At 44.2% G+C, this 230686-nt stretch carries 187 protein-coding genes, 9 tRNA genes, 3 rRNA genes and 1 pseudogene (2 of these 200 only partly in view); 74 read left to right on the plus strand and 126 right to left on the minus strand.

All coding sequences use genetic code 11. The features are described from left to right. The 3 genes from BMW45_RS06030 to BMW45_RS06040 all read left to right on the plus strand — a co-directional run. Positions 1-239: the 3' portion of a Crp/Fnr family transcriptional regulator gene (locus BMW45_RS06030; RefSeq protein WP_092241363.1), read on the plus strand. 451 nt of this gene lie to the left of the window's left edge; 239 of the gene's 690 nt are visible here — the last part of the coding sequence; its start codon lies off the left edge, out of view; the stop codon is at positions 237-239. Between the two features lie 125 nt (positions 240-364). Further along, a complete protein-coding gene (locus BMW45_RS06035; protein ID WP_092241365.1) occupies positions 365-1063 on the plus strand; it encodes a DUF542 domain-containing protein in 699 nt (232 codons plus the stop codon). A 2-nt stretch (positions 1064-1065) separates the two neighbouring features. After that, positions 1066-2253, plus strand: coding sequence for an oxygen-binding di-iron domain-containing protein (locus tag BMW45_RS06040; protein WP_092241367.1), 1188 nt, complete (start codon positions 1066-1068; stop codon positions 2251-2253). A gap of 54 nt (positions 2254-2307) precedes the next feature. On the opposite strand, the gene BMW45_RS06045 is transcribed toward BMW45_RS06040, so the two are convergent. The 6 genes from BMW45_RS06045 to BMW45_RS06070 all read right to left on the minus strand — a co-directional run bounded on the left by BMW45_RS06045 (position 2308) and on the right by BMW45_RS06070 (position 9767). Beyond that, complete coding sequence (locus BMW45_RS06045; protein WP_025230745.1) at positions 2308-3252, minus strand: ROK family glucokinase; 945 nt, start codon at positions 3250-3252, stop codon at positions 2308-2310. A 49-nt stretch (positions 3253-3301) separates the two neighbouring features. Continuing rightward, positions 3302-5281 carry a transketolase gene (gene tkt / locus BMW45_RS06050; RefSeq protein ID WP_092241369.1) on the minus strand — a complete coding sequence of 660 codons (1980 nt, stop codon included), beginning with the start codon at positions 5279-5281 and terminating at the stop codon, positions 3302-3304. Further along, a complete protein-coding gene (locus tag BMW45_RS06055; RefSeq protein ID WP_092241371.1) occupies positions 5278-6552 on the minus strand; it encodes a DUF5711 family protein in 1275 nt (424 codons plus the stop codon). The genes tkt and BMW45_RS06055 overlap by 4 nt, the downstream gene beginning before the upstream one ends. 73 nt (positions 6553-6625) lie before the next feature. Next, entirely contained in the window at positions 6626-7840 is a 1215-nt protein-coding gene (locus BMW45_RS06060) for a LysM peptidoglycan-binding domain-containing protein (RefSeq protein ID WP_092241373.1), read from the minus strand. Between the two features lie 62 nt (positions 7841-7902). Next, on the minus strand, positions 7903-8502 hold the full coding sequence (gene yyaC / locus BMW45_RS06065; RefSeq protein ID WP_092246226.1) for a spore protease YyaC: 600 nt from the start codon (positions 8500-8502) through the stop codon (positions 7903-7905). Positions 8503-8675: 173 nt separating this feature from the next. Then, positions 8676-9767: a hypothetical protein gene (locus tag BMW45_RS06070; protein ID WP_092241375.1), complete on the minus strand. Its 1092-nt coding sequence runs from the start codon at positions 9765-9767 to the stop codon at positions 8676-8678. 169 nt (positions 9768-9936) lie between these two features. Here BMW45_RS06070 and BMW45_RS06075 point away from each other — a divergent pair, with 169 nt between their 5' ends. Then, positions 9937-10203: a hypothetical protein gene (locus BMW45_RS06075; protein WP_025230739.1), complete on the plus strand. Its 267-nt coding sequence runs from the start codon at positions 9937-9939 to the stop codon at positions 10201-10203. 109 nt (positions 10204-10312) lie between these two features. Here BMW45_RS06075 and BMW45_RS06080 read toward each other — a convergent pair whose 3' ends face one another. The 15 genes from BMW45_RS06080 to BMW45_RS06150 all read right to left on the minus strand — a co-directional run bounded on the left by BMW45_RS06080 (position 10313) and on the right by BMW45_RS06150 (position 28566). After that, positions 10313-11134 carry a glycosyltransferase family 8 protein gene (locus BMW45_RS06080; RefSeq protein WP_025230738.1) on the minus strand — a complete coding sequence of 274 codons (822 nt, stop codon included), beginning with the start codon at positions 11132-11134 and terminating at the stop codon, positions 10313-10315. Positions 11135-11153: 19 nt separating this feature from the next. Further along, positions 11154-11714 carry a CDP-alcohol phosphatidyltransferase family protein gene (locus BMW45_RS06085; protein ID WP_092241377.1) on the minus strand — a complete coding sequence of 187 codons (561 nt, stop codon included), beginning with the start codon at positions 11712-11714 and terminating at the stop codon, positions 11154-11156. 24 nt (positions 11715-11738) lie between these two features. Continuing rightward, positions 11739-12182 carry a MarR family winged helix-turn-helix transcriptional regulator gene (locus BMW45_RS06090; protein ID WP_025230736.1) on the minus strand — a complete coding sequence of 148 codons (444 nt, stop codon included), beginning with the start codon at positions 12180-12182 and terminating at the stop codon, positions 11739-11741. A 161-nt stretch (positions 12183-12343) separates the two neighbouring features. After that, positions 12344-13339 carry a LacI family DNA-binding transcriptional regulator gene (locus tag BMW45_RS06095; RefSeq protein WP_025230735.1) on the minus strand — a complete coding sequence of 332 codons (996 nt, stop codon included), beginning with the start codon at positions 13337-13339 and terminating at the stop codon, positions 12344-12346. A gap of 120 nt (positions 13340-13459) precedes the next feature. Beyond that, entirely contained in the window at positions 13460-14101 is a 642-nt protein-coding gene (pgmB, locus tag BMW45_RS06100) for a beta-phosphoglucomutase (RefSeq protein WP_092241379.1), read from the minus strand. A gap of 12 nt (positions 14102-14113) precedes the next feature. After that, positions 14114-14974: a DMT family transporter gene (locus tag BMW45_RS06105; protein ID WP_092241381.1), complete on the minus strand. Its 861-nt coding sequence runs from the start codon at positions 14972-14974 to the stop codon at positions 14114-14116. A gap of 13 nt (positions 14975-14987) precedes the next feature. Then, positions 14988-17309: a glycoside hydrolase family 65 protein gene (locus BMW45_RS06110; protein ID WP_092241383.1), complete on the minus strand. Its 2322-nt coding sequence runs from the start codon at positions 17307-17309 to the stop codon at positions 14988-14990. Positions 17310-17334: 25 nt separating this feature from the next. Further along, positions 17335-20325 carry a glycoside hydrolase family 2 TIM barrel-domain containing protein gene (locus BMW45_RS06115; RefSeq protein WP_092241385.1) on the minus strand — a complete coding sequence of 997 codons (2991 nt, stop codon included), beginning with the start codon at positions 20323-20325 and terminating at the stop codon, positions 17335-17337. 96 nt (positions 20326-20421) lie between these two features. Further along, positions 20422-21243 (minus strand): carbohydrate ABC transporter permease, encoded by an 822-nt coding sequence (locus tag BMW45_RS06120; RefSeq protein WP_092241387.1) that lies wholly within the window; start codon positions 21241-21243, stop codon positions 20422-20424. Beyond that, complete coding sequence (locus BMW45_RS06125; RefSeq protein ID WP_092241389.1) at positions 21243-22163, minus strand: carbohydrate ABC transporter permease; 921 nt, start codon at positions 22161-22163, stop codon at positions 21243-21245. The genes BMW45_RS06120 and BMW45_RS06125 overlap by 1 nt, the downstream gene beginning before the upstream one ends. Before the next feature lie 103 nt (positions 22164-22266). Next, positions 22267-23505 carry an ABC transporter substrate-binding protein gene (locus tag BMW45_RS06130; RefSeq protein WP_092241391.1) on the minus strand — a complete coding sequence of 413 codons (1239 nt, stop codon included), beginning with the start codon at positions 23503-23505 and terminating at the stop codon, positions 22267-22269. A 780-nt stretch (positions 23506-24285) separates the two neighbouring features. Next, positions 24286-25056, minus strand: a complete 771-nt coding sequence (locus BMW45_RS06135; RefSeq protein ID WP_092241392.1) for a DUF6612 family protein — start codon at positions 25054-25056, stop codon at positions 24286-24288. A 190-nt stretch (positions 25057-25246) separates the two neighbouring features. After that, a complete protein-coding gene (locus BMW45_RS06140) occupies positions 25247-26593 on the minus strand; it encodes a glucose-6-phosphate isomerase (protein ID WP_025230726.1) in 1347 nt (448 codons plus the stop codon). Between the two features lie 205 nt (positions 26594-26798). Next, positions 26799-27740: a hypothetical protein gene (locus BMW45_RS06145; RefSeq protein WP_092241393.1), complete on the minus strand. Its 942-nt coding sequence runs from the start codon at positions 27738-27740 to the stop codon at positions 26799-26801. Between the two features lie 127 nt (positions 27741-27867). Further along, positions 27868-28566 (minus strand): 5'-methylthioadenosine/adenosylhomocysteine nucleosidase, encoded by a 699-nt coding sequence (locus BMW45_RS06150; RefSeq protein WP_092241394.1) that lies wholly within the window; start codon positions 28564-28566, stop codon positions 27868-27870. Between the two features lie 381 nt (positions 28567-28947). Here BMW45_RS06150 and BMW45_RS06155 point away from each other — a divergent pair, with 381 nt between their 5' ends. Continuing rightward, positions 28948-29199, plus strand: coding sequence for a TIGR03905 family TSCPD domain-containing protein (locus tag BMW45_RS06155; protein ID WP_025230723.1), 252 nt, complete (start codon positions 28948-28950; stop codon positions 29197-29199). A gap of 384 nt (positions 29200-29583) precedes the next feature. Here the strand turns inward: BMW45_RS06155 and BMW45_RS28365 are convergent, their stop codons facing one another. The 6 genes from BMW45_RS28365 to BMW45_RS06190 form a co-directional block, all read right to left on the minus strand. Further along, complete coding sequence (locus BMW45_RS28365; protein ID WP_242882927.1) at positions 29584-30120, minus strand: hypothetical protein; 537 nt, start codon at positions 30118-30120, stop codon at positions 29584-29586. Between the two features lie 106 nt (positions 30121-30226). Continuing rightward, positions 30227-31285 (minus strand): ABC transporter ATP-binding protein, encoded by a 1059-nt coding sequence (locus tag BMW45_RS06165; RefSeq protein WP_092241395.1) that lies wholly within the window; start codon positions 31283-31285, stop codon positions 30227-30229. A 5-nt stretch (positions 31286-31290) separates the two neighbouring features. Beyond that, positions 31291-32100 carry a sulfate ABC transporter permease subunit CysW gene (cysW, locus tag BMW45_RS06170; protein WP_092241396.1) on the minus strand — a complete coding sequence of 270 codons (810 nt, stop codon included), beginning with the start codon at positions 32098-32100 and terminating at the stop codon, positions 31291-31293. A gap of 6 nt (positions 32101-32106) precedes the next feature. Next, entirely contained in the window at positions 32107-32955 is an 849-nt protein-coding gene (gene cysT / locus BMW45_RS06175; protein WP_092241398.1) for a sulfate ABC transporter permease subunit CysT, read from the minus strand. Between the two features lie 32 nt (positions 32956-32987). Beyond that, entirely contained in the window at positions 32988-34034 is a 1047-nt protein-coding gene (locus BMW45_RS06180; protein WP_092241399.1) for a sulfate ABC transporter substrate-binding protein, read from the minus strand. A 389-nt stretch (positions 34035-34423) separates the two neighbouring features. Further along, on the minus strand, positions 34424-35461 hold the full coding sequence (locus tag BMW45_RS06190) for a LacI family DNA-binding transcriptional regulator (protein WP_092241401.1): 1038 nt from the start codon (positions 35459-35461) through the stop codon (positions 34424-34426). Positions 35462-35694: 233 nt separating this feature from the next. Between BMW45_RS06190 and BMW45_RS06195 the strand changes: the two genes are divergently transcribed. From BMW45_RS06195 to BMW45_RS06245, 12 genes and pseudogenes are all read left to right on the plus strand, one after another. Beyond that, on the plus strand, positions 35695-37383 hold the full coding sequence (locus BMW45_RS06195; protein ID WP_092241403.1) for an adenylyl-sulfate reductase subunit alpha: 1689 nt from the start codon (positions 35695-35697) through the stop codon (positions 37381-37383). Next, a complete protein-coding gene (locus tag BMW45_RS06200; RefSeq protein ID WP_092241405.1) occupies positions 37373-37684 on the plus strand; it encodes an indolepyruvate ferredoxin oxidoreductase subunit alpha in 312 nt (103 codons plus the stop codon). Before BMW45_RS06195 ends, BMW45_RS06200 begins: the two co-directional genes overlap by 11 nt. A gap of 84 nt (positions 37685-37768) precedes the next feature. Further along, complete coding sequence (gene cysD, locus BMW45_RS06205) at positions 37769-38665, plus strand: sulfate adenylyltransferase subunit CysD (RefSeq protein ID WP_092241407.1); 897 nt, start codon at positions 37769-37771, stop codon at positions 38663-38665. Further along, positions 38665-40278, plus strand: a complete 1614-nt coding sequence (locus BMW45_RS06210; protein ID WP_092241409.1) for a sulfate adenylyltransferase subunit 1 — start codon at positions 38665-38667, stop codon at positions 40276-40278. The genes cysD and BMW45_RS06210 overlap by 1 nt, the downstream gene beginning before the upstream one ends. Then, positions 40268-40432: a PLP-dependent transferase gene (locus BMW45_RS27730; protein ID WP_166433248.1), complete on the plus strand. Its 165-nt coding sequence runs from the start codon at positions 40268-40270 to the stop codon at positions 40430-40432. The genes BMW45_RS06210 and BMW45_RS27730 overlap by 11 nt, the downstream gene beginning before the upstream one ends. Continuing rightward, positions 40422-41282 (plus strand): 4Fe-4S binding protein, encoded by an 861-nt coding sequence (locus BMW45_RS06215; protein WP_092241413.1) that lies wholly within the window; start codon positions 40422-40424, stop codon positions 41280-41282. The genes BMW45_RS27730 and BMW45_RS06215 overlap by 11 nt, the downstream gene beginning before the upstream one ends. Further along, a complete protein-coding gene (locus tag BMW45_RS06220; protein WP_092241415.1) occupies positions 41275-41520 on the plus strand; it encodes a sulfurtransferase TusA family protein in 246 nt (81 codons plus the stop codon). The genes BMW45_RS06215 and BMW45_RS06220 overlap by 8 nt, the downstream gene beginning before the upstream one ends. Positions 41521-41551: 31 nt before the next feature. Continuing rightward, positions 41552-41887: pseudogene (locus tag BMW45_RS29075) on the plus strand (M67 family metallopeptidase); the annotation flags it as partial. Between the two features lie 56 nt (positions 41888-41943). Further along, positions 41944-42738, plus strand: a complete 795-nt coding sequence (locus tag BMW45_RS06230) for a GntR family transcriptional regulator (protein ID WP_092241419.1) — start codon at positions 41944-41946, stop codon at positions 42736-42738. Between the two features lie 221 nt (positions 42739-42959). Next, positions 42960-43235 carry a metal-sensing transcriptional repressor gene (locus BMW45_RS06235; RefSeq protein WP_025230706.1) on the plus strand — a complete coding sequence of 92 codons (276 nt, stop codon included), beginning with the start codon at positions 42960-42962 and terminating at the stop codon, positions 43233-43235. Between the two features lie 126 nt (positions 43236-43361). After that, a complete protein-coding gene (locus BMW45_RS06240) occupies positions 43362-45218 on the plus strand; it encodes a heavy metal translocating P-type ATPase (protein WP_092241421.1) in 1857 nt (618 codons plus the stop codon). Then, positions 45218-45397 carry a hypothetical protein gene (locus BMW45_RS06245; protein WP_092241424.1) on the plus strand — a complete coding sequence of 60 codons (180 nt, stop codon included), beginning with the start codon at positions 45218-45220 and terminating at the stop codon, positions 45395-45397. Before BMW45_RS06240 ends, BMW45_RS06245 begins: the two co-directional genes overlap by 1 nt. A 170-nt stretch (positions 45398-45567) precedes the next feature. Here the strand turns inward: BMW45_RS06245 and BMW45_RS27735 are convergent, their stop codons facing one another. From BMW45_RS27735 to BMW45_RS06295, 11 genes are all read right to left on the minus strand, one after another. Beyond that, on the minus strand, positions 45568-45732 hold the full coding sequence (locus tag BMW45_RS27735; RefSeq protein ID WP_166433288.1) for a hypothetical protein: 165 nt from the start codon (positions 45730-45732) through the stop codon (positions 45568-45570). A gap of 14 nt (positions 45733-45746) precedes the next feature. Beyond that, positions 45747-47039 carry a cytosine permease gene (locus BMW45_RS06250; RefSeq protein WP_092241425.1) on the minus strand — a complete coding sequence of 431 codons (1293 nt, stop codon included), beginning with the start codon at positions 47037-47039 and terminating at the stop codon, positions 45747-45749. A 35-nt stretch (positions 47040-47074) separates the two neighbouring features. After that, the gene (locus BMW45_RS06255; RefSeq protein ID WP_092241426.1) at positions 47075-47560 is read right to left on the minus strand and encodes a nucleoside deaminase; all 486 of its coding nucleotides are present in this window, start codon (positions 47558-47560) and stop codon (positions 47075-47077) included. A 217-nt stretch (positions 47561-47777) separates the two neighbouring features. Continuing rightward, complete coding sequence (gene fsa, locus BMW45_RS06260) at positions 47778-48434, minus strand: fructose-6-phosphate aldolase (protein WP_092241428.1); 657 nt, start codon at positions 48432-48434, stop codon at positions 47778-47780. A 21-nt stretch (positions 48435-48455) separates the two neighbouring features. Next, positions 48456-48851 (minus strand): cupin domain-containing protein, encoded by a 396-nt coding sequence (locus tag BMW45_RS06265; protein ID WP_092241430.1) that lies wholly within the window; start codon positions 48849-48851, stop codon positions 48456-48458. A 15-nt stretch (positions 48852-48866) separates the two neighbouring features. Next, positions 48867-49793: a transketolase family protein gene (locus tag BMW45_RS06270; protein ID WP_092241431.1), complete on the minus strand. Its 927-nt coding sequence runs from the start codon at positions 49791-49793 to the stop codon at positions 48867-48869. Beyond that, positions 49793-50611, minus strand: a complete 819-nt coding sequence (locus BMW45_RS06275; RefSeq protein ID WP_278320794.1) for a transketolase — start codon at positions 50609-50611, stop codon at positions 49793-49795. Before BMW45_RS06275 ends, BMW45_RS06270 begins: the two co-directional genes overlap by 1 nt. A 6-nt stretch (positions 50612-50617) precedes the next feature. Further along, positions 50618-51454, minus strand: coding sequence for a carbohydrate ABC transporter permease (locus BMW45_RS06280; protein WP_092241433.1), 837 nt, complete (start codon positions 51452-51454; stop codon positions 50618-50620). A gap of 3 nt (positions 51455-51457) precedes the next feature. Further along, entirely contained in the window at positions 51458-52330 is an 873-nt protein-coding gene (locus tag BMW45_RS06285; RefSeq protein ID WP_092241436.1) for a carbohydrate ABC transporter permease, read from the minus strand. Positions 52331-52394: 64 nt separating this feature from the next. Then, positions 52395-53738 (minus strand): ABC transporter substrate-binding protein, encoded by a 1344-nt coding sequence (locus tag BMW45_RS06290; RefSeq protein WP_092241438.1) that lies wholly within the window; start codon positions 53736-53738, stop codon positions 52395-52397. After that, entirely contained in the window at positions 53735-54442 is a 708-nt protein-coding gene (locus BMW45_RS06295) for a FadR/GntR family transcriptional regulator (RefSeq protein WP_025230694.1), read from the minus strand. Before BMW45_RS06295 ends, BMW45_RS06290 begins: the two co-directional genes overlap by 4 nt. A 357-nt stretch (positions 54443-54799) precedes the next feature. On the opposite strand from BMW45_RS06295, the gene BMW45_RS27420 reads away from it, so the two are divergent. After that, positions 54800-54955, plus strand: a complete 156-nt coding sequence (locus tag BMW45_RS27420) for a hypothetical protein (RefSeq protein WP_207649055.1) — start codon at positions 54800-54802, stop codon at positions 54953-54955. Between the two features lie 96 nt (positions 54956-55051). On the opposite strand, the gene BMW45_RS06300 is transcribed toward BMW45_RS27420, so the two are convergent. From BMW45_RS06300 to holB, 17 genes are all read right to left on the minus strand, one after another. After that, positions 55052-55678 (minus strand): nucleoside recognition domain-containing protein, encoded by a 627-nt coding sequence (locus BMW45_RS06300; RefSeq protein WP_092241440.1) that lies wholly within the window; start codon positions 55676-55678, stop codon positions 55052-55054. 254 nt (positions 55679-55932) lie between these two features. After that, positions 55933-57195 carry a uracil permease gene (uraA, locus tag BMW45_RS06305; protein WP_092246232.1) on the minus strand — a complete coding sequence of 421 codons (1263 nt, stop codon included), beginning with the start codon at positions 57193-57195 and terminating at the stop codon, positions 55933-55935. Positions 57196-57471: 276 nt separating this feature from the next. Next, positions 57472-58593 carry an NAD(P)H-dependent flavin oxidoreductase gene (locus tag BMW45_RS06310; RefSeq protein WP_092241442.1) on the minus strand — a complete coding sequence of 374 codons (1122 nt, stop codon included), beginning with the start codon at positions 58591-58593 and terminating at the stop codon, positions 57472-57474. After that, positions 58593-60317: an acetyl-CoA carboxylase carboxyltransferase subunit alpha gene (locus tag BMW45_RS06315; protein ID WP_092241444.1), complete on the minus strand. Its 1725-nt coding sequence runs from the start codon at positions 60315-60317 to the stop codon at positions 58593-58595. The genes BMW45_RS06310 and BMW45_RS06315 overlap by 1 nt, the downstream gene beginning before the upstream one ends. Positions 60318-60337: 20 nt before the next feature. Next, positions 60338-61690 (minus strand): acetyl-CoA carboxylase biotin carboxylase subunit, encoded by a 1353-nt coding sequence (locus tag BMW45_RS06320; protein ID WP_092241446.1) that lies wholly within the window; start codon positions 61688-61690, stop codon positions 60338-60340. Between the two features lie 9 nt (positions 61691-61699). Continuing rightward, a complete protein-coding gene (gene fabZ, locus BMW45_RS06325; RefSeq protein WP_207649056.1) occupies positions 61700-62125 on the minus strand; it encodes a 3-hydroxyacyl-ACP dehydratase FabZ in 426 nt (141 codons plus the stop codon). A 62-nt stretch (positions 62126-62187) separates the two neighbouring features. After that, complete coding sequence (gene accB, locus BMW45_RS06330; RefSeq protein WP_092241450.1) at positions 62188-62667, minus strand: acetyl-CoA carboxylase biotin carboxyl carrier protein; 480 nt, start codon at positions 62665-62667, stop codon at positions 62188-62190. A 10-nt stretch (positions 62668-62677) separates the two neighbouring features. Beyond that, positions 62678-63916, minus strand: coding sequence for a beta-ketoacyl-ACP synthase II (fabF, locus tag BMW45_RS06335; RefSeq protein ID WP_092241452.1), 1239 nt, complete (start codon positions 63914-63916; stop codon positions 62678-62680). 15 nt (positions 63917-63931) lie between these two features. Beyond that, positions 63932-64672: a 3-oxoacyl-[acyl-carrier-protein] reductase gene (gene fabG, locus BMW45_RS06340; protein WP_092241454.1), complete on the minus strand. Its 741-nt coding sequence runs from the start codon at positions 64670-64672 to the stop codon at positions 63932-63934. Positions 64673-64715: 43 nt separating this feature from the next. Beyond that, a complete protein-coding gene (gene fabD, locus BMW45_RS06345) occupies positions 64716-65636 on the minus strand; it encodes an ACP S-malonyltransferase (RefSeq protein ID WP_092241456.1) in 921 nt (306 codons plus the stop codon). Between the two features lie 16 nt (positions 65637-65652). Beyond that, entirely contained in the window at positions 65653-66576 is a 924-nt protein-coding gene (fabK, locus tag BMW45_RS06350; protein ID WP_092241458.1) for an enoyl-[acyl-carrier-protein] reductase FabK, read from the minus strand. Continuing rightward, entirely contained in the window at positions 66576-66809 is a 234-nt protein-coding gene (gene acpP, locus BMW45_RS06355) for an acyl carrier protein (protein WP_092241460.1), read from the minus strand. Before acpP ends, fabK begins: the two co-directional genes overlap by 1 nt. Before the next feature lie 78 nt (positions 66810-66887). After that, the gene (locus BMW45_RS06360) at positions 66888-67853 is read right to left on the minus strand and encodes a beta-ketoacyl-ACP synthase III (protein WP_025230681.1); all 966 of its coding nucleotides are present in this window, start codon (positions 67851-67853) and stop codon (positions 66888-66890) included. Positions 67854-68064: 211 nt separating this feature from the next. Then, positions 68065-68958 (minus strand): 16S rRNA (cytidine(1402)-2'-O)-methyltransferase, encoded by an 894-nt coding sequence (gene rsmI / locus BMW45_RS06365; protein ID WP_051515223.1) that lies wholly within the window; start codon positions 68956-68958, stop codon positions 68065-68067. Beyond that, positions 68958-69695, minus strand: a complete 738-nt coding sequence (locus BMW45_RS06370) for a tRNA1(Val) (adenine(37)-N6)-methyltransferase (RefSeq protein WP_092241462.1) — start codon at positions 69693-69695, stop codon at positions 68958-68960. The genes rsmI and BMW45_RS06370 overlap by 1 nt, the downstream gene beginning before the upstream one ends. Next, positions 69685-70593 carry a PSP1 domain-containing protein gene (locus tag BMW45_RS06375; RefSeq protein WP_092241463.1) on the minus strand — a complete coding sequence of 303 codons (909 nt, stop codon included), beginning with the start codon at positions 70591-70593 and terminating at the stop codon, positions 69685-69687. Before BMW45_RS06375 ends, BMW45_RS06370 begins: the two co-directional genes overlap by 11 nt. 3 nt (positions 70594-70596) lie before the next feature. Beyond that, positions 70597-71586, minus strand: coding sequence for a DNA polymerase III subunit delta' (gene holB / locus BMW45_RS06380; protein ID WP_092241465.1), 990 nt, complete (start codon positions 71584-71586; stop codon positions 70597-70599). Between the two features lie 256 nt (positions 71587-71842). Between holB and BMW45_RS06385 the strand changes: the two genes are divergently transcribed. The 6 genes from BMW45_RS06385 to BMW45_RS06410 all read left to right on the plus strand — a co-directional run bounded on the left by BMW45_RS06385 (position 71843) and on the right by BMW45_RS06410 (position 79689). Next, the gene (locus tag BMW45_RS06385; protein ID WP_092241467.1) at positions 71843-73471 is read left to right on the plus strand and encodes a response regulator transcription factor; all 1629 of its coding nucleotides are present in this window, start codon (positions 71843-71845) and stop codon (positions 73469-73471) included. 17 nt (positions 73472-73488) lie between these two features. Then, complete coding sequence (locus BMW45_RS06390; RefSeq protein ID WP_092241469.1) at positions 73489-74523, plus strand: sensor histidine kinase; 1035 nt, start codon at positions 73489-73491, stop codon at positions 74521-74523. Then, positions 74520-75950, plus strand: coding sequence for a sugar ABC transporter ATP-binding protein (locus BMW45_RS06395; protein WP_092241471.1), 1431 nt, complete (start codon positions 74520-74522; stop codon positions 75948-75950). Before BMW45_RS06390 ends, BMW45_RS06395 begins: the two co-directional genes overlap by 4 nt. A 224-nt stretch (positions 75951-76174) precedes the next feature. Then, positions 76175-77149 (plus strand): sugar ABC transporter substrate-binding protein, encoded by a 975-nt coding sequence (locus tag BMW45_RS06400; RefSeq protein WP_025230673.1) that lies wholly within the window; start codon positions 76175-76177, stop codon positions 77147-77149. A gap of 36 nt (positions 77150-77185) precedes the next feature. Beyond that, positions 77186-78691 (plus strand): sugar ABC transporter ATP-binding protein, encoded by a 1506-nt coding sequence (locus tag BMW45_RS06405; RefSeq protein WP_092241473.1) that lies wholly within the window; start codon positions 77186-77188, stop codon positions 78689-78691. After that, entirely contained in the window at positions 78688-79689 is a 1002-nt protein-coding gene (locus tag BMW45_RS06410) for an ABC transporter permease (protein WP_092241475.1), read from the plus strand. Before BMW45_RS06405 ends, BMW45_RS06410 begins: the two co-directional genes overlap by 4 nt. Before the next feature lie 108 nt (positions 79690-79797). Here BMW45_RS06410 and BMW45_RS06415 read toward each other — a convergent pair whose 3' ends face one another. Then, complete coding sequence (locus BMW45_RS06415; RefSeq protein ID WP_092241477.1) at positions 79798-80388, minus strand: guanylate kinase; 591 nt, start codon at positions 80386-80388, stop codon at positions 79798-79800. Positions 80389-80513: 125 nt separating this feature from the next. Continuing rightward, positions 80514-81989, minus strand: a complete 1476-nt coding sequence (locus tag BMW45_RS06420) for an aminotransferase class I/II-fold pyridoxal phosphate-dependent enzyme (RefSeq protein WP_092241479.1) — start codon at positions 81987-81989, stop codon at positions 80514-80516. A gap of 169 nt (positions 81990-82158) precedes the next feature. Here BMW45_RS06420 and BMW45_RS06425 point away from each other — a divergent pair, with 169 nt between their 5' ends. Then, positions 82159-82389 carry a hypothetical protein gene (locus BMW45_RS06425; protein ID WP_025230668.1) on the plus strand — a complete coding sequence of 77 codons (231 nt, stop codon included), beginning with the start codon at positions 82159-82161 and terminating at the stop codon, positions 82387-82389. A gap of 48 nt (positions 82390-82437) precedes the next feature. Here the strand turns inward: BMW45_RS06425 and BMW45_RS06430 are convergent. The 20 genes from BMW45_RS06430 to BMW45_RS06525 form a co-directional block, all read right to left on the minus strand. After that, positions 82438-82510, minus strand: a tRNA-Lys gene (locus BMW45_RS06430). Between the two features lie 3 nt (positions 82511-82513). Next, a tRNA-Phe gene (locus BMW45_RS06435) sits at positions 82514-82586 on the minus strand. 48 nt (positions 82587-82634) lie between these two features. Beyond that, a tRNA-Met gene (locus BMW45_RS06440) sits at positions 82635-82708 on the minus strand. A gap of 46 nt (positions 82709-82754) precedes the next feature. Beyond that, positions 82755-82836, minus strand: a tRNA-Tyr gene (locus tag BMW45_RS06445). Positions 82837-82857: 21 nt separating this feature from the next. After that, a tRNA-Thr gene (locus BMW45_RS06450) sits at positions 82858-82930 on the minus strand. 36 nt (positions 82931-82966) lie between these two features. After that, positions 82967-83039: transfer RNA gene (locus BMW45_RS06455), tRNA-Val, on the minus strand. A gap of 23 nt (positions 83040-83062) precedes the next feature. Next, a tRNA-Asp gene (locus BMW45_RS06460) sits at positions 83063-83136 on the minus strand. A 90-nt stretch (positions 83137-83226) separates the two neighbouring features. Continuing rightward, a 23S ribosomal RNA gene (locus BMW45_RS06465) occupies positions 83227-86119 on the minus strand. Positions 86120-86585: 466 nt separating this feature from the next. Then, a 5S ribosomal RNA gene (gene rrf, locus BMW45_RS06470) occupies positions 86586-86703 on the minus strand. A gap of 96 nt (positions 86704-86799) precedes the next feature. Beyond that, a 16S ribosomal RNA gene (locus BMW45_RS06475) occupies positions 86800-88331 on the minus strand. Together the 16S, 23S and 5S rRNA genes with 8 tRNA genes alongside form the textbook arrangement of a ribosomal RNA operon. 375 nt (positions 88332-88706) lie before the next feature. Next, positions 88707-88794, minus strand: a tRNA-Ser gene (locus BMW45_RS06480). Between the two features lie 86 nt (positions 88795-88880). Then, entirely contained in the window at positions 88881-89594 is a 714-nt protein-coding gene (locus BMW45_RS06485) for a lysophospholipid acyltransferase family protein (RefSeq protein WP_092241481.1), read from the minus strand. A 4-nt stretch (positions 89595-89598) separates the two neighbouring features. Next, the gene (locus BMW45_RS06490; protein ID WP_092246235.1) at positions 89599-90150 is read right to left on the minus strand and encodes a Fe-S-containing hydro-lyase; all 552 of its coding nucleotides are present in this window, start codon (positions 90148-90150) and stop codon (positions 89599-89601) included. Positions 90151-90177: 27 nt separating this feature from the next. Next, a complete protein-coding gene (locus BMW45_RS06495; protein WP_092241483.1) occupies positions 90178-91020 on the minus strand; it encodes a fumarate hydratase in 843 nt (280 codons plus the stop codon). Between the two features lie 182 nt (positions 91021-91202). Then, the gene (locus BMW45_RS06500) at positions 91203-91634 is read right to left on the minus strand and encodes an RrF2 family transcriptional regulator (protein ID WP_025230664.1); all 432 of its coding nucleotides are present in this window, start codon (positions 91632-91634) and stop codon (positions 91203-91205) included. 193 nt (positions 91635-91827) lie between these two features. Continuing rightward, the gene (locus tag BMW45_RS06505) at positions 91828-92100 is read right to left on the minus strand and encodes an HPr family phosphocarrier protein (RefSeq protein WP_092241485.1); all 273 of its coding nucleotides are present in this window, start codon (positions 92098-92100) and stop codon (positions 91828-91830) included. A 13-nt stretch (positions 92101-92113) separates the two neighbouring features. Beyond that, entirely contained in the window at positions 92114-93550 is a 1437-nt protein-coding gene (locus BMW45_RS06510) for a glycoside hydrolase family 1 protein (protein WP_092241487.1), read from the minus strand. A 32-nt stretch (positions 93551-93582) separates the two neighbouring features. After that, positions 93583-93924: a PTS lactose/cellobiose transporter subunit IIA gene (locus BMW45_RS06515; RefSeq protein ID WP_092241489.1), complete on the minus strand. Its 342-nt coding sequence runs from the start codon at positions 93922-93924 to the stop codon at positions 93583-93585. 22 nt (positions 93925-93946) lie between these two features. Then, complete coding sequence (locus BMW45_RS06520) at positions 93947-95206, minus strand: PTS sugar transporter subunit IIC (protein ID WP_092241491.1); 1260 nt, start codon at positions 95204-95206, stop codon at positions 93947-93949. Positions 95207-95228: 22 nt separating this feature from the next. Further along, positions 95229-95534: a PTS sugar transporter subunit IIB gene (locus BMW45_RS06525; protein ID WP_025230660.1), complete on the minus strand. Its 306-nt coding sequence runs from the start codon at positions 95532-95534 to the stop codon at positions 95229-95231. A gap of 199 nt (positions 95535-95733) precedes the next feature. On the opposite strand from BMW45_RS06525, the gene BMW45_RS06530 reads away from it, so the two are divergent. Next, positions 95734-97653: a BglG family transcription antiterminator gene (locus BMW45_RS06530; protein WP_092241495.1), complete on the plus strand. Its 1920-nt coding sequence runs from the start codon at positions 95734-95736 to the stop codon at positions 97651-97653. 79 nt (positions 97654-97732) lie between these two features. Here the strand turns inward: BMW45_RS06530 and BMW45_RS06535 are convergent, their stop codons facing one another. The 7 genes from BMW45_RS06535 to dnaA all read right to left on the minus strand — a co-directional run bounded on the left by BMW45_RS06535 (position 97733) and on the right by dnaA (position 108035). Beyond that, on the minus strand, positions 97733-99049 hold the full coding sequence (locus BMW45_RS06535) for a hemolysin family protein (protein ID WP_092241497.1): 1317 nt from the start codon (positions 99047-99049) through the stop codon (positions 97733-97735). 190 nt (positions 99050-99239) lie between these two features. After that, the gene (gene gyrA, locus BMW45_RS06540; protein WP_092241500.1) at positions 99240-101801 is read right to left on the minus strand and encodes a DNA gyrase subunit A; all 2562 of its coding nucleotides are present in this window, start codon (positions 101799-101801) and stop codon (positions 99240-99242) included. Positions 101802-101815: 14 nt separating this feature from the next. After that, a complete protein-coding gene (gyrB, locus tag BMW45_RS06545; RefSeq protein ID WP_092241501.1) occupies positions 101816-103729 on the minus strand; it encodes a DNA topoisomerase (ATP-hydrolyzing) subunit B in 1914 nt (637 codons plus the stop codon). A gap of 21 nt (positions 103730-103750) precedes the next feature. Then, complete coding sequence (recF, locus tag BMW45_RS06550) at positions 103751-104836, minus strand: DNA replication/repair protein RecF (protein WP_092241503.1); 1086 nt, start codon at positions 104834-104836, stop codon at positions 103751-103753. Between the two features lie 8 nt (positions 104837-104844). Then, positions 104845-105054 carry an RNA-binding S4 domain-containing protein gene (locus tag BMW45_RS06555; protein ID WP_054791221.1) on the minus strand — a complete coding sequence of 70 codons (210 nt, stop codon included), beginning with the start codon at positions 105052-105054 and terminating at the stop codon, positions 104845-104847. Between the two features lie 227 nt (positions 105055-105281). Next, positions 105282-106403, minus strand: coding sequence for a DNA polymerase III subunit beta (dnaN, locus tag BMW45_RS06565; RefSeq protein WP_054791215.1), 1122 nt, complete (start codon positions 106401-106403; stop codon positions 105282-105284). A 258-nt stretch (positions 106404-106661) separates the two neighbouring features. Further along, a complete protein-coding gene (dnaA, locus tag BMW45_RS06570; protein ID WP_092241507.1) occupies positions 106662-108035 on the minus strand; it encodes a chromosomal replication initiator protein DnaA in 1374 nt (457 codons plus the stop codon). 464 nt (positions 108036-108499) lie between these two features. On the opposite strand from dnaA, the gene BMW45_RS06575 reads away from it, so the two are divergent. Then, on the plus strand, positions 108500-109129 hold the full coding sequence (locus BMW45_RS06575) for an ECF transporter S component (RefSeq protein ID WP_092241509.1): 630 nt from the start codon (positions 108500-108502) through the stop codon (positions 109127-109129). 69 nt (positions 109130-109198) lie between these two features. Here BMW45_RS06575 and BMW45_RS06580 read toward each other — a convergent pair whose 3' ends face one another. The 6 genes from BMW45_RS06580 to BMW45_RS06605 all read right to left on the minus strand — a co-directional run bounded on the left by BMW45_RS06580 (position 109199) and on the right by BMW45_RS06605 (position 114174). Continuing rightward, positions 109199-109873 carry an MGH1-like glycoside hydrolase domain-containing protein gene (locus tag BMW45_RS06580; RefSeq protein WP_092241511.1) on the minus strand — a complete coding sequence of 225 codons (675 nt, stop codon included), beginning with the start codon at positions 109871-109873 and terminating at the stop codon, positions 109199-109201. Then, the gene (locus BMW45_RS06585) at positions 109854-110348 is read right to left on the minus strand and encodes an extracellular solute-binding protein (protein ID WP_092241512.1); all 495 of its coding nucleotides are present in this window, start codon (positions 110346-110348) and stop codon (positions 109854-109856) included. Before BMW45_RS06585 ends, BMW45_RS06580 begins: the two co-directional genes overlap by 20 nt. Positions 110349-110386: 38 nt before the next feature. Continuing rightward, the gene (locus BMW45_RS06590; RefSeq protein ID WP_092241514.1) at positions 110387-111232 is read right to left on the minus strand and encodes a carbohydrate ABC transporter permease; all 846 of its coding nucleotides are present in this window, start codon (positions 111230-111232) and stop codon (positions 110387-110389) included. 2 nt (positions 111233-111234) lie between these two features. Continuing rightward, positions 111235-112185, minus strand: coding sequence for a carbohydrate ABC transporter permease (locus tag BMW45_RS06595; RefSeq protein WP_242883097.1), 951 nt, complete (start codon positions 112183-112185; stop codon positions 111235-111237). 180 nt (positions 112186-112365) lie between these two features. Next, positions 112366-113220 (minus strand): helix-turn-helix domain-containing protein, encoded by an 855-nt coding sequence (locus BMW45_RS06600; RefSeq protein WP_092241516.1) that lies wholly within the window; start codon positions 113218-113220, stop codon positions 112366-112368. Between the two features lie 75 nt (positions 113221-113295). Next, complete coding sequence (locus BMW45_RS06605) at positions 113296-114174, minus strand: glycoside hydrolase family 43 protein (protein WP_092241518.1); 879 nt, start codon at positions 114172-114174, stop codon at positions 113296-113298. A 357-nt stretch (positions 114175-114531) separates the two neighbouring features. Here BMW45_RS06605 and rpmH point away from each other — a divergent pair, with 357 nt between their 5' ends. The 8 genes from rpmH to rsmG all read left to right on the plus strand — a co-directional run bounded on the left by rpmH (position 114532) and on the right by rsmG (position 121536). Continuing rightward, complete coding sequence (rpmH, locus tag BMW45_RS06610) at positions 114532-114666, plus strand: 50S ribosomal protein L34 (protein ID WP_013274848.1); 135 nt, start codon at positions 114532-114534, stop codon at positions 114664-114666. A 120-nt stretch (positions 114667-114786) separates the two neighbouring features. Then, positions 114787-115134, plus strand: a complete 348-nt coding sequence (rnpA, locus tag BMW45_RS06615) for a ribonuclease P protein component (RefSeq protein WP_025230645.1) — start codon at positions 114787-114789, stop codon at positions 115132-115134. Between the two features lie 4 nt (positions 115135-115138). Then, positions 115139-115354, plus strand: a complete 216-nt coding sequence (gene yidD, locus BMW45_RS06620) for a membrane protein insertion efficiency factor YidD (protein WP_092241520.1) — start codon at positions 115139-115141, stop codon at positions 115352-115354. Between the two features lie 19 nt (positions 115355-115373). After that, the gene (locus BMW45_RS06625) at positions 115374-116654 is read left to right on the plus strand and encodes a YidC/Oxa1 family membrane protein insertase (protein ID WP_025230644.1); all 1281 of its coding nucleotides are present in this window, start codon (positions 115374-115376) and stop codon (positions 116652-116654) included. Between the two features lie 11 nt (positions 116655-116665). After that, on the plus strand, positions 116666-117331 hold the full coding sequence (gene jag, locus BMW45_RS06630) for an RNA-binding cell elongation regulator Jag/EloR (protein WP_025230643.1): 666 nt from the start codon (positions 116666-116668) through the stop codon (positions 117329-117331). An 82-nt stretch (positions 117332-117413) separates the two neighbouring features. Then, a complete protein-coding gene (gene mnmE, locus BMW45_RS06635) occupies positions 117414-118793 on the plus strand; it encodes a tRNA uridine-5-carboxymethylaminomethyl(34) synthesis GTPase MnmE (protein ID WP_092241522.1) in 1380 nt (459 codons plus the stop codon). A gap of 99 nt (positions 118794-118892) precedes the next feature. Next, the gene (gene mnmG / locus BMW45_RS06640) at positions 118893-120794 is read left to right on the plus strand and encodes a tRNA uridine-5-carboxymethylaminomethyl(34) synthesis enzyme MnmG (protein ID WP_092241524.1); all 1902 of its coding nucleotides are present in this window, start codon (positions 118893-118895) and stop codon (positions 120792-120794) included. A 10-nt stretch (positions 120795-120804) separates the two neighbouring features. Next, on the plus strand, positions 120805-121536 hold the full coding sequence (rsmG, locus tag BMW45_RS06645; protein ID WP_092241526.1) for a 16S rRNA (guanine(527)-N(7))-methyltransferase RsmG: 732 nt from the start codon (positions 120805-120807) through the stop codon (positions 121534-121536). A gap of 90 nt (positions 121537-121626) precedes the next feature. On the opposite strand, the gene BMW45_RS06650 is transcribed toward rsmG, so the two are convergent. Beyond that, positions 121627-122574: an alpha/beta fold hydrolase gene (locus BMW45_RS06650; protein ID WP_092241528.1), complete on the minus strand. Its 948-nt coding sequence runs from the start codon at positions 122572-122574 to the stop codon at positions 121627-121629. A gap of 392 nt (positions 122575-122966) precedes the next feature. Between BMW45_RS06650 and BMW45_RS06655 the strand changes: the two genes are divergently transcribed. From BMW45_RS06655 to BMW45_RS06665, 3 genes are read left to right on the plus strand one after another with little or no spacing between them, the layout of a single operon-like run. Further along, positions 122967-123737: a ParA family protein gene (locus BMW45_RS06655; protein WP_025230638.1), complete on the plus strand. Its 771-nt coding sequence runs from the start codon at positions 122967-122969 to the stop codon at positions 123735-123737. Positions 123738-123739: 2 nt separating this feature from the next. Further along, positions 123740-124684, plus strand: a complete 945-nt coding sequence (locus BMW45_RS06660) for a ParB/RepB/Spo0J family partition protein (protein ID WP_092241530.1) — start codon at positions 123740-123742, stop codon at positions 124682-124684. A gap of 24 nt (positions 124685-124708) precedes the next feature. After that, entirely contained in the window at positions 124709-125215 is a 507-nt protein-coding gene (locus BMW45_RS06665) for a DUF4446 family protein (protein WP_025230636.1), read from the plus strand. A 66-nt stretch (positions 125216-125281) separates the two neighbouring features. Here the strand turns inward: BMW45_RS06665 and coaW are convergent, their stop codons facing one another. Continuing rightward, positions 125282-126148, minus strand: a complete 867-nt coding sequence (gene coaW / locus BMW45_RS06670; protein ID WP_092241532.1) for a type II pantothenate kinase — start codon at positions 126146-126148, stop codon at positions 125282-125284. Positions 126149-126779: 631 nt separating this feature from the next. On the opposite strand from coaW, the gene adhE reads away from it, so the two are divergent. Next, positions 126780-129395, plus strand: a complete 2616-nt coding sequence (adhE, locus tag BMW45_RS06675) for a bifunctional acetaldehyde-CoA/alcohol dehydrogenase (protein ID WP_092246241.1) — start codon at positions 126780-126782, stop codon at positions 129393-129395. Positions 129396-129456: 61 nt separating this feature from the next. Here the strand turns inward: adhE and nudC are convergent, their stop codons facing one another. Both nudC and BMW45_RS06685 read right to left on the minus strand, forming a co-directional pair. Continuing rightward, positions 129457-130299 (minus strand): NAD(+) diphosphatase, encoded by an 843-nt coding sequence (gene nudC, locus BMW45_RS06680; protein ID WP_092241534.1) that lies wholly within the window; start codon positions 130297-130299, stop codon positions 129457-129459. 173 nt (positions 130300-130472) lie between these two features. Then, positions 130473-131054: a biotin transporter BioY gene (locus tag BMW45_RS06685; protein WP_092241536.1), complete on the minus strand. Its 582-nt coding sequence runs from the start codon at positions 131052-131054 to the stop codon at positions 130473-130475. Positions 131055-131298: 244 nt separating this feature from the next. On the opposite strand from BMW45_RS06685, the gene BMW45_RS06690 reads away from it, so the two are divergent. The 10 genes from BMW45_RS06690 to xdhA all read left to right on the plus strand — a co-directional run bounded on the left by BMW45_RS06690 (position 131299) and on the right by xdhA (position 166533). Further along, positions 131299-146616 (plus strand): doubled motif LPXTG anchor domain-containing protein, encoded by a 15318-nt coding sequence (locus BMW45_RS06690; RefSeq protein WP_092241538.1) that lies wholly within the window; start codon positions 131299-131301, stop codon positions 146614-146616. Positions 146617-146791: 175 nt separating this feature from the next. Beyond that, the gene (gene gdhA, locus BMW45_RS06695) at positions 146792-148126 is read left to right on the plus strand and encodes an NADP-specific glutamate dehydrogenase (protein WP_092241540.1); all 1335 of its coding nucleotides are present in this window, start codon (positions 146792-146794) and stop codon (positions 148124-148126) included. Between the two features lie 256 nt (positions 148127-148382). Continuing rightward, on the plus strand, positions 148383-149270 hold the full coding sequence (locus tag BMW45_RS06700) for a DUF3881 family protein (RefSeq protein ID WP_092241542.1): 888 nt from the start codon (positions 148383-148385) through the stop codon (positions 149268-149270). A 139-nt stretch (positions 149271-149409) separates the two neighbouring features. Next, a tRNA-Arg gene (locus BMW45_RS06705) sits at positions 149410-149486 on the plus strand. A gap of 483 nt (positions 149487-149969) precedes the next feature. Continuing rightward, a complete protein-coding gene (locus BMW45_RS06710; protein WP_092241544.1) occupies positions 149970-159758 on the plus strand; it encodes a doubled motif LPXTG anchor domain-containing protein in 9789 nt (3262 codons plus the stop codon). A gap of 499 nt (positions 159759-160257) precedes the next feature. Further along, entirely contained in the window at positions 160258-161190 is a 933-nt protein-coding gene (gene xdhB / locus BMW45_RS06715) for a xanthine dehydrogenase subunit XdhB (RefSeq protein WP_092241546.1), read from the plus strand. Continuing rightward, the gene (gene xdhC, locus BMW45_RS06720) at positions 161183-161647 is read left to right on the plus strand and encodes a xanthine dehydrogenase subunit XdhC (protein WP_092241548.1); all 465 of its coding nucleotides are present in this window, start codon (positions 161183-161185) and stop codon (positions 161645-161647) included. Before xdhB ends, xdhC begins: the two co-directional genes overlap by 8 nt. A 242-nt stretch (positions 161648-161889) precedes the next feature. Next, complete coding sequence (locus tag BMW45_RS06725) at positions 161890-162618, plus strand: GntR family transcriptional regulator (RefSeq protein WP_092241550.1); 729 nt, start codon at positions 161890-161892, stop codon at positions 162616-162618. Positions 162619-162773: 155 nt separating this feature from the next. Then, the gene (locus tag BMW45_RS06730) at positions 162774-164162 is read left to right on the plus strand and encodes an NCS2 family permease (protein ID WP_092241552.1); all 1389 of its coding nucleotides are present in this window, start codon (positions 162774-162776) and stop codon (positions 164160-164162) included. A gap of 22 nt (positions 164163-164184) precedes the next feature. Beyond that, on the plus strand, positions 164185-166533 hold the full coding sequence (xdhA, locus tag BMW45_RS06735) for a xanthine dehydrogenase subunit XdhA (protein ID WP_092241554.1): 2349 nt from the start codon (positions 164185-164187) through the stop codon (positions 166531-166533). A gap of 147 nt (positions 166534-166680) precedes the next feature. On the opposite strand, the gene BMW45_RS06740 is transcribed toward xdhA, so the two are convergent. After that, on the minus strand, positions 166681-167649 hold the full coding sequence (locus BMW45_RS06740; RefSeq protein WP_092241556.1) for a helix-turn-helix transcriptional regulator: 969 nt from the start codon (positions 167647-167649) through the stop codon (positions 166681-166683). Positions 167650-167976: 327 nt separating this feature from the next. On the opposite strand from BMW45_RS06740, the gene BMW45_RS06745 reads away from it, so the two are divergent. From BMW45_RS06745 to BMW45_RS06770, 6 genes are read left to right on the plus strand one after another with little or no spacing between them, the layout of a single operon-like run. Next, a complete protein-coding gene (locus tag BMW45_RS06745; RefSeq protein ID WP_092241558.1) occupies positions 167977-168909 on the plus strand; it encodes an ABC transporter substrate-binding protein in 933 nt (310 codons plus the stop codon). A gap of 25 nt (positions 168910-168934) precedes the next feature. Then, positions 168935-169837, plus strand: a complete 903-nt coding sequence (locus BMW45_RS06750; RefSeq protein WP_092241560.1) for an ABC transporter substrate-binding protein — start codon at positions 168935-168937, stop codon at positions 169835-169837. 33 nt (positions 169838-169870) lie between these two features. Then, entirely contained in the window at positions 169871-170899 is a 1029-nt protein-coding gene (locus BMW45_RS06755; protein WP_092241562.1) for a FecCD family ABC transporter permease, read from the plus strand. Next, positions 170896-171885: a FecCD family ABC transporter permease gene (locus BMW45_RS06760; RefSeq protein ID WP_025230623.1), complete on the plus strand. Its 990-nt coding sequence runs from the start codon at positions 170896-170898 to the stop codon at positions 171883-171885. Before BMW45_RS06755 ends, BMW45_RS06760 begins: the two co-directional genes overlap by 4 nt. A 10-nt stretch (positions 171886-171895) precedes the next feature. Beyond that, positions 171896-172717 carry an ABC transporter ATP-binding protein gene (locus tag BMW45_RS06765; RefSeq protein WP_092241564.1) on the plus strand — a complete coding sequence of 274 codons (822 nt, stop codon included), beginning with the start codon at positions 171896-171898 and terminating at the stop codon, positions 172715-172717. After that, a complete protein-coding gene (locus BMW45_RS06770) occupies positions 172714-174438 on the plus strand; it encodes an ABC transporter ATP-binding protein (protein ID WP_092241566.1) in 1725 nt (574 codons plus the stop codon). Before BMW45_RS06765 ends, BMW45_RS06770 begins: the two co-directional genes overlap by 4 nt. 82 nt (positions 174439-174520) lie before the next feature. On the opposite strand, the gene BMW45_RS06775 is transcribed toward BMW45_RS06770, so the two are convergent. From BMW45_RS06775 to BMW45_RS06795, 5 genes are all read right to left on the minus strand, one after another. After that, positions 174521-175312, minus strand: a complete 792-nt coding sequence (locus tag BMW45_RS06775) for a response regulator transcription factor (protein WP_025230620.1) — start codon at positions 175310-175312, stop codon at positions 174521-174523. Then, on the minus strand, positions 175305-177029 hold the full coding sequence (locus BMW45_RS06780) for a sensor histidine kinase (protein ID WP_092241568.1): 1725 nt from the start codon (positions 177027-177029) through the stop codon (positions 175305-175307). Before BMW45_RS06780 ends, BMW45_RS06775 begins: the two co-directional genes overlap by 8 nt. Before the next feature lie 219 nt (positions 177030-177248). Next, on the minus strand, positions 177249-178913 hold the full coding sequence (locus BMW45_RS06785; protein WP_025230618.1) for an ABC transporter permease: 1665 nt from the start codon (positions 178911-178913) through the stop codon (positions 177249-177251). After that, positions 178910-180010: an ABC transporter ATP-binding protein gene (locus BMW45_RS06790; protein WP_092241570.1), complete on the minus strand. Its 1101-nt coding sequence runs from the start codon at positions 180008-180010 to the stop codon at positions 178910-178912. Before BMW45_RS06790 ends, BMW45_RS06785 begins: the two co-directional genes overlap by 4 nt. Before the next feature lie 96 nt (positions 180011-180106). Next, the gene (locus BMW45_RS06795) at positions 180107-181195 is read right to left on the minus strand and encodes an extracellular solute-binding protein (RefSeq protein ID WP_092241572.1); all 1089 of its coding nucleotides are present in this window, start codon (positions 181193-181195) and stop codon (positions 180107-180109) included. A gap of 300 nt (positions 181196-181495) precedes the next feature. Between BMW45_RS06795 and BMW45_RS06800 the strand changes: the two genes are divergently transcribed. The 3 genes from BMW45_RS06800 (at position 181496) to BMW45_RS06810 (ending at position 184602) form a co-directional block, all read left to right on the plus strand. After that, positions 181496-183061, plus strand: a complete 1566-nt coding sequence (locus BMW45_RS06800; protein ID WP_092241574.1) for a methyl-accepting chemotaxis protein — start codon at positions 181496-181498, stop codon at positions 183059-183061. 132 nt (positions 183062-183193) lie between these two features. Continuing rightward, entirely contained in the window at positions 183194-184009 is an 816-nt protein-coding gene (locus BMW45_RS06805) for a MerR family transcriptional regulator (RefSeq protein ID WP_092241576.1), read from the plus strand. A 116-nt stretch (positions 184010-184125) separates the two neighbouring features. Next, positions 184126-184602 carry an SAM-dependent methyltransferase gene (locus BMW45_RS06810; RefSeq protein ID WP_092241578.1) on the plus strand — a complete coding sequence of 159 codons (477 nt, stop codon included), beginning with the start codon at positions 184126-184128 and terminating at the stop codon, positions 184600-184602. A gap of 193 nt (positions 184603-184795) precedes the next feature. Here BMW45_RS06810 and BMW45_RS06815 read toward each other — a convergent pair whose 3' ends face one another. Genes BMW45_RS06815 through BMW45_RS06860 form a run of 10 tightly spaced genes read right to left on the minus strand, consistent with a single transcriptional unit; the run spans position 184796 to position 195721 of the window. Then, a complete protein-coding gene (locus tag BMW45_RS06815; protein WP_092241580.1) occupies positions 184796-185533 on the minus strand; it encodes an ABC transporter permease in 738 nt (245 codons plus the stop codon). Further along, entirely contained in the window at positions 185530-186267 is a 738-nt protein-coding gene (locus BMW45_RS06820; RefSeq protein WP_092241582.1) for an ATP-binding cassette domain-containing protein, read from the minus strand. The genes BMW45_RS06815 and BMW45_RS06820 overlap by 4 nt, the downstream gene beginning before the upstream one ends. A 27-nt stretch (positions 186268-186294) precedes the next feature. After that, positions 186295-187269, minus strand: coding sequence for an ABC transporter substrate-binding protein (locus tag BMW45_RS06825; RefSeq protein ID WP_092241584.1), 975 nt, complete (start codon positions 187267-187269; stop codon positions 186295-186297). Between the two features lie 35 nt (positions 187270-187304). Beyond that, complete coding sequence (locus BMW45_RS06830) at positions 187305-187889, minus strand: UbiX family flavin prenyltransferase (RefSeq protein ID WP_092241586.1); 585 nt, start codon at positions 187887-187889, stop codon at positions 187305-187307. Positions 187890-187916: 27 nt separating this feature from the next. Next, positions 187917-188795, minus strand: a complete 879-nt coding sequence (locus tag BMW45_RS06835) for a UbiA-like polyprenyltransferase (protein ID WP_092241588.1) — start codon at positions 188793-188795, stop codon at positions 187917-187919. Then, positions 188764-190494, minus strand: a complete 1731-nt coding sequence (locus BMW45_RS06840; RefSeq protein WP_092241590.1) for a menaquinone biosynthesis decarboxylase — start codon at positions 190492-190494, stop codon at positions 188764-188766. Before BMW45_RS06840 ends, BMW45_RS06835 begins: the two co-directional genes overlap by 32 nt. Before the next feature lie 8 nt (positions 190495-190502). Then, positions 190503-191576 carry an FAD:protein FMN transferase gene (locus BMW45_RS06845; RefSeq protein WP_092241592.1) on the minus strand — a complete coding sequence of 358 codons (1074 nt, stop codon included), beginning with the start codon at positions 191574-191576 and terminating at the stop codon, positions 190503-190505. Next, a complete protein-coding gene (locus BMW45_RS06850) occupies positions 191566-192681 on the minus strand; it encodes a hypothetical protein (protein WP_092241594.1) in 1116 nt (371 codons plus the stop codon). The genes BMW45_RS06845 and BMW45_RS06850 overlap by 11 nt, the downstream gene beginning before the upstream one ends. A 33-nt stretch (positions 192682-192714) precedes the next feature. Next, positions 192715-193701 carry a polyprenyl synthetase family protein gene (locus BMW45_RS06855; RefSeq protein ID WP_092241596.1) on the minus strand — a complete coding sequence of 329 codons (987 nt, stop codon included), beginning with the start codon at positions 193699-193701 and terminating at the stop codon, positions 192715-192717. Beyond that, entirely contained in the window at positions 193694-195721 is a 2028-nt protein-coding gene (locus BMW45_RS06860) for an NAD(P)/FAD-dependent oxidoreductase (RefSeq protein WP_092241598.1), read from the minus strand. The genes BMW45_RS06855 and BMW45_RS06860 overlap by 8 nt, the downstream gene beginning before the upstream one ends. A gap of 305 nt (positions 195722-196026) precedes the next feature. On the opposite strand from BMW45_RS06860, the gene BMW45_RS06865 reads away from it, so the two are divergent. The 4 genes from BMW45_RS06865 (at position 196027) to BMW45_RS06880 (ending at position 199529) form a co-directional block, all read left to right on the plus strand. Beyond that, positions 196027-196392, plus strand: a complete 366-nt coding sequence (locus tag BMW45_RS06865) for a NusG domain II-containing protein (RefSeq protein WP_025230603.1) — start codon at positions 196027-196029, stop codon at positions 196390-196392. Positions 196393-196520: 128 nt separating this feature from the next. Then, positions 196521-197930, plus strand: a complete 1410-nt coding sequence (locus tag BMW45_RS06870; protein WP_166433290.1) for an AAA family ATPase — start codon at positions 196521-196523, stop codon at positions 197928-197930. Further along, complete coding sequence (locus tag BMW45_RS06875; protein WP_092241602.1) at positions 197914-198603, plus strand: hypothetical protein; 690 nt, start codon at positions 197914-197916, stop codon at positions 198601-198603. Before BMW45_RS06870 ends, BMW45_RS06875 begins: the two co-directional genes overlap by 17 nt. A 107-nt stretch (positions 198604-198710) precedes the next feature. Next, positions 198711-199529 carry an alpha/beta fold hydrolase gene (locus tag BMW45_RS06880; protein WP_092246244.1) on the plus strand — a complete coding sequence of 273 codons (819 nt, stop codon included), beginning with the start codon at positions 198711-198713 and terminating at the stop codon, positions 199527-199529. A 99-nt stretch (positions 199530-199628) separates the two neighbouring features. On the opposite strand, the gene BMW45_RS06885 is transcribed toward BMW45_RS06880, so the two are convergent. The 4 genes from BMW45_RS06885 to BMW45_RS06900 form a co-directional block, all read right to left on the minus strand. Further along, the gene (locus BMW45_RS06885; RefSeq protein ID WP_092246247.1) at positions 199629-201443 is read right to left on the minus strand and encodes a methyl-accepting chemotaxis protein; all 1815 of its coding nucleotides are present in this window, start codon (positions 201441-201443) and stop codon (positions 199629-199631) included. A gap of 223 nt (positions 201444-201666) precedes the next feature. Next, positions 201667-203070, minus strand: a complete 1404-nt coding sequence (locus BMW45_RS06890) for an ABC transporter substrate-binding protein (protein ID WP_092241604.1) — start codon at positions 203068-203070, stop codon at positions 201667-201669. A 66-nt stretch (positions 203071-203136) separates the two neighbouring features. Continuing rightward, complete coding sequence (locus BMW45_RS06895) at positions 203137-203952, minus strand: carbohydrate ABC transporter permease (RefSeq protein ID WP_092241606.1); 816 nt, start codon at positions 203950-203952, stop codon at positions 203137-203139. Next, complete coding sequence (locus tag BMW45_RS06900) at positions 203952-204815, minus strand: carbohydrate ABC transporter permease (RefSeq protein WP_025230596.1); 864 nt, start codon at positions 204813-204815, stop codon at positions 203952-203954. The genes BMW45_RS06895 and BMW45_RS06900 overlap by 1 nt, the downstream gene beginning before the upstream one ends. 474 nt (positions 204816-205289) lie before the next feature. On the opposite strand from BMW45_RS06900, the gene BMW45_RS06905 reads away from it, so the two are divergent. The 4 genes from BMW45_RS06905 to BMW45_RS06920 all read left to right on the plus strand — a co-directional run bounded on the left by BMW45_RS06905 (position 205290) and on the right by BMW45_RS06920 (position 208715). After that, positions 205290-206243 carry a cell wall-binding protein gene (locus BMW45_RS06905; protein ID WP_092241608.1) on the plus strand — a complete coding sequence of 318 codons (954 nt, stop codon included), beginning with the start codon at positions 205290-205292 and terminating at the stop codon, positions 206241-206243. Positions 206244-206368: 125 nt separating this feature from the next. Continuing rightward, entirely contained in the window at positions 206369-207460 is a 1092-nt protein-coding gene (locus tag BMW45_RS06910; RefSeq protein WP_092241610.1) for a ComEC/Rec2 family competence protein, read from the plus strand. A gap of 29 nt (positions 207461-207489) precedes the next feature. Continuing rightward, the gene (locus tag BMW45_RS06915) at positions 207490-207702 is read left to right on the plus strand and encodes a DUF3006 domain-containing protein (protein ID WP_092241612.1); all 213 of its coding nucleotides are present in this window, start codon (positions 207490-207492) and stop codon (positions 207700-207702) included. Between the two features lie 20 nt (positions 207703-207722). After that, the gene (locus BMW45_RS06920; RefSeq protein ID WP_092241614.1) at positions 207723-208715 is read left to right on the plus strand and encodes a 3'-5' exonuclease; all 993 of its coding nucleotides are present in this window, start codon (positions 207723-207725) and stop codon (positions 208713-208715) included. Here BMW45_RS06920 and BMW45_RS06925 read toward each other — a convergent pair. The 5 genes from BMW45_RS06925 to BMW45_RS06945 all read right to left on the minus strand — a co-directional run bounded on the left by BMW45_RS06925 (position 208712) and on the right by BMW45_RS06945 (position 213617). Then, positions 208712-209422, minus strand: coding sequence for a response regulator (locus BMW45_RS06925; protein WP_092241616.1), 711 nt, complete (start codon positions 209420-209422; stop codon positions 208712-208714). The genes BMW45_RS06920 and BMW45_RS06925 overlap by 4 nt on opposite strands. Further along, positions 209415-210506, minus strand: coding sequence for a sensor histidine kinase (locus BMW45_RS06930; RefSeq protein ID WP_025230590.1), 1092 nt, complete (start codon positions 210504-210506; stop codon positions 209415-209417). The genes BMW45_RS06925 and BMW45_RS06930 overlap by 8 nt, the downstream gene beginning before the upstream one ends. Before the next feature lie 23 nt (positions 210507-210529). Further along, complete coding sequence (locus BMW45_RS06935; protein WP_092241618.1) at positions 210530-212083, minus strand: D-alanyl-D-alanine carboxypeptidase family protein; 1554 nt, start codon at positions 212081-212083, stop codon at positions 210530-210532. 161 nt (positions 212084-212244) lie between these two features. Next, complete coding sequence (locus BMW45_RS06940; protein WP_092241619.1) at positions 212245-212946, minus strand: TIGR01906 family membrane protein; 702 nt, start codon at positions 212944-212946, stop codon at positions 212245-212247. A gap of 20 nt (positions 212947-212966) precedes the next feature. Then, positions 212967-213617: a trimeric intracellular cation channel family protein gene (locus BMW45_RS06945; protein ID WP_092241621.1), complete on the minus strand. Its 651-nt coding sequence runs from the start codon at positions 213615-213617 to the stop codon at positions 212967-212969. A 275-nt stretch (positions 213618-213892) separates the two neighbouring features. On the opposite strand from BMW45_RS06945, the gene BMW45_RS06955 reads away from it, so the two are divergent. The 8 genes from BMW45_RS06955 (at position 213893) to BMW45_RS06990 (ending at position 224378) form a co-directional block, all read left to right on the plus strand. Next, on the plus strand, positions 213893-215251 hold the full coding sequence (locus BMW45_RS06955; RefSeq protein ID WP_092246249.1) for a citrate/2-methylcitrate synthase: 1359 nt from the start codon (positions 213893-213895) through the stop codon (positions 215249-215251). 223 nt (positions 215252-215474) lie between these two features. Further along, positions 215475-216470, plus strand: coding sequence for a helix-turn-helix domain-containing protein (locus BMW45_RS06960; RefSeq protein ID WP_092241625.1), 996 nt, complete (start codon positions 215475-215477; stop codon positions 216468-216470). Between the two features lie 495 nt (positions 216471-216965). Further along, positions 216966-217577 (plus strand): MptD family putative ECF transporter S component, encoded by a 612-nt coding sequence (locus tag BMW45_RS06965; protein WP_092241627.1) that lies wholly within the window; start codon positions 216966-216968, stop codon positions 217575-217577. Then, a complete protein-coding gene (locus BMW45_RS06970) occupies positions 217574-218257 on the plus strand; it encodes an energy-coupling factor transporter transmembrane component T (RefSeq protein ID WP_242882930.1) in 684 nt (227 codons plus the stop codon). The genes BMW45_RS06965 and BMW45_RS06970 overlap by 4 nt, the downstream gene beginning before the upstream one ends. Continuing rightward, on the plus strand, positions 218254-219717 hold the full coding sequence (locus BMW45_RS06975) for an ABC transporter ATP-binding protein (protein ID WP_092241629.1): 1464 nt from the start codon (positions 218254-218256) through the stop codon (positions 219715-219717). Before BMW45_RS06970 ends, BMW45_RS06975 begins: the two co-directional genes overlap by 4 nt. A gap of 76 nt (positions 219718-219793) precedes the next feature. Beyond that, positions 219794-221524, plus strand: coding sequence for an ABC transporter ATP-binding protein (locus BMW45_RS06980; protein ID WP_242882932.1), 1731 nt, complete (start codon positions 219794-219796; stop codon positions 221522-221524). Positions 221525-221529: 5 nt separating this feature from the next. Continuing rightward, positions 221530-223287, plus strand: coding sequence for an ABC transporter ATP-binding protein (locus tag BMW45_RS06985; protein ID WP_092241631.1), 1758 nt, complete (start codon positions 221530-221532; stop codon positions 223285-223287). Between the two features lie 452 nt (positions 223288-223739). Next, positions 223740-224378, plus strand: coding sequence for a lactate utilization protein (locus BMW45_RS06990; protein WP_092241633.1), 639 nt, complete (start codon positions 223740-223742; stop codon positions 224376-224378). A 35-nt stretch (positions 224379-224413) separates the two neighbouring features. On the opposite strand, the gene BMW45_RS06995 is transcribed toward BMW45_RS06990, so the two are convergent. The 7 genes from BMW45_RS06995 to BMW45_RS07025 form a co-directional block, all read right to left on the minus strand. After that, positions 224414-224986 carry an ABC transporter permease subunit gene (locus tag BMW45_RS06995; protein ID WP_092241635.1) on the minus strand — a complete coding sequence of 191 codons (573 nt, stop codon included), beginning with the start codon at positions 224984-224986 and terminating at the stop codon, positions 224414-224416. Continuing rightward, on the minus strand, positions 224874-225203 hold the full coding sequence (locus BMW45_RS07000) for a hypothetical protein (RefSeq protein ID WP_092241637.1): 330 nt from the start codon (positions 225201-225203) through the stop codon (positions 224874-224876). The genes BMW45_RS06995 and BMW45_RS07000 overlap by 113 nt, the downstream gene beginning before the upstream one ends. 1 nt (position 225204) lies before the next feature. Then, positions 225205-225630, minus strand: coding sequence for a photosystem I psaA/psaB family protein (locus BMW45_RS07005; RefSeq protein ID WP_242882934.1), 426 nt, complete (start codon positions 225628-225630; stop codon positions 225205-225207). Between the two features lie 113 nt (positions 225631-225743). After that, entirely contained in the window at positions 225744-228221 is a 2478-nt protein-coding gene (locus BMW45_RS07010) for a phosphoenolpyruvate synthase (protein WP_092241641.1), read from the minus strand. After that, a complete protein-coding gene (locus BMW45_RS07015) occupies positions 228221-228832 on the minus strand; it encodes a TetR/AcrR family transcriptional regulator (protein WP_166433291.1) in 612 nt (203 codons plus the stop codon). Before BMW45_RS07015 ends, BMW45_RS07010 begins: the two co-directional genes overlap by 1 nt. Positions 228833-228987: 155 nt before the next feature. Beyond that, positions 228988-230412, minus strand: coding sequence for a response regulator transcription factor (locus BMW45_RS07020; RefSeq protein WP_092241645.1), 1425 nt, complete (start codon positions 230410-230412; stop codon positions 228988-228990). Continuing rightward, positions 230409-230686, minus strand: the end of a protein-coding gene (locus BMW45_RS07025) for a cache domain-containing sensor histidine kinase (protein WP_092241647.1). It continues 1483 nt past the right edge of the window; only the last 278 of its 1761 coding nucleotides appear in the window; its start codon lies beyond the right edge, outside the window; its stop codon occupies positions 230409-230411. The genes BMW45_RS07020 and BMW45_RS07025 overlap by 4 nt, the downstream gene beginning before the upstream one ends.

Raw genomic sequence — 230686 nt, forward strand, 5'->3', positions numbered from 1 at the left:
TCAACGATGCCAAGGCCCGCGTCGCTGGCTTTCTTTTATTCAGAAGCAGCCGGATTAAGGAAGAAACAATTGAATTGACCAGAGACGATATATCCGCTTATATTAATGTCAGAAGAGAAACCATAAGCAGAAAGCTTGGAGAACTTCGCAAAGAAGGCGCTATTGAGTTAGAAGGGAATCGTAAGATCCACGTCAGAAATAAAGATATTTTAAGAGATATTTTTGATAATGAAACTTAAAAAATAAATAGTTTTAAAATAATGATTTAAATCACATTTTTTATTCTCTTTTCCAGATATACTGGCCTTACAAACAAAAACAAACGTTTCTGAATAACATAGAATTCAGAAAAGAGGAGGAGAATATGATTACAGGTAAAATGAAAGTGGCCGATGTTGTTAAGGCCTATCCGGAAGCAGTTGAGATCTTTAATGACTTTCATATTGATTATTGCTGCGGCGGAAAGGAAGACTTGGAAGAGGCCATACAGAAGCTGGGAATCGAATCAAAGAGCTTTATCGAACTGCTGAATAAAAAAATTGTGAATCAACCTAAACGATCAAACAAAGGACAAGTGCTGGCCGTGGAACGGCTGATGGAAATGGAAGTTCCAGACCTGATTGATTATATTATTAACACTCATCATTCGAAAGAAAGAATCCTGCTGGCAGATATTGATGAGCTGATCAATAAGGTCTTGCTGGCTCATTACGAACACCATCAAGCACAGCTTGTTCCCTTACACGGGCTTTTTTCAGACTTGAGAAAGGAACTCCAGGAGCATTTCGCAAAGGAAGAAAAGCTTATTTTCCCTTATATGAAAAAAAGCTTTGCAGGTGACATGCGCTCCGGATATGTGAAGGATTTAGAGGCTGAACATGAAGCAGCCGGAAACCTGATAAAAGAAATCACAGCCTGCACCAATGATTTTACTGCGCCGGAAGATGGTTGTGCCTCTTACCGCATGGCATTTCAAAAGCTGCAGGAACTGATTAATGATGTGTATATTCATATATTTACTGAAAACTCACTGCTGTTTCCAAAGTATGAAGGAGGAAATTGATCATGAAAAAACTTGTGAAAAATAATGTTTATTGGGTAGGAATCATGGATTGGGAGCTGGAATCCTTTCACGGAGCGGATTATTCCATTAATCATGGCTCAAGCCAGAACGCCTATTTAATCAGGGAAGAAAAGACAGTACTCATCGACACGGTATGGAAGCCGCATTCCACGGAATTTATAGATAATCTGGAAAAAGAGATTGCTTTAAAGGAAATTGATTTTATTGTTGCCAACCACGGGGAAGTGGATCACAGCGGTTCCCTTCCTGCATTGATGGAGAAAATACCGGGCACACCTATTTATTGTACAGCAAACGGGGTGAAATCTCTTACCGGCCAGTATCACCATCCGGAATGGAATTATCAGGTGGTGAAGACAGGGGATTCCATTGATATCGGAAATGGGAAGAAGCTGGTCTTTGTGGAAATGAAAATGCTCCACTGGCCTGACAGCATGGCTACTTACCTGACAGGGGATAATATCCTCTTTTCCAATGACGCTTTTGGACAGCATTTTGCTGTGGAGGAATTATTTAATGATAAGGCTGACCAGTGCAGGCTTTGGGAGGAGGCTATCAAATATTATGCCAATATTTTAACTCCGTTTTCTCCTCTTGTGAAAAAGAAAATTGAGGAAATTCAGGGGCTTAACCTTCCCATCGATATGATTGCCACCAGCCACGGTTCCATCTGGAGGGAGAATCCTTTGCAGATCGTGGAAAAATATTATGAATGGTCACAGAATTATCAGGAGGATCAAATCACCATTGTTTACGATACGATGTGGGATGGAACAAAACAGCTGGCCCACAAGATCAGTGCCGAAATTGCACGGATTTCGCCGGATACCAGGGTGAAGATTTATAATATTTCCAAGGTAAATAAAAATGATATTATGACAGAGGTATTTAAATCAAAAGCAATTGCCCTTGGTTCCCCAACCGTAGGAGGCAGCATTCTTTCTTCTGTGGGAGGATGGCTTGATTTCCTGAAGGAACTGAAGTATAAGGGCAAAAAGGCGGCGGTGTTCGGTTGCTATGGCTGGAGCGGAGAGGGAACAAAGGTCCTTCGGGAACGGCTGACTGATGCCGGCTTCTCGGTGGTGGAAACGGAAGCCAAGTGCCTTTGGAATCCGGAAGAAGAGGATTTTAATAAGGCGGCGGAGGTTGCTAAGGCGCTTTGCCAGTAATTTTGTATTAGTATATAAAAAAGGGCGGATTCTTTCGAATCCGCCTTTTCACTCTTAATCAAGGATCAGCCTTGCTGCTCCATATATTCCTGCATCATTTCCCAGCTTCGCCAGGACGATTCCGCTCTTATTTTTGGAAATAGGTGAGTACTTGTCAAAATGTTTATATAGGATATCAATTAAGAAGGATCCGGCTTTTGAAACGCCGCCCCCAATAACAAAGACCTCTGGGTCTGTTACCATGGAAATCTGGGCCAGGGCAAGGCCAAGGTAATGGCCTACTACTTCCATGACCTCACAGGCCAGTGCGTCCCCTTCCTTGGCAGCATCCAGCACATCCTTTGCCGTTACGTTGTCTCCATATGTCCTGAGAACGGATGGGGTATCTTTTGCGGCCATTTTTCTTCTGGCTTCTCTTGCTATGCCTGTTGCGCTGGCTATCTGCTCCACACAGCCTACGCCTCCGCAATTACAGCTTTCTGTTTCATCGTCACGGATATGGACATGTCCGATCTCTCCGGCCAGACCATGCTTTCCGGCAACAATCTTCTGGTCAATGATTACGCCGCCGCCTACTCCGGTGCCCAGGGTGACCATAACGATATCATCATAGCCTTTTCCGCCTCCCTGCCACATCTCTCCAAGTGCTGCAACATTGGCATCATTGCCGCTTTTTACTGGGATGCCGTGAAGCATCTCACTTAATTCTTTTTCTGGATACATGTCACGCCAGCCCAGGTTTACACAGACTTCTACATACCCGCTGGGCATGACTGGGCCTGGGACTCCCATACCTGCTCCTTTTACTTCTTCTAGGGGAACATTCAGCTCTTTAAGGGTTTTCAGTATGGAAGCGGCGGTGTCGCTAAGGATATGTTTTCCGCCTTCTTCTTGTCTGGTGGGGACTTCCCACTTATGGATGAGCTCTCCTGTTATTTCAAATATTCCGATTTTTACAGATGTACCGCCTACATCTACACCGACACATTTCATTCCCATTTTATTTACACTCCTTTTTTGCCTTTTGTACCGTAAGTCCGCAGTGGAGCTAGATGGACCTTGCAGCCTCTGCCACGTTTTCTGCTGTAAATCCGAAATGTTCAAATAAAAGATTTGCGGGGCCGCTGGCGCCGAAGCCTTTCATGGTCACATACGTTCCGTCAAGGCCTACATATTTGCCCCAGCCGAAATCACTTAATGCTTCTACTGCCACGCGCTTGCGGACTGCCTTTGGAAGGACAGACTCCTTATACTCCTCAGTCTGTTCCTCATACAGATCCATACAAGGCATGGAAACTACACGTACCTTTTTGTCGGTAAGAAGCTTCTTCGCATTGACTGCCAGCTCCACCTCAGAACCGCTTGCAATCAGAATGATCTCAGGTGTACCTTCACAGTCATCGATCACATAGCCTCCTTTTAAGGCTTCCTTGCTGCTTCCAGGCATAGGTGTTAAGTTCTGCCTTGTAAGAACAAGGGCAGTAGGGGTTTTTTTAGAGGTCAGTGCAGAATACCAGGCTGCTGCTGTCTCTGTCTCATCACAGGGACGGAACACATGGAAATTAGGCATTGCCCTTAACATGGCAAGCTGTTCAATCGGCTCATGGGTTGGTCCATCCTCTCCAACGCCGATGCTGTCATGGGTAAATATAAAGGTCAGCGGAACGCCCATTAACGAGGATAAACGTGCCATTGGCTTTGTATAATCGCTGAACACGAAAAAGGTTGCTATATAGGTGCGAAGACCTCCGTGAAGCATCATTCCATTTCCGATGGCTGTCATACCAAGCTCTCTTACGCCAAAATGCAGGTTGCGGCCTCCGCCGTTATCCTTTGAAAAATCACCCATATCGGACATGTTGGTTTTATTGGAAGGAGCCAGATCCGCAGAACCGCCGATTAAGTTTGGCATATAGGTCTTTAAACGGTTTAAAACCTGTCCGGATAAATTCCTGGTTGCATCTGCCTTTTCAGACCGTTTCCAGAAGTCTTCGCATTTTTCAATGGCTTTTTCTCCTGCATCCGGGTCATGGTATGCATTCCAAAGTTCTTCCATATCAGGATACTCCTGGCAATATGCAGCAAACATTACATTCCATGCCGCTTCTGTTTCTGCCTTATCCTCTGCGATCTTCTGATAATGGCTGTACACTTCTTCAGGAACATAGAATGGATCCATGGAAGGCCAGCCTAAGTTTTCCTTCAGGGCTGTCACATTGTCTGCTCCCAGAGGCTCTCCGTGAGCACTGGCTTTCCCCTGTTTCGCAGGACAGCCATAGCCGATCTGGGTTTTAATCGTAATAAAGGAGGGGTGTTCGGTATCTTCTTTCGCATCTTCAATGGCTCGTCCAATGGCTTCCAAATCGTTACCATCCTCAACGGTAATGGTCTGGAAATGGAAGGCTTCCATGCGCTTTTTCACATCCTCAGTGAAAGCGATGTCAGTGCTTCCTTCAATGGAGATCTGGTTGGAGTCATAAAGAACGATTAATTTTCCAAGGCCAAGGGTACCAGCCAGAGAAAATACCTCAGAGGAAATACCTTCCATCATGCATCCATCTCCGCCCAGTACATAGGTATAATGGTCAACAACCGGATAATTCTCTTTGTTGAATACGGATGACAGATGTTTCTCGGCAATGGCCATACCAACTGCCATACCCATACCTGCACCCAAAGGACCTGTGGTAGCCTCCACGCCTACGGTATGACCATACTCCGGATGTCCTGGAGTCTTGGAGCCATGCTGGCGGAAATTCATCACATCCTCTTTTGATAAATTCCCATAGCCAAATAAATGGAGCAGGGAATACAAAAGCATGGAACCATGGCCTCCGGATAAGATAAAGCGGTCTCTGTTGGCCCAGTCTGGATCTGCTGGATTGTGGTTCATATGGTTTGCCCATAATTCGTACGCTGCTGATGCGCAGCCTAAGGGAAGTCCCGGATGTCCGGAATTGGCTTTTTGGATGGCATCCGCTGATAGGACACGGATTGCATTGACTGACATGGTATCGATGTTGCTCATTGGTATTGTCCTCCTATTTGTAATCTTATTTCTTTCATGTTTTGGGTGCCGGTTACGATCAGAGTATTGGGGAACCTGCCGTTTCTAATCTTAGATATCGGAAAATCAAATGTCCCGGCAAACTTAAGCCTTCCGGACATGTTATAGACTCTGCAAGAATCTTCATTATACAAAATTACATGGTCCCCGTCAATATCCGCATGGGTGTACTGATATTGGAAACCTTTGGAAAATACAAGATTCCCATTGGGCTTGTACACATCCAGCCGGTAGGGATTTTCTCCTTCCGGGTTGTTTACAATAAGCCCAACATATTTTTCCGAATAAAACACGCTCCTTATCTCCTCTTCCACGGCTACCTGCCGGATCAGTTCCGGAGAAAGCTCATTCTTAGTGGAGTAAAAAGATACGCTGTTGTCAGCAAAGGCACAGGAGTATGTATCGTCAAGGAACTGGACCTGGGCAACAAGGGAAGAATCATAAGGCTCATCAAAACCGCCCACCAGTCTGTCAGGTACGCTTTTGCCGATTTCCGCAAAATTGTGAAAAGCAACCCTGCCGTTTAACGTTCCGTTTTTCAAATATGCATATGCACCGATCAACTGGGTGCCGTCAGGGGACAAGCTGATATCCACTGGATAACCGGAATCCCCTCCTAAAAGTGCCTTGATCTTTACATCAAGGGCGCTTCCATCCCGCTTAAAGAAATAAATATAATTTGATGTGGAGTCCTCCAGGATCGCGGCCACCACTCCGTAAGAGGACACCGTTGCCTTCACGACAGGAAGCACCGTAGTCGCTATACCAGTATTACCTGATTTATCAAAGATATAAATGGAATTTCCCTGCTGGTCCGCAATAGCCGCATAATTCCCGTTTACGCATGCCATGGGAGATTTCATTTCATAGCTTTGTATCCAGACTTCTTTCCCCTGGGAATCCAGATAGGAGGCTCCATCCTTGCTGTATTTTAATACATTGGAACCAAAGCTAAGATATCCCACATAGCTTCCCTCATTCATATCTTTACTCCAGGCTACGCCATACTGTGTGTACTGATAATGGGTAAAATACCCATAAACGCCTATGGCTCCTGCTATAAACACCAAAAACAGCACCAGAGCGATTCTGATCCTTCTCTTTTTCACCCTGGTGAGGGCTTTTTTTATGATCTCCTGGCTGTCTGTGCTCTCCTGAGGAGAAGATGAAACAATCTGCCGCCGAAGCTGGTTTTTTTTAATCTCTCTATTCATAGAGTTCCTGTCAATCATGCTCTTTTCTCCCAAAAATGCCCATATATACTGGTAGTATACATCATTTCAGAAAGAAACGCATTATATTTTTCTATGGAAGAAGTAATTTCTGGCCGGCTACAATCTTATTTTCATCATCCAGACCGTTAAGCTCACAGATTTCTTTTAATTTATTTACCGTATGGTATTCGGCTATACAGATACCGTAAAGAGTTTCTCCCTCCTGTACCACATGAACCCTCGGAGTGGCCTCTGCAGCCGCCTCTGTTTCCTGGACAGCTGGCTGAGTCGCTGCCTGAGTTGGCGCCTGTGTCGCCGCCGGAGTCTCCTGGGGCATCGTTTCTGCTGCTTTGCTCTCCGCCATGGTCTCCGCCTGGGATTGTTCCGGCATAGTTTCAGACATGGTCTCCTTACTTACTGCAGTGGTAGGATAAACGCCTCCTTCTGCCTCTTCCACAATTACCTTGGATTCGCCGTTACCTCCTTTTTCCGTGCCCTTTTTCCCAATCAAAATCTGTTCCGCCTTGGCCGGAATGGCCGATGCGATCACACTTTCCATACTCCGCATCCGTTCATAGTTGTTAAACATAACAATTCCGCCAGCTAATATGACGATTGACATGGCCATACACATGCCCCGGAGAAGCCCTACCGTCTGATGCCGGTCCGTAACTTCCACCTTATGCTCGTCCATCCGCTTGCGGAATTCTTCGATTACCTTATCATTTGTATCGGTTTCGATACGTTTTACATCCTTTCGCAGTACCATATAGTCCTGCATCATCTGATTTCGCTCATAATAAATGCTGTATCCTTTAAGCTTGTAAAATCCATCCTCTGAAGTTATGTAAACTGTTTCGTCTCCATCAGCTCCATTGCTTAAATACATCAGCCTGTTGGGTCCCCCAAAATACTGAATATGCTGTTTCCAATAATTGATGGGACTTAAATCATCTCCCGGCCTGCCGCACAAAAACCAGCCTTGGATGGACCGCTTTGGAAAAAGCTGCTCCATATTCCGATAGGCCCTTTTCCAGGACAGCTCCGAAAACACCACCCGGCCTCCGGCCTCCGTCACATCCTCCATTTCCAAAGCTCCGTCAATGAAGATATATGGCGTTCCGTCATTGAATTCCATGCCGCCTAACAGAAGACCAACCCGGAGTTCTTGTCCACCCGCAGGATACAGACGTTTCAAATACGTATTTACATAATCTTCCATATACAATTTTACAATCTGATCCCTTTCCCCGATCTGCCTTATATTCTTCGGCAGCTTCGGGAACGGATTATATAATTCACCCATTGGCTCACCTCGCTATTCTTTTTAATCCAATGAATCATAGCATGAAACGGGTGAAAATCGTGTCAAAGCAGGGCAGTGTTTTCCCATAACTTTTCGACAAGATAAATACTATAGCTGATGCAGTCAGCCATGCGCATAACAACGGAAAGCCGGATGCTCTGCAGCATCAGAGGGTCATAATTACCGCAGCTCCCTACGATCCCGGTAATAAAAATATCTCCTACGGCCCGAAGCTCCTTACTGACACCAAGGCCTGGCTTTAACGCTCCTTTTCCCAGTGTTACATAGCCGATATGCTCCATACTTCCGACAGAAGCATCCACTGCCACCACCACGTGATTCGGATAGCGAAGCTTTAAAATGGTCTGGTAAGTCTCCAGATTCATGGCATGGACCGGACGTTCCAGTGTCCCCAGAATTTCTAAATATTCCAGCTCTTTTTCTTTCATCTTGTAGCCGATGAGCGGTCCAAGACTGTCTCCCGTAGAGCGGTCGGTTCCAATGCACAAAAACAGCACTCCCGCCACCTTTCCGTTTTCCTGCTCCATACGTATCATGTCGTAAAGCCTGGAAGCAAACTCCTCTGCCTGGAATACCTGCTTTGTATCATAATAAAAAACGTCCCGGTTTCCGCGGATCGCAATTCTTTCCCATAATTTCATAATATCCTGCCTTGCTGTCCATATTTTCTCTGTTCTATTATAAGCCGCCATTTATGGAATTATTCATTTAAAGGGACAGGAAATATCATTGGGAAATTGCCTTCATGAAGGTAATTATATTAAAAAAGGTGCAGGAAAAAGGCAAACAAACCCTTTCTTCCTGCACCTTGATTTTATTCTTTAAGACTCTTATAAAGAGTTTTTGCTTCACTGATGGAGGAAGCCCTGCCCATCCGGATCATATCTGCCAGTTCGTCAAGCCTTTCCGGAACCATAAATTCTTTTCCAATATAGGACGCATAGTTATCATTGATAAACAGGGTCTGCTCTTTTACCCTGATTTCCGCCTCATTGGCATTCGCTGCTGCCGCTTCATATTCTTCCTCAAGCTTTGCAATCTTATCCCTGCTGTTGCCGGAGATCTCATCGGACAGGATGGTCTTTGTCACCTTATCGAAGGTATTTAAGGCTTCCCGCTTCTTATCGGCAATATTGGATAAGTCCTGATCGATCCGGGTGATCTCGTCATCGTATTTCTCCAGATTGTATACAGCTTCATCACGGTCTCTTTTTATAGAATGGACGATAACCTTGATCTTTCGTTTGTTGGACTTAATAAGGTCTCTGATGGACCTTCCTTTTCTTAATGCACTCTGATGCCTCACCTTGGTAAGATTATTGATGAGGATGTAAAGGCCCCCAAAAAACAAGATGGCCGCAAAGTAAATCCCCATGAGATAAAAAGGAGATTTCTCCGGAAGCAACAGATAGATCCCGCAGGGGATTGCAAGAAAAAACAAGAAAATATTAAAAAGTAGCACAAGGAACTCAGTAAATCCCCTGGGAAGATACAGAGCATAATACCAGCCGCTTTTACAAAGGCCAGGAACCCGGTCCTGCTGGAAAACTGACTTCATCTGCAGCATTAACTCCCGGTTGTTTGCCTTAAGCTCTGCCGTCTCCTCTTCGATCCGTTCCCTGACTCCCTGGGTTTTTGCCTTCTCCCGCTTCCCCCTCACCCGTTTTAAGCGGTCCTGTTCCCTTGCTATTTCCTCGTCATAGGTGTCGTTTATTTCCTCGATCCGTTTCTTCACCGTAAGGCTGATGGCATCTGTCACAGCCTTCCTTTCTGCATCCAGTTCCTTCTCGAGACGTTTCTCCTCCAGCCGGAACTCTTCCAATAAACTCCTGCTTGCAGATAGCTCCTGAATGGCCCTGCAGGCCTCTCCAAGAAAACCAACCTGATCTGTTATGGGTTGCGCCATCTTAAGTCTTCCTCCTTCGGTTTTTCCTACAAAGATTCTATCATATTTTTCATTGTTTTACAATGTCCGCCATTTTCCTTCTTGCCTTTTTCTGTGCAATAATGCTATAATCGTTGCATTATAAAAGCAACTGATGGCATCCCCTCATTTTAGAAAGGAAAATTCGTTTATGTTTCGCATGTGGGCAAAATTAATGAAAGACACCAGGATCATGAAAGACACCGTCATCTGCATCTCCGACTACAGCCTTTCCAGAACTACTATGGTCTTTCAGGCGCTTGACGATATCTGCCTCCAGTTCGATCTTGGAAAACCTATGTGGCTTGATGCTACCGTCCATGAATTTCAAAGACATTCCAAGGCCCGGTTTACCCAGGATAATTTTATAGAGCACATTGATTTTGATTTTCTGGAAATTCAGGTCATAGAAGAATAAGCGAAAGAAGTGTTCGTACATCATACGGCATAGTCAGTTTTGACTATGCCGTTTTGCTGTTGTATTCGCTGGTATTATGCCGCACAATCACACCTGCTGTTTCTAACTGCTATCTGGCGGCAGCCTGCATATAATGCTTATACAGAGCCCCAAAACGATGGGAATAGGATGCTGCCCAGGGTTTTCTCTTTCCGCAGAAATGAAGAACCGCCGTCTTCTGCATTACCCATTCCAGATTAATAATGCCACCGCTTCTTATGAGGTAATTAGAGTAATACCTGGCATCATAGTTCCATATGGCATCGTCCACCTGCATGGTCTGCTGTCCATAAAGGAAATTAAAAACATCCTGATCCGGGAGCAGAAGATCCGATTCGTGTTCGCTGACACACTTAAAAATAGCATCTGTCTTGACAAGCTCCCTGGCCTTTTCTAAATCCATCAACACAACACCGGTATTGTAATAGTCATGCTCGGTACCCAGCCTTACACGATTGATATCATTCATTATCTCCGTAATTCCGGTATGGGACGCGGCTGCAAAGGCACACCCTTTAAGTTCCACATCCCACAATGGGCGAAGGGGATTAATCACAAGGATATCCGGATCAAGATAAAGAACCTTTTCCAAGGACTCAGGAAGAAGATGGGGAGCCAGCAAGCGGTAATACATCTCCTGGGGGTACCTTTTTGAAATGGGGGCATTCTGAAAGATTGCACGGTCTACCTGCAGTGGAGTTAATGGTACACAGCGCAGGCTGCAGTACTCTTCCAGAGCTTGAAGCTCCTCCTGGGGGATCGCGCTATGCAGCAGCCATACATGTACGGTTTCCCGAGGATTATTAGTAAGCAGAGACATTAACATGGTTTGAAACGGTTTTATATAGTTTTTATCAAAGGTCACAAGCAGATTGATTCTGTCATTATGCATGATTCTTCTCCTTTCTTTGCTAAGTTTTGTTTGTATTCTTCAATGCCACTATATTGCGGATTCCGTAAAGAACAAGAGAAACAAACATCATAAGGATGCAAATTGCAATAAGCATATCCGATAATATCCTGGGAATGTCATTCCATATCACATGAAGAATCATCATGGCATAAAGCAGAATCGTTGCTGCTTTTCCATGCCAATTTGCCCCAAAAACCTGCCCCGTGTTCCGTATCACCAAAAAGCCTGTGATTCCTGCAAATATCTCTTTCAGAATCAGAAGAACAAGCGGTGCCATCATAAAGGGGAAGCGGGTGACAAGGCAAAAGAGCATCGCCCCCTGGGTCAGCTTATCAGCAATCGGGTCCAATACCTTACCCAAATTGCTGATCATTTGAAAACGTCTTGCAATAAAACCATCCACAACATCTGTCAGGCCAGACAGGATCAAAAGGCCTCCTGTCCTTAAATAATCCTGTTTTACGTAGTATAGCCAGACAAGAAGCGGTATCATGCATATGCGTAAAGCGGAAAGCATATTGGGGATTGTCAGGATCCTCTTTTGGGGTTCTCGATTCATAATTCTCCTTTCTGCTTGGTTTCATTACTCTTTATTTATTTCTTCACGCAAAAGGGTAATATACTTCCCCATCAATGCGATGAATGTCTTAAGCTCCTGCTCCGGCATCTTTCCGATGGCTCTCGTTTCTGCTTCATATATATGCAGTACCCTGTTTTCACCAAACGCTTTTCCTGCTTCGGTAAGACGGATGATTTTCCGGTTGCGTGTTCCAGGAACTGTCTCCAGAAATACATAGCCTTTTTTTGTTAAATTTGTGATTACGGAGTTAACAGTCTGTTTCGGCAAAGACCATATATCACAGATGTCTTGCTGGGAATACTCACCTCCCCAAACAAGAAGGGCATACCATACCCAAAGTTCACTGTCAGAAATTCCGTATTTTATAGCAGCACTGTGATAGATGGCTGTAAGTTCCTTTTCCTGTTGGTTTAAAATTCCTTGTTGCTTTTTGATCTGTTCATTCATTCCAGAATCTCCTCTATCATAATGTATCCGATATCGGACACTTAAAGGTTAATTTAAAATCAGATACTTGTCAAGCAGATTTATAAAATCCAAAAAAATGCTGTTCCTCTCGCACAAACGCGAAGAAACAGCATCTTTAAAAGAGCAGGCAGCCCTTAATTCTAACCTTTCCATTTACTGACACTTCCCCGAACCATCAATTTTGTAGGTAAGGAAATATGCATACTGATCTCACGTCCGGAATATATCCGTTCCGCCAGTATACTTACTGCCTGAGAGCCCATAAAATCCATATAAATATGAACGGTCGTAAGAGGAGGAATCAAATATTTAGCAATGGAGATATCATTAAATCCAATCACGCTGATATCCTCCGGAATACAAAGCCCTGCCTCCTGTATGGCTTTATAACAACCAACGGCTAAAGAATCGTTTGCTGTAAAGATAGCGCTTGGCCTTTCTTCCATAGCCAAAAGCTCCTTTCCGAGCCTATATCCATGCTTGGGCGTATAGCCGCCTATCTTAATATATTCCTCATTTAAAATCCCTCTCTCTTCCATGAAAGAACGATAAATAGGAACCCTTAAATCCACCACTTCTTTCCCATCCACATCCACATCACGGCCTCCAATAAATGCGATCTTTTTGTGGCCTTCCTGTAAAAAATAACTGAGCACCTTCTTTACAGAGTGTCTTAAATCTGTTACCACGGAATCAAACAAATCCAAATCACCCAATGCATCCACAAAAACAGCCGGCTTATGAAAGGATTTCACCTTGTTTACCATGGATTCACTAAAGGTCCCAAGGCAGATCAACCCGTCCAGATTCGATGTGCTTTCCACAGAATCTCCTAAATTGACCGGAAACTTTTTAAACCCTTCCTCTTCTAATTTCCTCTCTATTGCAATGCGTACAGATAGATAAAAGGTATCTTCTAATTCCTCTTCCAGGGAATAGGATGATATCATGCCAAGCTTTAATTTCTTTTTATACTTCTTCTTGTCCCGCATCTGATATTCTAATCGTTCTGCGGCCTCAAACACCCTTTGTTTCGTCTCGTCCTGTACATTTAACGTGTCATCAAAATTAAGGACACGAGATACGGTCGCAGCAGAAACACCTGCCATTTCAGCTATTTCTTTAATTGTTGCCACTATTTTTTCCTTCCTCGCTTCTTATATTGTCCTCATTTTATCATATCTGATTTTGTGCCGCAACTATCATCATATGTCTGTCACAATACCAAATTTGTTACGGCCCGGCCTTGTGATCCATCAAGGTTCTACGATTTTTAGCAGATCGGAGAATGTGTTTAATTGATAGGTTGCAATATTGCATGATATCCCATCTCCAATTGCCCCACAGTCCATATTCCCAGCTTTGGCAGCCTCTAATCCGGCTTTGGCATCTTCTACCACAAGGCAGCCTTTCGGGTCCTCCGAAAGGAACCTGGCTGCTTTTAGAAACACTTCTGGGTCAGGTTTGGAATTAGTAATATTATTTCCGTCAGAAATAGCATCAAAATACCCAAAAAGGCCAAGACGCTCTAAGATGAATCCTGCATTCTTACTGGAAGAGCCAATGCCAAGCTTCAGCCCTTTTAAGCGGAGGGCATCCAGTGTTGTCTTTACTTCCCCGGAAAGATCCTTCGGGCTCATATGCTTCAATAATTCCTTATAGATTTCATTTTTCTTTTCTGCCAGAAACGTCTTTTCTTCCTGGTTTAAGTTCCCGTGATAATTCTCCAAAATGATCTCAAGACTTTCCATGCGGCTTATTCCCCGCAACCGGTTATTGATTACTTCATCAAAATAAACGCCAAGTTCATCTGCGACCTGCTTCCATGCCTGATAATGGTATCTGTCCGTATGACAGATCACCCCATCCAAATCAAAAATAACTGCCTTATATTTCATAAGGAATTCCTCCTATTCTACCTGCCCGGCTTCTGAAAGGTTTGATATTACAACTGCTCCTAAGATGATCAAGCTGCCCGCCAACATGCGGGGGGTGACAATTTCCCCAAGAATCAGAATAGAAAACAGTGTTCCAAATACGGATTCCAGGGACAGAATAATAGCCGCTTTTGTTTCATCTACATATTTCTGGCTTGCTGTCTGAAGCAGGTAGCATACCGTTGTGCTGATCACTCCTAAATAAAGAACACTTAATATTCCTTTCCCAGTCACGTGAAACTGTGTCTCTCCAAAAGCCATTAAGCAGATGAAAGATAAAAAGAATGCAGTTATCATCTGAATAAAGTTCAATACAGTCGCACGGTATTTCTTTACAAATTCACTTGTAAGAAATATTTGAAATGCAAACCCAACAGCGCAAATAAGAGTCAGCCCATCCCCAAGGCCTAAGGAAAAATTTCGGTCTAATGACAGAAGGGCCACACCTGCTATGGACATCAGTGCCCCGGCTATCCCTCTTGCTCCTATCTTCTTTCTTAAGATCAGAAATGAAATAAACGGAACAATCACCACATTTAAAGCTGTTAAAAAAGCATTTTTAGAGGGTGTGGTGTATTGAAGCCCCACAATCTGAAATGCAAATCCGGCAAAGAGGGCGAGACCCATGAGCCCCCCTGCCTTTACTTCTGATTTTGTGATTCCTTTTAAGGAACGTATGCTGATCAGCCCCATTAAAATAGTGCCTAATAGAAAACGGACCGCCATAATCTGAAATGGTCTCATACTCTCCAGAGCCATGTCGCTGGCAACAAAGCCGCCGCCCCATATGATGGTTACTAAGATAAGCCCCCCGATTGCAAGCCTTTTTTTCATGTACATGTCCTCTCTATTCCCTGGATGCCTTTATGATCTGCCCATTCACCTTTACATTAAGGGCTTCCCCGTCCAGTACCTTCACTAAGACGCTGTTATCCCTGCTGATGGTGATCTTTAACCAGGAATTCAGATAGTGGAGGCTAAAGTCCAGCCCCTCCCATTCCTTTGGCATGTGAGGACAAACAGTCAGCATACCGTCTTCCCCAATGGAAACCCCGGCAAATCCAAATACTACGGTCTGCCATACGCCTCCGGTATTGGCAGCGTGAATCCCTTCCCTCGTGTTTTTCTGTAAGTTCAGCAAATCTAGGAAAGCGGCTCTTTTTAAATACCGGTACGCCTTGGAATCGTCTCCTACCTTTAATCCCATAACAGAGTAAATGCTTGGGCTTAAAGAAGATCCGTGAAGGGTACGTTTTTCATAATACTCGTAATTTTGACCTATCTCATCTTCCGAAAATTCTTCTCCCAATAAGTGAAGAAGCATGACCACATCCGCCTGCTTAATAATCTGTGTCTGTCTTACCTTCTTGGTCTTTAAGGCTTCCGGACGAATCGGCCAGTCATTTTCGTCGTATTTTTCAATTACCACATCATCCAGCTTAAAGTAACCTTCAAACTGCTCTAAAAGGCTCGTGCCTTCTTTTCTCGGAAGGTACATCTTTTCCTGGACGATCTCCCAATTTTTGATTTCTCCGTCCGTTAACCCTGTTTTCCGGATTATCGTATCATATTCTTTGGCATGCTCTTTCTTAAGGGTATCAATTAAGGCAATCACATAGCGTAGATTCCATTTCGCCAGATAATTGGTATAGAGATTGTTATTTACCGGTTCATGCCATTCATCAGGGCCGGTTACCTGGTTAATCTCATAGCGGTCCTTTTCTGCGACATATTCACACCGGCTGGCCCAAAACCTTGCTGTTTCTGTTAAAATCTCCACTCCCTGGTTCAGTAAAAAATCTATGTCTCTGGTTATTTTCACATAATTATAAATGCCATAAGCAACTGCCGCCGTCACGTGATGCTCATAAACGGCTACATAACAGCGGTAACAGGAACCATCCGGCTCAATGGTCCAGTCAGGGCACTGCTCTGTGCCGTCATCCGCAGATTCCCATGGATATTGTGCTCCTTTATAGCCGTTTTTCCTGGCATTTTCCCTTGCTGCATCCAGCAGATGATACCGGTAAGATTCCAGATTTCTTGCCGTTTTAGGGAAAACGTATGCAAAAAAGGGAAGCATGAAAATTTCCGTATCCCAAAAGGCATGGCCGCCATATTCTTCGCCGGAAAGGAGCTTCGCGCCCACATTGACTCTGGCATCTCTCTCATTGCCCGTGCTCATTAAATGAAAAATATTGAAACGGACTGCCCGATCCAGCTCAAAGTCACCTGCAATACGGATATCCGCAGCTTTCCACATCTCCTCATAAACCGCCCTATGGGCTGCCAGCTCTTCTTCAAAACCTGTTTCCAAAAATCCATCTATTTCATCTTTTACCGACCCATGAAGTGCATATCTGGCTGCATCACGTTCTGTATACATGGATACATATTTTATGATTTCTACTGTTTCCCCTTCCATGGCATCAAAATCACCAAACTCCACCCCTTGTTCCCCAAAGGCGTGAAACATCCGGTTTTTCAGAATTCCCTTGCCATTTTTATAGGCTTCGATCCGGCATCCGGATCCTACATGAAGGTGATTATCCCTGGTCGCCACTTCCATATAAATACCGTCTTTATCCAGCGCCTCATTTGCTGTCATATATGTATGTTTTACTTTAAAGCGGGGGGCATCATGGAAGTTAATAATCGTACCGTCAATGATATTTTCCACTTCTATGATACCGCTGTAATTTAACGGTGTGACATACAATTTGATTCCCATGCGATGTACATTGGCACGGCTCACAAACCGGATTCCTTCCACCAGGGTTTCTCTTCCCTTTTTATCCCTCAATATATAACTTTTTGCAAGAAGGGCCTGTTTCATATCAAGGGCTCTGGAAAACTTAAGAATCTGGCAGTTTTCTATTCCAACCAGCTCTTTTTCAATATAAAGCTTTATTCCAAGCCAATTGGGAAGTGCAGCAAGCTCCCTCATAAAGGTTTCTGATTTATCAAATACACCATTCATATATAAATAGGGGAGGGTAATTTTTCCGCCTTCTTCATAACTTCCCCTGATTCCCAGATACCCATTAGATAAACTGAATAAACTTTCAAATTTCAAATTTTCTTCCGGTTCATATTCCTGCTGCAGAATTATCCAGTCATCGGAGCTTAGCAACTCTTTTAATTTCCCTGAAAATCTCTCTTTTATCATTCTTAGACTGCTCCTTTACGTCTTCCTAGTCCAAATAACGCTTCTTTGCTTCCTTCTTTATTTCCCCGTCATCAACCACCTGCAGCACAAATGCCATAGAAAAGTCTTGAAGCTTAACTTTAAATTCTTCCATCTGTTCCTCTCCGCAGCTATTGCTTCCAAGGCCGGACTGTAAATAATCCAAATGGATTTCAACATGGTCTGCCCGTTGTATCTGGAATGGGTGCTTTGCCTCTTCCAGGCTTTCATCTGTATAATTTGCCAGATTCAGTCCCAAAGGCGCTTCCATTTTACATAACAGGCTCTTATTCCCATCTCCTATTCCAAACCACTTTACCTCTTCCCTATGACCATTTTCCTGGGGGAATACATAGTTGGTTCCCATTTCATTCACAGAGCTGGAATAAATCCTCATCGTGCTGGCAGCTCTGCTGTCTGAATAGCTTTCACCGGGTCCAAGGCCATACCATACGGCCTTTTGCAGGGACCGATTCCCCTTCATGACCACACCAATTCTGGGCAGGAAAGAAGGTTCCAGTTTTCCTCTCTGGATGGCCTTGCCCTGTAAATTCACCTTAACCTGGCCGCAGGAATAGATGGTATATTCATAGTCACATTCAAAGCCCCAGGACTGATTTACGCATCCAAAATATTTTCCAATCGAAACAACCACTTTATCCGCCCCTGTTTCATAGGTAAAATATTCTGTCTGCTCACTGGATTTCTGAATAAAGTATTTATTCAGCCAATCCTCTTTTTTATACATGTCATTATCGATGGTGGCACGGTATACGCTCACCGCCGGACCTTCGCTTAAATATTCCTGGTCTTCTGCCGCAACAGACAACAGTTTCCCAAATATTTTATGGAACGTTACTGTAACTGCCCCATTCCCAACCTTGAGGATATCCGCTGTTTCAGATACTTTCAATGGTTCTCCTTTGGAACGTTCCTCCAATACATCACAACTTATATCCAGCGGAAACTGTACTTTTGAAATTTCATGGCCGGCTTTTGCAACGTTCGTATCCTCTTTCTGGCAGACCGTAATGTTCAGATAGTAATCGGTATTTGCTTCTGGCGTGAATGGAAGAAAAGGTATGGTTACTTTCTCAGTTTCATGAGGAAGGGCCGTCATATGGGAAATGCATCCTTCCTGAATGATATGTTCTTCTGTTTGGATCTCCCACCGTAAAGAAACATGGCCTAAGGTCAGGAAGTCATAATAGTTTCTTACAAGAATCTCCCGTCCAGCACCTATTCTTGTCACTTCCACCGGAGCAATGACCTGTTTATATTCCAGCATGGCAGGGGATGGGGTTCTATCCGGCATTAGCAGCCCATCGATGCAGAAATTCCCGTTGGTAGGAAAATCCCCGTAATTCCCCCCATAGCGGTAGTAAGTCTCATTTTCTTCTTCTGTAAGTATTCCATGGTCATACCATTCCCACAAAAAACCGCCCTGAAGCCGTTTATATTTGCGGTACATCTCCTGATATGCCTTTAATCCGCCCGGTCCATTTCCCATTGCGTGACCATATTCACACATCACGTGAGGTTTATTCCCTTTAAAATCTGATTCTCCGATCTCTTTCAGCCTTTTCAGCCTTGTGTACATGGTAGAATACACGTCGGTCACTTCTGCTTCATAATCTCCCTCATAGTGGAGCAGCCTGGAAGCATCCAGTTCTTTTACTGCCTTGGCAGCACTTCTGAAATTACAGCCGAAGCTGGATTCATTTCCCATGGACCACATGATAATGCAAGGATGATTCCTGTTCCGTTTTACCATGCGCACGCTTCTGTCCACATAGGCTTCCTCCCAGGATGGGTCATTTGTAATCCAGTCATACCGCTCTACCCATTCAAATCCATGGCATTCTAAATCTGCTTCATCAATCACATAGAGCCCATATTCATCGCACAAATCATACAGATATCCATTGGCAGGATAGTGGGAACAGCGCAGAGCATTGATATTATGCTGTTTCATAAGCAGGATATCAGCTTTCATCTGTTCCTGTGTGACACAGCGCCCTTCTTTGGGATGGAAGTCATGATGATTCACACCATTTAACAGAATCACCTGATTATTTACCGTAAAGTTATTATCTTTTATTTCAATCTTTCGAAATCCAACACGTACCACAACTTCATGCTTACCTGCAGATACTTTCAGTTCATATAAATTAGGGGTTTCTGCCGTCCAAAGGTCAGCACCGGGAATGATCTCCTTTACGTGTGCTTTGCCCTCTTTTGTCTGAAAGATTCCGCTGGTAACTGCCTTTCCATCCCTTTCCAATTTCCATGTACCATCGCAAATTTCCTGCTTTGTGGTAATATCTGCTCTTAAGATCCCGTTAATATAAGAGCTGTCCAAATCTCCATCCACGGTACAATCCAAAATACCGTCTTTCGGTTCATTGATTAATTCAACATCACGATAAATCCCGGAAAGCCACCACATATCCTGGTCTTCCAAATACGTTCCATCCGACCATTTATAGACCCGTACTGTAATATCATTTTCCCCTTCCTGGATATAGGCTGTAATATCGAATTCACTTGGAAGGCGGCTGACCTTACTGTATCCTGCATGTGTTCCATTGATCCATACATCAAATGCACTGTCCACACCGTGGAATTTTAATATAGTATCATTCCAAATCCACTCCCTGTTGATGTGGACTGTTTTTTTATAAATTCCTGTGGGATTTTCTGAGGGTACAAATGGCGGATTAATCGGAAACAAATATAACACATCCGTATAGTGCATCCGGTCATATCCTCTTAACTGCCACACAGAAGGCACATCAATCATATCCCAGTCTGTTTCTGTTCCTTTGTTCATAAATCCTTCCGGGGACAGTTCCGGCGCTTCCAAATAGAGGAATTTCCACTCTCCGTTTAAATTAATTCTGGAAGCAGAATCTTTATAAAATTCTGTACGGGCTTCCCTTCTTCCAATATGTCCCAGCGCCTGGTCTTCCCATCTCTTTTTTGTTCGCCTTATCATCTTTGTTTCTCCTCTATGTGTTTGTGTCAAAAAATATATAGCCGGGAAGAAAACAGTGCATCGATGCACATGAAATACTTAACCCGGCTGCTCTTTCTATTTAATAGAACCACTTGTCCCTTCTACAATATACTTTTGCGCAATAATGAATATAATAATTGGCGGGATAATCATAATGATTGTAATACAAAGCATAGGGATAATCCGTGTGCTGTGAACTCCCTTAAAGGTTGCAAGACCTAAAGCAAGTGTATATTTGCTTCTGTCATGAAGGAAAATCAATGGTCCAAGATAATCATTCCACACCGTAATCATATTTAATACGCCTACCAGAATGAGGGAAGGCTTTAAGATCGGCATGTAAATCTTCCAATAAATCTGAAATGCATTGGCACCGTCAATTCGCGCCGCCTCTTCAAAGTCCCCCGGAACCCCCATTAAGAACTGCCTCATTAAGAAAATATAGTAGGCCGAGCCAAACCATGCTGGCACAACCAGCGGTTTTAATGTATTAATCCAGCCAAATAAATTAAATTCCATATATTGAGGAATCATGGTAACATCCCATGGAATCATCATAGTAGAAAGCAAAATCATAAATAACAGGTTTTTTCCTTTAAATTCAAACCTAGCAAAACCATATGCCACCAAGGAACAGGAAAGGATCTGCCCTGCAGTCGTCAAAACCGTTATGATAATTGAATTTTTTAAGTATGTACCAAAGGGCTGTGATTCCCATGCGTTTTTAAAATTTTCAAACAGCCATTTTGAAGGGAATAGCCTGGGCGGATAGGCAATGGCTTCTGCTTCCGTCTTAAAGGCAGTAAAAAACATATAAACAAAAGGTGCAAGAAAGTAAACTGCAACAGCAGTCAGAAGGGTATAGATAATCACTTTTGACTTCTTGGACATTTTCATTATTTTTTACCTCCCCTTTTTTTCTTTCCATTCTTTGCTTCCGTTTCATAGAAAACCCATGTAGAAGAAGACTTAAAGATCAGTGCCGTCAGAATTAAGATAATAATAAACATCACCCATGCATTGGCGCTTGCATAGCCCAGCTTATGGTGCTTAAACGCATTGTTATAGGTATACAGCCCATAGAAATAGGTGGATTTTAACGGTCCGCCTCCAGTCAGCAGCATTACCAGCGTCACCTGCTGGAAAGAGCTGATAACAGAAGTGATTAAATTAAACAAAATGGTAGGTGTAATAATCGGCAGCGTAATACTGAAAAACTGTCTTGCCGGACTGGCTCCGTCTAAAGATGATGCTTCATATAAATCAATTGATATATTCTTAATATCCGTGTAGAAAATAAGCATCATCGTTCCTACACCAAAAGCACTGGCCAAAACAACTGCAAACAGCGCCCAGGCAGGGTCTACCAGCCATCTGGGGCCTGTAATCCCCAGTAAGGATAATAAATAATTCAATACGCCATAGTCCCCATTTAAAATCCAGCCCCAGATAATCGATACCGCAACGCCGGAAATAACTGCCGGTATATAGAAAATCGTACGGTACATTTTTACGCCGGTTACCGGCTGTGTGATTAACATTGCAAGGAACAGCGCAATCGCCATATTAAGCGGTACAAAAATCGCTGCATACTTCAAGCTGATTGTAAGGGACTTCCAGAACTGAGTATCTTTTGTAAACATCTCAGTATAATTGCCAACCCCCTTAAATACCGGATCAGACGTCAATGGCCAGTCAAAAAAGCTCATGCCCAGGGACAGAATAAGCGGTCCGATTGTAAATACTAAAAACCCAATAATCCACGGAGTAATGAAGAAATATGGAGTTGCATTCCTTAAAAACTTTTTTTGCTTCATAGCGTTTCTCCCATTAAGCTGATTCTTTTTCGTAGCCCCTTAGAGGAATCCGGCTATCTGGTGACGATTCACCAGACGGCCAAATTCTTCTTTTCTATTTTGTTTACTGCTGTGCCGCACTGTTCAATACATCCGGTACGCTCTGAAGAGAACTTGGATTAAATACTTCTTCAAAGGACAAGGACAGGTTTTCTGATAATTCTGACCATTCTTTAATAATAAAGCTTGCAGAAGTATATCCCGTGCTTTGTTCAAGCATTAAGTAGAATGGTGCATATTCCGGCTGATCCATAATCTTTTCAGATTCTACAACACTGCTAAGTACCGGTAATTCCAGGCCAATACGCGCTTTATTGGATTCTTCATTGGTCCAGAATTTCACAAATTCCCATGCTGCTTCTTTATTCTTGCTGTCTTTTGAAATGGAGATACCGGAAGAGCTTAAAATACTGACAGAATCTTTTCCTGCATTGGCAAAAGCAGGAATCGCAACCACGCCGTAGTTTAAACCGTCTTCCTTTAAGGAATTAATTGACCACGCACCATAAACATACATTGCTACTGCTCCGGAACGGAATTCATCGGTTCCGCTTTTTTCCGTTGCAACTGCATATCCATCTTTCTCCATATCCTGGAACATCTGGAACACTTCCTCTGATTCTTTGGAATTAATATTTCCCTCCAGCTTTCCCTCATTGTCACAATACGCTGCTCCATTGCTCCATAAATACATTTCAAAATCATATGGATCCGGCTTCATCGGGAATGCAAAGCCTTTTGCAGAGGTTTTTTCAGATATGGTCTTTGCCGCTTGCTGCAAATCATCCCATGTCCAATCATTGGTAGGCTCAGAAATTCCTGCTTCCTGGAATAAATCCTTATTATAGAACAAGGTGTGTGTCGTAAATCCGATCGGAATACCATATATCTGTCCATCCATGGAATTGTAATTCCATAAGGTATCATAGAAATTAACTTTATATGCTTCCCCCTCTTTTTCAATGAAGCTATCCAGCGGTTCTAACCCCTGATAATACGCCGGATAATTCCACATATACATCACATCAGGAGTATCCCCGGATCCCATACCTGCGCTGATTTTTGTATCAAAATCTTTTCCATAGGCTTCCAGAGCTACTTCAATATCCTCATGCGCCGCATTAAACTTATCCACCAGTTCCTGCTGGCGGTCTACATCTTCTGCCACATCCCAGGATGCAAAACGGATTTTAGTTTTTCCGCCTTTTGCTGAATCCTGATTGGCTTTACTTCCGCCGCATCCACTTAATACGGTTATAACTGTCAGAGATAACATACATAATGCTGCCAACTTTCTTTTCATAAAAATACCTCCTCTTTTTTGATAAAATCATTATATAATTTACTAGGTAATTTTTCAACATTTTTAGTCGAATCTTTGTATTTTCTTCTATTTTTAACATTTTTCATATATTATATTTGTGCACAATTACCTGTTTTTATGATTATCATTAACTTTTTATATTTTTTCCAAATATTCTTCCAGTAAATCTTTACCACGTTTTACTAATATTTATAGGCAATGTTCTTAACACCCTTGCTATATATAAGGTATGGAGAAGGAAGATTCAAAGGCGGAAGATTATTGTTCTAACAAAATGAGTGCACAGTAAAAAACAGGAATCTCTCAATGGTATATTTTTTAGATGAAAAGTGGGAAATTGCAGCTAGGCAGGAATTATAGAAAATGACTTCCATGAACAGAAAGACTCAAACCCAAATTTGTATGCCTTATGTATAAATAATTTATCGCGGATTTAGCATATCAAAGTACTATTTGGTTTCTTCCAGAAAAAGTTTAGGTAATATAGGATTCGAATCGATATATTTATTAACAGACCATACAGAATTGTACGAAAAGTGTGATTAAGAATTTATGGCAATGGTAAATGGAGATAATGACAGTTATGAATAAATGTATAGCTTTCACATAGAGATAAACTCAAAATATTTATAAAAGGCAAAGGCGGAAGCTATCTGGCATATCCTGCCGCTTCAAATGCCTTTGCCTTTCTGAATATTCCTTAATACTTCATTGATTAGGTATGAGCTAATGATGGGAACTTTTTATTATGCAATCGATTTACTGGTTTTCCATTGCGCTTGCATCGATTTCCGTATATCCCTCCAGATCCGGCGCTGTGACCTCAACGGTTTGACCAGGATTGTTGTAGGTGGAATCCGTATCCATAACCATAGCTATCGTCTCACCCTGAGTATTCATTTCAAGGGACATCTTGACCTTTGAGTTTGTAAAGTACCCATCCTTATTGACCGTTGCTTCACCGCTTGCCTCTTTGATGGTGTAAGTTACGCCTTCCATGTTGGTTCCTAACTGTCCCATCATGTCCTGAACGTAGGCATCCATCTTTTCAGCATCAACCGTAAAGGTAAGGACCTGGTTATTTCCATCCTTCTTCGCCGTGATCTCCTTGAGATAAGAAGAATTTACGCTTGCACCTTCTGTGCTCTGCTTTACCTGTTTCATCATGGCATCTAAATCCATGGCGTATTTCACCTTCTGGCCCATGGAATCCATATAATAATAACCGTTCTCATAATACATGAGGATATCCAGATTCTGGCCCATAAGTGAAGTGGTCCCCTTAGCCAGATATCTCATGTTCTCGGTGTTAATGTCCGCCATCTTCATATCAAGATCCATATTGATGTCTGTGGTTTCCTCTCCCTGGGTCATTTGCATGTTGATCACAGAGGTCACATCCATGGATGTCAGCTCCGACGTTTTTTTCGAGGCCTCATCATAAAGCACCTTTGGATCCTTTTCCCCCTTGCAAGCAGTCAATGACAGGGCCGTAGCCACAGCAAGTAAAAGCATTAAATATTTTTTCATATCTTCCTCCTTTAATTATGTGTTTTTATCACAATTATAAGTATACTATACTGCACCGGCATTTCATATCTAAGTTTTTCTTAAATATCTCTTTATTGTTCCCAATTAAGCCAAAAAATATATAAACGCCGGTACTCCGGTCCGACTTTTTTAAGTCTGAACCAGAATACCGGCGTTTCCTGCCAACACTCTATAACCTCTTTAAGAGTTCCTCCCTTTCCTTCTCATATCCAGGTTTTCCAAGAAGTGCGAACATATTCTTCTTATAGCTTTCTACTCCTGGCTGGTTAAACGGATTTACACCCAAAATATATCCGCTGATGCCACAAGCATATTCAAAGAAGTAGAGCAGCTGTCCCAGGCTGTACTCATCCTGTCCGGGTATCCTTACCATAAGATTTGGCACGTTTCCGTCGGTATGAGCCAGAATGGTTCCGTTCATAGCACTCTTATTAACAAAATCAACGCTCTTTCCTGCAAGGTAGTTCATACCATCGGTATCAACTGCTTCTTCCTTGAGGAGAATTTCCGCGGACGATTCTTCGACATCCAGCACGGTTTCAAACATAATTCTGGCCCCATCCTGAATAAACTGTCCCATAGAGTGCAAGTCTGTGGTTAAATCCACTGCGGCTGGAAAAATCCCTCTTTGATCTTTTCCTTCACTTTCTCCAAATAACTGCTTCCACCACTCGGAAACATAATGAAGGCTTGGCTCATAGTTTGCCACGATCTCCACCGTTTTCCCTTTCCGAAGCAGGATATTGCGCACAGCCGCATACTGAAGGGCGCCGTTTGACTCATAGGGCGCTTCCAGGGCTTCCATCCTGGCCGCCTCCGCGCCTTCCATTAATTTATCAATATCAGCGCCGGATACTGCAATCGGAAGAAGGCCGACTGCTGTAAGCACTGAGAAACGTCCTCCTACGTCATCCGGAACCACGAAAGATTCATAGCCTTCCTCGTCAGCCAGATTCTTCAGAGCGCCCCTTGCCTTATCCGTAGTGGCATAAATCCTTTTATTTGCCTCTTCACGGCCATATTTCTCAATCAGCATATCCTTAAATACCCGGAAAGCGATTGCCGGCTCTGTGGTGGTTCCTGATTTTGATATAATATTAACGGAGAAATCCTTTCCTTCCAGCACATCCTTTAGGTCATGGATGTATTTGCTGCTGATGCTATTTCCAACGAAATAAATCTCCGGAGTTTTACGTTTTCCTTTTGGCAATACATTGTAAAAGCTGTGGGATAAAAATTCTATGGCTGCCCTGGCTCCAAGATAGGAACCGCCGATACCGATGACCAGCAGAACATCCGAATCATTTTGAATCTTCTCTGCTGCCATCTTTATTCTCTGGAATTCTTCCTTATCATAATCCACCGGAAGATCGATCCAACCCAAGAAATCACTGCCTGCACCAGACTTGTCCATCAGCACACTCTTTGCACACATTGCTGTGGCCTTCATGTTCTCCATTTCCTCTGCTGATACAAATCCTGCTGCCCTGGAATAATCAAAAATTACATTTCCCATTGCTATTATTCTCCTTTTCCTTCTATTCTCGCAACGGCAGCGAGCCGAAGCCAAGCAATCCTGACCTTGGCAACTGCCTGCGGGGCCAAATACCCGTAACTAGCTATGGGTTATTTGACTTCAGGTTTCTGACTCCCTGCTTAGGAAAATTATACCACAGAATGGTTCTGAATGCGACATGATTTTCTTTCCGCCTTCCAAACGTTCATGTTAAATATTCCTGGAGAATTTCACCGATCAGCTTTAACTCATCAGGGCTTAAATCCTTTAACCAGTCCTCTCCCTGCCTGCCGCCCCGTTCTCTTTCCCTACTGGCGGCAATCTGTTCCAGGCTCCGTTTTAAGTAATCCACATCCCGCCTGGAGTTCTTAAGGTCTGGCTGCGCCTGGCTTTCCGCTCTTTCGGGCACCTGCTCTGGAGCATCAGAAAATACATCCATGGACTGTTTTTGAGTGCGGCTCCTTAAGGGTTTTTCTAAGGTACCATTTCTTTGCCTTGCGCTTCGCCTGTCTGCCTTCTTGTCCTGCTCCGGCTCGACTTCTACTCCTCCCTTTGGTGACTGGGAATAAATGGATCTTATATTTTCACGGGTTTCCATATGAGGCCCCGACATTGCCTGTGTTTCCTCTCTTTCCATATCCAACCGGTAAATCAACGTATTCTCCAGATAATTGTCCAGAGTCGCAAACAGCTGCTGCCGCTTCTCCACAATTCCTGCGCCGTGGTCTACCAGAATAGTAAACAGTCCGCCCATGATACCTGCAGAGCCATACAAGACTATGTAATAAGAATCGGCACGGAACCAGTAGGATGCAAATGCCGCCGCACCTCCTGCCAGAAAGCACCAGAGTGTCATTTGGTTGGAAAATATATTCCAGCCGTGGAGTGTTACTCCCATATATTTAAAATCATACATCTGCCGTTCCAGATACGGCTTTACCTTTGGGATTCCCTGGTTAATCTGGTACGTGTTTTCCGTCTTCTGTTTAAATGCCCGAAGACTCTTGTTTTTGGTCAATGTAAGGTTATCAGATTCTTTGATTAATCTTTTGTAGAGGTTACGTGTCAGCCATCTGGTGACAATGCCGATGCCGCACAGGGCTCCCAGCACGAATAGCGCCTTGCCTGTCTGTAAAAATTCCAGCATAATTATAACTCCCCTTTCTTTCCGGTTTCGACCGGTGATAGGTTTATTATAATCACACGATTTCGCTTTGGGAAGATGAGAGAGCCTAGAATCGTTCGTCAAATCCTGTCAGGATTCGATTCTTAACCTAATATGAATACCGTTCAGCTATGGCTAAAATAAGGTTCACAGAATGCCTTACCGCCTTCTCCTCAAACTCGCTATAGTCCATATTTGCGCTGTCATCCGCCTTATCTGAAATGGCTCTGATGATGAGAAAAGGGATGTGGTTTAAGTACGCCGCCTGTGCGATCGCAGCCCCTTCCATTTCCGTACAATATCCCCCAAAGGTATCCCCTATCCACTGTTTTTTAACCTTATCAGAAATAAACTGGTCCCCTGAAACTACCCTTCCGACGAAAACTTCAATCTCAGGATTGACCTTCCTGCAGCACTCTTCAGCCAGATTCCGAAGCCTTTCATCTGCTTGAAAAGCAAATTCCTTCATCTGGGGAATCTGCCCTGCAGGGTATCCAAAGCCTGTGGCATCCATATCATGATGGACCGTATCTGTGGACAGCACCACATCCCCGATGTTGATTTCATTCTTCAGAGAACCGGCGATTCCGGTATTGATGACCGCAGTCACATGGTAATGATCGGCCAGAATCTGAGTGCAGATTGCCGCGTTTACCTTGCCGATGCCGGAACGAACCACCACCGCTTCCTTCCCTTTTAAGATTCCTCTATAAAAATCCATTGCAGCGATGGTCTCTACCGTAACATCCTCCATGGCTTTTTTTACTTCTGCCACCTCTACATCCATGGCCCCGATGATTCCTAACATAATTGTTCTCCTTTCCATTCAAGCCCGCGTTTTCCGGGCATATAAGTACACTGCTACCTATTATAACAGTTTGTATTAAATTTGTCAGGAAAAATACATGGGAAAATGCATTGGGAAAATACTGTTCTTTTAATAATACACGTAGCCAAACCCGGCTTTGATCATGGCTTCCCGGCCTCATAGGTAAACCTCCCTTGCCTAATTCAGCCACAATGCCGCTGAATTTTGAATTAGTGGGTTAATTTTTCATTTTTTATGTAAATTTATCCATTAGCGCTTTTAATATCTCCGAGTATGCAAAGAACTATTGACAACCAAGCCCGGATTTCCTATAATTTTAAAATCCGTTATAAGAAATTTTACAAATTGGAGGAATTTAAGTTGAAATATAAAACACACGGCGTCTGTTCACAGGAGATTAATTTTGAAGTTGAGGATAACAAGCTGGTTCAGGTTCAGTTTGTAGGCGGCTGCTCCGGCAACACCCAGGGCGTGGCCCGGCTGGTGGAAGGCATGGATGTAGATGAAGCCATTCGAAGACTGGAAGGGATCCAGTGCGGATTCAGGCCCACGTCCTGCCCGGACCAGCTTGCGGAAGCATTGAAGCAATACAAAGAATATAACAATAAATAACAAAGCGGCTTTTGGGCAAAGCCCCATAAGCCGTATAAGCCTGGAAATTCGCTTCTGATTAACGGTCTGGCCTTGCTGAGCCAACACCTTGATTATGGTTTAAGAATTTATAATAACCAGCTCTTGATACATTTAAGGTTTTGCAAGCCTTCTTGATGTTTAAAGAATCTTGATGTTCTTTGATATAAATGAAATCTTATGTATTCTTTTTCTTCACGAAGGCTTGGAATTTTTTTAAAAGTTCGAGTTCTTTACGAAATTCCATTCGCATGATACATATTCCGAAAACCGCAAATCTAACCTTGAATGTACCAGGAAAGTTTCGCAGTATTTTTTCGTATCGTTCCAGCGATTGCCATTCTGCAGGCACTACTGTCTATGCAGTTATACAATAGGTAATTCGTTCTCCTGCTCCATATACCGGCAAAATATGAAGATGCCGCACAAAAACTCGGGTTGAAACTCCTCCGCTGCGTCAAGATTCCAGCCACCAGAAAAGATTCCCCTGCGCAGGAGAGTGAGAATCACTTTACCAGAGGGGTCGGACAAACGGTAATTTTGACTGTTGATCATTTGGAGAAGTCCGCTTCGATCCTGAAACATGAGCTCGACGGAATTTACCCGTTGCATCCTGTAGATGAACTTCCCCACAATGGCGGGGTCGTTTTCGTCCGCATATTTTGGAACGCCGGATAACAGAATCTCGCCTCCAGAATTTTTCAGCAGGTATTGCCTGGAGCCGGCACCAAGAATTCGCTCCCCTGTGAGTGTCTTCGTCTGGATTTGAGTGAGAAATTGCTTTTCTCCTGCAATGATTTGCTTTTCTAGACCGAACAAACGGTTGTGAATGTTGGCCAATGCCGGACCAGCAGCTTTATTGTCTGTCTGGTACAGTGTGCCCGACTTTAAAAGAAGGTTCATCTTATCACCTCCGAAATAAGCTAAAAACAGAAAAGATACATATCACCGACACATACTATGGCAAGAACATAATTCATAAATAAATAGTGTTTTATATACTGAACTGTCAGATGGTAAATATATCGCTGGGCTGAAAAGATCTGTTTTCCGCCAGACGCACCTGTGTGTCATTGTAAAGATATAGACGGTAAATCAGTACACTGACTTCTTCCCCGATAGCGAGAAATTCATCTTCTAAGGAACGGTATGCAACCAGCTTAATCCCACCGACATTTAATCTCAATTCTAACATGTTGCCGCGAAAAAAGCTGTCTTCTACGATTGCACGTTGAGAAGCGTGTGGATAAACCTCTTTTTCCGGTCTTGTGACCCTTATAAATTCAGGACGAAAAACGGCTTTTTCATAGCCCTCTTCAAATTCAAAACCACTGAGCCGGCTGTAATCCTCTACAATAATGGATTCACCAATAAATCTTGCAGCAAAAGGTGTAGACGGATTTTTATAAATCTCCACTGGTGACCCGATTTGTTCAATATGGCCTGTATTCGTGATAATGATTTCATCCGCTACCTCGACTGCTTCCTCCTGATCGTGGGTAACAAAGATACTGGTGATCCCAACCTTATTTATAGTCTCTCTCAGCCATGTACGCAATTCTTTGCGCACCTTAGCATCAATAGCGGCAAAGGGTTCATCAAGCAGCAGCAGATGAGGGTTCGGTGCAAGCGCCCTGGCAAAAGCCACACGCTGCTTCTGCCCTCCTGAAAGTTGATGAGGATGGCGGTTTTCCAACCCTTTTAGCCCGATGAGCTCGATGAGTTCGTTTACTCGCTGTTTGGTATACGCCTTATCTTTTTTCTGTACCTCCAGGCCAAATGCAATATTATCAAAAACAGTCATATAACGAAAAAGGGCGTAATTTTGAAATACAAAGCCGATACCGCGTTTACTGGCAGGAAGATCGTTTACACACTGACCATCGATAAAAATATCACCGCTATCCGGTGCTTCCAGTCCTGCAATCATACGTAAAATAGTTGTTTTCCCGCTCCCTGAGGGACCCAGCAACCCTATCAGCTTTCCTTTTTCAATGGAAAAACTGATGTCTTCCGCTGCCTGATAAGAACCAAATTTTTTATTGATATTTTTTAGCTGTACATACATAGGCTCTACCTCTCTTCCCGTTTGACACGGTACTCCACAATGTTGCGCAGGATCAGGATCAATACCGCAATCAACACCAAAATGGAGGAAACGGCAAACGCCGCAGTCAGTTTAAATTCATTGAACAGAATTTCCACATGCAATGGCAATGTGTTTGTCTTACCCCGCAAGTGACCGGATACCACCGAAACCGCCCCAAACTCGCCCAGAGCGCGTGCTGTGCAGAGAATTATACCGTACAAGAGTCCCCACTTGATATGCGGAAAGGTAACCTTGCGAAAAATCCGCAACCCCTTCGCCCCCATCAGGGCAGCGGCTTCTTCCTCATCGCTGCCCTGCGCCTGCATCAAGGGAATCAGCTCACGGGAAACAAAGGGGAAGGTAACAAAAATCGTTGCTAATACAATTCCAGGTACGGCAAATACAATTTTGATATTCCAAGTTTCCAGCAGCGGGTATGCCCAACCAATTCGCCCGAATACCAGAATAAACACCAACCCGGCGATGATGGGGGATATAGAGAATGGGATATCGATTAGCGCAGTCAACACCTGCTTTCCCCTGAATTGGAATTTAGAAATAGCCCAGGCAGCAAAGACGCCAAACAGTGTATTTACAGCGACAGAAATGACAGTGGTAAATAGCGTCAGCTTAAGTGCTTTCACTGAATAGTCATCTGTGACAGCCTGGATGAAAACCTCAAAGCCTTGACGCAATGCATATACCAACACGGTGGCAAGAGGCAATACAAGCATGATGCCCAGAAACGCCGCTCCAAGTAAAATTAAAAGCCATTTTATGATTTTCTCTTTCATCCGCTCTTACCCCCTTGCTATTTTTTGGATACGCGCCTGAATCAAATTGATACCGAACAAGAGCAGGAACGAAAATAACACCATTACAAAAGCAATTGATGTTGCAGCCGGATAGTTGAATTGTTCCAACTTGTTCATGATGATGAGCGGTACGATCTGTGTTTCGTAGGGGATATTTCCTGCGATAAACACCACGCTGCCGTATTCACCTATGGACCTGGCAAACGCAAGGCCGAAACCCGTCAGGGCCGCCGGCAGAATTTCAGGAAGTACTACTTTAAAGAAAGTATAGGAGCGGCTGGCTCCTAAAGCCTGTGCCGCTTCCTCATACTGTGGGTCCAGCTTTTCCAGAACCGGCTGAATGGAGCGTACCACAAATGGAATCCCGATAAAAATCATAGCAATCACAATTCCAATTTTCGAATAGGAAATTTCCACTCCAATTTTCGCAAACAATTTACCGATCCAGCCCTGTTCAGAATATAACGTGGTCAGCGCAATTCCTGCCACAGCGGTGGGCAGCGCGAAAGGCAGCTCAATCAAGCCATCCAATACCCGCCGCATAGGAAATTGATAACGGGTTAAAATCCAGGCCAGCAAAATGCCGAACACTACATTAACGACAGCGGCAATAGCAGAGCAGCTGAGACTGACCATATAGGCCGCTACGGTTTGTTTATCAGTAATCACTTTCAAAAAGTCGCTGAAAGTAGAATCAGAAAGAAGCAAGAATACAGAAAACAGAGGGATTAGCACAACCAAACTGAGCATCGTGATCGTAATACCAATGGAAAGTCCAAATCCTGGTATCACTCTGCTTTTCCGTTTTAAAAAAGTTTTTTCTAAATTATGCATAGTTCCCCCTGCACCCGGTGATTACAACTGTGTTACTTCTGATAAATCTGATCAAAAATCGCTCCATCGGCAAAAAATTTCTCTCTGGCAGAGGCCCAGCTTCCAAAGTCATCGTTGATATTGACCAGCTGGATATTGAGATCAAAGGTATCGCCAAATTCTTTAAGGATGTCAGGATTCGAAGGACGATAATAATTTTTCCCTTCCAACCGCTGTGCCTCGTCTGAATAGAGATATTCAAGATAAGCTTTTGCAATCTCCGCCGTTCCATGTTTTTCGGCATTGACGTCTACCACCGCAACTGACGGCTGCGCCAGAATGCTTAAGCTGGGAGTTATAATCTCAAATTCTCCGGGATGCTCTTCCACTGAAAGAAACGCCTCATTTTCCCATGCTAACAGCACATCCCCTTTTTTGTTCTCTACAAATGTAGTGGTTGCTCCGCGAGCGCCGGAATCCAGTACAGATACATTGGCGTAAAGCGCTTGTAAAAACTCCCTGTTTTTTGTTTCGTCCCCGCCATATGTTTTATCGGAAAAGGCCCAGGCAGCCAAAAAATTCCACCGGGCACCGCCGGAGCTTTTAGGATCCGGGGTGATGACTTCAACATCAGTCCCGACAAGGTCATCCCAATCCTGAATGTTTTTCGGATTTCCTTTTCGCACCAGGAAAACAATTGTGGACGTATAGGGGGCGCTTTCCTTTGGAAATTCTTTTACCCAGCCATCTTCAATCAGTCCAGCTGTACGAAGTTCATCCACATCGCCCTCCAGGGCCAGTGTTACTACGTCGGCCTCGTTGCCCTCCAATACTGATCGTGCCTGCTTGCCTGATCCGCCATGAGACTGAGTGATTTCCACTGTTTGCCCTGCTTTCTGCTCCCAATAGGTTTGGAAGAGTTTGTTATATTGTTCATATAACTCACGGGTAGGGTCGTAGGAGACATTTGTAATAGATATGGTTTCAGGGGCGTTAGAAGAGGTATCCTTGCCAGAGCAGCCCGTCAAAGCACCAAGGACAGAAACTAATAGAAGGGTCGGCTCTAAGACCCGCTTGAAAAATAAATTTTTACGTTTCATAATTGAAACACCTCATTTCACCACGATATTTTATGCCGCATCTTATTTTAAAATAATCTGAAATCACATTCGATCTTTCATGTCACAGGTTTTTCCAGCAGCTAACTGACAAGGTCATAACATTAGCAATACACAATCATACGCAGAGAAGGTTTTTTTCGCATTAGATTCACCCCCGATCTAATTACATACAAAACAAATATGTTTACTATGCATTATACGAATCAGATTCAATTTCTGCAACAGGAAATTAAGCAAACGTTTGCCAATATTGTCCCACAGACAGTGTTGGCTTACCCCCGTATTCATTATGGAGAATCTCACCTCGTCCTCTAAAACCGCCGAATCACCGAAACCGAAAAGCAGGACATCCGATTGCAATTTGTTTTTCATATGTACATTCCTTCGTTTATATTGAATACGCTTTCCCGCCGCAACAACTTATTGGGCAGGTATAATTTCAGTGGAAGCCGATGTTGTTTGTGAATGCGGCTGATCAGCAGCTGCACCGCCATGCTTCCAACTTCAGCAATTGGCATGCCTACTGTTGTCAACATGGGAGTAACATAGCTGGATAATTCAATATTGTCCATACTGATTATGGAAAGCTGCTCCGGGACCTTGATTCTCGCCTCTCTGAAACGGCGCAAGGCAGCAATAGCTGACACATCAGCTGCGCAAAAGACTGCGGTGGGCAACCCAGCTCCTGCGCGCAAAAGCAAATCCGCTCCCCGGTATCCCCCCTCGCCAGTGTGGGGGACATTACAAACCAGACGCCGGTTGTCTTCCAGTCCGCATTTACAAATCATATCACGATACGCCTGGTACCGTATTTCATCACCTGTTTCACCGATATAGCCAATCCTCCGGTGACCATAGGACACAAGGTGTTCTATGGCCATTTGTGTCGCCTCATAGCCATCGCAAATCACCTGATCCCATTCCGCATGTATTAAATTCCGTCCTACATAAACTATATTTTTGTAATGACACTCCAGGAATGCTGTTGCTGCCTCACTGAACCGTCCCAATACAATAGCGCCATCCACATTTGCCGATTCAATTTTTTCAAGGGTAGGGATCATTTTGATATCAAGAACTGAATAAGAGAGCCGTACAGGATAGTTTCGTTCCATCGCCTGCTGTTCAATGACTTGCGCAAGCTGAGCAAAAAAGGGGTCATCATCCAAAGTCTTCGCTCTCCCTAAAATGCAGGCAAAGGTTCCGGCCGGTATTTGCTGTACCCCGGTTTTCCCCCTTTTCAAATTTCTCGCACTCTGGTTCGGCATATAACCTGTTTCCTTGATGACAGCCCATACCCGGTCTTGGGTCTCCTTGCGGGCGAAACTCCCGTCCGCTGAATTGATAATTCTGGAAACCGTGGACACAGAAACCCCGGCGCGCGCTGCAACTTCTTTTAATGTCATGCTGCTCCCCCCCCTTCTTTAATTCTTTAGCATATTATATCTATATGTTTTGTATGATATACAATTAAATATTAAAAATCAAGATAAATCTTGTGTAACGTTTGCGTCAGCTTATGCCATGATTTTACAGATTTTCTTGTGTAACGATTGCGTAATTTGCTCTGGATTTCCATCTTTAGAACAGGTAAAATGAGTCATATCATATATTTCCCATAGATAAAGTAGGTGATTTCATGGAACAGGTAAATAAAATGCTTCGTACGGAATATTTAGAAACAGATTTTTTGATCATTGGCGGCGGCACGGCAGGGTGCTATGCTGCCTTGACATTCAGTGAACAAAGCTGCGGCCATATACTGATTACCGATAAAGCAGATATACGGCGCAGCGGCTGCCTGGCCGCAGGAGTCAACGCAATCAACGCATATATCGTGCCGGGAAAAACGCCTCAGGATTATGTGGATTACGCCCGTAACGACGCACAAGGGATTGTGCGCGGTGACTTACTTTTGACAATGGCTGAGAGACTGAACCGGACAGCGCAAAAACTGGAAGGTTTGGGGCTTACGATACTCAAGGATGAAAAAGGCGGGTATACCATACGCGGCAATCGAAATATTAAAATAAACGGAGAAAACATAAAACCGATTTTGGCTGATGCCGTGTCAAAGAAACCGGATATTACAGTGATGAACCGTGTCAACGTGTTTGAGTATCTTGTGAAGGATAATCTCATTCAGGGTGCCTATGCCGTCAGCATAGATGAGCCGGTGCTGTACGTCCTTACGGCCAAAGCAGTACTCTGTGCCACCGGCGGCGCGGCAGGCTTGTACCGCCCCAACCACCCCGGATTTTCCCGGCACAAAATGTGGTATCCTCCCTTCAATACCGGTGCCGGGTATGCTATGGGGATTCTGGCAGGTGCTGAGATGACCACTTTAGAAATGCGCTTTATCGCCCTGCGCTGCAAAGATACGATTGCGCCTACAGGAACACTGGCTCAGGGTGTTGGTGCAAAGCAGATCAATTCACTGGGAGAGATTTATGAACAGAAATATGGATTGACCACCTCTCAGCGCCTGCATGGAACGATGACAGAAAACCGTGAAGGCCGCGGTCCTTGCACCCTGCGTACCATGGGGATCACAGCAGAACAGGATGAGGATTTACAGAGAGCGTATCTCAACATGGCGCCAAGTCAAACTCTAAGATGGCTGGAAAGCGGTGAAACACCCCGCATCAAGAATGTAGAAATTGAAGGAACCGAACCCTATATCGTCGGAGGACACACAGCCAGCGGCTATTGGGTGGATACCAATCGCGAAACTACCATAAAAGGGCTGTTTGCTGCCGGAGATGTGGCCGGAGGGTGTCCGCAGAAGTATGTAACCGGCGCGTTTGCAGAGGGGGAGATTGCAGCGAATTCAGCGGTTTCATACATAAGCAGAGAGGCAGCGCTTCCGGACGCCGGGCAAGTCCGCGAAAAAAAACTCTGGCTGGAGCAATTTCTAAGCCAGGAGAAAGCCAGTGTTACAACAGACGGGTTGGAAGAAAAGATGCAGTCCGTCATGGATCAATACGCTGGAGGTATTGGCTCCGACTACCGGTTTTCTGAAGACTCCCTCCGCATAGCCGATGGAAAGGTTCTGGACATCCAAAGGCAGGCAAACGCTCTGGCAGCGTCGGATATGCAAGAACTTGTATACATTCTGGAGCTGCGCGAACGATTAATCCTCTGCCGGTCAGTGATTGCCCATTTGGCAGCCCGCCGGGAAACCCGCTGGCACAGCTTTGCAGAAAACACCGATTATCCGGACATCAGTTCCGAAATGGAGTGCTATGTCAATTCCAGGTTTGAGAGCGGCAATTTGAAGATTCTCTTCCGGCCGCTTGTTGGGGAGGGAGAAGCATATGAGCATTAAAATAAGGTCAGAGAAATGTATTGGATGCGGCCGGTGCCTCGGCATCTGTCCCGGCAGCCTGATTCGCCTGCAACGGGAAAAAGCGGAAATTTTAAGGCCGGAACGTTGCTGGGGCTGCGCTTCCTGTCTCAAGGAATGTCCGGTACAGGCCATTGCGCTCTATCTGGGCGAAGATATCGGCGGGCTGGGCGGCCGGTTTACCATCCAGCGAACCGGTACCCAGCTGCACTGGACACTCACAAAACCGGATGGCAGCACAAAAACGCTAACGGTAGACAGCCGCAGCGCCAACAAATACTAGACGCTTTTACCTATTTTAAAGACACAGGTAAGCGGACAATTTATCGGTAAGGAAACTGATTATATCAAGAGAGGAGAGATCCCCATGTCTCTGACACATTTAGATCAATTGGAAGCTGAGGCTATCTATATTTTTCGTGAGGTAGCCGCTGAGTGCGAACGCCCGGTGATGCTTTACTCTATCGGAAAGGATTCGTCGGTGATGCTTCATCTGGCCCTGAAGGCTTTCTACCCGGAAAAGCCGCCCTTCCCATTTCTGCATATCGACACCAGCTGGAAATTTCGTGAAATGATTACATTTCGTGACCGGCGCACAAAAGAACTGGGCATCAACATGCTGGTCTACCGAAACGAAGAGGCGATCGCGCAAGGAATTAATCCCTTTGACCATGGCGCCGCCTACACCGATATTATGAAGACGCAGGCGCTCAAAGACGCGCTTACCAAATATCAGTTCACGGCTGCCTTTGGCGGCGGGCGGCGGGACGAGGAAAAATCCCGGGCAAAGGAGCGGATCTTCTCTTTCCGGAACGAATCCCACGCATGGGATCCCAAAAATCAGCGCCCAGAGATGTGGAAATTATACAATACGCAGATTGGTAAAGGTGAAAGCATGCGCGTCTTCCCTATTTCCAATTGGACAGAGAAGGATATCTGGCAATATATCCGGCGGGAAAATATCGACATTGTGCCGTTGTATTTTGCAAAGGAACGTCCTGTCGTTTATCGGGAGGGAAACATTATCATGGTAGACGATGACCGGATGCGTTTAAGTCCAGGGGAAGTTCCGCAGCTCAAAAAAGTCCGATTTCGCACACTCGGCTGCTACCCGCTCACCGGCGGAGTGGAATCCGAAGCTGATTCACTGGATGCAGTAATCAAAGAGACGCTGGCCTCGGTCACAAGTGAACGCACCAGCCGGGTCATTGATAATGAGGCGGCCGGCAGCATGGAGCGTCGGAAACGGGAGGGGTATTTTTAATGGGCAGTACAGAAAACGGGCTTTTGAAATTTATTACCTGCGGCAGTGTGGACGACGGTAAATCCACCTTGATCGGGCATATTTTATACGACTCAAAGCTGCTTTATGCGGATCAGGAGCAGGCACTGATTCTGGATAGCCAGGTGGGAAGCAGGGGCGGCGCAATCGACTATTCTCTGCTGTTAGATGGTCTGATGGCGGAACGCGAACAGGGAATCACGATTGATGCTGCTTACCGTTACTTTACAACCAATGCCCGCAGCTTTATCGTAGCCGACACGCCGGGACACGAAGAGTATACCCGGAATATGGCAGTGGGCGCCTCTTTTGCGGAGCTCTCGGTCATTCTGGTAGACGCATCCCAGGGCGTGCTGGCACAAACCCGCCGGCATACCAGAATCTGTTCTTTGATGGGGATACGCTTTTTCATTTTTGCCGTCAACAAAATGGATTTGATTTCCTATAGCTGGAAAAAATTCAACGAGATATCGGAAGATATCGTGACTCTGTGCGAGGAATTGTCGCTGGAACATGTGGTCATCATCCCAGTTTCAGCAACAGAAGGAGACAATGTAACCAGACATTCGGAAAATATGCCGTGGTATCAAGGCAAAACACTGCTCTCCCATCTGGAAACAGTGGATATTTCCGGTGAACAGCCGGAAGCAGGCTTTTATATGCCAGTGCAGCGGGTTTGCCGTCCCGACCATAGCTTTCGAGGGTTTCAGGGGCAGGTGGAGGCAGGCCGGGTATCAGTTGGCGATCAGCTGACGGCCTTGCCAAGTGGAGAACATGCTCTTGTAAAATCCATCTCCATTGCCGGGAAAATTGCAGCAGCGTCGTCTGTGGGGCAGCCGGTCACCATTCAGCTTGACCGGGAAGTGGATGTCTCCCGCGGCTGTGTGCTGGTTAAAGACGCGGGTCTCAAGCTGGAAAGGACCTTTGTTGCCACGCTTCTATGGATGGATGAAGAAAAGCTGATTCCCGGGAAGGAATATTTACTCAAACTGGGTACAAAGTTAAGCCCGGCCGTTGTTACGGGTATCCAGCATAAAGTGGATATAAACAGCGGCGCATTGCTGCCCGCCGAATCAGTGGGCAAGAATGAAATACTGCGCTGCGAAATCTCATTGTCAGAGCCTATTGTATTGGATAAATTCAAACGGCATAAAAGCCTGGGAGAGTTGATTTTAATCGACAGAGTGAGACACGCTACGACCGCCTGCGGCGTCATTGAAGAGACAGATGAACAAAAACAAGAGGATGTCCTCCTGCGGGCTGGAGAAAAAAAGCTGGTCATTCGGCTGTTTGATTATTTTTATTACCATCCGGGCATTCATGCTGTGCTGCGCCATAGCCCTGATCCGGCGGTTTATGAAGTGGGAGATGCGCTTCCTTTGAAAACCGATCGGTTTGATTATCCTCTTGATTTTGATCTGCCCTATGATAAGGAGTTCGCACGCATTCGTCAGGGAGTTTTTGTGGGATTCGGTGCTCGTGATGAAAGGACACCGCTGATTGATGCTAACGGCATTCAGACAGAGGGAGAACTGCCCCGTAATTTAGGAAAATACCGCCGTGTGCTGATTTGGGAGGATGCTTATGAAATTTAACACCAGGCTTTTACACGGAGCATTTCCTCCTGATCTGCAGGGCGCAACACTTCCCCGTGTCAGCGTTGGGCTGGAAGATATTGAAGATTTAAAAGAAGATTTTGCACAGGCAATTTCAAAAATAAATGAAAGCGGGGATTATTATGGCGGTTAACTATAAAGAATTGAAAAACGGCGGATTTATGCGGCAAGTGCAGAAAAACCATTTCTCCTTGCGGCTAAAGGTTGTGGGCGGCAATCTGACAGCTGCTCAGCTGGCAGTGATTGCCGCAATCAGCCAGAAATACGGGGATGGGCATGTCCATCTTACATCCCGTCAAGGCATAGAGATTCCTTTTATTAAGCTGGAGAATGTGGATACAGTCAAAGCGGAGCTGGAAGATGGCGGCGTGAACACCGGCGTGTGCGGTCCCCGCGTGAGAACCGTTACAGCCTGTCAAGGCAACGCCATTTGCCCATCTGGCTGCATTGATACTTATCCTCTTGCGGTAGAAATTTCAGACCGCTATTTTGGACGGGAACTGCCTCATAAGTTCAAGTTTGGGGTGACCGGCTGTATGAACAATTGCCTCAAAGCAGAGGAAAATGATCTGGGCATAAAGGGCGGCTATACAGTGGAATGGATTCAAGAGGCTTGCACCCTATGCAATGTATGTACCAAAGCCTGTCGGGAAGGCGCTCTCACCCAAGCAGACGGCAAAATTCTCCTGGATCGTGATAAATGCAGCAACTGCGGCCGCTGCGTCAAATCCTGTCCCTTTGACGCCTGGAAAGGCGAGCCGGGATATCTGGTTTCCTTTGGGGGGACCTTCGGCAACCTGATTGCCAAGGGACAACAATTTTTGCCCATCATCCGCGATAAGGAAACCTTATTCCGTGTAACTGATGCGGCACTTGATTTTTTCAACAGGAATGCAAAACCCAGCGAACGATTCCGGGTTGCCATTGAACGCACTGGCTGGGACGAATTTAAACGCGAAATGGAGGCTGCTTATAATGGCTGATTTTGATATAAATGAGACACTGGATATCACAGACGTTGTCTGTCCGGTCACCTTTGTCAAAGTAAAAGTGGCACTTGAGGAGTTAGACGAAGGACAAATCCTGTCCATTCGTTTAAACGACGGCGAACCGGTGCAAAATGTTCCCCGCAGTGTAAAAGAAGAGGGACATCAAATTTTGCGTCTGACAGAAAATGAAGACGGAACCTATAACCTGATCGTGCGAAAGGCTGGAGAATAGTTGATATAATCCCGACCAAAGCCCGGAGCATTTCTCCATTGACCCAAAAGAGCATCTCTCCGCGATCAAGGATATGCGCGTGAACAGTTGGCTACCACTTGGGAATTTCCATTCTCACCCATCTACTCCAGCCAGACCCTCAAAAGAGGATATCAGGTTGGCCTATGATCCTTCCGCGAGCTATTTGATCCTCTCCCTGGCAGAAGATATACCAGTGTTGAAAGCGTTTGGCATTACCGGAGATGTGGTGGCGTATTTCAACCCTGATTTTCTGCATAATTTAATAAAGCCTTTAAGATTAACTGCTGGATTGGTTGCCATAAACCTTAAAACTCAGACGTCTGTTTACAATATAATTCTGTCATGATAAAATGTAATCAACGATATTCCTGCTCTTAACTCAATATATGATGGGGGGATTACATGACCAAAGAAAGCAAGGAGCCAAGACCACGGCGTATACAAAAAACAGATTTAAAAACACAGGTAGAAACAGAGCTGCTGCATTTCATCAAGCAGATGGATCTATCGGTGAATAATAAACTGCCCCGGGAAGAAGAACTGTCCAGAATGCTGGGAGTCAGCCGTATCACTCTGCGTAGCGTCCTGGATGACTTATCTTCAAAAGGAATGATATTCCGCAGACATGGAAGGGGAACCTTTATCAATAACAGCTTTTTTGAAATGAAAGTCAGCTTTAATCCCGTCATGCATTTTGTAGACATGATAGCTAACAGCGGCTATAAACCCAGAGTAGAAATGATCCGCCATGACATCATCAAGGCGGACAGGGATGTGGCCAACCACCTTGAAATGGCGGAAGGCGGCCTGGTTCTTATCTGTGACAAGATATTCTATGCTGATAAGCAGATATGCGCTGTCACAAGGGATTATATCCCATACTCCTATCTCAATGGAGTGGATATGGCTGAGCTGGACATTTTTGTTGATTCCGTGTTTTACTTTATGTATAAGACCACAGGAAAAAAGCTGGAGTGGGATAAAGTAGAACTGAATGCTGTATACAGTAAGGACGTGGAACTGTTAAATGGACTTCTGGAACGGTCTGGCATCCCTCCAAAGGCATTTCTCCTTCTAAAGGGCATGAATTATGACGAGGATGGCACGGCCGCTGTATATGCCTGGGAATATGTGGACACCACCATATTAAAATATAGCCAAATACGCAAGAGGCTTCTGCACTATGAGGAAATTTAGAATTTGCAGCATATATAAAAACAAGCGGCCCGGAATGAAAGCCTTGAAACGCGTTCATTCCGGGTCAATTTATTTTTCTTCTTTCGGCCAATGTACACAGTTTTTTTATCATGCGGTTAAATATCTTATTCGTCTGTAACGCACAATGCCATTGGATTGACGTAAGAAGTTAAGTATGATATTCTTATTTTATGCCCCTATAGGTATAAGGAGGTGGAAGAATGCGCCAGTGTATGGATGCAGATAATCTGCATCGTCGGTTAAATAAGATCATGGGTCAAATCAAGGCGATCGATAAAATGATAGACGAGGACATTTCATGTGAGGATATACTCATTCAGGTCAATGCGGCTAAAAGCGCTTTGCATAAGGTCGGACAAGTGATTCTGGAAGGACACTTAAATCATTGTGTAAGAGAAGGGATCGAACATGGGGACGCCGATAAAACGATAGAAGAATTTGCAAAGGCCATTGAGCACTTTTCTCGTATGAGCTAAAAGAATATGTATCTGAGAATCAGCAACCGAAATTCGGTTGCTTTTTTATTGACAAGAGTATACCTATGGGGGTATACTCTTGTTGTGTGTACGTATACCCCCATAAGTATATAAGGAGTGATTTATTTGTTAATATTTTTCAAAGATAGCGAAAAGCGGACAATACTGTTTCTCTGCCTTTCGGCTATTTCATTACTAGTCAGTTTCTTTGACATAGGATCGTTACCCGTTAATGCGGCATGGGTTGCCATCCTGCTTTGCGGCATTCCCATCGTGAAGGGAGCTATTGCCGGGCTTGTTACAGAGCTTGATATTAAGGCAGATGTATTGGTGTCAATTGCTCTCCTTGCTTCGGTTATGATTGGTGAAATATTTGCGGCTGGCGAAGTTGCCTTTATTATGACAATTGGCGCGTTTTTAGAAGAACGGACGGTTGCCAAAGCTCGGGCTGGAATTGAAAAGCTTGTTCATTTAACTCCTGCCACGGCAAGGGTTATTCTGAACGGAGAAGAAATCACTCTCCCCGCCGGGCAGGTCAATGTTAACGATATCCTACGTGTATTGGCAGGCGAAACAATTCCTGTGGACGGCATCATTATGAAAGGACAAACTTCCGTTGACCAGTCCGTGATGACAGGAGAATCTCTTCCTGTTGACAAAGGTGAAGGCGATGAGGTAAAGAGTGGAACCGTTAATCAGTTTGGAACCTTCGACATGCAGGCGCAAAAGGTTGGTGAGAATAGTTCACTGCAACGCATGATTCACCTTGTAGAATCAGCGGACGCTGGAAAAGCCAAAATTGTTGGAATAGCAGACCGATGGGCTACATGGATTGTGGTTATCGCCCTTGCTGCCGCCGCAATTACATGGGTTGCAACAGGCGAGATTATTCGCAGCGTTACCATTTTAGTTGTTTTTTGCCCTTGTGCGTTAGTATTAGCCACACCAACAGCAATCATGGCAGGTATCGGCAATGCCACAAAATACGGAATTCTTGTCAGTCAGGGAGACGCGCTGGAACGATTGGCAAACGTAACGCGTATCGCCTTTGACAAAACAGGTACGATTACATATGGTAAGCCAGCCGTCGTAAAGGTTCAAAGCTGTTCTTCTATGATGACCGATGAACAATTATTCCAGGTTGCCGCAGCTTTGGAGTTAAGGTCGGAGCATCCACTAGGAAAAGCGATTGTGGCAAGCTATAAAGATACATACGGGAAGCTGCCTGCTGATCCGGATTCGTTTCAGCTTTTGGCAGGGCGTGGTGTATCTGCTCTGGTAGACGGACATCCGTTTTTTGCCGGAAATGAAGCCCTTGTCAGGGCCAATGGTCTCACCATTCCTGACAGCTTGCTCGAGAGCGGGGAATACCTCAAATCTGAGGGAAGTACCATCATCTATGCTATGAATGAAGAGAATGTGTTTGGCCTGATTGCACTCTCCGATACGATTCGTCCCGATGCCGCCGAGGTCGTAAAAGCGATAGCAGCCGCTGGCGTAAACACCGTTTTGCTCACAGGCGACTCACCGCAAGCTGCTGATCACATAGCAAAAATCGCGGGAATTAGTGACATACAATCCGATTGCCTGCCGGAAGATAAGCTGAACGCAATCAGGCGATTTCAGGAAAACGGGGAGCTTGTCTGCATGGTTGGCGACGGGATCAATGATGCCCCCGCCTTAAAGACTGCCCAAGTCGGTATCGCAATGGGCGGCATAGGAAGCGATATTGCAATCGAAGCGGCGGATATTGCCCTTGTGGGTGATGATATACGGCAAATCCCGCACCTGCTGATGTTATCTAAAAAAATAATGCACACCATCAACTTGAATCTTGCGGCATCTATGATACTCAACTTTGTCGCAATCGCGCTGGCTATTACCGGAATTCTCAATCCTGTTGTAGGCGCTCTTGTTCACAATGTAGGTTCCGTTGCAGTTATTATCAATTCATCATTACTTTTGAAATGGAGGGAAAAATAGTGAAAGAATTAATTTTGTTTGCTCTATTTTTAACCGTAGGAATAGGTGTGCTGATTGCAGGAATCGTGTACATGCGTAAAGATAAGCACGACCTTGAATCCGTTAAGATTTACCGTGTGATATCCATCATAGGGGCGGTCATAACGGTCAGTTCCGTATTGTATCGGTTATTTGTCTGAATACGAGCCATTGCTCAGGGCCAAGTTGGCCAACAGATGGGAACGGCAAGATGTACCGTTATCGGTGCATCCTGCCGTTCCCATCTGTTGGCTGTCTGTCACGTTTTTATTGTTTCTGTAGTTGCTTCATTCTGACCCCTGTCCATGCAGCCTCTTTTGTAACTGCTTAATTATGGCTGCCACTTGGCGTAGCCATATATCATTATGAAAATGCTCACCACAAGAAGCACATTCCCAGTGAATATGTATAACGGATTCTCAGCCAGACAAGCCATAAATGATCCGATTCCCATAATGATTGTTCCCACCAAGGCGCTTAATTTATATCTGTTCATATAACTCCCTCCTTCTACGCTTCTTCAGCCAGATTACCGGCCGCCTGCTTGTTGGTTACAGCCATCAATACCGTATAAATAATGCCTCCCAGTATCATTCCGTTCAGCGACGGAAGTCCGAAGGGAATGATGTATACCGCAACGATACAAACAGCCCAGGTAATCCAGGGAACCGGATTCCATTTGGAGAAGGAGGCTTTGTCAAATTCTTCGTACCGTCCCTTGTGAACCAGGAAATAGTCAGCAAGGATAATTCCGGATAACGGCGGAACAATTGTTCCAAGTATATTTAAGAAACTGAACAGGAAACCGACCTCATATGGCCTTGTAAGGGTTGCAATCGCAGAAAGAGCCAGAAGAATTGCCAGCATTTTCTTTCTTTCCATCTTAAATGCATTGGATAGATTTAAGGAGGTAGAATAAAGGTTTGCGGCATTGGTTGTAAAAATGTTGGTGGTCATAAGAATTAAGCTGGGAATCACCAGCCCAAAGCTTAAGAGAATAACGGTCAAGTCACTGTTCTGCATAGCAATAGCTGCAATTGCGCCGCAGATGATCATGAGGATGTTGCCGCCTAAAAGGCCTGTAAGAGTTGCAGATACGGCTGTCTTCGTATCCTTGGCATAACGCATGATATCTGCAATACAGGTGGCAGTAGAAAGCACCCATGTTCCGATAACGGCTGTAATTCCTGAAAACAGGGGCATATTTTCACTTGGAATATAGGTAAACAGAGCCTCTGCACCGCCCATAACACCCAGAGAACGAATGGCAGTGGCAATGGACAGGAATACAATTGCCGGGATGGCTATGTATCCTAAGATGGCAATTGCCTGTATACCAAACATAGCGAAAATTCCCATGACAATGGCACTGGCAGCCATACAGATTCCTTCCCCTACCCAGCCAAAATGGAATACCTGAGCTACAAAGTGGCCGTAAGTAGCTGCCTGAATGGTATACCAGCCAAAATTCACTACCGGTACAAAAATTGATGCAGCCTTGGAACCGCTGGAACCAAAACTATAGCGGGTGAGCAGGGCAAACGTAAGCCCTGTTTTGCATGCAATAATACTGATCAATACAGCAATGATGCTTAAGAAGATATTGCCCCCCAACGTAGCAATGATAATCCCCTTAAAATCCAGTCCGGCTGCAAGACCCCCTCCTGCCATCATGCTGGTAATAACAAATACAAATCCTGTCCAAATAATTGTAAGACTGAAATAGCTCTTCCGCTCACTTAATGGCACGGCGCAGCGGGAATATTCTGTGTCAGCCTGTTGACTTTGATTTTTCTGCTCCATATCGAAACCCTCCTGATGATCAATTAATTAATTAATTAATTATTCCAATACCCCTTATGGACTTCCGCTATCTCTTCTACCAGCTCCGGAAATGGTCCAACAACTTCAATCTTTTTCTGTCCTCTTGCAAATACTTCACGACAAGGCAGGTCAAACGTAGGATTCTGAGGATCTGCGCCTGTATGTGCCAGCAGATCTTTCTCTGTCATCCCGTACACTACCCTGCCGATACCTGCCCAGTAAATAGCTCCTGCACACATGGCGCATGGTTCTGCCGTTGTATAAAGAGTGCATTCCCCTAGAATATCTTTTGAATATAATTGAGATGCTCTCTCTGCTACCTGTGTCTCAGCATGACCCGTACATTTCCCTTCGGTAATCTCAACATTTGGCTGCTCCAGGAGAATGCTTCCATCCTTTCCTGCAAGAATTGCTCCAAAGGGGGTGTTGCCCGCTTCCCTTGACTGGCGGGATATCTCCGCGCAACGCTTTAAGTTTTTCACGTCAATCTCGTAATCCATATTAGACCTCCTGTCGTATAAGGTAATACCTTATATCTTGTTTATGATAGTAATTTAACATATATTAGAAGTGCTGTAAATAACAAAAACGCTAAATTACACAAAATGATATTGTGCAAATTAACCAAATCAGATCCTTATATATTTTCCCAAGAAATATGAAAAACGTTGCAGAATGCCTTGACAATTTCGTCATTCCGCAACGTTTTTCATATTTTTATTCTTCTCCAAATACTGCCTTATAATCAGCTTGGAATTTAGCAATCCCCTGAGTGGTAAGCGGGTGATTTACCATCTGTTCCAATAACTTGTATGGAACAGTTGCAATATCAGCACCAGCTTTGGCGCAATCAATTACGTGAATAGGATTGCGAACGCTGGCAGCAATGATTTCTGTTGTTATCTGATGCCTTTTAAAAATCTCTGTTATTTCTTCAATGAGAATAATTCCTTTCATGGAAATGTCATCAAGACGCCCTAAAAACGGCGAAACATAGGAAGCTCCTGCTCGAGCAGCCAAAATTGCCTGTGCAGCAGAAAATACCAGTGTTACATTGGTCTTTATTCCTTCTTCATTTAAAACCTTGACAGCTTTCAGTCCCTCTGTTGTCATCGGTATTTTAACAACCATATTGGGATGGATTGCTGCGATTTCCCTACCTTCCAGTATCATCCCTTTGGCCTCAACGGTAGTCGCCTTCACTTCTCCACTAATAGGCCCTTCCACCATCGCAGTGATTTTCTTAATAACCTCTTTAAAATCTCTTCCTTCTTTTGCAATCAGGGACGGATTGGTGGTCACTCCGCAGATGATTCCCATTTCATTTGCTTTCCTAATATCTTCAGTATTGGCCGTATCAATATAAAATTTCATACTATAATTCTCCTTAACTTACTAGGCCAGATTTCTTATCTTAGCGATTTGTTCTTCAGCCAGCTCTAAAATATCACTGTTATTCATAGAAGTATTGGAATCTTCAATTAAAATCATTTTAGTATCCTTCTGGGTGATGGTATTATGCCACAAGGTTGCCGGAATGTTATATACCTTATTAGGCTGCATGTTAACCACACCAAATTCCAGTCCTTTTTCTGATTCATTGGCATAAGCAAGAGTGCACGCTCCTTCTACTAGCACAAAAAGCTCATCCGTTTTATTATGCCTCTCCAGGCAGTCAATTCCTGTGACATCATTGGCCGGTTTCCAATTTTTGATGCCAACGGTCCATTTTTCATTCTCAAATACTCTCTGCATTCCTTCGCCCCCAAACTCGTAAACGGCGATGTCCATGATTATATCCTCCCATTAATCCAGTATATTTCTGCATGCTTCCGCCACATGTTCGGCGGTGAGTCCATAAGTTTCAAAAAGTTCTTCCGGCTTTCCGGATTTGCCAAACTTATCCTGTATTCCCAGTGCCGCAAATCTGGCTCCCATATGTCCGGCCAGGACCTCTGCTACTGCTGATCCAAGCCCGCCGATCACAGAATGTTCCTCTATCGTCACTATGCCTTTGCAGGTTTCATTCATTTTTAAAATGATGTCTTTATCAATAGGTTTGATGGTATGCATATTCACAACCGCTGCATGAATGCCCTCCTTCTCAAGCTCTTCGGCTGCCTTTAATGCCTGAGGAATCATCAGACCACAGGATATGAGGCAGACATCATTCCCTTCTTTCATTACATTGGCTTTTCCCGGTATAAACGGCGTCTCCAGGTTTGTAATATCCTTGCAAACCGGTCTTGCCACCCGAATGTATACTGGACCGTTTATTTCAGCCGCAGCCATCACGGCTTTCTCTGTTTCCGTCGGATCACAGGGAACAAAGATGGTCATATGAGGCATTTCCCTCATAAGCGCAATATCTTCAAAGGATTGGTGGCTTCCGCCATCTTCTCCTACGGAAAGACCGGAATGGGAAAAACCGAACTTCACATTTGCATTGGTATAGCAAATGGAATTACGGATCTGTTCATAGGCCCGTCCTGCCCCAAATAATGCAAAGGTACTGGCAAAAGGTATGTATCCGGTATTTGCAAACCCCGCTGCAGCACACATCATATTTGCTTCTGCAATTCCCATGTTATAGAAACGCTCCGGATACTTTTCCTGAAACATACAGGTCTGGGTGGCATGTGCCAGATCTGCATCAAGTACCACTACCTTTTCATTCTCCGCACCTAACTTTACAAGAGATTCTCCATAAGCAACCCTCAGTGACTTCCCCATTACTCTACCTCCTGCTCTTTCATTGCCTGGGCAAATTCTTCTGCATTCATTGGTCTTCCGTGCCAACCATACTGGTTTTCCATAAAGGAGACTCCTTTTCCCTTTATGGTATTACAGCAGATAAACTTCGGCTTACCTGTTACCAGTACCTTTAAGGCTGCTGTTATGGCAGAAATATCGTGTCCGTCTACTTCGAAGCATTCAAATCCGAAAGCTTCATATTTTTTCACAATGTCTCCAAGGCTCATGACTTCTGCATTGCATCCGTCAATCTGCAGCTTATTATAATCCAGCAGAAACGTAAGATTATCAAGCTTAAAATGAGCCGCCGCCATGGCCGCCTCCCATACAAGCCCTTCCTGACACTCCCCATCCCCAAGGACTGCATACACGTTATAGGATGCATCCCCATGTTTAGCAGCTAGAGCCAAGCCCATTGCCAGAGATGCCCCCTGGCCCAGAGAACCGGTATTCATATCGACTCCCGGAGTCTTTGTACAATCCGGATGTCCTTGCAGATGGCTGTTAATCTGTCTTAAGCCTGCTAAATCTTCCTTGGGAAAATACCCTAAATCCGCCAATACCGCATACAAAGCAGGGCATGCATGGCCTTTGCTCAATACCAGACGGTCCCTGTCCGATTTATCCGGATCCTTTGGGTCCACATTCATCACCTCATAATAGAGTGCCATCAGTATCTCAACGCAGGATAAGGATCCTCCTGGATGCCCGGACTGACAGGCAAATAACATTTTAAGAATTTCTGCTCGCAGTTCTTTTGCTTTCTTATTGTATTGCATACTTTTTTTCCTCCTTATACATACTCAGCCTTTTACGGCTCCCGCTGTTAACCCTTCTACTAACCGCTTCTGTGCAAAAAAGAACATGATACATACCGGAATAATAGTTATGATGCCTCCTGCTGTCAGTAAATCCCACTGTACCCCTAATTGTCCGATCAGGCTTTTTAACGCGACTGGGATGGTACGCGTCTCTGTATTGGTAAACATCACAGCAAATGTGTATTCATTCCATGATGTCATAAAAATATAAACCCCTGTGGCCACCAGACAAGGTCCGAGTATGGGAAGAATAATCTTCATAAAAGCAATGCCCCGGTTGCAGCCATCTACCAAGGCTGCTTCTTCAAGTGACATGGGAAGGTCATTTAAGAATCCTAACAACAGCCATACGGAAAACGGAATTGTAAAGGTGGTATAAGATAGTACAAGGGAAGCAGGCGTGAACAAAAGTCCCATCTTACGCATAATGGAATACAGCGGAATCAGCAGCAATACCGTAGGAAACATATTGTTGCAAAGGAACGTGCACATGAGAAGTTTTCTGCCAGCAAACTGGTATCTGGAAAAGGCATAAGCCGCAAGCGTGGATGCAGTCAAGGATACAAGAGTCGTTGTTGCAGCCACCACAAAGCTGTTCTTTATAGCTGCCAGGAAATTAACCGTAGTGGTAAAAAGCTTTCGGTAGGATTCAAAAGTGATGGATCTGGGCAGGTAGGTAACCACCATCCCGTACAGTTCATCCTGGGACTTCAAGGATGTGACAAGTGTCCAATAGAACGGGAATAAAATAAAGATAAGCATTGCAATCAGCGGCAGATACACGCATAGAATTTGTTTTATATCAGATTGTTTCTTCATCCTTTACTCCTCCCCTTTAAAGTTCATTTTTAAGTACGGGATTGCGGCAAACAAAAGCAGTACTGCCAGCAATAACGCCATTGCAGATGCATAACCCAGATTCAGTGCATTCCCCTTGTTGAATATGTAAACGCTGAGCGTCTGGGTGGAATAGGCAGGCCCGCCTTCTGTCATGTTAAAAATTACATCCACTGAATTGGCAACCCAGATGACACGAAGCAGCGCTGTAACAAAAATCGTGTTTTTAATGGATGGAATGGTTATATAAAAAAGTTTCTGCAACGCCGTTGCTCCATCTATACTGGAAGCTTCATATATTTCCATGGATACGCCCTGCAGGGCTGCCAGAAGCATAAGTGCAAAAAATGGTATCCCTTGCCAGATGATGGTTACAATGACACTGGGAAATGCGGTCGCCACCTGGGACAGAAAAGGAATCTTATCTGAAATAATATGAAGCTTTAAAAGCAGATCATTCAGAACACCAAAGTTTCCATCATAAATCCATCTCCACATCAACCCGATCAAGACTCCCGGCGTAACCCAGGGTATCATACTGACCGCCCTCACTATCCCTCTTCCAAAAAACTCCTGATTTAAGAGAAGGGCCAGAATGAATCCGAACAAAAACTGAAAACCAACTCCGCAAACCACCCATAAAATGGTTCGAATAAGAGCTCCCCAGAACAGCGGATCCTTACATGCAGAGACATAATTAGTTAAACCATGAAACGCAATCTCTTTAGGTCTTCGAAGATCATAGTTCTGAAAGCTCATAAGAATTGCATTCATAACCGGTATAAACACCACGCACAGAATGATAAGCACTGCCGGAGCGACCAGTACATACGGCCATATGGTCCGTTTTTTAACCATCGATAGTTCTCCCTCCCAACTGGAAGGGGCCGCTTTCTTTTGCAGCCCCTCACTTTTCGATTCCTTATTGATATAATCCCGCCTGTAAGGTCTTCATGCACTCTTCGGCAGTTGTGCTGCCGGTCAGTGCTTGAGAAACGGTATTGGGCCACAGCGTGGAAATCCATTCTGTAGTTGTATCAAGAATCGGAATGATACCTGCAAACTTCTGTCCATCAATGGAGGCTTTCATAAAGCGATTGTTCTGGAAAAAATCAGTCTCCTGGATACTCTTACTTACCGGAACATTTCCAGTTCCTTCACACCACATTTTCTGGCCTTCTCCTGCTGCCAGATAGGATACCCACTCAAAGGCTGCTTCTTTGTTTTCACAAGATTCAAATATCACTGTTTCCGTATCTCCCATTGATGTCCATTGACCCTTACCTGCCGGGAATGCAAATGCAGATACATCTTCTCCGAACACCTTTTCCATTTCCTTGCTAGATCCTGTATGATGAATAGTCATAGCTGTCAATCCAGACTGGAAATTGGCAATAATCTCACTGAAACCGTCACTGGTCGCTGTCGGAGGCACATAGCCTTTTTTATAAATATCAATAAAATCCTGCATGCCCTGTATCGCCTCAGGTGTTGTTAAGTCCTCAAGGCTTCCGCCCCGTCCATATACAAAGCTCCCCCATGGTTCCTGACCACCTTTTGCACCTCTCATACCAAATCCGTATACGTCGGTTTTTCCATCCCCGTCCGTATCCATCGTACACTTTTCTATGGCCTGCAAGAATTCTTCATAGGTCTTGGGTACCTCTATCCCTGCCTTTTTAAAGATAGAGGGCCTGTAATATACATACAGGACCTGGATATTCCATGGCATTACATAGATTCGCTCCATGTCTCCGGCCTCTTTCATAATGTCATAAATGTTATCATCAATATCAGCTTTTTTATCCCAGGAATTAATCTTTGGGGTTAAATCAGCTAACAGATCATTGTTTACAAATAATGGCGTAGAGGTAAGCTTCCATGTGGCGCAGTCAATATCTCCGCCTCCCATTTTAGCGTTAAACAGATTTTCTGAATATGCACCTCCATCCCACGGACTTTCTTCTCCGACGACGGTAATCCCTTTGCCGTTTTCATCGTTAAACTTCTTGATAATATCCTGCATGAGTTGGGAGTAATCCGTATTATCGGCCCAATAACGAAATTTTATGGTGCATGGTTTTATATCCCCGGAAGGAACCTGTCCCTCCTTTTCCGATGTGGTCTGTGTACCTGCTGTTGTGGTCTCTGTAGCTACCGCCGTGGCCTCTTTACTGCCCGAAGAACAGCCTGCCAGCGCTCCCCCGGCCATAAGAGCCGCCACGACAATTGCCATTGTTTGTTTTCTGATAAAACCTTTTTTCATTTTTGTTCCTCCCTTTCCCTTACATCATTTAGTGTTTCCCATACATGCCGTTCGGCAAGAAATTTCGCTTCCATAAAATTACCGTCGGCAATTGCTTTATAAATACCTTTATGACTTCTTTTTGCACGCTTGAAGCTCTCCAGGTCATTATGGGTTTCTACGTGGCTCCGCCGGATGGATTCATTGATTATGGGTACCACCCGAATGAGTACTTCATTATGGGTGCATTCTGCTACTGCAGTATGGAACTGAACATCCATTTCTGCCGTAGAGGTGCTGTTGATCTGAATCTGGTCCATCTCCGCTACTAATCTCTCAAGATTCTTAATATCCTGAGGTGTTGCCCTTTGCACCGCCAGTCCGGCAATCTGAGGTTCAATTAACATTCGGGTTTCAAACAGATTCTGAATAAGATACTTCTGATCCGTAAAGTGCAGTCCGAGAGGATCCTCCCCGATACCTGTACCAGCACTGACAAAGGTCCCGCTCCCCTGGCGGATGACAACAACATTTTCAGCCCTTAAATACTTCATAGCTTCTCTCAATGTAGAACGGCTGACTCCAAAAACCTCTGACAGTTCCTTTTCCGTAGGCAACCGGTCTCCTGGCTTCATCTCCCTTTGGATAATCATGGTTTTTACCTTTTGAGCCGTAGCCATGGGGAGAACATCTATATTCTGCATCTTATCTATACTCCTTCTCATACCTCCTCCTTCCCATAAATCAATTTGTATAAATTGTATACAAACAAATCATTATGTTATATCTATTTAGTTATTTTTATCTTTCATCTGTCCTAATGTTAGCATAACATATGATGTATGTAAATAGAGTTTTTATATATATTTGAATTATTATTATAAAATCACAATTTATTACTAGTAATTTTGTACACTTGTTACAATAAATCAAAATAATTCATCATACCTTTCGCATGCTTAACATACCAATTGGTATGTTGTTTTGTATTTTGTACTTAAACAATATAAAGTAAAACTGCCATAAATCTTTTACTTAGACGTCTGTCTGCAATATAATTCTGCCATTATAAAAGGTATTACATGACCGAAAAAAGTAAGGAGCCCAAGCTGCGGTATATACAAAAAACCAATCTGAAAACACAGGCGGAAACAAATCTGCTGGATTTTATTAAGCAGATGGATCTATCGGTGAATAGCAATTTGCCCTGGGAGGACATCAAAAGCGTCCTGGAATGAAGGCTCTTAAGCTTTCATTCCGGGACGCTTTGTATTTCTTTCTATGATAGGGGATTCATCCATCTGCATTGTTTCATAACGCCCTATATGGCAAAACTAATTCTTCCCTACATCCATCAACTTACAATATGTAACACCTACAATCGTAGAAATTAATGTTGCCACCAAAGCCGGCCCCACCACAGCCATTGGATTGGGACTGCCGTACTGGCTTCTGTAGGCGATCATATTAACCGGTATTAACTGCAGAGAAGAAATATTAATGATAAGAAACGTACACATTTCATTATTCGCAGTTCCTTCCGGAACCGGTTTTGCCACATACTTCCCGGTAACTTCTCCTTTTCTCCGCTTCTCTTCCAGTTCCTTTAAAGCCTCCATTGCCTTAAGTCCTGCCGGGGTAGCCGCCCACCCAAGCCCCAGGATATTAGCGATGATATTGGTAGAGATGTATTCAAGCGCCGGATGTTCATCCGGAATCCGTGGAAAAAGGAACCGAAGTATGGGGCTCATTTTTTGTGACATCCGTTCAATCAATCCGGATTTCCGCCCGACCTCCATGATTCCGCTCCAGAAAGACATGATTCCTAACATGGTGATGCACAGCATAACAGCATCCTTTGCAGAGGTTAAAGCCCCATCTGTCACACCATTTAAATTCCCGTGGAAAGCTCCCCAAAGGACTCCCACCAGCATCATGAAGGCCCATAAATAATTCAGCATTGCTTTTTCCTCTTTTTTACTACTTTCAATTCTTTCTTAATCCATCTTATTCCCACAAAAATATCCTTATGTGTTTTCCCTGTTACAAATTCGGAGCAAAATAAAGTTTCCATTGTCAATATTACAATCATAGTATATTTATGACTATACGCAAAATACCGCAAAGCAACTGATATTTCGTTGCTCTGCGGTATATGCAGATCTTTTATTTATATTTCCCGGTTATAAACACTCCCGGATCTTTCCTTATTCCATTACGCATGATCCCTGTCATTTGTAAGATTCAGCTTGTCCAGGACAAAGAACATCAGGCCCATCAGCATGCCCACTACACATGCAAGAACCATACCTGATAACTGAATGCTTCCAAACTTTACGGCAACTCCGGAAAGTCCTGTTACAAAAATCACGGAGGTCATGGCCATATTTCTGGATTTACCATAATCAACCTGTGCATCAACCAGAATACGAATGCCTGAGGCTCCGATCATTCCATACAGTAAGAAGGAAATTCCCCCGATTACCGGTCCTGGAATTGTATTGATTAATGTCGTCATCTTTCCGATGAAAGAGCAGGCAACGGAAAGAACAGCCGCTCCCCCGATAACATAGACGCTGTAAACCTTTGTCATAGCCATAACACCGATATTTTCCCCATATGTGGTGGTGGGTACAGAACCAACAAGACCAGAAAATGTAGTTGATATATAATCTCCCAGCAGAGAGCGATGTAGTCCGGGATCCTTTATCAAATCTCTATCTACAATTTTACTGGTTACAATCTGATGGCCGATATGTTCTGAAGTAACGACCAGAAGTACTGGAAGAATAATGACAATTGCTTCCCATTTAAACTTCGGTGCTGCAAAATTAGGCAAGGACAACCATGCTGCGGTGCTGACCTCACTAAAATCTACAACACCACATAAAAGTGCTGCCACATATCCTACAATAATTGCAACCAGAATCGGGATAACAGATAAGAATTTTCTGAATACCACAGAACCAAGTACCGCTGTCAGTAGAGTTACCAGAAATACAATGACATTTCTCATATCAATCATTTCATCCTTCAGGCCTGCATTGGCTGCCGCTGTTCCAGCAAGCTCAAGTCCAATCAGTGCCACAACCGGTCCCATAGCCGCCGGAGGAAGAACGATATCAATCCAGTCTGAACCGAATTTATAAATAATCAGTGCCACAACACAACCGCAAATCCCCACGGCCACAAACCCGCCCAGGGCATAATTATAGCCCCATTTGCTGATAACAATTCCTGCCGGTGCCAGGAACGCAAAACTGGAGCCAAGGTATGCCGGTGCTTTTCCCTTTGTTATGAAAATAAAAAATAATGTTCCCATTCCATTCATGAACAGTACAACTGCCGGGTTGATTCCAAATATAAAAGGAACCAGGACCGATGCCCCGAACATTGCGAACATATGCTGGATACTTAAAGGCACCAGCAACTTAAATGGCACTTTCTCTTCTACCTGAATGATTTTCTTGCTTTCCATACAGCTCTCCATTTCTCTCTTAGTCTTCTTAAAATTTTTTATCTTTCCCATTATAGCACTACCTCTATTTTCACGCAACCACTTAAAATTGGAGAATTCTTCCAGTGTACACCATTGGACTTCAGCTTATGAATGAGTCTTATCCGCCCAATACTCCGGAAAAAAGGCTGCTGCCCCCGGTTTCTTAAAACCGGCAGCTTTGCAGCCCCTTTTTATCAAATATTACAGTCGCCAAAGTCAAGCTGGCTTAAACCTGGCTCATTGCACTTACTAGAATCAATTCTCACCAACCAGATCTTTCATAACCTCTTCTACCGTTTCCATCCGGGTTGCAAGATGAGCCTTGCTGCCGCAAAAGACAAGCCCTTCTCCGGTTCTCCCTTCTGCGGAGTTAACCAAAGCCTTCGTAATACAATAAGGAATGGTCTTCCTGTCGCATTTGTCCAAACATTGATAGCAATGCTCCAGACGGAAAGGAGTGTCTCCCACGGTCTTTAAGAAAGGATTCTTAATAGCCCTTCCTGGCATTCCCACCGGACTTTTGGTAATGACGATATCTTCTTTCTTTGCATGAAGATAGGCCTGCTTAAACGCTTCCGGTGCATCGCATTCCTCGGTGGTAACAAACCGGGTCGCCAACTGGACGCCGTCGGCTCCTAGGGAGAGCTGGTGCATGACATCCTCATGGGAGTAAATACCTCCCGCGGTCACGACCGGGATCACCTTATTGTACTTATCTCCATATTCCTTTACCAGCCGGATAATGCCTTTTACTTCTTCTTCATATTCCGCCTGCTTATAGGTGTGTTCCACATCCTCTGTATCCACCCCAAGGTTTACCAGATCCTCTCTGGAAAATCCTAAGTGTCCTCCTGCCAGAGGCCCTTCCACTACTACCAGGTCAGGCGCCTGATGGTATTTACGGTCCCACATCTTGCAAATAACCATAGCAGACTTTACCGTTGATACAATGGGAGCTATCTTTGTTTTTAACGCGACTCCGGCCTCTTCCGCTGCCTCTGCCACATATTCCGGCAGGCTTACAGGAAGCCCGGCTCCGGATATGATAAGATCTGCTCCCGCCTTTACCGCTTTTTTCACATAGCTGGCATAACTTTTCGTGGCAACCATAATGTTAAACCCAATGATGCCCTCCGGCGCGATTTCTCTTGCCTTTTTCATTTCCTGTCCAATGGCCCGCAGATTTGCTTCCAATGGATTCTCTTTAAAATCCGGCTCCCGAAAACCGATCTGAGCCGTAGAAATGATTCCGATCCCTCCGGCCTTTGCCACTGCTCCTGCTAAAGAAGAAAGACTGATTCCTACTCCCATACCGCCCTGGATCACCGGATGGTTTGCCACCAGCTCTCCTATTATCAAAGGTTTTAATGTTCCCATTACATTCTCCTAAATCTTTCATATCTTTGATCTGCAAGTTCTTCCTTTGTCATGGTAAGGTAAGTGGCAAAAAATTCTTCCATGGCCTTATCCATTTCTTCCGCTATTCGGTCAAGATTATCCGCACAGGCCGGTTCTTCTTCTGAGATCACCCGCTCTATGAGACCTAACTCCATCAAATCCCTGGCCGTAATCTTCATGACCCTGGCCGCGTCATTTGCCTTTTTGCTGTCTTTATATAAAATCGAAGCAAAGCCCTCGGGGGATAGAATAGAATAAATGGAATTCTCCATCATCCAGACTTCATTTCCAACCGCCATGGCAAGAGCGCCGCCGCTGCCGCCCTCTCCTATAACAATGGAAAGAACCGGCACGGTTAAATCTGCCATTTCAAATAAATTTCTGGCGATGGCCTCTCCCTGGCCCCTTTCTTCAGCCTCCAGACCGCAGAAGGCTCCCGGTGTATCCACAAAACAAATGACCGGACGGCCAAAGGCTTCCGCCTGTTTCATCAGACGCAGAGCCTTCCGGTATCCATCGGGTGATGGCATTCCAAAATTGCGCCTGATGTTATCCTTTGTATTCTTCCCCTTTTCCTGTCCGATGACCGTAACGGGAATTCCATGGAAGGAAGCGATCCCGCCTATAATTGCTCCGTCATCTTTATAGTAACGATCCCCGGCAAACTCCATGAAATCATCATACAGTGCATGAATGTAATCCGATGCCACCGGCCGGTCCGAGCTTCTGGAAAGCAATACGGTATCCCAGGCGCTCCTTTTATTCCTTTTCAACCGGAGAACCTTCTTTTTTCCACCATTTGATTCCGCTTTTGTACGGTTATCCACAGGAAGGCCCTGACTGCTTTGGGGATTGTGGAGCCTTAAGATGTTAGCCAAGGTTTCCTTCATCTCTTCCCTGGGTACGATCTTATCAATGAAGCCATGTTCAAGCAAAAATTCCGCTCTCTGGAATCCTTCCGGCAGCTTCTGACCTATGGTCTGTTCAATTACCCGGGGGCCTGCAAATCCGATCAGGGCGAAAGGCTCTGCCAGAATGATGTCACCCAACATGGCAAAACTGGCCGTCACCCCGCCTGTGGTAGGATCTGTAAGGACACTGATAAAAAGCTGGCCTGCCTTGTGATGGCGCTTTAAGGCGGCCGAAGTCTTTGCCATCTGCATGAGTGATACGATCCCCTCCTGCATCCTGGCTCCTCCAGAACATGCAAAGATGATCACCGGAAGCTTCTCCTTCGTCGCCCGCTCTACGGCTCTTGCGATCTTTTCCCCCATCACATGACCCATGCTGCTCATGATGAAACGGGAATCACAGACTCCGATCGCTGCCTTCTGGCCATTCATTTCACAGTAGCCGGTGACAATGGCTTCGGAAAGCCCGGTTTTTTCCCTGGCTGCTGCAACCTTCTTTTCATAGCCCGGAAAATCAAGGGGATTTTTAAATTCCATCTCCTTATCCCATTCCTCAAAGGTCCCCTCATCCGCTACCATCTCAATCCTTTGGTAAGCATGAAGACGGAAATATCCCTTGCATTTTGGACAGATGAAATGATTGCTTCGCACATCCTCCACATAGATGGGCTGACAGCATTTATTGCACTTCCTCCACAGCCCTTCCGGAATGCCCGGTTCCTCTGCTTTTTCAGGAGCCTTGTATTTGCTGTCTATTAATGTATAGGTTTTCTTAAACATGCTTTTTAACATAAGATTGCTCCTTTACCTGCCTACCGGACATAATCCGGAAAATATTTGGGAATAAAATCCGTATCCACATCTCCATCCCGGTAAGCTTCATGACTCAGGATATCAAACTGAAAATCCACATTTGTCTCAATCCCCTCGATGATCAGTTCTCCAAGAGCACTTCTCATCTTTAAGATGGCTTCCTCCCGGTCTTTTCCGTGGACGATCATCTTCATTAGCATGGAATCATAATTGGCCGGAACCTTATATTCGTTGTAAATGTGTGTGTCTATGCGGACTCCATTGCCTCCGGGCACATGGACATTTTTTATAAGGCCAGGACAGGGCATGAAGTTTTTCGATGGATTTTCTGCATTGACTCTGCATTCAATGGCATGGCCTGTAATGGCTACATCCTCCTGCCTTACACTTAATGGCTCTCCTGCTGCGATCCGGATCTGTTCCTTGATTAAATCCAGGCCGGTTACCATTTCCGTCACCGGATGCTCCACCTGGATTCGGGTGTTCATTTCCATAAAATAAAAATTTTTATGTTTATCCAAAAGGAACTCAATCGTTCCTGCATTCTCATAGTGAACGGCCTTGGCCGCGCAGACCGCAATCTCTCCCATGCGGTTCCTTAACTCCTCAGAGATAGCTGCTGACGGGGATTCTTCAAGCACCTTTTGATGGCGTCTTTGAATGGAACAGTCACGTTCCCCCAGATGCACTACATTTCCAAACTTATCCGCCATAATCTGAAATTCAATATGCCTTGGCTTTTCAATATATTTTTCAATATACATGGTATCATCAGAAAATCCCTTTACGGACTCCATCTGGGCATTCTTAAAATTAGCCTCGAAATCCTCCAGGCTTCTGGAAATCCTCATACCTTTCCCGCCGCCTCCTGAGGAAGCCTTGATCATAACAGGAAAACCGATCCTTTCCGCCATTGCCTTCGCCTCTTGTACCTGGCGGACCGCTTCCTTTCCGCCTGGGATCACAGGGACCCCTGCTTCTATCATGGTCTTTCTGGCCTCGGATTTATTTCCCATCTTCCCTATTACTGCTGCAGATGGGCCGATAAAGGTAATGTTACACTTTTCACAAAGTTCCGCAAACCTGGCATTTTCCGATAAAAAGCCAAAGCCTGGATGAATGGCATCCGCTTTCATGGCTACAGTGGCCGTGAGGATCCTCTCCATGTTTAAGTAGCTCTGGGTCGAGGGGGCCGGACCAATGCAGATTGCCTCATCGGCTAATAAGGTATGAAGACTCTCCCGATCCGCCTCTGAATAAACAGCAACCGTTTTAATCCCCATTTCCCTGCAGGCCCTTATGATACGTACCGCAATCTCTCCGCGGTTGGCAATTAAAATCTTATCAAACATGAGCCTCACCTACCCAATCATAAATGTCAGTTCCGCACTGGCAGCCAGCTTCCCGTCTACGGTTGCGATTGCCTTTCCCACACCCACAGGGCCTTTGCGCTTAATGATCTCACATTCCAGCTTAAGCCTTTCTCCCGGGATGACCTTGTGCTTGAATTTTGCCTTGTCAATACCACCAAAATAACCGATTTTCCCTTTATTCTCTTCCATGCTTAACATTGCAACTGTACCTACCTGTGCCAGGGCCTCTATGATAAGGACTCCCGGCATTACCGGCTCTGCCGGAAAATGTCCCTGGAAAAAAGCTTCATTATAAGACACACATTTATATCCAACCGCTCTCACTCCAGGCTCAAACTCCTCGATGCAGTCCACCAGTAAAAACGGGTGTCTGTGAGGAATAATCTCCTGAATCTCCTTAATACCTAACATCATGCGCCCTCCTGCTTTTAAAAGAGAGGCCCAGCCTCTGGGCCTCTCTTAGATTTCACAACTGCTTACCGGATACGGAACAGAGGCTGACCGTACTCCACCACATCTTCGTTACCTATCAAAATGGCATCCACCACGCCATCAAATTCACATTCAATCTCATTCATCAGCTTCATGGCTTCGATAATACCTAAGACCTGCCCCTTCTTAACCTGATCTCCAACCTTTACAAATGGTTCACTTTCAGGAGACGACGCATTATAAAAAGTTCCCACCAGAGGAGAGGATACAAGCTTATCCGAACAGATATCATTTCCTGCCCCTTCCACGGGCTTTCCGGCTGGAGTGACCGCGGGAACCGCCTGCTGGGCGAAAACACCTGCTGCCACTTCTGTCTGAACCACAGAATTTCCGGATATTGTCACGAATTCTCTTTCTTTTTCTTTCTTAATGGAAAGCTTTAAGTCTCCCTCTTCCATTCTAAAGCTGGTTAAATCATTTTCTTTCACAGCCTGCATCAGCCTGATAATATCATTGATCTCCATAGACTGCCTCCTATTGTTCAAACTTCTTCACAAGAATGCTGGCATTATGTCCGCCGAATCCCAGGGAGTTGCTGATGGCATATGTTACATCACAGGCAACACCTTCCCCTTTGGTATAATCCAGATCACAGCCTTCTCCTTCTTCTAAAAGGCCGGCAGTTGCATGAACAAAGCCATCCCGGATGGATTTTACACAGGCAATGAACTCGATCCCTCCTGCAGCGCCTAAGAGATGGCCCACCATGGACTTGGTGGAGCTGATCTTTACATCCTTTGCATGGTCCCCTAAAGCAGTCTTAATGGCTAGGGTCTCAAACAGGTCATTATGGTGAGTGCTGGTACCATGGGCATTCACATAATCTATATTCTCAGGAGCAATTCCCCCATCCTTTATGGCCTCGGTCATGGCTCTTGCCGCACCGCTTCCATCCTCAGCCGGGGATGTGATGTGGTAAGCGTCACAGGTTGAACCGTAGCCAACCACTTCACCGTATATGACCGCATTTCTTGAGAGCGCATGCTCCAGCTCTTCTAAAATAACCACGCCTGCTCCTTCTCCCATAACAAAGCCGCTTCTGTCTTTATCAAATGGGATGGAGGCACGCAGGGGATCGTCTGCAGTCGTAAGTGCCGTAAGAGCCGTAAATCCTGCCACGCCGATCGGGGTGATGCTGGCTTCTGCTCCTCCCGCCACCATGACATCCGCTTCTCCGTATTGGATGGAACGGAAGGCTTCCCCAATGGAATGGGTTCCAGTGGCACAGGCAGTTACCACATTGATGCACTTACCTTTTAATCCGAACTGGATTCCCACGTTTCCGGCCGCCATATTAGATATCATCAGAGGAACCAGAAGGGGATTTACCCTGCCCGGTCCTTTTTCCAAAAGCTTTTTATTCTCCCTCTCCAGGGCCTGTAAGCTTCCGATTCCTGAACCAACGCTTACGCCCACCCGGTAAGGGTCTTCCTTTTTGATGTCAATGCCTGACGTCTCTAAGGCTTCCTTTGAAGCCGCCACGGCAAACTGTGCAAAGCGTTCCATACGTTTTGCTGCCTTCACATCCATATAATCCTTTGGATCAAAATCCTTTACCTCGGCAGCCAGTTTTGCTTTATAATCCGTTGTATCAAACTGGGTGATCGGTCCGATCCCCACCTTATTTTCCTTTAAGCCATTCCAAAAGCTCTCTACATCTTTCCCGATTGGGGTAATGGCACCCATACCGGTTACTACCACTCTTCTCTTCATACCATCTCTCCTCGCTTACATAGCCATGCCGCCATCCACACTGATCACCTGACCAGTGATGTACCCAGCTTCCTCTGATGCCAGAAATGCTGCCACTCCGGCAATATCTTCTACTGCTCCAAAACGTTTCATCGGGATCTGTTCTAAGGATGCTGCCTTTACGGATTCCGGCAGAACCTCAGTCATCGCCGTATGGATAAAACCGGGGGCTATTGCATTTACTGTGATTCCTCTGCTTGCGGCCTCTCTGGCAAAAGACTTGGTGATACCGATAACACCAGCCTTGGCTGCACAGTAATTTGCCTGCCCCGCATTGCCTAACACGCCGGAGACAGAGGAAATATTTATGATCCTTCCGCTCTTTTGCTTGATCATCTGGCGGGCAACATGCTTCATGCAGTTGAATACCCCTTTTAAATTGGTATTGATCACCGCATCAAAATCTTCTTCAGACATCTTCATCAGCAGATTATCCCGTGTGATCCCTGCATTGTTCACAAGAATATCCAGCTTACCGTATTTCTTTATCACACCTTCTAATAATACGCCCACGCTTTCATATTCTGCTACGTTACACTGAACGGCTTCTGCCTTACCGCCCTTTTCTTCGATCTCCTTCACTACTTCCATGGCCTGGGAATCGGAACCATTATAATTAATAATCACGGTTGCTCCCTGGTCTGCCAGCTTTACGGCAATTGCCCTTCCGATTCCTTTGGCGGCTCCGGTCACCACTGCTATCTTACCATCTAACATGTTCTTTTCCTCCTGCATCCTTAAAAGGGAGTTCGATTCACCTTTAGGAAAAATTGATCAATTTCGCCATATCTTCCAGCTTCTCTATATTAAAGACTCTTGCGTCCTTCGTAATCTTCTTAATGAACCCGGCCAATGTCTTACCCGGCCCGATTTCGATAAAGGTATCCACACCGTCTGCTACCATGGTTTCCACACTCTGCTGCCACCGCACGGAAGAATACACCTGCTCCTTAAGCAAAGGCTTTACCATTTCACTGGCGGTTACATACTGGGCTGTCACATTCGCCACGTAGGGAATCTGAGGGGTTTTTATTTCCACGCCCTTAAGCACCTCTCCCAATTTCTCCCCCGCACCGGTGAGCATGGAGGAATGGAAAGGCCCGCTGACATTTAACATCAGCGCCCGTTTTGCACCTGCTGCCAGAAGCTTTTCATTTGCTGCTTCCACAGCCTCTTTTTTACCTGATATTACAATCTGCCCCGGGCAGTTGTAATTGGCGATCTGGACTCCCTCCATACCGCTTAATACTTCTTCAATCGTTAAGGCATCCAGTGCCAGAATAGCCGCCATGGCTCCGATCCCATTAGGAACCGCTTCCTGCATGAGGATTCCCCTCTGCCTGACAGTCCGGATGGCATCTGCATCGTTCATGACGCCTGCAGCCGCAAGCGCACAGTATTCTCCCAGGCTTAAACCGGCAGTTACCTGCGGTCTTATGCCCTTTTCTGCTTCCAGCACCCGCATCATGGCAATGCTGGTGGTCACCATGGCTGCCTGAGTATATTCCGTAATATCCAGCCGGTCATTCTTTTCAAAGCAAAGCTCCGGTAGGTCAAAACCAAGCAGGCTGGAAGCCATATCATATGTTTCTTTTCCAATCTTTGTCTGCTCATAAAAATCCTGGCCCATACCGCAGTACTGCGCACCCTGGCCTGGGAAAATAAATGCAATCTTGCTCATGATAATAAACTCCTCTTTAACGGCCAAGCAATCGTTCTGCCTGTTCCATCATCTCATCAATCATTTCTTTGCAGGTCTGTTCCCTGGAAATCATACCTGCAATCTGTCCGGCCATAACCGTGCCGTTTGTGATATCCCCCTCCTGAACTGCTTTTCTTAGAGTTCCAAGGGTCATATATTCCAATTCTTCAAAGGATTTGCCTTCCTCTTCCAGTCTTGCATACTCCCTGGTCATCTGGTTTCTCAAAGACCTTACGGGATGGCCATGGCTGCGTCCGGTTACTGCAGAATCAATATCCTTTGCCTTGATAATCCGCTGCTTGTAGTTATCATGGACAATGGATTCCTTTGCAACTACAAACCTGGTTCCGATCTGGACAGCCTCTGCTCCCAGCATGAATGCTGCGGCGATTCCCCGTCCGTCTCCGATACCGCCGGCAGCGATCACCGGTATGGATACTGCATCCACTATCTGGGGAACTAACGTCATGGTCGTCTGCTCGCCGATATGGCCGCCGGATTCACATCCTTCTGCCACTACTGCATCTGCGCCGTATTTCTCCATTCTCTTTGCCAGCGCCACGGAAGCAACCACCGGAATCACCTTGATTCCTGCTGCCTTCCACATATCCATATATTTTTCCGGGTTTCCGGCTCCGGTGGTCACCACCTTGATGCCTTCCTCTACCACTACCTTTGCCACATCCTCTGCGTGAGGGCTTAACAGCATGACATTGACTCCGATGGTTTTTCCCGTCAGTTCCTTTGCCTTGCGGATCTCCGCCCGTACCACCTCGCCGGGAGCATTTGCCCCGCCGATGAGGCCTAGACCTCCGGCTTCCGACACGGCCGCCGCCAGATGATGCTCAGCCACCCAGGCCATACCGCCCTGGATAATCGGATGTTCCACTCCCAAAAGTTCGGTAATTCTGGTTTTCATTACGCTTCCACGCCCTTCGCTTTTATATAGTCCATAACCTGCTGAACCGTAGTCAGTTTCTCTAAATCCTCAGATGGAATTTCAACAGAATACTCATCCTCAAGAGCCATAACAAGCTCAAACAAATCCAGAGAATCTGCTCCTAAGTCCTCTTTGAAGGAGGATTCGGCGGTAATTTTACTTGCCTCCACGTTTAACTGCTCTGCGATAATTTCCTGCATTTTCTCTAACATCATTCAATCTCCTCTTTCATTTTCATTCTTATTATTTTTATTCTATTACTTTGAATTTCAAAGTATTAGCCGAAATCATTACCACTCCAAAAGAGTGGCTCCCCAGGTTAATCCTGCTCCAAAGCCGGCAAATACGAGTTTATCTCCCCGCTGCAGCTTTCCTTCCCGGTTCATCTCATCCAAAAGGATTGGTATGGTTGCTCCTGATGTATTTCCAAACCGTTCCAGATTGGTAGGAAACTTTTCCATAGGTATCTTCAACCGCTTTGCGATGGATTCAAAAATCCGGTAATTTGCCTGATGCAGAATAAAATATTTAATTTCTTCTATGTCGGTTCCGCTTTCTTCCACTACCTGTTTAATGGCCTCCGGCACAGTCTTGACTGCAAATTTGAACACCTCCTGGCCGTCCATGGTCATATATCCAAGCTCCGGCTTCTCTCCTGTGAGGAAGTTTCCTGTGGTCCTTCCTCCGCATTCCAGAGCGCTTCCCCTGGTGCCATCCGCTCCCATGGTCATGTGAAGGATTCCCTTTTCTTCCGCTCGAACGACAGCCGCTCCGGCTCCATCCCCGAACAGAACGCAGGTGCTTCTGTCATTCCAGTCAATCAGTTTACTTAAGGTATCCGCCCCGATCACGAGCCCGGTCCGGTAGATCCCGGCCTTAATAAAGCCGTGAACTGTATTTAGGGCATAAACAAATCCGGAGCATGCCGCACTTAAATCAAAAGCAGCTGCCCTGTGAGCTCCGATTGCCGCCTGTACCTCACAGGCACCGCTGGGGAAACAGCAGTCCGCAGAAGAAGTGGCTAAAATGATGATATCCAGTTCATCTGCCGATACACCGGCATTGATAAGCGCCTCTTTTGCAGCCTGTATGGCCAGATCAGAGGTTCCCGACTCCGCCGATGCGATCCGCCTTTCCTTTATTCCGGTCCTGGTCCTTATCCACTCATCACTGGTATCCACAAACCCTGCCAGATCATCATTGGTTACCACTTGCTCCGGGACAGCTGAACCTGTTCCTATTATTCTTGTTGTCATAAATTCCCCCATCCATGTCTCCCACCTCTCCTCTCCTTTCCACTGTCCATGATTCTTAGACAGGTTTCACCCGCTTTACCGGGTGCAAAGGTATGCCTGCAAGGCGTTTAGAGCCTGAGGGATCCATGCCGCGTTGGATTGTTTTATATATCAAATATTTTGAATATCAAAGTAATTTTATAAAATGATACGCAGATTGTCAAGAGAAATTTTACAATTCATGATTCAACAGGTACTGATAAACCTCTCTCTTGCTGATTCCCCTGTCTTTTGCCACCATGCGCATTGCTTCTTTCCGGTCTATCCCCTGGCTTTCGTAAAGCTCCATGTGTTCCTCCATGGACATCTCCCGGGAAGCCATGGATCTTTCCTCTATTTTCTCCCTGATGCTCTTTCCCTCTATGACGATGACACACTCGCCCTTTGGATCTTCCTCTTCATAAGCCTTTAAGGCTTCCAAAAAGGTTGTTCGAAACGCTGTTTCAAAACGTTTCGTAAGCTCCCTGCAAATGGTGATCCTCCGATCTCCCAAAGCCTCATAAAGCTCCTTTAAGGTTCTGACAAGCCGGTGAGGCGCTTCGTAAATGATCATGGTCCTGGTCTCTTCCTTAAGCTCCTCTAAAATCCACTGCTTCTCCTTCTTATCAGTCGGTAAAAACGCTTCAAATGAAAAACGTCTGGTACCAAGCCCGGAAAGAGTGAGAGCCGTAATACAGGCCGCCGGTCCGGGAAGAGATGTCAGCTCAATCCCTGCCTCATAGCACTGCTTTACCAGTTCCTCTCCAGGATCCGAGATACCCGGCGTCCCTGCATCTGTGATTAAGGCAATCTGAACTCCTTGTTTCATCTGCTCCACCAGGTACCTGGCTTTTTCCACCTTATTATACTCATGGTAGCTTGTCATGGGTGTCTTTATATCAAAATGGTTTAAAAGCTTGATGCTGTGGCGGGTATCTTCCGCCGCGATCAAATCCACTTCCTTTAACGTATTTAAAACCCTCAGGGTAATATCATCAAGATTCCCTATGGGCGTTGCACACAAAAATAACTTTCCTTTATTCTCTTCCAATTTTCCTGCTCCCAGCCGTTTCCTCTTTTTCGTCATCAATACCCGTAAATGGTATAGATCTCATCCGTATACACACCTGGTTCTTTATATACAATAACAGGAGCCTCCACCTTGATCATGGATCTTCCTCCCCTTACAGCTTCAATGAGAACCATGTTGGCTTCTCTGTCCACATAGGGATGAACCATCTTCATCCGCTTTGGCTCTAAACCACAGCTTTTTAAAGCCGTTATAATCTCAACAAGCCGATGAGGCCGGTGTACCATGTAAAACCTCCCGCCCGGACGCAAAAGCTTTGCTGCTTCTCTTGTTACATCATGAAGGGTGCATAACACTTCGTGACGGGCAATGGCCTTAGGCAGTTCCGGATTCTTAAGGCCGTGAGAATCGTTCATATACGGGGGATTGGAGGTCACTACGTCAAAGGAAGCCGCGCCAAATAAACGGCTGGCTTCCTTTATATCTCCCGTAACAATGGATATTTTTTCTTCCAGATGATTTAAGGCCACGCTCCTTCTGGCCATTTCCGCCATCGCTTCCTGAATCTCCAGCCCGGTATAATGAAGGCCCTGATTTTTAGCCTCCAAAAGGAGGGGGATGATCCCGGTGCCTGTCCCTAAATCTATCGCCTTTTCCCCCTGCTTTACCAGCGCAAATCCCGAAAGAAGGACCGCATCCATACCAAAGCAGAACCCATCCCGGTTCTGTATGATCTGATATCCGTTTCTTTGCAGATCATCTATACGTTCATTATCTTTTAAATCAATTGTCATCTAACTTAGACTTTCCTTCTTTCTTTTCAAGAGCCTCTAATGCCCTTAACTCCTCATCTGTTACCTGAGCCTTCTCCCGACGGCGTCTGGGCTTAAACTTCAGCTGATCCACCCGGTATTCCCGGATTTCTTTTTCATCCTTAATGGTTACAACCACCTTTACCAGCTGCCTTAAAACGCTTACGGAATGAACCTCTCCCTTAAGTCCGTCATCCGTTGTCACAAAATCACCTACATTGGGAAGCTTGCTGTTAAGCTCCTCATAGGTTTCCTCTTCATTCTTTAAGCAGCACATAAGCCTTCCGCAAACACCGGATATCTTGGTAGGATTTAAAGACAGATTCTGCTCTTTTGCCATCTTAATGGATACAGGTATGAATTCTGAAAGGTAGGAATGGCAGCATAAGGTTCTTCCGCAGATGCCGATTCCTCCCACGATCTTTGTCTCATCCCGGACTCCTACCTGACGAAGCTCGATCCTGGTCTTGAAAACAGAAGCCAGATCCTTGACAAGCTCCCTGAAATCGATTCTTCCGTCCGCAGTAAAATAAAACAGCACCTTATTATTGTCAAAGGTATATTCCGCATCAATCAGCTTCATCTGAAGACCGTGCTTTCTGATCTTCTCTTTGCAGATCTTAAATGCTTCCTTTTCCTTTTCATGATTTCTTTTTTCCACTTCATCGTCAGCCTTGGTTGCCATACGGATCACCGGCTTTAAGGGCTGAACTACTTTATCGTCTTCCACTTCCCGGCATCCAAGGACAACGTAACCATATTCTACTCCCCGGGCAGTTTCCACAATTACATGATCCCCGGTCTGTACCTCCAGGCTCATGGGATCAAAGTAATAAATTTTTCCTGCGTTGCGGAACCGAACGCCTATTACCTTTATCATAAATTAATTCTCCTTCATAACAAGCAGCATGAGCTCCATAGCCAGCTCCATATTGACATTGGCATCCAGACGGATCCGGGCCTTGTCAATGGCCTTTAATATCATCTCAATGCCATCATAAGCACTGGCAGCGCTCATCTCTTTCATTGTATTGTATTCTTCCCTGAAAACCAGAAGATTAATATCCTGAGTCACTTTATACATTAAAACATCCCGGTACCATAGCTGCATAAAATCAAGGCAGTCATAGATATCCAGATTTTCATCCTTCATCTTCTTAATGTAAAAAAGCAGCTCCACAATATCCATATCCTTGATGTGCTTCAACATATGGATCAATTCCTTATACATTACCTGAAACTCCTCAGAAGAAGCCAGATGTATCGCCCTTCCAAGATTCCCTCTGGCAAATGCTGCATAAATCTCAGCTTTGCTCTCTGCGATTCCCAAAGATCCTGTTAAAAACGATCTTACCACCGAATCCTGCAAAGGCTTAAGCTTTAACTGCACACATCTGGAAAGAATGGTGGGAAGAAATGCCTCTTGATTGGTCGTAAGCAGCATAATAACCGCATAAGAAGGAGGTTCTTCGATCGTCTTTAACAGGGCATTCTGGGCCTGAACCGTCATCTTTTCCGCTTCATCCACAATGTAGATCTTATAGTAACTGCTATAAGGGCGTATCATTATGGTGTTATTTATCTGGTCCCTGATATCGTCAACGCCAATGCTTCCTGACTTCTCATGGGATAAATAAATCAGATCCGGATGGTTTTCGCTCATGACCTGCTTGCATGCATGGCACTGCATACATGGCTCACTCTTTCCCTTTTCACAGAGAAGGGTCATTGCAAATGCATTGGCCAGGGACTTACGCCCCATCCCCGCTTCCCCTGTCAAAATGTACGCATGGGAAACATGATTTGATTCAATGGCTTTTTGCAAATGTTCTTTGATTCTCTCATGGCCGATGATATCTTTAAACCCTGGCATAGAGGCACCCCCCTGTCACTGTTGTCTAATCCGTCCTCCCTGTCTCTGAAAACGGAAAAACGAATTTAACTAATTATAACATAGAACGTTTATCACCACAAGAAAGAAGTATTGGCAAATCCTTTCTCATTTCCCCCGTTTCTGTACATTTTCAGTCAATTTTTTTCAGCACATAAACTTTTTAAGTTGAGATTATAAACCCGGTGAAGTATACTGAGAAGAGAAGGTATTTGTATCGGAATTAAAACAATAGGGGATGATTTCAATTTTAGGAATAATAATAGCAGACGACGAAAAGAAAATCTGCAGGCTTTTAGAATATTTGATCGACTGGGATGAAATAGGGGTTAAGCTTTTGGGGGTTGCTTATGATGGCATTTCTGCATTTCAGCTGATTCAGGAAAAGAAACCTGACGTTCTGCTTACGGACATCAGAATGCCGGGTATGGATGGCCTCCAGCTGATTGAAGAGGCCAAGAAGCAGAATGCTTCTCTTAAATGCATAATCATAAGCGGCTATAAGGACTTTCAATACGCACAACAGGGAATCCGGTACGGAGTACGGGATTATTTGCTGAAGCCAATTAACCAGGATGACCTGACCCGTACGTTAAAAAAACTGGTCAAAGAAACCTTGGAGCAGAAAAGCAGCCAGGAAGTCCAGATGCACTTAGAAGAAACCATAAGAAACTATTCCGGTGAGTTTAAACGGGTATTTTTAAAAATGGTATTAGAACAAAAACCGGAGGAAAGGCCTGAGTCCGTATTAAAAGAAGTCCGAAAAATCAATCCGTCCCGGGTTGTTAACCAGGGCGGCCGGTGTCTGGTTGTGAAGCCGGATATTGAGTATAAGGATTTTACAAAAGATGCTTATCAGCTTTTAATTGATAAAACGATTGAGATCCTTCAGGTCGAATTTGCTTCTGAAGAAGGAGATTTAACGATTGAGGCATCCGAAGAGGGAATATTTCTATTACTGTTCCATGAACCTTCAGATAAGGAAGAACTGATGAAAGCCTTAAACCATGTCAGAGACCGGGTCATGGGACTTCAGGATCTATTTCCAAAGATATACTTTTCAGCTATCATCACAGAGCAGGTGGATACAGACGAGGAACTGATCAGGCAGATACAGTACAGCCGGATCGCCATGTACAACCGGCTCCTTACGGATGCCAATACGGTATCGAAATTGAATGCGCCGGCTGCCGGATCAGAAGAAAAGAGCTCCTTAACCGCAGAGATTTCCAGGCTGTTAGAAGACAGACCAGAATCCTTTGAACCGGAAGAAATAAAAAGCTGCTTAAATGATGCAAAACGAATCATGCAAACGGCAAATAACATCTCCGGGCTTGATATTAAAATGGAGCTGCTCCGGCTAGCCCATAATTATCTGGACTGGTTTGAACTTCTTGATACCTCTCTGGACAAAAACGGAAAAGCCGCTTACTTCTCCGAAATGTATGAGCATTGCATCAGCCTTGAACAGGCTTTTGAACTCCTGGAAGAAACCCTTACAAAAGCTTTGCTTGAAGTTCTGAGCCATTTAAAAAGCAGGGAAATAAAGCCGGTTGCTTATGCCAAGCACTATATAGAAAAAAACAAGGGCGTTCAAATAAAGCTGGAAGAGCTGGCAAAAAACGCCGGTTTCAGCTATACCTATTTTTCATACTTATTTAAAAAAGAAACAGGTAAAACACTGACCGAATATATACAGATGGTAAGGATAGAGGCCGCCAAAAAGCTTCTGGTGGAAAAAGAGCGGAACGTAAGCGAAGTAGCGGAACTGGTTGGTTACAGTGATATCAAATTTTTTACCAAACAGTTTAAAAAAGCACTGGGCGTCTCTCCCAATGAATACCGTAAAATGTTTCTGGAACGCTGAAAAGGGGAGGAGATCCTTTGAAAAAACAATGGTTAAAAAAACGGATTCTGATCTGGATAAGAGCCATGATTTCATGGAGCTGTCTTGCCCTGATCCTGTTCTTTCTGATTCTGCTTAGGCCGGAACTTACGGAATCCATTCTATATACAGTTATGGCATGGAGTATGCTGTTATCCTTTTTTCTCATGCTTGCTATAGGTAAAGTTATGATTTTAGAACCCTTTCGGACCATCCAGAAAAAAATAGAACTTTTCAACGATGGGATTATTTTTACCGAAATATTTAAAAACCTGGAAGGAATCTCACCGGATACAGATGCCCTGCTTTTAAAGGTACACACCATCCTGGACAAGGATAAAATAATGGAAAATGCCAAACAGCAAGCAAGATACTTAGCCCTTCAAAATCAGATCAATCCTCATTTCCTCTATAATATACTGGAATCCATACGTTCCGATGCGATTATGGCGGGAGTCCCGGAAATCGGAAAGATCACAGAGGCTCTTGCTGTATTCTTCCGCTATACAACTTCAAAAATGGAGAGTCTCAGCACCCTTCAGGAAGAGCTTAACAATGTAGAAAATTATTTTTTAATACAGAAATACCGCTTTGATGATAAGCTGGAATTAAAAATTAAACTGCCCCGGGATGATGAAGAAATATTAAAAACCCGGATCCCCAAGCTTACTCTCCAGCCAATAGTGGAGAATGCCATTAAACACGGATTGGAACCTAAGGTTTCAGGGGGAACCATTGTCATTGACATCGAGCACAGTGACACCGTACTTTATCTTTCCGTGGTTGATGACGGGATCGGCATTGAAGAAGCCAGGCTTGGTTGCCTCAATGAAAAGCTTTCCCGAATGGATGCCAATGACAGTTCCGCCAATGAAGGAGGAAAGGGAGGTATCGCACTCATAAATGTAAATTCCAGAATCCGCCTTCTCATGGGTGACGAATATGGCATCCACATCTTAAGCACTCCCAGAATCGGAACCGAAGTATGCCTCACACTTCCTTATATGTTTGAGCAGACAGAAGGGATTGGATGATGAAAAAAGAAGTGATCCGTTATGAAAACATACACTGTTCCATGGACGGCCAGGCTTATTTAAATGGACTCTTCTTTCGGGCATTTGAGGGAGAAATCTGCTGTGTCATCGTCAACAATACCATTGAAAAAAAATATTTCCTGCAGCTTCTGTACGGAAACTTAAAGCCAGGCTACGGCTGGTCCTATTATAAAGGGGAAAAAATAGTATCCTCCAAAATTCAGGAACAGATGTTAAAGCAGACTGCATTTATCGGCCGCAACAAAGGAATCTTTTCAGAGCTGAGTGTCGCTGAGAACATTTTCGTGGCCAGCGGCAGGGTCCCCTTCTGGAGGCGGGTAAATCCTCTCTGCAGGCACGCTCCGAAGCTTTTTAAGGATTGGGATATTTCCATTCCCCTGCTTGCCAAAGCCCACATGCTGGACCCCGGCATGCAGAAACAAGCCGAGTTAATGCGCGCTTATGTCTCCGGATGCAGTCTGGCCGTTATAACGGATATCGAAATGATCATGACAGAAGATCAGCTCAAAAATTTCTTTGCTCTGGTGACAAAATTAAAAGACCGGGGTATGACATTCCTCTACATTGTAAACAGCTCCACCAAATTATACAAATATGCCGATGAAATAACGATTATCAAAAACGGCAGGACCATCGGCCATATGAACCGGGAAGATTTCTCTAAATTTCAGACCTATATGGAATTGTTTGAAAAGACCAGAAAAAACACCCTAAAAAGAAATGACTTATTACAAAAGCAGATCGATAAAAAAACGGTTCTGGAATTCCAAAATGTAAAACTGCCGGACCTTCCCGTATTAAATCTATCGTTAAATGCAGGAGAAGTTTTAAACATATTGGACCTGGATTCTGCAGAATGCAGAAATATCCTTCCAATTCTGCAGGGAGAATGTGGATTTGAAGCAGGTAAAATTTTATTAAACGGAAAAGAATATTCCTTTCAATCCGTTCACCAGTCCATACGGGATGGCATCGCCTTCATCGAAGCAAGGCCAATGGAAGAAATGCTGTTCGCCGATATGACCGTTTTAGACCACATGACGTTTATGATCCAGCGAAATAAAAAAAAGTTCTTTCTGAGAAAAAAATACAGAAAGATGACACGGTACCTGTTAGATGGAATATTCAGTGAAGAGGAATTGATGAAAAAAACATACTCGGTCAGTGATGAATGCAAACTAAAGCTTTTATATTACCGCTGGATTTTTGTTCGACCGCAGGTCCTGGTATGCATAAAACCATTTTCCTCCGTTGATTTTCAAATGCGTCAGATCACCATTAACCTGCTGAAAGAAGTTTTGAAGTCAGGAATCTCTGTAATCATCATTACGAACCAGATTGCAGAAGCTTACACCATGGAAGGTAAGAATATTACCTTTCACGATGGAGCAATTGCAATGGATTAACTCTTCCAAGCAGAAGTTTGTTGTAAACTTTAACCATAAAAAAGTCTTATTTTAAAAAATAATAAGGCTTTTTTTATTATAAAAAGGCCGATTTCGAAAAATACACCCCCATTTAGCACAAAATATACCATTGTTTCATCCTCTTTTTACTGTTAAAATAACAAACACATATCATTCATTGTACCTATCAAAACTATTGAGAGTAGGAAGGGAGATTAAAAGTAATGAAAAGAAAGATTTTATCCATGCTGTTAGTATCTGCTATACTGGCTTCCGTAACTGGCTGCGGGGAACAAAAGACTGTTTCACAGCCAACTGCAACAGAAAAAACTGCTTCTGGGGATATCACCGTTGGCGTTATTCTGAAAACACTTTCCAGTGAATACTGGGGATATGTTGCGGCAGGTGTTCAAGCGGCCTCCAAAGATTTAGGGGTTAAGGTTGATCTGCAGGGTCCGGCCTCTGAAACAGCTTATGATGAACAGAACAATATGATCGAAACAATGCTCTCCGGCGGTGTAGATGCATTTGTCATCTCCCCCCTTCAATCAGACTCTGTAGCAAGTGTAATCGGAGATGTTAAAATTCCTGTTATAACCGTTGACACTGATGCGGAAATACCAGGAAAAGTTTCCTTCGTGGGAACCGGTAACGACAACGCAGCTTACCAGGGTGGTTTATTCGCAGCTAAAAAAGCCGGAAAAGGTGCAAAAGCAGCTATCATCGGAGGCGTTGAGGGCAATGCCACCAGCGATGCCCGTCAGGCAGGATATATAAAAGCTCTGGAAGAAAATGGTGTGGAGGTTGTTTCCATACAGTATGCCCAATCCAATCCGGATACGGCTGCAAATGTAATGGAAAATATCATAACCGCTCAGAACGGAGATATTCAGATCGTCTGCTGCCACAACGATGATACGGCTGCAGGCGCATCCAATGCCGTAAAACAGCTTGGTTTAAAGGACGTCATTATCGTTGGCTTCGACGGCAACCAAAGCGGTGTCCAGAATATCATTGACGGCAACATCACTGCCACCTGCGCACAGGCTGCTTATACCATGGGCTATCAGGCGGTTGAAACAGCCCTTAAGGCAATAAAGGGAGAAACCGTTGAAACATTCGTAGATACTGGCTGTGAAGTCATTACAGCAGACAATGCAGAAGAATACTTAACAACACTGAAAGGCTACCTGAAATAATCCATTTGAATATGTACAGAAAGGTTTGTTGGCATTATGAGTAATTATTTGGTTGAGCTGAAAGGTGTAACAAAACGCTTCCCTGGTGTAGTAGCAATGCGAAACATGTCATTACAAATCAGACCTGGAGAGATCCACGGTCTGATCGGTGAAAACGGCGCCGGTAAATCCACCCTGATCAAGGTACTGACCGGTGTACATATTCCGGAAGAAGGCACCATTTACATCGAAGGAAACAAGGTTTCATTTAAGAATCCAAATGAAGCTGCAACTGCCGGTATTGCCTGTGTATATCAAGAATTAAATATTGTTAAACTTCTATCTGTCACAGACAATATTTTTATTAACAAAGCAATTAAAATGAAAGGCAGCCCGTTTCTGGATTATGCCAAAATGCATAATATAGCCCATGAAGTTATGCTTTCCCTGGGTCAGGACATTGATGTAAAAAAAGAATGCGGTTCCTATGGTATGGGAATCCAGCAAATGGTGGAAATCGCAAAAGCAGTCCTGATCGATGCAAAACTCATCATCATGGATGAACCTACATCCAGCCTTGGGGAAAAGGAAGTGGAACAGTTAATGAAAACAGTCCGTTCCTTAAAAGAAAAAGGCATTGCTATCCTTTTTGTCTCCCATAAGCTGGAGGAGCTCTTTGAGCTATGCGACCGCGTTACAGTCATGCGAGATGGAGAACACATCCTGACAAAAAATACGGATGAATTAGATAACGATTCACTGATCTCAGCCATGGTAGGCAGAACATTGGATAATCAATATCCGAAAATTGAAGCGGAGACTGGTACGGAAGCCCTCCGGGTAGAGCATTTAAACTCCGCAGGTGTATTAAGGGATGTGAGCTTTCATGCAAACCATGGAGAAATCCTCGGTTTTGCCGGTTTAGTAGGCGCCGGCAGAACCGAAACATTCCGGGCTGTATTCGGTGCTGACCCATATGACAGCGGAGATATTTATGTAAACGGGGAGAAAGTGGTCATAAAGTCTCCAAAAGCCGGTATCCGCTGCGGGATGGCATTTTTAACAGAAGACCGCAAAGGGCAGGGACTTGTTCTTTCCCAATCAGTCCGAACAAACCTGATCTTAAGTAATATGAGACGCTGTACGAATGGCCTGTTCTTTGATGAGAAACATATCGATCAGCTGGCGGAAGAAAATATCAGTGACTTGAAAATAAAAACTCCCACCGCCGATGAGGTGGTGGGACAGCTGTCAGGCGGCAATCAGCAAAAAGTGGTCATCGGAAAATGGATCAATACAAACGCGGACATCTACATATTTGATGAACCGACCAGAGGAATTGACGTAGGTGCTAAGGTCGAAGTTTATAACATCATGAACCGTCTGGTCCGTGCCGGAAAATGTGTTATCATGATTTCTTCCGAATTACCGGAGATCATAGGAATGAGTGACCGGGTAATCGTCATGAGGGAAGGAAAAGTCATGGGAGAACTTTCGAGAAAAACAGATGTCCTGAATCAGGAAATAATCATGAAAGCGGCTTGGGGAGGCGAAATTCGATGAAGACGAAGAAAATGAAAGATATAATAGGAAAGGTGGCTCCTTTACTGGCCTTGGTTCTTTTGTTCATTGTTTTATCACTGGCAACTGATAAATTTTTTACAATCAATAATATGATGAATATTCTAAGACAAACGGCTGTTAACGGGCTGATCTCCGCAGCCATGCTGGTGGTACTGATTACGGCAGGCATCGACTTATCCGTTGGTGCGAATGCAATCCTGTGCGCATGTATGATGGGTATGCTGAAATCATCCTTCGGCATTACAAACTCTCTGGTATTAATCCTGGTCTGTATCATAACCGGAATTTCCGTTGGATTCTTAAACGGCATCCTGCTCACAAAAATGCATCTTCCCCATCCTTTCGTTTCAACCCTGGGTATGAAAAACGTACTGTGCGGACTGGCACTGCTGGTGGTCTCAACAAAAACAATCTCCGACTTTCCGGCTGCCGTTACATTTTTAGGCTCCAGCAACTTATTTAAAGTATCCGGCGGATTCTCCGGGATCCCACTGTGCTTTATCATTTTAATATTAATCTATATCGTATATCATTTCTTTTTAAACAAAACCGCACTAGGAAGAATGATTTACTGCGTAGGCGGTAATCCGGAAGCTGCCCGGCTTTCCGGAATCAATTCCGATAATATACTGATTTTTGTTTACAGCTTATCCGGTTTTATGTGCTCCATTGCCGCACTTGTCATAGTCGGACGGTCTGCTGTTGCCAATCCTTCTGCCGCCATCTCACCATATGATACGGATGCTATTGCGGCATGTATTATTGGCGGTGCCTCCTTTATGGGAGGAAAAGGAACCATCTGGGGAACTTTAATCGGCGCCCTGATGATTTCTACCATTCGAAATGGTTTAACACTCTTAAATACCTCCAGTTCCGTACAATATATTGTTATCGGTCTGGTTATCATCGCCGCTGTATTTATTGATGTAACAAGGACACGTATGGAAGCAAAGGCAAAACGGCTTGCAGCTAAATAAAAGCTTAACCTTAAAATAAGCATGAAAGGCGCTATGGAATTCCATAACTCTTTCATGCTTATTTTAACTTCATCAAGTAACAAAGCAGATTGCGAATATCCGATCAACTCATTCTATCTCTGCGGTCACGGCTTTTACGATCTCATCCAGGCAAGATTCCAGCTCCTGGTTGCAGAATCTCTTATGTATTCCGCATCTAAGTAGATTTTCTTCTTTAAAATCCTCTTCATCCGCCAGAAACCTTCTGCAAAGTTCCTTATATTTAGGTGTCTTCTGTCCCTTCTCTCGTTTAATAGCTCTCAAAAGCCGGTCCCCATCCTCAACCTCAATATAAATAGGAAACAACTTATCCTCTCCAAAATAAGCCCTTGTCTTTTCATAAGATTCCAGAGTTCCGATCATCAGATATCCATTATTCCCGGCTAAATTGATCTGACCGTCATCAACAGTAAAATAGCTCCACGGACCATAAACAGTTTCATAAGTCCTCTCCTCAATAAGCCTGTGTTCCTTTCGGAATTCCTCCAGCTTATCACTGGTAGTAAAATAATATTCCACCCCATCCTTTTCTCCATCCCGAATCGGTCTTGTGGTATATAAAACAACTTTCTTTAATTGGGGAAGCCTCTTTAAAAGTCTTTTATAAACTGTATCTTTTCCGGAAGCACTTTTTCCCATTACATAGAATATTTTGCCCATATTATCTGCTCCATCTTTTATCCTATCTTATTTTATCTTTTATATAATCTATATCTTTTATTATATCTTTCATTTTATCTTATTTATTTATCTTATTGATTTATCTTATTGATTTATCTTTTAATCTATCTAACATTTATTCCAGCTTCATTAACCACAAAAAGCTCTCTGGATTCCTCATCCTCCAGCCCCTGCACCGCAAGGCCAAGCTCTTTATACTTCATAATCAGATCAATGGATTCCTTTTTTAAAACCTCTCCTGGTACAACGATGGGTATCCCCGGGGGATACACGTAAACAAATTCTGCTGATATCATACCCTCGCCGTCAGGAATAGCGATCCTGCGCCTGGGTTCATCCATCGCTTGGGCAATGCTCAACCGGCATTCCGGCATTCTCTCCAGCCCCTGATATAAGTGATTCTCATCTTCACAGCCTTCCTCCGCAGAAAGCCCAGCATCAATATGAAGCAGAGCTTTACACAGCCGTTTAAGACCTTCCTGCGTATCAGCCAGAGTCGTTATGGCAGTCACATAGTCTGAACCGCACATTTCCATCTCAAGATGATATTCCTTTCTCAGTCTGTCATCCAGCCAGGCTCCCGATTTTCCTGTACCTCTTGTGGAAATAATGATTTTAGAGAGGTCCATATCAAAGATTCCATTCAGCCCTTTTTCCTGGTACGTAAGAAGCCTTAGGTGTTTCATACCAGACAAAGCCTTTCGGACCTCTCCTATTTTATCGGAAAAGATCCTCATCTGCTCCAGCCCTTCCCCGGCCATATACCGTATACAGCCTTCGATCCCTGCCATCAGCACGTAGGAGGGGCTGCTGGTCTGATACATATGCACATAGCGATCCAATCTCCCCATATCCACATATCCTTCCTTTACGTGCATAACAGCCGTCTGTGTAAAAGAAGGAAGAGTTTTATGAAGGCTCTGAATCACCACATCCGCTCCAAGTTCTAAAGCAGAAACCGGAAATCCTTCCTCTCTTCCAAAGGAAAAGTGTGCTCCATGAGCCTCATCCACAATGAGAGGCAGGCGGAATTTATGAACTACCTCTGCAATGGCCTTAATATCAGATACAATGCCATCATAAGTTGGGGATACAATAAACACCGCTTGAATCTTCCGATGGCTCATCAACATCTCTTCAATTTTTTCCGGAAGTAATCCACCTTGAATACCGAATTCAGGTATTATTTGTGGATAAATATATTCCGCTCTTAACTGATTGAGGAAAACTCCATGAAACGCTGACTTATGACAGTTTCTGCTCATAAGAATGGTTCCACCCCTTGAAACGGTCCCGCTTATGGCACTAAGGATCCCGCTGCTGCTTCCATTAACAAGATAATACGTTCTGCTGCTCCCGTATACCCTGGAAGCCCATTCCATAGACTCCTTTAAAATCCCTTCCGGATGGTGCAGGTTATCAAAACCATCAATCTCCGTAATATCTATGGAAAAAGGATTTGGAAAATTATCGGCAAAGGATCCATGATACTGCCTTTTATGTCCCGGCATGTGAAAAGGATAAAAATCTGATTCTCCATATTCCATTAACTTTTTTAATAAATTCGGTGTATCATTCATAGTATGAACCGCCTTTCGTCTGCATAAACCACTGGGCTCATTCCCTGTTCTTTTTACATTTTTCTTTATAAATCGACTCTTTTAGTATAGCATCCTTATCCTCTCTTTACAATTTTTTCTCGCAGCGCTATAATATAATTTTGGAAATGAAAAAGGAGATGGTTATATTATGAGATTAATCGAATTTAAGATGGAGCGTCCCGGACTGGTAAAAGCCGGAGATGAAGTTCAGATCATAGAAAGGGAAGGAACCAGCAGCTATAGCTATATCATAGACCCTGCTGTGGCCATGTCCGGCTGTTACGTAGGACGTGACCGGATCAAATCTGATCACGGCATTGTCAAAGAGATAAAACACAATGACCGGGGATATTATGTGATTGTGGAATTTGATGAATGATGAAAGCAAATAAAAAGCCCTGAAACATTTCTGTTTCAAGGCTTGTCCTGAGACACCGGGGACTCGAACCCCGGACAACTTGATTAAAAGTCAAGTGCTCTACCACCTGAGCTAGTATCCCATATGCCCAAAGCCGGAATCGAACCAGCGACACGAGGATTTTCAGTCCTCTGCTCTACCAACTGAGCTATCTGGGCCTATGTACCTTCATTAGTACACGTTCTTATAAAATTAGTCAAAAAAAATTGCGGGGGCAGGATTTGAACCTGCGACCTTCGGGTTATGAGCCCGACGAGCTTCCAGACTGCTCCACCCCGCGTTATTCAATTATAGTATATGCAGTGATTAAGATTTTAATCACTAAATGGATGGAGATGGATTCGAACCATCGAAGCGTGTCGCAACAGATTTACAGTCTGCCCCCTTTGGCCACTCGGGAACCCATCCATATTTTATTAAAGTGATGCAAGCCGATGATCGGACTCGAACCGATAACCTGCTGATTACAAATCAGCTGCTCTGCCAATTGAGCCACATCGGCACAAATCTTCTCATGTGTGTTGCTATGCATACTGAATGGGACCTATAGGGCTCGAACCTATGACCCTCTGCTTGTAAGGCAGATGCTCTCCCAGCTGAGCTAAGATCCCATATACAATATTTAGTTTTCAAACGACCCGGATGGGATTCGAACCCACGACCTCCGCCGTGACAGGGCGGCGCTCTAACCAGCTGAGCCACCAGGCCAAACCTTTTTGAAGGCTATTGCATATACCCTCAAAACCACACATTGCTACATATCTATTTTCATCCGTTCTTCCTCTTACCTAAACCAACCTGGTTAAGCCCTCGACCTATTAGTGACAGTCAGCTGCACATGTTGCCATGCTTCCACCTCTGCCCTATCTACCTCGTCGTCTTCAAGGGGTCTTACTCTTGCGATGGGATATCTCATCTTGAGGGGGGCTTCACGCTTAGATGCCTTCAGCGTTTATCCCTTCCCGACTTGGCTACTCTGCCATGGCTTTGATAGCCAACAGATACACCAGAGGTCAGTCCATCCCGGTCCTCTCGTACTAAGGACAGCTCCTCTCAAATATCCTACGCCCACGCCGGATAGGGACCGAACTGTCTCACGACGTTCTGAACCCAGCTCGCGTACCGCTTTAATGGGCGAACAGCCCAACCCTTGGGACCTACTACAGCCCCAGGATGCGATGAGCCGACATCGAGGTGCCAAACCACTCCGTCGATGTGAACTCTTGGGAGTGATAAGCCTGTTATCCCCAGGGTAGCTTTTATCCGTTGAGCGATGGCAATCCCACTTTATACCACCGGATCACTAAGTCCTAGTTTCCTACCTGCTCCACCCGTCGGTGTCGCAGTCAAGCTCCCTTATGCCTTTGCACTCTTCGAATGGTTTCCGTCCATTCTGAGGGAACCTTTGAGCGCCTCCGATACCCTTTCGGAGGCGACCGCCCCAGTCAAACTCCCCGCCTGACATTGTCCCCCAGCCAGGTCATGGCTGCAGGTTAGAAATCCAATACCGCAAGGGTGGTATCCCAACATCGGCTCTGATAAGACTGGCGTCCTATCTTCACTGCCTCCCACCTATCCTGTACATGCAGTACCGAATCCCAGTATCAAGCTGGAGTAAAGCTCCATGGGGTCTTTCCGTCCTGGCGCAGGTAACCAGCATCTTCACTGGTACTTCAATTTCACCGGGTGCATTGTTGAGACAGCGCTCAAATCATTACGCCTTTCGTGCGGGTCGGAACTTACCCGACAAGGAATTTCGCTACCTTAGGACCGTTATAGTTACGGCCGCCGTTTACTGGGGCTTAAATTCAGAGCTTCGCGTTGCCGCTAACCCCTCCTCGTAACCTTCCAGCACCGGGCAGGCGTCAGCCCATATACCTCACCTTTCGGTTTTGCATAGACCTGTGTTTTTGCTAAACAGTTGCTTGAGCCTATTCTCTGCGGCCTGGTTTCCCAGGCACCCCTTATCCCGAAGTTACGGGGTCATTTTGCCGAGTTCCTTAACAATGCTTCTCCCGCCGGCCTTAGGATTCTCTCCTCATCCACCTGTGTCGGTTTACGGTACGGGCACATATTACACAATAGCGGCTTTTCTTGACAGCCCCTACGAAGACTTCCCTACTTGTGTTCGGTACGCGTCACACCTTCCTGTTGCTGGGTGGATTTGCCATTCCAGCCAGTCCAGTGCTTGCCCCGGTCTTTTCATTCCCGGGTTCTTCTTCGGTTCTGTGTCCCCACAGTTCTGATAATATGCGGTACAGGAATTTCAACCTGTTGTCCATCGACTACGTCTTTCGACCTCGCCTTAGGCCCCGACTTACCCAGAGCAGATCAGCTTTACTCTGGAAACCTTAGATATTCGGCCTGGAGGATTCTCACCTCCATCTCGCTACTCATTCCGGCATTCTCTCTTCTTAACACTCCACATCTCCTTACGGTAATGCTTCTGTGCGTTAAGAATGCTCCTCTACCAATGTATATAAATATACATTCCACAGCTTCGGTGTCGTGTTTTAGCCCCGGACATTTTCGGCGCAGGACCTCTCGACTAGTGAGCTATTACGCACTCTTTGAATGTGTGGCTGCTTCTAAGCCAACATCCTAGTTGTCTGTGAAATCCCACATCCTTTTCCACTTAACACGCACTTTGGGACCTTAGCTGGTGGTCTGGGCTCTTTCCCTTTTGACTACCCAACTTATCTCGTGCAGTCTGACTCCCGTACATCATCTGGCCGGCATTCGGAGTTTGATATTCTTTGGTAAGCTTTGACGCCCCCTAGGAAATTCAGTGCTCTACCTCCGGCAGACTAATACGAGGCTAGCCCTAAAGCTATTTCGAGGAGAACCAGCTATCTCCGGGTTCGATTGGAATTTCTCCCCTACCCACACCTCATCGCCACCCTTTTCAACGGATGTGCGTTCGGTCCTCCATTTCCTTTTACGGAAACTTCAACCTGGACATGGGTAGATCACCCGGTTTCGGGTCTACCTTTACTGACTTATGCGCCCTATTAAGACTTGGTTTCCCTTCGGCTCCACACCTTAAGTGCTTAACCTTGCCAGTAACGGTAACTCGCCGGACCGTTCTACAAAAAGTACGCGGTTCCACTTTAAACGTGGTTCCACAGCTTGTAAACACAGGGTTTCAGGTTCTCTTTCACTCCCCTCCCGGGGTCCTTTTCACCTTTCCTTCACAGTACTATGCGCTATCGGTCACTAAGTAGTATTTAGCCTTGGGGGGTGGTCCCCCCGAATTCCCACAAGGTTTCTCGTGTCTCGTGGTACTTTGGATCCTGCTCGCTGACTATTGCTTTCCCATACAAGGCTTTCACTTTCTATGGCCGGTCTTTCCAGGACCGTTCTGGTAACAAATCGTCTCACTTATTGCAGTCCATAACCCCAGTATGCACGCATACTGGTTTAGGCTCCTTCCATTTCGCTCGCCGCTACTTTGGAAATCGAGTTTTCTTTCTTTTCCTCCGGGTACTTAGATGTTTCAGTTCCCCGGGTTCCCGACGTATGGCTATGTATTCACCATACGACAACTGAGGTTTGCTCAGTTGGGTTTCCCCATTCAGATATCTCCGGATCAAAGGATATTTGCTCCTCCCCGAAGCTTTTCGCAGCTTATCACGTCTTTCATCGGCTCTTAGTGCCAAGGCATCCACCCTGCGCTCTTATTAGCTTAACCAATTCGATGTTCGCCTGCGGGTGCGGGCTACTTATCTAAGATACATAGCGTTGTATCTCTGGTCTTAGGTTTGTTATTTCACCGTACGTTACGGTTACTTTAACGAGTTTTGTTTGGTTACATCGTTAGATGTAACACCTCGGATGTCTTGATGTCGTCTTTATACTTTAACATATAAAAACTCTATCTAGATATATTTCAATATGTGGTTTTCAAGGTACATGCGTGATGTCATTATAAGCAATAAATGCTTTCTCTTGGCATCATCTGACTGAAGTTTATCAGTCATTCGCTTGCTCGATGGACTCGAACCCACGAATCACTGGTAAAAACCAGCTATATAAAACAGCACTGCCCTGCTGAATCAGGTTAACACATTCTTTAACACAGGCTTCGCTTTTCCCTCCGCCCATTGGAACATGTCCGTTCTATATAAAACACTCGCTAGAGTGAATTTTTTAAAGTAATCTGGCACCCACCTGCTCTCCCATGCCGTCTCCAGCATAGTACCATCGGCCGCTTAAGTCTTAACCATCGTGTTCGGGATGGGAACGGGTGTCTCCCCTAAGCGCATCGGCACCAGAAATCTTTTGTCTTTCTTGGTGTTTCCATATTCATTTTTATTTCTTTGAAAACCAAAGACTCAACAGTATATAAAACCCTTACTTCTTCTTCCTTAGAAAGGAGGTGATCCAGCCGCACCTTCCGATACGGCTACCTTGTTACGACTTCACCCCAGTTATCAGTCCCGCCTTCGGCAGCTCCCTCCTTACGGTTGGGTCACTGACTTCGGGCGTTACCAACTCCCATGGTGTGACGGGCGGTGTGTACAAGACCCGGGAACGTATTCACCGCGGCATTCTGATCCGCGATTACTAGCGATTCCAGCTTCATGTAGTCGAGTTGCAGACTACAATCCGAACTGAGACGTTATTTTTGGGGTTTGCTCCAGATCGCTCCTTTGCTTCCCTTTGTTTACGCCATTGTAGCACGTGTGTAGCCCAAATCATAAGGGGCATGATGATTTGACGTCATCCCCACCTTCCTCCAGGTTATCCCTGGCAGTCTCCCCAGAGTGCCCAACTTGACTTGCTGGCTACTAAGGATAAGGGTTGCGCTCGTTGCGGGACTTAACCCAACATCTCACGACACGAGCTGACGACAACCATGCACCACCTGTCTAGAATGCCCCGTAGGGAAGGGATCGTTACATCCCGGTCATTCCGATGTCAAGACTTGGTAAGGTTCTTCGCGTTGCTTCGAATTAAACCACATGCTCCACCGCTTGTGCGGGTCCCCGTCAATTCCTTTGAGTTTCATTCTTGCGAACGTACTCCCCAGGTGGAATACTTATTGCGTTAGCGACGGCACCGAAGAGCTTTGCTCCCCAACACCTAGTATTCATCGTTTACGGCGTGGACTACCAGGGTATCTAATCCTGTTTGCTCCCCACGCTTTCGAGCCTCAACGTCAGTTACAGTCCAGTAAGCCGCCTTCGCCACTGGTGTTCCTCCTAATATCTACGCATTTCACCGCTACACTAGGAATTCCACTTACCTCTCCTGCACTCTAGCACCACAGTTTCCAAAGCAGTCCCGGGGTTGAGCCCCGGGCTTTCACTCCAGACTTGCAGTGCCGTCTACGCTCCCTTTACACCCAGTAAATCCGGATAACGCTTGCCCCCTACGTATTACCGCGGCTGCTGGCACGTAGTTAGCCGGGGCTTCTTAGTCAGGTACCGTCATTTTCTTCCCTGCTGATAGAGCTTTACATACCGAAATACTTCTTCACTCACGCGGCGTCGCTGGATCAGGGTTTCCCCCATTGTCCAATATTCCCCACTGCTGCCTCCCGTAGGAGTTTGGGCCGTGTCTCAGTCCCAATGTGGCCGGTCACCCTCTCAGGTCGGCTACTGATCGTCGGCTTGGTGGGCCGTTACCTCACCAACTACCTAATCAGACGCGGGTCCATCTCATACCACCGGAGTTTTTCACACTGTACCATGCGGCACTGTGTGCTTATGCGGTATTAGCAGTCGTTTCCGACTGTTATCCCCCTGTATGAGGCAGGTTACCCACGCGTTACTCACCCGTCCGCCGCTAAGTCAATTTCAATTCCATCCGAAAACTTCCTTGAAATCGCTTCGCTCGACTTGCATGTGTTAAGCACGCCGCCAGCGTTCATCCTGAGCCAGGATCGAACTCTCAAATTAAAGGTGTTCAATCCGGGGTCAAAATCAACTAACTAGCTAATTTATTTCCCGTTTTACTTGTTGTTTGGTTCGTATACAATTGCTTGTATTCGTTCTGAAATTTTCTCATTCAAAGCCATCAAACATGACTTGTTTTATTAGAATTTTCAGGGTTTTACATACTGTTCAATCTTCTGTTTTCAAGGTGCTTCGTGTTGTCCTTCTTTCTTAACAGCAACTCATTTATTCTATCACAGCGTTTCTGTTCTGTCAACACTTTTTTTATTTTATTTTTTCACTGCTTTTCGACAGCTGGTATATAGTAACACATCTTTATTTCTATGTCAACTACTTTTTTCACTGCCTAGAAGTAAAATGTAATCACTTGGAAATGAGCGGAGAAAGAGGGATTTGAACCCTCGCGCCGGTTGCCCGACCTACACCCTTAGCAGGGGCGCCTCTTCGGCCTCTTGAGTATTTCTCCGTAGTTCATAATTTCCATATGATTGGTCTTTCAAGTAAAAACTTTTCCAGACGCATTGACAATTATACAAGATATAATTCGACTTGTCAACCTATTTTTTGATTTATTTCTTCCTGTATTTTGTCATGTACCATTTCCGCTATCTGGATGGTTTTCATCTTCTGATAATCCTCCGCATAAAGCGGCTTTAGGAAGCAAACCTGCACGGTTTGTTTTCTGGAAGAGTTCTCATCAAAGGGTTTGAAACAATCGATCAGTGCAACCGGCACAATGGGACATTTGGCATTTACGGCACTTTTAAAGGTTCCTCCCTTAAATGCCAGCAGCTTATTTCCTTCACGGCTACGGGTTCCCTCTGGGAAGATTGCAAAGTTCTTTCCCATTTTTACCTTTTCCGCCATCTTAGTTATGATCTCCATAGAAGCCCTGATGTCCTGGCGGTCTATAGAAAAACCATCCAGAGCTTTGATTACCTGCTTTACTAAAATAAGTCTGGCGGCTTCTTTCTTTACAACTACACTAAAAGATTTGGGGCAGGCTTCCATAAGAGCCAGTACGTCAAACAATCCCTGATGGTTGGGAAACAGGATAAATCCATTTTCAGCGGGCAGATTCTCAACTCCCTGAACCTCTACCTTAATGCGCCCTGTTTTATTTACCGTTTTCACTACATGACGGAGATAATCATAGCGCTGCTCATCGGTATGAGTATCTTTCGGAAGGCCCATCCTCCATATACGGTAAAACCATACGGGAACACGAAAAAGATTTCTTACTACCATATAGAAGATACGATTCATATTCTTAGTCCTCCCTGTATCTTTCTATGGCTGTTTCATATAAATTGTTTCCTTTGCTGTCTATGACAACTACCACTGGAAAGTCTTTGATTTCCAGACGCCTTATGGCCTCTGTTCCTAAATCTTCATAAGCAATTACTTCAGAGGAAAGGATGCATTTAGAAAGAAGAGCTCCAGCCCCTCCCACCGCCGCAAAATAAACGGACTCGTTTCTTACAATGGCCTCTATAACTTCTTTGCTTCTTTTCCCTTTCCCTATCATTCCCCCCATTCCCATATCCAGAAGAAGGGGAGTGTACTTATCCATACGGCTGGCTGTGGTCGGTCCAGCGGAACCGATAGGGCGTCCTTCCCTGGCTGGGGATGGTCCCATATAATAGATCATGTTTCCTTCTATATCAAAGGGAAGACTTCCCTTTTGGTCCAAAGCTTCTTTCATTCTTTTATGAGCAGCATCCCGGGCAGTATAAATGGTCCCAGTCAGATAAACATAATCCCCTGCACTTAAACTCTTTGCATCTTCCCTGCTGATCGGTACCTTTATGTGATGATCCATGGTTTCCTCCATTCTTTGCTCCAATCATTATATGACCCTGTGTGCATGTCGGTTTACATGACAACAGATATTAACTGCCACTGGCAGTCCGGCTATGTGAGTCGGATAGGTTTCAATATTTACGGCAAGGGCGGTGATCCTTCCTCCCAGACCTCCGGGGCCGATTCCAAGCTTATTGATTTTCTCAAGCATCTCTGATTCTAAGTCTTTTACATAGGAAATAGAAGACCGTTTCTCAATATCTCTGGTCAATGCCTGCTTGGCTAACTGGGCACATTTTTCAAACGTTCCGCCGATTCCTACTCCAACCACCATGGGAGGGCACGCATTTGGTCCGGCTTCCTTAACTGCAGTTAATATGGAATCCTTGATCCCTTCCAATCCATCCGCGGGCTTTAACATGAATATGCGGCTCATGTTTTCACTTCCAAACCCTTTGGGAGCAACTGTAATATCTATCTGATCTCCGTTCACAACTTCATAATGGATGACTGCAGGGGTATTATCTTTTGTATTTACCCGCTCCACCGGCTCCACCACAGATTTTCTTAAATAACCTTCTACATACCCTTCTCTTACTCCCTGATTGATTGCATCGGTAACATTTCCGCCTTCTATATGCACGTCCTGTCCTATCCTTACAAATATCACTGCCATCCCAGTGTCCTGGCAAATGGGAATCATATCTTCTCCCGCTATCTTTAAGTTTTCCTTCAGCTGGCAGAGCACCTGTCTGCCAAGGGGTGAAGTTTCTTCATCCACTGCCTTAAGAAATACCCTCTCCATATCACTAGACAGCACATGGTTGGCTTCTATGCACATTTCTTTTATGTTCTTCGTTATTTCTTCAACTTTAACCGTTCTGATCATACATTCCTCCAAATTTGCAGGCACCTTTGTTTTATTTCATCATAAATGATTCTTATTGTGAAATCAAGTTTAAACATAAAATAAGGCAGGGGATGTTTTAATTATCATTCCCTGCCTTATTTATAAGAAGTTTGATTTACTGAAAGGTTCAGCCAACAGCTGATTTTCTTTATGAAAGAAAATCATGCCTTAGAATCAAGACGATTCCTGATTAGTTTTTCCTGAATATCTTTTATCGTGATCTCTTCCATTCTTCTTCTGCAAAGCTCATTTAAATCCCCATAAATTTCATCCATGACTCCTGACATTCCAGAAGCTATCATACAGGGGGTATCTACATTGCCGGATTTCCAGGAAGAAGATACAAAGGTAACATCCAAAGCATCACAAATGCTTCTTAAATTTACTTCTGAGGAATCTTTGCCAAAATGATAGCCGCCCTCCAGCCCTTCCTTTGTTGTGATTATTCCGGCTTTTTTTAACTTTGCCATCACCTTTCTTACCCGGGCAGGATTGGTGCATACATTGGAAGCCAGTTCCTCACTGGAAATGGTGACCTTCCTCTGGTTTAAATAAACTACTCCATGAACCGCTACTGCAAACTCACTTGTCATATGAATCCCCTATTTCATAGATATAATTTTCTAAGTGAAGTCAAACATAGTGCCGACGATGCTTAGAAAATCAGCCGTTCGACGTACCACCTGGCGAATCGAACTTCCTTGATCTGTAATTGATATAGTTTCAGTTTATATTTTATCAATTTGAAGGATCATTGTCAAGCGTACTTCCTTACCTTCATGGAATTCAGCGGTTTTTGGATAACCCAATGTTTACTGTCAGATCTTTCAACTGCTCAATTGCCTGGTTTTCATCATCTCCAGCGGCTGTTATTGTTACCCGTTCTTCCTGTTTGACTGCTAATCTCATAATAGCAAGAGGATTTTTTAGATCAGCTTCCATCTCTTCTTTTCTTAATAAGATAAGAGAGGTAAATTTCTTGGCGGCTGCTGCCATATCTGCTGCCGGCCTGGCATGAATCCCCATAGCATCCTGAACTACAAATTCAAACTGCTTCACAAAGCACCTCCTGTTAAGCCAGATCCTCACCGCCCGATGCAATCACTTTTTTCATCCATGCATAACTGTCCTTTTTGATTCTTTTTCCTGTTCCATTACCATAATCGTCATAATCTACATAAATAAAACCATAACGTTTGCTCATTTCACAGGAAGAGCAGGAAATAATATCGATCGGCCCCCATGCATAATAGCCTCTTAGATCTACCCCATCACGAATGGCTTCCTTCATCTGCTCAATATGGGCCCGGAGATAGTCCACTCTGTAGGAATCATGAATTTCTCCATTTTCTACTTCATCGTAGTATCCCACTCCATTTTCAGTTATATAAATAGGCTTTTGATATCTGTCATAAAATTCATTTAATAAGATTCTTAGTCCTATGGGATCAATGGTCCAGCCCCACGGGTTTGCCGGCAGCTGTTTATTCCTGTATGCCTCATTTCCTCTCTCATAACTCTCCTTTGAACATATCTGAGTATAATAATATGAAAATGAGAAAAAGTCAGCCGTATTTTTTAAATCCTCTTCATCACTGTTTTCAAATGTGAGCTTAATATTCCAATCCTCAAAGAAACGGTATGCATAACCGGGATAATATCCCCGAAGCAATACATCGGCAAAAAAATACTCCATCTGATTATGTTTCAATGTGGCTAACACATCCTCGGACTTACATGTGGCAGCATATTCCGGACCGCCGCACAGCATCATGCCGATCTGCATTTCAGGATGTTTTTCATGTGCATATTTTGTGGCCCTGGCACATGCCACCATCTCATGATGGACTGCCTGATATTTTGCAGAACGGAGATCATCAACCGTGTCTTCCGGGACTCCAAGGTGATTAAAGGACTCATGGCCGATCAAATTAATTTGATTGACAATAATCCAGTACTTTACCTTACCTGCATATCGGTCAAATACTGTTTTGCAGTACTTAACGAAAAAATCAATGGTCTCTCTGGAATACCAGCCTTTATATGCAGTGGTTAAGTGAAGAGGCATCTCATAATGAGAAATGGTGATCATTGGCTCCATGCCATTTTTAATGATCTCATCAAATAATTTATCATAAAACTCAAGCCCCTTCTCATTTGGCTGACTATCATTACCGTTTGGATAGATTCTGGCCCAGTTAATGGAAGTTCTGAATGTTTTAAATCCCAGATCAGCCAGCATTTTTAAATCCTCAGGATAGGTATGGTAAAAATCTATGCCTCTCCTTTTAGGAAAGTTTTTATCATTGCTTTGTAAGGCTTCCTCTATATACGATCTGGTTATTTCCCCATTGGAACGCTTTTCAATGGGAAGATCTTTTTGAAACTCGTTAATATCTGCCAGGCATAGGCCTTTGCCGTCCAGGTCATAAGCGCCTTCCAGCTGATTTGCCGCTACCGCACCTCCCCACATAAAATTTGATGGGAAACCTTTTGGTACTTTATTCATGATGTTCTCCCTTCCTTCCCGATTTTATGAATCTATTCTTGTTTTTCCAAGCGTTTCAAACGCTTTTCCCAACTTTCAAAGATTTTGATCATTTGCTTTGCAATATTAATTTCACTGTATATGGTCATTAATGTATCCTGTGCATGGGCGAAAATCAATGAATACTCTGTTTTTTCTCCTCTGGTTTCTCCCTGAATGGCATCTGTCTGGATCCGGTGTGCCTCAGTAATCTTTTTCTGCGCGTCCTTCATTTTTTCATTGGCTAAAATAAAATCATGATCGGCAATGGCTGTCAATGCTTCTTTGCACAGTAAACGTGCATCTCCCGCATTCATAATGATGCTCATTGCAGATTCTAGTGTTTTTTCATCCATGTTTAATCACCCTTCTTATTACTTATTTCTTTTCCTCTGCTATTTTCTCTGCTTCTGTCTCCTGGCTGTCATAGATACGGAAAAAAGGATACCATATGACAGTTGAGATCAATGCACAGACAGCCATTAAAATTACACCTTTGATACTTCCTGTTGTGAGCCATGTGGAAATAGGAAATGGACAATACCACATATCAAACACCCTGGTAGGTATCGGTGCAAATGGAATTACCTTTGTAAAAATCCAGACTACTGTAGGAAGTACGATTCCCATCAACCACATGGGAATCATCATAATTGGATTCCATGCAATGCATCCGAATACGACCGGCTCGTTAATATTAAAAATTGCAGGTACAAAACAGGCACGTCCGAGTGCTCTCAATTTATTGCTCTTTGCAAATATGAGCATAATAACTAATGGCAATGTGCATCCGATTCCACCGATCCATAAATAAGCAGAGTATACCGTTGGATCAGTGACCAGGTTTAGTGTTTCATGAGTAGCCGTTCCGGCCGCTGCCATGGTAACATTGGCGGTAATGGCCATGAGCATCGCCGGTTTGTAAACTGGGGTAAGAACCCAGCTTGAAATTCCCAGGGAATATAAAAAACAAACAAGCAAAAGAGAAAGTACAAATCCCCAGGGAGTCTGCATAACATTGGAGATTGGCATAAATAATGACAGTAAGATATTATAAAGATCAACCCCAAGCAGATCCACCAAAATCCAAAGGGAACAAACGATGATACCAGCCGGTAACATTAAGTCAAACCAGGCTCTTACAAAATCAGGTATAACGGAATCCTCTTTAAAGAATGAGAACTTTCCGAAAATCCCCATAATAAAACCTGTAAAAGCACCTGCTGTAATCGCTACAAACATACCTCCGGCACCTAAAGATGCATGCTGAAACCCAGCTTGCCCATCCTTTATTACCTGAGGAGAAATAATAATTAAAAATGCTACTACACCGGAGAGCGCTGCAATAATTCTCTGTCTGCGCAGACGCTTTTTTTCCATTAAGTTAAATGGTATTAAAAATGCCACAAATAATGATAGCAACCCCATTGTCCAGCCAAACGGAGTCCAGAAATTTGGCCACCACTCCCAGCCAAAGACTTCTCCGGGGACAGTTAAAAAGCAAAATATTGATCCTAATAAAATAAACGGAAGCACCTGCATAATAGAATCTTTTAAAGTGGTAACCCATACATTATTGTTAATTTTGTTCATCTTTGGTGCGAAACTATGCTCTAACCAATGAATTAACTGTTTCATCCTTCTCCTCCTCCTTATTCACTCAGCTCATTTCACTCAGCAAATGTTCCAACGCCATATCTCCATTTAACGTGGAATAGTACTCCGGCTTCATTAAGATGACCTTAACAGCCTTTCCGCCTGTGTATTCTTCAATTTCATCCATGATATAGGCCAGATGAGGTCCTACCATGAGGGCATCAATTTCATCAATATAGTTTTCGATTTCACTTTCTCCTCTGGCCTTTATATTAATCTCCATCTTTTTTGCAGCCGCTGCCTTTCTTATATTAGCTGCCATAAATCCGGAACTTGCACCAGATCCGCAAACCAGTAAAACATTTAACATAAATAAAATCCTCCTTTATCTGTATAATAAGGTTTATGAGATCATGAAAACATCATTTTGCTTTCACAATGTACTTGATGTATTCATTATGACTTTTTTCCACTTATAATTCCACCAGACATTTGCACATGGAGCGTGCAAAACTTTGGTGGAAAAATCCTTTCCAGACTCTTATAATAGACAGAAGGAGGATTTTACTATGGGGCCAAAACTATTAAAATTGATTCGTATCTTGTTGATGCACACAAATGAAATGACTGCTTCTGCTTTAGCTGCTGAAATGGGGGTATCGGAACGAAGTATAAAAAATTACATTTCAGAAATCAATGACAACCATCCTCAGACCATCCTCTCTTCCAGGAAGGGGTATACTATAAAAGCAGAGGCCGGAAGAAAAATATTAAATGACTCCGGCACTCACATCCCCCAGTCTTCCCAGGAAAGAATGGTTTATATTATCAACCTTTTAATCAAACAGGAAGCCGGCATTGATGCATACGACTTGTGCGATACCATATACATCAGCTACTCCACTTTAAAAAATGAACTGGGAGCTGTAAAAAAGAAACTGAACCAGTTTGATTTAAAGCTTTTGAATCAAAAGGACAACTTGTCCATTGAAGGACTGGAGAAGAACAAACGCCGATTGCTCAGTTCTATTTTATACGATGAGTCCAATATTAACTTTGTAAGCTTAAAAACAATTCAGCATGTTTTTCCTGATATTGAAATTGAATATATCAAAAATACATTGCTGAATATTTTTGATGAATACCAATATTTTGTTAACGACTATTCTCTGATCAATATTGTACTGCACATTACCATAGCCATTGACAGAATCAAAAATCACAACATCAATACCCAGGATGTTCAGGAACTGGCTCAGATACGCCATCATGAATATGAACTGGCAAGTCAGGTCACGAAAGAATTGGAAGATCATTTTCATATCACATATAGTGAGGCAGAAATTTATGAACTTGCACTGCTGCTGATTTCCAGAGCCACCACCATTGATTATAAAAGCATAACCACTGCAAATCTGGAGGACTTTATCGGCAAGGAATGCTTTGACCTGGTGGAAGAGATGATCCAGTCAGTGAATGCTTATTACTATATTGATTTATCGGAACCTGAATTTCTGATTCGCTTTGCCATTCATATTAGAAATTTACTTCAAAGATCAAAGAACCAGCAGTTTTCAAAAAATCCTTTAACGGAAGAAATTAAAACTTCCTGTCCTTTAATTTATGATGTATCCGTATATTTATCCGGAATCATCAAAGACCGTACGGGGATCATCATAAATGATGATGAGATTGCTTATATCACTTTTCACCTTGGAAGCACTCTGGAAGCACAAAAAAGTCTTAATAAAAAGGTAACTGCTATATTATACTGTCCTAACTATTATGATTTAAATATACGTCTGACAGATACCATCAATCAGCACTTTTCCTGTGAAATGCTGATAACCAACATCATAACGGATGATTCGGCTTTAGAACAGGTTCCTAAATGCGACTTTATTATGTCTACGGTTCCTCTTCATGGCTTTTATGGGGTGGACATCGTTCATATCGGAATGTTTTTTACAGATAAGGATATTTCTTTGATCAGAAATAAAATTACATCCGTAAGAATCAATAAAAGAAAAGCAACCTTTAAAAATTATTTGGAGCTGTTAATTATCCCTGAATTCTTTGAAAGAAGAGATGACTTAAAAACAGAAGGGGATGCCATCGAATATCTGGCCAGTAAGATGCATCAGCTAGGTTATGTAAACGAGACCTTCCGGGAAGATATCTACATGCGTGAAAAACTTTCATCTACTGCTTTTCATGATTTTGCAATTCCCCATGCAATGAAAATGCATGCAGAAAAGACAGGACTGAATATTTTGATATCAGACTCTCCAATCTCATGGAATGGAAAGCCCATTTATTTAATCATCATGATGTGCTTTAACAAGAATGACCGATATATTTTTAATGAAATCTTTGAGCCTCTTACCATGATGCTCACAGACAGAGAATTAATAAAAAAACTGATTCAGGTCAAAGATCATGAAACCTTCATCCAAATGCTGACTGATAACTTGGAAGTGACCTTCTAGTACAGAACTTTATAGCCGCACTAAAAAAAAGTTGTCCTGGCTTTTTAAGCTGGACAACTTTTTTAAGTGAAGTTTTAAATTATTTTTCCTTTATCCGGACAATGGCATTCTTTATTACTTTATCATCCATCTCTAAAATGGTATAAAGATTCTTTTCATCCTCAAGATCCAATGGAAGCTGAGATTTCTTTGGTATAAAACCAAGTATTTCTATCAGATATCCTGACAATGTATCACAGGAGCTTTCTATTTCTTCATGAAGCACATCATCCAAATCATACAGAGATATACTTCCTGTTGCTTTATAGACATTAGGTTCCACTTCTATCAGCTCCGGCTCCCAATCATCATATTCATCCGGGATATCTCCTACAATTTCTTCTATCAGATCCTCCATTGTGATAAGACCGGAAACTCCTCCGTACTCATCCACCAGGATGGCCATTTTGGTTTTACTTTTTTTCATTTCCAGAAATAAATCATCTGTCTTTTTATTTTCCGGAATAAAAAAAGGCTTCTGCATGATGGTTCGGATATCAATACCCGCCTGATCATATTTATTCATTTCAATGATAAAATCCTTCATGGATAAAATACCGATAATATTATCAATTTCTTCTTCATAAACCGGAATTCTGGAATGTCTGCTGTCCAGTATCTCATTAAGGACAAGCTCCATAGGATTTTTTATATCCACTGCCACCATATCCTGTCTGGGAGTCATGATTTCTCTGGCTCTTTTATCATCAAAGAGAAAAATAGAAGTAATCATTTCTTCTTCGATTTTATTGAACACTCCGCTTTCCCGACCCAGCTGGAGCATAGAACGAATTTCTTCCTCAGAAATTTCTTCCTCCAGATTGTCAGTCTTCATGCCAAGAAGCTTTAAGATTCCATTGGTTGATACAGAAAGAAGCTTAATGAACGGAGCCATGACTTTTGATACGCCGTAAATAGGGCGTACTGCGAATAAGCTGAACCATTCCGCTTTTTGCAATGCAATCCTTTTCGGTACCAGTTCGCCAAATACCAGGTTAAAATAAGACAGGATGATGGTTACTGTCACCATGGCAATACTACGGCTGTAGGGGATTCCCAAAGCCAGCATCTTTCCACCAAGTATCTGTGAAATTCCTGTTGCAGCCGATGCACTGGAAAAGAAACCGGCAAAGGTTATGGCTACCTGGATGGTTGAAAGAAAACCGGTTGAATCCTCGGAAAGCTTCTGAATCAGAGCTGCTTTCTTATTTCCGCTGTCAGCCAGCATCCGGATCCTGTTTTTGTTGACTGATACAACAGCCATTTCCGCTCCTGCGAAGAACGCATTCATTAAGGTCAAAGCAATTAATAATAAAATCTGTGCGGCTATCTGCGCCGCGCCTGGGTCACTGTCCAAGCTGGTATTCCTCCTTTTTTTAGGACATATATTTTGTCCAAGCAGGTTTTTCCTGCTAAATTTCAATAAGGAAAAGACTTTGTATGCAGTAAAATTATTATTTCTGCATTCAAAGTCTTTTACTGAATTATTGATGGTAAACATTATAATATAAAAAATAAAATATTACAATATCTTTAGTGTTAAAATTTTATTCCTCTACTGGAGCCTCATCCGTTTCTTTGATTTCTTCCAAGATCTCTTCATCCTGGAGATCCAATTCTTCCAGGCCTTCTCCGTCGGACTTGCTTCCGTCATCCCGTACTTTGGCAATGCTGGCAACTTTGATATCAGAATCCTGGTCAATGTTCATTAACTTCACTCCGGACGTATTTCTGCCTATCACAGAGATATCATTGACAGAAATGCGGATCACGATACCCTCCGTTGTGATCAGAAGAAGGTCATGGTCATCCTCAACCAGCTTGGCTCCTACGATATCACCGGTCTTTTCTGTGATCTTATAACACAGAACGCCTTTTCCGCCTCTTCTTTGAGGAGTAAATTCTTCAATAGGAGTACGCTTGCCCATACCGTTAGCAGAAACTATCAAAAGCTTTGGTCCCTGGGACTCCATCTGCATGCCAACGACCTGGTCATCATTATTGAGCTTCATACCGATAACACCAATGGATACACGTCCTGTGATACGGACATCCTTTTCATGGAACCGGATGCACTGGCCCTTTTTCGTTACCAGGAAAATATCCTTTGTATCGTCAGTTGCCTTAACCTCAATCAGTTCATCATTTTCCCGAAGGACAATGGCCTGAAGGCCGTTCTTACGGACATTGGCGTATTCCCTCATAGGTGTTTTCTTTACCATTCCGTTCTTGGTTGCCATGAAGAGGAACTTGTCATCGTCATATTCTTTCATGGGGATGATAGCTGTAATGCTTTCTCCAGGAAGCATCTGCAGAAGGTTCACAATTGCGGTTCCTCTGGAGGTTCTGCTTCCTTCCGGAATCATATAAGTCTTTAACCGGTAAACACGGCCTGTATTAGTAAAGAACATCAGGTAATGATGGGTTGTTGTCATCATCAGGTCTTCGATGTAATCCTGGTCAATGGTCTGCATTCCCTTTATTCCCCTGCCGCCCCGGTTCTGGTTCTTGAAGTTGTCAATAGACATCCTCTTAATGTATCCCAGTTTTGTCATGGCGACGATGGTGCTTTCATCGGGAATCAAGTCTTCCATGGACATATCGTATTCATCAAAGCCGATGGAGGTTCTTCTGTCATCTCCGTACTTTGCGGAAATGATGGATATTTCCTCCTTGATCACTGCTAATAGCTTTTTCTCATCGGCAAGGATGGCCTTTAACTCTGCAATCCTGGCTTCCAGTTCTCTGAATTCGTTCTCAAGCTTTTCTCTTTCCAGACCGGTAAGAGCTCTCAAACGCATATCCACAATTGCCTGAGACTGGACATCGCTTAAGCCGAAACGGCTCATAAGTTCTGCCTTGGCTGCCTGGACATTTGCCGAACCGCGAATGATCCTGATGACTTCATCAATATTATCCAGGGCAATGAGCAAGCCTTGCAAAATGTGGGCTCTTTCTTCTGCTTTATTTAAATCGTAACGGATTCTTCTGGTAACTACTTCCTTCTGATGATCCAGATAATAATTTAACATCTGAAGGATGTTTAACACTTTTGGTTCCAGAACACCGGAACTGTTTTTAACAAGTGCAATCATGATCACGCCAAAGGTATCCTGAAGCTGGGTATGCTTGATCAGCTGATTAAGTATTACATTGGCATTGGCATCCCGGCGGAGCTCAACACAGATCCTCATACCAGAACGGTCGGACTCATCCCGTAAGTCGGTAATGCCGTCTATCTTTTTATCCTTCACAAGTTCTGCAATTTTTTCAATGAGGCGGGCTTTATTGACCATGTATGGAAGCTCGGTTACAATGATCCGGCTTTTTCCGTTTGCCATAGCCTCAATATCGCTGACAGCCCTGACACGGATTTTTCCTCTACCTGTGCGGTACGCTTCCTCAATACCCCGTTTTCCGAGGATGGTTGCTCCGGTTGGGAAGTCAGGTCCTTTGATGATTTCCAGGATTTCTTCCATGGTGGTTTCTCTGTTTTCTTCCACCTGGTTGTCAATAATATGAACGACCGCATTGATGACCTCTCTTAAGTTGTGAGGTGGGATGTTGGTAGCCATACCAACGGCAATGCCTGAGGTACCATTTACCAGAAGATTGGGATAACGGGCCGGAAGGACATCCGGTTCCCTCTCTGTCTCGTCAAAGTTGGGGCTGTAATCAACGGTATCTTTGTTGATATCCGCAAGCATCTCCATGGAAATCTTACTTAAGCGGGCTTCCGTATATCGCATAGCAGCCGCGCCGTCTCCATCCACGGAACCGAAGTTTCCATGACCATCCACCAACGGATATCTGGTAGACCACTCCTGTGCCAAATTCACCAGCGCTCCGTAAATAGAGCTGTCGCCATGAGGATGGTACTTACCCATGGTATCACCGACGATACGGGCACATTTACGGTGTGGTTTATCCGGACCGTTGTTGAGCTCGATCATGGAATACAAAACTCTACGCTGAACCGGTTTTAAACCGTCTCTTACATCAGGCAGGGCTCTGGAAACAATGACGCTCATGGCATAATCGATATACGATTTTTCCATGGTCTTTTTTAGGTCCACATCATGAACTTTATCAAAGATATTTGGTTCCATTTTATTTCCTCCAATTAAACATCAAGATTCTGTACATATTTGGCGTTGGCTTCGATAAATTCACGTCTTGGCTCTACCTGATCGCCCATTAAGGTGGTAAAGGTTAAATCCATTTCGGATGTGGTGTCCTCATTCATGATGACACGCAGAAGGACTCTTCGTTCCGGGTCCATAGTGGTTTCCCAAAGCTGTTCTGCGTCCATCTCTCCAAGACCTTTATAACGCTGGATCTTATTGTTGTTGTCACGGCCGATTTCCTTTAAGATGGAATTAAGTTCTTCATCGCTGTAGGCATACCATACCTTTTTATTTTTTTCAACCTTGTATAAAGGAGGCTGTGCCAGATATACATAGCCCTCCCGGATAAGCTCCGGCATGAAGCGGTATAAAAAGGTGAGCAGCAAGGTGCTGATATGGGCACCATCCACGTCGGCATCGGTCATGATGATAATTTTATGATACCTTAATTTGCTTAAGTCAAAGTCCTCATGGATTCCTGATCCAAATGCGGTAATCATGGCCCTTATTTCCGCATTGGCATAAATCCTGTCAAGCCTTGCCTTCTCTACATTAAGGATTTTTCCTCGCAGGGGAAGGATGGCCTGAGTGTTTCTGGAACGGGCCGTCTTTGCAGAGCCACCGGCACTGTCTCCCTCGACGATGTAGATCTCGCAGTTTTCCGGATTTTTATCGGAACAGTCTGCAAGCTTTCCAGGAAGAGCCATCCCCTCAAGGGCGGTCTTTCTCCTGGTTAAATCCCTGGCCTTTCTGGCCGCGGCTCTTGCCCGCTGGGCCAGGATGGATTTATCACAGATGGTTTTTGAAAGGCTTGGATTCTGCTCTAAATAATAGGTGAACTGTTCTCTTAAGAGGTTATCCACCGCTCCCCTTGCCTCACTGTTTCCTAATTTCTGCTTTGTCTGGCCCTCAAACTGAGGCTCTTCGATCTTAACGCTTATAATAGCTGTCAGACCTTCTCTGATATCCTCACCAGATAAGTTGGTTTCATTTTCCTTTAACAGTCTGTTCTTTCTGGCATAATCATTTAAGGTGGTTGTCAGGGCACTCTTAAAGCCTGCCAGATGGGTTCCACCCTCTGGAGTATTGATGTTATTGACAAAGCTGTAGATATTCTCTGTGTAGGAATCATTGTGCTGCATGGCGACCTCAACATAGACACCATCCTTTGTTCCTTCACAATAAAACACCTGATCATAGAGAGGGGTTTTACCCTTGTTTAAATAGGTGATAAACTCCTTGATGCCCCCTTCATAATGGAACATGTGCTCCCGTTTATCCTCTCTCTCATCTTTCAGGATAATCTTTAAGTTTTTAGTTAAAAATGCGGTTTCACGGAGACGGATCTTTAATGTATCATAATCATAGACCGTTTCTTCAAAAATATCATCATCGGGAAGGAAGGTAACCTTTGTTCCATGCTCATCCGGGCCGCAATCTCCTATGACCTTTAATGGATACATGGTCTTTCCTTTTTCATAACGCTGTTTATAGATCTTTCCATCCTGGCGGATTTCCACCTCAAGCCACTGGGAAAGAGCATTTACTACAGAAGCGCCTACGCCGTGAAGGCCGCCGGAAACTTTATATCCCCCGCCGCCGAATTTGCCGCCGGCATGAAGAATGGTAAATGCCACCTCTACCGCCGGAATCCCGGCTTTTTTCTGGATACCTACGGGAATCCCTCGTCCGTCATCCACGACTGTAACGGAATTGTCAGGATGGACAATCACCTCTATGCTGTCGCAATATCCTGCCAGAGCCTCATCCACCGCATTGTCCACGATCTCGTAAACCAGATGATGAAGTCCCCTTGTGGATGTACTGCCGATATACATACCAGGTCTTTTTCTTACTGCTTCAAGACCCTCTAATATCTGGATTTGATCTGCACCATATTCTTGACTCATATTTGCACGCTTCCTCCTGAATTAATTTTCACTGCCTACGGTACCACTTACCACCTTGAATATCTTATCTACGGGAAACCGGTTTCTTACAAATTCTTCCAGTCCCGTACAGGTGATCACGGTCTGTATATGATTGATTCCTGCAAGTAATTGATTTTGTCTGCTGCTGTCCAGCTCTGATAATACGTCATCCAGCAAAAGGATGGGATAATCATATACTGTTTTTTCTACCAGTTCTATTTCTGCAAGCTTTAAGGACAAAGCCGCTGTCCTCTGCTGCCCCTGGGAACCAAACCGGCGAATGTCGATTCCGTTGATGATGAAACTTAAATCATCCCGGTGGGGACCGGTAAGCGTCGTTTTCTGCTTGATATCCTGCTGCCTGCTTCGCCTTATGACATCTTCAAACGCATCCGCCTCTACATTTGGCTCATAAAGGATGCGCAGAGTTTCCTTTTCCCCGGAAAGATTCCCGTGGATGGGCCCTATGATTCCATCCAGCTGTTCAATAAATTCTTTCCGGTAACCAATCATTTCCTTTCCATATTGGACCAGCTGCATATCCCATATGTCCAGGGTTTCTTCGTAATCAGGCCGGAAAGCCATATCTTTCAACAGTTTATTGCGCTGCGTCACAATCCTATTATACTGCACTAGGGAATGGACGTAAAGCTTGTTTAGTTGACATAATTCTAAATCAACGAACCGTCGCCTTTCGGCTGGCCCGTTTTTTATGAGATTTAAGTCCTCCGGAGAAAAAAATACAACGTTGACGATTCCAAACAACTCACTGGCCTTCCTTATGGGAACGCCATTTACTGCCACGCCTTTGGCTTTATTCTTCTTCAAATGCATGTCAATCCGGTATGGAATATCTTTCTTTCTGATGTTTAGCTTGATATGCGACTCATCCCTGTCAAACTGTATGATTTCCTTATCCTTGCTCCCTCTGTGGGATTTTGTCGTAGCACAGACATAGATTGCTTCTAAGACATTTGTTTTCCCCTGGGCATTGTCCCCATAGAGTATATTGGTTCCATGACTGAAATCCATATGTAATTCATCATAGTTGCGGTAATTCTTAAGCTCTATCGATTCAATGATCATGGATGGTGTTATTCCTCGATTTTAATGGTATTGCCATCAAAAGTGACTACGTCTCCGGCTCTTAATTTCTTTCCTCTCTGGTATTCTACCTGGCCGTTGACCTGCACAAGACCATCCTCAATGACAAATTTGGCGTCAACCCCTGATCCAACCATACCGGCTGCCTTTAAGGCCTGTCCCAGCTTAATGTATTCATCCCTTAACTTGATTGTCTCCATAGTTTCCTCTCTCTTGCCCATGTTTTTTGGGCATTAAGGTATGCCCGCAGGGCGTTCCTCTCTCTTGCCCATGTTTTCTGGGCATTAAGGTATGCTCGCAGGGCGTTCCTCTCTCTTGCCCATGTTTTCTGGGCATTAAGGTATGCCCGCAGGGCGTTCCTCTCTTTTGCCCATGCTTTTGGGCATAAATGGTTGCTCCTATCTTTCCTTTATCATATACGGTCAGTTTAAACAGCTGCCGCATTAAAGTTGACAGGAAGGATCAGGTAAATATATTTGCCCTCTTCATCCCTGATAAAGCAGGGGGATTTGGGATTTAGCATGTAAATGGTTACTTCTTCGTCATCAATAATTCTTAAGGCATCGATCAGGAACTTTGGATTAAAGCCGATCATGATGTCACTTCCTGTTTTATGAATCGGAACCTGGGCATTCATGGAGCCAAAGCTGGAATTCATCTTAAGCTGCATTTCCTGATCTTCGATATTCATGATCAGGGGCTTTTTATCATTTTCCCTTACCAGGATGGTTGCCCGGTCAAGACAGTCCAGAAGCTCTCTTTTATTAACAGCGGTCTTTGTCTCATAATCGCTGGACAGCATCTGATCGATCCGGAAATATTCTCCTTCAATTAAACGGGAAACAACAATGGTATCATCAAATTCGAATAAAATGTGGTTGGTGCTAAAGAAAATAAGCACTTCCTTTTCATTGTCTCCGCCAAGGATCTTGCTGACTTCATTTAAAGTCTTGCCAGGAACAATGACTTTTATATCATGATAAGTATCTTTTAATTCAATATTTCGGATAGATATCCTGTGACCATCCAGAGAAACCACCTTTAACTGGTTTCCGGATACCTGGAAAAGCTCTCCGGTCATCATTTTATTGCTGTCATTGGGAGCAATGGAGAAAATAGTCTGGCGGATCACTTCCTTTAATGAGAACTGGGAAAGGCAGATATAATGATCCCGTTCAATATACGGAAGATAAGCAAATTCCTCCCCATCCCTACCCTGGATATGGAATACGGAGTTTTCACAGGAAATAGTGGTGGTAAGCTTTTCATCGCTTTCAATGGTAACAAGGGAATCTCCTACAGAAGAGAGTTTTCTTACGATCTCTGAAAGCAGCTTTGCCTCAAGGGCGATTTTACCTCTTTCCAGGATGGTTCCTTCTACCTTTGTTTCTATTCCCAGCTCCATATCATTGGCGGTCAGTTTGATCTCTGATCCGCTAGCATCGATGAAGATACATTCCAGGATGGACATGGTTGTTTTACTGGGAACCGCTTTCAGTACGATATTAATGCCGTTTAGGATCTCATCCTGTTTAAATGTCAGTTTCATAATTGTTGATAACTCCTTTACTCTAGAAATTGCAATAAATAGATGGATGATATAGTTAAATTCCGTCGTATTAGTAGTAGGGGCTGTGGGTTTGTGTAAAAGCCTTGATAACCTATATAAAGGTTGATGTTTCCATGTTCATAACAGTGTGAATAACGTCCACATAATCTAAGGAAAACTTTAGGGTTATCCACAATCATATGAGAAACGATTTAAGGCCCTTAATTGTCCACAGGTAATTAACACCTAATACACACCTTATTGTGGACTAATTTTCTTTTTAAGAATTTCAATGGTGTTATTTAAAGTATCGTTTTTGTTTATCTCTGCGTTAATTTTTTCTATCCCATGGATGATGGTAGTATGGTCCCTTCCTCCCAGGTATTTTCCAATCATCTGTAAGGGGGTTCCAACCATGTCGCGGCAGAGGTACATAACAATCTGACGTGGATAAACGATTTCCTTGTTTCTTTTCTGGGAAGAGATATCAAGGGGAGTAATGCCGTAATGATCTGCAACAACCTGTATGACAAGTTCTGGCGTGACTTCCCGCTTGTCGTTGGGGGAGATTATGTCCTTTAATGCTTCTTCCGCCAGTTCTACGGTAATCTCCTTATTATCAAGGCGGGAGAGGGCTACGATTTTTGTCAGGGCGCCTTCCAGTTCCCGGATGTTGGATTTGATGTTGGTTGCTATGTATTTAATGACTTCATTGTCAATGTTATAGCCTTCCATTTCTTCCTTTTTCCTGAGGATGGCCATCCTGGTCTCATAATCAGGGGACTGTATGTCCACGGTTAAGCCCCATTCAAACCGGGAACGGAGCCGTTCCTCCAAGGTTTCGATTTCCTTAGGTGGTTTATCAGAGGAAATGATAATCTGCTTTTTGGCCTCGTATAAGGCGTTGAAGGTATGGAAGAATTCCTCCTGGGTACTTTCTTTACCAATGATAAACTGGATATCATCGATCAGCAGAACATCATTGTTTCTGTATTTCTCACGGAATTCAGTAGGAGAGAAGTTGTTTTTATTACGGATTGCATCGATCAGCTCATTGGTGAATTTCTCACTGGTCACGTAGAGAACCTTTGCAGCCGGATTATTCTTTAAGATAAAATGGCCGATGGAATGCATTAAGTGAGTTTTTCCAAGACCCACGCCTCCATATATGAACAGAGGATTATAAATTTCACCTGGAGATTCTGCAACAGCCAAAGAGGCGGCATGAGCCAGGTTATTGTTGGCACCTACCACAAAGGTATCGAATATGTATTTCGCATTTAAATTTGCGGTTATGATAGCCGACTGGCTGACCTGATTTATGGTATTAGTAATAAGAGTGTTACCCGCAGGGGCGGCGGCCTCTTTCGGAAGTTGATTTTCAACAACAAAATCAACACTGCACTCAAATCCAGTCACTTCTTCTATGGTGATTTTTAGAAGAAACCCGTATTTTTTGCGGATGTATCCCAAGAATTCCACATCCGGTACCGTGACAATGACTTTTTCGCCGTTTACAGAATAAACTTTTAGCGGAAGAAGCCAAGTTTTAAAAGACACGTCCGTAATTTCGTGCTCTTCTTTCAAATTAAATAAGATATCATCCCATTTTTCCTTTAACTTTTCTAACATTGTAAGTCTCCTACATCTATAAAAATGCAAATATGCGCATTTACCCAATCTACAGTTCATTCTATACTATTTTGAAACAATTTTCAATGATAATAGAAAAAAATTGTGGATAAGTGTGTGCAGAGGATGTGTATTGCATGTGAATGATGTGTTGATAATCATCCAGAGAGAAAGTTGTCCACAAAAAAGGTGTATTTGGTAAGTTCTGTTATTCACATCCCGGGAGCGTGGAATTTATATGGGCTGAAAGGACAGGCCTGTGAATAAAACAACAATTATCAAGATAATATCCATAGAGTTTTCCACAAGTTATCCCCATAATGTTGATAAGTTTATGTAAATTAACAAAATGGGCGAAAATTTCCTGACGCGGATTGACGGATAAAAGCTTTCTATAATATAATGCACATGTAACCAGATGCATTGTATCTTTATAAAAGAACAGTAGCACAGGAGGTAAAAAAATGAATATTGAGAACAAAACCCGTAGCCTGGTACTGGCAGCCGTATTTGTTGCCATTATCGTCATCATGGCGTTTACACCCTTTGGGTACATTCCCCTGGGATTTATGAACGCCACGATCATTCACGTTCCGGTCATAATTGGAGCCATTATACTTGGACCAAAATATGGCGGATTCTTGGGAATGGTATTCGGACTGACCAGTCTGTGGAAAAATACCTACATGCCCAATCCTACTTCCTTTGTATTTTCTCCTTTTATTAAAGTAGGAGAGTACGGTGGGAATATAGGCAGCCTGATCATTTGTATGATTCCCAGGATTCTTGTAGGTATCGTGGCCTATTATGTGTTCCGGGCGGTATTAAAAGCTCTGGGCGAGAGAAGCGGAAAGAGGACCATTGCTTTGGCGGCCGCAGGAGTGGCAGGATCATTAACCAATACTTTATTGGTAATGAATCTGATTTACTTATTTTTCGGAAAAGAATATGGACAGGCGGCAAGGGGACTGGCGGAAGGAATCTATTCCGTAATTATTGGAATCATATGTATCAACGGAATTCCGGAGGCTATCGTGGCGGGAATACTTACTGTGGCGGTCTCCCAGGCGTTATTTAAGGCCATGAAAGGATAATCACTGAAAAAACTGAGCCATTGCTCCATGTATTTTGAGGAGCAATGGCTTTTACTATTATTCCGTGACTTATAAAAACGTTTTTATTTGTCTGATATCTGCATGTGCATTCAATCGCCTTAAATCCAATAGATTCCCTTTTATATCTGTAATGATCTTTAAGTCTTTTCCGGCTTCAAAAACTTTTTTTCCGTCAACAATGGCTTCTGACCGGGTACCTGAGTTTTTTATTTTAAATAGATGATTTCCCCATACCTGCTCATAGAGACTTTCGTGTCCTCCTGTAGTTCCCCAGTAAATCTTATCGTGTTCCATGTGAATCCCGTACATACGGGCTGCATACTCCATGACGGAAAGCATGGCAGGGCCATAGGAATCCTGCATTCCTTCTAAGGATTCTAAGGAGGGCTTCCCGGTGAAAGGATCATACTGCTGTACAAAAATGCATGTTTTCCCGATTGCACGAAACAGCTTTTCTCCAAGATATGGGATCAGATGATCATAGCCATAATTCTCAAGAGCACGGATCGCGCGCTGAAACGTGAGCGCTTCTGATTGGCCGCTCCAGTCGTTAGTGGGAATATTACGAAATAGAGGATCATTTACCGCAATGGATGGAAGTGGCATGTAAGTCCAGAATTCTTCTGGATTCAGTAAGTGCCGTGTGATAAAATGGTCGGCCATGTGCTGGGACAGGCTGTTCCAGTGCATGGCTCTTAAATTGTTATGGGTCATAATATTCATGACATTGTGATGCCGGTCCCTGCTCGGCAGTATTGATCAAAAGCTGTTTCCCGAGAAAGTCATTAAGAGGAGTAAGATACTGTATGTAATCCGGATAATTGCCTCCGAATTGGATCAGATCAGGAGCATTATTCCCCTGAAGCTGGGTATCAATGATCTGAAAATGATCGGCAGTACCGCCGTTAGGTTCACCTGTAACTTTGATATCGGGATAGGCGGCCATGAACCGGTCGATCACCTGATTGGTGAGGGAAGCCCGTTCATCGTTGCCCCACCAGCTAAAGCGCAGTTCAGCCGATCCACCGGTATATGGGGGAAGGCCTTTTGTATCTGCCGGCTCACTTTCAGGCTTTTGTGATTCTGCGGCCGCAGCAGTGGTCGCCGCTTCTGTTGTTTGTTGAGCGGCCTTGGAACTGCATCCCCATAAGGAAAGGACTGTGCAGGCAGCTAACAGCAGTTGAATCGATTTTTTCATAAGATTCTCCTTTTCATGTTATTTGATTGGAACGGGCATCAACCCTTAATTCCGGATGTAGCAATGCCCTGAACAAAATATTTTTGAAGGGAAAAGAATAAAATAAAGCTTGGCAGCATGGCCAGAGTGGACATAGCCAGTGCTCCGCCCCAGTTTGATACGGCTCCCGCATCGCCTACAAAGGTTCTTAAGGCACGGGATACTGTGTAGCTTTCCGGAGACGTAAGATAAAGAAGGTGATTGAAAAAATCGTCCCATGTCCAGAGGAAAGTAAAGAGTGCGGTAGTAACCATCGCCGGTCCGGCAAGAGGAATAACGATCCTGAAAAAGATTCCCACCTTTCCGCAGCCGTCAATGATGGCTGCTTCATCCAGATCTTTTGGCAGTCCCCTTATAAACTGAACCAGCAGAAATACAAAAAATGCGTCAGTCGCTAAAAATTTGGGAACAAGAAGCGGCAGGTAAGTTCCTACCCAGCCGAAGGTGTTAAAAAGGATATAACGGGGAACCAATGTAACATGTGCCGGGAGCATAAGAGTTATCATTATGATACCAAACCAGAAGTTTTTTCCGAAAAATTTAAGCCTTCCGAAAGCATAAGCCGCCATCGTACATGAAATTAAATTTGCGGCCACTGCGGTTATGCACAAAAGCATGGAGTTTAAGAAAAAATTTCCGAAAGAAACACCGGCATAGCCCTTCCAGCCGCTGATATAATTTTGAATGGTAATTGCTTTGGGAATCAGACCTGTGTCGCTGAATATCATATTGTTGGGCTTAAAAGAACTGACGACCATCCAGATAACCGGATATAGCATGGTAATTCCCAGTGTAATGATAAAAATATGTGTCAGTATGATGTGAAGTTGTCTTTTTGCTTTCATAATTATTCTCCGTTTCCGTAGGAGACCCAAAGTTTTGACGACCCAAATATGATTGCCGTAAATGAACCGATAATAATAAGAAGTACCCACGCCATTGCACAGGCATAACCCATTTCATGGTAAGTCCATCCTTGCAGATATAAATGAAGTGTATAAAAAAGCGTTGAGTTTAAGACGCCTCCTTTGCCGCCTCCGATGATGTATGCCTGAGTAAATGTCTGGAATGCCGAAATCATCTGCATGACCAGATTAAAAAGTATGACCGGCGTAAGGGAGGGGATTGTTATTGAAAAAAACTGCTGTACTTTGCTGGCACCATCTACACTGGCTGCCTCATAGTAGTCCATGGGAATCTGTTTTAAACCAGCCAGAAAGATGATCATGGATGAGCCGAACTGCCATACCGTAAGCAAGACCAGAGTTCCCAGGGCATATTTGGGATTGGTGATCCATCCAGGAAGATTCGTAAATCCAATGGATGAGAGGATACCGTTTATCAAACCTTCCTTTTCAAAAAGCTTTCTCCACAAAACAGCTATGGCCACTGAACCTCCTAACAGGGTGGGAATGTAATATACGGCACGGTAAAAAGATACGAAACGCAGTTTCTGATTCATCAATACAGCCACCAGTAATGCAAATACCAGCTTTAAAGGAACCGATGTTAATACATAGGTAAATGTTACTGATAATGATTTTAAATAGTATGGATCGACCCTCATAACTTTGCCCGAACCCGCCGTAAAATCAGTGATGCCGAATAATGAACCAAACATTCTTATGTAATTACCGAAACCGATCCACTGGGCCGAATCAGGCTTTGTGAAATCATAATCCGTAAAACTCATACGGAGCGACATGAACATAGGATAAACTGTCAACCCCATAATACCTATAAGCCAGGGAAGCAGGAACATATAAGGAATAAAATTGTCCTGCCAAAATTTTTTCATCTTTTTCAATCCATCTGACCTCCTTTTTTAGGAAAAAATGTTTAAATTATACAATAATTAAATGTTAGATTGGTATTGTATGTATATATTTTATTGTTTTTAAGGAGAAATCTCAATATCTAGAGGTCAAAACGCCAATACATCAAAAAATCCTCCTTATTTTCACTAAATTGACTGGACTTATGTGGTTTTCCTGGATTTTCTGTATTGAAGGGGGGACATTCCTACGTATTTTTTAAAAACGCGATCAAAGTAAGAAAGTCTTTCATAGCCTAATTTTTTAGATATATCCTCAATAGACAGGGAATCGTCTAAGATTAAGTTTCTGGCATGATCGATTTTCTGAAGGTTGATAAATTCATTTACAGTAAAATTGGTGACTTCTTTGAAAATACGGCTTAAATAGCTTTTATCAAGATAAAATATGCCTGCCAGATCTTCCAGACCATAGATCTCAGAATAATGCTCCATGATATAATACATAATTTCCTTTACCTTTACATACCGCATCATTTTGCCGCCCAGGGTATGATATTCATCCTGCCTGGTACCTGCACCGTTTAAAATCATTATGATGATGGAAAAAAGCAGCTCTTTTACTTCCGCTGAAGCATAAGGTTTTTCTGCCTTCAAAATGTTTTCCATCTTACGGAGCTTTTTTTCGATTATCTCCTGTTGTCTGGAATTCATCTGGAGAACGCCGTGAAAATCGCAGAAAAATCCCCTTAAGTCTAATTCCATAGTGTTTCCTGCAGAAATCAACCATGTTTCTTCAATTTCTATTAATATCCGCTCGTGGTATTTTCCGCCGATTACATTGGTAAAAGGAATTCTTTTTTTATCAATAAAAGACAAGGTGCCTTTTGACATTTTGTAGCTTTTATTGTTTGTATAAAAAAAGCGCTCTCCATCCAGGATATAATAAATCTGATATTCATTTTTATAAAATCCAATGGTTTCAGCCAGGTCACAGTCCCTGGATACGTGGCTGATTCCGATGCCATCACATTTACCAGCAAAAATCACTTCTTTCATAGTTCCTCTTTTCTGCCCAAGTTTATAGACAAAGCTTGTTCTGTTTTTTAGGGCGTAAAGGTATGTTGAAGAGTATTACGTTTCTTTAACCCAAAGGGTGTCGCCTGTTTCTTCCAGTTTGTAAAAAACAGGATGCTCTTTTAAATGTTCATTAGGGGTATGCAGGGTAAGATAAAGTTCATCGGATAAGTTCTTAAATATCATTCCGTGACCTCCGTCTTTTTCAAACAGGAGCCGGTCATCCTGAGTCCATTTTCCTGTAATATCACCATTGTCGGAATAAGCGAGGGCCTCCGTATATCCTTCCTTTCCAAAGCTGGACCAGAGAAGTATTAAGCAGCCGCTTCTGGTACGGTAGAGGTACGGGCCATCTGTTACATAATTTATACCTGGTCTTTTTTTGTTTTTTATAGGAAGTACCCAGCTCTTTGCTTCAGAAGCGTGAAAAAGCAATATGGGCTTGGATACTGCCTTCTTTAGATCCTGGCTTAGTTCTACGGCACAGATGGAACCATCCGAAATCTGGACCCATTCATGGACGAAAACCATAAAGGGTTTTCCTTCCGGGTTTACATAGAGCGTTCCGTCAATGCATTCCCAGTCTTTTGGTGTGATTTGTTTTTCACTGTGTGGGATAAATGGTCCTAAGGGATGATCTGCTTTCAAAATTGCAGTTCCTCCATGGGATTGACTGTCTTTAAAGGTTGCGAACATATAATAGGAACCATTGTATTTATGGACCTCAGGAGCCCAGCAATTTAAATCGGCCCAAAAGTCTTCCGGCTTATGGAATACTTCGTAGGGTCCATTCCAGTTTTCTAAATCTTCGCTGATGTAACAGTCAAATCCTGTGGCAGATGTCCAGCATGTTAAAGCCCTTGTCCCATACATGTAATATTTCCCCTCATCTATCAGTATAAAGGGGTCCCTGATATTGATTTTTTCAAGATTCATTGGCTAACCATCCTTTCAAAAGAGTATTTTTATCCATATCTATCCATTTATCTGATAGAAATAAATTCCAATTTTATTATACGGTATAACAGGATTGATTAGTAGATTGAAATCGGACATTATCGGATTTTCCAGGTATATGGGCAGGAGTGTCCGATAAGCATCAGATCCGGTATCTGGAATGTCGCAAAAAAACGCCTGGGCAGTGTCGGTTTTAAAAGAAAAAATACATTTTTCCCTTGACTAACCATCTTTTGTTCTATATAATTGAAACGATGTTTAATTAAGATAGTCTCAATATGTTTCATCATATTGCCTATGATAAACTATTGTAACAAGAGGAGGTGTCCGTAGATTATGAAGATGACGTTTCAGCCAAAGAAGAGACAGAGATCCAAAGTTCATGGTTTCAGAGCCAGAATGAGCACTCCAGGCGGAAGAAAAGTTTTAGCAGCCAGAAGAGCAAAAGGAAGAGCAAAATTATCAGCTTAATGGACCAGGCCGCAAGTAATTGTGGCCTTTTCTTTTCTCAAATTCCCGGGAAACAGGAAAATACCTTTCAGGTATACCTTTTTGTCCAAAAAGCGTGGACAGGAGATAGGAAAAAGTTTCATGAAACATTTTAATTCAATTAAGAAAAGCCGGGATTTTCAAGAAGTTTATCAAACCGGAAGATCCCTAGCCAACAGACTTCTTGTAATGTATGTTAGAAAAACGGACAGGCCTGAGACCAGAATCGGCATATCCGTAAGCAGGAAGGTAGGAAACAGTGTTGTAAGGCATCGTATAACCAGATTAATCAGAGAGAGTTTCAGGCTTCATGAGGAAATGGTAGAGGCAGGATTAGACATCGTAGTCGTTGTAAGAGCAGCGGCAAAGGAAGAAAATTACAAAACAATCGAAAGTGCATATCTGCACTTGTGCGGACTTCATAACATTTTAAAAAAAGAATCGAAGTGATCTTATGATTAAGAAAATCATGATTTTGTTGATCAGAGGGTACCAGAAATTTCTTTCTCCTCTGAAAATAAGAACTCACTGCATTTACACGCCTACGTGTTCTCAATACGCCATTGAGGCGCTTACAAAGTATGGTGTGTTAAAAGGTACATTTTTGGCTTGCAAAAGGATACTTCGGTGTAATCCATTTGCAAAAGGCGGTTATGATCCAGTTCCGTAACAGATGAGGAGGTAGTTCATTGGAATTCTTAGTATTGACTAAGGTAGGAGGCATCTTGGGGCCGTTTGCGACCGTTCTGGGTATTATCATGGATTGGCTGTTTAAGCTGACCAGTACGTTTGGAATCCAGAATATTGGTTTGTGTATTATTTTATTTACGCTTGTAACAAAACTTCTTATGTTTCCGCTGACCTTAAAGCAGCAGAAATCTTCAAAACTTATGAGTGTTATGCAGCCGGAAATTTCGGCAGTTCAGGCAAAGTATAAAGGAAAGACCGACCAGGAATCCATGAGAAGGCAGAACGTGGAAGTTCAGGCGGTTTATGAAAAATATGGAACTTCCATGACAGGTGGCTGTGTGCAGCTTGTTATCCAGATGCCGATTCTTTTCGCCCTGTATCAGGTTATTTATCATATTCCTGCCTATGTACAGAGCGTTAAAACGGTATTTGAAAATGTAGTGACTGCTGTAAATTCCCTTGGGGTGGATCATGTAGGGATGCTGACACAGTTTGCTACAGACAATAAAATCAATGTATCAAGAATTGGAAGCCTTACAACCAGCAATGGGATGGTGGATTTCTTATATCAGTTAAATCCCAGCCAATGGAATTCTTTGCAGGAATTATTTCCTACCATTAAGGATACCATTGCTGCCAATGCAGCCCAGATTTCCCATATGAATTCCTTCCTGGGAATCAATCTTTCATCTACGCCATCCAGCGTGCTGTTTCCTCCAGGAGGCGGCTTCCATTTCAGTCTTGCTATTCTCATTCCAATTTTAGCCGGTCTCAGCCAGTGGTTCAGTGCCAAGCTGATGACAGTAAACCAGCCACAAAATGGAAATGATGAGGGCAATGCCATGGCTCAGTCCATGAAGAGCATGAATACGGTCATGCCGCTTATGTCTGTGTTTTTCTGCTTCACCTTTGCATCCGGTATTGGTATTTACTGGATTGCTTCCAGCGTGTTCCAGATCATCCAGCAGGTTGCGGTAAACCGCCATTTAAACTCTATTGATATGGATGAGATGATAAAGAGGAATATTGAGAAGGCTAATAAAAAGCGTGCAAAGAAGGGACTTCCTCCTCAGCACGTTGCCCAGAATGCTACCGCCAATTTAAAAAATCTCCAGGCTACCAATGATAAAGTGGAAGCTGAGAGTAATGCTAAGGCCGAGAGGACCAAGGAGCAGGTTAAGGCTTCCAGCGACTATTATAACAGCGGAACTTCAAATCCGGGCAGCATTGCATCAAAGGCGAGGATGGTCGAGAAGTACAACGAAAAGCACAGTAAATAGGAGGGTGACCTATGGATATGATTACAGTTTCAGCAAAAACCGTTGATGAAGCGATTACAAAGGCATTAATCGAATTAGGAACAACCAGTGATAAACTGGAGTACGAGATTGTTGATAAGGGCAGTAATGGTATTCTGGGAATTATCGGTTTTAAGCCGGCTGTCATCCGTGCAAAAAAGAAAGAAACCATGGAAGATAAGGCTATGACCTTTCTTTCCGATATGTTCGGTGCTATGAATTTAGGTGTCCATATGGAAGCTTCTTATCTTGAAAAAGAAAAAGAACTTTCCATTAACATGTCGGGAGATGACATGGGAATTTTAATAGGCAAAAGAGGACAGACCCTTGATTCCCTGCAATATCTGGTTAGCCTTGTTATTAATAAGGAAAACGAAGATTACATCAGGGTAAAACTTGATACGGAAAATTACAGGGAGCGGAGAAAGGAAACTCTGGAGACTCTTGCAAAAAATATCGCTTACAAAGTGAAGCGGACAAGACGTTCAGTTTCTTTAGAACCGATGAATCCTTATGAAAGAAGGATTATCCATTCCGCACTTCAAAATGACAAGTTTGTTGTTACCAGAAGTGAGGGAGAGGATCCATTCAGACATGTTGTTATTTCCTTAAAGAAGGATTATTCCAAAAGAGAACGGAATCAGGAAAAAGAGAGATAGATAAATAACTATGAGGGGTTGGGGCTGTCGGAAGGCACCCTCACCCCTTTTCTCACGCAGGAAGTTATTTAGGTGATTGAATATGAAAATGAATACAATAGCGGCTATCGCCACGGCCATGTCCAGTTCCGGTATCGGGATTATCAGGATCAGCGGCGAAGAGTCATTTCAGATTATAGATAGGATTTTTAAGGGAAAAGGAAAAAGCGGGAAAAAGCTTTCAGAGGAGCCGTCACATACCATTCACTACGGTTATATCTTTGATGGGGATGAGGTTATCGATGAAGTTCTGGTTCTGATTATGAGGGGGCCAAGAAGCTTTACGGCAGAGGATACGGTTGAGATTGACTGCCATGGAGGAGTTCTTGTAACAAAGAGAATTTTAGAAACCGTGTTAAAGTACGGTGCCATACCTGCGGAGCCGGGGGAATTTACCAAGAGGGCATTTTTAAATGGCAGAGTGGATCTATCTCAGGCAGAGGCTGTTATTGATGTGATCAATGCGAAAAACAATTATGCTTTAAAGTCTTCTGTCAGTCAGTTAGAGGGATCTGTTTCTAAGAAAATAAAGGATATGAGAGATAAAATTATTTATCATATCGCTTTTATTGAATCAGCTCTTGATGATCCGGAGCACATTTCTCTGGATGGGTACCAGGAACGTCTTTTGCAGGCAATTATGCCATTAAAAGAGGAACTGAATCTTCTTATTAAGTCCTCCGATAATGGAAGGGTTCTGTCAGAAGGTATTGAGACAGTAATTTTAGGAAAGCCCAATGCAGGAAAATCTTCTCTTTTAAATGTTTTGGTGGGAGAAGAGCGGGCAATTGTTACGGATATTGCAGGAACTACCAGAGATACCTTAAAGGAGCAGATCAGGCTGGAGGACTTAAGCCTTAATATTATTGATACGGCAGGAATCCGGAATACGGAGGATGTGGTTGAAAAGATTGGTGTTGAGAAGGCAAGAAGTGCGGCCCAGGAAGCAGATCTGATCATTTATGTGGTGGATGGGTCCTGTCCTCTTGATGAAAATGATGAAGAGATTTTAGAGTTCATAGAAGACAGGAAGGCAGTAGTTCTTTTAAATAAGACGGATCTCATTCCTGTTGTTACAGAGGATATGCTTATAAAGAGAACCGGTCATCGGGTAATTCCCATTTCCGCAAAGGAACGTCTTGGGATCGGGAATCTGGAAGATGAGATAAAGGCAATGTTCTATCAGGGTGAGATTGATTTTAATGATCAGGTTTATATTACGAATGTAAGGCATAAGAATGCACTTTTGGAGTCGCTTAAGAGTCTTTCTATGGTGGAACGGAGTGTCAAAGAGGAAATGCCGGAGGACTTTTATTCCATTGATTTAATGGATGCTTATGAACAGTTGGGAACCATCCTGGGAGAGTCGGTGGGGGATGATCTGGTTCAGGAGATATTCCGTAAGTTCTGTATGGGTAAGTAAAAAGATTTGCAGGGAATGTCTGTTACGTTCCTGTAGCGGGCCCTGTAAGTATTCCATTAAATACAGAAGGTGTGGTAATAGATACGAAAGGAGAATGAAATGCAGCATTTAGAAGAGTCTTATGATGTCGTCATAGTCGGTGCAGGACATGCCGGCTGTGAGGCGGCCCTTGCCTGTGCAAGACTGGGTCTAGAGACAATTATGTTTACAGTCAGCGTAGACAGCATTGCGCTGATGCCCTGTAACCCTAATATCGGCGGAAGCTCCAAAGGCCATCTGGTAAGGGAGCTTGATGCCTTAGGCGGTGAAATGGGTAAAAATATTGATAAAACGTTTATACAATCCAAAATGTTAAACCAGTCAAAAGGACCGGCAGTCCATTCCTTAAGGGCCCAGGCAGACAAACAGGAGTATTCCAGATCCATGAGAATGACCTTGGAGAATACGGATCATTTGACCATAAGGCAGGCGGAGGTTTCTGAAATAATTGTAGAGGATGGAACCCTAACAGGAGTCAAGACCTTTTCCGGGGCAGTATACCGCTGTAAGGCGGCCATACTTGCTACGGGAACCTATTTAAAGGCAAGGTGCATCTATGGCGATGTAAGCGAGTATACAGGTCCTAACGGCCTTAAGGCAGCCAATCATCTGACGGATTCCCTAAAGGAGCATGGAATCGAGATGCTGCGTTTTAAGACGGGTACTCCTGCCAGAGTGGACAAGAAAAGCATTGATTTTTCCAGGATGGAAGAGCAGCTGGGAGATGAGAAAGTGGTGCCCTTTTCCTTTTCTACCGATAGGGAAACGTTACAGAAGGAACAGATATCCTGTTGGCTTACTTATACCAATGAAAAGACCCATGAGATCATTCGGGAAAATTTAGACCGTTCTCCCTTATATTCAGGAGCCATTGAAGGCACTGGGCCAAGGTATTGCCCATCCATTGAGGATAAGGTTGTAAAATTTCCGGATAAGGACCGCCATCAGGTCTTTGTAGAGCCGGAGGGCCTTTATACCAATGAAATGTACTTAGGCGGCATGTCGAGTTCTCTGCCTGAGGATGTTCAGTATGCCATGTACCGGACAGTTCCTGGGTTAGAGAAGGTGAAAATCGTCAGAAATGCCTATGCCATCGAATATGACTGCATCAATTCCATACAGCTTAAATCAACCTTGGAAACTTTGCCAATCAACGGATTGTATTGCGGCGGACAGTTTAACGGAAGCTCCGGATATGAGGAAGCGGCAGTCCAGGGATTTATGGCCGGTGTAAATGCAGCTATGAAAATACTGGGGAGAGAGCAGATCGTGCTGGATCGTTCCCAGGCTTATATCGGCGTTTTAATCGACGATCTTGTTACAAAAGAAAATCATGAGCCGTACCGTATGATGACATCAAGGGCGGAATACAGGCTGTTGCTGCGTCAGGACAATGCGGATATCCGTCTAATGGGAATCGGTCATGATATAGGGTTAATCAGTGATGAACAGTATGAGAGGCTGCTTTTAAAGGAACGGCTGATTGAGGAAGAGATCAAGCGTTTGGAGACCACTAATATAGGAGCATCCAAAGAAGTGCAGGAATTTCTGGAAGAAAACGGAAGTACTCCTTTAAAAACCGGCACAACCCTGGCTGAGTTGGTGAGAAGACCTGAGCTTGATTATGTTATGTTAACTAAAATAGATAAGAACAGGACTGCTCTTTCAGAAGATGTGATTGAACAGGTCAATATAAATATTAAATACGATGGATATATCCGCAGACAGAGACAGCAGGTAATTCAATATAAAAAGCTGGAGAATAAAAAGCTGGATGTGGAATTTGATTATTCTACGGTTAAGGGTCTTCGAAGAGAGGCCATCCAGAAACTAAATCTATATAAGCCAATGTCCATTGGACAGGCATCCAGAATATCCGGCGTGTCTCCGGCAGATATATCTGTTTTGCTTGTCTTTCTGGAACAGCTTCGTTATCAGAAGAGCCTGGAAAAGAAAGAATGAGGAATTATATATGACAGGAGCATTTGAAGAGAGTCTCCGGAAAGAATTGAATTTATTATCTATTGAATTAAATGAAAATCAAATAAATCAATTTTATGATTATTTTCAATTATTAGTAGAATGGAATAAATTCATGAATTTAACTGCAATTACAGAAATGGATGAAGTGATTACAAAGCACTTTGTGGACAGTTTATCCCTGATAAAAGCAGTCGAGGAGATTGGAGCAAAGGATTATAGGATCATTGATGTGGGAACGGGAGCGGGATTTCCGGGAATACCCTTAAAGATCGCATTTCCTGAATTAAGGATAACATTAATGGATTCCTTGAATAAAAGGATAAATTATTTAAATGAAGTGATCAGCCGTTTAGGGCTTGATAAAATAGGAGCCATCCATGGGAGAGCGGAAGACCTGGGAAGAGATCCTCTTCATAGGGAGCAGTATGATCTTTGTGTTTCCAGAGCAGTTGCTAATCTTAGCACATTATCTGAGTACTGCATGCCTTTTGCAAAAGTTGGAGGTTATTTTATTCCATATAAGTCCGGAAAGATTGAAGAAGAGTTGGGAGCGGCAAAACATGCCATATTTTTATTAGGCGGAAGTGTAAAAGAAGTAAAGACCTTTTTATTGCCTGGAACAGATGCTGAGCGATCATTGGTTAAGATAGCCAAGAATAATGGCACCTCTAAAAAGTATCCAAGAAAAGCGGGTTTACCTTCAAAGGAACCGTTAAAATAAAATGTTTCACGTGAAACATCCATGAGTTATTAATTCTGCATTGGTGCAGTGGATGTTTCACGTGAAACATTATTCTTTTTATTCTAATAATTAAACAAAGAACATTTGAATGGCACGATACAGTTCAGAAGGATTTTCTAATTGAGGAAGGTACTTGGAGTTACTAACCAGTGAACTTTCAATTGCCGGATTATATATCTGATATTCCCGAATCATCTCGTTAATATTTTCCATTTCACATCCCCCTATGATATAGATGCTATTATTGATTTTCTTTAAGGCATTTACAATATTGCACTTGGTATAATTACATCTTACACTGGCATATAAGGATTTGGGAGAATCACCCAGATGAGCTGATTCATAATAAGCATCAACCAGTGAGGTATTAACCGAATAAGGATTGCAAAAATTATTGGAAAATTCCTCCATAATTGCCTGCTTACTGGTAGCAATGTGATAGAGCAGTGTCCCCAATATAGGCAAGTCCAAAATAAATTTATAAACTCTTCCATGCTTGTTTGGAATCTGGCTGCATGTCAGTATGGAATCTGGATTAATCAGCATGATCTGATTAAATAATTCCGGGGACTGATTACAGGCCATAACAGCAAGCGGCGAAGAGGAGCCTGATGCTATGACATTGGTACGATGTCCAATTTCTGATTTGATAAAGTCCGAGATCAACTGAACATAAAGATAATTGGTATAAGTCAGATCCGGTTTTTCAGAGCGTCCACATCCCAGAAGGTCTAAGGTATATACTGTATACTCTTCCTTTAAATGATTTACCATCTGATTCCATTCGTATCCGCTGGAACAAGCCGTTAAATCATGAATGAGTAAGAGCGGCTTTCCTGTTCCGGTTTTTGTATAGTGAATGTTGCCAAAGCGCCATTTATAACAAAGGGATTTTGAATCAGATAATATGTTTTTGGAGGTGGCGGAATATTTAATACATTTATTAATGACAGCAGTGGTGACAGCTGTACTGGCTGATAGAATGAGCAGGGTCAATAGTTTGTTCTTTGTTTTCATACTTTACCTCCTGAAATAGGTTAATCTTTTCTTATTATAATATAATCAATATGGACTTACAACGTCTAACATATTAATTTATTCTTAAAACTTGGAAAAACCTAGCAAATATATGATATTAACCTGGTAAAATGTTTCACGTGAAACATTTTTTATAAATTATAGATTTTTTTTACAGGAAACCATAGGAAAAAAAAATAAAGTATGCTATACTCTACATTGAACTGCAATTTCCAAATGTTGTAACAGGAAAAGGTTGAAAAAAGAACATCTTTCAACCTTTCATTTATGAATAATGTGCCCTGCTATACCGGGCACTGTGCACCTTTTTTTTGGGTGTCAAATGGATAAACAGACATATCCGATCGGTTCATTAGGAGGCAAAATTAAAAATGGGAAGAATCATTGCGATAGCAAACCAGAAGGGCGGAGTTGGCAAAACGACTACCGCGATCAATTTATCTGCTTGTCTGGCGGAATCAAGACAGCGGGTATTGGCTGTGGATTTTGATCCACAGGGAAACGAGACCAGCGGACTGGGAATCGAAAAAAGTTCCATTGAGCGAACGGTATACGATCTGCTGGTAGGAGAGTGTGAAATTGAAGAGTGTTTGATCACCAATGTTCAGGAAAACCTGGATTTGCTTCCTTCTAATGTGGATTTAGCAGGAGCAGAGATCGAACTATTGGAAATTGAGAACAAGGAAACACTCCTCAAAACATATCTTGAAAAAATCAAGAATCACTATGATTTTATTATCATAGATTGTCCTCCGTCATTGAATCTATTGACAATTAATGCCTTAACAGCTGCAAACACCGTATTGGTACCAATTCAATGTGAATATTACGCATTAGAGGGCTTGAGCCAGGTGCTGAAAACCGTTAATCTAGTAAAAAAGAAACTGAATCCTGCTCTTGAGATGGAAGGTGTGGTTTTTACCATGTATGATGCTAGGACAAATCTATCTCTGGAGGTTGTTGAGAGCGTTAAAAATAATTTAAACCAGAATATCTATAAAACCATTATACCCAGAAATGTCAGACTGGCAGAGGCTCCCAGCCATGGAATGCCAATTAATTTATATGATTCCAGATCAGCGGGAGCGGAGAGCTACCGGTTGCTGGCGGCAGAAGTAATAAGCAGAGGAGAAGAGATATAATTATGGCAAAGAGAACGGGGTTAGGAAAAGGTCTTGGAGCAATTTTCGGAGATGAAGTAATGGAATCTGCGGCAGAGGAACAGGAAAAGAAAAACCATCCAAAACCGGAGCAGACAAACGCAAAAGCAGAAAAAAATAAAGAGGAACCAGAAGTCGGAAAAGAGATGTTCCTCAAATTATCCTCCATTGAACCAAACCATAATCAGCCTAGAATGGAGTTTCGGGAGGAATCCCTCATGGAATTGGCGGAATCCATGAAAGAATATGGTGTATTACAGCCGCTTTTAGTACAGAAAAAAGGGGATTTCTATGAAATCATCGCCGGTGAACGCAGATGGAGGGCAGCAAAACTGGCAGGTTTGAAAGAAGTACCTGTGGTAATCCGGGAATATACGAAGCAGCAATCAATGGAAATTGCGTTGATTGAAAATGTTCAGAGAGAAGATTTAAATCCTATTGAAGAAGCTAAGGCTTATCAAAAGTTAATGCAGGAATTTGGATTAAAGCAGGAAGAGATCGCAGCGCGGGTGGCTAAAAACAGAGTAACAATAACCAACAGCATGCGTTTATTAAAGCTGGAGAAAAAAGTCCAGGATATGCTTATTCAAAATCAGATCACGGGAGGACATGCCAGGGCGCTTTTGGCTGTTGATGATCCGGAATTGCAATTTCAGATTGCGGGAAGGATCGTTGCTGAAAATCTCAGCGTCCGTGAGGTGGAAAAACTTGTAAAATCCTTATCAAAGAAAAAAGAACCAAAAGAAAAAAAGGAAGAAGATGAGAGCATTTTCCTGATTTTCAGAGAACTGGAAGACCGGATGAAAACTGCTATGGGAACCAAGGTAAGCATCAACCGGAAAGACAGTAATAAAGGAAGAGTGGAAATAGAGTACTATTCTGAGGCAGAATTGGAAAGAATAGTAGAGTTGATAGAATCCATAAGATAACATCATGGAAGCGAGGACGAAAGAATGGACAACAGTATATTGAATCAGTTGCCGGTTGACCCTGCTTTTTTAATCATTGGATTAGCTGTAATTACCATGATATTACTGATCGTTGTAATCATATGTCTGGTTCAGATGAGAAAGCTGTATCGCAGATACGACTATTTTATGAGGGGGAAGGATGCAGAAACTCTGGAAGAGATTATTATGGAGCAGATGGAAGATATTGCGGAATTAAAAGCAGAAGACCGGTCCAATAAAGATTCTCTTCGAAATACCAATAAGAATTACAGAAGTGCTCTCCAGAAATTCGGGCTTGTAAAATACAATGCGTTTAAAGGGATGGGCGGAAACTTAAGTTTTGCAATGGCAATCCTCGATTATACAAATTCCGGTTTTGTTTTGAATTCTGTTCATAGCCGGGAAGGGTGCTATGTTTACATCAAGGAAGTGGAAAGAGGAGAAACAGATGTTTTGCTTGGAAGCGAAGAAAAGGATGCTTTGGAGCAGGCATTGGGATATCATTCATAAAAAACCAGGTACGGCAAAAGCTGTACCTGGTTTTTTATAATGAAAAATCTTTGGTTTACAATAATTCTATAAAGGCTTATTATCGGAAGGATGTAAAATCTGCCTCATTTCCATATGGCGTTCCTCTGTAAGGGCTGCTCCTATTGCAGTACCGTATTCTGCCTGATCCGGTATAATAAAATGAACCTGGAACATCGTTTCAAGAGATTGAAAGACGCCTTTGCACTGAGGGAATTTTGCAAGATTCCCGGTCATGACAAAATTGTTGATGTTGCTGTTTAAGGAAGATAAAATAGCAGATTTACCAATCACCTGAAGCACCATATTAATGATTCCTGCAGCGATATCCTCGTCGGAAACAAGATTGCGTACCTTGCCGAAGTTAGAGGCTGTGGCAGAAAGAGGAAGGCCCGGAAGGGGCTTTTTTGAGATATCCTGTATCTGCAAGTCAATGTTGCTTATATTTCCCCTGCTTGCAAGCTCCATGATCTGGGAGATATCCTGGGTTTTTAAAAGGAGGCTTGAAAGGCCGAGGATGGTTCCGCCTCCAATGCCGATTCCTCCGGTATGGACAATCTTATCTCCGTTTACCTGGACAAGAGAGGTTCCTGTTCCCATGCTCACGACGATTAAGTCATTTAACCCTGTAAAGTATTGTCCTCCAAGACCATTGCAGGTGAACTCGTCTACCTTATAAGTAGGAATTCCATATAAAGGCTGGTCTACGTATGCGCTGCCAACCCCTGTGATCATAATCTTTTCAATTTCATTCAACTGGATGTTGTTTTCATAGATGAATTTTCCAAGAGCTCCAAACAGAGATGCAATTGGGTTATCAGCTTTAACAAAAGTAGGAATTTTTAATTTATTATCTTGAAATCCTACAATTTTAGTGGTACTTCCTCCAAGATCAATTCCAATTGTAATTTTCATAATTTTTAAATCCTCATATTCTTATATATAAAAAATATAACCGTACCTATGAAAAATGTATTTAAGGTAACATAATTATATTTCCCCGCAGAAAACCTTGCGGTTCAAGGCTTACTATATCATACATGATGCGCATTGCCAAGTTTTTAAATCCGTCCAAAGTCCGTATTTCGTTCTTTTTTCTTAGAATAAACCGGGAAATAGATGCTCAGAATATAACTTATCAGAAATCACTTTTCAGATTTCTGATAAAAGGCAGTATTTTACTGCCGTCCATCCGATTGCAAATTCTTTTTTGTTTTCACAATATAAATTATCTGAGCTTGCAGCGTAAGGGGAGATAAAAGGACTGCTTTTTAACCGTTCATCTGATTATCAGGAGTGTTTTTTGCTTATGACAGTATGTTTTATAAGAAAAAGAGCAGAGCGCTCAGAAGAGTTATCATGTTAAAGTCAAAATATAAGATTTGAATAAAAAATAGCTTGAACCTTGTATTTTTTTGTAAAATATAACATTGACAAAAAAATAACAATGACATATAATGAAGTTACGGTAGATCGTTAAAAAAATATCGATATAAAAATATCTATATAACTATTTAACCTATTTAAAAATTGGAGGAAAATCATGATGGCAAAGAAAGAAGAACAGGTAAGAATTCCTGATATCATTGATAGTGTAGATGCCCTGATTGCAAAGATGGAAGCCATGAGAGAGGCTCAGAGAGTATTTGCTTCCTTCACCCAGGAACAGGTGGATAAGATCTTTTATGAAGCAGCAAGTGCTGCCAATAAGTTAAGAATTCCTCTGGCAAAAATGGCTGTAGAAGAAACCGGCATGGGTGTTGTGGAAGATAAGGTCATTAAGAACAACTATGCTGCAGAATATATTTATAACACTTATAAGGACACCAAGACCTGCGGTGTGATCGAAGAAGATAAGGCATTTGGCATTAAGAAAATTGCAGAGCCTATTGGTCTGATTGCGGCAGTTATCCCTACCACAAACCCAACTTCAACTGCTATCTTTAAGACACTGATCAGCTTAAAGACCAGAAATGCTATCATGATTTCCCCTCATCCCCGTGCAAAGAATTCTACCATTGCGGCTGCAAAGGTGGTTCTTGATGCCGCTGTCAAAGCCGGCGCACCGGAAGGGATCATCGGATGGATCGACGTTCCTTCTCTGGAACTGACCAATGAGGTCATGAGAAGCGCAGATATCATTCTGGCAACCGGCGGCCCAGGAATGGTGAAGGCTGCATATTCTTCCGGAAAACCAGCCCTTGGCGTTGGTGCAGGCAATACCCCTGTAATCATTGATGATACGGCGGATATTAAGATGGCAGTCAGCTCCATCATTCATTCCAAGACCTTTGATAATGGTATGATCTGTGCTTCTGAGCAGTCTGTAACAGTACTTGAACCTATTTATGATGCGGTTAAAAAAGAGTTTGCTGCAAGAGGATGCTATTTCCTGAAGGAAGACGAACTGAATAAGGTTCGTAAGACCATTATTATCAACGGAGCCTTAAATGCAAAGATCGTAGGCCAGAAAGCCCACACCATTGCAAAGCTTGCAGGCGTGGAAGTTCCTGAATCCGCAAAGATCCTGATCGGTGAAGTTGAAAGCGTTAATATTGAAGAAGAATTCGCACATGAGAAGCTGTCACCGGTTCTGGCTATGTATAAGGCTAAGACCTTTGATGAAGCCATTGAGAAGGCAGAACAGCTGGTTGCTGACGGCGGTTACGGACATACCTCTTCTCTCTATATAAATGTAAATGAAAAAGAGAAAATGGAAAAGCATGCAGCGGCTATGAAGACCTGCCGTATCCTGGTGAATACTCCATCTTCTCACGGCGGAATCGGCGATATTTACAACTTCAAGCTTCAGCCATCCCTGACTCTGGGCTGTGGTTCCTGGGGCGGAAACTCTGTTTCTGAAAACGTTGGGGTTAAGCATTTGCTGAATATTAAGACCGTTGCTGAGAGGAGAGAGAACATGCTGTGGTTCAGAAATCCGGAAAAGGTTTACTTTAAAAAGGGTTGTATGCCTGTCGCACTTAGCGAATTAAAGGATGTATATAACAAAAAGAGAGCATTTATAGTAACAGACTCCTTCCTTTACATGAACGGTTATACCAAACCGATTACAGATAAATTAGATGAAATGGGCATTGTTTACTCCGTATTCTCCGATGTCCAGCCAGACCCGACCCTTGCAAATGCCCAGGCAGGAGCAGCAGCTATGAAGGCATTCCAGCCAGATACCATTATCGCCTTAGGTGGTGGTTCCGCCATGGACGCAGCCAAGATCATGTGGGTAATGTATGAGCATCCTGAGGTAGATTTCCAGGATATGGCCATGCGCTTTATGGATATCCGCAAGAGAGTCTACACATTCCCTAAAATGGGTGAAAAGGCTTACTTTGTAGCGATCCCAACTTCTTCCGGTACTGGTTCTGAGGTAACCTCTTTCGCGGTTATCACGGATCAGGAAACAGGGGTGAAATATCCGCTTGCAGACTATGAATTAATGCCGAATATGGCTATCGTTGATGCAGACAACATGATGAGTCAGCCTAAGGGCCTTACAAGTGCTTCTGGTATTGACGTTATGACTCATGCATTGGAGGCTTATGCTTCCATAATGGCTTCTGATTATACCGATGGTCTTGCACTTAAGTCAATGAAAAATGTATTTAACTATCTGCCTATCGCATACAACGACGGAACTAACGTAGAGGCAAGATGTAAGATGGCAGATGCTTCCTGCATGGCCGGTATGGCATTTAATAATGCATTCTTAGGTGTATGCCATTCCATGGCTCATAAATTAGGTGCTTATCATCACCTTCCACACGGTGTGGCAAATGCCTTGCTGATCACCTTGGTTATGGATTTCAATGCTTGTGAAGTTCCGACGAAAATGGGAACCTTCCCACAGTATGAGTATCCTCATACCCTTGCAAGATATGCAGAGTGTGCACGTTTCTGTGGTATCGAAGGTAAGGATGATGCAGATCTGCTTAAGAAATTCATTGCTAAGATTGAAGAATTAAAGAAGGCAGTGGGAATCAAGGCAACCATTAAGGAATATGGAATCGATGAGAAACACTTCCTGAATACTCTGGATGAAATGGTTGAGAATGCATTTGATGACCAGTGTACAGGTGCAAATCCGAGATATCCTCTTATGAGTGAGATCAAAGAAATGTATTTAAAAGCTTACTATGGTAAATAAGTTTAAATAAGTGGCAAAAGGCCGTACCCGAAATTCGGGTCGGCCTTTTGCTTTTTTTATTCTATGACACCTTTCCATTTTTGAAGAGAAGGATCATTTCATGGGTCAGGCTTAAATTGGTGAAATCATCAGGGATATCCTCAGGAGCCATCCAGATGGCTGTGGATAATTCAGTTTCATCCAGGCGGACCTGTGGAGAACCATCCAGCTCAGCCCAGTATCCGACTAAAATGGAATCGCTGAATCCCCATGGCTGGTTTTTATAATAGCGGATATTTTTGACCCGAAGCCCTACTTCCTCCATCACTTCCCGGTTTACCGTTTCTTCCAGGGTTTCTCCGAATTCCGTATAACCTGCGATCAGGGCAAACCGGGTATATTCCCTTCCGGCATACTTAGTCAGCAGAAGCTTTCCGTTGTACGTGACAGCCACAATGACGGCTGGAGCAATCTTTGGGTAAACGGTATTGCCGCAGGAGGAACAGACCATGGACCTTTCTTTTTTGCTTTTCATCATCGGAGAGCCACAGCAGCCGCAGAACCGGTTGGAGCCGTAAAACCGGTGGAGCTGTCCTGCGGAAATAGCTGCAAAGGACACCCACATGGGCTTTAGATCCCTTATGATCCCTGTTTCGTACAAGGAAAGAGAATCTGTTTCTGTCAGTGTGACTGCGGTTTCATCTATAAGAAAAAAATCCATCTGGTCAATGGAAAAAAGATAGTCAGAGCAGGACATGGCTTCCTTGCTCTGGCTTTTTAAATCTTCAAACTGAGGGATTCTTTTGGAAGTCCTGTGATCAAGGAGGAGACGGCCATCCTGAAGATAAAGAAAATAGCTGTCCATGCCAGGTGTTTTTATATGAAATTCGTTATGGAAAACATGAGGGAAAATATCCTGTATCATCTTTGAGTAACACCGTTCAGTGAGCCAAATGGAAACTGAACTTCCTTTCTGATTATTTGTGTTGGGGCAATGTAACTATTTTAAGTTTCAAAATGTTTCCTGTCAAGACATAAGGAAATGTTAACGTTAAAAAGCCGGCGCTTTTATAGGCGCCGGCCGGTCAGAAATCTTTATCATTGCCCTGATACGGCTTTTCGAATAGGAATTCCGGTGATGACAGCAATCACTGTAAGTATAATGTCCTTGGGAACAAATGCAACTATGGAATAGGAAAATACGGCTGATACCGACATATCTCCGGATAATGCTGCCCATTGAAGGCCTCCGATGGCTTCATCCAAGAGAGTACCAAGAATCGGAAGGAGAAATATAAGGATTGTGTTTAGAAGCTTGCTGCCGGTTTTCGGCCTGATGCCGCAGAGGAGCACCATAATCAGCCAGCCCCATTTGTAACCGCCGGTAAGATCCAGTAGGAATTGGATGCCTCCGCGAAAGTTTGAAAAGACCGGCAGGCCCACAGCGCCTAAGAGGAGGTAAATCAGAGTTGCTAAAAAGCCCAGCCTCCACCCTAACACGGTTCCTATAAGTGCCACTCCAAAGATCTGGATGGTAATGGGAACTCCTGTTGGCATAGGGATAGATAATTGGGAAATTACGGCAAGAACAGCCGCAAACATGCCGGCCAGGACAAGTTCCTTTGTCGTTATCCGGTTTGCGGATGAGCTCTTTGTTTGAAACGATTTTACTGTATTCATAAGATCATGCTCCCTTATCTGGTATAAAATTCTAATGGCATGGTAACACATGCTGAATTAATTGTCAACCAATAATTTGTAGTAGGTTAACAATTCAAAAACGGTTACAAGAATTATTTTCCAAAACTAAGATAATATAACCAATCTGTAACCAACGGGTTATATACTGAATAAATAGAAAATACAGCTTTGAGCTTATCAATAGATTTTACATGAAGATAGAAATAAATAAGGAGGATAAAGTATGAATGGTGCAGTGAAGAAAGTGCATCGCTTAAAAAGGGTAATTGCCTGGTTGCTGACAGCTGCGATTGTTTCCGGAAATATATCTCAGCTTACAGTTACTACCGCATATGCCTCTGAGACTACAGAACGAAGTGAATCTTCATCCAATGCAGGGAAAGCATCTCCGTCGGAAGCAACTCCGTCCGAAGCGGCAAGGATTATTGACGTCCAAGTCACCCAGTCAGCCATTGAAAAGGTTCTTAAAAAGGATTTTGACAGAAGACCGGAATTAGAGGAAGATTTAATCCCTTTTGAAGGGGATCAAAAGGACCTGGTCATAGGAAAATTGTATGAAGAACTGGAGGGAAAGACTCTGGTGCTCCAGAAAAAGATTGGAAAAGCCATGTATCTGGTGGTGGTATCCGATACCCTGGAGGGAGAACCATTTTTCGAAACGGATAAATCCGAACGGATCAGGCAGGAATCATTCTTAAAGAATATTCAGATCATTGGTGTCAACGGTTATAAGGACCGGGATTGTGAATTCAGGCTGCGGATCATTGGTGATGATTTAATGATCACAGACGCCCAGATGGAAGAGTTTGCAGTGATAGGGGAAAGTTCAAAGACTTCTGAACAGCCATCCTCAACCGGGAAACAATCCGGAGGCTCTGGGAGTGCCGGGACCAAGGAAACAGCTGCTGTAACAGAGGAAGAGACCAAGGCTCAGGAAACGGATTCGGAAGAAACCGAGATCCAGGAAACTAAGATCCAGGAAACTGAGGCTCAGGAAAGCAGTGAGACTGATAAGAATCTTTCGGAGCCGGCTGAAGAAACACAAAGCCAGACAGAGGCTGTGAAAGAGACTAAGACGGAAGAGCATTCGAGAGAAGCCGTAGAAAAATCAGAGAATGCAGTCAAAGAGGAAGATTCCAATTCGGAAGGATCCGGGGAAGATTTTTCTGTAAGCAGCCTGAGTATAAATGGGTTCTCAGTATCAAGGCATGATGTTCCTGTGCTTTTCAGTACTGAAATTACACGGGCAACTGATTCTGAAGCAGACATGGATGATTCCGTCAGTGATGATGCTGATCTTGTCTCTGTAGGGGATACGAAGATCCTGTCAGAAGAGGAACGGGCAGCCCTGATGGGAACAGATATGGCCGCCTTAAATGGAGAGGAAACGAAGATAAATTTATTCTCATTCCTCAGCCAGCCATCCTTTCGCATGGTAGTTCACAGCTATGGAATAACCCTGCTTAATACCGAGGTGGACAGTGAAGGAAAACTTAGTCCTTATGAAACGGCTCTTACTTATTATGGGCCAGATGCTGTAGATAAGAAGGAAGCGGTTGAAGTGAATCTTTCACAAAGCAAGACCGGTTCCATAAAGGCAGGAATTTTATATACCTTTACCATCACCTATACCATGCAGGCAGCACCTCTGTATGAATATGCTGCAGGAGGAAAGCTTTCTTTGTTTGATTCCTATGAGAATGCTAAAATCCTATTTACGGTTCCTGACGGCATAGCCATAGAAGAGCAGCCCGGAAAAGTGAAGCTGGTATCTTCAGATGGTGAGGGAAAAGTTTATGAAATCAGCGTCGGAGATGAGCAGAATGTGATCCGTCCAGGCAAATCAGACAGTATAACCATGAATGCCTATATTGACGGAAATGGAAAAAGAGCGGTTGGTGAGGAATTTACACTGCCTCAGGACAGCGTGGCTTTCTATGCTGACGTTAAAGTAGCGGATAAGACAGATAAGGAACATGTGACTTACCCGGGAAATATTGAAACAATTACTTATGCGGAGCAGCCGGCGGACACCACAATGACTCTTGTGTCCGATGATGCATGGCATATTAAAAAGAGTGTAAGCCCTGCGGATAACTCTTATACGGTGGTAAGAGACAACGCAGGAAACCCTGAATTTGTGGACATTACCTATCTGATTGAAGTCGGTATGTATGGAAGCTCAGGCGATATATCCAGACAACCGGGCGGAACGATTTACCAGACCTATGGCCGTACCGGTTTTAAGGAGGATTCTTTTAAGATTACAGACTCCCTTAAGATCCTTACGGAACATGCACCTGAGGCTATGAAGCCTGTTTCCGTAACAGCCACATGGGGAGATGGATCTGATGTCCATGTGATTAACAACGAGGATGGGTCCATTACCATTGATCAATTTAAAACCCAGGGACAAAACGGGGCAGACCACATTTATGTTTCGGATCAGGCACCCACCTACAGCTCCTATCTGGTAACCGCCCGCTATCCCTATGAACCATTTTTGCTGAAATACAATGATGAGCGCGCAGGGAACAAGTCCGTGTTTACCGTTAACAATAAGGCTCATCTGGAATATGTAAAGCTGGGAGCAGATCAGCTGGTGGCAGAAGATTCTGATGTGAATGTTGCTGTTCATGAAGTCAATAAGCCTGCAGTTATCAAGATAATGAAAGAAATTGACGAGGGTCTTGGCTTAACCCGGAAATATGACTTGGCCATGGAAAAAGAATATCCAGGGATGGCTGGTTTCGAGATCTATTCCCTGGATTCTGACAACAGCCAAACGCCTTATGACAATTATACGGTTATAGACAGTCATAGTCAGAAAATTAACAATAATAACATTGCAGTCAATCCTTCAAACGAAGAGACGGAAAGCGGATTCTACGCGACGGGGGACGATGGCTATATCCAGATCCAGGTGGATCCGGGAACCTATGTGATCAAAGAGAAGTCAAATCCTGTTGGAACCCAATTCAGTTTTGCAAAGTTGGGAACAAATGCCGTTGTGAGTGGAAATGATATTAAAGTCACCTTAAAGGCTGATGAAAGAGCAGAGATCACGGTAGTAAACGAAGTCATTGGAAAAGGAGCGATTGAGTTTTATAAGAAGGCCCGCACCTGGACCAGTGCAGATCTTATTGAAACAAATTTAGCAGCTTTGGATGGAGCAGAATTCACTCTTTATCAGAAAAATGAAGATGGAAGTCTTTCAGAGGTTAAAACCGTAAAATCAGATAACAAGGGATATGTGTTGTTTAAGCCTGTTACGCCTGGCGACTATATTGTGAGAGAAAAAAGTGCCAATGGTTATATCCTTGACAATCATGATTATCAAGTGACCGTAGAGGCCGGTAAGACATCACCTATAAAAACCGGGAATAACATCCTTGTCAACACATTAAATGAAGCAAAGATAAATGTAACAAAGTGGATGCAGGATGACAAGGGTGATTATATAAAAGTACCCGGTGTCAACAGAGGAGACTTTAACAATAAGTTCTGGTTTGAGGAGAATGTGGGGGGAACATGGAAAAAAGTGAGTGTTGGCTCCAAAACCATCTACTCTCTTGATGACGCAAGCCAGTTTAATGCGGCACTTCCGGTTTTTGATGGAAGGGGCAAAAAAATTGAGTACCGCATCGTTGAAGAAGTTCCCGAAGGATATTCCGACGGAAATGGAAGCAAAGACGGTTTTTCACAGGAGACAAAGGAGAATAAGACTTACATTTATAAGACCTTTACTCTTGAAGCTTTAAAGATGACTCAGGTAGATTTGAAAAATAATAAGGGCGGAACCTTAAAACTTCAAAAGGATGCCTGGTCCATTAACAGCAATAGCTTAAATAAGAATGCTTCAAAAAGTGGATTCCAGTTTAACCTTTATTATAAAGTTGGGAATGACTTTACTGAAGTATTGCCCCAAAAAGTTTATACAACAGATGGCAAAGGAGAAATTCTGGTAAAAGGCCTTGATGTGACAAAGGAATACTATTGGTCTGAGATTAACAGCAGCGGAAGGCTGGAACCAGAGGATTCCGCGAAGACAGTTATTTCGGAGGATAAAGTTTTCATCGGTCCTTATAAGGTTACCAGAGAAAGTGATACGACCGTAAAGGCCTATAACATTCCTCAAAAGATTCCTTACTGGCTTTATAAGGTTGATATCACAGATAATAAAAATCCGATAACAGCACAATTTAAAATTACGAGAGATGTGGATAAGACAGTGATTTTTAACGGTGCGGTATCCAATGTGGGGACATATGTTATTCTTGATCCCGGAACAGACTATATCATTGAAGAAATAGTGGCTCCTGTTAATTTTGTAAAAGGGAATAGCATTAAGATCACAACTCCAAATGGGCCTGTTCTAAAAGCAGATCTGGAACGGTGGTTTTCCCAGGGAAACATGGAGACTCGCCGGACCTTTGAAAATAAGCCATATAAATCTGTTTCTATCAAAAAGACACAATACGATGCAAACGGAACGGCAAATCAAAATGCAGTAATACCATTTGATGTCTATGTAAAGAACGGCAGTGACTTTACAATTGCAGGCAGTTTGAATTCCAGTGTTTCAACTCAGCTTGCTCCTGGAACGTATTACTTTAAAGAAGTGGTTCCAAGCGGTAATATCAATCCTTATTATTTGCTTTCTGATGCTGAGAAAGCACAAGGTGCCCATCCAGGTGATCCTGGTTATGAGATTTACGGTACCGATGTATATTATGGACCGGTCATAATAACCGCAGCATCTGCAAGTAACGAAAAGAATCTGGCCCTCTATCTGGCAGGACCGAATAAGCCGTTAGTAAATTATAAGGATTATGGAAAAGTAACGGTCACCAAAAAAGATGCTTTGAGGGATATCACTGTGAACGGAGCAGTTTTTGGTATATTCAAAGCGGAAGGATTTGATGTTAATAATTGGGAAAACAGCATTCTTAATCCGATTCAGACGGCAACTACCAGCGGGAGCGGTCAGGCAACCTTTGACAGCTCAAGTCTTAAGATCTTCGACACCGATGGAAGCAGGATTGCTTATGTTATTGCTGAAATAACACCGCCGGAAGGATATCTGCCCTCCCATGAAATTTTAACGACTACTTTAATGGAAGGCAAAGTCATCACTACGGTCAATGGGGATACAAATGGAAGTCCGCTTGTTATTAAGAACGAACCAAAGCTGACCATCCGCACCCAGAAATATTGGAGAGATGGATGGAACTATCAATTCTATCCGGTGGATCATGTTCTTGGAAACGTAAAACTGGCCCTCTATAAGGTAAATGCAGACGGCATCACAGCAGACTACGTGAAAACAGAAACCACCAATACCTATGACGGAATTGCAACCTTCTATGATATTAACCGGAATGATACCTACTATGTGGTTGAGGTTCGGGTTCCCACTAAGGAAGAGACCGGCTTTGGTTTTGATCTGAATATGATGGATAAAACACCTTTGGCAGAAGGTAACAGCGAACCGCCAAAAACTCTTTCTGTTTCAGATTTAGAGGCAGGTACGTACAATGCAGTGAAATATACGGGTAAGGATCTTGCAGAAACAGCGGACTCTTTAATCCAGAATACCGATCCACTTTATAACTATAAGCCATGGGTTCAGTTTAATATATTGAAAACCTGTGATGGAACGGCATTTGATGGAACTTCTCATTCAGCGGAAAATGTCAACGGAGCTAAATTCACCCTTTATAAGATGAAGGGGGATGAGAAGGATCTGTCAGGAATCCGTTTAGAAGATTTAGCTGATGAAAGTCTGTTTGAGAAGGTTGACAGCTATGAGAGCGGTACCCGGATCAATCCGAAGACAGGAATCAGGGCGGCTGGAGAATTTGATACCGCCATTTTGGAAACCGGTAAGGTATACTGGCTAGTCGAGGATGAGTCAGCACCAGGATATCAACTGCCAGGAGGACGGCAGATCGTAGCAGTATTTGCACCAAAAGACTCCGGTTATTCAGGATATAATGATATGCTTCACCTATATGAGAACGGGCGGAATGATCAAATCGCTGTGGTGAAAAATCAGCATGGAGATGGACCGGGAGGTCTTGATGCATACTATTTCCAGATCGCATTAAACAAATGGTTAAAGGATGCCGGAAAGCCGAATGCAGAACCAACTCTTTTAGGCGGGGCTAAATTCCAGATATGGCTTCTGGATCCGGATAGTAAAGAAAAGCTGCTTCCTGTGGAAGTGGTTGAAACCGGTCTGGAATCTGACAGTGAGAACAAAACAGGCTATGCCCTTTCCAAGATGATCAGCATGGGGAAACTTAAGGCTGAGCTTGAAAGTAAGGGATTTGACGAAACCAGTATAGACAGGATCCTTAAACTTGAGAATGAAGAGGTAAAAGTTCTCTTTGGACTGGAAGAGGTATATGCGCCTTCCAAGATCCAGATGGATACTACCCTTCATTACCTGAAAGTGACGATTCCGAAAAATAAGGATATCATTGATTCCCAGTATTTCTGGGAGCAGGGAAAATCTGAGGAATACCGTCTGATAAATACAGTGCTGGATCAATATCCGGTAACTCTTGCAAAATACGGATACGTACCGGATACCGGTACCTTTGGCAAAACCGATGAGGAACTGAATGTTCTTAACATTGGAAAAACTCCTTTAAGCGGCGTGCAGTTTGAAATCTGGCAGTATCTGTGGGAAAACGGCAGTTACAGCTATGTAAAGATCGGAACTTATACCACGGAAAGCAATGGCCAGGTAAAGATACCCAATGGCTTAAAAGCAGGACGGTATAGGCTAAAGGAAACCCTGACCGTTGGCCAGCAGAAGAACTATATTACCATGTATACCGGTGAGAACGATCTTTGGAGATACTTTACAGTCGGAAGCACTCCTTCCACTGTAAACGTCTATAACCCGGAGAAGCCGGAACTGGTAATTGAAAAGACCACCTGGGCAGGAAATCCATTTATTGACCTTGGCGGAATCATCTTTACCATTCAAAAGCAAGGCGGCAGTGAGATCAAGGCGGCTACCATAAAACTGGCGAATGGAAAATATGCTGCCAGCTTTTCTAACTTAAACAGCGGCGTTTACACCATAAAGGCGGAAGCCTTAGGAAGCGAAGCGGCAAAAGCCGTGACCAGCGGATATTTTGAAACAGCGACAGTGAATGTGGGATATGAGGCAAAAGCGAACGGAGAAAAGGTAACCCTGGTCCCGGTAGGAAACGGCGTGAAAGGAAAGCTGGCAACCGCAGTCGTTAAGAACCCCCGTCTGGCTGATCTTGTCATTCATAAGACAGATGCAGAAACGAAGGCAAGTGGTTCTGGCATGGCAGGCGCTTCCTTTAAAGTGGAATACCTAAAATTCCGTTCCGGCACGGATTTAATCGGAGGAGTTCTGCAGAATGTAACGGATGTAGGATATAAGAAACCAGATCAGGGCTTTACAGTTAAGGGGACCCTGACTGATAACAAAGATGGTTCCTATACCATGAAGGGCTGTGAGCCTGGCTGGTACCGGATCACCGAACAGAAGGCTCCGGCAGGCTATACCATTGATGCTCAGCCAATGATTGTAGCCGTGGTGGGAGATATGGCAGGCGGATACGAAGGCACTGTTTCTGTGACCATTGAAAACAGAAAGAAAGCGGAGCTGACTGTAACCAAGAAGCTTTTCTTTGGCGACGGGTTCAAAAATGATGAGAACCTTGCTGGTAAGCTCCCAGCTGAAATCGTATTTGATATTTACACCTATTCCAATAATGCCTATAAACAGGTGTTAGATGAAAACAGCAAACCGGTACAGGTAAAGATACAAAGTTTTGCAGCTCAGGATGGTTACTACACGGCAAAGGGAACGGTACTCCTTCCTCAGAATCCGGTGGGCGGAGCTTATTATTTAAAGGAGCATGAAAACTCTGACTGGGTGCTTTCGGCCTTAGGCGTGGAAGATAACGGAACTCTTCAGGCAGATGGTTATATCAAGGCAGGCGGAGTGTCTGATTTTACCTCCCAAAACCCGGTATCCATTACAGTGAATAACCAATATGCCAAGGCTAAGATACGCCTGACCAAGGTAGACGGAATGGATCCGTCCAATCAATTAACGGGAGCAGCCTTTAAGCTTTATTCCGATCCGGAGCTGACAAAAGCGGTGGGAGATTTCACTGAGATAGGGCAGAGCGGAGTATATGAAATTGTATTCTCCACCAAGGTATACAGCCCTGGAACCTATTATATAAAAGAAGTGAATGCTCCTGCAGGCTATATTGCAATTACAACGGCCATACCGGCGGAAGGCCTGGCAGCAGAAACAGGAAAAACAACAGAGATTACCGTTAAGAATCAGGGCGGTATTGATTTAGAGATTACCAAATACAGCGGAAACGGAGGTTTGGAATCTCTCAAGTCAGGAATCAGCTTTGAGCTTTACAGAAAATCAGCCGGAGGTACCTGGACTTATGTTACAGAAGGGACCACCGATTCCCAGGGGAAACTTTCCTTCCGTGGGCTTGATCTTCCTGCAGGCGATTCTTACGGGGTTTATGAAGTAACAAAGAAGGAATATGGCCTGGAAACATTCCGCATGTCTTCCTTTGAAGGGGATGAGGGAACCATCCTTCCCACGACCGCAGATGTAATAAAGAACGGTGAAACGAAAGCAGGTCTTGATCTTTATGTTCTGACAGGAAACAATACCGTTACTCCGGGAGTATATGGCTTTAAAGCCCATAACCAGGAAGCGCTGCCTTTAAGACTCATTAAGAACGATGTAAATAAATCGGATAATCCGGGTGGCTCCGTTGCCGTTTTCATGAAAATAACGGAAAAGGAAACAGGAAATCAGGTTGGAGATATGGTTGCGGTACCGTACGGAGAAGCAGGAATTACGGTTTTACTCCTACCGGGAACCTATGTCATCGAAGAGACGGCAGTGACCCAGAACAGCCTGGGCTATGTGATTAATAAGGATGATACCAGAACCATTTACAGGAAAGAAGTGGAAATTACAAAGGGTATTATTCCAGATGCCTGTGAGTTTACAAATGTAAAACAGAAGACAGGAGTAACACTGGATAAAACATCCCTCACAACCACATTAAAGGATTTATGGTGGAATGAGGGCCAGACAGTGACCTATACCCTGACACCTCATGTGGTCAACAGCATACCTTTGGACCGGTTTGTAATTACGGATACGGGCTTAAAGATGTTAGATGCAGGAAAATCAGTGCTGTCAGAGGCTGATTATACCAATGAAAAATATACGATCACCGGAGTGAAGCCGGGGAAAGCCACGGAACAGAACCGTATCAAGGGCGCACAAACAGGTACCATTATGGCTGATGTAACCTTCTATGATTTTAACGGAATCCAGGTGGGAGAAGTACAGAGCGTTGCGGTATCCAGTGACGGAGAGATTGGTCTGGTAAAACCGGTAAGCGGCAAAAAGGTGAAATCTTTCCAGATCAGCTACCGGGATGACACGTTAAAAGGCTCTACGGATAACCATTATGCCCTTGGAAATGATTTTGTACCGGGAAGCATAGAGGTTACGGTAAAATTAAACCGTCAGGATGCAAAGCTGCCCGACGGAACCTATAAAAAAGAAATTAAATATATCCGCAACGTGGCCGATGTGGCTATGGACTTTAGAACATGGGATATCAACGGAACCCTGTCTCAGAATCAGGAAAAGAGCCAGGCTGAAAAGGAATGCGATATCCAGGTGATTCAGAGCCAGGCGCCGACTATTTCGGTGAAAAAGAGTGTTGATCCTATTAAAGGAATACAGCCAAGTGATATCCTGACTTATACGCTTTATGTAAAGAATGATACCACAAGCGATGATCCTGATATTGTTCCAATGCAAAAGCCTATTCTCATTGATTATGTACCTCTTGGAGTTACCGTATCAGGAGAATCAGCGGGTGAAAACCATCTGTTAAAGGCTGTAACCTTAAAGGATGCTCCCGAGGGGGTTACCATTGAAGAAACGGTCAGAAAGGTTGATAAGGATACCGGGCGGGAGACTTTGTTCATCCAGCTAAACGGAGCTTTAGCCAAAGGCGAATCTGTTTCGGTAGAAGTTAAAGCACAGATTGCGGGCAGCGTTATTAATTACGGAAAGAACATTCTCAATGAACTTTATGTTACCAGCGATGTTCTGCAGCCTGCGTTTTCATTAAACCAGACAGGTGCGTCCTTTATGATCAAAACGGATTCTGGCAGCAAATGGCCCAGCCCAGACCTGCCAAAGGATGTTAAACTTCCAGATGAAAAGTACCGCAGCTATGGCTACGCTTCGGATTCTGCGGAGAACACCATGAGCACCGGCACCGGGCTGGTCCTCCATAAGGAGGTAAAGGGGAATTTAGACACCAGATTCGTATCTGGTACAACGGTAGGAACGGTAGGAAAGAGTGCAGATGATACGGACCTCACCAATTCAGACGGCAGCGTATTATACCGGCTCATGGTAAACAATGATTCAAACAGCAACTTTATCACCCAGCTGCAGTTCATGGATATTCTTCCAGTGCAGGGAGATTACAGTACCGGCGGTTTTGACCGGAAAAGTGACTACCGGCTGAAGTATGTGGGAATCCAGTCCATTGCCATTGAAAACAGAATGGATCATGATTCAGGCCGGAAGGTTTCAGGCTTTAGCCATGAAGTGACTTACTCTGATAAGGTATTTAAAGATTCGGCTACTGCAAAAGCTGGAAAGGATTCCATGCTTAGCGGCAACAGTGATGGTTTCTGGAACGTAAGCTCCAATGATCCCTCAGCCATCCGCATTAAGATCACAGATCCTTTATTCTATCTGGCTCCGGGAGAAAATCTGGTAGTGACCTATGAAACGGTTGTTCCTTATACGGAAAAAAAGGAGCTGGATGACGTGGCTTACGGATATGCGGTCAATGACTTTGCAACTTCCTACAGCTACAAGCAAAACTTATCAGATGATTCAGAGATTAAGTTCATCCAAGTGCAGACCAGCAATGCAGTTCAGGTAGTTTTGATTCCGGGTAAAGTAAAGGTATCAGGACGGATATGGATTGACGATAACAATAATGGTATCCAGGATGAGAGTATTGAAAATGATCATCTTCTTACGGATCTGCTTCCGCTGCTTCAATCCAAGTATTTTGAGGTCAGTCTGATGAAGTACGGTAAGAGCGGCGACAATGAAGATAATGGTACAGTAGGATTAAGCGATGCCAGATTCCTGTTTGACGGTTTGACCCCTGCAAAGCCCTTTGGCATCACGGGATCAGAATTTACCAAGGATCAGGAAAACAGCTGGTACAGCAATCAGTCTTTAATCGTAACAAAGTTAAAGGGTGACGATCCTGCTCACTACCAGATTTTTGTGAAAACCAAAGATATGCCTGTGGGATATGAAGATCTGGTGCTTAAGCTGGCGAAACCAACCATGCTTTCCACCGGGGAAAATCCGGAGGCCGGAAGATCAAGGCTTCCTGAGACTTTAGTAAAGGAAGGTATTAATTACGAAGAGAGCCTTGACAGTAACTTTAAAGGTGGAAAGGGTTCTTATTCATCGGAAGACTTCTTCTTATGGTCGACGGGAGATATTTATGATAAGACAAAGGATATTGGTTTTGTACCATTTAGAAATGTAACAATTAAAAAGACAAATGAAGCCGGAAATCCGGTAGAAGGCGCTCATTTCAGCGTATATGGTCCGTATACGAACGAGGAGATGACAGCGTTTAAGAAAAATGGAATTACGAATACGGAAGCACTTGGAAAACCGGTTGCCCAGGGCAGTACGGCTCTGGACGGAACGGAGGCAATTTGGAGTGCGGGTGAGCTTCTCTATTACCGGAATTATATCGTTGTAGAGGATCAGGCGACTGCAGGATATGAAATTGCCAATGCAAAGACCGCTGATATGGTTCCTATGGATTCCTATCAGGTAAAGGGGCAGAAGGCCTGGGAGCTTCTCAGCAAGGAATTTAAGACAGATGGAAACCCGATACCAAGTGTTATAACGGTTAAGAACGGATATGTGTCCGGAAGTCTGGAATTTACAAAACTGGACGGATTGACGGAAAAAGAGCTTGGCGGAGCAGCGTTTAGGATTGAGAAAAAAGATGCAGCGGTAGAGGATGCCTGGAAGGCATTTATAGAGGCCATAAAGGCAGATCCGGAATCCATGGGAGTGACAAAGGTAACGGCAACAGACAATGCGGTGGAATTTGAAGTGGTAACTGGTAAAGTAACACTCACCGGAATCCCATACGGAACCTACACCCTGTCAGAAATCCGGGTGCCTGATGGATACGATATTACAAAGAAGCAGGCTGATATCGAATTTCGGATCGAAACCAACGGGCAGAAGGCAGTGCTTTCAAATCTTCCGGGCAACCTTATTAAGAATACCAGAACCGAATACAGCTTAAGTCTTAAGAAGGCGGATAATACAGGCAACGACAAGGTAGCCGGAATAAAATTCGCCATAACCGGTCCTGGAAAATATGAAAGCAGTTCATGGAACCCGTTTAGCAAGGACACATTTAAGTTAAATGATCCGTCTGAAAGCGGGTATGAAGTAAAACAGACCGATGAAGACGGCCGCATCACCTGGAATCTCCCATACGGAGATTACAAAATAGAGGAGCTGGATGCCGAGGGCTATGAAACAGTAGCACCATTCTATGTAAGAATTGATGTAAATGGAACCGTTTCTCTGTTAAATGGGGAAGGACGAAGCGAGCTCACTTTAAGCAGCTCAGAACAGAACCAGATCAACCTGATTGTAAAGAATGTGATCAAAACCGGATCCCTTGACTTAGAAAAGCTCGACGGGGAAACCAGGAAGGCTATCAGGGGGGCACAGTTTGAGTTAAGCGGAACCTCATTGATTGACGGAGCATTTGCCGCTTACCAGAATCATGTGACCGGTCTTGGAGTATCCCATGTATCAACAGGAACCGAGAACGGAAGGCTCTATATCAGGTTCCAGGTAGATGGAACCGAAGATTCGATGAAAGGTCTTCTGACACAGATCCCATACGGCAGCTACACCTTAAAGGAGATCAAGGCGCCGGAAGGATATTTATTCAGCAGCGGAAGTGAATGGATTATGGATTTTACCATTGAAAGTGCCGAAGGGGTGAACCTGACAGGAAGCAATGGAATTGTCAATACGCCTCACGAGCTGAACATTGAAAAACGAGATCAGATGACGGAAGAAATACTGCCTGGTGCAGTGTTTGTGATGATGACCACAGACGGGACGTATGTGGCTCTGGATGAAAACAACTCTTATACCGGATTAAAGGAAAGCCAGGCGGAAGGTTCTGCGTTTACTACCGGAAGCGATGGAAGGGTTACTGTAAAACGTCTCCCGGCAGGAAACTATGTTTTAAAGGAAATCGAAGCACCTGCTAACTACGGCGTAACTGCTGATAAGGAGATTACCGTGCTCCGGTCCGGCAATACAGAAACCGTAATGGTATATGATGTGAGGAATATGGCCAAAATACGTATCAACAAGGCTGCATCCCACAACCATGAGATGAGACTTGACGGAGCGGTATTTGAGATCTACTCCGACAAAGACTTAACAGCACTTGCCGGCACCATGACAACTGGAAATGGCGGCATTGGGGAATCAGAGATGCTTCCTTTGGGAACTTATTATGTAAAGGAGCAAAAAGCCCCTGCCGGTTATGAATTAAGCGACAGAGTATATGAAGTAACACTTGGCAGTGAAAAAGAGGCTTACACGGTCCAGGCAGACGGAAATGATTTCGTTACCGATGATTATGGAACCGGATCTCTGGTATTTAATAAGGTCGACAGTTTAACAGGAAAAGCGCTTGCTTACGCCCGGTTCTCCCTGACAAAAAAAGAGGCACAGGTAGACGGAGCCTTTGAACATTTTACAGAAAACTTAAAAAACAAGAGTCCGGATGAGCTGAATGCAATGGGAATTAGTGACATTGAGACAGAAGATGGAAAAATCCTCTTTACGGCGGTAAACGGCCATGTTGACATGAAGGGAATCCCATATGGAACGTATACTCTTAAGGAAGAAAAGGCACCAAACGGCTATTTGAGCCTTAATGGAAAGGCAGAATTTGATTTTGCCATTACTGAGGACCAAAGGGAAGCTGACCTTGGAAACGGCAATGCAGTAGTCAATGAGCGGGCCCAGTTTGAACTCCAGCTTAAGAAACTGGATAATCTTGGAAACAGAGTAAGCGGAATTCAGTTTGAGATCTTAGGACCAGGACGGTATGAAGAAAATGGAGTTTTATCTATTTTTGGAGCCAATCGGTTTAAGACTGACGCGGACGCTGACACCGGATTGTTTACCACCGGCGAGGACGGAATCATTTACCTGGGACTTAAGCACGGGGATTACCGGATCAGGGAAATCTCAACCGACCGGTACGATTTCATTGAGCCGTTCTATATCAGGATAGACGAGGAAGGCAAAGTAAGTATCTTAAAGGATAACAGCAGTGCAGTGACGGTTTTAAATGAAGCTCTTGTGACCATTGCTGTGACGAATAAGATCAGCACCGGAAATCTGGAAATGGAAAAGGTAGACGGCGAAAATACCGGAAAGAGGCTTGAGGGAGCAGAATTTGTGCTGTCTAATCTTTCTACCCTGGTTCCGGGAGCCTGGGACAGCTACCGTTATCAGGTGGCATCAGAGGGCGTCTCCTGGACGGCTGATCAGGTTTTGGGGAATACCATAACCTTTGTGCTGAACGGAAAAGGGGTTATCACGAACCTGCCATACGGCACTTACCGCCTGGTTGAGAAAAAAGCACCGGATGGATACCTTCTTGGAACGACACCATGGTCAGTAGAATTTACAATCAATGACTCCAATAAGGAGATCCGGTATACCAAACCAGGACTGTTTGAAAAAACAAATGGAGCGATTGAGAATATGCCGTCTAAGATCACTGTAGTAAAAACCAATGCGGTCTATGCGGATGTGAAACTAAAGGGTGCCGAGTTTATCTTAAAGGCTTCTGACGGTAGATATGTAAAGCTGGATCAAGGGTCCTTTGCCGGATATACGGACGATAAGGCGGCAGCAGGAAGGTTTGTAACCGACAGCGACGGGCAGTTTGTGATAAAGAGGCTGCCAAAGGACACCTACACCTTCCTTGAGACAAAAGCTCCGGCCGGATATTATATTAACAACAATATAGCGCCTGTGACATTCGATGGAATCAATAGCTTTACCATTACCATTCAGGATGAGAAAATCAAAGGCGGCGGAGGTTCATCAGGAGGACCTTCCGGAAAGGATAACCCAGGTGGTCCGGGTAAAATGGTGACGATTGTTCCAGACCCAGTGCCGCTTGCAGACCTGCCCAGTGGAGGATCCGTGGATCTGTTAATTGTTGACGACGGAAACGTACCCCTTGCCAAACTGCCTAAGACAGGTGACCGGCAAAATGCCGCCGGTAAGGTGATGGTGACCCTGTCCGGATTCATGATGGCTCTTTATGCAGCACTTAGCAAAAAGAAAAAAGAAAATTAAAAAAATAAAGGAAATCTGTTTATTGACTTTATTAAATGAACTTGTTATAATTTTTTAGAAGTTATAACAAGGCAAAGGGGCCGGAACTTAAAATAGTTCTGGCCTCTTTTTGCCATTTTAAGTAATACTTCATATATGAGAAGTATGCATAAACCAATCAAAGGAGGAAAAAAATATGTCATATGTGGATGAAGTCTATGACAGGGTAGTGAGCCAGAACCCAGGTGAAACTGAGTTTCATCAGGCAGTTAAAGAGGTGCTTGATTCCTTAAAGCTTGTCATCGATGCCAATGAAGAAAAATACCGTAAGATGGGTCTTTTAGAGCGCCTTGTGGAACCGGAAAGAATCATTTCCTTCCGTGTACCGTGGGTGGATGACAATGGTCAGGTACAGGTGAATAAAGGATACCGTGTTCAGTTTAACAGCGCTATTGGGCCATACAAAGGAGGTCTGCGCCTTCATCCTTCCGTCAACCAGGGAATCTTAAAATTCCTGGGCTTTGAGCAGGTATTCAAAAATTCTCTGACAGGCCTTCCGATCGGCGGCGGTAAGGGAGGTTCTAATTTTGATCCAAAAGGAAAATCAGATAGAGAAGTTATGGCATTTTGTCAGAGCTTTATGACCGAGCTATCTAAATATATCGGAGCAGATCAGGATGTTCCTGCCGGTGACATCGGAGTGGGAGCAAGAGAAATCGGATTCTTATATGGCCAGTATAAGCGGTTGACTGGCTTATATGAAGGAGTTCTTACGGGTAAGGGCCTTACCTATGGCGGTTCTCTTGCACGTACTCAGGCCACGGGATACGGCCTTGTATATATCCTTGATGAGATGTTAAAGCATAACGGCAAGGAGCTGGCCGGTAAGAATGTGGTTATTTCCGGTTCCGGTAATGTGGCGATCTATGCTACGGAAAAAGTTCAGCAGCTGGGCGGCAGGGTCATCGCATTAAGCGATTCCAACGGTTATATTTTTGACAAGGATGGAATTGATCTTAACCTGATTCAGGAAATCAAGGAAGTACGCCGCGGACGGATCAAAGAATATGTGGATGTGCATCAATCGGCTGTCTATACCGAAGGAAAAGGCATCTGGAGCATCCCATGTGACATCGCCCTTCCATGTGCAACACAGAATGAATTAAATTTAGATGATGCAAAAGTGCTGAAAGCAAACGGCTGCTTTGCGGTTGCTGAGGGTGCGAACATGCCATCCACCAGAGAAGCAACAGAGTACTTCTTGGAAAGCGGAATGCTCTTTATGCCGGGCAAGGCAGCAAACGCAGGCGGAGTAGCAACTTCCGCCCTTGAGATGAGCCAGAACAGCCAGAGGCTTTCCTGGACCTTTGATGAGGTGGATGAAAAGCTTCATAACATTATGATTAATATTTACGCTAAGGCAGCTTCTGCAGCTGAGCGTTACGGCGTAAAGGGAAATTATGTGGCAGGTGCAAACATCGCCGGCTTTGAAAAAGTCGTTGAAGCCATGACGTCACAGGGAATCGTATAAGAAAATAAGGGACTGCTTCCCCTAAAAGGGAAGTGGTCCCAATTTTTAAAATAAGAAAAATATGCTGGCATTATCATCATTTTTGGTATATAATAATCGATAAGGCTTGAGGCGGAGTATACTTCGCCTTATTGTTTTCCAGGAATTATTAAAATGAAGGTAGGCATAGCGCAGCCCAAGTTCAGTAAATTAGCCGTTCGGTGAACTGCGGCGAATTGAACTTCCTTAAGATTATTAGAAAGCAGGTGATGATCCTATGCATAAATTCTTGAGAACCATTGGTTTCAGCCAATATCAAAAAGACAAGGAAATAGAAAAATTATTGGATAAGCTCTGTGAAGATTTGTCCGACCTGAAACGGATTCAGATTGATGAGGAATCCAATCTCTGTGAGCTTCGCAGGGAAGTGGCTCCAGGTATGGGGATTGCTGTCTTTGGAGAAATGGACCGGGAAGGTAAATTTCAAAGAAGCTATTATTATCCATATTTGAAAAGTAATGATATGACATCAGAAGTATCCTGTACCATCCAGCGTCACACGGAGCGGGAAACTTACGCCGGCCTTTTGGATGAATTTAAGGTGGGGATTTCCCTCATATTCTATATAGACAATTCCTTTGAGTGCAGGGAACGGATCATTGATCATCATCCTTTGGATACCAAGGATGTCTGTCTTTCCGGTCTTGCAGTAAGTGGTAAGGTCCTTCTTCCCATTCAGAAAACAGAGATTCAGAGGGAAAATGCCAGAGTGGCGGCAATGGACCGTAATACGCTTTTAGAAGCGGCTAAGAACGGCGATGAAGATGCGATGGAGACTCTTACCATTGAAGATATTGATTTATATTCCCAGGCTTCCAGAAGGGTGATGAAGGAGGATCTGTATTCCATCATTGATTCCTGTTTTATGCCCTGCGGTGTGGAATGTGACCAGTACTCCATTATTGGAGAGATCATAAAGATAGATGAGAAGAAAAATCAGATCACCAAGGAAGAGGTTTATGATTTCACTTTGGAATGCAGCGACCTTATATTCCACGTAGGAATTGCGAAAAAAGATTTGGTGGGAACTCCGGAGATCGGACGCAGGTTTAAGGGACAAATATGGATGCAGGGCATCGTAAATTTTACAGAGCCTGTAGAATAAGTTTAAATATGTCTTGACGAAAAGTGCGATTGTGAATATAATAGTAGTCGGACCGCACTCAGCGGGATCGAGTGAATGCCTTCCAAGGGAGTTAAAGCGTTCACTTTTGGGGATTCGCCCCACATAAAATTTCATAAGTGTTTCTGTAGCTCAGCAGGATAGAGCGTCCGCCTCCTAAGCGGAAGGCCAGCGGTTCGAATCCGCTCAGGAACGCCAGAATTTTCGCCGAAGGCCTGATTTTATTAGGTATTCGGCTTTTTTTTATAGAGAATCCCCCGATATGGTGATATATTAATATTCTTATTAAAAGATTATGCTGTGAACCTTAGTTTTAAAGGGTTCACAGCTTTTTCTTTGCTGTTCCTAAGGATTAGTAATACCCTTAAAAAAGAATGTAAAATATTTAAGCGTGATGAGAAGTAAAATGGGATAAGTAACCATTCTGTAACCATTGAGATTTATAATGGAAAAAACATACCAATCAGAGGCAAAGTCCTAATTGTTACTATGTTTTGTAACCTTTATTCGCTGAATAAGTCCTGTATAGGTAAACTCCAACTTACAGGTAAGATTTACTGTCGGATTCGAGGCAGCAGCGGTAAAAATAGATTTAATATGGAGTTCTTAATATGGCAATCCTGATTTTATAGGTCAGGATAAGATAGATGAATAAATATTAGCTAAGGAGGGGAACTTTTTATGAAAAAAGTGAGAGGTAAATTCAGGCGAAGCCTGGCGGGTTTCCTTGCTTTCTGTGTAACCGCCACATCATTTAATACGGTGTCATGGGCGGATGTAGGGAATGCGTTAGATACTCAAAATGTTACATTTATAATGTCCGGAGAGGATCTAAAGGAATCTGCTCAGGCAGCAGTTGATGAAGGAAATACACTGGATTTTGATGATCTGGGCATTACTTCGGAAGAAAATACATCAAAGGAATATAAGAAATTATTTGAAGATGGTTCCGTATATGAATTCATGCCTTCTTATGATACGGATGAGGATGAAATCGCTGATGGAGCGCTTTTAAGGATGTTTATCCAAGTAAAGGATCAAAAGGAAGGATATCAGCTTACCGGAAATGAAAAGATAATCTTTCTGTATATGAATGATTCAGAAGGAACTATTAAATTTCGTACTGATATTGACGGATATTTAACAGAAAAAGTTTCCGTCAAAGGAAATACTTTTTTACTGGAAAAGGAAATAACGGTACCAAGCGGGAAAGGGAAGGAAGAAAATCAGACCCCCGGGAAAGGTGCTGCAGAAGAAGAAACGACTGCTGCAGAAGAAACACCGGATGTAATACCGGATACAACAATTGCGCCGAGTGAAACCGAAGAAAACACAGAGTCTGCCGTTGCACCAGAGGAAGCAACGGAGGCTCCAGAAGAAACAACGGATAAAACAACGGATAAAACATCGGATAATACACGGGATGAAATGTCAGCTCCGAATGAAAGTAAAGAGAACGCAGAGGTACCCGCTGCACCAAAGGAAACGTCTGAGAGCAAAGAGCAGAATTCTGACAATGGCTCAGAGGTTAGCGAGCCTAAGGAAGCTGCCGTGGAAAATACGGATGCAAAAACAGAACAGATCTCCATGTCCCGTCACTTGGTGCATGTATTGACAGCTCCTGTTGAAGATACTGTTTCTGATGATGTTGCCACACCGGGTAATGCTAGCGAAACCGTGGAGGAAGAGGAGAAAAACGGATCTGACTCTCAAAATAACACAAAAAAGGCCACTAAGGGAGAAGAATACAGACATGTTATCGTGGATGAGTCTTATTATGCTAAGGCTTATGTTGTAACCTTAAAGGACTTAACGGCCGCTCAGAAAGACGGCCTTACACTTATCGTTAATCATCACGCTTATTATAATGATGAGGAGAAGGTGGAAACTGAGACCTTAACAGGTTTTGATGCTGGGGAAGAGGTCTTTGCCAGAGATTATAGCTGGAATAAGGATACATTAGAATATTTGGGAGGCCCTCAGGATCATATCATAATCGGGGAACAGGAAGAGAACAAACTTGATCTTTATTATGAAGAGATTGTTCCGGATAAGGAAGAGGAAGACGTAGTGGTTCAGCCCAAATCCTATGTGTCTTTAAGAGCCAGATCCGCTTTCAGCCTTCTTAGCGAAGACAGTACAACACCTGGAATGGTATTTCCAACAAAAACTGCTCAATGGGTAGATGAAAACAATGGAATCGCCAAAATTGAATTTTCCATATTCGGAAATCCGATTCGCCAGGGCAGTGATGTTGTATTAGTAATAGACAGTTCCGGAAGTATGGCGGGTAAAAAGTGGACGTTAGCTGTAAATGCAGCCAAAGCCTTTATCACGAATTTGTATAAGCCGCAAGATGGTGTAGACTCAGATAACCGTTTGGCCATTGTTGATTTTGATTCCAGTGCGGCAAGGTATCCTTCAGGGTCCGGGGATTCTTTCATAAAGGCAGACGATACCATCAGGGTCAATCAATCGACGTATTCAGCAGCTAAATATTTTACGGATTATGTCTTGGCTTCGAGAATGTCTGCGCAAGGTGGTACTAATTATGATGTAGCCTTTGCGAAAGCAGAAGAGGCAATTAATGGGCGCTGGGATTCATCAAGACCTGCGTATATTGTATTCATGAGTGATGGGGAACCAAGGGATAATGAGTGGAGCCCTTACCGTACGGGACAGGCAGGAGCGGAAAGGCTGAGAAACGATGGTGTTACGATCTATTCTCTGGGACTTGATATTGGAAATTCAGCATTTAACCGATTTATCATGCCATTAGCCAGCGATCCGAAGAACACTTATGCTAAAAATATTAAGGATATCAACCAGCTGCCAGAGGTATATAACAATATTGCAAGCTCCATTAAAATTGCAGGTACAAATGCTGTGATTACAGACGTAATCAATACAGATGCATTTGATATTGTCACAGATTACAATGGTGATACATGGTATGACGCATCTACAGGTACTGCAACCAAGTCAGCGGACGGCCGTACAGTTACATGGAATTTCGGAAATATTTCAGAAAATAAGGAAACCCTGACGATTTACATACGAGTGAAAAAAAACGTACAGGGAGGCACATCGCCGTATACGAATAAGAATGCGGATGTAACTTATAAGGATCCCAATTATGTGATCAAAACGAAAGATATCCCAAACCCCCGATTACCTGTGGGAGAAGTAGGAAATATCACAAGGAACTACTATCTGGTAAATAAAGATGGATATCCTATCAGTTCCACCGAAGCAACGGGTCAGATCGTTGAATTCAACAAACGTGTTGTATTAGGAACCGATTTATACGAAAGCGATTCGCTGCCATTTGGAACCTACGCTGTCTCCGCTCCGGCAGTGATTCAATATGAAGACAGCAAATATCAGTACGTTGCCGCCAGTGCAGGTACCGGTAAGAACGGATCACCAAATCCGTCCGATGTCAGCTTAAACGCCCAGAATAAGGCCGTTAATCTATATTTTGGCTATCAGTTCATTTCAGATGTTACGGTAACATTTGATGGAAATGGAGGTACTCCTTCTGTCAGCACTGTTACAATTCCGAGGGATACAGCACTTGGAGATAAACTTGCAAAGGTGGCAAGGGATGATGACTATATTTTCATGGGTTGGAATACCTCTCCTGATGGAAAAGGAGCCGCTTTCACAGATAAAACTATCGTATCTGAGAATAAGACTGTTTATGCACAGTGGAAGGCTAAAACCACAGTGGCTATTACTGCGGATCAAGTAATTAAAACTTACAACGGCCAGCAGCAGTCAGTTGATGGGTCTTCTTTCACAACAAGCGGTCTTCCGGCAGGTTATACATTGACTGGTGTTACGGCAGTAGGTTCAGGAACGGATGTAAAGGACGGCGGTTATCTCATCACCCTTTCCGGTAGTCCCCAGATCCTTAATGATAGTGGAAATAATGTAACAAATCAGTTTAAGTTTACTACGGCTTCAGGCAAACTGACGATTGAACCGAAGGCAGCAACCATTGAAGTAAACGATGCCTCCAAGCCCTATGGAACCCCAGATCCGACTTTCAGCGGAACAGTATACGGTCTGATCGACCAGAATGATTTTGGCAGCGTCTTATATAAGAGAGGTAATCAAGGGATTGAGGCGGTAGGAAGATATCCGAATGTCATTGTGCCGGCGTATATAGAGAATCGTAATTATACCGTTACAGTGAAAAAAGGAAATTTTGAGATCAAGACAGCATCGTTTGAAAATGCTTCCTTAACAGGAAATGGCGGTTCCTGGGAATATGACGGAGCTTCTCATGCGGCAGGAGCAACACTTGAGAATGCACCTGGTTATACTATTTTCTATCAGGAAGGAGATGGACCCTGGACTACGACAGCTCCAAGTGTCACCAATGTATCGGAGGGAGCGAAAACCGTTCAAGTAAAGGCGACGAGGACAGGATATGTGGACCTGTATGCAAGTGATATAACGATCAAGATAACTCCGAAGGTAGCAACCATAAAGGTAAAAAACAGCTCCAAGCAATTTGACCAGCCGGATCCTGAATTTAAAGGTAAAGTAAGCGGCCTTATTAATGACGCAGACTTAGGTACAGTCACTTATTCCAGAACCAATTCTGAAGAGGGAGTGGGTAAGTATCAAGCGGTTTTAAATGCGAACTATATCCAAAATGACAATTACACCGTAACTGTCATGAAAGGAGATTTTGAGATCAAGTTAGCCAAGGATCCGGATGTGGACTTAAAGATTAAGGGCGGAAGCTGGCCCTATGATGGAAAGGCTCACAAGGTATCGCTGGATGTATTTGATGGGATCTTTGCGAAACTGCAGAAATACAAGATTGAATACAGTATAGACAAAGGTGAGAACTGGTCCGAAGATATTCCGAGTGTGAAAAATGTAGATGATGGAACCCTGACAGTAATTGCCAGAGGAACAAGGACTGGATATGAGGACTTAGTATCAAATGAAGTTACTTTGAGCATCACTCCAAAAGAAGTCACCATTACCGTAGAAGATGCTTCCAAACCGTTTGACCAGCCGGATCCGGCGTTCACAGGAAACTTAAACGGTCTTGTGACAGAGGGCGACCTGGGAACAATCAGCTATGTGAGAACCAACGACGCAGAAGGAGTCGATGTATATCCGGGAGTTCTGGATGCAAAGTACACGAAAAACTCCAACTATGAAGTAACCGTTATCCCGGGAACCTTTGAAATTAAAACAGCTTCCATGGAAGGTGCGAAAGTAAATGCCGTAGGCGGTGAATGGATCTATGACGGAAATGTACATACAATAACCGCTGATTTAGAGAATGCGGACGGCTACGTAATCTACTATCAGACAGGAAATGAAGAGTGGACGACAACAACACCGAGCATATCAAACGTTCAGGAAGGAACCGTAATCGTATCTGTGAAGGCTGTAAAGCCCGGGTATGAGACCCTTACCGCTGAGCCGGCAGAAATAAAGATTATTCCCAAGGCCGTGACCATTACCGTAGAGGGTGCCTGGAAATATTATGGCAGCAATGACCCTGTTTTAGGCGGAACCGGGCCGGATCTTGTAAATGCCGGAGATTTGGGAACGATCAGCTATGTGAGAATAAATCAAGCGGAAGATGTAGGGGAGTATGTGGAAGTTTTAGATGCCAGGTACCAGGAGAATCCCAATTATTCCGTTACTGTTACTAAGGGAAACTTTGAGATCAGGACGGCAACCATGGAAGGTGCTGAACTGACGGCAGAAGGCGGCGAGTGGATCTATGATGGCACGGCCCATGAAGCAAAGGGATTATTAAAGAATGCGGACGGTTATACCATCTACTTCAAATCCGCAGACAGCGACTGGAGCATGACACCTGTAAGCGTGGCCAACGTGTCCGAGGGAATGGTCCCCGTATCTGTTAAGGCAGTAAAGAGAGGCTATGTAGATCTGACTGCAGATGATGTAACTCTTAAGATCAATCCCAAGGAAGCTTCCGTTAAGGTAGATAGTTTCTGGAAATTCTATGGAGAGACAGATCCTGCATTCACCGGAGCACCAGACGGCCTTATAAATGCCGGAGATCTTGGAGAAATCAAGTACGTGAGAACCGGTAATGGTGAAGATGTAAAGAAATATCCGGGAGTTCTGGATGCAGTATTTACAGAGAATTCCAACTATACCATAACCGTTACAAAGGGCGATTTTGAAATAAAAACAGCTTTGATTCCCAACGCTTCCGTAGAAGGAGCCGGCGGCGATTGGGTGTATGACGGGGCCGCTCATGCGGCTGAAGCAAAGCTTAACAATGCTGAAGGTTATACCGTATATTACAAGGTTGGAAATGGTGACTGGAGTACCACACCACCAAGCGTGACGAATGTATCCGATGGACTGGTTACCGTATCCGTGAAAGCGGAAAGAACTGGTTATGAGCCCCTGACATCAAAGGATATAACTCTTAAGATCAATGCAAATCCAGTGACCATCACAGCAGATAATTCCTCCAAGAACTTTGGTGAAAAGGATCCTGTATTCACCGGAATGGTGGATGGTTTGATAAACCAGAATGATCTTGGAAAGATCATTTACATAAGAAGTAATGAGGGGGAAGAAAGCGTAGCATTTTATGGAAATGTAATTGTACCGGCCTATACTGCAAATGACAATTACATTGTAACTGAGAAGTATGGCAGCTTTGAAATCAAGACAGCATCAATTCCCAACGCTTCCGTAGAAGGAATCGGAGGAGAGTGGGTGTATGACGGATCTTCTCATGCAGCAGGAGCAGAGCTTAAGAATGCGCCTGAGTATACAGTTTTTTATAAGCTGGAAGATGGTAAGTGGACAGAAACAGCACCACGCGTAGCCAATGTATCCGATGGTCCATTAACCGTTTATGTAAAGGCAGTCAGAACGGGATATGTAACTCTGGAAGCAGAACCAGTCATAATCAGGATAACACCGAAGGAAGCAACCATAAAGGTAGATAATAACTGGAAATACTTTGATTTGGCGGATCCGGTCTTTGACGGTAAGGTAAGCGGTCTTGTTAACAAAACAGATTTAGGTACAGTCAGTTATATCAGAACCAATGATGACGAGGGAGTAGGTAAATATCAAGAGGTTTTAAATGCTCAATACACTTCAAATAGTAACTACAACGTAACCATTACAAAAGGCGATTTCGAAATCCGGTTAGCCAAGGATCCGGATGTGACTTTAAAAATCAAAGGCGGAAGCTGGCCCTATGATGGAAAGGCTCACAAGGCATCGCTGGATGTATTCGATGGAATCCTGACAAAACTGCAGAAATACAAGATCGAATACAGTATAGACAAAGGTGAGAACTGGTCCGAGGATGTTCCAAGTGTAGAAAATGTAGATGATGGAACCCTGACAGTGATTGCCAGAGGAACAAGGACCGGATATGAGGACTTAGTATCAAATGAAGTAACCTTAAGCATCACTCCTAAAGCAGTCACCATTACCGTAGAAGATGCTTCCAAACCGTTTGACCAGCCGGATCCGGCGTTCACAGGAAATTTAAGTGGCCTTGTGACAGAGGGAGACCTGGGAACAATCAGCTATGTGAGAATCAATGATGCAGAAGGAGCCAATGTATATCCGGGAGTTCTGAATGCAAAATACACAGAGAACTCCAACTATGAAGTAACCGTAATCCCGGGAACCTTTGAAATTAAAACAGCTTCCGTGGAAGGAGCGAAAGTAACTATTGCAGGCGGTGAATGGACCTATGACGGAAATTTACATGCAATAACTGCCGGCATAGAGAATGCGGACGGCTACGTAATCTACTACCAGGCAGGAAATAAAGGGTGGATGACAACACCTCCAGGCATAACCAACGTTAAGGAAGGTACTGTAACCGTATCTGTTAAGGCTGTAAAGACCGGTTATGAGACTCTTACCGCAGAGCCGGTAGAAATAAAGATCATTCCCAAGGCTGTGACCATTACCATAACAGATGCCTGGAAATATTATGGCAGCGATGATCCGGTTTTTAGCGGACCCGGCCCGGAACTTGTAAATGCAGGAGATTTGGGGACGATCAGCTATGTGAGAACAAATCAGGCGGAAGATGTAGGGAATTATGAGGAAGTTTTAGATGCCAGGTACGAGGCGAATCCCAATTATTCAGTTACTGTTTCCAAGGGGAATTTTGAGATCAGGAAGGCAACCATGGAAGGTGCTAAACTGACAGCGGAAGGCGGCAAGTGGATTTATGACGGAGCGGCTCATAAGGCAAAAGGTTTATTGGATCATGCAGATGGCTATACCATTTATTACAAAGCTGGTGAGGGTGACTGGAGTATCACACCACCAAGTGTGACCAATGTATCGGAAGGGTTAATGACGGTATCTGTAAAAGCAATGAGAAACGGTTATGAGGATCTGATCGCAGATGATGTAACACTTCAGGTCATTCCGAAGGAAATTGCCATTCATGTGAATAGCAGCTCCAGGTTTTATAATCAGCCGGATCCAGTCTTTACAGGAACCGTAGATCCCCTTGTAAATGAAGGAGATCTGGGGTCAATCAGCTATATCAGAACAAATAAAGAGAACGATGTGGCTGTATACACGGGAGTTCTGGATGCAGTATTTACAGAAAATAAGAACTATACCGTATCTGTTGTGAAGGGCAATTTTGAGATCAAGACGGCAACCATGGAAGGAGCAGTCCTTACAGCGGAAGGCGGCGAATGGACTTATGACGGAACTGCCCATGAAGCAAAGGGCTTATTGAATCATGCAGATGGCTATACCATGTATTACAAGACCGGTAACAGTGAATGGAGTACCGCGCCACCAAGTGTGACCAATGTATCAGACGGACCGGTAACAGTATCTGTAAAAGCAGCGAGAGTCGGTTACGAGGATTTGACTGCAGATGATGTGACCCTGAAAATAAATGCAAAAGAGGCATTTATCACAGCACATCATACATTTAAGTACTATGATGCTGCAGATCCTGAATTCTCTGGAACGGTGGAGGGTCTGATCAGCCAGATGGATCTGGGGAATATCGCTTACATAAGAAGCAATGAAGCTGAGGCGGTAGGAAGCTATCCGGATGTCATTGTACCGGCGTATACAGAGAATAGCAATTATATTGTTACTGCGAAAAATGGAGACTTTGAGATCAGGACAGCATCGCTTTTAAATGCTTCCTTAACAGGAACAGGCGGTACCTGGGAATATGACGGAGCTCCTCATGCGGCAGGTTCGACGCTTGAGAATGCACCTGGTTACACGACGTTCTACAAGACAGGAGACGGCGAGTGGACGGAAACCCCGCCAAGCGTAACCAATGTATCAGAAGGATTTGTAACTGTCCAGATAAAGGCAACGAGGCCTGGATACATGGATCTTGAAGCGAAAGCCGTAATCATCAGGGTGGCAGCAAAGGATATAACCATCCGGGTAGACAATAAGAGCAAGGAATATGGTACGGCAGATCCGGAGTTTACCGGCCAGGCTGATGGTCTGGTTGCGGAAGGGGACTTAGGAACCATTCGTTACCACAGGCTTGAGGCAGACAAAAAGAAAGAAGATGCTTCTGATCAGATAACATTAACAGCAGCTTATAACGCTAATGAAAACTACAAGGTTACTGTTATTAACGGGGAATTGAAGATCTATGCTGGGAATAACAACGGAGTAAGTGTTGCCGGGCAGACAGTAACCTATGACGGCCACGCATACGGCTTAAAAGATGCAGCAGCGCTAAAAGCTGGGTCCACCTTATTATACTCTCTGGATCAGGTAACATTCAGCGAGAAAAAGCCAGCCTTTACAGATGCAGGTACTTACTTTGTATATGTAAAAGCCCAAAATCCAAACTATGCAGAAACAGATGTAGTGAAAGGTACCGTGACAATTAACAGAAGGCCTGTCACCATTACTGGGGACAGTGCGGAAAAGAGGTATGATGGAACTGATCTAAGTGCCAATGCTGCTAAGATCACTCATGGACAGCTGGCAGAAGGCCAGAGTTTAAAGAGCGTTCTCTTGACAGGAGCTCAGAAATCGGTTGGCAGCAGTGACAATATTGCCAGCGATGCGGTGATCACATCCGGAGACCTTGATGTAACCGCGAATTATGAGATCACCTACGTTGCAGGCAGACTGACAGTGACCTATGTAAGCAGTGGCGGGGGTAACAGCGGAGGAGGCGGTAATAGCGGAGGCTCCTCTCCGAACACGAATCGTCCCTTTGTACCGGGCGGCCCGGGTGATAACTTTGTGACAATCACTCCTGATGCGGTACCATTATCAAATTTACCGGTTGAGAATGACATAGAAACCAACCTTCTGATAATTGATGATGGTAATATTCCATTAGCAGGTCTGCCGAAGACAGGCGACAAAATGCATGTACAGGGACTTGTGGCATTATTGTCCGGATTCCTGCTGGCGGCTTATGCAGCATTAAACAGCAGGAACAAGAGGGAGAACCGGTAAAAGAAAGGCTTTGGTTTTCAAGCAGCCGGCAAGTAAATTATAAACAAATACAGGGCAGAACTTTCCGATGAATCGGTTGGTTCTGCCCTGTTTTCTCATTTCGGCCCTGACACCGAGTCGTTTATAGACTGAATAAAGTACTGTCAGCACTTTATGGTATCCGTTCGAAGGTAAGCTTGAAGTAAAGAAGGAAGTAAGGTAAAAATGCAAGAAATATCATGAGGTTATTAGAAAGCAGTTGATTAGTAATATGTCATAAATAATAAGTTAATTGCTGTATAAAATTCATATAGACAGTTAGTTTTTAGTTTGATAATATTGATAGTACAAATATGTAATACAAGTATGCGACGCTAAAATTGTACAGATGTTTGCATCTATGTTTCATTAAAGGGGGATTTGATTATTCTTACCATGAAGAAAATCACTTTAAACGTTAATTACTGATTTTATGGGTCTTTAAGTTATTTCAGAAGCTAAATAAAGGGAGGACTATATTATGTATGATATTAAGGAAATCTACAAGCCATCCAATTTACATGAGACGCTTGATATAATGGCAGGCAATGAGGATGGAATCATTATTTCTGGCGGAACAGATGTTTTAATCAGGCTGAAGGAACGTAAGCTTAAAGAATGCAAGCTTATCAGCATACATAATCTAAAAGAATTACAGGGGATATCATATAATGAAGCTTCTAATGATATTACAATTTACCCTGGAACCTGCTTTGAAGACATTCATGGCAGCAATGTGATAGAGAAATACTGCTACTGTCTATGGCAGGCATCCGATGAAGTAGGAAGTCCGCAAATCCGGACCGTTGCGACGATAGGAGGCAATGTCTGTAATGGGGCTGTTAGCGCTGAGAGTGCGCCTTCCCTTCTGGTATTGAACGCCGAACTGGAAATAACCAATATAAAGCATGACGTCGTTCATAAAGAGCCGGGAAACATGATACCTCATTCCAAGCGGAAGGTACCGATCAGGGAGTTTTTCACGGGACCTGGAAAAACCGTATTAGAGAAGGGAAAAGAATTATTAACAGCAATTAAAATACCGGCCGCTCCCCATGGAAGTGGAAGCTATTATATTAAATTTGGAACCCGCAATGCGTTGGAAATATCTACTTTGGGGTGTGCAGTATTTGTAACTCTTAATGAATCTAAAAATGCCTTTGAAGACTTTAGGATTGCATTTGGAGTTGCAGCTCCTACCCCAATACGTTGTACGCAGATCGAGGGACAGGTAAAGGGGCTTCCTTTAACCAGGGAAACCTTGAAATTCATTGGGAATGAAATTCTAAAAGAAGTGAATCCCAGAGACAGTTGGAGAGCCTCCAAACAACTTAGAATACAATTAATAAAGGAATTAAGCCAGCGCGCCACGGAAGGTGCTGTTAAAAATGCGGGAGGTGCTATCATTGATTAAGGTCATACATATGAAGGTTAATGGAAAACAGGTGGAGCTGGGAGTTGATGACAGGGAGTGTCTGACAGATACCCTTCGAAACCGTTTAGGACTTACGAGCGTTAAGAAAGGCTGCGAAGCAGGTGAGTGTGGTGCGTGCACCGTGCTCATAGACGGAAAAGCCACCAACAGCTGTATTTATCTTACTACGTGGGCAGAAGGACGGGACATTGTTACTGTGGAAGGAATCAAAGGGGAGAATGGGAACCTGCATCCGGTTCAGCAGGCTTTTGTGGATGAGGCTGCGATTCAATGCGGATTCTGCACACCAGGACTGATCCTGACGGCTGTTGAGATTGTGGGGTCAGGAAAAAAGTACTCGCGGGATGAACTTCGTAAGCTTATCTCCGGCCATTTGTGCCGCTGTACAGGATATGAGAATATTCTTAATGCGGTAGAAAAAGTAGCCGGGCTGTAAAAGAAGATAGAAAATAGAACGTTAAGGATCGTGTTTATCTGCATTTAATAAGATTTATGTATTAAAGGCCAGCTGCTGTCGGTAGTTGGCCTTATCCGTGTGCGCCAGGTATGGGAGGACTATTCTTTCTGATGGAAATTTGTTCCTGATATTTCATGTGGAATCGTTCTCCTAAGTTGCAGATTACGGTTCGAAATGCTATACTATCAATGAATACTATGAAGGTTATAAGGAGGGGGAATATGGAAAAACCAAAGCAGTTATCAGATCGATACACACAGGAGATCCTCCATGAAATCCAGGCGGGGATTTACGCACATGCGGACAGGCTGCCATCAGAGCCGGATATTGCGAAGCGGTTCGGGATAAGCCGCACCATGGTCAGAGACTGCCTGTCAATTCTTGAGAGAGAGGGATTTATAAGCCGTAAACACGGTGTTGGGACCATTATAAATCAACATGTTCTAAAAGTGAAAGTCCGGATAGATTTGGAGCAGGAGTTCCTTGATATGATCCGTGGAGCAGGATATGAGGCGGCTATTGCGTTTGTTCAAGTGAGTCATGAAGCAGCTGATGAACAGGTTGCTAAAAAACTACGCATAAACAGCGGCGAGGGTGTGGTAGTAAGTAAGAGGCTGATAACAGCAGATGGCAAACCTGCGATTCACTGTTCCGATTACATAGCAGAGCGCAGCATAGCTGTGAGGGATTATGATTTGAACCTGCTTAAGAAGCCGGTATTTGAATTTATTAAGGAATACTGTGATACAGAGATTTACATGGATTTGTCTGAAGTCAGCGCTGTAGCAGCGGATGCTGAGATGGCGGAAAATTTTGGTGTGGAGATGGGAAGCCCATTATTATACATTGATGAAGTTGGTTATAATTTTGTGGGACAACCAATTCTGTACTCCAAAGAACATTATGCGGATGGAATTTTGAAGCATACCATATTAAGAAAGAAAATATAGGCTGTTTAATAACAATTCTTGTGAGAGTTCGACAAAATCGACTCTCTTTTTTTATGAGAAAATACATTGATTATCATTCATAAATTTGCTACTATTAAAGTACTACAAATAAGTAATACAAATAGGTATCATCAAAGGAGAGGAAGGGGTTTATTATGGAGAGGGGTAAACAAGCAGGGAGAGGGAGCACATTCCTGGAGAAACAATTTCATTTGAAGGAGAATCATACGAATGTGAAGACAGAGGTGATTGCGGGTCTGACCACATTTTTAACATGCACCTACATATTGGCGGTTAATCCGGCTATTCTTTCTTCCACGGGCATGGATTCAAAAGCGGTACTTTGGGCTACCGCAATCTCAGCGGCAATCGCCTGCTTCGCTATGGGATTGCTTACTAATTTCCCGTTTGCATTAGCACCGGCCATGGGGTTAAATGCCTATTTTGCTTACACAGTCTGTGGGGCCCTTGGACTGTCCTGGCAGAATGCATTGGCCTGTGTGTTTGTTGAGGGTGTTACATTCAGTATTCTAAGCGTCATTGGTGTGCAGGATAAGATTGTAAACGGAATTCCGGAATGTTTGAAACAGGCAATTTCAGCGGCAATTGGATTTTTTATTGCTTTTTCCGGTCTGCATAACGCAGGGATTATTGCGTATGATCCGGATAATCTGTTACAGCTTGGGAATTTGAGAGACCCTGGGGTGATTTTGGCACTGATGGGGATTCTGCTGACTGCCGGACTTGTGATTAAACGGGTGAAGGGAGCTATTCTTATCGGAATCCTTGGCATTACGTTTTTGGGGCTTCTCTTTAAAAATCCAGACACAGGGCTGGCCTATACGCAGTGGCAGGGACTAATTGCGATAGAAAATCCCGTTAAGGCATTAGCCCCTACCTTTGGTCAGCTGACGTTTAAGGGCTTGTTTGGAGGAGGTGTGGCTACAACCATTGGTGTACTGTTTGCAATATTCAGTTTTTTATTTGTAGATATGTTTGATAGTATCGGTGTCTTGGTTGGAGTAGGCATTAAGGCTGGTTTTGTGAATGAGAAAGGGGAACTGCCGGGAGCAGGCAAGGCTCTGTTCGTTTCAGCCGCAGGAGCAGCAGTAGGTGCAATATTCGGAACGCAGACTGTAACTGTATTCGGAGCTGAGAGTACAACCGGAATTGCAGAAGGCGGAAGAACCGGACTGACCGCGATCGTAATAGGTGTGTTTTTCCTTCTGTCCCTGCTTTTCACACCGCTGTTCTTAATGATTCCGGGAATTGCTACGGCTCCGGCCCTTGTCATGGTTGGTATTTTCATGATTGAGCCATTGATGCACGTGGATCTTGGGGATACTAAGATAGCATTTCCGGTGTTCATCTGTGTTGCTTTTATGGCGTTTACCTTTAATATCGCATATGGTATCCTCTTTGGTATGCTGGCGTATACAGGCGGACAGGTGTTTGCCGGAAACGCAAAGAAATTATCAGTACCAACCTGGATACTTTCGGCGGTCTTTATGCTATATCTCGTATTGGAGATTATATTCAGATAGCAGACATATGGAGGTGTAGACTATGGGAATCAGGAGTAATGTTATAAGGTTAGATGCAGTAGAAAAAGTGACTGGAGCTGCAAAATATACAGAGGATCTAATACCTGCCAATGCATTGGTGGGTAAGACCCTGCATAGTACGATTGCCAATGGGATCGTATTGTCCATTGATATTGAAGAGGCATTAAAGGTACCGGGAGTGGTGGATATTGTCACCTGTTTTGACGTTCCCAATTATAAGTATGCCACATGCGGGCATCCGTTTTCGCTGGACCCATCCCATGCTGATGTTAAGAACAAGACTATATTAACCTGCAGAGTAAGGTATTATGGAGATGAAATCGCGGCAGTTGTTGCGGAAGATCATCTGGCTGCTCAAAAAGCATTGGAAAAGATCAAAGTGGAATACAAAGTCTTTGAGCCAGTGCTGACTCCGGAAGAGGCAGTGGAAAGCGGTAAGGATCTTCATAGCCAGTCTCCCAGGAATGAGCTGGCACGGATGGACTTCCAGATTACACCAGAGGGTAAGGTGGATTTTTATAAGGGGACATTTTCCACAGATCCTTACATCGGAGGACATAAAGATTTAGAAGGAACCAAATTCTATGTGCCGCCACAGCAGCATTGCCATATAGAAAATATCTGCTGCTTTGCCTATATGAGTGATAGAAAAATCGTTATCGTATCACCAAACCAGGCGACCCATACCATGCGGAGAAATGTAGCGGAGGCAGTGGGCCTTCCCATTGGGAATATACGTATCGTAAAGCCATATATGGGCGGAGGATTCGGAAATAAGCAGGATACATATTATGAACCACTGGCAGCTTACCTGACCATGAGGCTGGGAGGCCGCTGTATAGCCTTTACGATGAGCAGGGAAGAAACCTTTGTAAATAGCCGCACACGTCACGCCATGGATCTCTGGGCAGCGGCTTCGGTTAATGACGAAGGGAGAATCACAAAAAAAGGATTGAGGATTAACTCTTACAGCGGGGCCTACGGAAGTAATGGGCATGCAATTACTGCCTATGCGGTAACGAACTATTTCCAGTTATATCCGGCTCTTGAAAAACAGGTAGGAGAATCTGCCACTGTGTACACAACCATGCCGTCGGCCGCAGCAATGCGGGGATATGGAATCCCTCAGGTGGATTTTGCCATGGAATGTCAGATGGATGATATTGCTATGGAACATGGCTGGGATCCTGTTGAGTTCAGGAGAAAGAACATGATGGGGAAGAGATTCTTAGATCCATTTGACCGCTTCCATTGTGCAAGCAATGGACTGGAAGAATGTATTGACAAGGGTTGTGAGATGATAAACTGGAAGGAACGGAGAAAAGCCTACGATGAATTCAACAAGACATCTGCCGGCATAAAGAAAGGGGTGGGGATGGCCCTTTTCGCTTACAAAACAGGCGTATATCCGATCCAGTTGGAAACAGCATCCTGCAGAATTCTCTTAAATGAGGACGGAAGTGCCCAGGTCCAGATAAGTGCAACGGAGCTGGGGCAGGGGTCTGACACAGTATTTGCACAGATGGTTTCGGAAGTGACAACCATTCCGGAAGAAAAGGTTTTTGTAATGAGTAAACAGGATACGGATATATCTCCCCATGATGCAGGCGCCTATGCTTCAAGGCAATCATATGTATCTGGCAGCGCGGTAAAGCAGACGGCAGAAATATTAAAACAGAAGATTTTAAATCTGGCAGCGCTGCTGTATGGAGAGGATGAGAAGAAGCTAAGCCTGACTTATGAGAATGTGGTAACAGACGCGGGTAAAGTTCTGGGTTCCATCGCTGATGTGGCCTTAAAGATGCAGTATACCAATGATATAAACATAGACAGTGAACATATCACTGCCGAATCCACATATACCATGCGGAACAACGCATTCTCTTTCGGGGCAAGTTTTGTGGATTTGGAAGTGGATGTGTCCATTGGAAAGATCAAAATAAACCGTGTAGTGGCCGTTCATGACAGCGGGACAATTTTAAATCCTCAGCTGGCCAGTGCCCAGGTGCATGGTGGGGTTGCCATGGGATTAGGCTATGCATTGAGTGAGCAGATGCTTTTTGACGGGAAGACCGGGAAGATGCTCAATGACAACCTGTTAGATTATAAGATCCCTACCTCCATGGATATCCCACCGATTGAAGTCGCGTTTGTTGAGACTTATGAGCCAACCGGGCCATTTGGAAACAAGGCTTTGGGTGAGCCGCCGCTGATCCCCCAGGCTCCGGCGGTCCGTAATGCAGTTTTACATGCAACCGGGGTTGGAATTAATAGTCTGCCTTTGACATCAGATAATTTAATCAAGGCTTTCTTAAAGGCCGGGCTGATAGAGAGTGCACAAACCTCATAAGCAATAGGCGGCTGGTGCCTGGGTTTTCATTCTGAATACCGATTTGTCTATAATAAAAGCCCCGCGTAAACATTTCGTTTAAGCGGGGCTTTTATCCTTTATTGTGATGTGGCCTCAAGTTAGGCCTAAAGTGATTATTTGAAGTTCTTATAAATTAAAAGCTTTTCTAAATTCACTTGGTGTAACTCCATGGACATCCTGAAAGGCGGCAGCAAATTTGGACGCATTTTTATAGCCACATAACTCTGATATATCCCGGATGCTTAGATGATCTGCAGATAAAAGCTGCATGGCACGCTTCATTTTTTCTCTGCGGATATAATCATAAAGGGGGATCTGATAAATGTTTTTAAAGCTTAAGCGTAATTTGCTTTCGCTCATGTCTGCTATTTTTGTCAATTCTTCCATTGGCGGAACTTTAAGAATGTCTTCGTCAATTTTCAGTTTTACAGAGTAAACTTTTTTCTCGTTTTCCCATGTTACATAGTTTCTCCGATTGCTCCTTCGCTCTGGGGTTTCAGGATAGTTTCTGGCGATGGAACATAGCAGATGAAGCACCATTCCTTCAAAGGCAAGGAGGGGCATATCCGCATTGCGCACTGCCCAGCGGATCTGTTCTAATATCATCATGGTATTTGGAGTGTTGTAATGTTCTGTTTCCCATGCTTTTGCATCTTCAATGCTGATTTTTGGGGGATTGTCTCTTGTTTGCAAAAAGGGCTGTAAAAAGTCATCGAAAACAAGAACACTGGTAAAGCAGGTATGGATTCCTTTTGGAAAGGTCAAATGAAATGGCTGTTGAGGATTAACCAGAACGTGAGTCATGGGTGTAAACGTGGTTGATATCTTGCCTTGCTGGGAATATATCATATTGCCGCAGTCAATACAAAAGATCCACAAGCATGGTCTTTTCACGTCGATGGTATGGACGATTTTTTTATCCGGAGTAAACCATGCGCTGGAAACAAACAGGCCATTTGCAGGACATGCTTCAACAATCCATCCATTGGACCAGTGGGGCGGAAAGTAATATCCCATGCCAGGTCCGTAGGTCCGCTGATCCAGATTATATTTTCTCGCCATGGCTCCCCATGAAGCGGCGTGGTATTCATTCATTGCGTGATGGCTCACTTTCTGATTTTTATATTATCAAATTATACATGAAAGAAGAAAAAAAGACAATGGAATGATGATCCAATTTGATTTAATTATAATCCATATTGATGAGGGGGAAATATAAGAAACATTAGGAACCGGCGGAAAACCGTGTGTTTAGGCAGTAAAATAAAAAAGAAGCTTCCTCGTAATGGTTCCAGGCCATATTGACGTACATTTTTTAATGTGTTAGTATTCTGCTTAGTTAGCCATGACTAACACAAGGCAAAAAAAGTAAGCTCTCACACTGTAAAAAAGAAAATTATCATAATTTTAAGGAGACTTGATATGAAGAAGACAGGGTCAATATATTGTTTCATGTTTGCGCTTTTATTTACTCTGACAGGATGCAGCAGTGTAAGCCGGGAAAACTCTAAAGCGTCGGACATGCACACAATTCATACAGCAATGGGAGAAATAGAAGTGCCAAAAGAAGCACGGCGTGTAGTCGTGAATTGGTACATAGGAGATGTGCTGTCTTTAGATTTGAATGTGGTTGGATACCATGCATGGGAGCAGGAAACCATGCCATTTTATGACAAGTTCTCTTCTGATGCCAAGCTGGAGAACTGGGCTGCGGAAGATATTATGGCTGCAGAGCCGGATTTGATTATTACTTATCAGACCGAGGATTTTGAAAAGTTTGGAAAAATAGCTCCGGTACTGGTCATTCCGGAAGAAAGCGTAAGCTCTGTTGAGCGCCTTCGTATCATTGGAGAGGCTACAGGTAAGGAAAAAGAAGCAGAAGGCTTGATTGCCGCGTTTGAGGAAAAGCTTGCCGCTGCAAAGGAAGAGCTGCAAAGCGAAAAATATCGGGGGAAAACATTCAGCATTCTGGAAGACTGGGGTCCATTCGGCGATTGGAACGGGGTGGCTTATGAAACTGGTTCCAGAGGGGGGACTTTGGTTTACGACTATCTTGGTCTTAAAAAAACGGAGAAGCTGGAGAAATTGGTCGGGGAAACCAGTAACAGCAGAGGAACCCTAAGCTATGAGGTTGCTCATGAATACTTCGGAGATTATATATTATGGTTCCAGCAGGAAGGAAAAGAATCAGAATATGCAAAGACAGATATCTGGAAAAGCATACCTGCTGTTGCAGAAGGCCGGATTGCAGAAATTCCCGGAAAGTATCAGGGATTGTTTTACTATTCGGATGTAGCCAGTTTATCTGCACAGCTGGATTATACGGTTTCTGCAATTCAGGGTATGTCAGAATAAGAATCAGAGTGAAGGAGCAGTTCTCATGTGGAGACTAAAAAAATATACGACAGCGCTATTCATGGCGCTTACTGTTGGAACGCTGCTATCTGCCTGCAGTTTAAAAGCACAGATGACCAGCGGCGAAACAAGAGTGATTAAAACAGTTCATGGAGAAGCAGAGGTGCCGGCAGATCCCCAGAGGGTCATTGCAACGTATTGCATTGGGGACGTCTTGACTCTTGGAGTGAAGCCAGTAGCAACTTATGATGTTACGGGAACGGCATATGAAAAAGAAGTGGCTGGTTTACCGGTCTGGGGAAAATTTGAAGCAGAAGAGATTTTATCTTATGATCCGGATTTGATTATAGTAGTGAATCAAGAACAGTATGATGTTGCTTCTAAAATTGCACCTACGGTATTGCTTCCTTTTACAGAACTCTCCCTAGAGGAACGGGTCCGTTTCTTAGGGGACGTACTGAACCGCCGGGATGAGGCGGAAAAAGCCTTGGAAAATTTTAATCTAAAATTGAAAGAAGCAAAAGAAGCGCTTGCAGAAAAACAAGTTATGGACAAAACAGTCAGCATATTTGGGAGAGATGCAAACGGCAGTATTTGGGTATTTGGTGATAAATGGGGCCGAGGCGGTGACTTAATTTACAGCCACCTGGGGTTTAAGGCACCGGAAATTGTTCAAAACGAGATCATCGCAAAGGACCAGTACCGGGCCGTCTCTATGGAAGTGATCCAGGATTATGCAGGAGACTATATAATCCTGTCAGGAGATATTGATGAGCTGAATGGAAACACCATTTGGGAATCGCTCCCTGCAGTAAAAGGTGGAAGAACGATTCCCATTGATTTTACCCTGTTTTACGATATCGACATCTATTCATCCAGAGTTCAGTTGGATTATCTTTTGGATGCGATGTTAAATATGCCTGAGTAACTTGATAGTCTTTGCGGAAAGGAACAGGCTTCAATGAAAATTACATTAATAAAGCCTCGGTGGAAGGGTTCCGCCGGCTTTACTGGTTATATGATTCTTGGATTTGGACTTTTGTTTTTCCTGTCAGCAGCATCCATATCTTTCGGTGCAGCTGACATGCGTCTTGCCACTGCATGGGAAGCAATTGTTCGATTTGATCCAAATTTGACAGAGCATCAGATTATTCAGACACTTCGGTTTCCGCGTACCGTGGCAGATTTAATGGTGGGATGCAGTCTTGCAATTTGCGGAGCAATCATGCAGGGCACAACACGGAATCCCCTTGCTGACTCCGGGCTTATGGGAATCAGCTCCGGAGCCACCTTTGCCATGGCATTTTGTATGGCATTCCTGCCAGGGCGTACCTATGGCCAGACTATTTTGTTTGCATGTACGGGAGCTGCAGCTGCAACAGCAATGACCTATTTTATTGCTTCACTTGGAAAAGGAGGAATGACGCCCCAGCGTCTTGTTTTGGCGGGAATTTCTATTTCCATGCTGTTTGGAGCATTCAGCCAGTTCCTCTCCATTAAATACCGTCTTGGCCATGCCCTTGCTTATTGGACAGCAGGAGGAACCGCCGGAGCCAAATGGAACGAGCTTATGGTGATTCTGCCCCTTTTTATAACAGGAGTGCTGGCTTCGTTATGGCTTTCCCCTTCGGTCACTGTGCTGAGTTTAGGTGAGGATGTTGCAACCGGTTTGGGGTTAAAAACCAGATTGGTCAAAGGGATTTCCACGCTGATTGTACTGCTCCTTACCGGGCTATCGGTCATTATTGTAGGACCGGTCGGTTTTGTAGGACTCATTACGCCTCATATTGTCCGATATATGGTAGGGGTGGATTACCGGTATATCATTCCTGCTTCAGGTCTTTATGGAGCCATACTTACGGTTTTTGCCGATTTAATAGGACGATTAATCAATAAACCTTATGAGACGCCAATCGGTATTATATTCGCTGTGATCGGTGTTCCTTATTTCCTTTATCTTGCGAGAAAGCAAAGGAGGGAATTTGAATGAAAAAACAGTTCCTATTTCTGATTATGGTAATCTTGATGGCAGTCATTGCAGTGATCAGCATTAATTCCGGAAAAATGAATCTCACTCCCGGAGAAGTTTTAAATGTGATCATAGGAAGAGGCACCCCGCAGCAAAACTTAATTATTTTAGAATTCCGCCTTCCCCGTATTATCCTGTCAATCCTTGTGGGAGTGGGAATGGGGATTTCCGGCTGCATCATGCAGAGCCTTTTGCGAAACGATATGGCAAGTCCCGGTACTTTAGGAATCAGCTCCGGCTCAGGGCTGTTTGTACTGATTTTTGTGGTATTGTTTTCTGCAAAGACGGTGTCATCTGCGATTTTGATGCCATTACTTTCTTTTATCGGAGGAATGACCGCCGCAGGATTGATTTTTCTGCTTTCCTATAGAAGAGGGAAAGACATCTCTCCTACAGGGTTGATCTTAACAGGTGTTGCACTGGGAAGCGGATATGGAGCTTTAACGACACTACTGACACTTAAGCTGGATCAGAATCAGATGGATTTTATCCAGCGCTGGAGCGCAGGCAGTTTATGGGGAGATGAATGGCGTTATCTCGTCATACTGATTCCTTGGACATTGATTTTATGCGGATATGTATTTTATAAAGCCCATATTCTAAACATTCTTAACCTTGGGAATGAAACGGCTTTAAGCCTGGGTGCTGCAGTAAAACCCGAATTCATCGGATTGACTATAGCAGCAGTGGCACTTTCTTCGGGCAGCGTATCCCTGGGCGGAAACTTCTTCTTTGTAGGAATGATTTCCCCTCATATGGCAAAAAAATTAATGGGGCCAAACCATAAATTGTTCCTTCCTGCCTCCGGGCTTTGCGGTGCGATCATTGTACTGCTAGCAGATACCATAACAAGAACCATCAGCCTGGGGGCAGATGTGCCTACAGGTATTGTAATTACGGCGCTTAGTACACCGTACTTTTTATATCTATTGGCGAAAGCAGATTAAGGAGGAAGGCATGAATAGTATCGCGACTAAAAAATTAGATATTGCCTATGACAATACTCTGATTGTGAAGAATTTAGATATGGTAATTCCACATAAAAAAATCACTTCGATTATTGGCCCCAATGGATGCGGGAAATCCACGGTGCTAAAAGCCATTGGACGCATTTTAAAGCCCAAAAACGGAATGGTTTATTTAAATGGCGGTGATATCTCAATACTTCCAACAAAGGAAATTGCAAAAAAAATGGCGGTTTTGCCACAATCGCCTTCCGCTCCCGGCGGGCTGACCGTAAGTGAACTGGTTGCATATGGGCGTTTTCCTCATCAAAGCGGGTTTGGAAAATTGACTCCTGAGGATAAAGAAATAGTGCGGTGGGCAATTTCGGCAACCAAGCTTATGGATTTAGAACATCGGGAAGTAAATACATTATCCGGGGGGCAGCGGCAAAGAGTCTGGATTGCTATGGCACTTGCTCAGCAGACAGATCTGATTTTACTTGACGAACCTACTACTTATCTGGATCTGGCCCATCAGCTTGAAGTATTGGAGCTTTTATATGGGCTGAACCGCAGCCAGGGCTGCACCATTGCCATGGTTCTTCATGATTTAAATTTGGCGGCACGTTTTTCGGACTATATGATTGCGGTCCGCGGAGGAAAAATCATTCAGCATGGCAGTCCGGAAGAAGTAATGGTACCTCATGTATTAAAAGAGACATTTTCCATAGATGCTGAAATTGTCAAGGAACCAAGAACAGGACGGCCTGTATGCCTGACATATGCTCTTTTACATCAGGAACGTCTGTCACCAAAGGAGGCGATTTCCGTATGAGAACTGCACTGCGGATATTCCGGGAGGCAAAAAGGTACAGGATTCATCTGATCGCTGCACTTTTTGCCCTCGTGGTATCTACGGCAGCCGGATTTTATATGCCGTGGGCATTAAGGGAATTAACGGCACTTGCTACAGAAGGAATCAGTGACTTTCAAGTACAGGCCCTGCGTATCGGACTCTTACTTATGGCAGCAGCTACAATCCAGGCGGCAGGTACTTCTGCGGCAGGATATTTAAATCATTATGCGGCCCTTCATTATGTGGCAGACTTACGCAAGCGGCTTTACGGGAAACTGCAGCATATGAGCTTAAGTTATTTTCATAAAAGCAGGACAGGCGATCTCACCAGCCGTGTAGTAAATGATGCGCTGGATGCTGAGGTACTTTTGGCACATGTGATTCCGGATTTTGCAGTCAATGTCCTTACATTTATAGGAGTAGGAGCTTTGCTGTTTACGATCAATGGCAAGCTTGCCATAATGAGTCTGGTTACCATACCTTTTCTTCTGGGGATTACCATATGGCAGAGCCGTCACGTATCTCCAACGTGGAAAGAAAATTCCAGGGTAAGAGGAGAACTTGCAGGAAAAGTGCAGGACAATCTTTCCGGTATAAAAGAAATTCAGATTTTTAATCAGCAAAGCCATGAGGAATGCAAGGTTGCAAATCTTTCACTGCTCCACAGTTTAGCGTATCTTCGTGCAAGTTTCTTTTTTGAAACAACGTATCCCCTGCTTGCCTTTGTCACTGCACTTGGAACGGTGATTGTTGTCGTTTATGGCGGGTACCTGGTGGGAACGGGGGAAGTGGAGATAGCAGACATTGTTGGATTTGTCATGTATCTGTCCATGTTTTATGGTCCTGTAAAAAGTTTTTCCTCTCTTGCGGAAAGGGCAGGAGAAGCCGGAGCCGGATGCAAACGGGTATTTGATGTTTTTGATGAGATCCCGGAAGTAAAGGAAAAGAAAAATGCAAAAGTCCTTAAAAGAGTTAAAGGTGAAATTGTGCTGAAAGATCTTTCTTTTTCTTATCAGGAAGATCTTCCGGTAATGAAGAATATTAACCTTACCATTAAGAAAGGGCAAACGGTGGCTTTGGTTGGGACTACAGGTGTAGGCAAAAGCACCATAGCAAACCTGATCAATCGGTTTTATGATCCTCAGGAAGGAGCTGTATTCATCGACGGTGTTGATATCCGGGATGTGACGCTTTCCAGTTTAAGGGATAATATCTCCATGGTGTTACAGGATACATTCCTTTTTAATGGAACGGTGTATGAGAATATTGTATACGGCTGGAAGGATGCGAAAAGAGAAGATGTCATTGCGGCGGCAAAGGCTGCAAATGCCCACGACTTTATTGAGAAGATGGAAAACGGATATGATACGTTTATTGGGGAACGGGGTGTTTTACTGTCCGGAGGACAAAGACAGAGGATTGCCATTGCCCGTGCGATTTTAAGAGACTCTCCAATCCTGATCCTGGATGAGGCAACCTCTGCCTTGGATACAAAAACAGAAAAGGAAATACAGGCGGCTTTGAATGAGATTTCAAAGGAGCGAACGACCATAATGATTGCACACAGGCTTTCTACTACCCGTGAGGCTGATTTGATTGTAGTACTTGAGGGGACCGGTATTGCAGAGATGGGCACACATGACGAGCTGATTGCCAAGGGAGGAATTTTTGCACGTCTGAATGGAGCTCAGGCATCGTAGGGTATGTTATTAAAAAACGGACCACGGAAGAATTTTCTGTGGTCCGTTTTCCTATGGAAACGGCAGTAGGAGATAGGAACTATTACTTCCCATCCCCTACCTCCATAAATTTAGCAGGAGAGCAGCCTATATACTTCTTAAACACTTTAATAAAATACTTATATTCAGAAAATCCCACCATCTCAGCAATTTCATATACCTTATATTGATCTGATTTCAGAAGTTCCACAGCTTTCTGCATCCGGTAACGGTTTAAAAAATCATTAAAGGTATAGCCGGTCTCGCTTTTAAATTTCGTATTCAGATAAGTACAGGAAAGATTATATTCTTCGCTTAAATCGGTTAAGGAAAGGCGGGAAGAATAATGCTCTTCGATATACTTTACCATGGAGCTCACATATTTATTTTTGAAGGTGACGGTTTCAGAAATATCTGTTTCTAATATGCCCAGCTTTTTCTTCTCCAGATCGATTTGCCGGATGTATCCCTTTATTCGTGTATTCGCTTCCAGTTTCTCGGTTATCTTAAGAATCGCATCATAAAGTTCTGTAAAATCCACGGGTTTTAACAGATATTCTGTGACGCCAAGGCGAATCGCCTTTTTTGCAAATTCAAATTCACTGTATCCGGATACGATAATGGCTTCATAGCCGTATTCTTTAATGCTTTCTTCCAACATCTGCAGTCCGTTCATGATGGGCATGTTGATATCTACAATTACTATGTCGGGCTCATTATCTTTGATCTTTTGGATGCCATCGACTCCGTCTATGGCTTCGCCTACGACTACGCAGTTGATTTCCTGCCAATTTACCATGAACATCAGACCTTTTCTGATGATATCTTCATCTTCTACAAGTAGAACTTTATACATAATAATCCTCCATATCTGCCGGCATGGTTACTGTGACCCGTGTGCCGGAACCTGGCTGGCTTTCGATGGTCACGCCGTATCCAGTACCATATAACAGACGGACAACACGATGGGAATTATAGAGACCAATATGCTCCTTATATCCGTCCTCCAATTCCAATCCGGCCCGCAGACTGGCAAGGCGTTCTCCATCAATCCCGCTTCCGTCATCCTCCACACACAGCTCCAGGAGGTCTCCATGCACCCGTCCGGTGATCGTAATGGAGATGGAATGGGTATTTTTCATGCCGTGAACCAGGGAATTCTCCACAACCGGCTGCAGCAGCAGCTTGGGAATCCGGTATTCCAGAAGTTCCTCCGGAATATCAATATGATATTTCAAACGCCGGTTATAGCGCATTTTTTGTAACAGGAGATAATCATTGATATATTCAATATCCGTTCTGAGGGAGACTATGGTGCTGCCATAATAGATGCTGTAGCGCATGAGTCTGGCAAAGGACTGAACCATATCAGAGGCTTTTGCCGCATCAATCATAATTTCATACCGTAGGGTCTCCATAACGTTGAAAATAAAATGTGGGTTAAATTGTTCTTCTAATTGCTTGATTTCCATGGTCCGTTTTCGTTCGGACAGTTCACTGTTATATTTCAGTAGCTCTTCCCGCTGTATTACCATGTGGCGGTATGCATCATCAAGCTTCTGGAATTCATCAAATACTTGAGAACGGAGCTGATATTCCATATTTCCTTTTCCCATCTGCTCAATGGATTTCTGGAGTTCATTGATGGCCAGAAGGTTTTTCTGGGTAATGTGCTCGATTACAGGCAATGAAATAATGACCAGTAGGATGCCTACAATGAGCATGAATACAATGCAGTATAACAGGAGGTCTTTCTGATATTCAGTGGAAACCAGTGTATATAGGATTAAAGAACTCCCGGGAAGTGAACTTTTTTGAATGTGATAATGTTTTCCATTGACCTTTACCACACTTCCTTCCTGCCAGTCCATCCGGTATTTTCCGGAAGGGTACTTGTCTATGGGGTCAGTCTGCTGGCGGCTGATAGAAAAGATCAGGTTATCATATCGGTCCGTGATGATGACATCATCCAGAGGATATTCGCGGATGATCTCATAAAGATAAGTATCCAGCAGGTCAAAAAACAGATAGCCGGTAAGTGTGCCGTCCATTATCACAGCTTTGCCAAGAATTAAATCCCCTGCCTGTTCATTGGCATAGTTTAAACGGCTTGGCAGTGTGAAGATCTTTTCGGGCTGTTCCTGCATCTGACTGGTCATGCGGCGAAAGATATCACTTTCATGGAAAATCTCCTGGTTGCCGGCAAATAGATTGCTGCTGACGATGCGTCCATTCTGGTCTAAGAGTATAAATGATGAACGGATAGTCTGGGAGTTGGTAAAGTCATAAAGAAGCCGGTTATTTGCAGTGGTGGCGGCAGGGTCTGTGCTGTTTAGTGCGGTCTGAAGATCCGGATTTTGGGTGAGTTCGGTCAGTCCTTTTTGATAGAGAAGGATTTGTTGATCCAGGATGCCGGATAACTGAATGTGATTTCTTTTATTTGGACCGGAGATAATCCATTGTACATTGATTAGTAGAAATAAAAGCACCAGCACAAATAATAGTGAGATGATGGATAGTGCGTATTTCATAAAGGATTTTTTGATATAGTCCTTGTACTGATTACTTTTCATGAGGGGGCCTCCGGATGTATGTGGGTGTTGGTTGAGGGGGGGGAGTAGAGTGCGGGGTTATAGGTATTATATCATAAGTCCGCAGTGTATCTCATAAAACCTGCGGTTTTATGAGATAACGGGCATTCGCCCTATGAAATAAGTCATGAAAAGATTTTCTTATGTGCAAGCACAACGAAATTCTTTTCATGACTTATTTCCCACTGCTCATTGCTTTCGCTAAATGCTTATATCATTGCTGCCCGTTAGTTTGAAGAATAAAAGCAGCGATAGAATACTGGTCAGAGTTAAAATGGTTGAATATGCAGCAGCATTACCAAAGTTGCTTCTTATAACCTCCGCGTATATAGCTACGGTAAGCGTCTGGGTCTTGCTGGTATAGAGGATGATGGAAGAGCTCAGCTCACTGATCAAAGTGATCCAGCTCATAATAGCGCCGGATAATACACCGGACATCATCATTGGAACTGTAATTTTTGCAAATGACTTCGTCTCTGAGCAGCCCAGACTGATGGCGGCTTCCTCCACACTGGGACTGATCTGTCCGATGATGGCAGTACTGGAACGGATGGTGTAGGGCATACGCCGGATGGACAGTGAGATGACGATAATGAGGGCAGTGCCACTGAGTAGAAACGGTTTTGTGTTAAAAGCATATAAAAATGAGATACCCAGTACAGAACCTGGTATGATGTAGGGGAACATTGTGACCGTATCAAGAATATTAGTTAAAATTGATTTTTTTCGTACAGTCAGGTACGAGATCAATATTCCCAGCACCACGACGATAGCGATGGCACACAGCCCGAATAAATAGGTGTTGAAAATAGCGCCGTTGTTATTCTTGGAAAACAGTGTGTTTCGATAGTTATCAAGCGAGAAGCCTCCGGTGTATACGCTTCCCCCTCCGGTAGCCAGGAAGGAAGTGAAGATAACAGTAAGCTGCGGAAGAATGGCGATGAGGACTACCAGGTATACAAACAAATGGGATAATACATTTTTAAGACCAGTGCAATGTTCTGCTTCCATGGGTTTTAGTGCGGTCATGGAATAGGTATATCGGTTTCCCAGATAGCGCTGGAAGAAGAATAACAGCAGGGTGATTCCGATGATAATGACGCAGAGAGCAGCAGCGAAATGGTCATCGGTACTGACCTCGCCCATAAACTGGCTGTACATCAAAACCGGGAATGTCTTATAACCTTCACCGATCAGCATAGGGGTACCAAAGTCGGAGAAGACTCTCATAAACACCAGTAAGGAGCTGGCAAGCATGGTGGGCATGACCAGCGGCACGATCACTTGAACCACTCTCTGCATAGCACTGCAGCCTAGGCTTTCCGCGGCTTCATTTAAGGAGTTATCCAGGTTTTTAAGAGCGCCTGAAATATACATATAAACCAGTGGAAAGGATTGCAGAGAGAAGACAAGTACAATTCCTGCAAATCCATAAATGCCGTTTAACTTCACATGAAACAGATCGTTTAAGATTTTGGTGATAAATCCATTGCGCCCCAGTAACTGGATCCAGGCATAAGCTCCGATAAATGGTGGAGAAAGATAGGACATGACGATCAGGATATTTAAATACTTACTCCCTCTGATTCGTACACTTCGCAAAACATATGCCATAACCAGACCCAGAACAGCCGCCAGCAAGGTGGAAACAATGGTGACTTTAAAACTGTTTACCAGAGTGCTCCAGTAGTATTTTCTGGCGAAGAATTTACCGAAATATGCAAGACTGAAGGAACCATCCTCGGACAGCACGCTCTTATATAAGATCAGAATTAAGGGGTAGACTACGAAGATGAGAAAAAGGCCGAGAATCCCCAGCGCCATAGCTACCCAGATATTGAACTTCTTTTCGCCGGCATATCTCATACCTGATCCCTCCTAACCACAAGATTTTTATTTCCGTCTTCGGTATAAACGTTGATCTTTTGAGGCTGTACAGCAAGACGGATGTCAGTGCCATCCGGGATGATGTCCCAGATATCGGAATTCTGGATGACTTCAATTTCCTGCCCGTTTGCCAGGGTAACAAAATAATGGGTGGTAATGCCAAGAAATACACTGCTTTTTACTGTCCCAGGGATGCCATAGCCGTCTGCCTGATTGATGATGAATTCTTCGGGGCGAACGGATACCTTGATATTCTGACCGTCTTTCACCTCATGGCTTAAATGATCCATAGGAACGGTATAATCCTGAATCTGAATGAAAGTCACACCGTTTTTCATCGATGTTATGCCGGATAGGATATTGGATAAGCCGATAAAGGTAGATACAAACAGGTTTGCAGGGCGCTGGTAGATGTTCTTAGGCGTATCGATCTGCTGGATAACACCGCCGTTCATGACTGCGATCCGGTCTGATACAGCCAGAGCCTCTTCCTGGTCATGAGTTACATAAACGGTGGTGATGCCGATCTGCTGCTGGATCCGCTTAATGGCATTTCTCATCTCCACACGAAGTTTCGCATCCAGGTTTGACAACGGTTCATCCATCAGAAGAACTTCGGGATGGATGACGATGGCCCGAGCTAAGGCGACTCGCTGCTGCTGGCCGCCTGACAGCTTGGCGGGCATACGATTTTTTAAATGATCGATTTTAACAATTTTCAAGATTTCATCCACTTGGGCATCGATTTGTGATGCAGGTATTTTTCTGTTTTTCAGTCCAAAAGCCACATTGTCCTTGACTGACATGTGAGGGAAAATGGCATAGTTCTGGAAGACCATACCCATGTTTCGTTTGTTGGTGGGGATGTTGTTAATTACCTTCTGGTCTACCTTGATTTCACCGCCTTCGATGCTGTTAAAGCCGATGATCATTCGAAGCAGGGTCGTCTTGCCGCAGCCGGATGGTCCTAACAGGGTGAAGAACTCTCCTGGTTTAATATCCAGGGATAATCCATTGATAATGGTATCTTTTCCAAATCGTTTTACTGCGTTTTCTATACTGATTGCTACTCCCATAGTTCCTCTCTCCTCACGTACTCCGTATTTTTTGGTACAAAAAGACTGCCCCTGACTGAGTCTCAGGCAGTCTTTTGTTTGGATCAATGCAATTTATTAATCCATGGATGTTTCCATGTGCTCACTGAACAGATTGGTGATCTCTAATTTGTGTTCTGCTACCCAACCTTCATCATAGTTATCAAATAATTTAATCTCGCTTTGAGGTTTCATATAATCAGCCAGAGTGGCGTCTTTTCTCAGCGGTCTTACGGTCAGTGTGGAACCGACTGCATTCTGAATCTTTTCAGACAGCATATAATCTACAAATTTCTTTGCATTTTCCGGATGCTTGCAGTCTTTTAGAATCTGTACGGATTCTCCGGGGAAAATGGCTCCTTCAACCGGGAATACAACTTCTACTGCGGCCCCTTCCTTAACATAGTTGGCAGCAGGATCTTCCCAGGTTAAGCCAACCACATATTCCCCTTCGGCCACGCCTTTATATACCTGGCTAGAGCTGTTGCACATCTTGCCGTCTAAGTTGGCGATAAACTTGTCTACATAGGCCCATGCTTCGTCTGAAAGGGGATCGCCGTCTTTGCCCATACCGTAAAGCATAGCCAGTAATGACTGGAATGCGGAACTGGAGTTTACAGGATCGCCAAATGCAATTTTTCCTTTTAATTCAGGATTTAATAAATCCTCAAATCCATCGATCTTCATATCGCCTTTCAAGTCCTTGTTCACGATCATGACAGTTGGATCTGCAAATGCAGGGGTAAAGTAACCGGTGGTGTTTTTGAAAGCATCGATCATGTTGCTGTCTTCGGAAGATACATATTCCATGAACAGGTCTTTGGATGCGGATAACATGGTCTGGTCAGCGACCCAGAAGATATCGCCAAGTGGATTGGCTTTTTCTGACTGAGCTCTCTTTAACAGCTCTCCGGTTCCGGCGACGACCACCTCGACTTTAATGCCGGTGTCTTTTTCAAATTCAGGAATCACGGCATTGTTTAAGGATTCGCCACGGGCTGTATAAACGACCAGAACAGGATCTTCCTCCCCTGTTGTCTGAGCGGCGGCTTCGGTTTTTCCGGTATCTGCCGCCGTGCTGTTATCTGCCGGTTTCCCGGAGCTGCAGCCGGTAGCTGCCAATGCCATGGCTAATAAGACTGCTGAAATTTTTACTGTTTTCTTCATGTGATTCTCTCCTCCCTGTTGGTGTTTCACTGGTTTATCTGATAATTACATTTTAGCTGTGAGGGTCAGAAATGTAAATCCGACAATATCACACAAAGGTGTAAAATACACAACTTATGTATGATTGTTGTTATTAATATAGGCTCTCTTTATGCGGGTTCGTAATCTGCTTGACTAGCTATATTATTTAGAGTAAGATATCTGCATAATTGACAAAATATGACATATTTTTAAAGCCAGGAAGTGTCATATGACTGTCTGCAAAATAACGCATTTACTAATCTTAAAGGAGATAAAAACGTGAGCATTAAGAAACTTATATACAACATAATGGCCTGTCTCGCAATTCTAAGCATTTTAAGTACTGGCCTGATGTTTCTGTTTTTGGACCAAAACCAAAGCAACGGAACGATTGTAAATTATTGCGGTGTTGTAAGAGGTGCAACACAGCGCATTATGAAGCTTCATTTACTTGATCAGCCGGTGGAAGAGCAGATTGCTAAGGTAGAGAAGGCCATGGATGGAATCATCGCAGGCGACAAAGAGCTTGGGCTTCCAGTGCCAAGAGACAAAGAGCTGGTTTCACAGATGCAGGAGATCCGTACATATTGGAAAGAGCAGATCCTGCCCCTTTTAAATGATGGACAGAATGAAAAGCTGTTGGAAAACAGTGAGGAGCTTTTTAACAAAAGCAATGCCGCTGTTTCTCAGGCTGAAAAATACTCCGCCCAGGGAATTACAAAGCTTAAGGCTATAAGCGCCATTACCCTGGTAATCAATCTGATCTCCATTTACTTAATTCTGATGATTATCCGCAGAAAGATCCTGATTCCGGTAAAAACCCTGGAAAATGGAATGGAGCGCTTGTCACAGGGAGATTTACAGAGCGAGATCGATTATACATCAACGAATGAACTGGGGATGCTGGCAAACAGCATGAGAACGTCCATAAACACGCTGTCCGACTATATTTCCCGCATTGGAGACTCCATGAAGCAGATGGAACAGGGGAATTTTGATTTGCTCTCCCAGCAGTATATTGGAGATTTTATCAATATCGGGCACTCCATTGAAACGTTTACCGCACAGATATCAGAGACTCTGGACCAGCTGCACCAGACCTCCGAGCAGGTATCTGCAGGCGCAGAGCATGTTGCGGCAAGTTCCCAGCTTCTGGCTGTGGGAGCTGCAGAGCAGAACGGCGCGATTGATGATCTGTCTCATGCCGTAGAAACCATTGTAACAAAAATAGATTATACTACGGAAAACGCCAGTGTTTTTAATACCAAAGCCCAGACAATGGGTGTGAGCCTCGATGAGAGTGAGCAGCAGATGCGGCACCTGCTTCAGGCAATGGAAGGGATCCAGAAAAATTCAGAGGAAATTATTAAGATTAACAAAACCATAGAGGACATTGCATTCCAAACCAATATCCTGGCATTAAATGCGGCTGTAGAAGCAGCAAGAGCAGGTGATGCAGGAAAGGGATTTGCCGTAGTGGCAGATGAAGTCAGGAATCTGGCGGCAAAGAGTGCGCTGGCGGCAAAAAACACTTCGGAACTTATAGACGTTTCTGTAAGATCGGTTGAAACGGGTAAGGATTTAACGGATTCCATGGCCACGATATTAAGCACTGTTTTAATGGATGCCAGAGAAATTGCAGCAGGCATCGGGGAGATCCAGTCAGCCTCTAAAGAGCAGAGCCTTTCTGTATCCCACATCACTGACAGTGTGGATAAGATTTCCGCAGTGGTACAATCCAATTCAGCAACCGCTCAGGAGAGCGCCGCTGCAAGCGAAGAGCTGTCTGCGCAGGCAAAGGTACTCAGCGGTCTGGCAAATCAGTTTACCTTAAAGAGAATGTGATTGATAATTATAAAAAAAGGCGTCCTGCTGATCAACCAGCAGAACGTCATTTTTTATTGGGTTTACTTCGGTCATTAATTTATTTGCAGTTTAAGGATATACACGATATAATTTCAATATAGAGGTGGTCGAATGTTCAAAATAGGCGAGTTTTCTAAATTAACGCAAGTATCAATCCGCATGTTAAGGTATTACGATGAAACAGGTCTGTTAACGCCTGCGGCAACCGATCGGTTCACCAATTACAGGTTATATGCTGCGGAGCAGATTCCCGCTTTGAATAAAATAATCTTCTTGCGGGATTTAGGTTTTAATGTTTCTGAAATTGCGATTGCCCTTAATTATTGGGAAGATGGGTTTATTGCAAAGCTGCTTGAAGATAAGCGCCTGGAAATCGAGAATGTAATTAAAGCAGAACAGGAGAAACTATCAAAAATTGAGTTGGCTAAGAATGATATTCTAAGAGAAAAGATGGCAATTAACTATAATGTTTCGATTAAATCCATTCCCAGTTATCAGGTATTTTCTTTAAGACGCATTGTTACCGATTATTATGCAGAGGGGCAGTTGTGGAAAGAAATGTCGGCCTTTGCAGATAAAAATAATATTCCTGTTTCGAGCGATACTTTTACCATATATCATGATATGGATTACAGAGAAAAGGATGTAGATATGGAAATATGTGCGCCTGTGGCCAGGATGGGGGAAAATACAAACGGGTTTGTGTTTCGTAATACGGACCCCGTTCCCAATATGGCTTGTACGATGGTCTGTGGACCTTTTGAAAATATTGCGGGGGCGTTTCTTGCTTTTGCAAGCTGGCTGCAGGAACATAACCAGTATAAAATGATCGGGCAAAGCAGGCAAATTGTTCACCGTGGGCCATGGAATGAGGAATGCCCCGATAAATACCTGACTGAAATACAAATCCCGCTGGAAAGAATTTAGCAAAAAGCGTCTTGCAAAAATAATTGCATGACGCTTTTTTTTCATATTGACTCTCACATGATGTGAGGGTTTACATTGGATTTACAGTAAAATAAAAATAAATGGAGGAACTTACGATGCAAAATTTTCATGTAACCCCTATTGGTAAAATCAATGTCAACAAAGATGGAATGTTCATTGAGCTTGAACCGAAGTATATTCCCGCCTTGCAGGCGTTAGATGGGTTCAGCCATCTTAGTGTTATTTGGTGGTTCAGTGACTTTGATAACGAGCAAATGAGGAATATCATTGAAACCCCGCAGCCTTATAAAAAATCTCCTGCAGTAATGGGTATATTCGCTACAAGATCGCCTGTTCGCCCTAATCCGATTGCACTGTCAACCGCACAAGTTATTCATATAGATTATGAAACGGGCATTATTCAAATTGCTTATATTGATGCGAATGATGGTACACCTGTACTTGATATAAAGCCATATACGCCGAGCCTGGATAGGGTGGAAACTCCCAGTGTACCGGATTGGTGCTGTCACTGGCCTATGAGTTTGGAGGAATCAGGAACCTTTCATTGGGAAGATGAATTTAACTTTTAACCTAAAGCTGCAAATAGCACTACAAGATTGACATGGGCTGAATTTAGTATGCTCCAACGGCATCAAAATCACGTTCAAAGCAATTTCGGGACAATGAACGGGCGTAAAAGGACGGGGAGCAGAGCAAGAAAAAAGCCGCAGGATACCGGAATATCCTGCGGCAGATCTTAGAAGCTGATAATAGGTTTAAGCGTTACTTCGTTCCCTTGCACAACGCCCACTGAATTCCATCCAAAATCCAGAATAATGCTGCTCCTACCACCGACATGATGACAATGCCGCCGTACATCTGAACGTAGTTAATCCTGGACCATGCGTCCAGAATGTAGTAGCCCATTCCCCAACGGGTTCCATAAGCTTCTACTATTAAAAGGATGGCTAAGGATGTTCCTGTTCCAATCCGAATGCTGGTGAACAGCTCCGGCAGCACCGCAGGCAGGGTGATATCCTTTAAGATACTTCGTTTGCGGGCGCCCGCGCTTATTGCCACATAATAAATTCCCTGATCAATATGCTCCGCCGCATCCCGGACAGCCACAATGATCTGGAATACCGTGGTCAGGACGATGATGAGAATTTTAGAGCCATTGCCAAGCCCTAAAAGCAGCATACAGACCGGAAGCAGCGCTGTTTTGGGAACCGGGTAGGAAAAGTACACCAGAGGGTGAAGAACGCGGTTGGCGATGGCAGAGGAGGCCATAAGGATTCCAACAGGTACGCCGATGAGAAGGGCAAGGGTGAGGCCTGCCGCTACACGGCCTAAGCTGGCTCCTATATGAAGCCAAAGCCCTCCGTTTATTACCTGGCTGAACTTGTAGTAGACCGTTAGCGGCCCTGGAAGCACGGAGGTGGACAGAAGGGCAGCGAGAAGGAACCAGAGTAAATTTACAAGTAAAAAGCCTTTTATAAAGACCCACATTTTTTTTCTCATATCTCATCCGCCTTTATGATTTTCTCCGTGATCTGCTGTTCAAGCTCAGCATATGCTGCTTCTGAGGGACGTTTTACACCCTGCCATGGATTTTCACAGAAAAGATTGAAGCCGCCGCCCCGTTTCATAACTGCGATGTTATGGGCAAGGTAAAGGGCGTCTTCCACCCGATGGGTCACTATGACTGCAGTGGGCTTTTTTTCCTTCCAGATCCTCAGAAACAGTTCCCTCGCAGCCAGAGCCGCCGCAATATCCAGTGCAGCGAAAGGCTCGTCCATCAGGAGAAGCTCCGGATTCATAAGAAAGGCTCTTGCAAGAGCCACACGCTGCGCCTGGCCGCCGCTTAATGTACCCGGATAACGTTCCAATAGCCCGTCAATCCCAAGCTCTTTGCACAGGCCGGAAAGCTGCATCTCCAGGTCATGGGTATTTCCACGGATTTTGGCTGTAAACAGGCAGTTTTCCTTTACTGTCTTCCAGGGCAGCAGCCCATAGTTTTGAGGGATCAGCCCGATAGAACACGTTTTGGGGCCAAGCCCGTTACCATCCAGGGTGATGGAGCCCGTATAAGGCAGTATACCTGCCAGGGCGTGAACCATGGTGGATTTTCCGCAGCCGGAGGGACCTGCAACAGCCAGGACCGTTCCGGTCTCCAGCTGCCAGGACACCTGGTCAATGACTTTATGCATCCCGCCTTTCCCATATGTGACAGAGATATCTTTTACTTTCAGCATCTGGCTCCCTCCGTTCTTCTTAAGTCTCTATTTCAATTCTCCCATCAGTTGGTCAGGCTTTAAATCCGGGCTGCATAATCCCTTCTTAGCTGCCCATTCCACAGCTGCCTGTAAATCAGCCGCTTTTGGCAGTTCATTTTTCCTGTAGTCCGGCAGCTTAATATTTCCGGTGAGTTCTTCCGGATAGCCTGCCGCCTTGATGATCGTGGCTTCATACTCTTTTAACGGCGTTGTATTCAGATAATCAACCGCCTCATCGTATGCCTGATACATTTTTTTTATGGTATCGGATTTTTCATCAATGGCTTTCTTCGTGAATGCAGATACGGCCGGATATAGTCCGTCGGTATTGGCACTTCCAAGAACTACCGCTCCATCCTTGATCGCCAGAGTGGAGAATGGTTCCGGCAGAAGAACCAGATCGATCTTGCCGTTTCGCAGCATTTCAAGCCTGTCTGGGATCCGCGGTACCACCTGCTTGTCCAAATATGTATCATCTAACCCGGCATTCGTTAAAATATAATCCAGGGAGTACTCGATCAGCGTGTTTTCCGAGATTGCAATGCTTTTTCCCGCTGCGTTCTCCAGGGAAGTGATTCCAGTATCCTTTCCTGCCAGCAGCACATAATCTCCGTCAGTGCATCCGGTTGCTTTTACGTCCAGTCCCGCATTCTGATACATACACAGGCCGATGAAGTCCGTAAACACCCCATCTAATTCCCCTGCCTGAAGAGCAGCATCCCGGTCCTTTGCAGAAGAGAATACCTGCATATCCAACTGGACTCCGTACTTTTTGTCAAGCCCCTGTTCCGTGATGATGGTAAGGGGGACAATATCGGAAGAATACATGACTCCCAAATGAACGGTGGTATCGACGGGTGCCTTCTCTTTGCCGGCGCATCCGCCCAGGATAACCGCCGCTGTACAGCCAAACAATGCCGCAAGAATTCCAGTGCGGCCTAATAAATAATGTTTCTTAGCACTTTTTTCTGATTTTTTCATAAATTCTCCTTTGGTTTACTCGTTCGCTTTATTTCTTATTCTTCTTCTTTCCATCTGGGGTACCGGCGATTTTCCACCCCCAGGCAATCAAGTACCCGGCCGGCCATAAAATCCGCCATGTCGTCGAGGCATTTTGGCTTCTGGTAAAAGGCCGGCATAGCAGGTACGATAAATGCACCGCACTCTGCCAGAGTCAGCATATTTTTCAAATGAATCTGGGACAGGGGCGTTTCCCTGGGCATTAACACCAGAGGACGCCGCTGTTTTAACGCCACATCGGCAGCCCGGGTCATTAAATCCGGTGTAATTCCTGCCGCAATGTGGGCCAGCTTTGACATGGAGCATGGTGCGATAATCATTCCATCTGTCAGATGGGAACCGCTGGCTGCAGCGGAAAACAGATCGTTGTTATCTTCCAGGATAAGCTGATTTCTAAAGCGTTTCTTAAAATCATCAATCCATTCACCAGCTTCTCGTCCGGTTTCATAGGCCAAGACCTTTTCCCCTGTTCCCGTCAGGATGAGCCGTACTCTGGCTCCGCCTTCCAGCAGGGCTTCTACTGTCCGAAGGCCGTAAATGCTTCCGCTGGCGCCTGTAATTCCAACTACATATTGTTTCATAGTCTGTCTCTTTCCCTTTCCATTGCGTTATAAGTATACATCCAGAGTTCCGAAGACCAGAAGCACGATACTGGTGATCTGGCTGATGCTGTAGGACGCAATATTGACATTTTCCAGATGATCCGGTGATACCAGCCGGTGCTGAATCACCATAAGAACCGCGATAATCCCCAGGCCGGTTCCATAGAGCACACCAAACTGGGGATAGAGCAGTACTCCGGCAATACACAGGCAAAGCAGTGCAGCCACATGGAACAGGGTACTGATCCATAACCCGCCTCTCACGCCAAACTGCACAGGGATGGAATGGAGTCCGTTTGCCTTATCAAATTCATAATCCTGAGAGCCGTAGATAATATCGAATCCCGCAGTCCATAGGCAGTTGGCAGCACCAAAGAAAAGCGGTATCAGGGAAAACTTCCCCGTTACCGCCAGCCAGGCTCCTACGGGAGCGCAGGCGCATGTGATACCCAGAACCAGATGGCATGTCCAGGTGAATCGTTTCGTGTAGGAGTAGATTGTCATCAGGAACAAAGCCAGAGGGGAAAGGAAGAGACATAGCAGGTTTAAACGGGAGGCGCTGAACACCATAACCAGAAAGCAGGCTGCCACCAGGACCAGGGTTTCCTTTTTTCCGATCTGTCCCTTTGGAATCTGGCGGCTTGCTGTTCTGGGGTTTTTGGCGTCGATCCTGGCATCCACCACCCGGTTTAAGGCATTAGCACCTGTTCTGGCGCTTAAAAAGGCTACGGCAGCCCAGAATACGACTTTTGGATCCGGCCGGCCGCTGGAAACAGCAAGCAGGGCCACTGCGGCAAAGGCCAGGGAAAAGATGGTATGGCTGAACATGACCAGCTTCCCGTATTCATTTAATTTATTTACTATTTTTCCAATGATCGATCCCATAAGCACTCCATTTCGCTGACACCTTTTTTTTGATTTCATCTGTCATCACGATATCTTCCGGCCAGGGACGGGAAAGTCCCTCCTCCAGACGCTTTCTTGTAGCATCGAAAGCCGCCCGCCTGCCATCCGTAAACATATCTCTGGTAACGTCAATATTATTAAATACCCGCCACATGACTGTGGAATGATCTGACGGGTCTACATCCTCGTCCACAATTAAAATGAGGGAAGCCTTTTTTTCTTCCAGCATGGAAAGGGCTTTTTGCCTTCCTCCCCAGGGCTGTTCCTTACGAATAGGAACGATTTCAAGCGCTCCTTCGGTAAAGGCTTCTTTCCCTCTGCTAGTGGCATCTATACCAAGCCGTCCGCCATACAAAGGATAATCGGAAGAATGATCCAGAGCATCTAACGGCCCTTTGCTGACTACAAAATCCTCCTCCGGATGGGCGTAGCGCAAGACCTCCTGCCAGACAGCTGCCGCATCACAGGGATCTATGGTTTCATCGACCGCCACGATCATCTTTGCAGTTCTCATCTGTCCCATGCCCCATATGGCGTTCATGACAGTTCTGGCAGCTCCCGGATAGGATGATTTCACCGATATCACTGCGCAGTTATGGAAGACTCCTTCAAATGGTAAATGGATATCCTGCAGCTCGGGAATCGCTGTCTTTAATACGGGAAGGAAGATGCGTTCTGTAGCCTTTGCCATATAGCAGTCTTCCATAGGAGGTTTGCCCACTACTGTGGCAGGATAGACAGGATGTTTTTTATGGGTAATCGTTGTAACATGAAATCTGGGATACCAGTCCGCCAGAGAATAATAACCGGTATGATCTCCGAAAGGTCCTTCCCAGACCAGTTCTTCCTGAGGATCTACATAGCCCTCCAGTACAAATTCCGCATCCTCCGGCACATAGAGATCGTTGGTAATGCATTTCACCATTTTTACCGGCCTTTTTCTTAAGAATCCGGCCAGCATCATCTCATCCAGTTTCGGCGGAAGAGGAGCTGTGGAAGCATATGTCACTGCCGGGTCGCATCCAAGTGCAACGGATACGGGCATAGGACAGCCCTTCTTTCTGTATGCTTCGTAAATACCGGCCCCATCCTTGTGTTTCTGCCAGTGCATGGCCGTTGTCTTGGAATCCAGTACCTGCATCCGGTACATGCCTATGTTTTGTAGCTTTGTATCAGGATATTTTGTAAAGACAAGGGGAAGTGTAAAGAAACGCCCTCCGTCAAGAGGCCAGCAATGCAGAACTGGCAGCTGTTCTAAGTCTGGTTCTCTCTCTATAACCTCCTGGCAGCTGGGCCTTTTAACATGAAAACGGCTCCTGAAAGGAAAGCAGCATAACAGGCGCAGGAGCTTTGGTGAAAAGGAGATCAGCTTTAAAAACGATGTATAATTCCCAAAATCCAGATAGGCACCTATATCCGCTGCGATATCGTCTAAGTTATCCGCTCCAAGAGAAAGGGCCATCCGCTTATCGGTGCCAAAGGCGTTCATCAGCACCGGATAGGGAGAGCCCTCCACATGTTCAAACAAAAGCGCTTTGCCACTGTTACTTTCTGACTTGCAGACCCTGTCAGTGATCTCTGTTATTTCCAGGAGAGGGGATACTTTCTCCGTCACCCGGATCAGTTCCCCTCTCTCTTCCAATTTATGAATAAAATCCTGTAGTCCTCGGTATGACATATGGCCTCCTAACGGTCATGGCTGCGGTATGCTTCGTAGCCGCTGCTGGTTTTGATGGTGCTATCCGGCAGAACCCACATCGCTTCAACACCCTTCATATCTTCGATCATAGCCAGTCCCTCTTCATAGGGCATATTAAATATGGCGGTAGACAGCGCATCTGCCCAGCCAGAGTCCTTACAAACAACGGAAACTGCCCGGAAGTATGCTGCAGGCATCAGTGTCAAAGGGTCGATAATATGGTGATATTTCACCCCATCCACAATGTAATACCTTTCATAATCACCGCTGCTGACGAGAGAAAAGCCGTCTAAATCCAAAGTATCAATGGCCTTTTTATCACTGTCAAGATCCGGATTTTGGATATCCAGCTTCCAGGGCTTTCCGTCTCCCCGGATACCGATGGCACGGATATTGCCTCCTACACTGAGAAGAACATGGTCAATCCCCTTGGCTTCCAGAGATCTAGCTACCAGTTCTGTGGCGTAGCCTTTTGCAATGGCCCCCACGTCTAAGCGCATTCCAGGATCCTCCAGGTATACGGTGGAAGCATCTTCATCTATGATGACCTTTGAGAAATCCGTATGTAGGGCTGCCTCTTTCAGTTTGTCCATAGGGGGAACCTGGGCTGTCTCCGGGTTATCTATGCCCTTTGTGCGATAGTCGTGCCAGATGGACAGAACACTTCCCATGGCTACATTTACTTTGCCGTCTGTTTTTTCATAGGCTTCTTCCGCCGCCTTTAACATATCGATGATCTTCTGATCGACTTTCACGGGACTTTTACCGGCATTATCATTGATGGTCTTAATATTGTTTATACCGTCATAATCATTGTAAATATCATATAGCTCATGGTACGTCTCCAGCTCATCATGAACGTCCGTGGCAATCTGGGTAAATTCCTCTTTATTCTTTGCATATCCGACGATCTGGGTGACGGTATCGAAGAGTTTTAGGAACTCAGCGTGAAATCTTTGATCCTTTTTAACTCCTATGGCGGCGGTATTAACCGCCGCCATAGTAAGCGCTGCCAGAGTTCCGGCAATGATTATAAAAGTTATTACTTTTTTATTTTGCATTTGCTTCTGCCTTGGAGATGCCTGCTTGGAAGTCACCAATACCAACAGTTACGCTGGCTTTTAAGTCGGCATCAGTAGGAGCACCTTCTTTTTCATCAATTGCAAGACCTGTGATCTCACTGGCTGTTTTGCCAGTTGCATAAGCTGCGAAACTAGCAGCCTGCTCATTCCATTCTTTTCCGATTGCGGAAGCTTTCTTCATGCCATAGGCATCACCTAACTGATTCTTGGTCTTGAAATCAGCAGCTTTTAAATCGCTGGTGATCTTACCGGCAGCGTCGAAGTTTACATTGACCTGAGAAGCGTCAATCACACAGCTTGTAATCTTGCTGTCTGCGCCAAAGCTTGCAATTGTGTAGGTAGAATATGCCTGAGCCACGCCGTCAGCATCTGCAGCTGCATCTTTGGACTTGCTGATGCCTGTTACGATACCATAACCCAGCTTGTCGCCTGTCTGAGCGCCTGCGCTCTTAGCATTTGCTACAGCCTGCTCAACAACATTGATAAAGTCTCCGATATGAACAGTAATGGTAGCCTTTAAGTCTGCATCATCTGCAACACCATCTGCAGAAACGGCAATTCCTTTTACTTCATCGGCAGTTTTTCCGATTACATACTTAGCAAAGCCATCAGCCTGCTCGTTCCACTCTTTGCTGATACCGGAAGCTTTTTTCATACCATATTTTTCTCCCAGCTCATTCTTGGATTCCACAACGGTACCAAGATCTGTAAGCAGTTTTCCTTCTTTGGAGAAATTCACTTTGGTCTGAACGGAATCGATTTTACAGTCTACAATCTTACCGCTGCCATCTACTAATACAGCTGCGAACATGGTATCTACTTCTGCAAGACCATCTTTTTCACCAGCATCTGTGGATTTGCCGATGGAAGAAATTGCTGCATAACCGGTAGAGAGAGCGCCGCCTGCTGCTTCAGTCTTTGCAGCTTCTGTGGTGGCCTCAGCCTGTGTGGTAGGTGCTTCCGTTGTTGCTGCCTCTGTCGGTGCTGCAGTAGTTGGTGCCTGTTTTAAATTGGATGAACACCCTGCCAGGATAGTTGCTGCCGCCATAAGACCGCAGCTTAAAGCTAAAACACGTTTTTTCATAGTTAAAACTCCTCCTTATGTTGCTTTATATTATTATTTTTTAATACCATAATAAGATTTATCCACCACGGTCATGATCCTGGCCATCTTGGCCTCGGATAAATTAAGAGCTCCGATGGTGCTTACTGCTTTTGTATAGTATCTGCCAGCCATTGCTTTTGTATAAGCGGTTCCGCCGGCTTCCAAAACTCTGTCATAGAGTTCCTTCGCGGAAACCAGGCCGTTTTTAACCTGCATTAAAAAGTTCTCATCCTGTTTCATGGCATGAATGAGAGGCAAGGTGACAACTCCTTCTTCATAATCGGACCGGACGCTTTTCTTAGCATCACTTTCATCCATCTCATAATCAATACAGTCATCCATGAGCTGAAAAATCATGCCTACATCATTGCCGACCTTACGGTACATGCGAAGTTTTCTCTCATCCGTTGTGGACAGCATGGCGCCGCCGTGAAAGGATGCTTCAAAAAGCGCCGCTGTTTTTCCTTTGATGATGCTTAGATAGCGGTAAACGGATAGATCCAGGTTCCCATTGTTGATTTCCTGGCGTAATTCTCCCATGCAGATTCTGCATAGATAATTGGACATATCCAGGGCTTCGTATTCTTTCCTTTTAGGAATGGAAACCGCCAGTTTAAGTGCCAGGGATAAGAGGTAATCTCCGCAAATGACCGCCGCTTTTTTGCCAAATCTCTTTTGAAGCGTGTCGATCCCCCGCCTTGTATCAGCGTCATCGATTACATCATCATGGACCAGGGTGGCCAAATGCAGCAGTTCTACTGCAGAAGCCAGGGTAATGGCATCTGCCGGAACTTTATCCTCTTCATCCATGGAACAGGCCATCAGCCCATAAGCACGGATGAACTTACCTGTGGACTTTGCCAGATGGGCCGTGTAAGTCCTGATGACAGGAGGCGCTGAAGATAAATGCTTTTCCACAGCTGATGCCATTAATTGGAAAGCCTCTTCAAAACCATACCGCAGGCTGTCTGCATCCTCCAACAATTCTCTATTAGTCATTGTATAAATACCACTTCCTTATAAAGGGAAGTTTTCTCCATTTTTTCTTAAGCCAGGGCATGAAATAATAATCAAGGCCAAGGGTTCTGCCGCCGCCGATTAGCACTGCGATACCGGCGAAAATCATCCAGAACGTGTTTAAGTAAAGACCAGTCGTGCACACAAACATGAACTGAAGCACCAGGGAGGCTGCTGAGGAAAGGAAGTTGAATAATCCTGCCATTAAAGCAAGACCGATCAGGATCTCCGCGATTACGATACCGCGCTGCATAAACAGCTGAAGTCCGCCGTTAGGCAGGATCACAGTATTCACAAACCAGTTCATAGGAGCAAAATCCAGTTTAAAGGCATAATCAGACAGAGTCGAATGGGAAATGCCTTTGGAACTGACAAGGGTAGCGTCGATTAATCCTAAAATATGATAGGAGAAAACTGCTACACCACTGGAAACTGCATCTGCAGCACCAGCAGCAGCACCAGTGGCACTGGCTACCGCATCTGCAGCAGCAGAAGTTGCACTGGAGACAGCATCAGCCGAAGGAGCAGCTCCTCCGATTCCATTGATCCCGTAGGGAGCCAGAATGTTATTGAAGAATTGATTGGCTCCTCCAAAGAAACCGCTCAGCATGGGCTGATCCATCCAGCCTTCAACAATCTTCATAACGCCTTCAAATACCCATACAGCACCCAGCCATACGCGCAGCGGCATCAGCAGGAAGCTTGGGGTCCTGTTGGAGAAATGACCTCCCAGGAAGCTTCTGCGGTTGCGCACGGTAAAGAATTCGTGGCACACATAGCTCCACACCTTGTTCCAACCCAATACCTGAATAAAATATATAACATTGATAAAATGCTTGGAAAGCATGGCAAAGAAGGAACACAGGTTAAACATGAGATTGGGAAGTCCTACCCGTGCCACTCCGTAGCGGCCTCCTACAGAAACCATAACGCCATGGAAGGACGGTTTATACTCCTCCATCGCTCCTGTACCAGCAATGGCACATACCAGATTATGGGCGGCTGTATGAGCGCTCTGCTCACAGTTTTCTACCATCTGTGGAACAGGTGCATTTTCTCCCTGAGGTACATACATCATGTTGTCGCCGACTACGTAAACTTCTTCGTGATCTTTGGCTCTTAAGAAAGAATCTACTTGGATTCTTCCGCGCCCTACGGATTCAAGCGTCTTGGCCGCTTCTCCTGTAATATCTGCGCTTTCAATACCGGCGGTCCAGATGGTTGTACCGGATGGATAACGGTTTTTCCTGCCATCCTGATTCAGTTCGATGAAATCCTCGCCAATGGCGGTCACACCGGTTTCCATCATTACTTTTACGCCCATCTTTGTCAGGCGCTTTTCTACCTTGCCGGACAGCTTCTCCGGAAGAATGGGCACTGACCGCTTTAAAACATCTACGTTATACATGGAGACAAGAGACGGTTCTATTTCATACTCATCACATAAGAAGGGCACATATTCTGCCAGTTCTCCAGCCATTTCCACACCGGTAAAACCTGCTCCTACGACGTAGAACGTCAAAAGGCGGCGTTTTTCCGCCTCGTCCGGTTCACAGGCAGCTTTGCGGAATACATGGTGAATCCGTTCTTTTAATAAAACAGCATCTTCATAAGACCAAAGCTTATAAGAATTCTTCTCTGCACCTTCCACACCGAAATAGGTGGGCTTAGAGCCTGCGGCCAGGATCAGATAGTCATAATCGTATTCGCCCTGGTTTCCCGTCAATTTCTTCTCTTCAATGGAAATCTGACTGATGGTGTCAGTAATGATTTCAACATTCCTTCCGGCAAATACTTTTTTCAGGCTGATGCGTATACTGTCTTCCTCTACCCTTCCAGCGGCCACTTCATGAAGTTCTGTAAGCATGGTATGAAACGGATGCCTGTCTATGATGGAGATACTTACCTCGTCCTCCATCTTCATCTTGCGGAATTTTTTTTCCAATTTTTTGGCAGTTAAAATACCGGCATAACCGGCACCTAACACTACTATTCTTTTCAAGTCTTCCCCTCCTTGTATGATAGCGGCACGCAAAATGCCACTTTGACATTATTATAACATATGGGAATGATTTTTACCATAATTTTATCGCAAATCGATCACTTTTTCCACTTTTTGTAACTTATTACATATATAGAGAATTGCCTGTCAAAAGGAGCCGGTCATTTGTTTCCTGATATCCAAATCGGGCCGGCAATACAAGGTATCCTATAATGATTTTGGACTAATTTTTATTTTATAAACAAGACAGTTATGTTATAATGAAATCTCAGAATATTACATTTAAGAGAAATAAGAGGTAACAGATGAAGTTTGAAAAAAAATTAACAGTAATACAAAAGAGAGAGCTGATCCTGATTGCTGCCATTCTGGTGATATCAGGACTGCTCTCAGGGATATTTTATATCAAAAACAGAAAGCCGGCGGAGCAGGTGGTGGTCACTGTAGACGGCGAGACTGTGGCAACCCTGGATCTTCATAAAGATGCTGACATGGTTATTGATGGGTATGGCGGTACGGATCATCTGATCATTAAAGACGGTTATGCCAGCATTACAGAAGCTTCCTGCCCTGATAAGGTATGTGTCCGCACGGGCAAGATTCACAGAAGCGGGGAACTGATTGTCTGCCTGCCTAATCGGGTGGTAGTCACAATCGAAGGGGAAGAATAAGGAATTGCCGAATATATCTCCTGTTTCTGGAGAATCATATCCAATATCGGAATAAAATGTACCGTTATGTAAAAATAATTACAGGTTTCAGGAACTAAATGATCCTGGGGATCAGGGAAGGAGCTGATATGGGCGTGGTTCAGACGACGGTTCGCATAAGTGAGATTGAATTAAAAGGTTTTAAAAATACCCAGTACGGCAGAATTATAATGCCGTCTGCAGGGAATAAGGATTATTTCTCAAATACAGCGGACATTCTCGGCATTTATGGCCAGAACGGTTCAGGGAAAACAGCGGTTATTGAAGCAATGGAGTTCGTTCAGACTTTGCTAACGGGGCGGCCCCTGTCTAGGGAAGTGGTTCATTATATTTCCAAAGACATGGAAACCTGTACAATTACCGTTAAGTTTATAATCCAGACAGTCAGTAAAAAAACCATGGCTGAATATTCTGTCCAGTTAAAAAGGATTTCCAAAAGCGAGTTTGAGATAGAACACGAAGCCCTCTGTTCCGCGGCCTGGACCGGAGAAAAGTTTGAAAGCAAAAAAACCTTGATCGATTACGGACTGCATTCAGAAGGACCAACATTTACGCCAAAATACCGGCTGGAAGATTTAATACGGGAGAATAATGAAAATAAAGTAAATTTAAGCGTTGCAAAAAAAATTGCCCGGAAAGATCTGGTTTCTTTTATCTTCGGCCCGGAAGGCAGGGGGGTATTTTTATCCGCATCTGAAGGTGCGTCTGAGGATTACGCTTATATCATCCATTCACTTTATCAATATGCAGGCATGAACCTGTTCGTAATTTCCAATGCCCGTGCAGGAGCAATCAGTATGGATTTCATGATCCCGTTTGCGTTCCGCCTGGATCTCGGTGAGAGGATTGCAAAGGGCGATTTGCTTATAAGGCTTGATGAACCGTCAGTGATCAGTAAAGAACATTTTGAAATGGCCAGGAAGATCCTTCATGAGATGAATGTGGTTCTTGACGCCATGATTCCTGGTCTCTCCATTGGAATTTATGACTTTGGCGAGCAGCTTCTTGAACGGGGGGAAGAAGGACACAGAGTCGAATTAATTTCAAAACGCGGAGAAATTACAATTCCCCTGAAATATGAGTCGGAAGGGATCATTAAGATCATTTCCGTTCTAAATGCCCTCATGTGCGTTTATAACAATGCCTCCATGTGTTTGATTATTGATGAACTGGATGCAGGTGTATATGAATATCTTTTAGGGGAACTGCTTTCTGTCTTTGAAAAGGGTGCGAGGGGGCAGCTGATCTTCACATCACATAATTTGCGGGCATTGGAAATGATTCATAAAAGCAGCATTGTATTTTCCACCACAAATCCATCCAACCGGTATATCCGTCTGCAGAACATAAAGAGCAATCATAATTTGCGGGATATGTATTTGCGGAGCATCGTATTGGGCGGTCAAAAAGAAGCTATTTATGAAGAGACAGACAGTGTGGAAATTGGCCGTGCATTCAGGCGTGCCGGAAAGGCGGTAAGGGATGGCGGCCAAGACTAAAAAAGTAATCCTGTTTATCGTTGAAGGACCCACTGACGAGGAGACATTAAGTCCGGTTCTTAAAAAAGCATTTCAGAGAGAAGATGTCCGTTTCCATGTGGTTCACGGCGATATGACAAGCAACTGGTCGGTATCAGGCAACAATGCCGTTAAAACGGTCAATGAGCACATTGAGGTGGAAAGAAAGCGGTATGGCTTTAATAAAAAAGACATTCTTAAGGTGATTCATCTTGTTGACATTGACGGGGCGTTTATTCCGGCTGACAAGGTCGTAAAAAGCTCAACGGGGACAATCCGATATTTTGATGACCGGATCGAATCGGCAGATCCTGAGGGGGTCATTGACCGGAATTCAAGAAAGTCCCAGGTGCTGTACCGGCTTAGTACGGCCGAATCAGTGGGTAAAATTCCGTATTCTATTTTTTATTTTTCCCGGAATCTTGAGCATGTGCTTCATAACAATCATGGGAATCTGACTGACGATGAAAAGGTAAATTATGCAGATGCTTTTGCAGATAAGTATGGTTCCGATCAGAAAGGCTTTCAGGCATTTATTTCATCGGATGATTTTGCAGTACCGGGGGATTTTCGTGAGACATGGAACTTTATTATGCAGGGCCTCAATTCATTACACCGGCACTGTAATCTACATCTGCTTCTTAAAGAAGGTTAACGGGAAGAATATAATTGCGCCCTGCACTAGGTATTTATTTGAAAAACCGGAATGATGGTTAAGGAGAGGGAATATCATAGAATAAACATATTGTGCAGAGCGAGATCATGGGATACTATATAACCGTTGAAAAGAATGTAAACATCTACGTAGAGGATCTTAATCCGGATTGCGAAAATACCATTTTATTTCTTCATGGATGGCCGGGAAGCCATAAGCTTTTTGAATACCAGTTTGATGTGCTTCCTGCCATGGGGTTCCGGTGTATCGGCATTGATACAAGAGGATTCGGGGATTCTGACAAGCCGTTTTGTGGGTATGATTATGACCGGCTGGCCGATGATGTCAGAGTGGTCATTGATGTACTGAATCTTAGGAATATTACCCTGGCAGGGCATTCCACCGGAGGGGCGATTGCCATAAGGTACATGGCAAGGCACAAGGGCTTTGGGGTAGCAAGACTTGCTTTATTCGCTGCTGCAGCGCCAAGCCTTGTGAAACGGCCGAACTTCCCTTATGGACTTGATAAAGACGTAGTAACTCAAATTATAAACGGAACCTACGCCGACCGTCCCAACATGTTAAATAATTTTGGAGATATATTCTTCTTCCAGCACATTACTTATCCGTTCTCCCAATGGTTTTTCCAGCTTGGACTGCAGGCAGCTGGCTGGGCGACGGCAGCTATTGCAAATACCTGGCTCGAAGAGGTATTATTTTCGGATCTGGAAGCAATTGATGTTCCAACTCTGATCATTCATGGGATCCATGATCAGGTTGTACCATATGTTCTGGGTGAGATCCAGCATCAATGCATTAATAACTCCAGGCTGGAATCCTTTGAATTCAGCGGTCATGCGACCTTCTATGACCAAAAGGACGAATTCAATAAGGTTCTGGCCGAATTCGCCAGCGGGGATTGTTAGAAAAAGGGTAAACAGTACCATTGTTAAGGACATAAAAAAAGGGCGTTGATTTTAATAGATCAACGCCCTTTCATATGGCATTCTGGATTTCTGTTTTAATTAATACTTTTCAAAGGACGATTCCGTCCTGGCCTCATATTCGTACTCTTTTGTGCTTTTTATCTCTGTCTTTTGTTCAGTATCCAATTGGAATTTGTCTACTTCATCCCGCAGTGTATTGGCCTGGGCGCTCATTTCCTCACTGGAGGCCGAATTTTCCTCAGCTGTTGCTGCATTTGCCTGTATAACTGCCGATACCTGCTCCAGTCCTATGCGGATCTCATCAATGGAAGAGGCCTGCTCAGAAGCCGATTGGTTGATCTTATTGACGATATCATTGATAAAGCCGGTGGTTTTATCGATATCATCCAGAATCTGGGCGGTTTTCTCTGTGATTTCAGTGCCTTCCTGTACCGCGTTTACAGAATTCTGTATCAGCTCCGCTGTCTGTTTTGCGGCCTCCGCAGATTTGGCTGCAAGATTACGGACTTCGTCGGCTACTACGGAGAATCCCTTTCCTGCAGTTCCTGCCCGGGCGGCTTCAATGGCTGCATTGAGGGAGAGGATATTGGTCTGGAACGCAATGTCCTCAATAACCTTTGTTATATTGGTTATCTGATCGGAAAAGATGGCGATATTGTCCATTGCTTTTGTAAGCTGCTTCATATGTGTACCGCCGTTTTTAACGTTATGGCTGGTTTGAACCACATATTCGGTTGCTTTAATAACATTTTTTGAATTTTCTGCAGCCTGTTCCGTGATGCTTGCAATGGAGGAGGAGAGTTCCTCTACGGAAGCGGCCTGTTCTGTGGAACCGGCTGCAAGCTGCTGTGCTCCTGCCGATACCTGTTCTGTTCCTGTATTTACCTGTTGTGCGGCAACATCGATCATAATGAGGGTACGATTTAAAGAGGAAACGGTTTTTATAATTGCCTTTTTAATGGCTTCAAAGTCCCCCACATAGTCTAAATCCATGGAGAAACGCATATCTCCCTGTGACAGAAGATTTAGCTTATCCGTAATGTCACGGATATAGGAGGTTATGGCAGCATTTGTATTTCTGATGTTTTCAGCCATGCTTCCCAGCTCATCTTTGCTTACATATGTAATCTGAGCCTGTAAATTTCCCTTTGATATTTCCTTGTAAACCAGTTCGATTTCCTTCACAGGATCCAGAATCGATTTTCTGATGATCATGGTAATGAAAAGGGTAAACAGCAGGGAAATCAACAGAGATAAGGAAAGGGAAAACCAGGCTGATTTCATGAAGTTCTGCGCATCCTCCTTCTGGGAAACAGCATACCGCAGCTGGATCGTTGAAAAACTTGACAGAATTTCTCCGGCCTGATCAATGGCAGGTGAATAATTGTTTTTATAAGACTCGTAGGCCTTGCTGCTGTTTCCTTTGGAGGAAGCTTGAAGCAGCCCTGAAATCTCTTCTCTGGCGGACTTGGTTTTTGATAATAAATCTCTTATCTGTGCGATATCGTTATCTCTTGCACTGGAAGTCTGGTTGCCTGCAAATGCCTCCAATGCGCCGGAAACGCTTTCTTCCTGTTCCTGGGCTTTGGCAAGGCTATCATGTACGGACTGGATATTATCGTCAAGAATTGCCTGAAGAAGATATTTTTGTGCCGAAGCCAGCCCGGATCTCATGGTCCATGTGCTGTTGGAGTTTGGTACGGTATAGCGGTAATAGCGTTCCACCTGGAATCCGAGATTTTTCGTGTTCCATGCGGATATTGAAGTGGATGCTATAATGATCAGCAGTATTATGCCAAAACCTAGAATCAGTTTTTTGCCGACAGATAAGTTTTTAATCAGAGAGCCTGCTTCTTTGCCGGAATCATCGGCATTTGTATTCTGTTTTTTCATCTTATCGTTCCTTTCCCGATTTTCTAACCGGAATGCATATAGATTGGAAATTCCGTCATGCGTCATATAATATATCGGAATGATAAAGCTAATCATAAGAATTCACTTGTTATTTTTTTACTGTACAGACTACTTTCATGATCTGTTAAAGAAGGCGGATTCCGAAAGGAAAGGGATAGAGAAAAGAAAGCCTCCGGCTTTTGTGCCGAAGGCTTTTTGAACATTATTTTGTAGATGAATTATAGTTAGCGATGGCTGCATTTACTTTTTCAGCCAGGAAACTTACCGCCTGCTCCGGTGTATAGGTGCCGTCATAGGTTTTCTCCATTGCTTCGTTAAAGATCTTTCTGGACTCGGTAGCTACTCCGGATAATACACCTGCGGTGTATCCATTGACAGGGGTAGCCTTTAACTGGTTGATGGCAGTGGTAAAGTTGGGGTTCTGAGCAATGAAATCCTTCATGGCAGGAGTTTCATAAGCCTCCGGGTTAACTGCGAAGTATCCGGTGGACATACTCCAGTTGGCCTGGGAATCCGGTGTGGTGGTAAATTCGATGAACTTCCAGGCAGCGTTCTTTTTCGCCTCATCCTTATTGTCCATCATCCACAGGGATGCGCCTCCAATGATGACACCGCCATCGGAAGCAGATGCATCGATCTTTGGAAGAAATCCGGTACCGATCTCAAAATCACTGCTTGCCGTAGCATTTTTAAGAATTGCCGTGGATTCAATGATCATGGCTGTCTGACCTGAGAAAAATGCGGTCTGGGTATCAGCGGTGGTGCTGCCGTAGTTATCCGCATAACCGGAATCCATAAGCTTTTTCCATGTTTCAAAAATCTTAAGTCCAGCCCCGTTGTTTACGAAATCCACTTCGGTTGCTGGCGCTTTCCTTCCGTTTTCATTGTTTGCATAAAATTTTCCCTGGCCGGCGATCTGCTGTTCAAAGAACCAGCCGTAGATGGCCTGTGCATAGCCCACAGGAGCTGCTTTGCTTTCCACAATTTTTTTGGAGAATTCCAATACCTCGTCAAAAGTTTTGGGCGGGGTGTCAGGATCCAGACCGGCCGCCTTAAAAACGTCCTTGTTGTAATACAGCATTGGAGTGGAAACATTAAATGGCATGGACATCTGTTTTCCGTTTACCGTATAGTAGCTGGTGATGATATTCATAACCGTAGAAGGATCAAAGTTTGTGGAGGCAAACATATCCTGTACCGGAATGGCATGACCGCTGTCGGTCATAAACTTTGTGCCGATGTCGTACATCTGGCATACATCCGGCATGCTGCCGCTTTGCATGGCTGCCTTCAGCTTGGTAATCAGGTCATCATAGTTTCCCTGATATTCACTTTTTACCTCAATCTCGTTCTGGGACTCATTAAAGGCTTTAACCAGAGCTTCGGTTGCCTCTCCGTTTACACCTCCCATAGCATGCCAGAGGGTAATGACTGTTTTGCCCCCCTCAGCCGGAGCTTTTGCGTCAGCTGCCGCTTTTGTGGTAGCGGATTCCGTAGAACCTGCCGCTGTGGTTCCCCCGGAAGTAGCACTTCTACCGCATGCAGCAAGAGTCATGGACATGACAGCAGCCATAATCGCCGCAAGCCACCTTTTTCTTCTTTTCATAGATATCCTCCTTTAAATGATATAGTTTTATCTCTATACATTGCCCTTAGGGCATGCATGAAATACTTACCCTTTTACGGAACCTGAGGTGAGGCCGGAAATCAGCTGTTTCTGTCCCAGTATGAATGCCAGGATCGAAGGGACGAGGATGATCATGGACCCGGCCATGACCGGACGGAAGTCAGTGGATTCCGCACCCTGAAGCATTCCAAGACCGATCTGGACTGTTCGCATGTTCACCGAATCTGTAACAAGAAGCGGCCATAAATAGTGATTCCAGCTTTGAAGGAATGTGTAGATCCCCAACGCGCCCATGGAAGGTTTTACAAGGGGAAGGGCAATGAAACAGAAGAAACGGAAGTTCCCGCATCCGTCAATATCCGCTGCCTCCTTTATCTCCATTGGAAGCTGCAGGAATGCCTGTCTCATGTTAAATACTGCAAATGCAGATGCCACGTTTGGAAGGATCAGGGCCGTATAGCTGTTCTTAAGCCCCAGATCGCAGATGATTAAATAGTTTGCAATGATGATGGCCTGGCTTGGGATCATCATGGTTGCAAGCATCAATAAAAACAGTGCATTCCTTCCCCGGAATTTCATCATGGAAAATGCATAGGCTGCCAAAGCCCCGGTAACGATCTGTCCGAAGGTAACGGTACAGGATACGATCAGGGAATTCTTGATGAAGGTAAAAAACGGAGCCAGCTGCAGAGCTTTTATGTAATTATCCGGGATCAGCTGTTTTGGCCAAAAGCCCCCGGAAAACACTTCCTTCATGGTCATCATGCTGACGTTAAAACAGTAAACCACTGGTGAGATAATGATGACTGCAAAAAGGATATTTAAGGAATAAAGTGAATATTTAACCAGTTTGTTTTTCATCAGTACGTCACCTTCTTTTCCAGTCTGAATTGAATCAATGTCAAGACCATCAGGATTATAAACAGGACGATGGATTCCGCACAGGCCATGCCGAACCGGCTGTTCATAAATGCCTCCTGATAAATCTGGTACACAATGACATTGGTGCTTCCGGAAGGACCTCCCTGAGTCATCAGTTTGACCTGAGCATAAGCCTGAAGGGCGTTGATGACGTTAATGATCAAAAGGAAAAACAGGGTAGGGGATATGCATGGGATGGTAATATGCCTGTGCTTGGCAAAAAATCCGGCTCCTTCAATGGCCGCGCACTCATACAGATCCACAGGAACACTTTGTAAAGCGGCGGTCAGGAATATAAAGTTTAATCCGATGTTCATCCATACGGTCACAAGGGTCACCGCACTTAAGGCGTATTTGGGATCCGTAAGCCATCCGATGTGGGTTCCCAGTACCTTGTTGATGATACCAAGGCTGCTGTGAAAGATGAACATGAAAACAACCGAAGCCGCTGCTGCGGAAATGGCCATGGGAAGGGCATAAACAGTCCGGAACAGATTCTTCCCCTTAATATCCTCATTGCTGATGATGGCCAGGATAAACCCGATCACAATGGAGCAGGCCACAGTCATCACTGCATATTGAAAGGATACCAGAAGGCTGTTTTGAAAGGCCTGGGAGGTGAAGATCGTAAGATAATTCCCAAGGCCGACAAAGGAGGAGACTGCCCCTAGGGGAGTCGTCATGGCAAAACTGAGCCAAATGGTTTTGAGGAACGGCCAAAACAGGAAGGCCGAGAAGAAAAACATGGCGGGCAGCAAATACAGATAAGGCTCGATTGCCCGGAAAAACTGCTTCTTTTTCATGAAAAAAATATCCTCCTTTTCCTAAAAAGAAAAAAAGAACCAGCTTTACATTTCGCCTTAGAGATAATGGCGGAAATGTAACGTCTGATTTCTCTTGCTCTCTAGCAAATGTTTCATTGACGTTAGTTTATCATATTAATTGTTATAATGCAACATATATTTGCCTTAATTAACCATATAATTAGTAATATTTTGATATATTATTAACGAACAGGTGAGAATATGAATTAAATTTAATAAAAATATTGAGCGATAAAGGTATAAAAATATACTTAGTACACAATTGAGACTTCTGGTTGACTTGCTTTTTCAAAAATTGTGTGGATTACACAGCTGCTGATCCGGTCTTCTGCCGTCGGGAACGGCCGCAAAACCTTACGAAAGCCGAATGGCTATTCACAAACGCCTTAGGATGGGGTATAATAAGTCTATTGCACCACAAACAGAAATGATATAGAAAGATGGGGATTGTTTATGAATGGTAAGAAAATTTTGTCTCTGGTGCTTGCTGTGTCAATGGCAACAGGGCTTAGCTGCATGACTTCCATGGCAGCAACCAGAAAGAAAATCACAACAGTAAACTTAACCGTGACAGCGGATATTGTGCCGGGAGGCTCTGTATTTGAACAACAGGCTGAGATAACGACAAAAAACAGTAAGATTGATGTGGGAGAATGCGAATTTACTAACAGCGGATTTCAGTGGTCTGAGCAGGATATACCAAGGCTGGAAGTTAAACTGTACGCGCAGGATGGCTATTATTTTTCCGTAGCAGAATCCGGCTTCACAATTGATGGAGGAACCTACATAAAGCAGGCGAGGGAAGATTTCAGCCAGACCCTGACGGTGACCATAGATCTTCCCAAGGTCGGTGAGTTTACCCAGTCCATAGAAAGCGCAGCATGGGGGTCTAAAACTATGGCTGTGTGGAGTCCTGCCTCCGGGGCGGGAAGTTATGAAGTTAAGGTATTCCGTGACGGAAAAAACACGGGAGGGGTAAAGACCACCGTGGGGACGAGTCTGGATCTCGGGCTTTTAATGGGAAAAACTGGAAGCTACACGTTTAAGGTGCGTCCGGTCAACAAGCAGAATGCCGAGAACAAAGGGGAATGGGTTGAGTCTCCTGTCAATTATGTTGATGGGGCGGCGGCGGAGCTAAACCGTACATCCTCCCAAAGTGGCGGCGGCTGGAAACAGGACGGAACCGGCTGGTGGTATGTGAATCCCGACGGAAGTTATCCGGTCGGCACCTGGCAGAACATCGACGGACAGTGGTATTTCTTCAATGAGAATGGCTATATGGCTAAAGGCTGGGTTGCATGGAACGGAAAACAGTATTACTGCGATCTCACAGGAGGGCAGATGCTGGCAAACACCATAACGCCTGATGGGGCTAATGTTGGAGCCGACGGAGCGAAACTTTCTTAGAATAAAAAAATTGGCGGGCTGCTTTTAGCGGTCCGCCTTTTTGACCGCCTGGAGACGGACCATTTGAAAAATACTTGTAGGATTAAAGATTCTATCATATAATAACAGGGCGGAGGCATACAGAAATGACAGTGAAAAAGACAGAAAAATTTTATAAGCGGGTATTGATAGCGGCGGCAATCCTCCTGGCCCTTTGTATGGCAGGATGCAGCCCAACTGCAAGCTCTTCTCCATTAACCCAAAGAGAAATGGGAAATGAGGCGGGGACAGATCTAAGGGTTCATTTTATTGATGTGGGCCAAGGAGACAGCACCTTAGTAGAAAAAGACGGTCATTATATGCTGATAGACGCAGGGGAACGGGACCAGGGCGAGACAGTCGCTTCTTATCTGGAGAAACAGGGAGTGAAGAAGCTGGATTACGTGATCGGAACCCATCCCCATTCAGATCATATCGGCGGGTTGGAGACGATCATACGGAAATTTGATGTTCAAAAAGTCTTTTTACCGGAGAAAGAACATACCACAAAGGTTTATGAACGCCTGTTAGATGCCATTGCTGATAAAAATTTAAAAATAACCCTTCCAAAGCCAGGGGAAAGCTACTCCTTAGGAGATGCATCTTTCCAGATCATCGCTCCCAACCGGGATTATGGGGATAATTTAAATAACTGGTCCATAGGCCTTCGCCTGGTTTATGGAAAGAACAGCTTTGTCTTATGCGGAGATGCAGAAAAAGATTCAGAAAAGGATATGGTGGCAAACGGCTTTCCTTTAAAGGCAGATGTATTGAAGCTTTCCCATCATGGAAGCACCACTTCATCATCGGAAGGTTTTATGGATCTGGTTGATCCTGAATATGGAGTGATTTCCTGCGGAAAAAATAATGATTATGGCCATCCTCACAAGGAAATCCTGGATATGTTAAAAAAACGGAACATTAAGGTTTTGCGGACAGACCAGCTTGGAACCATAGTGGCAGTGAGCGACGGATCAAAAGTTACCTTCTCTGGAATCACAGAAGGAACCGATGGAGACAGAACGCAAAGCACGGCAGCAGACCAGGATTATGTAATAAATACCAATACCAAAAAATTTCACCGGCCGGACTGCAAGTCTGCAGCTTCCATGAAGGAAGAGAACCGGAAAACCTATAATGGCTCCAGAGAGAATTTGATACAGATGGGATATGAGCCGTGCCAAAGCTGCAACCCTTAGCCTGGCACAGAAAGGGAAGGGAAAAGGTTATGAAGTATACCATTGACAGAATCGGGGAAACGGTAATTATCTGTGAGGATGAGAACGGAGATATGTTAAAGGTTAAAGCCTCTGAACTGCCGGAAGGTGTAAGGGAGGGAGATATCCTTACAGAGACTGAAGGGACGTGGACACTTGAGAAAGAAGAGACGGAGAGGCGCAGGCAGAGGATTCGTGAAAAGCTGAGAGGGCTGACAGAATAAAGGATTAAAGAGAGCAAACTATGAAGAATTATATTGTACTGGATCTGGAATGGAACCAGAGCGCCGGAGGGAAGGAGGAGACGGTAGAGCACCTTCCCTTTGAAATTATAGAGATCGGGGCAGTAAAGCTTAATGAGGCCCTGGAGGAAGTGGAGGAATTTAAGCGGCTTATAAGGCCTCGAATTTATCCCGAGCTTCATGAAAAGATATTAGAAGTGACCCACATGGATCAAAAGACTCTGATGGAAGAGGGCTGTAACTTTGAAGAAGCTGTAAAGGAGTTTCTCATGTGGTGCGGCGACGAAGCCGTGTTTTGTACCTGGGGCTCCATGGACTTAACGGAGCTGCAGCGGAACATTGCTTTTTATGGAATTTTAAACCCCTTTCCCAAGCCCTTTCTCTATTATGATGTGCAGAAACTCTACAGCCTGCTTTATGGGGACGGCAAGGATAGGCAATCCCTTGACATTGCAGTGTTAGAGCTGCAGGTCATGGAAGAGCGGCCTTTTCACCGGGCTCTTGACGATGCCCATTATACCGGGCGCGTTATGAATCAAATGGATTTTGATAAGGTCCGGGAATATTTGTCTACGGATTATTACCGCTTGCCGGAAAATAAAGAGGAAGAGGTATATTTGGTGTTTCCCGGGTATTCCAAATATATTTCAAGGCCCTTTGAGACGAAGCAGGATGCCATTGAGGATAAAACCGTTACCGATTTGATCTGCTGCAAGTGCAACCGGATGCTTCGGAAAAAGATCAGATGGTTTTCCGTGAACCAGAAGTTTTACACGGCTCTTGGTTCATGTCCTGAGCATGGAAATGTAAAAGGCAAGATCCGCATGAGGCGGAGCGATGACGGACGTATCTACGTGGTTAAGACCATGAGGCTGGTGGGTGAGGAAGACGTCCGTGAGATTTACGAAAAAAAGGAAGAAACCAAAAAGAAACGGGTTCAAAAGACGAAGACCAGAAAGCAGAATAAAAAGAAGGGGGATTCCCCCCTTTCCTAAATTTCGCTTTCCTTCATTCGGTATCCAACCCCGATTTCCGTAAAAATATATTTTGGTTCCGCCGGATTATTTTCTATTTTTCTGCGGATATGCGCCATATTGACGCGGAGGATCTGATTGTTGCTGTCTGCGTAAGGTCCCCAGATGTGACTTATAATGTAGTCATAGGTCAGGACCTTGCCGGAGTTTTCTGCAAGAAGGGAAACCAGCTTATATTCGATCTGAGTCAGATGGATCTTATGTCCGTCCAGTGTGACCAACCGCTTGGCAAAATCAATGAACAGGCCGTCACTGCTGTATGGGGTGGGAATGACAGAACCATCCACGGTGCTGACGGTAGGTCTTCCATGACGCAGGGCTGTGCGGATCCTGGCTAAAAGTTCGCTGGTTCCAAAGGGCTTGGTTATATAATCATCGGCACCGAAATCAAGAGCGGACACTTTTTCATGCTCCTGGGTCCTGGCGGAGATGACGATAATAGGAATCGAAGTCCAGCTTCGGACGCTTTTAATGATATCGATTCCGTCCAGGTCCGGAAGCCCTAAGTCCAGAAGGATCACATCAGGACAAAGGGTATTGATCAAAGCCAGCCCATCCCGCCCGTTGTATGCGGTATTTACTTTATAATCATGTCTTTCCAATGCACTTTCAATAAAGTTGCAGATATTCTTTTCGTCTTCAATCATGACGATTGTAAACTTACTCATAAGCATTCTCCCCTAATGGTAATGTAAATGTAAAAACTGCGCCATGTTCTTCATTGGCGGCTGTGATGTTCCCGTCGTGGGCAGTAACAATGGCTTTGCAGATAGAAAGCCCGATTCCCATTCCTTTATGGGAATCATAGCTGCTGTTGGGCGATGAGGTGTAACCGTCAAATAAAGTCTTCAGCCGTTCTGGGGAAATTCCCACGCCCTGATCCCGGACCTGAAACCAGGCATATCCATCCTGTACGAAGATCGACAGGCTGATGGGATCCGTTGAATTGGAGTGATAGACGGCATTTTCCAGTAGATTTATGATAACCTGTTCAATCAAAGTGGCATCCATGGGAACCATGATGAACTCATCAGGAACCGTCACACGGACAATGGATTTAGGAAGTCTTTTGTGAAAGCGTTCAATAGCTTCGGAAGCTACCTCTTCTAACGGCTCCGGCCGCTTTAAGACCTGAGCTCCGGTATCCCGGATCCTGGTTACGCTGAGCAGATTTTCCACCATATTTAAAAGCCAGTTGGCATCTTCCCGGATATTGGAGACCAGGCTGGTTTTTTCTGCCTCAGCCATAGTGTTTGTATTTTCCAGGTATGTGTTACTGGCGCCGATGATACCTGTGAGAGGAGTCCGAAGGTCATGGGAAATAGCCCGTAAAAGGTTAGCTCTCAAGGCCTCTTTTTCTGCTTCCATTAATAACTTTTCCCGTTCGTTTAAAATACGGCTTTGTTCCTTTAAATTAGTCGTAGTAGCGCTTGTAATGGTTGAAATGATCAGCAGTGCAAGGAAGGTAACGGGATATCCTTCCATTATAAAATTAAACGCCATAAATGGGTAAGTAAACACATAGTTTACACAGATCACACTAATAAAGGAGGCAATGACTCCCGGAATATAGCCGCTGGAATAACGGGAAATCACCACCACTGCCATCATATAGATGATTCCTACATTGTTAGTATATCCTCCCAGTATGTGCATCATGTAGGAGAGGATGGTGGCAAGCAGGAGGGAAATAAAGGTAATTATACAATTTCGAAGCAGATCTTTTTTGGATAATTTTTTCTGTTTACTCATGGAAAACCCCTTGCTATCTAAGGTCATTTGAAACGGCCTCCCCGCCGTCTTTTCCGCTTTGATGAATAGGAACTGCGCCTTTGTTCCAGAATACTGTTGAATTCATCGGCTGAAACACCGGAGTCCCTAAGGCGTTTCATGCGCTGCTCCCGCCTGATAAGGAAATCCTGCGCTTCTTTGTGTTTCCAATATATGAAAAAGGCAGCTACGCCTCCTATTACAGTGATTGCTCCCACGCTTCCTAATATCAGCCAGGCGGCTAAAGGGATCTCAAAGGGCCTTAGAGCCTTTTCCCGGTAATCTTCCGTTTCTTTCTCCGAACGTTTTCCGGAAGGAGTCACGGAAGTCTGGGCTGCAGACGGGTCTAATGCTTCGCCGGATCCGGAGGACGCTTCGGCCTGGGGAGCGGTTGCGATCCTGGTTTCAGCTTCCTTGTTCTGGAATAAGGCGTCATTCACCTCCAGAAAGGTACTCCCAACGACCCGGTCATTATACCGGTAATTTATTTTCGCGATGGAATTTGGAGGGTCACCCGATGAAATATCATAACTGAGTTCCGCCTTTGCATCGGAAAAATCAGCTGTTTTAGGCAGGATGATTCTGCTGTCAGGATCTAAAATCAGGGCTTCTGGTCTGGTGATTGACAAACCGCTGAAATTTAAATCGCTGGTAATGGAACTATAGGTTTTTTCATAATCTGCAGCTTTTAAGGAGACAAAATTTGTAAAACCAAAATCCAAGAGATTTTTAGTGTCTGTCCAATACTGGGGAGTAGATCCCTTTAAAATTATGGTAACCAGCCTCAACCCATTTTTTTCCGCACAGGTTATCAGGGTATTGCCGGCCAGTGTGGTATAGCCTGTTTTGCCGCCGATGATGCCCGGATAGTAGAAAGGAGTGCTTTTTCTCATCATTTTATGACCAGGATAGATGGTAAGCCCTTCTTTATTAATGGAGTTAGGCGGAAGCTTATAAAAGGTTGTGGAGTCGATATCTTCAAAAACAGGATTGTTAAAGGCTGCTCTTGCGATGAGGGCCATGTCATAGGGGGAAGTATAGTGCTCCGGGTTATTTAAACCGCTGGGATTGGCAAAATGAGTATTGGTACATCCAAGCTCCTTGGCGCGTACGTTCATCATATCGGCAAAGGCTTCGGTGCTTCCCGCCACATGCTCTGCAAGGGCGTTGGCTGATTCATTGGCTGATTTAAGCAGCAGGGCATAGAGGCAGTCCCTGACAGACAACTTGTCCCCTTCATTGATCCCGGCATTGCTGCTTCCGGATTCTACATTAAATACGGCGTTATGGGAAAATGTTACAGTTTCGTCAAGACTGCATTTTTCAATGACAATAAGCGCAGTCATGACCTTTGTAATGCTGGCCGGAAAATATTGGTTGTGTATGTTCTGTCCCCACAGAACGGTTCCGGTGTCTGCATCCATCAGAATGGCTCCCTGTGCCTGAACAGACGGGCCGGAAGGCCAGTCTGCGGCCCCCAGTGAAGTCCCGGTAAAAGAGGAGACAAAAAAAGGCAGGCACAGAAAAAAAATAAAAATCTTTTTTATATATTGAGTCATATTGAGTAATCTCTCCATAAGCTTTCGTTCGGTTTCAGACAATACTTCAATCTACAGTATAGGTTATTTGCTGTAACAAGTAAAGGTTATTTGCTATTTTTCACGTATTTATATACGAAAAAACCAGCTGAATATGCCTATATATCCAGCTGATTTACGATTTAAGCTGCAAGATGTTTTCTTTTAACCTTACCAATAAGAAAAAGACAGACAGCTAAGATAAGCAGGATAGAGAAAAGGTAGATAAAGCCAATGAGAACAACCGTGTCCCGAAAGAAGCCTTCCGGAACGATGTTAATGAGCATATCGGTGGAAGGATCCAGAACCCATAGGTCATTTTTAAAGAATATATGGTGGAACATGATAAAATATCTGGTAAAATCTGTGGAAATAATGTAAGCTATGACAGCGGACAGGACAAAAAAGATCCCGGTTCCCGCGCACACGGCTCTGGGAAAGGTTCGCGTAAAGCTTGTCTTTAATAAAAGAAGAACGATGAGGCATAATACCATAATCATAAGGCAGCCTCTCCGTATGGAAAGAGCGCCTAAAAACAGTCCGCGGACATCCTCCATATGGGCGATTTCACGGGCATTAAAAAATTCCCGTTCTACGCCTCCCATGGTGGTATCTACGTGAAGGTTGTCCCTCTTTCCCCGCAGGTAAGACATCATTTCACCGGTAACATCAAGGAGATCATCCATTGTCATGGAGACTGCCTGAGTCACTTGATATTTGTTATATTCTTTTTCAAAGTATCCTGGAACCCAGTAAACGGCTGCCTCCACCGAGGTGAATAAGAGCACGATCATAAGGCAGAAAGAAAATATGATTCCAGCAGTATATTGGAGCAAACGGTTCATGGAATTCCTCCTTGAGAGAATTATTTTTTTGTTGCGGTAGGTAAGTCCCAGCAAAAGTGGGTTGCAAGTAGGCGGATCAAAACGACGGAGCAGGCGCCGATCAGCATGGCGATATTGCCATCGATACAGTTCAAAAGCCAGGCATAAAGGATGGCGCCTGCAATGGAAGCACAGGCATAAATATGTTTTCTAAGGACATAGGGGGTTTGGCCAGCCATAATGTCCCGCAGAATGCCGCCCCCGACTCCGGTGATGACGCCTAAAAATATGATGAGAAAATGGTAATCTCCATAGCCGGAAAGTACCGCTGTATCGATTCCTACTACGGTAAAAGCACCAAGTCCGATTGCATCAAATATGTTCATAACCTTTTCATAAGTTTCAATGGAGCGTCCATCCAGGATTTTCTGGTTCTGCCTTACTATAATAAATAAAAGCATAACCGTTATAAAGGCCAGCAATACATAGAGTGGGTCTTTAAAAAGGGCAGGAGGCACATTTCCTATGATAATATCCCTTAGCATACCGCCTCCTACGGCAGTGGTAACACCTAAAACTATGACTCCAAGCAGATCCAGCTGTTTTTTAATGGCAACCATGGCCCCGGATGATGCAAAGGCTATGGTTCCGATGACTTCTATAAAGAAAAACAGGGAAAATTCTATTTTCATGAACAACCTCCGGTACATTCCTCAATGGGAAATTAAGGAAAGTATAAGATTTGGAAGAGTATTTGTCAATATATCAAGCCTTCACAAATATAACGCTTAGCACAACACATAAATATATCTTGCTTTTTTTTATAAAATTTTATATTATATTGAAAAGTTCAAAATTTAACGATAGAAAGATTCTGCAGGAGAGGAAAGGGGATGACGCTGGCTTAGAAAGCCCAATGGGAAGAATAAAGTGGAACTAGACAACCTGATTTCAGAAAGAGGTGTGCCTGATGAACCAGAAAGAATTTATGAAAAATGTGGAAGAGTGGTCTGATATCTGTTTGAATGACGAAAGAATTGACTTGGAAGCCTACGACAGATATGAAGTAAAGCGGGGGCTTAGGGATAAAAGCGGCGATGGCGTTGTAGCAGGATTAACCAAGGTATCAAAGATTTTATCAAACAAGACCGTTAATGGAGAAAAGGTCCCATGTGAAGGCCAGCTGTTCTACCGGGGATATAATATTCATGACCTGGTAAACGGCGTCGTCAGGGAAGGGCGTTATGGTTTTGAGGAAATTGCCTACCTCCTTCTTTTTGGAGATCTGCCAGATGAAAGCCAGCTGGAGCGCTTTACCAAGACTCTGGGCTACAGCCGGACTCTGCCTACCAATTTTGTCAGAGATGTGGTCATGAAGGCGCCGAGCCAGGATATGATGTCCTGCCTTGCCAGAAGTATTCTTACTCTGTCTTCTTATGATGATAAGGCCAGTGACATATCTGTTCCCAATGTGCTTCGCCAGAGTCTGATGTTAATCAGCGTCATGCCAATGCTGGCAGTTTATGGATATCATACATTTAACCATTATGAGAGAGGGGGAAGCATGTATATCCACAGGCCGGATGAAAAGCTGTCCACGGCAGAAAATATTTTAAGGCTATTAAGGCCGGATATGAAGTATTCTAAGGTGGAAGCCCATGTTCTTGACCTGGCCCTGATCCTTCATATGGAGCATGGAGGAGGAAATAACTCCACCTTTACGACTCATGTGGTCACTTCCTCCGGTACGGACACATACAGCGTGGTTGCAGCTGCACTTGCCTCTTTAAAGGGGCCCAAGCATGGCGGTGCCAATATTAAGGTTGTGGAAATGATGGAGGATTTGAGGAAGGAAGTCCATGACTTAAAGGATGAAGAGGAAGTGGAGAAGTACTTGAGAAAGCTTCTTCATAAGGAGGCATTTGACCGGAAAGGTCTTATATATGGTATGGGACATGCGGTTTATTCCAAGTCTGATCCCCGTGCGGAAATTTTTAAAGGCTTTGTTAAGCAATTATCAGAAGAAAAAGGACGTCTGGATGACTTTAACCTCTACTCCATGATCGAACGTCTGGCCCCTCAAGTCATTGCAGATGAAAGAAAGATCTATAAGGGCGTAAGCGCGAACGTGGACTTTTACAGCGGCTTTGTGTACAGCATGTTGGATATTCCCAATGAATTATTCACCCCGATCTTTGCCATCGCAAGAATTGTAGGATGGAGCGCCCACCGGATCGAAGAGCTTATCAACATGGATAAGATCATCCGTCCGGCCTACATCAGTGTGATGCAGGAAGAGGATTATAAGCCTCTGGAAGACAGATAAAGCAATAGAGATGGAAACAGGCTTACAGCGGCATTAAACCGGACTGTAGGGCCTGTTTTTTATTAGCTGGTATATAGACGACTTGCAGCCGGCAGTCTGGGCGTGAAGGTCCGATGTGATATTGACATGAAAGTCAAGGAATGGTAAGATTAAAGTTAGCTTAAGCTAACTATTTTCCTGCTCAAAATGAAGCAGAATTCCATGATAAAAGAGGCAGAATGAAGTGAGAGAAGAATATGTATACCGATTAAACAGTTCGAACAGTTCCTTGTCCGGGCTTTGTGAAGCCTGGAATAAGGTCTATAATTTGTACGGCAGCCAAATGGAATATGAGATACCGGAACAAGCAGGAAGCGGCAGGTTGACGGGCTTTTGCTCTGGCAGAAGGATCCGGGTCATTAATTACGATATTAACTTCAGTAAGCCGGTTGATATGACGGGATATTCGGGGACTCCTCATTTGGACCTTCTGTTTTGTCTTGGAGAACAGGCAGGCTGGGACCTGCCGGAAAGCGGGAAGGTCTTTCATATTTGTCCGGGGGAAAGCTATATTGGTACCAGTTTTGAAACCAGAAAAAGGAGTGTGTTTTCTCCTGGTACCCATATGCATATACTTGAAATCAAAGTTCCCTTAGCGGATATTCAGAACATTTATGAAAACATAGACAATACCAGGGTGGGTGAAAGATCCTTTTTCAAGGAATTTTCCACGGGAAAATATCGTCTTACCCCTTCTGTTCAGGCAATGATTCGTCAGATGTCAGACTGCCCTTATAAAGGATATCTGCGACAGCTCTACATGGAAGGTAAGGTTTATGAACTAATAGCCGTTTTTTTCAGCGAGACAGTGCTTCAGAAGGATAATTCCATTCTTATCCCGGATTTTTCAAAAGCAGATTTAAATTGTATCTACCAGGCAAAAAGGCTTCTTGATGAAGCACCGGAGCGTAACGTATCCCTGTCCCTTCTGTCGCGGTGTGTAGGGCTGAATGAATACAAACTGAAAAAGGGATTTAAGGAGGTGTATGGGGTTTCCGTGCATTCTTATGTGATTCAGAAGAGGCTGGAGCTTGCAAAGGCCATACTGGATATGGAAGATGTGACCGTAAGTGATGCAGCCGGACGTGCGGGTTATGGGAATGTGAGCCATTTTGCGGCGGCCTTCCGCAAAAGGTACGGTTCAAATCCCGGACAGTATTTACGGGATGTCCGGGATTGACAGTCGGTGCACCAGGCAGGGGACCCGGACTTCTTCATAGGCTGCCAATGTTCCCATTCCCCCTTCACATAAAAAATAAGGCGAACTGCTGATGGTGCCGCAGACGTCAAAATAAAAAACTTCTACAGTAGGAACGTCTGTCAATTTGCTATTCCCATTTAATTGACGGCGGGAATATCTATGGGAGTTTTTTTAGTATGCATTCACACTTGCTGTTAAAGGAAATTCCATAGGCGGTATTAAAATATCTCTCGGTCAGTTCGGTAATTTCTCCGCTTATATTACAATTATACGCCTGTCATTGAAGCAGTGCATACTTTCAATATTCCATTTCTCCCGTTTTGAGTCGAAAAACTCCTGATTTGGGTAGAGCACCTTATCAGACTCTTATATAATGGAACCAAAGCGGCTTACGGTGTACTGCTTTCTGGTTAGCAAAAACTAACCAAATGAGGACAGAAGCCGCTTAAATACATATTAAAAGGAGGTTTTGCAATGAACGCAAAAGAGAATAAGGAAGTCAATTACATCCTGCGGGTAAAGGATTTCGCCACCATCGGAATTTTCAGTGCCATTATGCTGGTGGTATTTTTTGCCTTTTCCATGATCACCGGTGCATCGTTATTCTTCAATATGATTTTAAATGCCGTGTGCGTGGCTTTTATACTGGCACCGTTTTACGTTTACATGTGCTTAAAGGTGCATAGGCCGGGAGTGGCTCTGATCTATAACCTGATCCACGCTCTTTTGGTAACTCTTATGATGGGGCCTTTTATGGGGCCGTGGTTTATTATCGGCGGACTTCTGGCGGAGCTTTCCATGGCCGGGAAAGGCAGTTACAAAAGCATTTTCAGGATCTCCATAAGCTGGGCCATCACTTCACTGGTTCGGGCGACCCATGGAATGGCGGAGATCAGGTTCTTTAAGCAGGCCTATCTTGCCAGCGGGGTGAGCCAGGAGCAGGTCGCCGCACAGACACGGTATTATACCTCAGCGCCCTGGGTGCTGTTTAGCTGTGGGGCAACAATTGTCATGGCAGGTGCGGGCTGCTTCCTTGCCAACCGGCTGATGAACAAGCATTTCCGAAAGAGCGGTCTACTTAAATGATGGCCCCTCTGTTCTTTGACTTTCGTTCTAAAGCCGTCATACTGATCCTCACCATGGTGCTTGTAGCCTTTGTTACGGCCAACATCACCATTTATATGCTTTTGGGATTGCTGGCGGTATATTTGATTGTTCAGGGCTTTGGAAGGGCTGCCTTAAAGATGGGGGCTGTTGCACTGGCTGCCGGAGGACTAAAATATCTCTCGGCAGGGCAGGGGCTTACGGTTTTCATACCGGATATGTTTTTGTTTATCATTACCCGAATTATGCTAATGCTTATGGCGGCCTGTCCGTTTATGGGAATGCCTCCAGGTGAGGCTGTAGCGGTTTTTAAAAAGATTCACGCACCCGATACGTTTGCCCTGCCAGTGACCTTTATGCTTCGTTTTCTCCCAACGGTAAAAGAGGAGTTTGCAGGGGTATTTGCGGCCCTTTACCTGCGGGGACTTTTGACTCTGAAGCATCCGTTAAAGGCCCTGGAATATATCATCGTTCCGGTCATGCTGCGGGCTTCCCGCATATCCGATGAGCTGGCGGCTTCTGCAGAAGCAAGGGGAATTGCTAATCCGGGAATCCATACCTGCCGGAGAGAGGTGATATTTGCCAGGTGTGATGTGATCCTCAGCGCTCTTGGGGTGTTGGCTGCCGTAAGTCTGATGCTGTTAGAAAGAAGGGTGATATGATGATTGAATTTGCAGATGTTTCTTATGGGTACATTGGGGAGGGAAACAACGACCTGGAGCATGTAAGCATGACCATAAAGGACGGTGAATTCGTAGTGATCACCGGAAAAAGCGGATGCGGAAAAACCACTATAACAAGACTGATCAACGGGCTTGCCCTTGGTTTTTATGAAGGCTGGCTGTCCGGTGAAGTGAAGATCCACGGGACGGATATAAGAGACCTTCCTCTCTGGTGTATCGGCCGCAGGGTGGGTTCTGTCTTTCAGGATCCAAGGAGCCAATTTTTTGCCGGCATAACAGAGGATGAGCTGGCCTTTGGCTGTGAAAATTATGGCATGGACAGTGCGGTCATGGAAGAGAGGATCAAGGAGGCGGTTTTTAAGATAAGAGGAGAAAACTTACTTGGCCGTGAAATATATCCAATGTCCAGCGGAGAAAAGCAGAAGATTGCCATTGCCTCCGCCTATGCGGTTTCTCCGAACATCTATGTATTTGATGAACCGTCGGCAAATCTGGATATGGCATCGGTCCTTAAACTTAAGGAACTGATGAAACAGCTAAAGGATATGGGGCACACGGTAGTTGCCGCGGAGCACAGGCTTTATTATCTGACCGGGGTGGCGGACCGCTTCCTGTTCATGGAAGACGGGCAGATCGTTAGGGAATTTTCTCCTCTGGAAGTAAAAAATATGACCCGGGAATTCCGGGAGATATGGGGAGTGCGTACCGGAAATCTTTCTGCCTGCACGGTTCAGAAGCAGCCTGAAGAACCTAGGGAAAAAGCGATTTTACAAATAAAGCACCTGGAGTTCTCCTATGGAAAACACCAGATTTTAAACGATTTATCCCTGGAAGCTTTTCCTGGGGAAATCATTGCCCTCATCGGATACAACGGTGTAGGGAAAAGCACCCTGGGGCAGATTCTCTGTGGACTGTTAAAGGAATCCTCTGGGACTATCCTTTATGAAGGGAAACCGGTTGCAAAGAGAAAACGAAGAAAAAAGGCCTATTATGTGATGCAGAATACGGACTGCCAGCTGTTTGGAGAAAGTGTCAGAGAAGAATTAAGGCTTAACCAGAGACATGGGGATGATCATGAGATCCAAAAGATATTAAGGCGGTATGGGCTGTGGGAATACAGGGAGCGTCATCCGGCAACCCTGTCCGGAGGCCAAAAGCAGCGACTTACGATGGCAGTGGCAGATGTGATCGGCCCGGATATCCTGATCCTGGATGAGCCCACCAGCGGACTGGACGGTAATAATATGCGCCGCATTTCAGACCATTTAAAGCAGCTGTCAAGACTTGAAAAGACGCTGTTTGTTATAACCCATGATTATGAATTCGCGGTTTCCACCTGCAGTCGGGCAGTGGTGCTTTCAAAGGGCTACTGTTCCCTGGATTTTCCGGTGTATGGAAACGAGGACAGGCTGCTTGCCTGCATGGAGGAAAGCGTTTGATCAACCATAAAAAAATCACTCAAAGTAAGAGATTTCCAAAATGTTTTTGCTTTGGGCGAAAGGAATGGACATAAAAATGAAGAAAATATTACCATTTGCAGCCGGATGCAGAGGAAAACTGGCTGCTTCCGTGCTGTTTGCTGTCTTAAGTGTTGCAGGAGGCATAATCCCTTACTTTGCAGCAGCAAAAATAACCTATAAAATGATTGAAAACCAGTATACGGTTCCGGGTCTTGGTCTTCTGGTCCTGACCGCGCTTTTTGGCTACACGGCTAAGGTGGTCTTGGGAGCAGTTTCCACAGAGCTGTCCCACCAGGCGGCTTACCGGATTCTCGTATCCATCCGGACGGCATTGACAGCCAAGCTGTCAAAGGTTCCCCTTGGATATGTGACAGAACGCCCCTCCGGAGGGCTGAAAGCGGTTCTGGTGGATACAGTGGAAAAGCTGGAAGCACCATTTGCCCATCTGATTCCGGAAATGACGGCTAATCTCCTGGTTCCTGCCGCTGTGCTTATCTATCTGTTTTACTTAGACTGGAGGCTTGCTCTTTTATCCCTTGTCACCATCCCTTTGGGACTGCTGTTTTACATCCCTCTAATGAAAAAATACAAAAAGTATTATAAGAAAAATGTAGAAGCAGGAAATGAAATGAGCTCCCAGGCGGTGGAGTATATCAATGGGATAGATGCCATTAAGGCATTCAACCAGTCAGCCTCTTCCTATGAAAGCTATGCAGGGGCGGTAAAGAACAGCTGTCAGGCGATCACGGAGTTTTTTATGGTTACCCTGCCGGAGTATACGGTTTTGATGACCATACTTCCCTCCACTCTTTTGTTTGTATTGCCCTCTGCCTTGTATTTTTACGCTCAGGGCACCCTGGAGCTATCTGCCATGCTGACCTGCATCATCCTTTCTTTTGGCCTGGCAGGTCCACTGGTCCAGGCCATGAAGTACACGGATAACATCGCTTCCATGGGAACCATTATGAACCAGGTGGCGGAGATTTTGAAGGAAGAAGAGATGATAAGGCCGTCTATGGAGCAGGACTTAAAGGATTACCCTATTGTATTTGAAAATGTTACCTTTGGATATCAGGATCAGGAGATCCTTCATGGCATTTCTTTTGAAGCGAAGCCAAAGGAAATGACTGCAATCGTCGGGCCATCGGGTTCGGGAAAATCAACCATTGCAAAACTGATCGCCGGATTCTGGGATGTGAACGGTGGGCGGATCACCCTGGGAGGAGTGGATGTAAGGCGCCTGCCTCTTCAGCAGGTGAGCAGCATCATTTCCTATGTGTCACAGGATAATTTTTTGTTTCACTTATCCATACGGGATAATATAAGAATCGGAAAACCCGGGGCATCGGACGGGGAAATTGTGGAAGCTGCTAAAAAGGCCAGCTGTCATGAGTTCATTCAGTCCCTGGAACAGGGATACGATACTCTGGTGGGAGAAGGCGGGGGCCAGCTTTCCGGCGGGGAGCGCCAGCGCATTTCTATTGCAAGGGCTATTTTAAAAAACAGTCCGGTGATCCTGCTTGATGAGGCGACAGCCTATACGGATTCAGAAAATGAAGCGGTCATCCAGCAGTCGGTTTCCAGGCTGGTCCGGGGAAAGACCCTCATTGTCATTGCCCACAGGCTTTCTACCATATCTTCCGCAGACAGGATCATCGTGGTAAATGACGGACGGATCGATAGCCAGGGCACTCATGAGGAGCTTCTTGCCGGCAGTACCATGTACCACAGTATGTGGAGTGCCCATATAGGCTCCAGAGATATTGATCCGGAAGAGAGGAGATAGGAACAATGATCAAAATACTTAAAAAGATCCTTTGTTTTTCGGGAAAGCATAAGGGCCAGCTGGTCCGTGCGGTTTGGTATCACATTTTTTATTCCGTTTTTGAAGCCCTTCCGGTGGCTGGGATCTTATACAGTCTGACCGCCATTGCAGAAAGCAGGGCGGACGGAGCCCCCCTTTCCATAAGAGTGATCCTGATCACTCTGGGAATTATGCTTTTCAGCGTTGCAGGCCGGATACTGTTTCATTACCTGGCCAACAGGGAAAGCAGTACTGCCTGTTTCTCCATGTGCGCAGACCAGCGGATCGCCATCGGAGAACGGTTAAAACGCATGCCTATGGGATTCTTTAATACCAACAGTCTGGGAGAGATCACCTCAACAGTGACCACCACCATGAATGAAATTGAAGCCATGGCAGGTACAGCGATCACCAATATCGTCGTTGGCCTTGTCCATGCGGTCATACTCACTCTGGTGATTACCATGTTTCATTGGAAGATTGGGTTGATTTCATTTGCAGCCATTCTACTGGGGCTTTGGGTCAACGGATTTCTACAGAAAAAGAGCATGGAGATTGCCCCGGAGAAGCAAGACGTTCAGGCCTCCCTGGCTTCTGCGGTGCTGGAGTATATTCAGGGGATTTCTGTTGTAAAGGCTTATGGGCTGGGGGAGACCTCCAACCGCACCGTAGATGGAGCCATAGGGGAAAGCTGCAGCCAGAATCTTCGCTTTGAGCGTCTGTTTACCGGGCTTACGGCCCTTTACAGCTATATTTTCAAGGCTGCAGCATGTGGAGTTCTGATGGCGGCTTGCTGCCTGTTTGCCGGAGGGGAACTTACTCTTTCTAATGCCCTGACCATAGTGATCTCCAGCTTTGTCATGTATTCTTATATCGAGGGAGTGGGAGGAAGCGCTTCGCTCCTGGAATTGATCGATGACAATTTAAACCGGATCCAGGCGGTATATGAGGCTCCTGTTTTAGATGAAAACGGTGCTGATATCCAGCCGGATCATTTTGATATTGAATTTAAGGATGTAAGCTTTTCCTATGATACAAGAAAAATATTGGATCATGTTGACTTAAGGATTCCGGAAAGGACTACGGCTGCTATCATAGGGCCTTCAGGAGGAGGAAAAAGCACCTTGTGCAGCCTGATTGCACGCTTTTGGGATGTGGATTCCGGAGAAGTCCTTTTAAATGGCAGAAATGTGAAGGACTACACCTCAGACAGCCTGTTAAGAAACTTAAGCATTGTCTTCCAGAACGTTTATCTATTCCGGGGAACCATTGCAGACAACATCCGTTTCGGAAGGCCGGGAGCCACCATGGAACAGATCATGGTGGCAGCAAAAAAAGCCTGCTGTCACGATTTTATTATGGAGTTTCCCCAGGGGTATGGTACCCTGGTAGGGGAAGGGGGAGGAAGCCTTTCCGGGGGGCAAAAGCAAAGAATATCCATTGCCAGGGCCATCTTAAAGGATGCACCTATTATCATTCTGGATGAAGCCACCTCAAGCGTGGACCCTGAGAATGAGCTGCAGCTTCAGACTGCCATAGAGGAGCTGACAAAACGGAAAACAGTCATCATGATTGCCCACCGCCTTACCACGGTCCGCCATGCGGACCAGATATTGGTGCTGAGTGGAGGAAAGATCGCTGAGCGGGGCAGGCATGAAGAGCTGGTGGAGAAAAACGGCCTGTACCGGGAATTTTTACAGGTAAGAAAGCGGGCCATTGGCTGGAGCCTGGATAAGAACCCTTAATATGCCTTTCATGTACTCTGTGCTGCGTTCTGATTTTATAATGCTATAGTACTTCCATTATACCTCATTGGAGTGGGGGTTGAGAGACTGGAGGCAACTGGAGACAAATACCTTTTGGCGGGGCTTTAAATGCTGGAAGTCAGGCTGCATTCTTTCGTCCCTGATTCTGGTATTCCCTTTTTCCCTGGCTCCTTAGAATGACTGAAGTTTTTATCTGCTAATTTCCCAATTATACTGTATTTTTGCTTTCTGCTTCCATAACCTTTGTTACATTTCTTTCTTTTCTTTATGGCATTTCCGTGGTAAATTATAGTGAAGCAAAAAGGCAACCATAATGAACGGCAAAAAGGCAGGTACAAATATGAAATGGAGAGATAGCTTCCAAGGCGACCCTCACCGGCGGCGCAATCATCTGTCTGGGATCCTTATGTTTAACTTTGGAGGAAAAATCAATGGATCTTTATTCACGAAAAAACGGGCCGGACATTCCCTTATTGATAAAACGTCTAGAGCGGAATAACATGGCAGGTTATCTGGTTCAGGATAAAAATGAACTTCTGGAGCTTTTAAGAAGGCTTATTGCGGATGGGACGACTGTAGGATGCGGAGATTCTGTCACCCTGGAACAGACGGGAGTGTTTGAAGATTTAAGAAAAAGGGATGTGGATTTTCTGGATAAGTATGATCCTTCTCTTACCAGGGAAGGAAAACGGGAGATATACCTTAAGAATTTTTCGGCAGACACGTTTATCACCGGAACCAACGCGATTACCAAGGACGGGAAGATCTTTAACATTGACGGCAATGGAAGCAGGGTGGCCCCCATGCTGTACGGGCCGGAGCAGGTCATCGTTGTTGCAGGGACGAACAAGATAACGGAAGATGTGGAAGCAGCTGTAAAAAGAACCAGACAGGTCGCGGCTCCCCTGGATGCAAAGCGTCTCAACAAGTCAACTCCCTGTACCACCCTTGGCCGCTGCATTGACTGCGGACACAGGGAGAGGATCTGCAATGATTTTGTTTTGATTACAGGACAATTTATAAAAGACAGGATTAAAGTAATCCTTGTTAATGAGGAACTGGGCTATTAAATAGCCCAGTTCCTTTATTATAAATACAGCCGCTTTCACGAAGCGTGCAGATCTTTCCTTTCGTAAAGCCTGACTGCCATGAAACAACCGGCCAGAGTAATGATCAAGGAAAGCAGGATATAAAAAGGGCTTAATCCGTTTTCCGAAACCGAAACCACATTAAAATAACCTACCGGTGTCAGTACCTTTAAAAAAGCCATGATACCGGCATAATCAAGGGCAAAGCTGATCACATAAAATGCCGCAACCGTAAGCAATGTATAAAGGCTTGCGGCTTTATAGCTTTTTGTAAGGCCTGAGATGAAAAGCCCGATGGAAAACAGCATGATCTGGGTAAGAAGGATTCCAAGGGTTGTGATGATATGAGTGCCGGTAATCCTTAGATCGCCCAGAGGGAGGATGATGCACAAATATGACATTATCCCAATGGTAAGGGAGAATACCATAAGGTTTGTTACGGCTGCCCCGATTTTCGCCCATATAATTGTGGAACGCTTATAGGGTTTTGAGAATAAGAATTCGCTTGTACCGGATCTCTCTTCTCTGGAAACGGCAAATACCCCTGAAAATCCCGCATAAAAGAAGGCAAGCAGGTTGGTCCAGAAGATAAGCGCCCAGGGGGGTGTCGATTCTCACTCCATTTAATCCAAATAAAATTAATATAATTTTGGGAAAGCTTTCTGCCAGAGCAGCAATTTCTCCCATGGCATCTTTTAACACAATAAATTCTATTGCTGCAAATCCTGTAAGCATCACGATTAACACAAGCCATATCATCAGCATTTTCCGCGTCAGCTTCAGTTCTTTTAAATAGATCGTTTTCATGTCAGCCTCCGAATATAACGTCTTTTTTAAGAAATGTCCTGCAGCTGATATATAGCAGTCCGGCACAAAGAGCTACATACCACATCACATAATTCCACTGGTAGAATCCGGATTCAGTGATGTTCACTGGATTAAAAAACGCAAAAGGAGTGAAATAGCCCAGTGCCGGCTGATTGATCTTCTTTGACATCGAGCTTAAGCAAAAAAGGCCAAACATAACACAGGAAGATATGAGCACTGGTGTCCGTACATTTGGGAAAAATGTTCCTGCGGCTGTTCCCAATACCACAAACATCAGCTCAACCAGCACAAGGGATATCCCAATAAGCAGAAACGCAGGCCAATCAATGCGGATGCCCTTGGCGGTCAAAAGTGCCAGCCCGGCTCCTGCGATGTAGGCGGCTCCTACGATCAGGCTGTCTGTCATGCAGGCAAGAACCTTGCTCCAGAAAACTTTGTTCCGGGAATGAGGCTCTGTGCTCCCCATAGCTTTTGGACAGGTTATTAATTTGAATTGCGTTCACCGGTGATTCTCCTTTCTTATTTCAAAAACTCAATATATCCAAAGTTTCCGTCTACGCGGATCTGATCTCCGTCCTTGATGTGTTTTGTGGCATCGGTCACACCGACAACAGCGGGCAGGCCATATTCCCGGGTGATCACGGCTCCGTGGGTTGCCATTCCGCCTACTTCTGTAACAAGTCCGCCAACTGAGATAAAGGCCGGCGTCCAGCTTGGGTCCGTAAATTTTGTCACCAGGATATCGCCTTTTTCTATTTTCCCTGCCTCTTTTATATCCAGGACGACCCTTGCCCGGCCCACTGCTACGCCGCCTGATACGGCTAGCCCGGGCAGTGCTCCTTCCGGAACCTGGCGGCTATATTCTCCTTCCACCACTTCTCCGTCGGAGAACATGAGGCGGGGTGGGGTAAGAGAGGCGTACTTTTCATAATCCGCCTTTAAAGCATCAATCTTTTTATAATCGGGTTCATATTCTCCGGCAAACAGGCTTGCAAGTTCCGGAAGGCGAAGATAGAAGACATCTTCCACACTTCTTAGCCTGCCTTGGAGGACAAGCTTTTCGGATTCCTTAAGGATGGCCTGTTTGTATTCCCAATAACGTTTCATCCAGTAATATTTGGGAGATTCCCGAAGCCCTAAAAAGTTTCGGTAGAAGGATAACTGCTTTGCTAACTTCTTGGCTCTTCCGGCTCCCCATTTCTTTTTGGCAGTAGAAACCATGGATTTTACGGCATCATTGCTTTCCTGTTTTCCCTGAAGGAGCCTTTGCTCCGCATGGCCCTTGGGAAGCCTTATATCTGCCAGCACGGTGGGGAGGATCTTTCCTGGCTCCTCGGAAAACCGGGGTTTTGCAATGTCGATTTCCCCAGGGCAGCGCATTCCGTACCGCAGGAAAAATTTCTCAAAGGCTTTTGCAGCGTCATCCCCGCCTTGCAGTTTCCTCAATTCGTCAATGCAAAAGGAGTCCCCTGCTGTTTCAAGGTATTTTACTACCTCCGGGAAATTCCGGGAAACATCTGCGATACGGCTTACGTAAAATCCCATTTCCGAGGAAATGTTGCCCTTTATGGATTTTGACACTTCAACGCTTATATTGTCCTGTCCAAGTAGGAGTTTTCCTGCTTTATCAATCGGCTTTGTAAGGAAGAATGTCACCAGAAGCGGCCCCAGGCCCTCCGGATCAAACAGGCCTTTCATCAGATCCTCCGTGTCGCTCACAATAAAATCGATGATCTCCTTACCAGATAATTTTGCAAGTCCTTTTCTTGTCTTTTGGATTGCCGCTTCCATACGGCGGTTGTAGCCATCAATGATGGCCGGATCGTTTTTCCGGTAGATCCTTAATCCGGCGGTGATGCACTTTCCCACATCCTTTGGTATGGCGAAGTCGCTTTTTTGTCCTTTTGGAATGGATTTGATATAATCCTTTCTTGCCAGGACTTTATTGAATGCACAGTTCATCAGTTCATCTGAGTTAGTCAGCTTTTGACGCACCAGAGCCCTTCCCACGGGACTGTTTAAGTTATGGGTAATCTCCATATAGGGCCGCCCGCCGATTTCCGTAACCTTCACGGTTTTGGACATCAATTCCCAAAGGGACAATCCAAGAGGCAGCATGGTGTCTGTCATCATCTGAAGATGGCCAACGGAAATAAAACAGCGCTTAAAACCATCCGTGGTAGATGGACAGGGGTAAAGAGTGGTAATTCCGCGGGACTGGACAATATAGAATTTCATACCATCAAAACACCATTCAATATCCTGGGGACTTCCGAATTCCTTCTCGATCTTTTTCCCAAGGGCGGCAAGGGCGGTTACCTGTTCTTTGGTGAGACAGGGCTTTCCGCCGCTTCTTTGCTTTATGTCATCTTTGACCGTCCAGGTAACAGGGGTTTTACGTCCGGATACCAGTTCCTCTCCTAAGCCCTCCACCGCTTCAATCGCTATTGTAAAACGGTCGGAGGTGATGGGATCGGCGGTAAACATGACTCCGGCTGCCTTAGCATCCACCATTTTTTGGACGACAACGGCCATTTGAACTTCGTTTTCATCAAACTTGTTTTTTGCCCGGTAAGAAACCGCCCGCTGGTTATATAAGGATGCAAAGCAGTTGATCACTGCTGTTATTACCGCTTCAGATCCGGAAATGTTTAAATAGGTATCCTGCTGGCCTGCAAAGGATGCGTCAGGTAAATCTTCTGCCGTAGCTGAGGAACGTACGGCAACGGAAACCCGGCTTCCCAGTTCCTCATAAGCGGATTGAATCAGCTTTACCGCTTCGGCAGGTAAAATCAGTCCAGCGACGGCGGACTTCATATCACTTCCTGCTTCCTTTACAGCTGGACGGATATATTTTTTAAAAAATTCTGTTGTGATGATAAAGCCGCCTGGTACGCTGTCAGGGAAACGCTGGGACAGCCTTGCAAGGCTTGCGCCCTTACCCCCTGATATCTGGATGGAATCGGCTTCTTTCTTGTGAATTTTCAGTATATACATCACAGGTATTCCTCCTTATACAGATTACTTTTCAACATGTGGATGGTTTTTTCCAGTTCTTCGGTTATTTTGCCAAGATCGCACCGTTCATCGGTCATCTCGTGAGCGTAGCCTTCCGCCATGAGGAACATCATGCGCATAACCACATCAATATCCACGCTTTCTTTAAATTTAATAACATCTTCTTTTCTAAGCACCAGGTCATAGGAAAAGCGCTGGGCCTCGGGCATGATCTTTTTTGTAATATCGATGACCGCATCGTCGGTTTCCTCGAACATACTGATAATAAATTTCAATATATGAGGATACTTTTCCAGTATGCCCATTTTCATTCTGGAGGCCACAATAATGCGTTCAAATAAATCGTCATATGCATTGATTTCATTGCGCTTATAAGCCTCAATCATAACACTTCTCACATATTCCGAAAGGTATAGGTACAGATCCCTTTTTGTGCCGAAATAATGGAACAGCATTGGTTTGGATACTCCGCTGCTTTGGGCGATGTCGCCCATGGAGGCCTTTTTGTATCCATGCTTTCCAAAACATTTTAATGCCGCTTCAATGATGGGCAGCTGCTTTTCTTCTGAAAGTTCTTTGAATTTTTCCATGTCTTCACCTTCTGATAATGTAATTGACCGAATCGGTTTATGGCATGAATATAACACCATAAACCGATTCGGTCAAAGTAGGTTTTCTTATATTAGATTGTGTAATCTGTGCCGGCATTTATAACAGGTCTATATCACAAAAACGGTCTTTGCTTTTACAGAGGGGCAGGTTTCCCTTCGCTTAATAAATGGCCTTTCATATATTCAGAAGGTGAGATTCCCGTACATTTTAAGAAAACCTTGGTAAAATACCTGGTGCTGAAATATCCCACCCGCTCAGCAGTGTCCCGGACCGTGGCAGTATGCCCTCCTGACATGAGTTCCATTGCCTTTTTCATGCGGACACCGGTTAAGTGGTCGACGAATTTTTCTCCGGTTTTCATCTTATAGATTTTGCTTAAGTAATTCGGCGAGATATCAATCATATCTGCAATGGTATTGATTCCGATCTGGTCCATATAATGTTCCTCAATATAAACGTTGATTTTATCTATTAAATCAATGCTCTGGTTCTGGGAAGTCATCTGCTTTAAAAATTCCACAAGCTGGTGAATGGAGAGAATGTTAGCGTTTGTTCCGGATTCCATTGTGAGAATGCGGTTTAAGGAATCATCACAAAGTTCAAAGATCTTTTTCTCGTCGGGAAATTGGGTAAGAGCATGAAGAAGATTTTGAAAGCCCATAACATCATCTGCCTGATTAGCCATCAAAAGCTTTTCCAGTAAATCCGAAAAAGGAAGAAGCTGGGAAAACGTCAGCCGCTCTTTCTCTGATATAACCGACCCAAGGTGGACGCAAAGGCGCAGGCTTTCCTCCCTTTGAACAGACTCAAACTGTGCAAACAGCTCTGAGAGATTTCCGGCTGAAACATGGAATCCGGTTGCTACACATCCGCTGGTCTGATGAAACTGGGCCAGTATCTCTTGGAACTCCTCGGGAGGGATCACGGTACTGGTAAGATAACAGATTTCACCTGTAGGCAGAAAGGTGAATGTAAACCGGGCGCCGTAGCGGGAGGAGATGGAAGAGAGCATGGCATTTAATTCATCTAAATCGTTTTTAAAGGTCTCCTTATGATAATGATCAACGTAAAAAAGAACCGCCGTGTAAGGGGGAAGAACGTATTTTGGACTCTGTAAAAAACGGATGGAGGTATGGAGGTCAAGAATCTTTTCAAACTCCAGCTCATAATCCTTTTTCATCAAAAGCTCCCGCTCTCCAAACAGGGAAGCGGCCTTTTCCATGGTAGCCCTGACTTCCTCCAGGCTGGCCGGCTTTAAGAGATAGTCTAGGGCACCCAGTTTTAAGGCTTCCTGGGCATAGGAAAATTCCGCGTATCCAGTCAGCATGACCACCGGAATCTTCCGCATATGAAACTGGGAAAATGCCTGCAGACCGGTGAGCATCGGCATGTGGATATCCAGGAATATCAGGTCAGGGATTTCCTTTTCCAGTTGTTTTAATAGTTTTTCTCCGTTTTCCACTTCAAAAAACTGGTGCATATTGGGGTAAAGTTCCTCAATCATACTTTTTAATCCAAGCCGGATCAGGCGTTCATCATCAGCTAAAAGAATTTTCATTCAGTAGTTCCTCCTTCCAGGGGTATCTTAATTGTCATGGAGGTAATATCTCCGGTCAGTTTTATTTCAAAGGAAGCTTGGGGATGAAAGATTTTAATACGGTTCTCCACATTTCTTATGCCAACCTTTCCATCAGAGTAAACTTCTTGAATGTCAATGGGTATTCCATTGTTTTTTACCTTCAGGATCAGGGTATCGTCCTCAATTGATGCGGAAATGGAGATGGTGATGGAAATGCCGTCGCCTTCCATTCCATGCTTAAGGGCATTCTCCA

The organism is Lacrimispora sphenoides, assembly GCF_900105215.1.
GTDB classification, from domain to species: Bacteria; Bacillota; Clostridia; order Lachnospirales; family Lachnospiraceae; genus Lacrimispora; species Lacrimispora sphenoides_A.

Excerpts from the sequence above, each read along its gene's own strand:
- acpP (WP_092241460.1), bottom strand. The coding sequence starts at position 66,809 with ATGTTAGAGAAAATGCAGGAAATTATCGCAGAGCAGTTAAACGTGGAG.
- BMW45_RS06420 (WP_092241479.1), bottom strand. The coding sequence starts at position 81,989 with ATGAATGATACACCGAATTTATTAAAAAAGTTAATGGAATATGGAGAA.
- BMW45_RS06515 (WP_092241489.1), bottom strand. The coding sequence starts at position 93,924 with ATGGATGAAAAAACACTAGAATCTGCAATGAGCATCATTATGAATGCG.
- BMW45_RS06775 (WP_025230620.1), bottom strand. The coding sequence starts at position 175,312 with ATGTATAAAGTTCTACTTGTAGAAGATGAAGATATCATCAGAAAAGGT.
- BMW45_RS06215 (WP_092241413.1), top strand. The coding sequence starts at position 40,422 with ATGGCGGTTAACTATAAAGAATTGAAAAACGGCGGATTTATGCGGCAA.
- BMW45_RS06395 (WP_092241471.1), top strand. The coding sequence starts at position 74,520 with ATGATGAAAAAAGAAGTGATCCGTTATGAAAACATACACTGTTCCATG.
- rnpA (WP_025230645.1), top strand. The coding sequence starts at position 114,787 with ATGAAACATTTTAATTCAATTAAGAAAAGCCGGGATTTTCAAGAAGTT.
- BMW45_RS06235 (WP_025230706.1), top strand. The coding sequence starts at position 42,960 with ATGCGCCAGTGTATGGATGCAGATAATCTGCATCGTCGGTTAAATAAG.
- BMW45_RS06370 (WP_092241462.1), bottom strand. The coding sequence starts at position 69,695 with ATGACAATTGATTTAAAAGATAATGAACGTATAGATGATCTGCAAAGA.
- BMW45_RS07010 (WP_092241641.1), bottom strand. The coding sequence starts at position 228,221 with ATGTATATACTGAAAATTCACAAGAAAGAAGCCGATTCCATCCAGATA.
- BMW45_RS06060 (WP_092241373.1), bottom strand. The coding sequence starts at position 7,840 with ATGGGTGAATTATATAATCCGTTCCCGAAGCTGCCGAAGAATATAAGG.
- BMW45_RS06780 (WP_092241568.1), bottom strand. The coding sequence starts at position 177,029 with ATGAAAAGTAATCAGTACAAGGACTATATCAAAAAATCCTTTATGAAA.
- BMW45_RS06080 (WP_025230738.1), bottom strand. The coding sequence starts at position 11,134 with ATGCATAATGACAGAATCAATCTGCTTGTGACCTTTGATAAAAACTAT.
- BMW45_RS06530 (WP_092241495.1), top strand. The coding sequence starts at position 95,734 with ATGGGGCCAAAACTATTAAAATTGATTCGTATCTTGTTGATGCACACA.
- BMW45_RS06210 (WP_092241409.1), top strand. The coding sequence starts at position 38,665 with ATGGGCAGTACAGAAAACGGGCTTTTGAAATTTATTACCTGCGGCAGT.
- fabF (WP_092241452.1), bottom strand. The coding sequence starts at position 63,916 with ATGAAGAGAAGAGTGGTAGTAACCGGTATGGGTGCCATTACCCCAATC.
- BMW45_RS06135 (WP_092241392.1), bottom strand. The coding sequence starts at position 25,056 with ATGAAAAAATATTTAATGCTTTTACTTGCTGTGGCTACGGCCCTGTCA.
- BMW45_RS06040 (WP_092241367.1), top strand. The coding sequence starts at position 1,066 with ATGAAAAAACTTGTGAAAAATAATGTTTATTGGGTAGGAATCATGGAT.
- BMW45_RS06200 (WP_092241405.1), top strand. The coding sequence starts at position 37,373 with ATGAGCATTAAAATAAGGTCAGAGAAATGTATTGGATGCGGCCGGTGC.
- BMW45_RS06295 (WP_025230694.1), bottom strand. The coding sequence starts at position 54,442 with ATGAGAAGGAGTATAGATAAGATGCAGAATATAGATGTTCTCCCCATG.
- BMW45_RS06920 (WP_092241614.1), top strand. The coding sequence starts at position 207,723 with ATGAAGAATTATATTGTACTGGATCTGGAATGGAACCAGAGCGCCGGA.
- BMW45_RS06940 (WP_092241619.1), bottom strand. The coding sequence starts at position 212,946 with ATGAACCGTTTGCTCCAATATACTGCTGGAATCATATTTTCTTTCTGC.
- rpmH (WP_013274848.1), top strand. The coding sequence starts at position 114,532 with ATGAAGATGACGTTTCAGCCAAAGAAGAGACAGAGATCCAAAGTTCAT.
- BMW45_RS06765 (WP_092241564.1), top strand. The coding sequence starts at position 171,896 with ATGAATAGTATCGCGACTAAAAAATTAGATATTGCCTATGACAATACT.
- BMW45_RS06265 (WP_092241430.1), bottom strand. The coding sequence starts at position 48,851 with ATGGACATCGCCGTTTACGAGTTTGGGGGCGAAGGAATGCAGAGAGTA.
- BMW45_RS06790 (WP_092241570.1), bottom strand. The coding sequence starts at position 180,010 with ATGGGAGTAGCAATCAGTATAGAAAACGCAGTAAAACGATTTGGAAAA.
- BMW45_RS06870 (WP_166433290.1), top strand. The coding sequence starts at position 196,521 with ATGGGCGTGGTTCAGACGACGGTTCGCATAAGTGAGATTGAATTAAAA.
- BMW45_RS06525 (WP_025230660.1), bottom strand. The coding sequence starts at position 95,534 with ATGTTAAATGTTTTACTGGTTTGCGGATCTGGTGCAAGTTCCGGATTT.
- BMW45_RS06910 (WP_092241610.1), top strand. The coding sequence starts at position 206,369 with ATGACAGTGAAAAAGACAGAAAAATTTTATAAGCGGGTATTGATAGCG.
- BMW45_RS06855 (WP_092241596.1), bottom strand. The coding sequence starts at position 193,701 with ATGACTAATAGAGAATTGTTGGAGGATGCAGACAGCCTGCGGTATGGT.
- cysT (WP_092241398.1), bottom strand. The coding sequence starts at position 32,955 with ATGCATAATTTAGAAAAAACTTTTTTAAAACGGAAAAGCAGAGTGATA.
- BMW45_RS06650 (WP_092241528.1), bottom strand. The coding sequence starts at position 122,574 with ATGAAAACAAAGAACAAACTATTGACCCTGCTCATTCTATCAGCCAGT.
- mnmG (WP_092241524.1), top strand. The coding sequence starts at position 118,893 with ATGCAGCATTTAGAAGAGTCTTATGATGTCGTCATAGTCGGTGCAGGA.
- BMW45_RS06690 (WP_092241538.1), top strand. The coding sequence starts at position 131,299 with ATGAATGGTGCAGTGAAGAAAGTGCATCGCTTAAAAAGGGTAATTGCC.
- BMW45_RS06840 (WP_092241590.1), bottom strand. The coding sequence starts at position 190,494 with ATGTCATACCGAGGACTACAGGATTTTATTCATAAATTGGAAGAGAGA.
- BMW45_RS06975 (WP_092241629.1), top strand. The coding sequence starts at position 218,254 with ATGATGATTGAATTTGCAGATGTTTCTTATGGGTACATTGGGGAGGGA.
- xdhB (WP_092241546.1), top strand. The coding sequence starts at position 160,258 with ATGTATGATATTAAGGAAATCTACAAGCCATCCAATTTACATGAGACG.
- gyrB (WP_092241501.1), bottom strand. The coding sequence starts at position 103,729 with ATGAGTCAAGAATATGGTGCAGATCAAATCCAGATATTAGAGGGTCTT.
- gdhA (WP_092241540.1), top strand. The coding sequence starts at position 146,792 with ATGTCATATGTGGATGAAGTCTATGACAGGGTAGTGAGCCAGAACCCA.
- BMW45_RS06195 (WP_092241403.1), top strand. The coding sequence starts at position 35,695 with ATGGAACAGGTAAATAAAATGCTTCGTACGGAATATTTAGAAACAGAT.
- BMW45_RS06425 (WP_025230668.1), top strand. The coding sequence starts at position 82,159 with ATGAGATTAATCGAATTTAAGATGGAGCGTCCCGGACTGGTAAAAGCC.
- rsmI (WP_051515223.1), bottom strand. The coding sequence starts at position 68,958 with ATGACGAAAAAGAGGAAACGGCTGGGAGCAGGAAAATTGGAAGAGAAT.
- BMW45_RS06745 (WP_092241558.1), top strand. The coding sequence starts at position 167,977 with ATGAAGAAGACAGGGTCAATATATTGTTTCATGTTTGCGCTTTTATTT.
- dnaA (WP_092241507.1), bottom strand. The coding sequence starts at position 108,035 with ATGTTAGAAAAGTTAAAGGAAAAATGGGATGATATCTTATTTAATTTG.
- BMW45_RS06035 (WP_092241365.1), top strand. The coding sequence starts at position 365 with ATGATTACAGGTAAAATGAAAGTGGCCGATGTTGTTAAGGCCTATCCG.
- BMW45_RS06700 (WP_092241542.1), top strand. The coding sequence starts at position 148,383 with ATGCATAAATTCTTGAGAACCATTGGTTTCAGCCAATATCAAAAAGAC.
- BMW45_RS06190 (WP_092241401.1), bottom strand. The coding sequence starts at position 35,461 with ATGACATTAAAAGAAGTTGCAGCGCGCGCCGGGGTTTCTGTGTCCACG.
- BMW45_RS06045 (WP_025230745.1), bottom strand. The coding sequence starts at position 3,252 with ATGGGAATGAAATGTGTCGGTGTAGATGTAGGCGGTACATCTGTAAAA.
- BMW45_RS06180 (WP_092241399.1), bottom strand. The coding sequence starts at position 34,034 with ATGAAACGTAAAAATTTATTTTTCAAGCGGGTCTTAGAGCCGACCCTT.
- BMW45_RS06915 (WP_092241612.1), top strand. The coding sequence starts at position 207,490 with ATGAAGTATACCATTGACAGAATCGGGGAAACGGTAATTATCTGTGAG.
- BMW45_RS06850 (WP_092241594.1), bottom strand. The coding sequence starts at position 192,681 with ATGAAAAAACGTGTTTTAGCTTTAAGCTGCGGTCTTATGGCGGCAGCA.
- BMW45_RS06490 (WP_092246235.1), bottom strand. The coding sequence starts at position 90,150 with ATGGATCATCACATAAAGGTACCGATCAGCAGGGAAGATGCAAAGAGT.
- BMW45_RS06970 (WP_242882930.1), top strand. The coding sequence starts at position 217,574 with ATGATGGCCCCTCTGTTCTTTGACTTTCGTTCTAAAGCCGTCATACTG.
- recF (WP_092241503.1), bottom strand. The coding sequence starts at position 104,836 with ATGATCATTGAATCGATAGAGCTTAAGAATTACCGCAACTATGATGAA.
- BMW45_RS06980 (WP_242882932.1), top strand. The coding sequence starts at position 219,794 with ATGAAGAAAATATTACCATTTGCAGCCGGATGCAGAGGAAAACTGGCT.
- BMW45_RS06410 (WP_092241475.1), top strand. The coding sequence starts at position 78,688 with ATGAAGACGAAGAAAATGAAAGATATAATAGGAAAGGTGGCTCCTTTA.
- BMW45_RS06750 (WP_092241560.1), top strand. The coding sequence starts at position 168,935 with ATGTGGAGACTAAAAAAATATACGACAGCGCTATTCATGGCGCTTACT.
- coaW (WP_092241532.1), bottom strand. The coding sequence starts at position 126,148 with ATGAAAATTACAATTGGAATTGATCTTGGAGGAAGTACCACTAAAATT.
- BMW45_RS06895 (WP_092241606.1), bottom strand. The coding sequence starts at position 203,952 with ATGAAAAACAAACTGGTTAAATATTCACTTTATTCCTTAAATATCCTT.
- BMW45_RS06360 (WP_025230681.1), bottom strand. The coding sequence starts at position 67,853 with ATGACAACAAGAATAATAGGAACAGGTTCAGCTGTCCCGGAGCAAGTG.
- BMW45_RS06935 (WP_092241618.1), bottom strand. The coding sequence starts at position 212,083 with ATGACTCAATATATAAAAAAGATTTTTATTTTTTTTCTGTGCCTGCCT.
- BMW45_RS06815 (WP_092241580.1), bottom strand. The coding sequence starts at position 185,533 with ATGAGAAAAAAAATGTGGGTCTTTATAAAAGGCTTTTTACTTGTAAAT.
- fabK (WP_092241458.1), bottom strand. The coding sequence starts at position 66,576 with ATGAAAACCAGAATTACCGAACTTTTGGGAGTGGAACATCCGATTATC.
- rsmG (WP_092241526.1), top strand. The coding sequence starts at position 120,805 with ATGACAGGAGCATTTGAAGAGAGTCTCCGGAAAGAATTGAATTTATTA.
- BMW45_RS06930 (WP_025230590.1), bottom strand. The coding sequence starts at position 210,506 with ATGAGTAAACAGAAAAAATTATCCAAAAAAGATCTGCTTCGAAATTGT.
- BMW45_RS06495 (WP_092241483.1), bottom strand. The coding sequence starts at position 91,020 with ATGATCAGAACGGTTAAAGTTGAAGAAATAACGAAGAACATAAAAGAA.
- BMW45_RS06730 (WP_092241552.1), top strand. The coding sequence starts at position 162,774 with ATGGAGAGGGGTAAACAAGCAGGGAGAGGGAGCACATTCCTGGAGAAA.
- BMW45_RS06070 (WP_092241375.1), bottom strand. The coding sequence starts at position 9,767 with ATGGCGCAACCCATAACAGATCAGGTTGGTTTTCTTGGAGAGGCCTGC.
- BMW45_RS06150 (WP_092241394.1), bottom strand. The coding sequence starts at position 28,566 with ATGTTAGGAATCATCGGGGCCATGGATGTAGAGGTGGCAGAAGTAAAA.
- BMW45_RS06600 (WP_092241516.1), bottom strand. The coding sequence starts at position 113,220 with ATGAAAGAAGTGATTTTTGCTGGTAAATGTGATGGCATCGGAATCAGC.
- BMW45_RS06905 (WP_092241608.1), top strand. The coding sequence starts at position 205,290 with ATGAATGGTAAGAAAATTTTGTCTCTGGTGCTTGCTGTGTCAATGGCA.
- BMW45_RS06375 (WP_092241463.1), bottom strand. The coding sequence starts at position 70,593 with ATGATAAAGGTAATAGGCGTTCGGTTCCGCAACGCAGGAAAAATTTAT.
- BMW45_RS06590 (WP_092241514.1), bottom strand. The coding sequence starts at position 111,232 with ATGAAAGCAAAAAGACAACTTCACATCATACTGACACATATTTTTATC.
- BMW45_RS06285 (WP_092241436.1), bottom strand. The coding sequence starts at position 52,330 with ATGGTTAAAAAACGGACCATATGGCCGTATGTACTGGTCGCTCCGGCA.
- BMW45_RS06255 (WP_092241426.1), bottom strand. The coding sequence starts at position 47,560 with ATGGATTACGAGATTGACGTGAAAAACTTAAAGCGTTGCGCGGAGATA.
- uraA (WP_092246232.1), bottom strand. The coding sequence starts at position 57,195 with ATGGAAAGCAAGAAAATCATTCAGGTAGAAGAGAAAGTGCCATTTAAG.
- BMW45_RS06710 (WP_092241544.1), top strand. The coding sequence starts at position 149,970 with ATGAAAAAAGTGAGAGGTAAATTCAGGCGAAGCCTGGCGGGTTTCCTT.
- BMW45_RS06685 (WP_092241536.1), bottom strand. The coding sequence starts at position 131,054 with ATGAATACAGTAAAATCGTTTCAAACAAAGAGCTCATCCGCAAACCGG.
- BMW45_RS06990 (WP_092241633.1), top strand. The coding sequence starts at position 223,740 with ATGGATCTTTATTCACGAAAAAACGGGCCGGACATTCCCTTATTGATA.
- BMW45_RS06385 (WP_092241467.1), top strand. The coding sequence starts at position 71,843 with ATGATTTCAATTTTAGGAATAATAATAGCAGACGACGAAAAGAAAATC.
- BMW45_RS06605 (WP_092241518.1), bottom strand. The coding sequence starts at position 114,174 with ATGAATCTTGAAAAAATCAATATCAGGGACCCCTTTATACTGATAGAT.
- BMW45_RS06300 (WP_092241440.1), bottom strand. The coding sequence starts at position 55,678 with ATGCTGAATTATTTATGGGCCTTCATGATGCTGGTGGGAGTCCTTTGG.
- BMW45_RS06555 (WP_054791221.1), bottom strand. The coding sequence starts at position 105,054 with ATGGAGACAATCAAGTTAAGGGATGAATACATTAAGCTGGGACAGGCC.
- BMW45_RS06580 (WP_092241511.1), bottom strand. The coding sequence starts at position 109,873 with ATGAATATTATGACCCATAACAATTTAAGAGCCATGCACTGGAACAGC.
- BMW45_RS06290 (WP_092241438.1), bottom strand. The coding sequence starts at position 53,738 with ATGAAAAAAGGTTTTATCAGAAAACAAACAATGGCAATTGTCGTGGCG.
- pgmB (WP_092241379.1), bottom strand. The coding sequence starts at position 14,101 with ATGAAATATAAGGCAGTTATTTTTGATTTGGATGGGGTGATCTGTCAT.
- BMW45_RS27735 (WP_166433288.1), bottom strand. The coding sequence starts at position 45,732 with ATGAACAGATATAAATTAAGCGCCTTGGTGGGAACAATCATTATGGGA.
- gyrA (WP_092241500.1), bottom strand. The coding sequence starts at position 101,801 with ATGGAACCAAATATCTTTGATAAAGTTCATGATGTGGACCTAAAAAAG.
- BMW45_RS06810 (WP_092241578.1), top strand. The coding sequence starts at position 184,126 with ATGCAAAATTTTCATGTAACCCCTATTGGTAAAATCAATGTCAACAAA.
- BMW45_RS06755 (WP_092241562.1), top strand. The coding sequence starts at position 169,871 with ATGAAAATTACATTAATAAAGCCTCGGTGGAAGGGTTCCGCCGGCTTT.
- BMW45_RS06085 (WP_092241377.1), bottom strand. The coding sequence starts at position 11,714 with ATGAATCGAGAACCCCAAAAGAGGATCCTGACAATCCCCAATATGCTT.
- BMW45_RS06885 (WP_092246247.1), bottom strand. The coding sequence starts at position 201,443 with ATGAAAAAACAGAATACAAATGCCGATGATTCCGGCAAAGAAGCAGGC.
- BMW45_RS06575 (WP_092241509.1), top strand. The coding sequence starts at position 108,500 with ATGAATATTGAGAACAAAACCCGTAGCCTGGTACTGGCAGCCGTATTT.
- BMW45_RS06805 (WP_092241576.1), top strand. The coding sequence starts at position 183,194 with ATGTTCAAAATAGGCGAGTTTTCTAAATTAACGCAAGTATCAATCCGC.
- BMW45_RS07015 (WP_166433291.1), bottom strand. The coding sequence starts at position 228,832 with ATGGAAAAATTCAAAGAACTTTCAGAAGAAAAGCAGCTGCCCATCATT.
- BMW45_RS06310 (WP_092241442.1), bottom strand. The coding sequence starts at position 58,593 with ATGGGAACATTAAAACCTTTGATAATAGGAGAGCTGGTGGCAAACCAT.
- BMW45_RS06320 (WP_092241446.1), bottom strand. The coding sequence starts at position 61,690 with ATGTTTGATAAGATTTTAATTGCCAACCGCGGAGAGATTGCGGTACGT.
- mnmE (WP_092241522.1), top strand. The coding sequence starts at position 117,414 with ATGAAAATGAATACAATAGCGGCTATCGCCACGGCCATGTCCAGTTCC.
- BMW45_RS06055 (WP_092241371.1), bottom strand. The coding sequence starts at position 6,552 with ATGATTGACAGGAACTCTATGAATAGAGAGATTAAAAAAAACCAGCTT.
- BMW45_RS06795 (WP_092241572.1), bottom strand. The coding sequence starts at position 181,195 with ATGAAGAAAACAGTAAAAATTTCAGCAGTCTTATTAGCCATGGCATTG.
- BMW45_RS06400 (WP_025230673.1), top strand. The coding sequence starts at position 76,175 with ATGAAAAGAAAGATTTTATCCATGCTGTTAGTATCTGCTATACTGGCT.
- BMW45_RS06110 (WP_092241383.1), bottom strand. The coding sequence starts at position 17,309 with ATGATAAAAGAGAGATTTTCAGGGAAATTAAAAGAGTTGCTAAGCTCC.
- adhE (WP_092246241.1), top strand. The coding sequence starts at position 126,780 with ATGGCAAAGAAAGAAGAACAGGTAAGAATTCCTGATATCATTGATAGT.
- BMW45_RS06660 (WP_092241530.1), top strand. The coding sequence starts at position 123,740 with ATGGCAAAGAGAACGGGGTTAGGAAAAGGTCTTGGAGCAATTTTCGGA.
- BMW45_RS06890 (WP_092241604.1), bottom strand. The coding sequence starts at position 203,070 with ATGAAAAGAAGAAAAAGGTGGCTTGCGGCGATTATGGCTGCTGTCATG.
- BMW45_RS06985 (WP_092241631.1), top strand. The coding sequence starts at position 221,530 with ATGATCAAAATACTTAAAAAGATCCTTTGTTTTTCGGGAAAGCATAAG.
- BMW45_RS06120 (WP_092241387.1), bottom strand. The coding sequence starts at position 21,243 with ATGAAAATGTCCAAGAAGTCAAAAGTGATTATCTATACCCTTCTGACT.
- BMW45_RS06945 (WP_092241621.1), bottom strand. The coding sequence starts at position 213,617 with ATGAAAATAGAATTTTCCCTGTTTTTCTTTATAGAAGTCATCGGAACC.
- BMW45_RS07000 (WP_092241637.1), bottom strand. The coding sequence starts at position 225,203 with ATGAAAACGATCTATTTAAAAGAACTGAAGCTGACGCGGAAAATGCTG.
- cysW (WP_092241396.1), bottom strand. The coding sequence starts at position 32,100 with ATGAAAGAGAAAATCATAAAATGGCTTTTAATTTTACTTGGAGCGGCG.
- BMW45_RS06405 (WP_092241473.1), top strand. The coding sequence starts at position 77,186 with ATGAGTAATTATTTGGTTGAGCTGAAAGGTGTAACAAAACGCTTCCCT.
- nudC (WP_092241534.1), bottom strand. The coding sequence starts at position 130,299 with ATGATACAGGATATTTTCCCTCATGTTTTCCATAACGAATTTCATATA.
- BMW45_RS06770 (WP_092241566.1), top strand. The coding sequence starts at position 172,714 with ATGAGAACTGCACTGCGGATATTCCGGGAGGCAAAAAGGTACAGGATT.
- BMW45_RS27730 (WP_166433248.1), top strand. The coding sequence starts at position 40,268 with ATGAAATTTAACACCAGGCTTTTACACGGAGCATTTCCTCCTGATCTG.
- holB (WP_092241465.1), bottom strand. The coding sequence starts at position 71,586 with ATGCCAGGGTTTAAAGATATCATCGGCCATGAGAGAATCAAAGAACAT.
- BMW45_RS06105 (WP_092241381.1), bottom strand. The coding sequence starts at position 14,974 with ATGAAAAAAAGGCTTGCAATCGGGGGGCTTATCTTAGTAACCATCATA.
- BMW45_RS06250 (WP_092241425.1), bottom strand. The coding sequence starts at position 47,039 with ATGGAGCAGAAAAATCAAAGTCAACAGGCTGACACAGAATATTCCCGC.
- cysD (WP_092241407.1), top strand. The coding sequence starts at position 37,769 with ATGTCTCTGACACATTTAGATCAATTGGAAGCTGAGGCTATCTATATT.
- BMW45_RS06845 (WP_092241592.1), bottom strand. The coding sequence starts at position 191,576 with ATGCAAAATAAAAAAGTAATAACTTTTATAATCATTGCCGGAACTCTG.
- BMW45_RS07020 (WP_092241645.1), bottom strand. The coding sequence starts at position 230,412 with ATGAAAATTCTTTTAGCTGATGATGAACGCCTGATCCGGCTTGGATTA.
- BMW45_RS07005 (WP_242882934.1), bottom strand. The coding sequence starts at position 225,630 with ATGACAGACAGCCTGATCGTAGGAGCCGCCTACATCGCAGGAGCCGGG.
- BMW45_RS06835 (WP_092241588.1), bottom strand. The coding sequence starts at position 188,795 with ATGGGATCGATCATTGGAAAAATAGTAAATAAATTAAATGAATACGGG.
- BMW45_RS06965 (WP_092241627.1), top strand. The coding sequence starts at position 216,966 with ATGAACGCAAAAGAGAATAAGGAAGTCAATTACATCCTGCGGGTAAAG.
- BMW45_RS06665 (WP_025230636.1), top strand. The coding sequence starts at position 124,709 with ATGGACAACAGTATATTGAATCAGTTGCCGGTTGACCCTGCTTTTTTA.
- BMW45_RS06315 (WP_092241444.1), bottom strand. The coding sequence starts at position 60,317 with ATGTTAAAAAGCATGTTTAAGAAAACCTATACATTAATAGACAGCAAA.
- BMW45_RS06725 (WP_092241550.1), top strand. The coding sequence starts at position 161,890 with ATGGAAAAACCAAAGCAGTTATCAGATCGATACACACAGGAGATCCTC.
- BMW45_RS06875 (WP_092241602.1), top strand. The coding sequence starts at position 197,914 with ATGGCGGCCAAGACTAAAAAAGTAATCCTGTTTATCGTTGAAGGACCC.
- fsa (WP_092241428.1), bottom strand. The coding sequence starts at position 48,434 with ATGAAATTTTATATTGATACGGCCAATACTGAAGATATTAGGAAAGCA.
- fabD (WP_092241456.1), bottom strand. The coding sequence starts at position 65,636 with ATGAGCAAGATTGCATTTATTTTCCCAGGCCAGGGTGCGCAGTACTGC.
- BMW45_RS06595 (WP_242883097.1), bottom strand. The coding sequence starts at position 112,185 with ATGAAAAAATTTTGGCAGGACAATTTTATTCCTTATATGTTCCTGCTT.
- BMW45_RS06130 (WP_092241391.1), bottom strand. The coding sequence starts at position 23,505 with ATGAAAAGAAAGTTGGCAGCATTATGTATGTTATCTCTGACAGTTATA.
- tkt (WP_092241369.1), bottom strand. The coding sequence starts at position 5,281 with ATGAGCAACATCGATACCATGTCAGTCAATGCAATCCGTGTCCTATCA.
- BMW45_RS06125 (WP_092241389.1), bottom strand. The coding sequence starts at position 22,163 with ATGAAGCAAAAAAAGTTTTTAAGGAATGCAACTCCATATTTCTTCATT.
- yidD (WP_092241520.1), top strand. The coding sequence starts at position 115,139 with ATGATTAAGAAAATCATGATTTTGTTGATCAGAGGGTACCAGAAATTT.
- BMW45_RS06280 (WP_092241433.1), bottom strand. The coding sequence starts at position 51,454 with ATGAAGAAACAATCTGATATAAAACAAATTCTATGCGTGTATCTGCCG.
- BMW45_RS06830 (WP_092241586.1), bottom strand. The coding sequence starts at position 187,889 with ATGAAACAATATGTAGTTGGAATTACAGGCGCCAGCGGAAGCATTTAC.
- BMW45_RS06825 (WP_092241584.1), bottom strand. The coding sequence starts at position 187,269 with ATGAAAAAATCAGAAAAAAGTGCTAAGAAACATTATTTATTAGGCCGC.
- BMW45_RS06655 (WP_025230638.1), top strand. The coding sequence starts at position 122,967 with ATGGGAAGAATCATTGCGATAGCAAACCAGAAGGGCGGAGTTGGCAAA.
- BMW45_RS06485 (WP_092241481.1), bottom strand. The coding sequence starts at position 89,594 with ATGAATCGTATCTTCTATATGGTAGTAAGAAATCTTTTTCGTGTTCCC.
- BMW45_RS06500 (WP_025230664.1), bottom strand. The coding sequence starts at position 91,634 with ATGACAAGTGAGTTTGCAGTAGCGGTTCATGGAGTAGTTTATTTAAAC.
- BMW45_RS06925 (WP_092241616.1), bottom strand. The coding sequence starts at position 209,422 with ATGAGTAAGTTTACAATCGTCATGATTGAAGACGAAAAGAATATCTGC.
- BMW45_RS06220 (WP_092241415.1), top strand. The coding sequence starts at position 41,275 with ATGGCTGATTTTGATATAAATGAGACACTGGATATCACAGACGTTGTC.
- BMW45_RS06820 (WP_092241582.1), bottom strand. The coding sequence starts at position 186,267 with ATGCTGAAAGTAAAAGATATCTCTGTCACATATGGGAAAGGCGGGATG.
- fabZ (WP_207649056.1), bottom strand. The coding sequence starts at position 62,125 with ATGATGTTAGGTATTAAGGAGATTCAGGAGATTATTCCTCACAGACAC.
- BMW45_RS06145 (WP_092241393.1), bottom strand. The coding sequence starts at position 27,740 with ATGCTGGAATTTTTACAGACAGGCAAGGCGCTATTCGTGCTGGGAGCC.
- BMW45_RS27420 (WP_207649055.1), top strand. The coding sequence starts at position 54,800 with ATGACCGAAAAAAGTAAGGAGCCCAAGCTGCGGTATATACAAAAAACC.
- BMW45_RS06865 (WP_025230603.1), top strand. The coding sequence starts at position 196,027 with ATGAAGTTTGAAAAAAAATTAACAGTAATACAAAAGAGAGAGCTGATC.
- BMW45_RS06760 (WP_025230623.1), top strand. The coding sequence starts at position 170,896 with ATGAAAAAACAGTTCCTATTTCTGATTATGGTAATCTTGATGGCAGTC.
- BMW45_RS06115 (WP_092241385.1), bottom strand. The coding sequence starts at position 20,325 with ATGATAAGGCGAACAAAAAAGAGATGGGAAGACCAGGCGCTGGGACAT.
- BMW45_RS06165 (WP_092241395.1), bottom strand. The coding sequence starts at position 31,285 with ATGTATGTACAGCTAAAAAATATCAATAAAAAATTTGGTTCTTATCAG.
- fabG (WP_092241454.1), bottom strand. The coding sequence starts at position 64,672 with ATGTTAGATGGTAAGATAGCAGTGGTGACCGGAGCCGCCAAAGGAATC.
- BMW45_RS06090 (WP_025230736.1), bottom strand. The coding sequence starts at position 12,182 with ATGAATGAACAGATCAAAAAGCAACAAGGAATTTTAAACCAACAGGAA.
- xdhA (WP_092241554.1), top strand. The coding sequence starts at position 164,185 with ATGGGAATCAGGAGTAATGTTATAAGGTTAGATGCAGTAGAAAAAGTG.
- BMW45_RS06520 (WP_092241491.1), bottom strand. The coding sequence starts at position 95,206 with ATGAAACAGTTAATTCATTGGTTAGAGCATAGTTTCGCACCAAAGATG.
- BMW45_RS06585 (WP_092241512.1), bottom strand. The coding sequence starts at position 110,348 with ATGAAAAAATCGATTCAACTGCTGTTAGCTGCCTGCACAGTCCTTTCC.
- BMW45_RS06415 (WP_092241477.1), bottom strand. The coding sequence starts at position 80,388 with ATGGGCAAAATATTCTATGTAATGGGAAAAAGTGCTTCCGGAAAAGAT.
- BMW45_RS06785 (WP_025230618.1), bottom strand. The coding sequence starts at position 178,913 with ATGAGATATGCCGGCGAAAAGAAGTTCAATATCTGGGTAGCTATGGCG.
- BMW45_RS28365 (WP_242882927.1), bottom strand. The coding sequence starts at position 30,120 with ATGAACCTTCTTTTAAAGTCGGGCACACTGTACCAGACAGACAATAAA.
- jag (WP_025230643.1), top strand. The coding sequence starts at position 116,666 with ATGGATATGATTACAGTTTCAGCAAAAACCGTTGATGAAGCGATTACA.
- yyaC (WP_092246226.1), bottom strand. The coding sequence starts at position 8,502 with ATGAAATTATGGGAAAGAATTGCGATCCGCGGAAACCGGGACGTTTTT.
- dnaN (WP_054791215.1), bottom strand. The coding sequence starts at position 106,403 with ATGAAACTGACATTTAAACAGGATGAGATCCTAAACGGCATTAATATC.
- accB (WP_092241450.1), bottom strand. The coding sequence starts at position 62,667 with ATGGAGATCAATGATATTATCAGGCTGATGCAGGCTGTGAAAGAAAAT.
- BMW45_RS06270 (WP_092241431.1), bottom strand. The coding sequence starts at position 49,793 with ATGGGGAAGTCACTGAGGGTTGCTTATGGAGAATCTCTTGTAAAGTTA.
- BMW45_RS06140 (WP_025230726.1), bottom strand. The coding sequence starts at position 26,593 with ATGGGAAATGTAATTTTTGATTATTCCAGGGCAGCAGGATTTGTATCA.
- BMW45_RS06230 (WP_092241419.1), top strand. The coding sequence starts at position 41,944 with ATGACCAAAGAAAGCAAGGAGCCAAGACCACGGCGTATACAAAAAACA.
- BMW45_RS06075 (WP_025230739.1), top strand. The coding sequence starts at position 9,937 with ATGTTTCGCATGTGGGCAAAATTAATGAAAGACACCAGGATCATGAAA.
- BMW45_RS06510 (WP_092241487.1), bottom strand. The coding sequence starts at position 93,550 with ATGAATAAAGTACCAAAAGGTTTCCCATCAAATTTTATGTGGGGAGGT.
- BMW45_RS06880 (WP_092246244.1), top strand. The coding sequence starts at position 198,711 with ATGGGATACTATATAACCGTTGAAAAGAATGTAAACATCTACGTAGAG.
- BMW45_RS06900 (WP_025230596.1), bottom strand. The coding sequence starts at position 204,815 with ATGAAAAAGAAGCAGTTTTTCCGGGCAATCGAGCCTTATCTGTATTTG.
- BMW45_RS06740 (WP_092241556.1), bottom strand. The coding sequence starts at position 167,649 with ATGAATGAATACCACGCCGCTTCATGGGGAGCCATGGCGAGAAAATAT.